The 230686-nt window shown below is 39.9% G+C and carries 245 protein-coding genes, 1 other RNA gene, 2 pseudogenes and 5 riboswitches (2 of these 253 running past the window's edge); of the genes and pseudogenes, 157 read left to right on the top strand and 91 right to left on the bottom strand.

Annotated features, from left to right (window positions below; all coding sequences use genetic code 11):
- Nucleotides 1–167: the 3' end of a CoA pyrophosphatase gene (locus tag Q1B03_RS01865; RefSeq protein WP_299737572.1), read on the top strand. 451 nt of this gene lie to the left of the window's left edge; the window shows 167 of its 618 coding nt (coding positions 452–618); its start codon lies beyond the left edge, outside the window; its stop codon occupies nucleotides 165–167.
- Between the two features lie 968 nt (nucleotides 168–1135).
- Nucleotides 1136–1585 carry a hypothetical protein gene (locus Q1B03_RS01860; protein ID WP_299737570.1) on the top strand — a complete coding sequence of 150 codons (450 nt, stop codon included), beginning with the start codon at nucleotides 1136–1138 and terminating at the stop codon, nucleotides 1583–1585.
- Between the two features lie 33 nt (nucleotides 1586–1618).
- On the opposite strand, the gene Q1B03_RS01855 is transcribed toward Q1B03_RS01860, so the two are convergent.
- Nucleotides 1619–1867, bottom strand: coding sequence for a DUF2164 domain-containing protein (locus tag Q1B03_RS01855; RefSeq protein WP_299737568.1), 249 nt, complete (start codon nucleotides 1865–1867; stop codon nucleotides 1619–1621).
- 232 nt (nucleotides 1868–2099) lie between these two features.
- Between Q1B03_RS01855 and mscL the strand changes: the two genes are divergently transcribed.
- The 4 genes from mscL (at nucleotide 2100) to Q1B03_RS01835 (ending at nucleotide 3893) form a co-directional block, all read left to right on the top strand.
- Complete coding sequence (gene mscL, locus Q1B03_RS01850; RefSeq protein ID WP_299737566.1) at nucleotides 2100–2483, top strand: large conductance mechanosensitive channel protein MscL; 384 nt, start codon at nucleotides 2100–2102, stop codon at nucleotides 2481–2483.
- Between the two features lie 82 nt (nucleotides 2484–2565).
- Complete coding sequence (locus Q1B03_RS01845) at nucleotides 2566–3120, top strand: DinB family protein (RefSeq protein ID WP_299737564.1); 555 nt, start codon at nucleotides 2566–2568, stop codon at nucleotides 3118–3120.
- A 186-nt stretch (nucleotides 3121–3306) separates the two neighbouring features.
- The gene (gene cspD / locus Q1B03_RS01840) at nucleotides 3307–3504 is read left to right on the top strand and encodes a cold-shock protein CspD (RefSeq protein ID WP_032088076.1); all 198 of its coding nucleotides are present in this window, start codon (nucleotides 3307–3309) and stop codon (nucleotides 3502–3504) included.
- Nucleotides 3505–3677: 173 nt separating this feature from the next.
- Nucleotides 3678–3893, top strand: coding sequence for a hypothetical protein (locus Q1B03_RS01835; protein ID WP_299737551.1), 216 nt, complete (start codon nucleotides 3678–3680; stop codon nucleotides 3891–3893).
- Between the two features lie 248 nt (nucleotides 3894–4141).
- Here the strand turns inward: Q1B03_RS01835 and Q1B03_RS01830 are convergent, their stop codons facing one another.
- Entirely contained in the window at nucleotides 4142–4270 is a 129-nt protein-coding gene (locus Q1B03_RS01830; protein ID WP_299737548.1) for a hypothetical protein, read from the bottom strand.
- Between the two features lie 256 nt (nucleotides 4271–4526).
- On the opposite strand from Q1B03_RS01830, the gene Q1B03_RS01825 reads away from it, so the two are divergent.
- The 3 genes from Q1B03_RS01825 (at nucleotide 4527) to Q1B03_RS01815 (ending at nucleotide 7370) form a co-directional block, all read left to right on the top strand.
- Nucleotides 4527–6032 (top strand): BCCT family transporter, encoded by a 1506-nt coding sequence (locus tag Q1B03_RS01825; protein ID WP_299737546.1) that lies wholly within the window; start codon nucleotides 4527–4529, stop codon nucleotides 6030–6032.
- Between the two features lie 165 nt (nucleotides 6033–6197).
- Nucleotides 6198–6899, top strand: coding sequence for a peptidase E (locus Q1B03_RS01820; protein WP_299737544.1), 702 nt, complete (start codon nucleotides 6198–6200; stop codon nucleotides 6897–6899).
- A gap of 30 nt (nucleotides 6900–6929) precedes the next feature.
- Complete coding sequence (locus Q1B03_RS01815) at nucleotides 6930–7370, top strand: GNAT family N-acetyltransferase (protein ID WP_299737542.1); 441 nt, start codon at nucleotides 6930–6932, stop codon at nucleotides 7368–7370.
- A 122-nt stretch (nucleotides 7371–7492) separates the two neighbouring features.
- Here Q1B03_RS01815 and Q1B03_RS01810 read toward each other — a convergent pair whose 3' ends face one another.
- On the bottom strand, nucleotides 7493–8584 hold the full coding sequence (locus tag Q1B03_RS01810; protein ID WP_299737541.1) for an AI-2E family transporter: 1092 nt from the start codon (nucleotides 8582–8584) through the stop codon (nucleotides 7493–7495).
- Nucleotides 8585–8681: 97 nt separating this feature from the next.
- Here Q1B03_RS01810 and Q1B03_RS01805 point away from each other — a divergent pair, with 97 nt between their 5' ends.
- The 4 genes from Q1B03_RS01805 to Q1B03_RS01790 all read left to right on the top strand — a co-directional run bounded on the left by Q1B03_RS01805 (nucleotide 8682) and on the right by Q1B03_RS01790 (nucleotide 13262).
- Nucleotides 8682–9464, top strand: coding sequence for a DNA polymerase beta superfamily protein (locus Q1B03_RS01805; RefSeq protein WP_299737539.1), 783 nt, complete (start codon nucleotides 8682–8684; stop codon nucleotides 9462–9464).
- A 75-nt stretch (nucleotides 9465–9539) separates the two neighbouring features.
- Nucleotides 9540–11063: a spore germination protein gene (locus Q1B03_RS01800; protein WP_299737536.1), complete on the top strand. Its 1524-nt coding sequence runs from the start codon at nucleotides 9540–9542 to the stop codon at nucleotides 11061–11063.
- Nucleotides 11047–12159, top strand: coding sequence for a GerAB/ArcD/ProY family transporter (locus Q1B03_RS01795; RefSeq protein WP_299737533.1), 1113 nt, complete (start codon nucleotides 11047–11049; stop codon nucleotides 12157–12159). The genes Q1B03_RS01800 and Q1B03_RS01795 overlap by 17 nt, the downstream gene beginning before the upstream one ends.
- Nucleotides 12156–13262, top strand: coding sequence for a Ger(x)C family spore germination protein (locus Q1B03_RS01790; RefSeq protein ID WP_299737531.1), 1107 nt, complete (start codon nucleotides 12156–12158; stop codon nucleotides 13260–13262). The genes Q1B03_RS01795 and Q1B03_RS01790 overlap by 4 nt, the downstream gene beginning before the upstream one ends.
- A gap of 77 nt (nucleotides 13263–13339) precedes the next feature.
- Here the strand turns inward: Q1B03_RS01790 and Q1B03_RS01785 are convergent, their stop codons facing one another.
- Genes Q1B03_RS01785 through Q1B03_RS01775 form a run of 3 tightly spaced genes read right to left on the bottom strand, consistent with a single transcriptional unit; the run spans nucleotide 13340 to nucleotide 14605 of the window.
- Nucleotides 13340–13654, bottom strand: coding sequence for a multidrug efflux SMR transporter (locus Q1B03_RS01785; protein ID WP_299737529.1), 315 nt, complete (start codon nucleotides 13652–13654; stop codon nucleotides 13340–13342).
- Nucleotides 13654–13998, bottom strand: coding sequence for a multidrug efflux SMR transporter (locus tag Q1B03_RS01780; RefSeq protein WP_299737528.1), 345 nt, complete (start codon nucleotides 13996–13998; stop codon nucleotides 13654–13656). Before Q1B03_RS01780 ends, Q1B03_RS01785 begins: the two co-directional genes overlap by 1 nt.
- Nucleotides 13999–14002: 4 nt before the next feature.
- On the bottom strand, nucleotides 14003–14605 hold the full coding sequence (locus tag Q1B03_RS01775) for a TetR/AcrR family transcriptional regulator (RefSeq protein WP_299737526.1): 603 nt from the start codon (nucleotides 14603–14605) through the stop codon (nucleotides 14003–14005).
- Nucleotides 14606–14773: 168 nt separating this feature from the next.
- Between Q1B03_RS01775 and Q1B03_RS01770 the strand changes: the two genes are divergently transcribed.
- The 5 genes from Q1B03_RS01770 to Q1B03_RS01750 all read left to right on the top strand — a co-directional run bounded on the left by Q1B03_RS01770 (nucleotide 14774) and on the right by Q1B03_RS01750 (nucleotide 16976).
- Nucleotides 14774–15103: a hypothetical protein gene (locus Q1B03_RS01770; protein WP_299737524.1), complete on the top strand. Its 330-nt coding sequence runs from the start codon at nucleotides 14774–14776 to the stop codon at nucleotides 15101–15103.
- A gap of 73 nt (nucleotides 15104–15176) precedes the next feature.
- Nucleotides 15177–15542: an aminoacyl-tRNA hydrolase gene (locus Q1B03_RS01765; protein ID WP_299737522.1), complete on the top strand. Its 366-nt coding sequence runs from the start codon at nucleotides 15177–15179 to the stop codon at nucleotides 15540–15542.
- Nucleotides 15543–15564: 22 nt separating this feature from the next.
- A complete protein-coding gene (locus Q1B03_RS01760) occupies nucleotides 15565–15909 on the top strand; it encodes a VOC family protein (RefSeq protein WP_299737520.1) in 345 nt (114 codons plus the stop codon).
- Nucleotides 15910–15960: 51 nt separating this feature from the next.
- On the top strand, nucleotides 15961–16440 hold the full coding sequence (locus Q1B03_RS01755; protein WP_299737518.1) for an NUDIX hydrolase: 480 nt from the start codon (nucleotides 15961–15963) through the stop codon (nucleotides 16438–16440).
- Nucleotides 16441–16478: 38 nt separating this feature from the next.
- Complete coding sequence (locus Q1B03_RS01750) at nucleotides 16479–16976, top strand: DUF402 domain-containing protein (protein WP_299737516.1); 498 nt, start codon at nucleotides 16479–16481, stop codon at nucleotides 16974–16976.
- A 373-nt stretch (nucleotides 16977–17349) separates the two neighbouring features.
- Here Q1B03_RS01750 and Q1B03_RS01745 read toward each other — a convergent pair whose 3' ends face one another.
- Nucleotides 17350–17541, bottom strand: coding sequence for a hypothetical protein (locus Q1B03_RS01745; RefSeq protein WP_044336725.1), 192 nt, complete (start codon nucleotides 17539–17541; stop codon nucleotides 17350–17352).
- Between the two features lie 746 nt (nucleotides 17542–18287).
- Nucleotides 18288–18485 (bottom strand): hypothetical protein, encoded by a 198-nt coding sequence (locus Q1B03_RS01740; RefSeq protein WP_299737512.1) that lies wholly within the window; start codon nucleotides 18483–18485, stop codon nucleotides 18288–18290.
- A 608-nt stretch (nucleotides 18486–19093) separates the two neighbouring features.
- Between Q1B03_RS01740 and Q1B03_RS01735 the strand changes: the two genes are divergently transcribed.
- A complete protein-coding gene (locus Q1B03_RS01735) occupies nucleotides 19094–19588 on the top strand; it encodes a hypothetical protein (RefSeq protein WP_299737510.1) in 495 nt (164 codons plus the stop codon).
- Between the two features lie 49 nt (nucleotides 19589–19637).
- On the opposite strand, the gene Q1B03_RS01730 is transcribed toward Q1B03_RS01735, so the two are convergent.
- Nucleotides 19638–20492: an STAS domain-containing protein gene (locus Q1B03_RS01730; RefSeq protein WP_299737508.1), complete on the bottom strand. Its 855-nt coding sequence runs from the start codon at nucleotides 20490–20492 to the stop codon at nucleotides 19638–19640.
- Between the two features lie 125 nt (nucleotides 20493–20617).
- Here Q1B03_RS01730 and Q1B03_RS01725 point away from each other — a divergent pair, with 125 nt between their 5' ends.
- Complete coding sequence (locus Q1B03_RS01725; protein ID WP_299737506.1) at nucleotides 20618–21196, top strand: histidine phosphatase family protein; 579 nt, start codon at nucleotides 20618–20620, stop codon at nucleotides 21194–21196.
- Nucleotides 21197–21280: 84 nt separating this feature from the next.
- A complete protein-coding gene (locus tag Q1B03_RS01720; RefSeq protein WP_299737504.1) occupies nucleotides 21281–21670 on the top strand; it encodes a thiol-disulfide oxidoreductase DCC family protein in 390 nt (129 codons plus the stop codon).
- Nucleotides 21671–21796: 126 nt separating this feature from the next.
- Here Q1B03_RS01720 and Q1B03_RS01715 read toward each other — a convergent pair whose 3' ends face one another.
- The 4 genes from Q1B03_RS01715 to Q1B03_RS01700 form a co-directional block, all read right to left on the bottom strand.
- Nucleotides 21797–22204, bottom strand: a complete 408-nt coding sequence (locus Q1B03_RS01715; RefSeq protein ID WP_299737501.1) for a secondary thiamine-phosphate synthase enzyme YjbQ — start codon at nucleotides 22202–22204, stop codon at nucleotides 21797–21799.
- A gap of 55 nt (nucleotides 22205–22259) precedes the next feature.
- Nucleotides 22260–22802 carry a 2'-5' RNA ligase family protein gene (locus Q1B03_RS01710; protein WP_299737499.1) on the bottom strand — a complete coding sequence of 181 codons (543 nt, stop codon included), beginning with the start codon at nucleotides 22800–22802 and terminating at the stop codon, nucleotides 22260–22262.
- Nucleotides 22803–22821: 19 nt separating this feature from the next.
- Nucleotides 22822–23112, bottom strand: coding sequence for a hypothetical protein (locus tag Q1B03_RS01705; protein WP_299737497.1), 291 nt, complete (start codon nucleotides 23110–23112; stop codon nucleotides 22822–22824).
- Nucleotides 23113–23187: 75 nt separating this feature from the next.
- Nucleotides 23188–23913, bottom strand: coding sequence for a LamB/YcsF family protein (locus tag Q1B03_RS01700; protein WP_299737494.1), 726 nt, complete (start codon nucleotides 23911–23913; stop codon nucleotides 23188–23190).
- Nucleotides 23914–24312: 399 nt separating this feature from the next.
- On the opposite strand from Q1B03_RS01700, the gene Q1B03_RS01695 reads away from it, so the two are divergent.
- Nucleotides 24313–24777, top strand: a complete 465-nt coding sequence (locus Q1B03_RS01695; RefSeq protein ID WP_299737492.1) for an NUDIX hydrolase — start codon at nucleotides 24313–24315, stop codon at nucleotides 24775–24777.
- A 54-nt stretch (nucleotides 24778–24831) separates the two neighbouring features.
- Here Q1B03_RS01695 and Q1B03_RS01690 read toward each other — a convergent pair whose 3' ends face one another.
- A complete protein-coding gene (locus Q1B03_RS01690) occupies nucleotides 24832–25008 on the bottom strand; it encodes a hypothetical protein (RefSeq protein WP_299737490.1) in 177 nt (58 codons plus the stop codon).
- 189 nt (nucleotides 25009–25197) lie between these two features.
- On the bottom strand, nucleotides 25198–26418 hold the full coding sequence (locus tag Q1B03_RS01685; RefSeq protein WP_299737488.1) for an MFS transporter: 1221 nt from the start codon (nucleotides 26416–26418) through the stop codon (nucleotides 25198–25200).
- 357 nt (nucleotides 26419–26775) lie between these two features.
- Here Q1B03_RS01685 and Q1B03_RS01680 point away from each other — a divergent pair, with 357 nt between their 5' ends.
- Together Q1B03_RS01680 and Q1B03_RS01675 are read left to right on the top strand one after the other, a co-directional pair.
- Nucleotides 26776–27456, top strand: a complete 681-nt coding sequence (locus tag Q1B03_RS01680; RefSeq protein ID WP_299737485.1) for a response regulator transcription factor — start codon at nucleotides 26776–26778, stop codon at nucleotides 27454–27456.
- Nucleotides 27453–28862, top strand: a complete 1410-nt coding sequence (locus tag Q1B03_RS01675; protein WP_299737483.1) for a HAMP domain-containing histidine kinase — start codon at nucleotides 27453–27455, stop codon at nucleotides 28860–28862. The genes Q1B03_RS01680 and Q1B03_RS01675 overlap by 4 nt, the downstream gene beginning before the upstream one ends.
- A 24-nt stretch (nucleotides 28863–28886) precedes the next feature.
- Here the strand turns inward: Q1B03_RS01675 and Q1B03_RS01670 are convergent, their stop codons facing one another.
- Entirely contained in the window at nucleotides 28887–29399 is a 513-nt protein-coding gene (locus Q1B03_RS01670) for an Hsp20/alpha crystallin family protein (RefSeq protein ID WP_299737481.1), read from the bottom strand.
- 573 nt (nucleotides 29400–29972) lie between these two features.
- Between Q1B03_RS01670 and Q1B03_RS01665 the strand changes: the two genes are divergently transcribed.
- From Q1B03_RS01665 to Q1B03_RS01655, 3 genes are all read left to right on the top strand, one after another.
- Complete coding sequence (locus tag Q1B03_RS01665; RefSeq protein ID WP_299737479.1) at nucleotides 29973–32819, top strand: 2-oxoglutarate dehydrogenase E1 component; 2847 nt, start codon at nucleotides 29973–29975, stop codon at nucleotides 32817–32819.
- A 19-nt stretch (nucleotides 32820–32838) separates the two neighbouring features.
- Nucleotides 32839–34074, top strand: coding sequence for a 2-oxoglutarate dehydrogenase complex dihydrolipoyllysine-residue succinyltransferase (odhB, locus tag Q1B03_RS01660; protein ID WP_299737477.1), 1236 nt, complete (start codon nucleotides 32839–32841; stop codon nucleotides 34072–34074).
- 175 nt (nucleotides 34075–34249) lie between these two features.
- Complete coding sequence (locus tag Q1B03_RS01655; protein ID WP_299737475.1) at nucleotides 34250–34378, top strand: hypothetical protein; 129 nt, start codon at nucleotides 34250–34252, stop codon at nucleotides 34376–34378.
- Nucleotides 34379–34486: 108 nt separating this feature from the next.
- Here Q1B03_RS01655 and sda read toward each other — a convergent pair whose 3' ends face one another.
- Complete coding sequence (sda, locus tag Q1B03_RS01650) at nucleotides 34487–34621, bottom strand: sporulation histidine kinase inhibitor Sda (RefSeq protein WP_044336757.1); 135 nt, start codon at nucleotides 34619–34621, stop codon at nucleotides 34487–34489.
- 403 nt (nucleotides 34622–35024) lie between these two features.
- Here sda and Q1B03_RS01645 point away from each other — a divergent pair, with 403 nt between their 5' ends.
- The 4 genes from Q1B03_RS01645 (at nucleotide 35025) to Q1B03_RS01630 (ending at nucleotide 39243) form a co-directional block, all read left to right on the top strand.
- The gene (locus Q1B03_RS01645) at nucleotides 35025–36662 is read left to right on the top strand and encodes an AMP-binding protein (protein WP_299739564.1); all 1638 of its coding nucleotides are present in this window, start codon (nucleotides 35025–35027) and stop codon (nucleotides 36660–36662) included.
- 187 nt (nucleotides 36663–36849) lie between these two features.
- The gene (locus Q1B03_RS01640; protein ID WP_299737469.1) at nucleotides 36850–37728 is read left to right on the top strand and encodes a gamma-glutamylcyclotransferase; all 879 of its coding nucleotides are present in this window, start codon (nucleotides 36850–36852) and stop codon (nucleotides 37726–37728) included.
- 30 nt (nucleotides 37729–37758) lie between these two features.
- Nucleotides 37759–38589, top strand: coding sequence for a GNAT family N-acetyltransferase (locus Q1B03_RS01635; protein ID WP_299737466.1), 831 nt, complete (start codon nucleotides 37759–37761; stop codon nucleotides 38587–38589).
- A 27-nt stretch (nucleotides 38590–38616) separates the two neighbouring features.
- On the top strand, nucleotides 38617–39243 hold the full coding sequence (locus Q1B03_RS01630; protein ID WP_299737463.1) for a DedA family protein: 627 nt from the start codon (nucleotides 38617–38619) through the stop codon (nucleotides 39241–39243).
- Nucleotides 39244–39281: 38 nt separating this feature from the next.
- Here the strand turns inward: Q1B03_RS01630 and Q1B03_RS01625 are convergent, their stop codons facing one another.
- Nucleotides 39282–39617: a hypothetical protein gene (locus Q1B03_RS01625; RefSeq protein ID WP_299737460.1), complete on the bottom strand. Its 336-nt coding sequence runs from the start codon at nucleotides 39615–39617 to the stop codon at nucleotides 39282–39284.
- A gap of 162 nt (nucleotides 39618–39779) precedes the next feature.
- Between Q1B03_RS01625 and Q1B03_RS01620 the strand changes: the two genes are divergently transcribed.
- The 5 genes from Q1B03_RS01620 (at nucleotide 39780) to Q1B03_RS01600 (ending at nucleotide 46034) form a co-directional block, all read left to right on the top strand.
- Entirely contained in the window at nucleotides 39780–39983 is a 204-nt protein-coding gene (locus Q1B03_RS01620) for a DUF6501 family protein (RefSeq protein WP_148971115.1), read from the top strand.
- An 89-nt stretch (nucleotides 39984–40072) separates the two neighbouring features.
- Nucleotides 40073–40978 (top strand): GNAT family N-acetyltransferase, encoded by a 906-nt coding sequence (locus Q1B03_RS01615; protein ID WP_299737453.1) that lies wholly within the window; start codon nucleotides 40073–40075, stop codon nucleotides 40976–40978.
- Nucleotides 40979–41148: 170 nt separating this feature from the next.
- A complete protein-coding gene (locus Q1B03_RS01610) occupies nucleotides 41149–42030 on the top strand; it encodes an AAA family ATPase (protein ID WP_299737451.1) in 882 nt (293 codons plus the stop codon).
- Nucleotides 42031–42040: 10 nt separating this feature from the next.
- The gene (locus Q1B03_RS01605; protein WP_299737449.1) at nucleotides 42041–43960 is read left to right on the top strand and encodes a nitric oxide reductase activation protein NorD; all 1920 of its coding nucleotides are present in this window, start codon (nucleotides 42041–42043) and stop codon (nucleotides 43958–43960) included.
- 499 nt (nucleotides 43961–44459) lie between these two features.
- The gene (locus tag Q1B03_RS01600; RefSeq protein ID WP_299737447.1) at nucleotides 44460–46034 is read left to right on the top strand and encodes a sodium:proton antiporter; all 1575 of its coding nucleotides are present in this window, start codon (nucleotides 44460–44462) and stop codon (nucleotides 46032–46034) included.
- Between the two features lie 70 nt (nucleotides 46035–46104).
- Here the strand turns inward: Q1B03_RS01600 and Q1B03_RS01595 are convergent, their stop codons facing one another.
- Both Q1B03_RS01595 and Q1B03_RS01590 read right to left on the bottom strand, forming a co-directional pair.
- On the bottom strand, nucleotides 46105–47241 hold the full coding sequence (locus Q1B03_RS01595) for a toxic anion resistance protein (protein ID WP_299737445.1): 1137 nt from the start codon (nucleotides 47239–47241) through the stop codon (nucleotides 46105–46107).
- 14 nt (nucleotides 47242–47255) lie between these two features.
- Nucleotides 47256–47885, bottom strand: coding sequence for a 5-bromo-4-chloroindolyl phosphate hydrolysis family protein (locus Q1B03_RS01590; RefSeq protein WP_299737443.1), 630 nt, complete (start codon nucleotides 47883–47885; stop codon nucleotides 47256–47258).
- Between the two features lie 255 nt (nucleotides 47886–48140).
- Here Q1B03_RS01590 and Q1B03_RS01585 point away from each other — a divergent pair, with 255 nt between their 5' ends.
- Nucleotides 48141–49319: a D-alanyl-D-alanine carboxypeptidase family protein gene (locus tag Q1B03_RS01585; protein WP_299737441.1), complete on the top strand. Its 1179-nt coding sequence runs from the start codon at nucleotides 48141–48143 to the stop codon at nucleotides 49317–49319.
- A 52-nt stretch (nucleotides 49320–49371) separates the two neighbouring features.
- On the opposite strand, the gene yidC is transcribed toward Q1B03_RS01585, so the two are convergent.
- Nucleotides 49372–50112 (bottom strand): membrane protein insertase YidC, encoded by a 741-nt coding sequence (gene yidC, locus Q1B03_RS01580; RefSeq protein WP_299739562.1) that lies wholly within the window; start codon nucleotides 50110–50112, stop codon nucleotides 49372–49374.
- Between the two features lie 507 nt (nucleotides 50113–50619).
- Between yidC and Q1B03_RS01575 the strand changes: the two genes are divergently transcribed.
- Nucleotides 50620–50997: a CrcB family protein gene (locus tag Q1B03_RS01575; RefSeq protein WP_299737439.1), complete on the top strand. Its 378-nt coding sequence runs from the start codon at nucleotides 50620–50622 to the stop codon at nucleotides 50995–50997.
- Nucleotides 50987–51346: a CrcB family protein gene (locus Q1B03_RS01570; protein WP_299737437.1), complete on the top strand. Its 360-nt coding sequence runs from the start codon at nucleotides 50987–50989 to the stop codon at nucleotides 51344–51346. The genes Q1B03_RS01575 and Q1B03_RS01570 overlap by 11 nt, the downstream gene beginning before the upstream one ends.
- A gap of 65 nt (nucleotides 51347–51411) precedes the next feature.
- On the opposite strand, the gene Q1B03_RS01565 is transcribed toward Q1B03_RS01570, so the two are convergent.
- Nucleotides 51412–51867, bottom strand: a complete 456-nt coding sequence (locus Q1B03_RS01565; protein WP_299737435.1) for a cupredoxin domain-containing protein — start codon at nucleotides 51865–51867, stop codon at nucleotides 51412–51414.
- Between the two features lie 171 nt (nucleotides 51868–52038).
- Between Q1B03_RS01565 and Q1B03_RS01560 the strand changes: the two genes are divergently transcribed.
- Nucleotides 52039–52389, top strand: coding sequence for a DUF1033 family protein (locus Q1B03_RS01560; protein ID WP_299737433.1), 351 nt, complete (start codon nucleotides 52039–52041; stop codon nucleotides 52387–52389).
- Between the two features lie 37 nt (nucleotides 52390–52426).
- Here the strand turns inward: Q1B03_RS01560 and Q1B03_RS01555 are convergent, their stop codons facing one another.
- Genes Q1B03_RS01555 through Q1B03_RS01545 form a run of 3 tightly spaced genes read right to left on the bottom strand, consistent with a single transcriptional unit; the run spans nucleotide 52427 to nucleotide 56202 of the window.
- Nucleotides 52427–53566 (bottom strand): Ger(x)C family spore germination protein, encoded by a 1140-nt coding sequence (locus Q1B03_RS01555; RefSeq protein ID WP_299737431.1) that lies wholly within the window; start codon nucleotides 53564–53566, stop codon nucleotides 52427–52429.
- On the bottom strand, nucleotides 53563–54675 hold the full coding sequence (locus tag Q1B03_RS01550) for a GerAB/ArcD/ProY family transporter (protein WP_299737429.1): 1113 nt from the start codon (nucleotides 54673–54675) through the stop codon (nucleotides 53563–53565). The genes Q1B03_RS01555 and Q1B03_RS01550 overlap by 4 nt, the downstream gene beginning before the upstream one ends.
- A 12-nt stretch (nucleotides 54676–54687) precedes the next feature.
- Nucleotides 54688–56202, bottom strand: a complete 1515-nt coding sequence (locus Q1B03_RS01545) for a spore germination protein (RefSeq protein ID WP_299737427.1) — start codon at nucleotides 56200–56202, stop codon at nucleotides 54688–54690.
- Nucleotides 56203–56356: 154 nt separating this feature from the next.
- On the opposite strand from Q1B03_RS01545, the gene Q1B03_RS01540 reads away from it, so the two are divergent.
- The 4 genes from Q1B03_RS01540 (at nucleotide 56357) to recQ (ending at nucleotide 59499) form a co-directional block, all read left to right on the top strand.
- Nucleotides 56357–56488 carry a YuzL family protein gene (locus Q1B03_RS01540; protein WP_299737424.1) on the top strand — a complete coding sequence of 44 codons (132 nt, stop codon included), beginning with the start codon at nucleotides 56357–56359 and terminating at the stop codon, nucleotides 56486–56488.
- 237 nt (nucleotides 56489–56725) lie between these two features.
- Nucleotides 56726–56941 carry a cold-inducible protein YdjO-related protein gene (locus tag Q1B03_RS01535; RefSeq protein ID WP_034758928.1) on the top strand — a complete coding sequence of 72 codons (216 nt, stop codon included), beginning with the start codon at nucleotides 56726–56728 and terminating at the stop codon, nucleotides 56939–56941.
- 153 nt (nucleotides 56942–57094) lie between these two features.
- On the top strand, nucleotides 57095–57226 hold the full coding sequence (locus Q1B03_RS01530; protein ID WP_299737417.1) for a hypothetical protein: 132 nt from the start codon (nucleotides 57095–57097) through the stop codon (nucleotides 57224–57226).
- Nucleotides 57227–57366: 140 nt separating this feature from the next.
- Nucleotides 57367–59499 carry a DNA helicase RecQ gene (recQ, locus tag Q1B03_RS01525; RefSeq protein ID WP_299737415.1) on the top strand — a complete coding sequence of 711 codons (2133 nt, stop codon included), beginning with the start codon at nucleotides 57367–57369 and terminating at the stop codon, nucleotides 59497–59499.
- A 61-nt stretch (nucleotides 59500–59560) separates the two neighbouring features.
- Here recQ and Q1B03_RS01520 read toward each other — a convergent pair whose 3' ends face one another.
- A complete protein-coding gene (locus Q1B03_RS01520) occupies nucleotides 59561–61162 on the bottom strand; it encodes an ABC-F family ATP-binding cassette domain-containing protein (RefSeq protein ID WP_299737413.1) in 1602 nt (533 codons plus the stop codon).
- Between the two features lie 445 nt (nucleotides 61163–61607).
- On the opposite strand from Q1B03_RS01520, the gene Q1B03_RS01515 reads away from it, so the two are divergent.
- The 4 genes from Q1B03_RS01515 (at nucleotide 61608) to Q1B03_RS01500 (ending at nucleotide 65303) form a co-directional block, all read left to right on the top strand.
- Complete coding sequence (locus Q1B03_RS01515; RefSeq protein ID WP_299737411.1) at nucleotides 61608–61886, top strand: YkvA family protein; 279 nt, start codon at nucleotides 61608–61610, stop codon at nucleotides 61884–61886.
- 67 nt (nucleotides 61887–61953) lie between these two features.
- Nucleotides 61954–62397 (top strand): ferritin-like domain-containing protein, encoded by a 444-nt coding sequence (locus tag Q1B03_RS01510; RefSeq protein ID WP_299737409.1) that lies wholly within the window; start codon nucleotides 61954–61956, stop codon nucleotides 62395–62397.
- A 123-nt stretch (nucleotides 62398–62520) separates the two neighbouring features.
- Entirely contained in the window at nucleotides 62521–62943 is a 423-nt protein-coding gene (locus Q1B03_RS01505) for a DUF4395 domain-containing protein (protein WP_299737407.1), read from the top strand.
- A gap of 425 nt (nucleotides 62944–63368) precedes the next feature.
- Nucleotides 63369–65303 (top strand): endonuclease MutS2, encoded by a 1935-nt coding sequence (locus Q1B03_RS01500; protein ID WP_299737405.1) that lies wholly within the window; start codon nucleotides 63369–63371, stop codon nucleotides 65301–65303.
- Nucleotides 65304–65374: 71 nt separating this feature from the next.
- On the opposite strand, the gene Q1B03_RS01495 is transcribed toward Q1B03_RS01500, so the two are convergent.
- Complete coding sequence (locus Q1B03_RS01495) at nucleotides 65375–66130, bottom strand: ZIP family metal transporter (RefSeq protein WP_299737403.1); 756 nt, start codon at nucleotides 66128–66130, stop codon at nucleotides 65375–65377.
- A gap of 108 nt (nucleotides 66131–66238) precedes the next feature.
- Here Q1B03_RS01495 and Q1B03_RS01490 point away from each other — a divergent pair, with 108 nt between their 5' ends.
- Both Q1B03_RS01490 and Q1B03_RS01485 read left to right on the top strand, forming a co-directional pair.
- Nucleotides 66239–66772, top strand: a complete 534-nt coding sequence (locus Q1B03_RS01490) for a YhcN/YlaJ family sporulation lipoprotein (protein ID WP_299737402.1) — start codon at nucleotides 66239–66241, stop codon at nucleotides 66770–66772.
- Nucleotides 66773–66912: 140 nt separating this feature from the next.
- Complete coding sequence (locus Q1B03_RS01485; RefSeq protein ID WP_299739560.1) at nucleotides 66913–68109, top strand: MFS transporter; 1197 nt, start codon at nucleotides 66913–66915, stop codon at nucleotides 68107–68109.
- Between the two features lie 55 nt (nucleotides 68110–68164).
- Here Q1B03_RS01485 and Q1B03_RS01480 read toward each other — a convergent pair whose 3' ends face one another.
- Nucleotides 68165–69457, bottom strand: coding sequence for an NCS2 family permease (locus tag Q1B03_RS01480; RefSeq protein WP_299737400.1), 1293 nt, complete (start codon nucleotides 69455–69457; stop codon nucleotides 68165–68167).
- 85 nt (nucleotides 69458–69542) lie between these two features.
- A riboswitch (purine riboswitch) is annotated at nucleotides 69543–69643 on the bottom strand.
- A gap of 214 nt (nucleotides 69644–69857) precedes the next feature.
- Between Q1B03_RS01480 and Q1B03_RS01475 the strand changes: the two genes are divergently transcribed.
- Nucleotides 69858–70718, top strand: coding sequence for a S1 RNA-binding domain-containing protein (locus tag Q1B03_RS01475; protein ID WP_299737398.1), 861 nt, complete (start codon nucleotides 69858–69860; stop codon nucleotides 70716–70718).
- Nucleotides 70719–70763: 45 nt separating this feature from the next.
- Here the strand turns inward: Q1B03_RS01475 and Q1B03_RS01470 are convergent, their stop codons facing one another.
- The 3 genes and pseudogenes from Q1B03_RS01470 to Q1B03_RS01460 all read right to left on the bottom strand — a co-directional run bounded on the left by Q1B03_RS01470 (nucleotide 70764) and on the right by Q1B03_RS01460 (nucleotide 73948).
- The gene (locus Q1B03_RS01470) at nucleotides 70764–71984 is read right to left on the bottom strand and encodes an MFS transporter (RefSeq protein ID WP_299737396.1); all 1221 of its coding nucleotides are present in this window, start codon (nucleotides 71982–71984) and stop codon (nucleotides 70764–70766) included.
- A 330-nt stretch (nucleotides 71985–72314) separates the two neighbouring features.
- Nucleotides 72315–72779, bottom strand: a pseudogene (locus Q1B03_RS01465) (hypothetical protein).
- 53 nt (nucleotides 72780–72832) lie between these two features.
- The gene (locus Q1B03_RS01460) at nucleotides 72833–73948 is read right to left on the bottom strand and encodes a glycosyltransferase family 2 protein (protein WP_299737394.1); all 1116 of its coding nucleotides are present in this window, start codon (nucleotides 73946–73948) and stop codon (nucleotides 72833–72835) included.
- Between the two features lie 211 nt (nucleotides 73949–74159).
- On the opposite strand from Q1B03_RS01460, the gene crtI reads away from it, so the two are divergent.
- Nucleotides 74160–75665 carry an NAD(P)/FAD-dependent oxidoreductase gene (gene crtI, locus Q1B03_RS01455; protein WP_299737391.1) on the top strand — a complete coding sequence of 502 codons (1506 nt, stop codon included), beginning with the start codon at nucleotides 74160–74162 and terminating at the stop codon, nucleotides 75663–75665.
- Nucleotides 75666–75721: 56 nt separating this feature from the next.
- On the opposite strand, the gene Q1B03_RS01450 is transcribed toward crtI, so the two are convergent.
- The gene (locus Q1B03_RS01450) at nucleotides 75722–75874 is read right to left on the bottom strand and encodes a hypothetical protein (protein ID WP_299737389.1); all 153 of its coding nucleotides are present in this window, start codon (nucleotides 75872–75874) and stop codon (nucleotides 75722–75724) included.
- Nucleotides 75875–75954: 80 nt separating this feature from the next.
- On the bottom strand, nucleotides 75955–76494 hold the full coding sequence (msrA, locus tag Q1B03_RS01445) for a peptide-methionine (S)-S-oxide reductase MsrA (RefSeq protein WP_299737387.1): 540 nt from the start codon (nucleotides 76492–76494) through the stop codon (nucleotides 75955–75957).
- A 300-nt stretch (nucleotides 76495–76794) separates the two neighbouring features.
- A riboswitch (cobalamin riboswitch) is annotated at nucleotides 76795–76997 on the top strand.
- A 135-nt stretch (nucleotides 76998–77132) separates the two neighbouring features.
- On the opposite strand from msrA, the gene Q1B03_RS01440 reads away from it, so the two are divergent.
- The 14 genes from Q1B03_RS01440 to Q1B03_RS01375 all read left to right on the top strand — a co-directional run bounded on the left by Q1B03_RS01440 (nucleotide 77133) and on the right by Q1B03_RS01375 (nucleotide 89724).
- Nucleotides 77133–78095, top strand: coding sequence for an ABC transporter substrate-binding protein (locus Q1B03_RS01440; protein WP_299737385.1), 963 nt, complete (start codon nucleotides 77133–77135; stop codon nucleotides 78093–78095).
- Nucleotides 78058–79116 (top strand): iron ABC transporter permease, encoded by a 1059-nt coding sequence (locus tag Q1B03_RS01435; RefSeq protein WP_299737383.1) that lies wholly within the window; start codon nucleotides 78058–78060, stop codon nucleotides 79114–79116. The genes Q1B03_RS01440 and Q1B03_RS01435 overlap by 38 nt, the downstream gene beginning before the upstream one ends.
- Nucleotides 79113–80570, top strand: coding sequence for an adenosylcobinamide amidohydrolase (locus Q1B03_RS01430; RefSeq protein WP_299737381.1), 1458 nt, complete (start codon nucleotides 79113–79115; stop codon nucleotides 80568–80570). Before Q1B03_RS01435 ends, Q1B03_RS01430 begins: the two co-directional genes overlap by 4 nt.
- 46 nt (nucleotides 80571–80616) lie before the next feature.
- Nucleotides 80617–81198 (top strand): bifunctional adenosylcobinamide kinase/adenosylcobinamide-phosphate guanylyltransferase, encoded by a 582-nt coding sequence (locus Q1B03_RS01425; protein WP_299737379.1) that lies wholly within the window; start codon nucleotides 80617–80619, stop codon nucleotides 81196–81198.
- Nucleotides 81185–81976: an adenosylcobinamide-GDP ribazoletransferase gene (locus Q1B03_RS01420; RefSeq protein ID WP_299737377.1), complete on the top strand. Its 792-nt coding sequence runs from the start codon at nucleotides 81185–81187 to the stop codon at nucleotides 81974–81976. Before Q1B03_RS01425 ends, Q1B03_RS01420 begins: the two co-directional genes overlap by 14 nt.
- Complete coding sequence (locus Q1B03_RS01415; RefSeq protein WP_299737376.1) at nucleotides 81934–82563, top strand: histidine phosphatase family protein; 630 nt, start codon at nucleotides 81934–81936, stop codon at nucleotides 82561–82563. Before Q1B03_RS01420 ends, Q1B03_RS01415 begins: the two co-directional genes overlap by 43 nt.
- Nucleotides 82515–82952 carry a bifunctional adenosylcobinamide kinase/adenosylcobinamide-phosphate guanylyltransferase gene (locus tag Q1B03_RS01410; protein WP_299737374.1) on the top strand — a complete coding sequence of 146 codons (438 nt, stop codon included), beginning with the start codon at nucleotides 82515–82517 and terminating at the stop codon, nucleotides 82950–82952. Before Q1B03_RS01415 ends, Q1B03_RS01410 begins: the two co-directional genes overlap by 49 nt.
- A 14-nt stretch (nucleotides 82953–82966) precedes the next feature.
- A complete protein-coding gene (locus tag Q1B03_RS01405; RefSeq protein WP_299737372.1) occupies nucleotides 82967–83554 on the top strand; it encodes a cob(I)yrinic acid a,c-diamide adenosyltransferase in 588 nt (195 codons plus the stop codon).
- Nucleotides 83547–84032 (top strand): ECF transporter S component, encoded by a 486-nt coding sequence (locus Q1B03_RS01400; RefSeq protein WP_366141268.1) that lies wholly within the window; start codon nucleotides 83547–83549, stop codon nucleotides 84030–84032. The genes Q1B03_RS01405 and Q1B03_RS01400 overlap by 8 nt, the downstream gene beginning before the upstream one ends.
- Nucleotides 84029–84748, top strand: coding sequence for an ATP-binding protein (locus Q1B03_RS01395; protein ID WP_299737368.1), 720 nt, complete (start codon nucleotides 84029–84031; stop codon nucleotides 84746–84748). Before Q1B03_RS01400 ends, Q1B03_RS01395 begins: the two co-directional genes overlap by 4 nt.
- Nucleotides 84749–84915: 167 nt before the next feature.
- Entirely contained in the window at nucleotides 84916–85869 is a 954-nt protein-coding gene (locus Q1B03_RS01390; RefSeq protein WP_299737366.1) for an LCP family protein, read from the top strand.
- A gap of 438 nt (nucleotides 85870–86307) precedes the next feature.
- Nucleotides 86308–87153, top strand: coding sequence for a pyrroline-5-carboxylate reductase (gene proC, locus Q1B03_RS01385; RefSeq protein WP_299737363.1), 846 nt, complete (start codon nucleotides 86308–86310; stop codon nucleotides 87151–87153).
- A gap of 119 nt (nucleotides 87154–87272) precedes the next feature.
- A complete protein-coding gene (proB, locus tag Q1B03_RS01380; protein WP_299737361.1) occupies nucleotides 87273–88388 on the top strand; it encodes a glutamate 5-kinase in 1116 nt (371 codons plus the stop codon).
- Between the two features lie 73 nt (nucleotides 88389–88461).
- Nucleotides 88462–89724 (top strand): glutamate-5-semialdehyde dehydrogenase, encoded by a 1263-nt coding sequence (locus Q1B03_RS01375; RefSeq protein WP_299737360.1) that lies wholly within the window; start codon nucleotides 88462–88464, stop codon nucleotides 89722–89724.
- A gap of 69 nt (nucleotides 89725–89793) precedes the next feature.
- Here the strand turns inward: Q1B03_RS01375 and Q1B03_RS01370 are convergent, their stop codons facing one another.
- The 8 genes from Q1B03_RS01370 to Q1B03_RS01335 all read right to left on the bottom strand — a co-directional run bounded on the left by Q1B03_RS01370 (nucleotide 89794) and on the right by Q1B03_RS01335 (nucleotide 99363).
- The gene (locus tag Q1B03_RS01370) at nucleotides 89794–90549 is read right to left on the bottom strand and encodes a PolC-type DNA polymerase III (protein WP_299737359.1); all 756 of its coding nucleotides are present in this window, start codon (nucleotides 90547–90549) and stop codon (nucleotides 89794–89796) included.
- Nucleotides 90549–92465 carry a DUF294 nucleotidyltransferase-like domain-containing protein gene (locus tag Q1B03_RS01365; RefSeq protein WP_299737358.1) on the bottom strand — a complete coding sequence of 639 codons (1917 nt, stop codon included), beginning with the start codon at nucleotides 92463–92465 and terminating at the stop codon, nucleotides 90549–90551. Before Q1B03_RS01365 ends, Q1B03_RS01370 begins: the two co-directional genes overlap by 1 nt.
- A gap of 194 nt (nucleotides 92466–92659) precedes the next feature.
- Nucleotides 92660–93190, bottom strand: a complete 531-nt coding sequence (locus Q1B03_RS01360) for an HAD family hydrolase (protein ID WP_299737356.1) — start codon at nucleotides 93188–93190, stop codon at nucleotides 92660–92662.
- A gap of 238 nt (nucleotides 93191–93428) precedes the next feature.
- Nucleotides 93429–94622 (bottom strand): class I SAM-dependent rRNA methyltransferase, encoded by a 1194-nt coding sequence (locus tag Q1B03_RS01355; protein WP_299737355.1) that lies wholly within the window; start codon nucleotides 94620–94622, stop codon nucleotides 93429–93431.
- A gap of 130 nt (nucleotides 94623–94752) precedes the next feature.
- Complete coding sequence (locus tag Q1B03_RS01350; RefSeq protein WP_299737353.1) at nucleotides 94753–95586, bottom strand: alpha/beta hydrolase; 834 nt, start codon at nucleotides 95584–95586, stop codon at nucleotides 94753–94755.
- A 237-nt stretch (nucleotides 95587–95823) separates the two neighbouring features.
- Nucleotides 95824–97056 (bottom strand): aminopeptidase, encoded by a 1233-nt coding sequence (locus Q1B03_RS01345; RefSeq protein WP_299737351.1) that lies wholly within the window; start codon nucleotides 97054–97056, stop codon nucleotides 95824–95826.
- Nucleotides 97057–97512: 456 nt separating this feature from the next.
- The gene (locus tag Q1B03_RS01340) at nucleotides 97513–98769 is read right to left on the bottom strand and encodes a helix-turn-helix transcriptional regulator (protein WP_299737349.1); all 1257 of its coding nucleotides are present in this window, start codon (nucleotides 98767–98769) and stop codon (nucleotides 97513–97515) included.
- A gap of 264 nt (nucleotides 98770–99033) precedes the next feature.
- On the bottom strand, nucleotides 99034–99363 hold the full coding sequence (locus Q1B03_RS01335; protein ID WP_299737347.1) for a YckD family protein: 330 nt from the start codon (nucleotides 99361–99363) through the stop codon (nucleotides 99034–99036).
- A gap of 129 nt (nucleotides 99364–99492) precedes the next feature.
- On the opposite strand from Q1B03_RS01335, the gene Q1B03_RS01330 reads away from it, so the two are divergent.
- From Q1B03_RS01330 to Q1B03_RS01275, 12 genes are all read left to right on the top strand, one after another.
- On the top strand, nucleotides 99493–99897 hold the full coding sequence (locus Q1B03_RS01330; RefSeq protein WP_299737344.1) for a sporulation protein: 405 nt from the start codon (nucleotides 99493–99495) through the stop codon (nucleotides 99895–99897).
- Nucleotides 99898–100071: 174 nt separating this feature from the next.
- Complete coding sequence (locus Q1B03_RS01325) at nucleotides 100072–101811, top strand: carbon starvation protein A (protein ID WP_299737342.1); 1740 nt, start codon at nucleotides 100072–100074, stop codon at nucleotides 101809–101811.
- 465 nt (nucleotides 101812–102276) lie between these two features.
- Nucleotides 102277–102534, top strand: a complete 258-nt coding sequence (locus tag Q1B03_RS01320; protein WP_299739558.1) for a cory-CC-star protein — start codon at nucleotides 102277–102279, stop codon at nucleotides 102532–102534.
- Between the two features lie 23 nt (nucleotides 102535–102557).
- Nucleotides 102558–103517, top strand: coding sequence for an ArsA family ATPase (locus tag Q1B03_RS01315; protein WP_299737340.1), 960 nt, complete (start codon nucleotides 102558–102560; stop codon nucleotides 103515–103517).
- Nucleotides 103518–103649: 132 nt separating this feature from the next.
- Nucleotides 103650–104906, top strand: coding sequence for a M24 family metallopeptidase (locus tag Q1B03_RS01310; RefSeq protein ID WP_299737338.1), 1257 nt, complete (start codon nucleotides 103650–103652; stop codon nucleotides 104904–104906).
- Nucleotides 104907–105138: 232 nt separating this feature from the next.
- On the top strand, nucleotides 105139–105399 hold the full coding sequence (locus Q1B03_RS01305) for a metal-sensitive transcriptional regulator (RefSeq protein WP_299737336.1): 261 nt from the start codon (nucleotides 105139–105141) through the stop codon (nucleotides 105397–105399).
- 83 nt (nucleotides 105400–105482) lie between these two features.
- Nucleotides 105483–105710, top strand: coding sequence for a sulfurtransferase TusA family protein (locus Q1B03_RS01300; RefSeq protein ID WP_299737334.1), 228 nt, complete (start codon nucleotides 105483–105485; stop codon nucleotides 105708–105710).
- A gap of 49 nt (nucleotides 105711–105759) precedes the next feature.
- Nucleotides 105760–106239: a DsrE/DsrF/DrsH-like family protein gene (locus tag Q1B03_RS01295; protein WP_299737332.1), complete on the top strand. Its 480-nt coding sequence runs from the start codon at nucleotides 105760–105762 to the stop codon at nucleotides 106237–106239.
- Nucleotides 106240–106288: 49 nt separating this feature from the next.
- Nucleotides 106289–106861 carry a sulfurtransferase TusA family protein gene (locus tag Q1B03_RS01290; protein ID WP_299737330.1) on the top strand — a complete coding sequence of 191 codons (573 nt, stop codon included), beginning with the start codon at nucleotides 106289–106291 and terminating at the stop codon, nucleotides 106859–106861.
- A gap of 32 nt (nucleotides 106862–106893) precedes the next feature.
- Nucleotides 106894–108021, top strand: coding sequence for an MBL fold metallo-hydrolase (locus Q1B03_RS01285; RefSeq protein ID WP_299737328.1), 1128 nt, complete (start codon nucleotides 106894–106896; stop codon nucleotides 108019–108021).
- 84 nt (nucleotides 108022–108105) lie between these two features.
- Nucleotides 108106–108882 (top strand): sulfite exporter TauE/SafE family protein, encoded by a 777-nt coding sequence (locus tag Q1B03_RS01280; RefSeq protein ID WP_299737326.1) that lies wholly within the window; start codon nucleotides 108106–108108, stop codon nucleotides 108880–108882.
- A 267-nt stretch (nucleotides 108883–109149) separates the two neighbouring features.
- Nucleotides 109150–110070 (top strand): DUF1002 domain-containing protein, encoded by a 921-nt coding sequence (locus Q1B03_RS01275; protein WP_299737324.1) that lies wholly within the window; start codon nucleotides 109150–109152, stop codon nucleotides 110068–110070.
- A 61-nt stretch (nucleotides 110071–110131) separates the two neighbouring features.
- On the opposite strand, the gene Q1B03_RS01270 is transcribed toward Q1B03_RS01275, so the two are convergent.
- Nucleotides 110132–111535: a cell wall metabolism sensor histidine kinase WalK gene (locus tag Q1B03_RS01270; protein ID WP_299737322.1), complete on the bottom strand. Its 1404-nt coding sequence runs from the start codon at nucleotides 111533–111535 to the stop codon at nucleotides 110132–110134.
- Nucleotides 111532–112218 carry a response regulator transcription factor gene (locus Q1B03_RS01265; RefSeq protein WP_299737319.1) on the bottom strand — a complete coding sequence of 229 codons (687 nt, stop codon included), beginning with the start codon at nucleotides 112216–112218 and terminating at the stop codon, nucleotides 111532–111534. Before Q1B03_RS01265 ends, Q1B03_RS01270 begins: the two co-directional genes overlap by 4 nt.
- 244 nt (nucleotides 112219–112462) lie before the next feature.
- Between Q1B03_RS01265 and Q1B03_RS01260 the strand changes: the two genes are divergently transcribed.
- The 5 genes from Q1B03_RS01260 to Q1B03_RS01240 all read left to right on the top strand — a co-directional run bounded on the left by Q1B03_RS01260 (nucleotide 112463) and on the right by Q1B03_RS01240 (nucleotide 115582).
- Nucleotides 112463–112846 (top strand): hypothetical protein, encoded by a 384-nt coding sequence (locus tag Q1B03_RS01260; protein WP_299737317.1) that lies wholly within the window; start codon nucleotides 112463–112465, stop codon nucleotides 112844–112846.
- A gap of 195 nt (nucleotides 112847–113041) precedes the next feature.
- Complete coding sequence (locus Q1B03_RS01255; RefSeq protein ID WP_366141267.1) at nucleotides 113042–113380, top strand: rhodanese-like domain-containing protein; 339 nt, start codon at nucleotides 113042–113044, stop codon at nucleotides 113378–113380.
- Between the two features lie 135 nt (nucleotides 113381–113515).
- The gene (locus Q1B03_RS01250) at nucleotides 113516–113812 is read left to right on the top strand and encodes a rhodanese-like domain-containing protein (protein ID WP_299737312.1); all 297 of its coding nucleotides are present in this window, start codon (nucleotides 113516–113518) and stop codon (nucleotides 113810–113812) included.
- A gap of 139 nt (nucleotides 113813–113951) precedes the next feature.
- The gene (locus tag Q1B03_RS01245; protein WP_299737310.1) at nucleotides 113952–115079 is read left to right on the top strand and encodes an MBL fold metallo-hydrolase; all 1128 of its coding nucleotides are present in this window, start codon (nucleotides 113952–113954) and stop codon (nucleotides 115077–115079) included.
- 107 nt (nucleotides 115080–115186) lie between these two features.
- Nucleotides 115187–115582, top strand: coding sequence for a YidH family protein (locus Q1B03_RS01240; protein WP_299737308.1), 396 nt, complete (start codon nucleotides 115187–115189; stop codon nucleotides 115580–115582).
- 48 nt (nucleotides 115583–115630) lie between these two features.
- On the opposite strand, the gene Q1B03_RS01235 is transcribed toward Q1B03_RS01240, so the two are convergent.
- Complete coding sequence (locus Q1B03_RS01235) at nucleotides 115631–115891, bottom strand: hypothetical protein (protein ID WP_299737306.1); 261 nt, start codon at nucleotides 115889–115891, stop codon at nucleotides 115631–115633.
- Nucleotides 115892–116057: 166 nt separating this feature from the next.
- Between Q1B03_RS01235 and Q1B03_RS01230 the strand changes: the two genes are divergently transcribed.
- Complete coding sequence (locus Q1B03_RS01230; protein ID WP_299737303.1) at nucleotides 116058–116939, top strand: NAD(P)-dependent oxidoreductase; 882 nt, start codon at nucleotides 116058–116060, stop codon at nucleotides 116937–116939.
- Nucleotides 116940–116973: 34 nt separating this feature from the next.
- On the opposite strand, the gene Q1B03_RS01225 is transcribed toward Q1B03_RS01230, so the two are convergent.
- Nucleotides 116974–117603 (bottom strand): peroxiredoxin, encoded by a 630-nt coding sequence (locus Q1B03_RS01225; protein ID WP_299737301.1) that lies wholly within the window; start codon nucleotides 117601–117603, stop codon nucleotides 116974–116976.
- 361 nt (nucleotides 117604–117964) lie between these two features.
- Here Q1B03_RS01225 and Q1B03_RS01220 point away from each other — a divergent pair, with 361 nt between their 5' ends.
- Nucleotides 117965–118486, top strand: a complete 522-nt coding sequence (locus tag Q1B03_RS01220) for a type 1 glutamine amidotransferase domain-containing protein (RefSeq protein WP_299737299.1) — start codon at nucleotides 117965–117967, stop codon at nucleotides 118484–118486.
- 76 nt (nucleotides 118487–118562) lie between these two features.
- Here the strand turns inward: Q1B03_RS01220 and Q1B03_RS01215 are convergent, their stop codons facing one another.
- Nucleotides 118563–118859, bottom strand: a complete 297-nt coding sequence (locus Q1B03_RS01215) for a phage holin family protein (RefSeq protein WP_299737297.1) — start codon at nucleotides 118857–118859, stop codon at nucleotides 118563–118565.
- A 242-nt stretch (nucleotides 118860–119101) separates the two neighbouring features.
- Between Q1B03_RS01215 and Q1B03_RS01210 the strand changes: the two genes are divergently transcribed.
- Nucleotides 119102–119539 carry a peptidylprolyl isomerase gene (locus tag Q1B03_RS01210; RefSeq protein WP_113967927.1) on the top strand — a complete coding sequence of 146 codons (438 nt, stop codon included), beginning with the start codon at nucleotides 119102–119104 and terminating at the stop codon, nucleotides 119537–119539.
- A 105-nt stretch (nucleotides 119540–119644) separates the two neighbouring features.
- Nucleotides 119645–119833, top strand: a non-coding RNA gene (gene ssrS / locus Q1B03_RS01205) — 6S RNA.
- 241 nt (nucleotides 119834–120074) lie between these two features.
- Here ssrS and Q1B03_RS01200 read toward each other — a convergent pair.
- Together Q1B03_RS01200 and Q1B03_RS01195 are read right to left on the bottom strand one after the other, a co-directional pair.
- Complete coding sequence (locus Q1B03_RS01200) at nucleotides 120075–120722, bottom strand: MtnX-like HAD-IB family phosphatase (RefSeq protein WP_299737293.1); 648 nt, start codon at nucleotides 120720–120722, stop codon at nucleotides 120075–120077.
- 152 nt (nucleotides 120723–120874) lie between these two features.
- The gene (locus Q1B03_RS01195) at nucleotides 120875–121171 is read right to left on the bottom strand and encodes a DUF948 domain-containing protein (protein WP_299737291.1); all 297 of its coding nucleotides are present in this window, start codon (nucleotides 121169–121171) and stop codon (nucleotides 120875–120877) included.
- A 156-nt stretch (nucleotides 121172–121327) separates the two neighbouring features.
- Between Q1B03_RS01195 and Q1B03_RS01190 the strand changes: the two genes are divergently transcribed.
- The 4 genes from Q1B03_RS01190 (at nucleotide 121328) to Q1B03_RS01175 (ending at nucleotide 126237) form a co-directional block, all read left to right on the top strand.
- Complete coding sequence (locus Q1B03_RS01190; RefSeq protein WP_299737289.1) at nucleotides 121328–122116, top strand: HAD family hydrolase; 789 nt, start codon at nucleotides 121328–121330, stop codon at nucleotides 122114–122116.
- A 110-nt stretch (nucleotides 122117–122226) separates the two neighbouring features.
- The gene (locus tag Q1B03_RS01185; RefSeq protein ID WP_299737287.1) at nucleotides 122227–122673 is read left to right on the top strand and encodes an SRPBCC family protein; all 447 of its coding nucleotides are present in this window, start codon (nucleotides 122227–122229) and stop codon (nucleotides 122671–122673) included.
- A 180-nt stretch (nucleotides 122674–122853) separates the two neighbouring features.
- Complete coding sequence (locus Q1B03_RS01180; RefSeq protein WP_299737285.1) at nucleotides 122854–125442, top strand: helicase-related protein; 2589 nt, start codon at nucleotides 122854–122856, stop codon at nucleotides 125440–125442.
- 75 nt (nucleotides 125443–125517) lie between these two features.
- On the top strand, nucleotides 125518–126237 hold the full coding sequence (locus Q1B03_RS01175) for a DsbA family oxidoreductase (protein ID WP_299737283.1): 720 nt from the start codon (nucleotides 125518–125520) through the stop codon (nucleotides 126235–126237).
- A gap of 79 nt (nucleotides 126238–126316) precedes the next feature.
- On the opposite strand, the gene Q1B03_RS01170 is transcribed toward Q1B03_RS01175, so the two are convergent.
- Complete coding sequence (locus tag Q1B03_RS01170; RefSeq protein WP_299737280.1) at nucleotides 126317–127447, bottom strand: CAP domain-containing protein; 1131 nt, start codon at nucleotides 127445–127447, stop codon at nucleotides 126317–126319.
- 193 nt (nucleotides 127448–127640) lie between these two features.
- Between Q1B03_RS01170 and speD the strand changes: the two genes are divergently transcribed.
- The 6 genes from speD to Q1B03_RS01140 all read left to right on the top strand — a co-directional run bounded on the left by speD (nucleotide 127641) and on the right by Q1B03_RS01140 (nucleotide 133792).
- Nucleotides 127641–128453, top strand: coding sequence for an adenosylmethionine decarboxylase (speD, locus tag Q1B03_RS01165; RefSeq protein ID WP_299737277.1), 813 nt, complete (start codon nucleotides 127641–127643; stop codon nucleotides 128451–128453).
- Nucleotides 128454–128606: 153 nt separating this feature from the next.
- Nucleotides 128607–129407 (top strand): TIGR00266 family protein, encoded by an 801-nt coding sequence (locus Q1B03_RS01160; RefSeq protein WP_299737274.1) that lies wholly within the window; start codon nucleotides 128607–128609, stop codon nucleotides 129405–129407.
- A gap of 187 nt (nucleotides 129408–129594) precedes the next feature.
- Nucleotides 129595–130689 (top strand): PRK06851 family protein, encoded by a 1095-nt coding sequence (locus Q1B03_RS01155; protein WP_299737271.1) that lies wholly within the window; start codon nucleotides 129595–129597, stop codon nucleotides 130687–130689.
- Nucleotides 130690–130859: 170 nt separating this feature from the next.
- Complete coding sequence (locus Q1B03_RS01150; RefSeq protein WP_299737269.1) at nucleotides 130860–132239, top strand: DEAD/DEAH box helicase; 1380 nt, start codon at nucleotides 130860–130862, stop codon at nucleotides 132237–132239.
- 175 nt (nucleotides 132240–132414) lie between these two features.
- Nucleotides 132415–133167 (top strand): exodeoxyribonuclease III, encoded by a 753-nt coding sequence (locus tag Q1B03_RS01145; RefSeq protein WP_299737266.1) that lies wholly within the window; start codon nucleotides 132415–132417, stop codon nucleotides 133165–133167.
- A 43-nt stretch (nucleotides 133168–133210) separates the two neighbouring features.
- On the top strand, nucleotides 133211–133792 hold the full coding sequence (locus Q1B03_RS01140; protein WP_299737264.1) for a branched-chain amino acid aminotransferase: 582 nt from the start codon (nucleotides 133211–133213) through the stop codon (nucleotides 133790–133792).
- A gap of 58 nt (nucleotides 133793–133850) precedes the next feature.
- Here the strand turns inward: Q1B03_RS01140 and Q1B03_RS01135 are convergent, their stop codons facing one another.
- Nucleotides 133851–134159, bottom strand: coding sequence for a hypothetical protein (locus Q1B03_RS01135; protein ID WP_299737261.1), 309 nt, complete (start codon nucleotides 134157–134159; stop codon nucleotides 133851–133853).
- 172 nt (nucleotides 134160–134331) lie between these two features.
- Between Q1B03_RS01135 and Q1B03_RS01130 the strand changes: the two genes are divergently transcribed.
- The 49 genes from Q1B03_RS01130 to Q1B03_RS00890 all read left to right on the top strand — a co-directional run bounded on the left by Q1B03_RS01130 (nucleotide 134332) and on the right by Q1B03_RS00890 (nucleotide 180355).
- Nucleotides 134332–134613, top strand: coding sequence for a DUF6509 family protein (locus tag Q1B03_RS01130; RefSeq protein WP_299737259.1), 282 nt, complete (start codon nucleotides 134332–134334; stop codon nucleotides 134611–134613).
- 699 nt (nucleotides 134614–135312) lie between these two features.
- Nucleotides 135313–137844, top strand: a complete 2532-nt coding sequence (locus tag Q1B03_RS01125) for a cyanophycinase (RefSeq protein WP_299737257.1) — start codon at nucleotides 135313–135315, stop codon at nucleotides 137842–137844.
- Between the two features lie 162 nt (nucleotides 137845–138006).
- Nucleotides 138007–138204, top strand: coding sequence for a hypothetical protein (locus Q1B03_RS01120; RefSeq protein WP_299737255.1), 198 nt, complete (start codon nucleotides 138007–138009; stop codon nucleotides 138202–138204).
- A gap of 118 nt (nucleotides 138205–138322) precedes the next feature.
- A complete protein-coding gene (locus Q1B03_RS01115; protein ID WP_299737253.1) occupies nucleotides 138323–139489 on the top strand; it encodes a sensor histidine kinase in 1167 nt (388 codons plus the stop codon).
- Nucleotides 139486–140085, top strand: a complete 600-nt coding sequence (locus Q1B03_RS01110) for a response regulator transcription factor (protein ID WP_148968912.1) — start codon at nucleotides 139486–139488, stop codon at nucleotides 140083–140085. Before Q1B03_RS01115 ends, Q1B03_RS01110 begins: the two co-directional genes overlap by 4 nt.
- A 288-nt stretch (nucleotides 140086–140373) precedes the next feature.
- Nucleotides 140374–140481, top strand: a riboswitch (TPP riboswitch).
- 117 nt (nucleotides 140482–140598) lie between these two features.
- Nucleotides 140599–141297 carry a thiaminase II gene (gene tenA / locus Q1B03_RS01105; protein WP_299737247.1) on the top strand — a complete coding sequence of 233 codons (699 nt, stop codon included), beginning with the start codon at nucleotides 140599–140601 and terminating at the stop codon, nucleotides 141295–141297.
- Nucleotides 141290–141868: an ECF transporter S component gene (locus Q1B03_RS01100; protein ID WP_299737245.1), complete on the top strand. Its 579-nt coding sequence runs from the start codon at nucleotides 141290–141292 to the stop codon at nucleotides 141866–141868. The genes tenA and Q1B03_RS01100 overlap by 8 nt, the downstream gene beginning before the upstream one ends.
- A 14-nt stretch (nucleotides 141869–141882) precedes the next feature.
- Nucleotides 141883–143310, top strand: coding sequence for an ABC transporter ATP-binding protein (locus Q1B03_RS01095; protein ID WP_299737243.1), 1428 nt, complete (start codon nucleotides 141883–141885; stop codon nucleotides 143308–143310).
- Nucleotides 143307–144110: an energy-coupling factor transporter transmembrane protein EcfT gene (locus tag Q1B03_RS01090; protein ID WP_299737241.1), complete on the top strand. Its 804-nt coding sequence runs from the start codon at nucleotides 143307–143309 to the stop codon at nucleotides 144108–144110. The genes Q1B03_RS01095 and Q1B03_RS01090 overlap by 4 nt, the downstream gene beginning before the upstream one ends.
- Complete coding sequence (locus Q1B03_RS01085) at nucleotides 144100–144723, top strand: thiamine phosphate synthase (protein WP_299737238.1); 624 nt, start codon at nucleotides 144100–144102, stop codon at nucleotides 144721–144723. The genes Q1B03_RS01090 and Q1B03_RS01085 overlap by 11 nt, the downstream gene beginning before the upstream one ends.
- Before the next feature lies 1 nt (nucleotide 144724).
- Complete coding sequence (gene thiO, locus Q1B03_RS01080; protein WP_299737236.1) at nucleotides 144725–145822, top strand: glycine oxidase ThiO; 1098 nt, start codon at nucleotides 144725–144727, stop codon at nucleotides 145820–145822.
- A gap of 4 nt (nucleotides 145823–145826) precedes the next feature.
- Nucleotides 145827–146030, top strand: a complete 204-nt coding sequence (gene thiS, locus Q1B03_RS01075) for a sulfur carrier protein ThiS (RefSeq protein WP_299737233.1) — start codon at nucleotides 145827–145829, stop codon at nucleotides 146028–146030.
- 1 nt (nucleotide 146031) lies between these two features.
- A complete protein-coding gene (locus Q1B03_RS01070; RefSeq protein WP_299737231.1) occupies nucleotides 146032–146796 on the top strand; it encodes a thiazole synthase in 765 nt (254 codons plus the stop codon).
- Nucleotides 146796–147815 carry a thiazole biosynthesis adenylyltransferase ThiF gene (locus Q1B03_RS01065; RefSeq protein ID WP_299739556.1) on the top strand — a complete coding sequence of 340 codons (1020 nt, stop codon included), beginning with the start codon at nucleotides 146796–146798 and terminating at the stop codon, nucleotides 147813–147815. The genes Q1B03_RS01070 and Q1B03_RS01065 overlap by 1 nt, the downstream gene beginning before the upstream one ends.
- Nucleotides 147816–147830: 15 nt before the next feature.
- Nucleotides 147831–148640: a bifunctional hydroxymethylpyrimidine kinase/phosphomethylpyrimidine kinase gene (gene thiD / locus Q1B03_RS01060; protein ID WP_299737229.1), complete on the top strand. Its 810-nt coding sequence runs from the start codon at nucleotides 147831–147833 to the stop codon at nucleotides 148638–148640.
- Nucleotides 148637–149278 carry a thiamine phosphate synthase gene (gene thiE, locus Q1B03_RS01055; protein ID WP_299737227.1) on the top strand — a complete coding sequence of 214 codons (642 nt, stop codon included), beginning with the start codon at nucleotides 148637–148639 and terminating at the stop codon, nucleotides 149276–149278. The genes thiD and thiE overlap by 4 nt, the downstream gene beginning before the upstream one ends.
- 119 nt (nucleotides 149279–149397) lie before the next feature.
- A complete protein-coding gene (locus tag Q1B03_RS01050) occupies nucleotides 149398–150783 on the top strand; it encodes an L-cystine transporter (RefSeq protein ID WP_299737225.1) in 1386 nt (461 codons plus the stop codon).
- A 183-nt stretch (nucleotides 150784–150966) separates the two neighbouring features.
- Nucleotides 150967–151740 carry an SDR family oxidoreductase gene (locus Q1B03_RS01045; RefSeq protein WP_299737223.1) on the top strand — a complete coding sequence of 258 codons (774 nt, stop codon included), beginning with the start codon at nucleotides 150967–150969 and terminating at the stop codon, nucleotides 151738–151740.
- A gap of 46 nt (nucleotides 151741–151786) precedes the next feature.
- Complete coding sequence (locus Q1B03_RS01040) at nucleotides 151787–153016, top strand: acyl-CoA dehydrogenase family protein (protein WP_299739554.1); 1230 nt, start codon at nucleotides 151787–151789, stop codon at nucleotides 153014–153016.
- An 18-nt stretch (nucleotides 153017–153034) separates the two neighbouring features.
- Nucleotides 153035–153784 (top strand): SDR family NAD(P)-dependent oxidoreductase, encoded by a 750-nt coding sequence (locus Q1B03_RS01035; RefSeq protein ID WP_299739552.1) that lies wholly within the window; start codon nucleotides 153035–153037, stop codon nucleotides 153782–153784.
- A 51-nt stretch (nucleotides 153785–153835) separates the two neighbouring features.
- Nucleotides 153836–155434 carry a long-chain fatty acid--CoA ligase gene (locus tag Q1B03_RS01030; RefSeq protein ID WP_299737221.1) on the top strand — a complete coding sequence of 533 codons (1599 nt, stop codon included), beginning with the start codon at nucleotides 153836–153838 and terminating at the stop codon, nucleotides 155432–155434.
- A gap of 44 nt (nucleotides 155435–155478) precedes the next feature.
- Nucleotides 155479–156042 carry a TetR/AcrR family transcriptional regulator gene (locus Q1B03_RS01025; protein WP_299737218.1) on the top strand — a complete coding sequence of 188 codons (564 nt, stop codon included), beginning with the start codon at nucleotides 155479–155481 and terminating at the stop codon, nucleotides 156040–156042.
- 81 nt (nucleotides 156043–156123) lie between these two features.
- Nucleotides 156124–156540: a thioesterase family protein gene (locus tag Q1B03_RS01020; RefSeq protein WP_299737216.1), complete on the top strand. Its 417-nt coding sequence runs from the start codon at nucleotides 156124–156126 to the stop codon at nucleotides 156538–156540.
- A 15-nt stretch (nucleotides 156541–156555) separates the two neighbouring features.
- Complete coding sequence (locus Q1B03_RS01015) at nucleotides 156556–157632, top strand: phosphotransferase family protein (RefSeq protein ID WP_299737214.1); 1077 nt, start codon at nucleotides 156556–156558, stop codon at nucleotides 157630–157632.
- Between the two features lie 22 nt (nucleotides 157633–157654).
- A complete protein-coding gene (locus Q1B03_RS01010; protein ID WP_299737212.1) occupies nucleotides 157655–158431 on the top strand; it encodes an enoyl-CoA hydratase/isomerase family protein in 777 nt (258 codons plus the stop codon).
- Between the two features lie 11 nt (nucleotides 158432–158442).
- Nucleotides 158443–159423 carry an NADPH:quinone oxidoreductase family protein gene (locus Q1B03_RS01005; protein ID WP_299737210.1) on the top strand — a complete coding sequence of 327 codons (981 nt, stop codon included), beginning with the start codon at nucleotides 158443–158445 and terminating at the stop codon, nucleotides 159421–159423.
- 22 nt (nucleotides 159424–159445) lie between these two features.
- A complete protein-coding gene (locus tag Q1B03_RS01000) occupies nucleotides 159446–160621 on the top strand; it encodes an acyl-CoA dehydrogenase family protein (RefSeq protein WP_299737208.1) in 1176 nt (391 codons plus the stop codon).
- A 21-nt stretch (nucleotides 160622–160642) separates the two neighbouring features.
- On the top strand, nucleotides 160643–161401 hold the full coding sequence (gene fabG, locus Q1B03_RS00995) for a 3-oxoacyl-ACP reductase FabG (RefSeq protein ID WP_299737206.1): 759 nt from the start codon (nucleotides 160643–160645) through the stop codon (nucleotides 161399–161401).
- Between the two features lie 21 nt (nucleotides 161402–161422).
- Nucleotides 161423–161872 carry a MaoC family dehydratase N-terminal domain-containing protein gene (locus Q1B03_RS00990; protein ID WP_299737204.1) on the top strand — a complete coding sequence of 150 codons (450 nt, stop codon included), beginning with the start codon at nucleotides 161423–161425 and terminating at the stop codon, nucleotides 161870–161872.
- Nucleotides 161869–162270, top strand: a complete 402-nt coding sequence (locus tag Q1B03_RS00985; RefSeq protein WP_299737201.1) for a MaoC/PaaZ C-terminal domain-containing protein — start codon at nucleotides 161869–161871, stop codon at nucleotides 162268–162270. Before Q1B03_RS00990 ends, Q1B03_RS00985 begins: the two co-directional genes overlap by 4 nt.
- A 164-nt stretch (nucleotides 162271–162434) precedes the next feature.
- Nucleotides 162435–162540: riboswitch (SAM riboswitch) on the top strand.
- An 86-nt stretch (nucleotides 162541–162626) separates the two neighbouring features.
- Nucleotides 162627–162782 carry a YezD family protein gene (locus tag Q1B03_RS00980; protein ID WP_299737199.1) on the top strand — a complete coding sequence of 52 codons (156 nt, stop codon included), beginning with the start codon at nucleotides 162627–162629 and terminating at the stop codon, nucleotides 162780–162782.
- 99 nt (nucleotides 162783–162881) lie between these two features.
- Entirely contained in the window at nucleotides 162882–163580 is a 699-nt protein-coding gene (locus Q1B03_RS00975) for a phosphoadenylyl-sulfate reductase (protein ID WP_299737197.1), read from the top strand.
- A gap of 58 nt (nucleotides 163581–163638) precedes the next feature.
- Nucleotides 163639–164661 carry an inorganic phosphate transporter gene (locus tag Q1B03_RS00970; RefSeq protein WP_299739550.1) on the top strand — a complete coding sequence of 341 codons (1023 nt, stop codon included), beginning with the start codon at nucleotides 163639–163641 and terminating at the stop codon, nucleotides 164659–164661.
- A gap of 41 nt (nucleotides 164662–164702) precedes the next feature.
- Nucleotides 164703–165848, top strand: a complete 1146-nt coding sequence (gene sat / locus Q1B03_RS00965; protein ID WP_299739548.1) for a sulfate adenylyltransferase — start codon at nucleotides 164703–164705, stop codon at nucleotides 165846–165848.
- A gap of 13 nt (nucleotides 165849–165861) precedes the next feature.
- Entirely contained in the window at nucleotides 165862–166464 is a 603-nt protein-coding gene (gene cysC, locus Q1B03_RS00960; RefSeq protein ID WP_299737195.1) for an adenylyl-sulfate kinase, read from the top strand.
- Nucleotides 166465–166476: 12 nt separating this feature from the next.
- Complete coding sequence (locus Q1B03_RS00955; RefSeq protein WP_299737193.1) at nucleotides 166477–168087, top strand: nitrite/sulfite reductase; 1611 nt, start codon at nucleotides 166477–166479, stop codon at nucleotides 168085–168087.
- A 13-nt stretch (nucleotides 168088–168100) separates the two neighbouring features.
- Nucleotides 168101–168325 (top strand): DUF3906 family protein, encoded by a 225-nt coding sequence (locus Q1B03_RS00950; RefSeq protein ID WP_299737191.1) that lies wholly within the window; start codon nucleotides 168101–168103, stop codon nucleotides 168323–168325.
- Between the two features lie 13 nt (nucleotides 168326–168338).
- Nucleotides 168339–169115, top strand: a complete 777-nt coding sequence (gene cobA, locus Q1B03_RS00945; RefSeq protein ID WP_299737188.1) for a uroporphyrinogen-III C-methyltransferase — start codon at nucleotides 168339–168341, stop codon at nucleotides 169113–169115.
- The gene (locus Q1B03_RS00940; RefSeq protein ID WP_299737187.1) at nucleotides 169116–169871 is read left to right on the top strand and encodes a sirohydrochlorin chelatase; all 756 of its coding nucleotides are present in this window, start codon (nucleotides 169116–169118) and stop codon (nucleotides 169869–169871) included.
- Nucleotides 169852–170403 carry a bifunctional precorrin-2 dehydrogenase/sirohydrochlorin ferrochelatase gene (locus Q1B03_RS00935; protein WP_299737185.1) on the top strand — a complete coding sequence of 184 codons (552 nt, stop codon included), beginning with the start codon at nucleotides 169852–169854 and terminating at the stop codon, nucleotides 170401–170403. The genes Q1B03_RS00940 and Q1B03_RS00935 overlap by 20 nt, the downstream gene beginning before the upstream one ends.
- Nucleotides 170404–170521: 118 nt before the next feature.
- A riboswitch (purine riboswitch) is annotated at nucleotides 170522–170623 on the top strand.
- 122 nt (nucleotides 170624–170745) lie between these two features.
- Nucleotides 170746–171333, top strand: a complete 588-nt coding sequence (locus Q1B03_RS00930) for a xanthine phosphoribosyltransferase (protein ID WP_299737182.1) — start codon at nucleotides 170746–170748, stop codon at nucleotides 171331–171333.
- Nucleotides 171333–172637, top strand: coding sequence for a nucleobase:cation symporter-2 family protein (locus Q1B03_RS00925; protein ID WP_299737180.1), 1305 nt, complete (start codon nucleotides 171333–171335; stop codon nucleotides 172635–172637). The genes Q1B03_RS00930 and Q1B03_RS00925 overlap by 1 nt, the downstream gene beginning before the upstream one ends.
- A gap of 175 nt (nucleotides 172638–172812) precedes the next feature.
- Nucleotides 172813–174375 (top strand): fatty acid--CoA ligase, encoded by a 1563-nt coding sequence (locus Q1B03_RS00920; protein WP_299737178.1) that lies wholly within the window; start codon nucleotides 172813–172815, stop codon nucleotides 174373–174375.
- A gap of 172 nt (nucleotides 174376–174547) precedes the next feature.
- On the top strand, nucleotides 174548–175405 hold the full coding sequence (locus Q1B03_RS00915) for a MurR/RpiR family transcriptional regulator (protein ID WP_299737176.1): 858 nt from the start codon (nucleotides 174548–174550) through the stop codon (nucleotides 175403–175405).
- 20 nt (nucleotides 175406–175425) lie between these two features.
- Nucleotides 175426–176808: a YjiH family protein gene (locus Q1B03_RS00910; RefSeq protein ID WP_299737174.1), complete on the top strand. Its 1383-nt coding sequence runs from the start codon at nucleotides 175426–175428 to the stop codon at nucleotides 176806–176808.
- A gap of 14 nt (nucleotides 176809–176822) precedes the next feature.
- Complete coding sequence (locus tag Q1B03_RS00905; RefSeq protein WP_299737172.1) at nucleotides 176823–177944, top strand: amidohydrolase; 1122 nt, start codon at nucleotides 176823–176825, stop codon at nucleotides 177942–177944.
- A 13-nt stretch (nucleotides 177945–177957) separates the two neighbouring features.
- Nucleotides 177958–178800, top strand: a complete 843-nt coding sequence (locus tag Q1B03_RS00900) for a GNAT family N-acetyltransferase (RefSeq protein WP_299737170.1) — start codon at nucleotides 177958–177960, stop codon at nucleotides 178798–178800.
- Nucleotides 178775–179884: an o-succinylbenzoate synthase gene (menC, locus tag Q1B03_RS00895; protein ID WP_299737168.1), complete on the top strand. Its 1110-nt coding sequence runs from the start codon at nucleotides 178775–178777 to the stop codon at nucleotides 179882–179884. Before Q1B03_RS00900 ends, menC begins: the two co-directional genes overlap by 26 nt.
- Before the next feature lie 276 nt (nucleotides 179885–180160).
- Nucleotides 180161–180355 carry a hypothetical protein gene (locus Q1B03_RS00890; RefSeq protein WP_299737166.1) on the top strand — a complete coding sequence of 65 codons (195 nt, stop codon included), beginning with the start codon at nucleotides 180161–180163 and terminating at the stop codon, nucleotides 180353–180355.
- A gap of 365 nt (nucleotides 180356–180720) precedes the next feature.
- On the opposite strand, the gene Q1B03_RS00885 is transcribed toward Q1B03_RS00890, so the two are convergent.
- Nucleotides 180721–181257 (bottom strand): ribonuclease H-like YkuK family protein, encoded by a 537-nt coding sequence (locus Q1B03_RS00885; protein WP_299737165.1) that lies wholly within the window; start codon nucleotides 181255–181257, stop codon nucleotides 180721–180723.
- Nucleotides 181258–181466: 209 nt separating this feature from the next.
- Between Q1B03_RS00885 and Q1B03_RS00880 the strand changes: the two genes are divergently transcribed.
- Nucleotides 181467–181595 (top strand): hypothetical protein, encoded by a 129-nt coding sequence (locus tag Q1B03_RS00880; RefSeq protein ID WP_299737162.1) that lies wholly within the window; start codon nucleotides 181467–181469, stop codon nucleotides 181593–181595.
- A 579-nt stretch (nucleotides 181596–182174) separates the two neighbouring features.
- Here Q1B03_RS00880 and Q1B03_RS00875 read toward each other — a convergent pair.
- The 10 genes from Q1B03_RS00875 to Q1B03_RS00830 form a co-directional block, all read right to left on the bottom strand.
- Nucleotides 182175–182633 carry a staygreen family protein gene (locus Q1B03_RS00875; RefSeq protein WP_299737161.1) on the bottom strand — a complete coding sequence of 153 codons (459 nt, stop codon included), beginning with the start codon at nucleotides 182631–182633 and terminating at the stop codon, nucleotides 182175–182177.
- Between the two features lie 65 nt (nucleotides 182634–182698).
- Nucleotides 182699–183466, bottom strand: coding sequence for a hypothetical protein (locus Q1B03_RS00870; protein WP_299737159.1), 768 nt, complete (start codon nucleotides 183464–183466; stop codon nucleotides 182699–182701).
- A gap of 148 nt (nucleotides 183467–183614) precedes the next feature.
- Nucleotides 183615–185042, bottom strand: a complete 1428-nt coding sequence (locus Q1B03_RS00865; RefSeq protein ID WP_299737157.1) for a sodium:alanine symporter family protein — start codon at nucleotides 185040–185042, stop codon at nucleotides 183615–183617.
- 263 nt (nucleotides 185043–185305) lie between these two features.
- Nucleotides 185306–187744, bottom strand: coding sequence for a DNA topoisomerase IV subunit A (gene parC / locus Q1B03_RS00860; RefSeq protein ID WP_299737145.1), 2439 nt, complete (start codon nucleotides 187742–187744; stop codon nucleotides 185306–185308).
- 3 nt (nucleotides 187745–187747) lie between these two features.
- Nucleotides 187748–189718 (bottom strand): DNA topoisomerase IV subunit B, encoded by a 1971-nt coding sequence (gene parE / locus Q1B03_RS00855; RefSeq protein WP_299737143.1) that lies wholly within the window; start codon nucleotides 189716–189718, stop codon nucleotides 187748–187750.
- Nucleotides 189719–190016: 298 nt separating this feature from the next.
- Nucleotides 190017–190424 (bottom strand): CoA-binding protein, encoded by a 408-nt coding sequence (locus Q1B03_RS00850; RefSeq protein ID WP_299737141.1) that lies wholly within the window; start codon nucleotides 190422–190424, stop codon nucleotides 190017–190019.
- A 185-nt stretch (nucleotides 190425–190609) separates the two neighbouring features.
- On the bottom strand, nucleotides 190610–191509 hold the full coding sequence (locus tag Q1B03_RS00845) for a glycine betaine ABC transporter substrate-binding protein (protein ID WP_299737138.1): 900 nt from the start codon (nucleotides 191507–191509) through the stop codon (nucleotides 190610–190612).
- A gap of 24 nt (nucleotides 191510–191533) precedes the next feature.
- Complete coding sequence (locus tag Q1B03_RS00840) at nucleotides 191534–192190, bottom strand: ABC transporter permease (RefSeq protein WP_044336988.1); 657 nt, start codon at nucleotides 192188–192190, stop codon at nucleotides 191534–191536.
- Nucleotides 192187–193164: an ABC transporter ATP-binding protein gene (locus Q1B03_RS00835; protein ID WP_299737133.1), complete on the bottom strand. Its 978-nt coding sequence runs from the start codon at nucleotides 193162–193164 to the stop codon at nucleotides 192187–192189. Before Q1B03_RS00835 ends, Q1B03_RS00840 begins: the two co-directional genes overlap by 4 nt.
- A gap of 207 nt (nucleotides 193165–193371) precedes the next feature.
- A complete protein-coding gene (locus tag Q1B03_RS00830; protein ID WP_299737131.1) occupies nucleotides 193372–194670 on the bottom strand; it encodes a purine/pyrimidine permease in 1299 nt (432 codons plus the stop codon).
- Between the two features lie 199 nt (nucleotides 194671–194869).
- Here Q1B03_RS00830 and plsY point away from each other — a divergent pair, with 199 nt between their 5' ends.
- Nucleotides 194870–195451: a glycerol-3-phosphate 1-O-acyltransferase PlsY gene (gene plsY, locus Q1B03_RS00825; protein WP_299739546.1), complete on the top strand. Its 582-nt coding sequence runs from the start codon at nucleotides 194870–194872 to the stop codon at nucleotides 195449–195451.
- A gap of 277 nt (nucleotides 195452–195728) precedes the next feature.
- Complete coding sequence (locus Q1B03_RS00820) at nucleotides 195729–196895, top strand: CapA family protein (protein ID WP_299737129.1); 1167 nt, start codon at nucleotides 195729–195731, stop codon at nucleotides 196893–196895.
- Between the two features lie 135 nt (nucleotides 196896–197030).
- On the opposite strand, the gene Q1B03_RS00815 is transcribed toward Q1B03_RS00820, so the two are convergent.
- Entirely contained in the window at nucleotides 197031–197291 is a 261-nt protein-coding gene (locus Q1B03_RS00815) for a hypothetical protein (RefSeq protein ID WP_299737126.1), read from the bottom strand.
- A gap of 129 nt (nucleotides 197292–197420) precedes the next feature.
- Between Q1B03_RS00815 and Q1B03_RS00810 the strand changes: the two genes are divergently transcribed.
- Nucleotides 197421–197711, top strand: coding sequence for a HesB/YadR/YfhF family protein (locus Q1B03_RS00810; protein WP_299737125.1), 291 nt, complete (start codon nucleotides 197421–197423; stop codon nucleotides 197709–197711).
- Between the two features lie 33 nt (nucleotides 197712–197744).
- Here Q1B03_RS00810 and Q1B03_RS00805 read toward each other — a convergent pair whose 3' ends face one another.
- The 7 genes from Q1B03_RS00805 to acnA form a co-directional block, all read right to left on the bottom strand.
- Nucleotides 197745–198053, bottom strand: coding sequence for a hypothetical protein (locus Q1B03_RS00805; protein WP_299737123.1), 309 nt, complete (start codon nucleotides 198051–198053; stop codon nucleotides 197745–197747).
- A 68-nt stretch (nucleotides 198054–198121) separates the two neighbouring features.
- Nucleotides 198122–198538: a thioesterase family protein gene (locus Q1B03_RS00800; protein ID WP_299737121.1), complete on the bottom strand. Its 417-nt coding sequence runs from the start codon at nucleotides 198536–198538 to the stop codon at nucleotides 198122–198124.
- 167 nt (nucleotides 198539–198705) lie between these two features.
- The gene (tlp, locus tag Q1B03_RS00795; RefSeq protein WP_044336997.1) at nucleotides 198706–198933 is read right to left on the bottom strand and encodes a small acid-soluble spore protein Tlp; all 228 of its coding nucleotides are present in this window, start codon (nucleotides 198931–198933) and stop codon (nucleotides 198706–198708) included.
- Nucleotides 198934–199008: 75 nt separating this feature from the next.
- Nucleotides 199009–199152, bottom strand: a complete 144-nt coding sequence (locus tag Q1B03_RS00790) for an acid-soluble spore protein N (RefSeq protein ID WP_044336998.1) — start codon at nucleotides 199150–199152, stop codon at nucleotides 199009–199011.
- Between the two features lie 106 nt (nucleotides 199153–199258).
- Entirely contained in the window at nucleotides 199259–199405 is a 147-nt protein-coding gene (locus Q1B03_RS00785; RefSeq protein ID WP_082051111.1) for an FbpB family small basic protein, read from the bottom strand.
- 136 nt (nucleotides 199406–199541) lie between these two features.
- Nucleotides 199542–200129, bottom strand: a complete 588-nt coding sequence (locus Q1B03_RS00780; RefSeq protein ID WP_299737105.1) for a peroxiredoxin — start codon at nucleotides 200127–200129, stop codon at nucleotides 199542–199544.
- Nucleotides 200130–200281: 152 nt separating this feature from the next.
- The gene (acnA, locus tag Q1B03_RS00775; RefSeq protein ID WP_299737103.1) at nucleotides 200282–202993 is read right to left on the bottom strand and encodes an aconitate hydratase AcnA; all 2712 of its coding nucleotides are present in this window, start codon (nucleotides 202991–202993) and stop codon (nucleotides 200282–200284) included.
- Between the two features lie 324 nt (nucleotides 202994–203317).
- Here acnA and sspO point away from each other — a divergent pair, with 324 nt between their 5' ends.
- Complete coding sequence (gene sspO / locus Q1B03_RS00770; protein ID WP_044337000.1) at nucleotides 203318–203467, top strand: small acid-soluble spore protein O; 150 nt, start codon at nucleotides 203318–203320, stop codon at nucleotides 203465–203467.
- Nucleotides 203468–203633: 166 nt separating this feature from the next.
- Here sspO and Q1B03_RS00765 read toward each other — a convergent pair whose 3' ends face one another.
- On the bottom strand, nucleotides 203634–203894 hold the full coding sequence (locus tag Q1B03_RS00765; RefSeq protein WP_299737100.1) for a hypothetical protein: 261 nt from the start codon (nucleotides 203892–203894) through the stop codon (nucleotides 203634–203636).
- Nucleotides 203895–204011: 117 nt separating this feature from the next.
- Here Q1B03_RS00765 and Q1B03_RS00760 point away from each other — a divergent pair, with 117 nt between their 5' ends.
- Complete coding sequence (locus tag Q1B03_RS00760) at nucleotides 204012–204149, top strand: small acid-soluble spore protein P (protein ID WP_044337002.1); 138 nt, start codon at nucleotides 204012–204014, stop codon at nucleotides 204147–204149.
- 57 nt (nucleotides 204150–204206) lie between these two features.
- On the opposite strand, the gene selA is transcribed toward Q1B03_RS00760, so the two are convergent.
- Nucleotides 204207–205604, bottom strand: coding sequence for an L-seryl-tRNA(Sec) selenium transferase (selA, locus tag Q1B03_RS00755; RefSeq protein WP_299737096.1), 1398 nt, complete (start codon nucleotides 205602–205604; stop codon nucleotides 204207–204209).
- 100 nt (nucleotides 205605–205704) lie between these two features.
- Here selA and Q1B03_RS00750 point away from each other — a divergent pair, with 100 nt between their 5' ends.
- Nucleotides 205705–206097: an Hsp20/alpha crystallin family protein gene (locus Q1B03_RS00750; RefSeq protein WP_299737095.1), complete on the top strand. Its 393-nt coding sequence runs from the start codon at nucleotides 205705–205707 to the stop codon at nucleotides 206095–206097.
- Between the two features lie 58 nt (nucleotides 206098–206155).
- Here the strand turns inward: Q1B03_RS00750 and Q1B03_RS00745 are convergent, their stop codons facing one another.
- Nucleotides 206156–206395, bottom strand: coding sequence for an Rdx family protein (locus tag Q1B03_RS00745; RefSeq protein WP_341357994.1), 240 nt, complete (start codon nucleotides 206393–206395; stop codon nucleotides 206156–206158).
- A 179-nt stretch (nucleotides 206396–206574) separates the two neighbouring features.
- On the opposite strand from Q1B03_RS00745, the gene selD reads away from it, so the two are divergent.
- On the top strand, nucleotides 206575–207627 hold the full coding sequence (selD, locus tag Q1B03_RS00740) for a selenide, water dikinase SelD (RefSeq protein WP_299737093.1): 1053 nt from the start codon (nucleotides 206575–206577) through the stop codon (nucleotides 207625–207627).
- Between the two features lie 63 nt (nucleotides 207628–207690).
- Here the strand turns inward: selD and Q1B03_RS00735 are convergent, their stop codons facing one another.
- From Q1B03_RS00735 to Q1B03_RS00720, 4 genes and pseudogenes are all read right to left on the bottom strand, one after another.
- Nucleotides 207691–209916 carry an AAA domain-containing protein gene (locus Q1B03_RS00735; protein WP_299737091.1) on the bottom strand — a complete coding sequence of 742 codons (2226 nt, stop codon included), beginning with the start codon at nucleotides 209914–209916 and terminating at the stop codon, nucleotides 207691–207693.
- A gap of 214 nt (nucleotides 209917–210130) precedes the next feature.
- Nucleotides 210131–210772: a lytic transglycosylase domain-containing protein gene (locus tag Q1B03_RS00730; RefSeq protein ID WP_299737089.1), complete on the bottom strand. Its 642-nt coding sequence runs from the start codon at nucleotides 210770–210772 to the stop codon at nucleotides 210131–210133.
- A gap of 178 nt (nucleotides 210773–210950) precedes the next feature.
- Nucleotides 210951–211031: pseudogene (locus Q1B03_RS00725) on the bottom strand (YjcZ family sporulation protein); the annotation flags it as partial.
- 273 nt (nucleotides 211032–211304) lie between these two features.
- Complete coding sequence (locus Q1B03_RS00720) at nucleotides 211305–212834, bottom strand: BCCT family transporter (protein WP_299737087.1); 1530 nt, start codon at nucleotides 212832–212834, stop codon at nucleotides 211305–211307.
- Nucleotides 212835–213409: 575 nt separating this feature from the next.
- Between Q1B03_RS00720 and Q1B03_RS00715 the strand changes: the two genes are divergently transcribed.
- Nucleotides 213410–213541, top strand: coding sequence for a hypothetical protein (locus Q1B03_RS00715; protein ID WP_299737084.1), 132 nt, complete (start codon nucleotides 213410–213412; stop codon nucleotides 213539–213541).
- A 46-nt stretch (nucleotides 213542–213587) separates the two neighbouring features.
- On the opposite strand, the gene Q1B03_RS00710 is transcribed toward Q1B03_RS00715, so the two are convergent.
- Nucleotides 213588–214166: a 3D domain-containing protein gene (locus Q1B03_RS00710; protein WP_299737081.1), complete on the bottom strand. Its 579-nt coding sequence runs from the start codon at nucleotides 214164–214166 to the stop codon at nucleotides 213588–213590.
- 319 nt (nucleotides 214167–214485) lie between these two features.
- Entirely contained in the window at nucleotides 214486–215316 is an 831-nt protein-coding gene (locus Q1B03_RS00705; protein ID WP_299737078.1) for a LysM peptidoglycan-binding and 3D domain-containing protein, read from the bottom strand.
- An 894-nt stretch (nucleotides 215317–216210) separates the two neighbouring features.
- On the opposite strand from Q1B03_RS00705, the gene Q1B03_RS00700 reads away from it, so the two are divergent.
- Complete coding sequence (locus tag Q1B03_RS00700) at nucleotides 216211–216369, top strand: hypothetical protein (RefSeq protein WP_299737076.1); 159 nt, start codon at nucleotides 216211–216213, stop codon at nucleotides 216367–216369.
- 228 nt (nucleotides 216370–216597) lie between these two features.
- Here the strand turns inward: Q1B03_RS00700 and map are convergent, their stop codons facing one another.
- The 8 genes from map to Q1B03_RS00660 form a co-directional block, all read right to left on the bottom strand.
- A complete protein-coding gene (map, locus tag Q1B03_RS00695) occupies nucleotides 216598–217341 on the bottom strand; it encodes a type I methionyl aminopeptidase (RefSeq protein ID WP_299737075.1) in 744 nt (247 codons plus the stop codon).
- A gap of 211 nt (nucleotides 217342–217552) precedes the next feature.
- Nucleotides 217553–218239 carry an LrgB family protein gene (locus Q1B03_RS00690; RefSeq protein WP_299737073.1) on the bottom strand — a complete coding sequence of 229 codons (687 nt, stop codon included), beginning with the start codon at nucleotides 218237–218239 and terminating at the stop codon, nucleotides 217553–217555.
- Nucleotides 218223–218603, bottom strand: a complete 381-nt coding sequence (locus Q1B03_RS00685) for a CidA/LrgA family protein (RefSeq protein WP_299737072.1) — start codon at nucleotides 218601–218603, stop codon at nucleotides 218223–218225. Before Q1B03_RS00685 ends, Q1B03_RS00690 begins: the two co-directional genes overlap by 17 nt.
- A 178-nt stretch (nucleotides 218604–218781) precedes the next feature.
- Nucleotides 218782–219435 carry a type 1 glutamine amidotransferase domain-containing protein gene (locus tag Q1B03_RS00680; RefSeq protein WP_341356407.1) on the bottom strand — a complete coding sequence of 218 codons (654 nt, stop codon included), beginning with the start codon at nucleotides 219433–219435 and terminating at the stop codon, nucleotides 218782–218784.
- A gap of 181 nt (nucleotides 219436–219616) precedes the next feature.
- Nucleotides 219617–221047, bottom strand: coding sequence for a PAS domain S-box protein (locus tag Q1B03_RS00675; RefSeq protein WP_299737070.1), 1431 nt, complete (start codon nucleotides 221045–221047; stop codon nucleotides 219617–219619).
- 26 nt (nucleotides 221048–221073) lie between these two features.
- Nucleotides 221074–223233 (bottom strand): DNA topoisomerase III, encoded by a 2160-nt coding sequence (locus Q1B03_RS00670; protein WP_299737068.1) that lies wholly within the window; start codon nucleotides 223231–223233, stop codon nucleotides 221074–221076.
- Nucleotides 223234–223478: 245 nt separating this feature from the next.
- Nucleotides 223479–223916, bottom strand: coding sequence for a DUF6376 family protein (locus Q1B03_RS00665; RefSeq protein WP_299737066.1), 438 nt, complete (start codon nucleotides 223914–223916; stop codon nucleotides 223479–223481).
- 112 nt (nucleotides 223917–224028) lie between these two features.
- Complete coding sequence (locus tag Q1B03_RS00660; protein WP_299737065.1) at nucleotides 224029–225126, bottom strand: Xaa-Pro peptidase family protein; 1098 nt, start codon at nucleotides 225124–225126, stop codon at nucleotides 224029–224031.
- A 259-nt stretch (nucleotides 225127–225385) separates the two neighbouring features.
- Here Q1B03_RS00660 and Q1B03_RS00655 point away from each other — a divergent pair, with 259 nt between their 5' ends.
- A complete protein-coding gene (locus tag Q1B03_RS00655; RefSeq protein ID WP_253275457.1) occupies nucleotides 225386–225481 on the top strand; it encodes a putative holin-like toxin in 96 nt (31 codons plus the stop codon).
- A gap of 317 nt (nucleotides 225482–225798) precedes the next feature.
- Here Q1B03_RS00655 and Q1B03_RS00650 read toward each other — a convergent pair whose 3' ends face one another.
- From Q1B03_RS00650 to glpK, 5 genes are all read right to left on the bottom strand, one after another.
- Nucleotides 225799–226242: a DUF4064 domain-containing protein gene (locus tag Q1B03_RS00650; RefSeq protein WP_299737061.1), complete on the bottom strand. Its 444-nt coding sequence runs from the start codon at nucleotides 226240–226242 to the stop codon at nucleotides 225799–225801.
- A gap of 54 nt (nucleotides 226243–226296) precedes the next feature.
- Nucleotides 226297–226722 (bottom strand): NUDIX hydrolase, encoded by a 426-nt coding sequence (locus Q1B03_RS00645; RefSeq protein WP_299737059.1) that lies wholly within the window; start codon nucleotides 226720–226722, stop codon nucleotides 226297–226299.
- A gap of 136 nt (nucleotides 226723–226858) precedes the next feature.
- Complete coding sequence (locus tag Q1B03_RS00640) at nucleotides 226859–227743, bottom strand: SDR family oxidoreductase (RefSeq protein ID WP_299737057.1); 885 nt, start codon at nucleotides 227741–227743, stop codon at nucleotides 226859–226861.
- Nucleotides 227744–228110: 367 nt separating this feature from the next.
- Nucleotides 228111–229775: a glycerol-3-phosphate dehydrogenase/oxidase gene (locus tag Q1B03_RS00635; RefSeq protein WP_299737055.1), complete on the bottom strand. Its 1665-nt coding sequence runs from the start codon at nucleotides 229773–229775 to the stop codon at nucleotides 228111–228113.
- Nucleotides 229776–229949: 174 nt separating this feature from the next.
- A protein-coding gene (gene glpK / locus Q1B03_RS00630; RefSeq protein ID WP_299737053.1) for a glycerol kinase GlpK crosses the window boundary here: on the bottom strand, nucleotides 229950–230686 show its 3' end. It continues 754 nt past the right edge of the window; only the last 737 of its 1491 coding nucleotides appear in the window; the start codon falls outside the window, past its right edge; the stop codon is at nucleotides 229950–229952.

The following is a 230686-nucleotide window of genomic DNA, read 5'->3' as shown; positions in this document are numbered from 1 at the left end:
TCAAGATGGAGCCGGAAGAGAGCTTTCCTTTCAAACGAATCCCGGGTGGAGAAAATTACAACTGGCAAGCAAGAAATATGAAAGAACATTTTTACTACTATGAAGACAAGGTCATATGGGGGCTGACAGCCAGAGTTCTTCATCATTTTGTGAAACTTCTTTCGTGAATAGTCTGATCAATAAGCTGTAATCTAAAACTATCTAAAAGTAGAAGTAGAAAAAAAATCAACCACTACTCGCTTTTTCAAAAGCAACAAAGTTTACGAGAACAGCATTTTTCTAAAAAGAAATTCTACAATTACCCATACGGATTGACATTCGTTTTCAATTAATACTTTTTTCGATAGGGCAACATGTCGGAGAAAGTATTTTTGTTTGTAAATATGTAGCAAATTGAAGTGTTTGTAATGGTTTAAATGGAGGTAAAGACAAGTAAGCAAAAGATGATGAAAAGAAGGAGAGGGGAAATAACTATGATTATTCGTGCTAAGTGCTGGAGAATGTTAAGTGTACAGGAAAAATTGTTTATCCTTAAAGCTGTCTGTAATAAGCATCTCAAAAAGTAATGAATAGGAATTCTTTTTATGCTATTTATTGAAAATTCAAATTCCCTTATGCTCGTGAAGTCATCAAGCCGATGTATATAACTGAATTCTATCCCGTTCATCTAAGATTCCTTTGCTCCTCTATTAGTAATGATTGATCTATCAATATCTTAACAATTGTCCGGTTGTATTATTGGAGGTATTCGATTGGTGGTAAGATCAAACAGAAATAATGAAGATACAACAAAGCTATATCAATAATCAGTACACTCTGTGTAGTATAAATAAGAGTGGACTTGGCGACTTTGATCCAGCCACCAAGTGATTTTTCGTTTTATTATTAAAAAATGGATAGCTATGTCCTTTCACTACCGGCCTTCAAGTTTCTTGGAGAATATATATCTAACCTCAATACGTCCCCTGAGACTTCTATTTCAATTATACATTTTACATAAAGTCCCCTATTATTATATTCCATTTCTCTTTCATGAAAAATTAGGACGAAAAGTGCCGGAAACAATTGTTTCTGGCACTTTTCATTTAACATTTGGTAAAATAATTGTGTACATACATATAAGGAGGACACTTTAGTGAAAGGATCAAAAGTAGTAATCATAGCCGGAATACTTATGGCCGTTCTATTGAGTGCATGTAACCGGAATGCTGCTGAAATGGTCGTGAATGGTGGAGTGACAATAGATGAAAAGGCCAATACGATTACATTAACAGGAGTACTAACAGACAAAGCACTTGAACCGAATACTCCATTTCAAACCCGTTTCTTCCTACAGGGAACCACGATAAAAAACGCCCTGGGAACCGATCTGATTTATACAGATGAGGAGTTAAAGAGCCGTAAACAGGGAGAATCACCAAAAGAGTTTGAGGTTAAGAAAACAGTAGACATAAAAAAACCGGAAGAGATCGATAAGCTGATAAGTGAAATAAAGGATAAAGACAGAGAAGCCGTAACGATTGAGGTAGTTAATGATAACGGTCGAATTGATGAACGCGTTCTTCATAAGGTAAAAAAGGAGTAGGATTGTAATGTCCTGCTCCTTTTTATATATTGATTATCTAGTATTGATCGGTCTTTTTAAAGCATACAAATCATCTTCGAAAAGAAGCATCTTATCCATCAATACATCTTTAGAATCCATTACTCCTTGATTATAGAGGTAGGGTCCAATCTCTTTCATAAAGAAATCAAACCAATTTTCAGCACCTAAATCCCCGATTTCATCCCCGGTCTGCTCATAATAAAACGTCTGAATCCGTTCAATCATTGCGTCTTTCTGTTCTTTTGGTATCTTCGTAAACATGATAAGTTTTCCTCCTATTGTTTCTTTCCATCGTAACATAAGCGGAAAGATGACAGGTATGAATCCGCGACATCGTGGGATCTCTTCATTACATGGTAGGAGGGCCAATAGTGAAAGACTAGTTTAGCAGAAAGAAATCTATTACATCATATAAATTTGTATAATTGTGGCAAACTAACTCCTGACAGGAAAAGTTCCTGTACATTTATATATAAACAAAAGGAGAATGCGAATGTGGCAGGAGTTTAAAAAGTTTGCCGTAAAAGGAAATGTTATAGATCTTGCAGTGGCGGTCATTATAGGTGCTGCTTTTGGTAAAATAGTCAAATCCCTGGTGGATGACATCATCATGCCCCTTCTTGGTATATTACTTGGCGGCATCAGCTTTACGAACTTAAAAGTTACAGTAGGAGATGCAGTCATTACATATGGCGTGTTCCTGCAAAACGTAGTGGATTTCTTCCTCATAGCCCTCGTCATATTCTTTATTATACGGCTATATAAGAAAATGGAACGCAAAGAAGAGGTCAAAGCGGAAGTGAAGGTCGATCAGAAGGAAGAGCTGCTTAAAGAGATACGTGATTTATTGAAGGATCCCCAGCGCTGTCCTAAATAAATGAATAATCGACAAAATAAACAAGGAGATTCCCATTATTTATCCAATATATAGTAATAGAAGAATAAGAGGGGGAGAAACAATGGAAATCAACTCAATGTATTTAATTAAAGAAAAAAATGGAATGAAGAAAGACTTTTCTTTACTCCTTTCAATGATGGATTATGCACGTTTCACTTCTATAAGAGAAGTGGAGGACTTACCGGTGGAAATGCTTGACTACCGATGTCACGATGAAGCAAATTCAATCGGGATGCTTCTTGCCCATTTTGATGCAGTTGAAAAAATATATCAGGTGCTTACTTTCGAAAATTTAAGTGATGATGAAATCGAGGAATACGCAATGACATTGGAACCTGCCTTAAGCTTAGGCAGTAATTCAGCCGAATTGATTAATGGAAATAGAGTCGACTTTTACCTTGAGAACTTGCAGATGACCAGGAACAAAACGGTGGATCAGTTCAAACAACTGGATGAGGATTGGCTATATGAAGAAACGGACTGGTGGTATGGTGAAAAAGGAAATAACTTCTTTAAATGGTTTCATGTATTTGAAGATGAAATCAATCATAGGGGACAAATACGTATGATCAAAAAACTCTATGCAAAAGAACACAATATTTCAAAGGTGGACTAAATCCTTGTTCGCATTTTACAAAAAGACCCATTCAAATTCTTGAGTTTTGCATGAGATTCTGTTATAGTAAAGATAGTTATTTTTGTTCGGTTAATATGCATGATTGAAGAACATTCGTCTTGAATCTTAATCAGAGCAGGAATATAAATATTTTTATGTGCAACTGCACTAGGAGGTACTTGTTTTATGTTACAAGGTAAAGTTAAATGGTTTAACGCTGAAAAAGGTTTCGGTTTCATCGAAGTTGAAGGTCAAGACGATGTTTTCGTTCACTTCTCTGCTATCCAAGGTGAAGGATACAAATCATTAGAAGAAGGTCAAGACGTTACATTTGAAATCGTTGAAGGTGCTCGTGGACCACAAGCAGCTAACGTTCAAAAGTAATTCAATTGAAAAAACTCCAAACAGAGTACGTCAGCTGACGTACTCTGTTTTTTTGCGCCTGCATACATTCAGTGGATACTCGACTCTTATCAGTAGTCCCCTATGCTGGTCTTTCCCAAATAACTCTGGTAATGTACAGTTAAACGATATTTAATATACTGGAGTGCTGAATTGTGTGGAAAAACGCTAAGAAATTTTTTGTTTTTATTGGAGTTTTTATAGGAAGTAACATCATTTTAAGTCTTCTTGCTGGTCTGATACTAACAAATTTGTATCATGGCAATGGATATATTGGGTCTCCCGTTATTGGAACCTTACTAAATGTTGCAGCCGCAATACTTGCGGTTTTTGTTGCGTACAAACCGTTTAAAAAGAAAAATCAGGCTTAACCTGGCAGAAGGCATCCTGTCAATCCCTCCCTTCATATAACGAATATTTTACACCTTACTTCTGTATATGTGCACACTTAATGCCAGCAAGAATAAGCTAATCACACTAACCTTTCCGGAACAATCCGGGGAGGTTTTTCTATGCTCAAGATGAAGTGATTCATAGAATTAAGGCGCGGACCTAATAGAAAGAGACTAGTCAGTCTTGACTAGTCTCTTGGTAAGTATTTAATTGTGTCACTATGATATTATTTATTTTGTTGGTTTTGGTTTTGTTGTTTAGCAGCTTTTCTAGCTCTTTCAGCAGCGTTTTGCTCTTGAGCAAATTCTGCTTCATTTTTTTGTTGTTGTGGTTTTTTATTGTTGTTGTTAGTCATGTTTATCACCTCCGTCTACTATAATGTGCCCCGAAATGAAATAAAGATACATGAAAAATCAATATAAAAGTGGGAATTTTACATATGCAGATTTAGAGTGAGGGACGGACCTTGAAAAGGTCCGTCCCTCACTTTCCAGTTACTTACTAGTTTAGCTCTTGGAAATGGGGGGTAATAATAAGTTTGTGCATTTATTTTCTTTACATACCTATTTCTACATGCTAGAGCTACATCTACGAATTAAGGGGGAAGTCATTTGAAAAATTTCACACCAATGTTTTGGATTGCGATTACAATCGGCATCATTTTTGTGGCTTGGGGGGTTATTTTTCCTCAGGCATTGATTGATATCATGACCAATACTCAAGGAGTTCTTCTAGACAAATTTGGCTGGTTTTATCAATTTTCAGCTTCATTCTTTTTCCTCATCGCGATCTTCTTTGCATTTAGTAAATATGGAAAGATTCGATTAGGGAGGGACACTGACAGGCCAGAATATTCCACATTGACATGGTTTGCTATGCTCTTTAGTGCAGGAATGGGAATCGGATTGCTTTTTTATGGGGTCTCGGAACCAGTTTCTCATTATTCCACGCCACCATATGGGGAAGGTGGGACCATTGAATCCGCTAAAATCGGATTACGCTATACATATCTTCATTGGGGATTCCATGCCTGGGCCATTTATGCGGTCGTAGCATTGGCCCTTGCCTATTATAAATTCAGGAAGGACATGCCAGGACTTATGAGTGCCACGTTATATCCTGTCATTGGAGATAGAGTGAAAGGTCCCATAGGGTATTTTGTTGATATTGTCGCTGTGTTTGCCACGATTTTCGGTGTGGCGATTTCACTTGGGATTGGTGCACAACAAATTAACAGTGGACTCAATTACCTAATGGGAACCCCGATTGACTTTAAAGTCCAGTTGATCATCATGGGAGTAGCAACGGTGCTATTTATTACTTCTGCTGCTTCTGGTTTATCAAAAGGAATTAAATATTTGAGCAATGCCAATATGGTATTGGCGGTCTTGTTATTCATTGTCTTTCTCATCGCAGGTCCTACGCAATTTGTCCTGGAATTGTTTTTGACCACTTTTGGGAGCTACGTTCAAAATCTGCCTAGTATGGGGTTACGCTTTTCACCCTTTAATGTGGAGAATAATCAATGGGTGAAGGATTGGACGATTTTTTATTGGGCATGGTGGATCTCATGGACACCGTTCGTGGGAACTTTCATTGCGAGGGTGTCAAAAGGAAGGACTGTGCGGGAGTTCATAATCGCCGTCATCATTGTGCCTACAATCGTATGTTCTCTATGGTTTGGTGTATTCGGTGGAACAGGTTTATATTACGACTTTGTTCAAGGTGTAGATGTAGCGGGTCAAAGTTTGGAGACGGCACTATTCTATGTGTATGATCAAATGCCTCTAAGTGGTGTGCTATCGATTATTTCCCTAATCTTGATCATTACTTTCTTTGTGACGTCCGCCGACTCCGCAACATTTGTACTGGGGATGCAAACGTCTAATGGAAGTTTGAACCCTCCATTTTTTGTGAAGTTCAGCTGGGGGATCGTACTAGCTGCCATTGCGGCAATCTTGATGGGGACTGGCGGCATCAGCGGATTGCAAGCCGCCACCATCATCACAGCCTTACCATTAGGCATTATCTTATTTGTCATGACATATGGATTAATTCTTTCATTCCAAAAAGAAATGAAAATGAAAAAGAAAAAAACGTCAGGTGTTGGTAAGTGATTTTATTAACAGGATAAGAAGTAAGCGAAGACCCTCTATTTCGTATAGAGGGTCTTTCGATAGGATTTTTTTCTTGATTTAAAAAAATGTACGCTAAGTTCAATGATTTTGATAGGATTAAGTTACTTATCGAAAAATTTTGAATAGAGGGAGAGTGTGAATTCAATGAAACAGATTATCGCAATGGGTGGAGGAGGATTTTCGATGGAGCCTGAGAACCTGCTTTTAGATCAATATATTTTAAATCAGGCTGGGGAATCAAATCCAAAGGTTTGTTTTTTGCCTACGGCCAGTGGAGATGCTGAAGGGTATATAGAGCGATTTTACAATGCTTTTCACTCGCTTCCGTGTGAGCCTTCCCATTTATCACTATTCAAATTGCCAACCAAAGATTTAGAGAGATTCTTTCTTGATAAGGACATTATCTATGTGGGTGGAGGCAATACAAAGAGTATGCTTGCTCTATGGAGAGAGTGGAAGATTGATTCGATCCTCAAGAAAGCTTGGGAATCAGGGACGGTTCTTGCAGGTTTGAGCGCAGGCTCGATTTGTTGGTTTGAAGAAGGAATTACTGATTCCTATGGAGAAGACTTAGAAACGATTAAAGGATTGGGTTTCGTAAAGGGAAGTCATTCCCCGCATTATGATGGTGAAGAAAAACGGCGTCCCCTTTATCATTCGTTTATTGATAAGGGGAAACTACAAGCCGGCTATGGAGTGGATGATGGTGCCGCTTTGCATTTTAAGGATGAAAGTCTTTACAAAGTAGTGAGTTCAAGAGTCCAAGCTTCCGCCTATTGGGTTGAAAAGAGAGAGGGTGATATGTATGAAACGGTTTTATCGACAGAATATCTGAAAAGATTATAAAAAAAACCGGGTTTAAAATGGAGGGGAAAAATGATGATTCACATTCGTTTTATTTCAGCTACTGATACATATAGGATCAGACAACAGATCTTAAGGCCAACTCAATCGATAGAGGAGTGTCAGTATGAAGGGGATTTAGCCCAAAGTTCCTTTCACATAGGTGCTTTCGATGAAGACGTACTGATCAGTATTGCTTCCTATTATCAGGAAGCACTAAAGGATTTGAACGGAAATCTGCCTTACCGTTTAAGAGGAATGGCCACCCTTCCAGATTATAGAGGGAAAGGCGTTGGAAAGGAGCTCATTGCATACAGTGAAGATGTTCTAAAAGGAAAAGGGTGTGAAATGTGGTGGTGCAATGCCAGAATTTCAGCTGGTCCATATTATGAGAAATTGGGCTTAACTCAATTGGGGGAAGTATTTGAAATAGAACCAATCGGGCCTCATGTGATTATGTATAAACAGATGTGATCGTTGGAGTAGGGAAACATGGAAAATGACATAACTGCACTTTCAGATTCTTCCGATTCAACAACCACGTTTAAATCACTTCAAAAATAAACAACCGGGCAAGCCCGGTTGTCTCTTTATTTTCATTCTTGAATCGCAGATCTTCTCAGTTTAATGAACTTCACTAAATTTAATACTATGGTTTTTGTTACAGCGTAAAAAGGAACGGCTAAGATCATTCCAAGAATACCCGCTAAGTTTCCTGCCACCAGCAATAGAATGATAATCGTCGCTGGATGAGTATCCAGACGCTTTCCTAAAATAAGGGGTGAAAGGAGGTTCCCTTCTATTTGCTGAGCGATTGTTACAACCACCACGACCAATATGGCCTTAGTCGGGGAATCGAACAAGGCTACTATAATAGCCGGCGCAGCACCGATAAACGGTCCGATAAAAGGAATGATATTGGTGACTGCACCTATTAATGCCATAACCAAAGCATATGGCAGACCAATGATCAAATACCCGATAAAAGTAAGGGTCCCTACAAATGAAGCAACCGTTAATTGTCCTTGTATGTAGGCAGCAAGTGTATCACTCGTATCCTTTAACGTGTTGATTCCTTCTTCCCGGTAGGCAGGAGGAAGGAATTTTGAAATGGCCTTAGGAAATTTATGGCCGTCTTTAAACATAAAGAATAGTAGAAAAGGTACGGTTACAATCAGTATCGTAATACTGGTCAGAACACTGACTAATCCTTTAAGTGCAGTGGTGATATTATCCGGTAATGTATTGGCGAAATCCACTAACTGATTTTCCACATCTTTAAGTGATACGTAATCTTGACTCATCATCCATTTGAATTGTTGAGTTTCAGATAAGTATTCGATAAAATTCCTCGTTTGTCTTGCATACTCAGGAAGTTCATTGAACAGCCCTGTTATTTGCTTTGAGAGAATAGGAGCGATATTTCCTATAATTAACACCATCACACCAACGATAGCAGCGTAAAGCACGATAATGGCGATGGTTCTCGGCAGTCTTGCTTTCTCCAGGAGATTGACTAATGGATTTAATAAAAAATACAGAAATCCTGAAATGATAATGGGGAAAAATAATGTTGAAGCAAATACGACAATCGGTTCAAATAAAAATGAAATCTTAGTTGAAACATAAATAATGGTAAGAATAATAAGAATTTGTAAGCTCCACGAATACATCTTTTTCTTGGTCAAGCTATTCACCTCTACCTATCGACTTGTTTGTGTGAATAAGTATATCAAAAACAGAAAGGAAAACCCTACTAATATATAAAGGGAAGGAGAATTATTTTTGAGAAGGATCATATTAGACGATCTTAGGTGTATAGAAAGAGAAGAGGAGATTAAGATATTGTATGCTGTCGAAGCTGGAAGTCGAGCATGGGGGTATCATATAGATGACAGCGATTATGATGTCCGGTTTATATATATACGAGAGACAACCGCGTATCTAAATCTTCAACAGACAAAGGACGTAATTGTAAAATCTACACACCATGCCATTGAATTCGGGGGATGGGACCTGAGTAAAGCTCTCAAACTTCTTCGTAAATCAAACCCATCTCTATTGGAGTGGTTAACAGATGAAAATGTGTATATTGAGCACCCGACCATAGAAAAAATCAGGAAGCTGCGAGATCAGACTTTTTCTCCAGACCGCTGTTTAATTCATTACTATCACATGACAAAACGCAATATGGAGAAATGTTTGAAGGATGATCCAAACGGTACGAAGAAATGGATGACCATCATCAGGCCGTGGCTTGCTTGTAAGTGGATTATGAAGTATCAAACGTTTCCACCAAATGGGATCAACCAAATGATTGACCACCTTAATATGTATGAAGATATAAAGAATACGATTATTTCCATGGTGACCTCAAGAGTTAAAGGGAAAGAGGCCCATCACCTAAAGCATATGGAAGAGTATCTAAAAGAAGATTTACTAAAAATGGACCGAGCTCTGGAGAATTTACATAGCGATCACTCCTATCAATGGGGAGGTATAAATGAAACATTCATATCCATATTAGAAGAGGTATGGGGTATGCAAATAGACGGGAAGAAACGTTAATACGAGCCATGGGCATGCATAATGGCACCTTCTTTGGGAAGCATAGAAAAAAAGATTCTTACTGAAGGTGCTAATATGAGTTCGTTTAATAAAAGGAAAAGAAGAATACCAAAACAGCTGCTTTCAGAAAAAGAAGAAGTAGTGCCTGAATTTCTCACTTTAGAAGAGAAAATCACTTATTTTCGAAACGGTCTATTTAATACAGATGATCTGAAAATAAGAGAATTAACCTTCAATAGTAAAATATTGACCATTATGTTTATTGATTCTGTCATTGATAATAGGAGCTTACAGACGTATATTATCAAGCCTATATTAGAAAAAGGTTCCGGCGATATATGTGATGTCGTAAGTACTAATAGTATTAAAGAAACATTGTATTTAGATGAGGCACTCAGTGCAATGGTGGATGGACACTGTCTTTTACTTGCGGAAGACAGTGAAATCCTGACCTTTATCAGTATGCCTAAGATTCTTAATAATCGATATGAACCAGTAAATGAAAAGGTGATTAGGGGATCACATCAAGGATTCAGTGAAAATATCACAGAAAATGTGCATCTCATAAGAGAGAGAGTTTCAAATCCGAAATTGACTGTGAAATACTCAAGCATAGGAAAAACAACGAGAACAAAGTACGCTTTAGTTTTTTTATCTCATTTAACAAATCCTGAATTGTTGAAAACGATTGAGAACCGGATCAATTTTGTTCAAACAGATTCGATTCAGTCCCCCGGATACTTTGAGGAATTTTTAGAAGATCATTCATATTCTCCATTTCCTCAGTTTTTAAATACGGAAAGACCGGATCGTGTAGTCGGAAATCTAATGGAAGGCAGAATTGCACTGGTAATGGAAGGAAGCCCTACCGTTTTACTCTTGCCTGTGAATTTTTTTTCCTTCTTTCAAACATCGGAGGACTATAATAATCGGGCATTTATCGGTTCATTTATACGATTCATTCGATTAATCAGTTTTATTGCAACCCTTTGTTTACCCGCATTTTATATTGCCGTCATTTCGTATAATTATGAAATCATTCCAGTCGAAATTATTTTTTCGATTAAAAGCTCCCTTGAATATGTTCCATTTCCTCCATTGATTGAAGCAGCCATTATGCAATTGACCTTGGAATTACTTCGTGAAGCTGCGATACGATTACCGAATCCCATCGCTCAAACCATTGGGGTAGTAGGGGGACTTGTAATTGGGACGGCAGTTGTTGAAGCAAATTTGGTTTCAAATACGATGGTTATCGTAGTTGCGATTACAGCTATATCTTCCTTTGTTATTCCATCTAATGAAATGAGTACTTCCGTTAGAATATTAGGATTTCCGCTAATGATTTTTGCTGCATTATTCGGAGTTCTCGGAATCGTAATCGGGTTGATGTTGCTGTTAATACATATGTCGACGCTCAAATCATTAGGTCAATATTATTTATATCCTGTTGCACCTTTGGATTTCAAGTCACTTAAAGACACCTTTATCCGTGTACCCATTTGGCTGATGAAAGAAAGACCAAAGGATTTGAAGCCGCAGTATAAGTGGAAGACGACGGATCCCCGAGGATGGGAAAAAAATGAAGAATCAGACTAATCTCTCGTCCATACAATTGATGTTATTCATTATTCAAACTCAAATTGGTGTAGGGGTTCTTGGCCTTCCATTCAGCGTATTCTCCATTTCTAAAGGTGATGCTTGGATTTCAGTATTACTGGCCGGTATTGTTGTTCAATTGCTAATAACGACTTTGTGGGTCTTGGGCAGAAGATTCCCCGCTAAGTCACTTTTCCAATACTCAATACAGCTGGTAGGAAAAGCAGGAGGGACATTCATTAATGTTTCCTATGTGTTTTATGGATTGCTTGTAACCAGCCTTATTTTAATGTATTCAACTGCCATCATTAAAACGTGGGTACTTACCCTGACACCCAAATGGATTATAATGTTTCTATTAATGGGAACAGCCATCTATTTAGGGAAGGAATTACTACCTGACATTTGCAATGTGTATGTTGTTGTTTCAGTGCTGATTTTCTTTCTGATCTTGATATCCATCGTTGTATTGATCATTTACCCTGTTGATTGGAGGTATTTGCTTCCAATCGGACAATCAGGTAGGATCAATATTCTCAAAGGGATAAAAGAAGCCTATTTTTCAATGCTTGGTTTTGAATTGCTTTTGTTTCTTTTTCCTTATTTTCAGCATAATGGGGAACGGTCCGTCTTATTCTCAGCATCAATGGCCAATCTCTCTGTGACATTGATCTATACCTTTCTTACCATTGTCAGCCTAATAACGTTCAGTCCAGAGGAATTAGTCATTGTTCCTCAGCCGGTTCTATACTATGTGAAATCCCTGTATTTGCAAGTTGTCGAAAGAATTGATTTGGTGTTTGTTTCACTTTGGGTAGTAAGTGTTATTACTTCTTTAACCAGTTATCTTTTCTTATCGACGGAGGGAATAACCCATTCTTTCATGCGAATCAAGCGCATCAAACGTTCTGTCATAACCATTTTCTTTGGCAGTTTATCTTTTATCATTGCCTTAATTCCCAATAAAGAAGCAGAAATGGAGTTGTACAACAAATGGGTGATTAATACCTCCTATCTCTTCATACTTGTCATTCCATTTCTTTTATTAGGAATTTCTTTTGTTTTCAAGAAAAAGGAAAGAGGAGAGAACGCATGAGGAAAAAGTGCATTTTAGTATCCGTCCTACTTATCATTAACCTTTGTTTGACAGGGTGTTGGGATCAACGATTACTGAAAAACGGAAGGCTCGTTTTCTCCTCTTCTTTTGATATGGTTGATGAGGATACCATAAGAGCGACTGCCATCATTCGTGACTTTAAGGATCGAACCCCTACTAATGTGGTGGTACAAGGTGAGGGGAAAACGATTCGTGAAACAAGAATGAGTATGGATAGGAAAATTTCCGGAGTGTTTGAACCTTCAAAAAACCGGGTGTTTTTATTGGGGGAAGAATTAGCTAAAAAAGATATCTATAAATTTTTAGATATATTCTATCGTGATCCCAATAGCTCCATTTCTGCTAAATTGGCCGTGGTGGAAGGAAATGGGGGAGAGATCCTCACTAAGTTGAGTGAGAAAAATGTGTTGATATCTGAATTTATTATTGAATTACTAACAAGCGCAGAAGTCACTACAGGAGTTCCTAAACAGAATTTACAAACCGTCTGTACCATTATGTTTGATGAAGGAAAAGATTTCGCACTTCCTCTCATTAAAATGAAAAATGGAGAAGTTGTTTTAGATGGAATAGGTATTTTTCATAAGAATTCACTTACGGGTACTCTATCATTTAAAGAATCATCTCTATATCTGCTTATGAATAATCAAAAAGCAAAATCAACTCGGTTTGTTTCAAAAATAGATAATGATAAAAAAATGAGCATTGACAATTATATTACGTACAATGTTTCTAAATCTAAATCAAAGCTTAAAATTGTATCTGACACACCTGAAAATATTCAGGTGGAAATCGACATGAAAATGGATATTTCAATCGCAGAGTACCCTCAGGACAAATTAACTGATAAGAGTGAACTCAAAAGACTGAATAAAGAAATATCAAAGCATTTAACAAAAGATGCTCAAAAAATGATTGAAAAAATTCAAATTGCCAACTCAGATTTATTTGGAATCGGAAGAGAGTTGATTGCTTTTCATCCAAAGACATGGGAAAAAATTAATTGGGAAGAAACATACCCCTCCATTACCATTGTCCCGACTATAAAAGTGGATATTGTAGGACACGGGATTATTAATTAACCAGTACCTTTCATTAATTAAAAAGTGTCCAGCCTTTGAGAGCTCTTTTCCTCAAAGGCTGGACACTTTTAGTTCGGTCATGAAACAATCTTTAATCCAATAATACTTCCAATAATGCATGTTATAAAAAACAACCTCTTCAAATCCTTTGTTTCCTTGAAAAAGATCATCCCGATGATAACCGCTCCTGCAGAACCAATCCCGGTCCAAATTCCATATCCCGTACTCACAGGAATGTCAAGTAGAGAAAGAGACAATAAATAAAAGCTCAGAGCTCCTGCAGCAAAACTTATGATGGAAGGGGCCAGTTTCTTGTAACCTTCAGAGAGCTTCATAAACGTTACCATGACAACCTCCGAAAATCCTGCAAATATGAGAAATATCCATGCCATCAGTATGACCTCCCTGTATGTTGCTCCTCTTTATCACTCATTTTTAGACCGATCACTCCGAAAATGAGTAGTGTGATAAAAGCAACTTTCATGATGCTAATCCCATCATTTAGAAACACCATTCCAACTACAGCAGTACCTGCTGCCCCAATACCGGTGAAGACCGCATATGCAGTTCCAATCGGCAATAATTTCATGGAATTAGAGAAAAAATAAAAACTGATTAAGATTAGAACAGCAGTGACAATACTTGGGACAGGTTTTGTAAATCCCTCTGAAAGGGATAACCCAGTAGCCCAGCCAATCTCCAGTATTCCACCAATAATAACGTATATCCAACCCATGATGCTACACTCCTTTACGACTTGAAATACCTAATTCATAAACCTTCCAAGCCGATTCAATTCGTTGTCTGAAAATTTCTTCAGTATAATAATGATGCTCTAAAAAAACACCATCTACTAAACATAAAAAGGAGGCAATGAATTCATCTTCCTTGATTTCACTGAACAGTTTTTGTTTTTGGCCTTCCTGGTAAATTGATACCAAAATTGCTGTTGTCACCTGTTCAAAATAAATGAATTGTTTTTGAATAAGATCTTTAAAAACTTCTGGGGGAAAGAATGTGACTCTTTTCCATAATAGTGCTTCTTTAGTTGTCACTAATCGTTGACAAAATAAGTCAAAGAGTGTTCTTATATTCGTTAGCGGTTCTTGAGGATCCATTTTTTCTTCTGCGCTCTTATAGGCCGTTACTTCCGACACACTTAAATCCTCAATTACTTCCATAAATAAATCCTCTTTGCTTCGGAAATGGTTGTAGATAGATGGTTTTTTAATGCCCACCGCAGTTGCAATTTCCGTTAACGAGGTATCCTCATACCCTTTTTGACCAAATAAATCCAATGCCACATCTTTGATGAGTTGTTTATTGTCATTCTTCAAATTCATTCACCTTCTTTTTTAACTAACTAACGGTCGTTAGTTTTATTCTATAACCATTTTTAAATAAATGCAAGAAGGGAAAAATAATCCACTTTTCTTCAAAACGATCGAATGTATGTCAGATTCCTTACATATAATCATCTGTTGATTTTATATGGAAGGAAAGGGATACTCATGATGGGCTTAAGGGCTAAATTTGTAATACTCATTATGTTACTTGTTCTTCTGTTGGGGCTCTTTACTCTGAAGCTGGTGGTTATCAGTCTCGAAGATTGGGTAATGATTGAGGAAAAGTATTTTCCGGTGAATAATAGAAAAGGAGCGGAAGGAATTAAATCAGGTGAGATTATAGATGTAAACAGCAGCGATCCGTCATGCTCGATGAAATTTGATAACGGGCACACCTATAAGCTGGATTGTGATCAATATTTAGATTTTAAAATAGGAGAGAAGGTTAAAATAGTTTCTGTTGAAAATGATTATGTGAAACTAAGAAGGAAGTAAATATTACTGAGGTACATTCCTTCGCATGGTAAAATAACAGGTAAATAAATGATAAAAAGGGATGATTAGACAAATGAATAAGCGTGATCTCGTTCAATATTTCATTGTTAATAAGGAACTGAATATGTCTAAAGGAAAAACGGCAGCGCAAGTGGCCCATGCTGCTACTCTTAGTACACTTACGATGATGTCATCTGTTTCACCTTTTCAAAATCGACAAGCAGACTTTGTAGAATGGGTGCAAACAGGTATGAAAAAAATTGTTCTAAAGGGAAAAGCCGGAGAGCTGGAGAAATTAGAGGGTGATGGATATTTCAGTATTCACGATAGCGGGTTAACTGAAATTAAAGAGGGATCTTTAACAGTAGTGGCACTTCCGCCAATGGAAAAGTTTGAAGCAAAAGAGATTGTCGGGCACTTAACACTATTAAAAAACTAGAGTTGAAGAAGGAGGTATTTCATTGTTTTCTAAAGTGGATACAGTCCATATATGTATAAAAGATTTAAAAAAGTCTACCCAATGGTATGTAGAGGTGTTGGGGTTTGAGCAAGTTTTTGATTCGGGAAAGTATGTTGTGTTCCAAATAGGTCAAGGAGGCTCTACTCTAACGGTTCAAGAGGGAGAGGTACGTCCCTCATCCGTCAAGCCGATTCTCTTTTCTGATGCGTTGGAAGAGACTAGGTTAAAGCTTGTGGAAAGGGACGTCAAGGTTGGAGAGATAAAAGAAGATGGAGAGGTTACGTTTTTTGAGTTCTGGGATTTAGATGGAAATGGTTTTGAGGCTTGTCAGTATATAACGGACTAATTCGGTCTGTGTTTCACGTTAGCAGATTCATTTCAGTGAGGAGATTGATCAATGGGTTACATAGAAGCATTAAGGGCAATGGTTGGTACGCGCCCTCTTATTTTAGTCGGATCGGTGGTCATTATTTTGAATGACAGAAAGGAAGTGCTTCTGCAGCAAAGGAGATTTCCGAATGGCTCATGGGGACTGCCTGGTGGATTGATGGAATTGGCAGAATCAACGGAAGAGACGGCGAGAAGAGAAGTGAAGGAAGAGACGAATCTGACATTAGGTAAGTTGAATTTGTTAAACGTATATTCAGGTGCGGATCAATACATTAAAGCTGAAAATGGAGATGAGTTTTATGTAGTCACCACAGCCTACTTTTCAAATGATTACGATGGAGAAATGAAAGCAGAACACTCTGAATCCATTCAACTAAAGTTTTATAATCTAGAAGAATTACCTTCAACGATGGTGAGAAGTCATCTGCGTATGCTTAATGACTTCAAACAACATGAATGCATAGCCAAGGGTGAGAAGTGTTGTTAAAAAGGAAATATGGCACACGAGAGGGATGGTCTCGTATAGTGGAAAGAGAGGTTTCTGTTAAGTACACATCTACTGGTGAACTGGAAGGATATCTCTCCCTTATAAAATTCGACAGGGTAGCTCACCCTCTATATGTACAATATGAGGGTGACTCCATATGTATTGTAGATGATGGCTATTCATGGCTTCAATTCTTTCCTGATCACCGGCATTTTTCTATTACTACTATGTTAAAAGAAGATCAATCAGTTATTCAGTGGTATATCGATATAACGAAAGAAAATGGATATGATTCAACTAGGGGACCCTGGATGGATGATTTGTTTTTGGATCTTATTATTCTTCCAGGAGGGAAACTGATAGAAAAAGATCAACAAGAATTAGAAGAGGCGTATCTTAATAAAATAATCTGTGAAAAGGATTATAGGTTGGCAAAGTCTGAGTTTCATCAATTGATCCATCGAATTAAAAACAATGAATTAAACATAGAGAAATTGACCGAAGAACATTTAACATGTTTCAATAAAATTAAATAAAGGTGTAGGGTGTTTTCTGATGGATTATTATTTTAGGACAATTATAATTTCAGCTCTGATAACTCCTCTTCATAATGATTGGAAGGGGATTTGCAAGACTCCTGCGGAAAAACGGGTGAGAAAATAGCCCGCAGAGAAGCGAGGAGGCTTGGTCGTTCATCCGCGGAAAGGGAGCGGATTCCCTTCCAATCAAGCAGTATTCTAATTGAACAGTGGGACAGCACTCGCTTTAAATCAATAGTAACAATGACTTAGATAACAGTTAATTTAAAAAAGGCTTGGTGGATATTAGAACATTTCAAGATGGAAAAAAAGCTGGTCAGACACTATCTGATCAGCTTTTTTAAATGATTTATTCTATAGAGATAAGCGTTTATTTTAAAGTATCTAGATACGCATAGTATGCGGCTAGTTTTTCATTGTTGTTGGCAGCTTTACCGTTACCCTTTAAAGATTTACCTATTGCGAAAAATTCTTTATGAACAGGTAGAACGTGAACGGTAACAGCTGGACGCCCTCTATGCCTGAAATCCTTAGGTACGTGAAGCATAGAAAATCGTTTCATTGGAATGCCTCCTTTAAGGAGAAAGCTATTCTACCTATCTATTATTATTTAAGTAGAATCAATAGTTTTTTAACCATAACATAGTGCATCATTTTATTCAACTTTCTGATTATTATATACAATTTAATAAAGTTTATGTTGATATAAAAATATTTAAGAGAACCCCCAAAAATTAAATCATTCATTCGTATTCTATGGTAAGAATGGTAATGAGAATTATTGACATTCTGATCTAAAACACAACTTGGGGGGTATTTAAAAGTATGAATATTGATGATGTACTAGAAGATACCGTAGAACTTGGACAAGAGGATATAAATCGCCCAATCTATCGCGTTGACATTGATAAAATTCTAGATTTGACGAGTGATATGTAAGAAACACTTTACTATAAAATGAAAAGGCAAGCCCTTGGGCTTGCCTTTTCATTATGCTCGCATTAATAATAGAATGCTTATGCTTGTCGCCTCTGGTCAAGCCGCCTCCGCTTTTTTTTCATCCAGCTCCGGCGGCTAGAGGCTCGAGGTCATAAGCCAGGACTACCAAAAAGGCAAAGAACGCCTTTCCGGTAGTCCCGTCTTATGCTTGTCGCCTCTGGTCAAGCCGCCTCCGCTTTTGGTTTCATCCAGCTCCGGCGGCTAGAGGCTCGAGGTCATAAGCCAGGACTACCAAAAAGGCAAAGAACGCCTTTCCGGTAGTCCCGTCTTATGCTTGTCGCCTCTGGTCAAGCCGCCTCCGCTTTTGGTTTAGTCATGTCTCTTGTGTTTGTTTAGTAATTCTTTTAGCAGATTAATGATGGTAGCACGTTCGCTTTTGTTAAATGTTTGAGTCCAGCCTGAAATTAGCATATCTTCTTCAGGCGATAAGTCTCGCTGTAAACCGTCAACAAATACTTCTTTTATTTCGTCTTGACCATATTGTGGATTGATAGGTTCATGTCTCATCGAAATACCTCCTTCATACTTCTTTTACATTTTCCCCGTGCAAATTAATCCAAACATCTAAACTCTCTGATCGGGAAAAAATGGTTATGTAATGACGCGGTTAAGGAAAGGATATAGAGAAAAGATAAAGGAGAAATCAATGTCGCTTCCTCTCTTTATTTCCATATTAATCATCCTGATTTATATTGTGATCTTCATGCAAAAAAAGCTTTCATTCACCGCAAATTCCATACAGTTCATGTTGTTATCGATTGTTTCAACGAATTATATTACGATTATGACTAACAAGCTGGAATGGATTAGGGCTTCAGAGGATGTCACTCAATTCATTAGCTTACTGATAAACCGGGAATGTATTTTCCCATTGATTGGAATTATCATGATAAATGGCTACTTGAATTACAGATCAAGAACTCATAAAATCATATTCTTCTTAAGCCTTTTATTTTTTATCACTATTTTGGATGTCCTTCATATTCACTTTAAAACGCTTGATTATCCTCAATGGAGCCTATTAAATACAACCATCATTAACATAATATATTTATTCATTTGTATTGGGATAGGAAAGGGGCTTTATCATATGCAGAAGAAGGAGGGGAAAAATAGTGGACAGAATATATGAAAGATCATTTGATTTAAACGAGTGGTTTATCATCATTAGTCTACTTGCTCTCCTTATAGTAATATGGATTACTCCAAAAATATTCCCATTCCTGGAAGGGCTAAGTTACTTTATTTATGGCATAGCAATAGGGATGTTTTATGACCATACGATCAGTATTCCACCTTGGGATTTTTACGATGTGAATGATAGTTCAGCTTACCAGGCGATCGATTTTATTAGTTATATCATGTATGGTCCTTACAGTTATTTTTTTATATACATCTATAAAAAATTAAAGATAAGAGGGGTCATGAATCTTGCTTATTTATTGGTTTGGACATCTTTTTCTCTTTTGATGGAATGGTTCACGTTAAAGATTGGCTTTTTTCATTTCGATAAAGGATATGAAATGTATTGGTCCATTCCAATATACATGGCGGTTCAAAGTATTCAACTATTATTTCACCATAGAATAAAGAGGGTAACGAATGGATAGAAGTAACAAAAAACCAGAAACCATGCTGCAAATGGCTTCTGGTCTTATATTAAAGAGGAAGAACCACTTCATATTGAGTGAATCCGATGTCTTCAAGGGCTTGTTTTAAGCTTGAGCTTGTTTTTAAGTCGTCGAAGGTAATGCCGAGGTTCCCTAAAGTATGGGCAAATTCAGGTCGGATACCTGTCAATACCGATTGTACTCCCATCATCTTTAAAGCGTTGATGATTTGGTAAATATTATGAGAAACCATGGTGTCCATGATTGCCACACCGGATATGTCAATAAATAAATAGTCCAATTCTAGTTCAGAGCTTTTCTTTAGAGCCGTTTCCATAATAGACGTGGCTCTATGAGTGTCAATTTCCCCAATGAGAGGAAGAATCGCAATTTTATCTGCAATCGGCACAATCGGTGCCGAAAGTTCATCCATAGCAGTATGAATAAGAGCTAGCTGATCTTTTTGCTGCTTTACAAATAACTCATTTAAAAGATAAGCAATTTCATCCAGTAATGGGTTAATCTTTTTGTTTACTTGCAGCATAAGAGAGGCTGTTATTTGATTATCGCTGATCTGTTTAGTGAAAATATCCCAAATAGTAGTCCGGAATGCTGATAGTGTTTTTAGCGATTCATTTAGTGGAATGCCTTTTTCAAGTGCTATTTTTCCTACCTTCTGTGTCCACTCGCTTATCTTAATGAGAGAATCTTTTTGCTCTTCTTGTAAAGATTCTCCCAGCATTTGAATTAATTCAATTCTCCATTCCGTGACTTGCTCCATTTTCACTCCAGAAAACTTAAGTTGTTCAGAATACCGTTTTTCCTGATATTCAATTACGCCCTGAGCAATATCGGATTTATGTGAAACAATTTCTTGTCCTAGATACACTAATTCATCTCTCATTCTCCTCAGCCAACTCCTTATACTGCTTATTTATTTAAAACTTTCGAAATAGTCTCTATTAATGGTAATATAGTATATCATAAATTCTATTAGAATTATAGCTTTCAATAGAAGGAGTAAATGAAATGACTCATATATGTTTAGTACGCCATGGTCAAACTGATTGGAATCTTAATGGGAAATTACAAGGTCAGACGGATATTCCATTAAATGAAACAGGAAAGCTTCAAGCAGAAGAATGCAGAGAATTTCTAGAGAAATCACATTGGGATGTTCTGATTACTACTTCTTTGGTGAGAGCCAGGAAAACGGCAGACATTATTAATGAAGCCTTGGAATTGCCGATTGTTGAGATGGACCATTTCAAAGAACGTTATTTTGGAGATGGGGAGGGGATGTCCCGTGAAGAAAGAGAAAAGCAATATCCTGATTTTATCTTTCCGAATATGGAATCGTACGAAGTGTTGATCGATAGGATCCAGGAGGGACTGAGAGAGATTCATGATCAGTTTCCTGACCAGAATGTATTGCTGGTTGCTCACGGTGCGGTCATCAGTGCAATATTGCGAGAGTTTCATAAAGAGGAGGTAGGTGTGAACCACGTGAAACTATTTAACGGCTGCCTGACCAATCTCCATTTCACAAATAAACGATGGAATGTCCATTCTTATAATGAAGTAGGTCATTTATCGGAGCATGAATAAAGATGTGAGTGAGAACGGGAGCGTTTACCTCCTCAGAGTGATGTAAAGAATTCTACTATAATTAGATGTGAATGGTGTGATCTAATGGCGATTATTTTGTTTGATGGTATATGTAATTTCTGTAATAGTAGCGTACAGTTTATTATAAATCGTGATCCAAAGGGACTCTTTCAATTTGCTTCCTTACAAAGTGAAATTGGTCAAGAATTATTAAAGAAGCATAAGATTCCTCAAACGACAGATAGCTTCGTTTTAATCGACGATCATAAATCGTATGTTGAATCAACTGCCGCTTTAAAGGTGTGCTCTCATTTAACATGGCCATGGAAGCTTTTCGGCGTGTTTAAGATCATTCCCAAGCCCCTAAGGGACAGGGTATACAGGTGGATTGCCGCAAATAGATACAAATGGTTCGGAAAACAAGAATCCTGTATGCTGCCTTCGCAAAACATGAAAGACCGTTTTATAGAATAGAAAGACTCGAGGAAACGTCCTCGAGTCTTTTCGTTCTATAGGATTTATCATTAATGTCGTCATCATGCTTGGAGGTTAGAGTCCTATGCTTATCGCTATTTTTCAAGCCGATTCGCTTTAGTATGATTATTGACTTTGAATCGTTTTAACCGAAACTTTTCTTCTTGAACGCGGTCCATCAAATTCACAAAGGTAAATACCTTGCCAGGTTCCCAGAAGAAGTTCACCATTAGTGACGATGATTGTTTGAGAGTGGCCGACCGTACTCGTCTTTAAATGGGCGGCTGTGTTTCCTTCTCCATGAAGATCCAGAGTATGTTCCCATGGATATACCTCATCTAATCGACGTAGAAAATCTGTTTTTACATCAGGATCGGCATTTTCATTCACCGTGATTCCGGCTGTTGTGTGCAAGGATTGAACCACCACAAGACCTTCCTTCATTTCTGCGTTGGTGATGATGTCTTGGACATATGTGGTAATATCAATCATTTCATCGCGCTTTTTTGTATCGATTGTAAGAGTTTTTATCATAACAATGACCCTTTCTATGTAAGTCTTATTCTCTACATTCCACCAAATGGCTTGTTCAAAACCAGCCGTTCTCTTTATCAATATGGTGCTGGCTATAAAGTGGTATTACACTGATTACATTGGAAACATCCTGTTCATTTATTTCCTCGATAACGATTTCTTTTACTTCTGTATGGAAACTTTCACTCCAATTTCTATATTCTTTTAAGGCGCGATGGAATTCTTCTTTTAAATCAATCCTCCCCAATGTGATATGAGGAATGTACGTAAAAGAGGGGTTACGAAAAGGTGTTAGTACTCCTTTATACAGTTCATCATGTGAATGAATGATGGAATCATTCCCTCTTTTTACATTAAGACATAAATATTCACCAGAGGACCCTGTTATTTCTTTTAATAGCAGGCTGAATGGTTGCAATCGATTAGCAATGCTTTGTACATGTGATATGATTTCACTGTTAGATAAATTTGAAGTGAAAGGGAAAACGAGTGTAATGTGGGGAGGGATTTTATCCCATAATGGGTCGTGTGTTGTTCTGATCCTTTGGATTTCTTCTACTGATTCAAGTTGTGGGAAAATATGAATGGCTCGTTTCATCACATAATCCTCCATTTTGTTAACAGGATTCTTCTTGATCTCTTATGAATATGTGCTTTTTACGCTCGAAAGAAGCTCTGTAGCACTTTCCGTCTTTTGTCTTGTATAGAGCTTTATACACTTTTTCTTTATTATCTGTTGTATGAGTTTGAATGATGCCAATGATGGTAGAATCGGGAGCTACAGTTTGTAGAGATGTTTCAATGCTTGAATGCAAAAGGAACCGCTGATAGCCATATAGAATAATAACGCAAGCAACAAGTAAGATGAACATCCAGCGGAATCCTTCCAGTAGTAACGTCTTATTCATCAGAAAATACTCCTATCTTCTAAAGCATATATTCGACTTAAGGAATGAAAAAGGGCAGTACAGCCCTTTTAGAATTCAACTTAACTTTTTATATAACCTTTTAGCAAGGTTTAACGCAGCTGTGTTGTCACCATGAAGACAAATGGTATCTGCTTTAATTGACAATACCTCACCATCTGTGGAAACTACCTCTTGTTTCTCCACCATTCGTAATACTTGCTTCTCCACTTCGTTTTCATCATGCAGTACGGCATTGGGAAGTGATCGTGGAGTAAGTGAACCGTCAGATTGATAGGTTCGATCGGCAAATACTTCATGAGCGACACGCAACCCTATTTCTTCTCCTGCTTTTGTCAGCTCACTTTGGGAAAGGCCGAATAAAGTTAATCCGGGGTCAAGGTCGTATACGGCTTTAGCAATCGAGGTTGCCAGATCGGAATCCTTCGCTGCCATATTATAAAGTGCACCATGAGGCTTTACGTGAGATAACATGCCTCCCTGTGCCTTGACGAAAGCGAGGAGGGCGCCAATCTGATATTGTACAAGGGCATATGCTTCTTCAGGGGTTACATGCATCATTCTTCTTCCAAACCCTTGAAGGTCAGGTAATCCAGGGTGAGCACCAATCTTTAGGTTGTGATTTAATGCATTTGTAACGGTTTGTTTCATTACGAGGGGATCCCCTGCATGGAATCCGCATGCGACATTGACGGAGGAAACGAATTTCATCATTTCTTCATCTTGTCCTATTGTATATGTACCAAAACTTTCTCCTAAATCACAGTTTAAATCGATTTTCATTTTTCCATCCTTTCATCCTTTAGAATGAATTGTAACATTCTGAATTCTTATCTATCATACCATAAATTTAATCTGGATGCTTTTCTGATAGAGTAGAGGAGGATTAAGGGAGAAAATGATTTTCTCATCAAATTTTAATCTTGTTCTAATAGATTTCACTTTTTCACCCGATACAATGAATCTTGCTTATGAATAAGGATTTATCACTCCCTAAACAAAAAGAAAGTGGGGTAGCTTTCTTTTTGTTTAAATCTTTATTATGTAAGACCCATTCTAATTTCTTTCCTTTGGAGACAAAAGTTTTGCTGAAGCTTTTGTCTTCTTTTTGTGTATTTTTAGACAATGGTTATAATGAAGGGGAATAGACAATGGTTATAATGAAGGGGAAGGAGGGGTCAAATGGATCTTGTATTTAAACAAAACCAAAACGTTTTTAATTACAGGGTAGTGGCCATCTGGGTAGAACAGGACCATATTTTATTACATAAGCAAGTGGAAGACAATTACTGGTCGTTGCCCGGTGGAAGAGTCGTCATGGGAGAAGCATCACAGGAAAGTTTAAAGAGGGAAATGCAAGAGGAACTAGGAGTTGAAATTATTATAGAACAATTGATCATGGTGAACGAAAATTTCTTTCCATATAAAGAATGGGATTTCCATGAAATTGGATTTTACTATAAAGTGAAAGCTAAAGACAGGGCAATTTTTCAAAAGGATCCCTTTCATGGGCTGGAAGGGGAGCGTTTATTATACAAGTGGATTCCAATTGAAGAACTTTCTGAAGTACAATTATATCCTCAAGAGGTTAAAGATATGTTATTACATCAACCAAATGAAACAATCCATATTGTGTCAAAGAAGTGAATTAAGTGGAAGGCAGAGAAGAACTTCTCCACCCTTTAGACTATGTAGTACTACTTACTGTGAATGAGTCAGTTTTAACTTTACTCTATGAAACAACGATTTCATCTTTCCTTCGCTTCTTTTCGCATTGGGGTGATGATCAATTACTTTTGTACGTAGAAAATAATTAATGCCTTCTTCAGCCAGAATGAGAAGTACAAAAAGAGAAACAATCACGATTATCCAAGTCATATATATTCCTCCCTTACTATCCCTTTCATGTTTATGGATATATCTACCACATTATGAATCGTAATAAACATGTTGTGTCGTAAAGAACGAGCTTTCTTTATTCTACTCAGCAGATGTAGGAATGCAATTGAAAAAAACGGAGCCTGCATTCAGCTCCGTTTTTTCTTTCATCCATCAAGGAATGAACCCTTAAGCCTTTTTAGTTGAGACAGCTTGCGGGGGAGTTTCCGGAACCTTAATGAAAAGCATTCCAACCAGGCTGGAAAATAGACTTAGAACTATGAAAATGATAAAGGTACTCAAAGGTTCAATCAATGCTACTATAGGAGGCCCTAAAGCGACACCTGTAAACCTCATTGAACTGTAAATAGAGGTGATGGTTCCACGATGCTCTTTTTCAATTCCTTCTGTAATAAGTGCATCCAAACAAGGAAGGGCTGCGCCCATTCCAATTCCCGCAATCGAAAAAATACTCAATATAACCCATTTTCCTTCAGTGAAGATTAATGGAAGGAATGCAACCGAAGTCATAAGGGAACCAAAGACGATGACCCACTTCATCTTCTCTTTACTCTTACCAATCACTTTCCCAGTTATGTAGGAGGTAAGACATAAGAAAAGGAGTGGAACCGCTAAATATAGTCCCTTCATCACTCCGTTTATTCCATAAGCTTGCTCTAATCTGGTTGATAAATAATATAAAAAGCCAAATAAGGTAAACATGGAAATGATTCCAATGATGAAGATGCCGAAAATCCATTTCTTTTCCTTCCCAAGGACGATTACCACCGCATGAACAAATTCCTTAATCGATTGTTCCGCTTCTTCTCCTTTTTTTGGTGGAACTTTCACAAATACGACAATCAGAAGAATCGAAAGAATTGAAAATACAGGTATGGAAAAGAATGGGATAAACCAGATCCATGCAGCAAATAACGCTCCGAGTATCGGGCTTAGCACCTTGCCGAAAGTATTGGATGTTTCGATTAAACCCAATCCCTTGGTGATTTGATCATCATCCTCATACAGGTCTCCTACTGTAGGAATGACGACTGGGAAGGCTCCGGCTGCTCCAATTCCTTGAACAATCCTTCCTACAATAACAAAAATATAGGCGTTCGAACCGTAAATTGAAGCAAATCCACAAATGAGGCCACCGATTCCTGCAATGATCAAGCTGGGTATCAGAATATTTTTCCTTCCGAAACGATCGGATAAGTAACCGGCAATTGGAATACAAAGAATGGCAATAATAGAGTAAACGGTAATGATTAAGCTTGATTGAAACCCCGTAATGTTTAGCTCCTTTTCTAATTGAGGAAGGACAGGGATCAACATGGAATTCCCGAGTGTCATAACTAAAGGAATAGAGGATAACGCCAGTAGATCTAATTTTTTCTTGCTTTCCATTTCGTGCACCTCATTCTTATTTATACACGTTTATTTTCTTCAACAAGAGCATTTTCATACTACCTATTTATTTCATTATAATAATATTATGTAAACTGATTGCGTCTTTTTTTCTCTAACTAAAAACTTACCTTTTTCTCACTCAATTTTAATGAAAGAGGAGGAAAATGGCAGTATTGATAAAAGGGAGGTAAGAACCATGTGGATTCGAATAATTCCTATTTTATTTTTCAGTTTTACTGCCATTACTTTAATGACGTATCAAGGTATTGAAATCTTTCAAGCGCTTAATGATTATATTTTTAGCAAAAGTAAAATAAAATAAGTGATATTAAGCATTTAGAGCAGGTGATTTATGTGAAAAGAATTTTAGTCATAGAAGATGAAAAAAATCTCTCTCGGTTCATTGAACTGGAACTTAAATATGAAGGATATGAAGTGGGGCTTGCCTATGATGGAAGAGGGGGGTTAGAGAAAGGTATAAACGAGGATTGGGACATCATTTTATTAGATCTAATGCTGCCGAATTTAAACGGACTTGAGGTTTGCAGAAGAATACGGCAAGTGAAAGCTATTCCGATCCTCATGATCACGGCAAGGGATAGTGTAATGGATCGTGTATCAGGATTGGACAGTGGTGCCGATGATTATATCGTAAAGCCTTTTGCTATTGAAGAACTGTTAGCGAGATTGAGGGCCGTATTTAGACGAGCAGGAAATGAAGAAGCAGCTTCAGCTCAAACAACGTATCATTACCGTGATATCACCGTTCAAAAGGAGTCACGGCAAGTATTTAAGCTTGAACATGAAATCGAGGTTACGAAAAGGGAGTATGACCTTTTACTCGCCTTTTTGGAAAATAAAAATATTGTTTTGACCCGTGAAGTCCTTCTCAATAAAGTGTGGGGGTATGATACCGAGGTTGAAACGAACGTAGTGGATGTTTATGTAAGATACCTACGAAATAAAATTGATTCGCCTGACGAAGATAGCTATATCCAAACTGTACGTGGTACCGGGTATGTGATGAGGACATGAATACATTCATGAATCGATTTAAGCCCTCTTCTCTTAAAGTGAAGTGGGCATTAGCCGCTGGTTCAGCCATATTCCTTGCCTTTTTCTTATTTAGTTTTTTTCAATATCATGCAATCAATAAATGGATGGTGGATGAAGAAGAAAATAACTTTAGTCGTGTGCTGGATGAAATTACGGTGTTTTTTAAACAAAAAGGGCCAAATATACAGCTGCAGGACATTTATGATAGCAGGGATTTGATGAAGCAAATAGCTGAAAAAGACCAGACTATTCGTATTTTAGATCGTCAGGGGAATCAAGTATCGGAAATTCAAGGTGAAAATGAATGGGCTTTTTACGTTCCTTTTCAACCCGTCAGAGAAAAGACAGTTACACTTATTGAATCTGAGGGAAAACAAATGCTTATTGGGAGATCTCCGATAAGATCTAGTCAATTCAACGGATATATTGAAATCATCCAGCCTTTAAACCGGTATGAAAAGATCATGAAGAACCTGTTCTGGATGATGACCATCACCGGGGTATTAGCGCTCTTGATCAGTGCAATTATCGGCTATTTCATGGCTAGAAGCTTTGTACGTCCACTAAATAAGCTTTCTGAAACAATGAGATCGATTGAAAGGAAAGGATTTCATGAAAGAGTGGAGATTGTAAAGGCCCATGATGAAATCAGTGACCTATCGCAAATTTTCAATAAGATGATGAGCCAAATTGAGAAATCGTTTCAGCAGCAACAGCAATTTGTTGAAGATGCATCGCATGAATTAAGAACGCCCATTCAGGTATTAGAAGGACACCTGGCTCTTTTGAACAGGTGGGGAAAAAAAGATCCAACGATACTGGAAGAATCTTTACAGGTGTCATTGGAAGAACTTGAAAGAGTGAAAAGGCTTATAGGTGAACTATTAGAACTTTCCAGGGCGGATCGGGAGAAATTCGATCTGCAAAACGCTCGGGCCAATGCACAAAAAGTAGTTGAAAAGACAATTAGAGATTTTAAATTTTTACATCAAGAACACACTTTTTCCTGCTTGTATGAGTTGGATAACGACGCTGCGGTATCTATTATGCCAAGGCATCTTGAACAAATCATGATCATCCTGTTAGATAATGCCGTGAAATACTCTGAGATGGATTCAAACATTGAGATAAAATTAATGGATCGTGAAGAAGAAGTGATGATCGAGGTGAAAGACGAAGGGATCGGTATTCCAGAAGAAGATCTTCCAAAAATCTTTGACCGGTTCTACCGTGTGGATAAGGCTAGAAGTCGTGAAAAAGGCGGGTATGGCTTGGGGTTAGCGATTGCATCAAAGCTTATTCAAAATTACGACGGTGAAATTAAAGCCTTAAGGAACGAACCTGCAGGTACCATTGTGCGACTGTCTCTTAAGTACGCTAATTAAATGTATTCTACATGTCAAGACGTCTCAATATTTATCTGAGACGTCTATTTCTGTATATTGCATGTCGATGCTTTTAGGTATTTTCAGTTCTAATATGCCGTCCTTGAATTGAGCCACTGCGCCTTTTTTCTTCACTAGACAAGGGAGTGTGATGACCTGTCTTTCCCCATTCTCCGGGATGTTCTCGATAATGGCCTGATTCGACGTATGGTATATTTTCAATTGCTTCATCCACTCTTCATTTGGAACGTGAAAGCGGATGTAAATATCCTCAAAGGATTCAAAAACATTTGCAGGTATTGAAGTAGAAGAAGGAGAAGCCTGCCCCCCCTGAGATTTCTGCCCTTGATTACCAATCGGATTCATAAAGGATTGCGCCCCGTTCATCAAATCATTCGGATTCATCATACTCTCCCATCCGCCCGGGAACATCTTTTTCATCATACCTTGTATATAGGAATCCATTTCTTTCGGATTCATCTGGTTCATTTGATCTTTCATTTCTTTATTGAAAGGGAATAAACTCCACGGGAACATGTGAACCACCTCGCTTTAATCTATATAGGCCAACCGCCATGATTGTTATATTCTATGCAATGCATAGGCGAAAAGTTCCTCTGCTTGAAGGAGAAGAATGGAAAAAGTAATAAAGCCCTGGGATGAATTTTCAACTCATAAGATCTATCTATCATTCTGAAAAACTTATAATATATAAAAATTAATGAAAAATAACAAAAAATATTTGGTTTTTTTTAGTAACAGTAGTAAGATGGTTTATGAAAAAAGTACCCTCATAACAGGGATACAAGAAGGTGAAAGAGAAAGCGCTTAATAAAATATTATTTCAGAATAGTCGATTATCAAAAAGGTTTTCGTGCAATTTATTATGGGAATATAAGTAATAACCTTAAAAATGAAGGGGAAAACAAAATTTTGAGAAATTTGTCATTAAGACTTTATCTTACTACTGCACAGTGATAAAATGTCCTTGTAAGCGTTTTAATGTGTTAAAAATTACTATTCTTGCATAATGAAACACAGCTTAAAAATTGTAAGAATACATGATACCCAAATTATACTAACTGGCAAAATAGTTGGAGGTTTTTCACAATGAAAAAACAATCGGCAAAAGGGGAACCGTGGCAATCGTTTTACGGACCGAACCTGGGCTATGTAATGGAGGTTTATGAACAATTCTTGGAGGATCCATCTGACGTGGATCCTGAATTGAAAGAATTATTCGAACAATGGGGCCCTCCTACAGCTGAAGACGTACAAGTAATCGCAAGCGCTCAGCATGGGGATACATCATTCACTTTACCAGCACAACCTACTGCGTTAAGCAAAATGGTAGCTGCAGTTAAATTGGCAGATAATATTCGTACATATGGTCATTTAGCTGCGGATATTAATCCCCTTAATGACCGAAACAAAGACACAAGAAGAATTGAACTGGCTGAATTTAATTTATCTGAAGAGGATTTAAAGCAGATACCTGTTGATTTCTTATGCCCGAATGCACCTTCTCACATAAAGGATGGTTTGCAGGCAATCAATCACTTAAGACAGGTCTATACTAAAAAATTGGCATTTGAATATGCTCATGTTCATGAGCTTGAAGAAAAGAATTGGTTAAGAGAAAAGATTGAATCAGAATCCTATTTCACTCCACTTTCAAAGGATAAGAAACTTGCGTTATTAAAACGACTTGCCGAAGTGGATGGATTTGAAAAATATGTTCACCGTACGTTTGTTGGTCAGAAGCGTTTCTCCATTGAAGGACTGGATTCTATGGTACCTTTACTGGATGAAATGGTTCGTTATTCAGTTGAATCAGGTGCTAAAACAGTCAATATCGGTATGGCACACCGAGGTCGCTTAAACGTGCTGGCCCATGTCATCGGTAAACCGTATGAAATGATTTTTGCGGAATTCCAACATGCTCCAAGTAAGGATCTGATTCCTTCAGAAGGCTCGATTGGAATTACATTCGGATGGACAGGTGATGTTAAGTATCATTTAGGTGCTGATCGTGAAATCTCACCTCTACAGTCGTCAACAGCGAGAGCACGTGTCACTCTGGCGAATAACCCAAGTCACTTAGAGGTTGTGAGCCCCATTGTTGCTGGTTACACACGTGCTGCACAAGAAGTTCGTGAAGATAGAGGTTATCCAGAACAATCACCGGAATCTTCCTATGCTATCATGATTCACGGAGATGCTGCCTTCCCTGGACAAGGTGTTGTAGCTGAAACATTAAATATGAGCCAATTACGAGGATATAATACGGGTGGATCCATTCACCTCATTGCGAACAATATGATCGGTTTCACGACTGAAAGCCGTGATTCACGTTCTACTAAATATGCATCTGATACTGCCAAAGGCTTTGAAGTGCCGATTGTCCATGTCAATGCAGATGATCCTGAAGCTTGTCTTGCGGCAGCGGTGCTCGCCTATGAATATCGTAAAACCTTTGGAAAAGACTTTGTCATTGATTTGATCGGCTACCGTCGTTTTGGTCATAACGAAATGGATGAACCGATGGTGACGAATCCATTAATGTACTCTGTCATTCAAAACCATCCTAACGTCAAGAAGCTTTATGCTGAAAAATTAATCTCAGAAGGAATCCTTACAGAAGCAGATGTAGAGAAAATGGATAACGACATCGAAGAAGCATTAAAAGCGGCTTACGATAAAGTGCCGGCTAAAGACGATGATCCTGATACCGTCCTTGCCCCACCTGAATATGTAGCAAATGGCTTACCGGATATTAATACGAGTGTCGATTTTAATAAGCTTGAAGGTTTAAACAGTGAACTGCTTCAATGGCCAGAAGGATTTAATGTGTTCAAGAAATTAGAGCGCATCCTAAAGAGACGAAGTCAGGTGTTTGAAGGGAAAGGGAAAATTGACTGGGCCCATGCTGAGACGTTGGCGTTTGCCTCTATCTTGAAGGATGGTACGCCGATTCGATTAACGGGACAGGATTCAGAGCGTGGTACATTTGCTCAACGCCACCTTGTTCTTCATGATGAAAAATCCGGTGAAGAATACATTCCTTTACACAATCTGAATGACAGTCATGCTTCGTTTGTTGTTCTTAATAGTCCTCTTACTGAAACGGCTGTTGTTGGATATGAGTATGGGTACAATGTGTTTGCACCTGAGACGTTGGTTCTTTGGGAGGCACAATTTGGAGACTTCTCCAATATGGCACAGGTGATGTTCGATCAATTCATTTCAGCCGGTCGTGCAAAATGGGGTCAAAAAACCGGCCTGGTCATGCTCCTGCCTCATGGATATGAAGGTCAAGGTCCAGAACACTCAAGTGCTCGCCTAGAACGATTCCTGCAACTGGGTGGAGAATATAACTGGACGGTTGCCAACTGTTCTACAGCTGGTCAATACTTCCATATTCTTAGACGTCAGGCTGCCATTTTACAAAAAGACGAAGTAAGGCCACTAGTAATCATGACGCCGAAAAGTTTGCTCCGAAATCAATTCGCAGCTGTCACAGCCGAGGAATTAGCCCATGGAGAATTCCATTCAGTCCTGGAACAAAAGGGTCTTGGAGAGAACCAGGATACTGTTGAACGGGTTGTACTGTGCAGCGGGAAAATTGCGATTGATTTAGAAGAGAAGCTTCAAGATATCGATGATAAAGATTGGTTACACATTCTTAGAGTAGAAGAAATTTATCCTTTCCCTAAAGGTGATATATCAGCCATTCTGGAAAGATATTCAAACCTTAAAGAAATTGTATGGATTCAAGAAGAACCTAAGAATATGGGAGCATGGACATTTGCAGAATCACGGCTCCGTGACATTGCACCTGAGGGTGTTGAGGTGCATTATGTCGGCCGTCGCAGACGTTCAAGTCCATCAGAAGGTGAACCAACAGTACACAAAAAAGAGCAATCACGAATTATAAATGAAGCGTTAACTCGATAAGAAAGAGGAGGACATCACAGTGGCAGAAATTAAAGTTCCAGAATTAGCAGAATCAATTACAGAAGGTACAATTGCTCAATGGTTGAAACAACCAGGGGATTATGTGGAAAAGGGTGAGTACATCGTTGAGCTGGAAACAGATAAAGTAAATGTTGAAGTCATTTCAGAAGAAGCAGGTACGATACAAGAACTGAAAGCTGATGAAGGCGATACGGTTGAAGTCGGTCAAGTTATTGCCATTGTTGGTGCAGGAGGGGAAGCTCCAGCAACTCCTGAAACTCAGGAAAATGCATCTGCTCCTAAGCAAGAAGAGAAAGAAGAGAAGAAAACTGAAGTTGCGCCAGCCAAAGAGGACAAGAAGAATCGTCCAATCGCTTCTCCTGCGGCTCGCAAATTGGCACGTGAAAAAGGCATCGACCTTTCCGATGTGCCAACAGATCCATTAGGACGTGTTCGTAAGCAGGACATTGAAGCCTATAGCAACAAACCTGCTGCTGCTCCTTCTAAACCTGCTGCGGAAGAGAAGAAGGCACCTTCTAAGAAAGATGATGGAAAGCCAGTGGTTCGTGAGAAGATGTCCCGCCGTCGTCAAACAATTGCGAAACGCTTGGTAGAGGTTCAGCAAACAGCTGCAATGCTTACAACGTTTAATGAAATTGATATGAGTAAAGTAATGGAATTACGTAAACGTAAAAAGGATAAATTCTTTGATGACCATGATGTAAGGCTCGGTTTCATGAGTTTCTTTACAAAAGCAGTCGTAGCAGCCCTTAAGAAATTCCCATACGTGAACGCTGAAATTGATGGGGATGAAATCGTTCTTAAGAAATTCTATGATGTCGGCGTAGCCGTGTCTACGGATGATGGATTGGTTGTCCCGGTCGTACGCGATTGTGAGCGAAAGAACTTTGCAGAAATCGAAGGGGAAATTATGGAACTGGCTACTAAGGCCAGAAACAACAAATTATCTCTTGGGGATCTGCAAGGTGGTTCATTCACGATTACAAATGGTGGGGTATTCGGTTCATTACTATCTACTCCAATTTTAAATGGACCGCAAGTTGGTATTTTAGGGATGCATAAGATTCAACTTCGCCCAGTGGCCATTGATAAAGATACAATGGAAAATCGTCCGATGATGTACATTGCTTTATCATATGATCATAGAATCATTGATGGAAAAGAAGCGGTTGGATTCCTTGCAATGGTGAAAGATTTACTTGAGAATCCAGAAGACTTACTGCTTGAAGGTTAAGTAGTCCTGATTGAATAAGAATAGATGAATGTTTTGCTGATTCATATATCCATTAATGGGTTGTGGATCAGCTTTTTTTTTCACCTTTTTTTACTAAGAGAATAAAATATGGATAACTAAAATAAAGTTTCCTAAAGGAAACTCTGGGACATGAATAAGGAGGGAAGGTGTAACGATGAAGAACTTCAATTCAAAAAAAGTGATTCAGTATTCGTATCTTTTTCATAAATTGGGATTGTTGGATAATGAACAATTCAAACAAATTGAGGAATACCATGGATCCAAGTATAAGAAGCACAGTTAATGTCTGTTTCAAAAATGAAAAAAGACAGACTCAAGTGAAGATGAGTCTGTCGTAATAATCGCATCTCAGGGGGTGAGATAAGCTAGTATTCTTTTTTTATTCTCATTGTCAAGATTTCCTAAAAGGTTTCAATCCTCGGTTACGAATTTCTTTCTTAAGAAGTAAAATCCAGTCTTGATCATTCCCTTGCTTCTCAGCATCACGATAAGCTGCAACCAACTGTTCATTACTTAAGATTTTCATGACCAACCTCCCAGGAATGTGTAAAATATAGAATTTTCTATATTTTCTATTTATTCTACATAGAAAATACTCATTTGAAAAGGGTTTTTTCATAATTTACGTCTAAAGTAGTATTTTTAGTTATTATGTAGAAAAAGGTTTAGAGAAGATGTTTTTTGTCTATATAAAGTGGTTGGACATTTCAGTTCTTGTTGAAACTTGTCATCTAACTATCTCCATTGGCTATTTACCTTTAAGTATTAAAAGTCAGAAGAAAATCACGATTAATTAGTTTGAAAATTTTAATTTTTGTGATAATATTACACGCATAAGGAACTGAAATTTTAACCTCTTTGACTACATATACTGAAATGTTCCAGGCTTAACATGAATACAGATAAAGGGGGATATTCATTTGTCGGAGATTTTACATGCAACTGTAGGTGAATTACTCGAAGAAAAAGCTCGTTTACAGCCTGAGGTTGAAGCGGTTGTCTACGCAGACAGAGGATTAAGATGGTCCTATCATGAATTTAACCAACAGTGCAGGCAAGCTGCAAAAGGGTTTATGAATCTTGGTATCAATAAAGGAGATCATATCGCGATATGGGCTTCTAACACTCCTGAGTGGTTAGTAAGTCAGTTTTCGACGGGGAAAATGGGAGCTGTACTAGTAACCGTAAATACTAATTATCGTACTGCTGAATTAGAATATTTATTAAAGCAATCTGACAGTAAAACGATTATTTTGATGGAAGAGTTCAGAGGTGCTTCCTATATAGATATGTTGTATGAGATTTGTCCTGAGTTGAAAACGTCTAAGCCCGGAGAATTAGAGAGCTCAAAACTTCCTTATTTGAAAAATGTTATTGTCTTAGGGGAGAATGCATATCCAGGTACATATAGCTGGCAGGATATTATGGATAGAGGGAATGATGTTGAGGAAGGTGAGTTGGATGAAAGACTTTCAAGCCTTTCCCCCGATGATGCCATCAATATGCAATACACGTCAGGAACGACAGGATTTCCTAAAGGAGTCATGCTTACCCATTCTAATATCGTAAACAATGGTTATAATATTGCCGGGTGCATGAGATTGACGAACAAAGACCGTTTATGTATTCCTGTTCCATTTTTCCATTGCTTCGGATGTGTATTGGGTACACTTGCATGTGTATCTGTTGGGGCTACTATGGTTCCACTTCAGGAATTCGATCCGAAGCAGGTTCTCCAAACGGTGCAGGATGAAAAATGTACAGGCCTTCATGGGGTGCCAACCATGTTTATTTCCGAGTTAAACCTCCCAGACTTTGGTCAATACGATCTTTCCCATTTGCGTACTGGAATTATGGCCGGTAGTAACTGTCCGATTGAAGTAATGAAGGGCGTCATGGACAAAATGGGGGCAGATGAGATAACCATCGCCTATGGTCAGACCGAATCTTCCCCTGTCATTACGCAGACGCGCACCCATGACCCGATTGAATTAAAGGTGGAAACGGTTGGAAAAGCCTTGCCAAATGTAGAGGTGAAGATTGTTGAGCCTGGATCGAGCCGGGAAGTTCCCCATGGTGTTCAGGGGGAGTTATGTACGCGTGGGTATCATGTCATGAAAGGGTACTATAAGAATGAAGAGGCTACAAGGCTTGCAATAGATCATGAAGGTTGGCTGCATACTGGTGACTTAGCGGTCATGGATGAACACGGCTATTGTAGGATTACAGGAAGATTAAAAGACATGATCATTCGAGGCGGTGAGAATATTTATCCGAGAGAAATTGAAGAATTTCTTTATTCCCATCCAAAGGTATTGGATGTTCAAGTCATTGGAATTCCTGATGAAGTCTATGGTGAAGAAGTTATGGCCTGGATTATTTTGAAGGAAGGACAAACCGCAACACCAGAAGAGATCAGAGAATATTGTAGAGGGAAGATATCCCGTCATAAAATTCCAAGGTACATCGAGTTCACTGATTCCTACCCAATGACAGCTTCAGGGAAAATTCAAAAGTTTCGCTTAAGAGAGCAGGCGAAAGAAGCAGCCCTGCCTAAAAGTAATTAACAAATTGAAAACGCTTCCTCGAAAAGGACATTCCCAATTCTTCGGGAATGTCCTTTTCATGCGGAAATAAAAAGTATAATAGAGTATCAGATAACTGAAATTTCAGAGACTCTTTGCTAAAATAAAAGAAGAGACTCATAAATATATTAACAATAATATGATTATGTAAACAATTGGAGGGTCATCTGTGTACGTTTTTGTTTATGGGACGTTAAGAAAACACGAAATCAATCATTTTCTATTAAAGGAAGCCATATTGATTAGGGAACAAGCTTGGGTGGAAGGTGTTCTTTACGATACTAAAAGAGGATATCCCGCACTGAAAGAAGGCAACGGGAACACTTATGGCGAATTATATAAAATCGACTCCAGTATATTATCACCGGTGGATGAATTGGAGGATTTCATCGAAGAACGAGAAGACAACCTTTATATACGTAAGCTTAAACTTGTACAATCGGATAATGGACCGCAGGAAGCTTTTGTTTATTATTCTGAAAATGAAGAATTGTTCCAAGAAGAAATTCCTTCAGGAGATTGGAAAGTACATCAGTTTCTAAATGAAAAGCCTGATAGGATCCTTTATTTTGCCTATGGTTCGTGCATGGATGATGAGCGGTTTAAATTAGCGCAGGTAGATCACCATTTTAAAGACTGTCTGGGTGCAGGGGTTCTAGAAGGATATTCTATGAAGTATCTCTTTAGAGTACATGATGGTGGCCGGGGAGACATCATTGAGGATGGAGGGACGATGGAAGGGGTAGTATATGAGCTCCCTCAACAAGCAGTGGAATACTTGTTCACTAGAGAAGGGGTAGCACCTGGATGGTATAGAGCAGCTTTCATCGACATACAAATTGGTGGGAGGCTTTACAAGGATGTATTAACCTTTATTGTCAAAGATAAGTGTCAGGAAGCCTGTCCCCCAGATCATTATGCAAAAGAGATTCTACGTGGCAGCAGGCCACATGTAAGCAAGTCTTATCATGAAAAGTTACAGCAGCAATTAGTTGGAATAGGGATGACAGAAGAGCAGGTGCAGAATCTTCTTAACGAAGAAGAATAGATGCACGAAAGAGTTTCGGGAGGTGAAGTCATGAAGATAAGTGATGATCTATTATTTACAGCAATAGAATCCCATCACTGGGACTATCCAGATCGATTGATACCGAGTGAAGTGGATAGTTTACACAGTGATGGAATCGTTGCAATTAAAAATAAACAGTTGAAAAATGTATTTGCTAATAAGGTACCTAAATTCATTGTGAATAATATGAATGAACTTCAGGTGAAATGGAAGGTGATTGAAGAGTTTTATGGTAAGGAATCCTTTAGTATGTGGATCAGGGAACCACTTATCGATCAGGAAGAGGAATTCCTCCTATCACACGATGGTCTTCTGGAAGAGCGTTATGAGGGGTTGATATTTAATCTAAAACAGGGTCATTTCATCCCTTCACCTGCTCATAAAGTCATTACTGTTGAAAGTGACCTTCACATTCATGATCTTGTCGAAATCAGTTCCTCCATATGGGGTTATCGGGAAGAAGACAAGCCGGTCATCTTTAAACAAAGAAAAGAGTTTATGAGCAAATGGGGACCGGATGGTGGGTTCACATTAGCTTACAATAAGAAGGGGCATCCTGTTGGATACGGAAATTATCGGTTCAGCCGTGATCATGAAGTCCTTTACCTCAATGGAGGAGGGGTGCTCCAAGAAGCAAGGCATGGAGGCGTTTATTCTTCATTAGTCGCCCATCGATTGGAAATGGCAAAACGAGCGCAATGTCGGTTTGTAACCTGTCAGGCGAGAGTCGGTCACTCTGCCCCCATTCTCAAGAGGTTGGGCTTTCAAGCGTTTTCAACCTATCAATATTGGGTAGTGAATAGAAAAGCGCAGGCAGATTTGATAAGTGAGAAAAAATAGTCGCTTTGTGTGAAATGGGGTGGTACGATGGATGTTTTACTTCAATTGGTCGATCAATTTGGATATATCGCCATGTTTCTTTTTAGCTGGATTGTTTTTTTAGGATTACCGGTACCCAACGAACTCGCTGCTGCACTATCGGGATATTTATCTGAATGGAGAAATTTCAACCCTTATACCTCCTTTTTCTTTATGTATAGTGGATTGATCTCTTATGGAATCTTCGCCTTTTTAAACGGCCGATATTTCGGAACAAAATTAATTTCTCGATTTATGAAGGGAGATAAATCAAGGAAACTCATTGACAATGGTGAAAAATGGATAAATAAGTATGGTCCCTTTGCCATTTCGTTTAGCTATTTCATACCAGGCATCCGATTATTCATGCCTTATATTGCCGGAACGTCCAAAGGGATTTCTTTCATGAAGTTTCTCTTATATGCTCTTCCGTCTGCATTCGTTTGGGGATTTGTGTATTTTCAGATTGGGAGGTATTTTCCAAAAAGTTTTCAGGGATTACTGGAAGAAGTGAGCGTGAAGGCAGGAATCGTTTTTTCCATGTTATTCATCGGGGTGATCGTGTACAGTATTGTCTTTACCTTGAAAAAAACCCCTGATACCTCGAAATGGAAAAAGGTACGTTATCGAAAATAAGAAAAGACTGATCAAAGATGACATCTCCTTTAATCAGTCTATTTATCTTGTTCATCCTTAATAATAGTAAAATACTTCCCAAATACACCCAATGCCTTAATTGTGGTTCTTGAGCCATTTTCATCCTCGTATATTTTCCCGATTGTGTTAAATAGCAAGTAACCGTTTTTAATATTTGAGCCTGTTTCTATCAAAGTTGAATAAGTATTCCCCTCAAGTTTCTTTGTACAAGTTATAGATTCATGACATTCAATATTGTATTCATCTAGAAGCCATAAATAAAATTGTTCTTCATTAGGCCGGTTGGTGCTCATGTAAAAAACCATCAAAACAAAAGCAAAAATACCCATTCTTTTTAATCCGCTTTTCACCATCTTAATCGAACCTCTCCTGCAAATTCCTCCTATAATATACCATATTTTCTTGTTGAAAGTAATAGTCTCACATAAAAACTGATAAATGAGATAGTAGTTGAACTTATAGCTCTGTAAGAATATACTATTAGCATAGTACATTTCAAAAAGGAGGTTATTGTATTGATTCACAAAACCTGGACGGAAAATAATACCGGAAAAAAGGTAAAATGTGTACATACGGATGCGAAGAAATATACAGTTGAAAATGTTTTAACCATTGGTAAAGAATACGATGTGAAAAACGAATCTGAAGAGTATTATTTCGTCATCGATGAAAGTGGGAAAATGGGAGGCTTCTACAAAGAGTACTTTGAAGAGGTGTAAGCCACTTCTTTCTGGCTGGTTTCTTTTTAATGTGGAGAAACCGGCTTTTTTGATGGCTATTAAAATATGGTGCAAATGGGGATAAGAGAATGAAACACTCATTTAGTAAGCGAATCATTTCTATGGAGGACCAACCATCTCTCATTAACCTATTCAAGAGTTATGAAAGGGAAGTATATGGAGAGGTTCAAACGAGTGAAGCTGATATTCAAGAAATGATAGAATCCATTCCTGAAGCTGACCGAAGAGGGCTTTGGGATGGAGGAGATTTAGTAGCTATCTCTATTCTTACTGAAAAAGATCACCGTTTACCTTCGTTAATCCTTGCCCTTCCTAACGATCATATGGAGCTTTATATAGGTGAGTTGGCAGAAGAGCTTTTTACATCAGCCAGGAGAAAGAAAGAAACGAATTCAGACTCAAAAACCATTATCCTATCTGCGAATCTTGAAAAAGAGAAAAAGGCCTTTGAGAAATCTGGCTTTACACCAACTCGTTACTGGTTTCAGATGAAAAAAGACCTAGAAGATCTATCTGCTGCAACAGTTTCTCCACCTTATTGTATTTCTGGTTTCAATCCCGATACCGAAGCTGAGAGTCTTTATAAAATGTTTGAAGAGGTCTTCTCAGACCATTTTGATTATCACCCCTCCAGCCTGGATGAATTTAAGAAGCGTTTTCTTCGTCCTTCATTTGATCCCACTCTCTGGTTTGTACTAAGAGAAGAAAACAACCTTGTAGGTTTTGCCTTTTGCACGGTTAACGCTGAAACAAAATTAGGTGAAATCACCCATTTAGGGATTCGCAAAAAGTGGCGTCGCAAAGGGCTCGCCCACTATTTGCTCTATTATGTTTTTTCAAAATTGAAAGAGAAGGGAATGACAACTGTAGCTCTTTCAGTCGACAGTGATAGCTATACAGATGCAACCATCGTTTATCAAAAAGCTGGAATGTACGTATATCGGGGGTTTACTCGATATGATCTAGAAGTTTAGAAGCTGAAAAACACCCGGTTAAGGGTGTTTTTTTTATTTTGGAATATTAATTGGTTACTTAACCAGAACTAAGATAAAAGCTTTGAAAACAAAATTAGGCAGAGCCTTTGCAGTGTAAGCGTTATTACATGTAGAATGTCTAGTATGTGAAATGGAAAGGAAGTCATAAAATGAATGTTGAACGTTTATTACCAGAATCGGTTACACATATAATAAATGAGAGGAAACAATTATTCTCTTCTACTGAGCATTCTCCTTTGATCGGAGAAGGTGGATATACAGCTAGTGAAGACTATATTATTGAAGATAGTATCATCTCTCTGTCATTAGGGAAAAATCTTCTCCTTAAGGGACCCACTGGTTCAGGGAAAACGAAGCTATCTGATACCTTGTCTTCCATCTTCTCTCAACCGATGCACAGTATAAACTGCTCGGTTGATTTAGATGCAGAAGCGTTATTAGGTTATAAAACAATCAGCGAACAAGATGGGAGAAGCGCCATTGAATTCATCGAGGGACCTGTTATTCAAGCGATGAAAAATGGTCATCTCCTCTATATTGATGAAATTAATATGGCCAAGCCTGAAACGCTGCCGATCTTAAATGGTGTGTTGGATTACCGCAGAAGTATAACAAATCCATTTACAGGAGAGGTCGTTAAAGCCGCCCCTTCATTCGGTGTAATAGCAGCCATTAATGAAGGATATGTAGGTACAGTCCCGTTGAATGAAGCGTTAAAAAATCGCTTTGTCGTAGTCGATGTGCCATATATAGAAGGGGAAACATTAAAGACTGTGATTGAAAGTCAAAGCAAGCTGTCCGATTCTAAGCTTATTACTCAATTTGTAGACTTGTCTTCGGATTTATTGGTTCAAGTGAAAAACGGCCAAATTTCAGAGGAAGCGGCTTCCATACGTGCCCTATTGGATGCCTGTGATTTAGCCGTGTACTTGCCTGCAAAAAGGGCTATACAACGCGGAATCGTTGATAAACTGGAAGATGAACGAGAAAAAGCGGCTATTGAAAATATAGCTGAAACCTTATTTGAATGAGGGACTTGTAATGCATCGATTTATTCAATTTAATGATGAAACCATAGACTCTTTTTTAGTAATGGAAATGGCTGATTTGACGAAAACACTTTCCAAAAATGCCGATATGAACTTGAAATACGGACCGTTTTCTTATCTGGATTATAAAGAAGGAACGGTTTATGTCAGTCATTTTTGGGATCACCGAAAAAAAGAAGAAGAAGTACATGGATTGAAAAGTGATATTTATTTAAGGACGATCGGTAATCTTCATGAAACCACAAACGATGATGTTATCGATTATATTGAGAAGGTGAAAGCAACTTCTGTTCCCCGGTTTGCCAAGCAGTTATTTGTCATTGGTGAAGAAGCTCGCTTAGAGGAAATCTGTAAATCAAAGCGTCCAGGAACTAAGAAGTCTTTTGAGACGAGAAGAAAATTATATCGCCAGCACTTCGAAGCACAGCTTAAAGTAAACATTATGAAAAGTGTTTTTACAGATGCATTATTTAATTCAATATTCCTTCTTCTCCATGCACAATCTCCATTAGAGGAACCTGTTAGGATAAATGAGGATATTGATTTAGCAATGCCCTTTTTGCACCGGCAAATCACCCGCTTCTTTGAAACCCGTAACACCAAAGATGTGGTAAGAATTTGCTTGGAAATGGTAGAAGTAATAGATGAGATTGTTAAAAAAGATATGTTAAATGAATACTTCCATTTGCCTGAAGATGTGTATAACTCGGAGGAATTGATTACTGAAACATTTGACGATTTAAAAAGAAAAGATCCCCTTGCTAATCAGGATGTGTTGGAAGAAGAGAGCACAGGGGAGGAAGAAGTGATAGATGAAGAATTCCGAACTTGGCACCGGGAAACGAGTGACAAAGGGGAGTCATTCCTTCAGTTTGACTTAGATCAAGGGTCTCAATCCGATCTTATGGGCGAAGGTGTCCGTGAAGGAGATGATGGAGACCAGGCAATGGCTATGGTACAGGGCTCAGCTAAAGAAACGGAGCAGGAGCAGTACCAAAATGTGAAAGCGCAGGAGCAAGAAAGAGATGAACTTGGAGGTGGAAAAGCTGAGTATGGAAAGGACAATCGCTTTGCTGTACCTCACTTTATTTCACCAACCATTCCTACTCCTGAAGACAAGCACTTGTATAACCTTAACAAAGGGATAATTGCTCCTTATCAAAAGAAGCTTCAGAAAATGATCGAGAAAACATTGGAGCATAAGCGGATCCAGCCTAGAAGTGATTTGCACTTCGGCAGGCTGAACAAAAAGTTATTGCGCTTTATCACAGACGATAACCCAAGACTTTTCTATAAAAAGCAAAACCCTTCATCTGAAATAGATGCTGTTTTCTCATTATTGGTAGATTGTTCAGGTTCGATGTATGACAAAATGGATCAAACGAAGCAGGGGATTACGTTATTTCATGAATCATTAAAATCGGTTCGTGTACCACATGAGGTAGTCGGCTTCTGGGAAGATACGAACAGGGCGACAAAGACCAGTCAACCAAATTATATGAATCCTGTACTGGATTTCTATTCATCCTTAAAACCTAACAGTGGTTCAGAGATCATGCAGCTACAGCCTGAAGAAGATAATAGGGATGGCTTTGCCATCCGTTTAATGACAGAACGGATTCTGAAACGGAACGAAAAACAGAAATTCCTTCTTGTCTTTTCAGATGGTGAGCCGGCAGCGATGGATTATGAGCAGAACGGGATCGTTGATACTCATGAAGCTGTTTTAGATGCAAGAAAGCAAGGGATTGAAGTCATCAACGTCTTTTTAGCGAACGGTGAGATAGATGAGGGGCAAAGAAAAACCATTCAGAACATATATGGGAATTACAGCATTCTTGTTTCAGATGTAGAAGAACTCCCTGAAGTGTTATTTCCTTTATTGCGAAAGCTTCTGTACAAAAGTATTTAGATGAAAAGAAGACGATTGTATGGTAAAACATGTAGTCGTCTTTTTTTGGTGCGGAGGAATTCAAATCAGTCCTGAGGCTGAAACAAAATCAATCATCCATCTCATTCGAATTCCCTTTACCTGCAATATACTGAAAGTAATAAAATTAAAGGGGTGGATAAGATGAACAATATTTCTGATATGAATGCCGCGATCCATGATTACCACAGGATAAATCACATTTTGAATCTAAAAGGATGGAAGCAAGGAAAAAACACCACGAAACAATATACCCCTCCATGGTTTAGAAAGAATCTGTAAATGAAAAAATGCGTTAAGTTCAAAAAAAAGAGGAAAAAAATGTATAATAGAAGAATGACCATGCTTACTTTAGCGTAGATGGTCATTCTTTTTTATTGGGTAAAAAAGCATACAATTGTGAGTCATATTCATGCCGAAGGGAAGATTACAAATAAAGAGATGAGGAAAAAATGATAAAGAAAGGGAGGTCACGGTGATTATGCATGAGTTAGATATGCACCATATTTTTGAACTGGGACTTATTTTAGTGATGATCGCAGCAGGCATCACGGCGATTGCCAAGAAATTCAAACAGCCATATCCAATTGCCCTTGTCATTGTAGGTGCCCTTATCGGGTTATTCAATATACCGGTACTGGAGCCCCTCAAGGATTTTATCACTGAAGGAGAAGTATTTAATTTTGTCATTATCACATTATTTCTACCAGCGCTCTTGGGTGAAGCAGCTTTGAAGCTGCCTTTCACCCATCTGCGTGCGAACAAGGAGCCGATTATTGCCTTGGCTTTTGGAGGAACATTCATTTCGTTCTTAATTATCGGCTTTTCAGCGTATTACTTCTTTGACTTTCCCATTCCGGCAGCATTTGTTTTTGGGGCATTGATGAGTGCGACAGACCCTGTCAGTGTACTATCCATATTCAAGAGTGTAGGAGTTAAGAAGAGGTTGGCGGTTGTCATTGAAGGCGAAAGTTTATTTAATGACGGTTTAGCCGTTGTATTGTTCAATATATCGGCTTATTATTTACTATCCTATATTGATGCTGGCTGGGCCGGACTTGGGAGTGGTGTCTGGGAGTTCATCCGGGTAGTATCCCTGGGTGTCATTATTGGAAGTTCCCTCGGTTATGCATTTTCCGTTTTAACGAAGTACTTCGATGACTATCCGTTGGAAATTATATTTAGTGTGATTTTGTTTTATGGTTCATTTCTCCTTGCAGAGAGCGTCCATGCTTCAGGTGTTATCGCTGTCGTAATTGCAGCTCTTATTTTCGGTAATTATGGCGGGAAAATCGGTATGAGCCCTACAACCAAATTGAACATTAATAGTTTTTGGGATGTAGCCGCGTTATTGGCCAATTCCCTCGTGTTCTTAATGGTCGGCCTTGAAATAACAAGGATTGACCTAGTTGAGAAATGGCCGTATATTTTTGCAGCCATTGTATTAGTACTCGTGGCACGAAGTATTGCAGTCTATACAAGTTTATCTCTCATCGGGAACTTCCCTCACAAATGGAAGCATATTTTGAATTGGGGTGGCTTGAAAGGATCGTTATCAATCGCCTTGGTCCTCAGCCTTCCGAGAGATTTTCCAGGAAGAGAAGACGTCTTAATTCTTGGATTTAGTGTGGTATTATTCAGCCTTGTCATCCAAGGATTAACAATCAAACCATTGATCAATGTATTAGGGATTAAACCGAAAGAAGAGGGACATGTGGAATTTGAAAAATTGCTCAGCCAGCTCCACAGATATGAAACAGCCATTGGAGAAATCCATCGCGTTAAACAAAAGCTTTATATTACAGACCCTGTATCAAATGAGCTTATCGATATGTATACCAAAAGAATTGACATGTTAAAAGCTCAATTGGATGATTTATTCAAAAGAAATCCAGTAATAAAAGCAGATCAGCTAACGACACTGAGAAAACACGCGCTATACGCCGAATATGAGGCGGTTGCGAAACTGGAAAAAGAAGAAATCATCACAAGCTCCATCGCGGAAAAGGAGTATGATGCAATAACGGATAGCATTGTTCACAATGAGGAGAAATAGCAGAAGGTGTTGGTTTGGGCTCATAATATATAAATAAAAAAGTAAAAGAGGGGCCAAATCGGCTCCTCTTTCACTTTCTGATTTCAATAAGTTTTTGTTTTAAGTCGTGTTCCATCGAGACCATTTCCTGCTCTGCCTGCTGACGTTTCTGGCGTCCTTCTGCTTGTATGGCCAAGGTTTCTTCAATGGTGGAAATAAGGTTTTCTTGTGTTTTCTTTAACGTTTCAATATCAATGATTCCTCGTTCATTTTCTTTTGCTGTTTCAATGCTATTCGTTTTAAGCATCTCTGAGTTTTTTAGAAGGAGTTCATTGGTCGTACGTGAAACCTGTTTCTGAGCGGCTACAGCCTTTTGCTGATTCAAAAGAGTCAGGGCTATGGCAATTTGATTCTTCCAAAGAGGAATGGCTGTGAGTACTGATGCCTGTATTTTTTCTGCCAGTGCCTGGTTCGTATTTTGAATTAAGCGTATTTGAGGGGCAGACTGAATGGTCATTTGTCTACTCAGCTTTAAATCATGAATACGCTTATCCAATCGATCTAGAAACTGCATCGTATCATTGACTTCCTGATAAATCAACTCGTCATCCGTTTCTTCCGCTTTCTTGCGTAATGAAGGAAGCAGTGTATGTTGAATCTCTTCACGTTTAATTTCAGCTGCTGCAATGTACATATTCAGTGCTTGGAAATAGTCTTTATTTTTTTCATACAAAGTTTCCAACAACCGGTTATCATCGAGTAAGGTTTTTTTGGAGTGCTCAAGTCTGACTGAAATCCGATCAATTTGGGATCCAATCTTTTGATACTTAGAAAGAACCTCCTGCAGAGAAGAAGAAACCTTTCGAAATAGTTTCTTAAACACACCTTTTTGTTTAGTATTCAGCTCATCAGGATTCATTTGCTCGAGCTTCTTCATTAAATCACTTAAGACATCCCCGATCGGCCCAATATCCCGTTTCTGGACATGATCAAGCATTGAGTGAGAAAAATTCGATAATTGTGATTGAGCGGCTGTTCCGTATTTTAGAATGGCTTCATAGTCTTTATAGTCGATCTGAGCGGCCAGTTGCTTTGCTTTTTCCTGTTGTTCTTTAGGTAATCGGTCAAGTAGCAAAGGAGATTGCTCTTTGACGGCCTGAACTTCCTCCCCAAACGGGTTGGAAAGCAGCAAATCCAGTTCAGATTGTTCATTTCGATGCTCCATCATAAAACCTCCGAAATTTATTTTAATTCTTTTTTATTAGATAGATGTTGATTGGCAAAGTTTAGTTCAAACTTTAATGTATCCATATCATTAGCCAATACATTTTGCAGGTCTTTTTCCAATGACCCTGTCAAAACATCCAGAGTCGTACGTGTTTGTTGTAGTGATAAGAATGTTTCTTTGTTTTTGCCGGGTTGAGCAGCAAGAAACGTATATTTTTCGGTGATTTCAACAACGGAATCCAGGTGATAGAAGAAAAATGATTCAGCTGAAAAGAATCTTTTTGGCTCTTTCTTTACGAGTTGATAAATTCTTCTGCTCAATCGGTTCAGTTCCAGAATTTGTTTGAAGGCTCCCAGAGATCTGACCTTCAATTGTTGTTTTTGAAGGCGGTTAACTTTTTCTTTCGCCTCTTTTAAATTCTTGTTAATATATCGAAATTCCTGTGAGGAAAGGCCATTTTTATTTAGCCACCATCTCTTTTGCAGCCCCTTTACAACAAAGAAAAAGAGAATCCCTGTACCGAGGCTTGATAAGAATGTTAGAGGGAATCCTAAGTCAAATAGGAGTAAGTAGGCGATAAAACTACTGGTCCCTATACTGAATGAGATGACGGTTCGTACTAAAAATTGAAGAAATGTATTCATTTCATCTACCCCTTAATAAAGATGCTTAGTTTAAATACGATTAAATGTGCAAAAAGGTTTCATATCATACTCTTATTTTATTGTAATTGAAGGTGAAATGGAAATTTTGTCCCCTTTTTATCTATACAGGCCGAAATGGATGACAGGAATTTACATCATTCTTTCAATTTCTTAACATTTCTCACATTCATGATTAAAAGAAATATATTTTTGGTAGAATGGGTTAGTACATTGACAAGACAGGTGTGTGGATATATGAAAAAATGGTTCATTGTGCTGATCTTCTTCTGCTTTTCTACATCTATCGTATCAGCTCAAGAAAATAATGTAAAAAAACCTAAAGATTTATTTAGCGATTCGGCTATTATTATAGATTCTAAAACAAAGAGTGTTTTGTATTCTGAAAACTCCAATAAACGAATGAATCCTGCAAGTATCACCAAAATAGCAACAGCTATTTATGCCATTGAGCATGCGAATCTCAATGATCAAGTCGAAATCAGTGAGAAGGCAAGTAATACGGAAGGATCCACAGTGTATTTGGAAGCCGGAGAGAAAGTGTCCTTGAAGCAGCTGCTTCAAGGACTGATGGTTAACTCCGGAAATGATGCAGCGGTGGCCATCGCTGAGCATACGGAAGGGTCCGTACAGCAGTTTGCGAATAAATTAAACGTCTATTTAAAGGAGGAGGCAGGTGTAGAGAATACACACTTTGAGAATCCTCATGGACTGTACGGGGAGAATCACTATACCACGGCATATGACATGGCCTTGATTACAAGCTACGCCTTAAAGAACAAACAATTTCAAGAGTTATTTAGTTTAAAGTCCATCGATTGGTCGACTGAGGGGTGGAATACAACTCTTTATAATCATCACAAAATGGTGAAAGGAGAGCTTCTCTATCCTGAAGTGACCGGAGGGAAGAACGGGTTTATCAATGAATCCCAGCATACCCTTGTTACTTCAGCTGAAAATGAAGACCTTTCTATAGTAGTTGTTACGATGAAGGCTCAGTCAAAAAGAGCCATTTATTCAGATACCACAAAGCTACTTGATTATGGACTAAGTAACTTCATTCGAAGCTATATTCCAAAGGAAACAGCCTTTCAATATGAGGATACATCCTTTCTGCTTAAAGAGAATTTCCAATATACTCAGCCTGCGAATGGAAAATTTACTGAGGCCCTGGATCGTAATGGCGTTTTAACCCTTTATAACGAAGATAAAGAAAAAATAGTTTCAACCAAGCTGAATCCTGTGATGAACTCTTCTGTAAAACACAAAAACGCAGTTGCTTCAACAGAAAGTACAGGAGTGTTTTACGGAGATGAATTACGTCAACAAACTCTGTTTTATCCGTTATTTATTTACATGATCCTGCTGTTCATTGTGGGAATATCCATTTTCAGAAAAGGATCTGTCAATAAATAATCCTATCCATCATTTATAATTGTAAAAAAGGGAGCTTGAGGGCTCCCTTTTTTCATTGACTTTCTTGTTTTTCTAAAGATGGTTGATGATGATAAAGAATCTTACCAATCAGCGTTTGTAATATGAGGAATGCCCCTCCTATAGTCCAATACAGTGGTAAGGCAGCTGGCGCATTAACTGAAAAAATAAAGATCATAATGGGTGAAAGGTAACTCATTATTTTCATTTGGGCAAGCTGTTCTGCAGGAACATTCATCAAGGATACCCGAGCTTGGGCTAAATACACAACACCAGCGATGATGGCCATTATATAGTCCGGCTGTCCCAAATTAAACCATAGAAAGGAGTGGCTTGCAATTTCAGATGATGACCGAATCGCATAGTATAACCCAATCAATATGGGGGTTTGAATGAATAAGGGTAAACATCCCATATTAAGAGGATTCACTCCATGTTTTTGGTAAAGCAACATCATTTCTTGCTGAAGCTTCTTCTGTTCATCTTTATTTTTCGCTTCTTTTATGTTCTTTTGGATTTGCGTCATCTCCGGTTTGATTAATGCCATTTTTCCTTTCATATCCTGTTGATTCTTATACGTTTTAAGCATAAAAGGAAGAAGAACGAGACGAATAAGAAGGGTAATGACAATGATCGCAAGACCAAAGTTTCCACCCAGGAAGGTACCTATTTCATGGATGAGAAACGAAAATGGGTTAACAAGATAGTCGTGAAAGAACGCTCCTTCAGTTGTTGCACTTTGACACCCTGTTAGAGTGAATAGTGACAAGAGCATGATGAATGAAATTTTTCTCAATGATAATTCCTCCTCTGTATAAATGCTTGCTGGTTATAAGCAAACAGAAGAGGATTCTTCGTCATTATCGGTATGGTAGAATTGAAATTTCATGCATGTAATGAACCGGATCCCGATAGGAATAATTTCATTAGCTGCAACGCACTTTGCGATAAAATTTTGTCCTTCAACTTTCTTATCATAGGGTCGTACGTAAAGATGAAATGTGCCAGGTAAGTGCTCCCAAATCAAAGCGAAGATAAATAGTAATACTATACTAAAATGTAATGGACTTAAGTAAAAATCTAATAAGTCTTGTATAATGATAAATGTCAATGGAGAAGACTCCTTTAATTTACTGATCAATATAATTGTTAAAGCATTAACTCTGTTCCAGTTAAAGTATACTCCCAAATGGAAAAAGAAACTATGGTAATTGTATATACGAAATTGTGAACAATAGGTTTCACCAAAAAATAATCATAAAAAATAGGGATGTTATACAGAATGAAATATTTACTAGTGGGGATCGGTGGAGCGTTGGGAAGTTTTTGCAGGTGGGGAATCAGTTATCTCTGGACCATTCAAAATGGGCTACCGTTCGCGACACTAACGGCGAATCTCCTGGGAAGCTTTCTATTAGCCTTTTTCTATTGTCGATGGTCTTCTAAATATGAAAAATCGTATTTACTTATTGCAACAGGGTTCCTGGGCTCTTTTACAACTTTTTCGACACTTAGTATCGAGTTGGTCACCTTTTTCTTGCAAGAGCAATGGGGCATGATTTTCTTATATATGACCATTACTTCTTTTGGAGGGATGCTTTTTGCATGTTTGGGCTTTGTCTCTGGAAGGAAAGGGAGGGTGATCGGTCATGGGAGTTAGCATTTTGTTGATCGCATTAGGGGGGAGTGTTGGGGCAATCGGACGGTTTATAGTTGCGAACGTCGTTAAGCGATGCAGTAGTTCGCGATTTCCGAAAGCGACTCTGTTGGTTAATGGAGTTGGCTCTTTACTTTTGGGACTTCTGGTTGGAAGAGGTGCTGAAGAGAATGTTATGTTTTTTTTCGGGATCGGAGTGTGTGGAGCATTTACTACCTTTTCAACCTTAAACTGGGAGATATTGAGACTTCTCCAGGAAAATACAAAAATGGGTCTGTTTTATTTCTTCGCAAGTTATCTCATTGGGGTCGTATTGGGAGCGGCAGGGTATGCAATGGGCATGGCATTGTAATAGGATGCCATGCCCAAGATCCCCAAGTGGCTAACTTCCATGTTAGAGTACCCACAATTCATACATTAATCAACTACTATATACGCGATCATTGGACCGTTACGATCAATGGTCTCATGTGTTTCACAAATCAGTCTATACGTCCCCTCTTTTGAAAACGACACATTTACAACGGTTTCTTCCCCTTTTTTCACTGTACCTTTAATATCGGTTCCCTCGATATAGAACGGGTGTTCCATACCGTTAACACCATAAATGCGCAATTCCACAGGATGATCTTTTTCAACTACAATCGTACCCGGATCCCATCGATAAGCTTCTATTTCTTTTCCCCCAGGTGTTTCTGATTTGAATTCCCCTGTGACAAGCTGAATGACTTGTTTCTCACCCGTATTATCTGATAATGAAACGGTAGGATAGGAGTTTTTAGAGGATAATGTCCATATCGTTCCGACTGTAATGATCATAATTGTAACCAACACGGCGATGATGGAGCCTTTCTTCAAAACAATAAAATTCAAATGTTTTTCCTCCCTTTTATAACTTGCTTTGATCAACATAGGTCTTTTCTAATAATCGTATGCTTGTACATGGGGGGACTTGTCAATAATTTAGAGTAGCATGATTTAAATATTTTTCTTTCGTTCATATTTTATGTACAATTTGGTCATGGAAAAAAGGAGGGTGAAGCATTGAATAATATATGGAGAGTCATGACAACAAAAAGTGATGCAGAGCCTTGGTGGTTTTTTGAAGGCTGGGAAAAAGATATTGTTCAAGAGTGGACGTTTAATAACAGGGATGAAGCAATCGAAAGGTTTCTTGAGGAAATGAGGAGCCTTAGTAAAAGCCATCGTAAGTCAAAAAGTAAGAGGATGCACTCAATTGCGTTTTGGGACCCAGGTGAAATGTTTTTTTGTGAAGCGTGTGACGATGATCTGCAGGTCTATTACGGATTGATTATTTTCGAAAATGGCCAACCGATGGAAATCAAGAGTGAGTCCGTCATCAACGAAATTACAGATCGAGTTACAGAGGAATAAAATAATAGGTCCATCTTTATTGGATGGACCCTAAGGTTTAATCAATCACTCCTGTTCGTATGATTTTATTTTCTACTTTCACATGAAAAGAAGCATCCTTGTACAGCTTATCCCACTTTTCCCTCGATAAATCTTCGTTCCCCCTTATACTTTTATACTCCATACCAAATCCAATCGGATCAGTGCCTTCCTCTTGAAGCATCAAGATAATTTCTTTAATGTTCTTTTCGATATAATCCCCAATCTCATCTTCAAGTAAGCTTAACGCTTTTGGGTCTGACAACTTCATTTCTTCAGACATTTCAAGTAAACGTGATTCGATATTCAATTTCACTTCAAAGGTTGGTGTTGCTTTTTTCTTTGTTTTTATCTTATGGGATGATTCGATACTATCAATCATAATATAAACCTTATCATTTTCTTGTCCAAGATGAGGACTTGTCAAGTAAGGTTTGAACTTTTCTAATGGCAGTTCCACTTCGACGCTACCGGCATCGTAATCTTCCATAAGAGATCGAATAAAAAAAATCTTGTCTTTTTTTATCTCTTTAATGAATTTATCCCGTGTAAATAATGCGAAGCCATCTATTCCAACCTTCCCGTCTGATGCCTTTAGCAATGGCAGCATGGGGTCTTTGCCAACACTGCCGTAATCAGTGACGAATTCTTGAAGTGTCGGTGAAACAAGTGTCTCCGATTCAACATTTTGCCTGACCAAGTTATATAAGTACGTCCCCATATTCGAAGGTCTTTCCGTCATTTGATAATTCAGGATTTGTTCGGCAGTCGTATCAGCAATTGTTAAGTACACCATATTCCCAATGGAAGAATCCCTTTCCAACGTATCAACTAAGTGGGAAATCCCTTTTTCCGCAAGCTCCCTTCCGTAAACAGTAATCCTTAACTGACCGGAAACAAGCTTATGATCGGTTTCTAAATTCTGCGACAGACGGATTCCTTTACTGGTCTTAGATTTACTAATCAGTACCTTTTCAACGTCCTGCATTGCCGGGTTAAACTGATACAGGACCATTGTGCCGGTTATTTTCTCGTCTTCAGCCTGATCATATCCAACGGCTGTAATCAATCCCAGCTTTTCTAAATATTTTGACTCCACACAGCTGCTTAAGAAACAAGTACAAAGACAAAGCAGAAGAAGCATGATGGTTTTAATCATACATCTACACCCTTTTCTTTCTTACTAATGTATTTCAATTTAACCAGTATGAATAAGAGGCAGGGATAGACAAGGGAAAGAATAAAACTGGAGGTCCCAACTTTGTCTGTAATGACATTCATCGTGAGACGATCCTGCACGCATAGGGATAATAGCCATAGCAGGATGGCGAAAAGGTAAATGGATTTTTTTTGAGAAACATTAAATACTCTTTTCATTCCTCTTGAAGCTGTCCAAAAATAGAGACAAATGTTTGGAAGGATGACCAGCATCCAGAAAGAGACGGCAATGAATTCAAATCGCTCCAAGTTTGGGATCCTCAATATCTTGAACATGGACAGGACTGGCCAGATGGTCTTTAAAAGGGCATCTTCTGAGAAAAACCCGATACTGACAACGGTCACAATCGTAAAGAGAAAAGTGGAATATCCTGCACCAATCAGGCCATATTTTAGTACTTTTTTCTTTTCCTTGATGTAAGGGTACACAAATAACACCAATTCAAAGCCAATAAGGGTAAAGCTTGATTTATATATACCCATCATTATTTCTTTGGGGGAAGATGTTAAAACAGGTAGAAGATGATTGAAGTCCAGATATTTAATAGGGGTGTAGATCATAAAGATTAACCAGAAGGCAAAGATGAGCCCTAAAAAGGCAATACCGACCACAACCCGGATCCCCCCCAACACACTATAAACCATTAAAAAAATCAATAACCCCATCAAGAGCCATGTAGGCATTTTAGGGAATATCCATGCCTGGACCATCTCGATATAGTTCATTAAAATCACGTATGTGACACTGAGATAATATCCAATATAAAGAACGTTAATTCCTTTGCTGATCCATTTACCATAAATGTCCATATGGATACCGTACAAATCGGTACTGTCGTATGTTTCAAGCGTTTTTACCATGAGAAATAGAACGAACGAAACGAGAATTCCAGCTAATAGAACAGAAATCCATGCGTCCCTGTTTGCCTCCATGTAAATGACCCTGGGTAGTCCTGCAATTCCGACTCCGGTTTGGGCTGTGTGTACGATAAACATTATCAAGAAGGCATTAAACATTAACCGTTCCTTTGGATTCACATTAATATTCATACATTTCATCCTTTACTCATCAACGTCTTTCTTCTCTTTTGCTTTCTTCTCAGGGATTCTTCCCTGATCTATGGGGTGGTTGGAAATCGGACGTTGGACTAAATACTGATAAGGTAAGCGGAATAGACTGTATTTGAAGTCTGCAAACCTAAATGGGTAAATGGGTGATAGATAAGGTCTGCCCAATGTTGTCACTTTCAATAAGTGAATGAGAATAAAACAGAAGCAAAACATGATTCCCACACCCCCGTATAACCCCGCCATGATGATGATCGGGAAACGGATGATTCTCACGGCTGTACCGATTGCATAACTCGGAGCAGTGAACGAACCCAAAGCGGATATCGCGATGATAATAATCAAAATGTTACTCGTGAATCCTGCTTGCACTGACGCTTGACCGATGACGATACCACCTACGATCCCCATGGTTTGCCCAACCTTTGTTGGTAATCTAGCTCCCGCCTCTCTCAGGAGCTCAATGATGAATTCCAATAAAATTGCCTCGAACACGGGAGGAAATGGAACGTTAGATCTTGACTGTCCCAGAGAAACAAGGAGAGCAGAGGGAATGACCTCGTAATGAAACGTCAAGACCGCCACATATGCCGGTGTTAAAAGAATCGAGAAAAAAATGGCGACAAAGCGAATCAATCTTAAAAACGTACCCATATTCCATCTCATATAAATGTCTTCCGTGGATTCAAAGAAATTCATAAACGTGGATGGTCCGATGATCGCTGTAGGACTGCGATCGACAAGTAAACAGATCTTTCCATGAAGAAGTGAGATGCTACAGCGGTCCGGCAGCTCAGTCGTTATAAATTGCGGGAAGAATGTAAATGAATTATCTTCTATCATTTGAGCGAGCACTGTGGAATCCACTATACTATCGACTTCAATTTCCGTAATACGCTGTCTAAACGTATTTACGTTCTCTTCTTCCGCAATGTCCTTTATGTATACCATTTGAACTTTTTTCTTCGCTCTTGATCCAATCATGAAGGTTTCCACGCATAGTTTAGGATCGTTAATATTAGAACGAATTAAATTCAAATTCTTCGTAATGGATTCTGTAAAAGAAATTTTAGGACCAAACACAAGGGATTCTGTTTCAGCTTTTTCCAAGGCCCTTGTTCCTTTATCAGCTACATCCGCTAAAATTCCGTGAGTATCGCCTTGTTTAAAAATATAGGCCGTTCCATTTACTAAGTTGTCTATAACGTCGTTAATTTGATTCGTCTGTGTAAGTTTCGCAATATTAATCGTATCTTGGATGACATGATAATTAAGCTCTCCTGAAGTTTCCTCAAGTGGTCTGATAATACTATCCTGCATCGATGTTGTATTGATCAGGTCATCAAAGTAAACCACGGCGAGTTTCTGTTCGCCGATCGTAATGATTCTAAAAACTAAATCCTCACTATTGCTAACCAAGGTGAGTACTTCTTTGTGAAACGTTTCTATATCAAAGCTATGGGGGGACCCGTTATCAATATCCTTTTTTACTTCTCTCCGTCTAAACACAGAATTCAACACCCTAAACCTTAATTTATTGATTAGACTTCCCATGAATCCTTTTCTTAATCACATGATGGCGTAAAATCCATGTAATGAAATGAGGAAAATCCATACATAAATCGTGAATGATTTGGGCAAGGTAGGAGTGGAGGTGAAGCAGATGAGCAACAAGAAAAAAGATCCATCAAAAGCTGTCCTGGGTTCTTCTCAAGTGGAGGGACAAGGTACGACCAACCAGGAATTACCGGGTGGAGTAAAGGCTCCTTCTTCTAGAAGCAGAAAGAAAAAATGACGAAGGATCTTTATCCTTCCTTCATTACATATGAGGCGATTGTTCCGTTTACTAAGGAGTTCATATATTAAATTGGAGTCAAGTATGGTATAATGGAAACAATCGTAGAAATTGTTCCGATTAAACTGGCTACACCTAACTGACCACATACTATCTGCAGCATAAATTACCACAATCATTATTTTCCTGTTAGAAGCATAGCAAGGAAATCCTACTTACCTTAAAGGAGGACGTTCAATGGCTTTTGGTCGTAGAAATCAAGTTGAAGAAGAAATTAAAACAGAGGAAACAAAGATTTGGGCTTGTTCCGCTGAAGATTGTAAAGGCTGGATGAGAGATAACTTCAAAAGTGAAGATACACCTAAGTGTCCGCTTTGTAAAGAAGATATGGTGACATCTACCAAGGTATTACAAGTTGTAGACAATCCACATCCTACAATGAAATCATCCTAATGGATCGTAAGGAACCAATCATTTGATTGGTTCTTTTTTCTTGACCGGGCTTTACTGACCTCATCCCATGAAGTGTTTTTAAAAAAATTATTAAACTCTTTTTTTACATTTGAATAGTATGTAATGTATTTATGTATTAAAGGAGGGAGCACCATGTCTAACAAGAAAGAGAAGGAAGTCAAGAGTACTTCTACTGAGAGTAAAGAAAATGTATGGGAAAGCTTTTGGAAGCTGTCAAAGCCTGTTGAAGTAAATAAAGAAGAAAAAACAGTTAAGTGGTTTTAAGTTAATGGCAAGGTTGTGCATTACGTGTATGTATACGAATGTACAGCCTTTTGTTTGAAAAATCGGAGCTTTCTATTGGCACGTTCCTCGTTCTGGAATACAATAAAGGAATACGAATAATTTTCTTGGAGGGGAAAAATGTGATCGTAGAAGCACAACAAGTATTAAAACAATACTTTGGTTATGATGAATTTAGAGATGGACAAGCAAGTATTATCGAATACATACTTGATGGAAAAAACACTGTAGGAATTATGCCAACAGGAGGGGGGAAATCGCTCTGTTACCAAATTCCCGCTTTAATGCTTGGTGGAGTAACATTGGTTATCTCTCCACTCATATCTTTAATGAAAGACCAGGTGGATTCGTTAATTCATCAGGGGATTCCAGCAACCTATATTAATAGTACATTATCGAATAATGAAGTAGAGACAAGAATGGAAGAGATTTCTTTAGGTGAATACAAGCTCGTTTATATTGCTCCTGAAAGATTAGAATCATTTGGGTTTATCCGTTTCCTCAATTCATTACCCATACCCCTTGTAGCTGTTGACGAGGCGCATTGTTTATCCCAATGGGGTCATGATTTCAGACCAAGCTATTTGGGGATTTATAACGCTGTTAATCAACTACAATCAAATCCCACCATTCTTGCATTGACCGCTACTGCAACTCCACAAGTACAAGCTGATATCCTTCATCATTTACACATTCCGGATCAATATAAAGTATTAACTGGTTTTCAACGGACGAATTTGTTCTTCCAAGTTGTAAAAGGTGAAGATCGAAAGCGTTGGGTAGAAAGGTATGTACAAAAGAATCATCAGCATTCCGGCATCATTTATTGTGCCACCCGGAAGGAAGTTGAAAACCTTTATATGTATCTTGAGAAAAAGGGATTTTCCGTCGGGAAATATCATGGCGGATTGTCTGATACAGTTAGGCAGGAACAGCAGGAAGCCTTTCTGAATGATTCCATTACCATCATGATTGCAACCAATGCATTTGGTATGGGGATCAATAAATCAAATGTACGCTTTGTGATTCATTATCAAATTCCCAAGAATATGGAGGGATATTATCAAGAGGCTGGCAGGGCAGGCCGTGATGGAGTGGACAGCGAATGTGTCTTATTATTTTCACCTCAGGATATCCAGACTCAGCGGTATATCATTGACCAGAATATCGTAAATGAGGAATTACATGATAATGAGATGCAGAAATTACGTGAAATGGTTGACTTTGTCCATACAGAAGCATGCCTGCAGAACTACATTTTAGCGTATTTTGGTGAACTTGTAGTGGAAGCATGCGGTCATTGCAGCAATTGCTTGGATGATAGGGAGTCTGAGGATGTAACGAGAGAGGCACAAATGGTATTATCCTGTATGATACGAATGAATGAACGATTTGGAACCTCACTCATCAGCGGTGTACTAACGGGGTCAAAGAACAAAAAGATCCTGGAATGGGGATTCGACCGGCTTTCCACATATGGATTAATGAAGGAGCAATCTCAGAAGGATGTCGGTCTGTTCATCGATTATTTGATTTCAGAGGGCGTCATACAAGTCGAGGGTGGAAGCTTTCCTATCCTGAAAGTTTCATCTAAAGGCAAAGAGGTGTTAATGGGGGAAAGATGCGTAACTAGAAAGGTACAGCCTACTGTTTCGGCCATCAACCTTAAAGAAGATGGATTGTTCCAGACCTTGCGAACACTCCGGAAATCGATTGCGGATTCAGAAGGAGTACCACCTTTCGTTATTTTCTCCGATAAGTCGCTTCAAGACATGTGTGTGAAGTTGCCGAAAACATCAGAAGAATTTCTGCAGGTTAGCGGAGTAGGTGAAAACAAGCTGAATCGGTATGGAGAAATTTTCATAAACGAAATTTCCGTTTTTTTACGTGAGAATCCCGAACATCAAGTTGAGGTCGTCAAGCCTTCGCGATCACGGAAGACAAGTCAGTCTGACAAAGCGTCCCATTTAATCAGTTATGAATTGTTCAAAGATAACATGGATATAAAGAAAATTGCGAAAGAGCGGGGAATGAGTACGGCAACGATCGAAAATCATATCATCCGTTCCTATCAGGAAGGCATCAGGCAAGACTGGTCTATCCTTTTTACAGAAGAAGAAGAAGAACTTATTGAGGATGCAGTCTCGAAAGTAGGGGCAGGCCTCTTAAAGCCCATTAAAGAAGAATTACCGAAAAAAATAAGCTATTTTCAGATTAAAGGATACTTGGTAAAACATGGACAATATCAGTTATGAGAATAAGGACTAAATAGAAAAAGCAGGTGCCATCCGGCTACCTGCTTTTTTCTGGTATACATTAAGCTTTCATAGAAGCTTTCATTTCAAGAAATTCATCGTACGTAGTTTCTTTATCAATTACACCATCTTCGGTGATCTCGATAATACGATTAGCGATGGTCTGGATGAACTGGTGGTCATGAGATGCAAAAATCATGGCGCCCTTGAAGTTAATCAATCCATTATTTAATGCCGTGATGGATTCTAGATCCAAGTGGTTTGTTGGTTCATCCAATAGAAGAACATTAGATCCACTCAGCATCATTTTTGATAACATACAGCGAACTTTTTCTCCTCCGGAAAGGACACTTGGCTTCTTCAATACTTCTTCACCTGAGAACAGCATACGACCCAAGAAACCGCGGAGGAATGTTTCGCTCTCATCTTCCGGTGAGTATTGACGTAACCAATCCACAAGGGAAGGTTCATTTCCTTCAAAGTACTTGGAGTTTTCATTCGGGAAGTAAGCTTGAGATGTCGTCACTCCCCACTTGAATGTGCCGCTATCCGGCTCCATTTCACCTGCTAGTATTTTGAAAAGAGTCGTTTTGGCAATTTCGTTTGCTCCGACAAGTGCGATTTTGTCTTCTTTATTCAAGATAAAGGAAACATTGTTTAAGACCTTTACTCCGTCAACCGTTTTTGTAAGACCTTCAACACGTAGAACATCGTTCCCGATTTCACGCTCTGGCTTGAATTGTACATATGGATAACGACGTGAGCTTGGCTTGATGTCATCCAATGAAATTTTCTCTAACGATTTTTTCCGGGAAGTGGCTTGTTTTGATTTAGATGCGTTCGCACTGAATCTGGCAACGAAAGCCTGAAGCTCTTTGATTTTTTCTTCCTTCTTCTTATTCTGATCCTGAGCCATTTTAAGTGCTAATTGACTGGACTCATACCAGAAATCATAGTTCCCGACATAAACTTGGATCTTTCCAAAGTCAAGGTCAGCAATATGTGTACATACTTTGTTTAGGAAGTGACGGTCATGCGATACAACGATGACTGTGTTCTCAAAGTTAATTAAAAAGTCTTCTAACCACTGAATCGCTTGAATGTCCAAGTGGTTGGTAGGCTCATCCAGTAAAAGAACATCCGGCTTGCCGAATAGTGCTTGTGCTAATAATACTTTTACTTTTTCTCCACCTGTTAGTTCGGACATTTGTTTCGTGTGGAGATCTTCGTTGATTCCTAAGCCTTTTAGTAGGATAGCAGCTTCTGATTCAGCTTCCCAACCGTTAAGCTCAGCAAATTCACCTTCTAATTCTGCAGCTCTCATACCGTCTTCATCAGAGAAATCTTCTTTCATGTAGATGGCATCTTTTTCCTGCATCACTTCATATAAACGGGAATGCCCCATAATGACAACTTTTAGCACTTCATATTCTTCATATTCGAAGTGATCCTGCTTTAATACAGCAAGTCGCTCGCCTGAACCCATCGACACGTGGCCGGTCTGCGCTTCGATTTCTCCTGAAAGAATCTTTAAAAATGTTGATTTACCAGCACCGTTTGCCCCGATAAGTCCGTAGCAATTCCCTGGATTAAACTTTATATTCACGTCTTCGAATAGCTTTCTATCACCAAAACGTAAGCTTACATCTGATACTTGAATCATGTGTGATATACCTCCTAATACTCAATCTAAAAGATTATAACACGCTAGTATGCTAAAAAGATAGAGTATTGGGCTGAACAGTTATAAATTAACCTGCTATTTACATAAGCAGATGAAGGATTTGGAATGGAGGGAAGGGAGCTGAGGTTGGGGTGGGTGGTAGCACTATTTATTAGGAGAAGCAGTTGGTTATTCTGTTTGAGATGATTTTTGGCTCATTCGAGGGAAACGTATGTTTCCCTCGCCTTTCAGCAAAGCTGAAAGGTCGCCAAGTGATAAAGATGCCCTGGCAAAAATGCATTTTTGCCAGGGCATCTTTATCACTTGGCGGAAATGAGCCAAAAATCAATGCTATATATTAGCAGATGCTCTTGAAATGCTCAATCCCTTCCATTGTTTGTTGTGCTATGATAACAAAATAAAAAAAGATAGGTGATGAGAGCGAATGATGAAATTTGTGAAGCGGGTGAGATTTCTTTTTAATGTTCGCAGGTCGGTGCCGTTTTTGGTTGATTTTTTTCGGTCTAATGAGGTTTCGTTATTTAAGAAGGTATTCTCGATTGGGCTGGTGGCGGGATATTTCTGGCTTCCGTTTGATTTGATTCCCGATGTTTTTATTTTGTTTGGTATTGTTGATGATTTGGCAGTGTTTGCGTTTGTTCTTCAGCTTATCGTGAAGATGGCTCCTGAAGAGTTACAGCATCGATACGAGTTAAAGAAATGACGCAGAGCATCACTATGGATGGGCTTCTATCATAGTCTGTAAAAGGCAATGCTTTAGGAGGAGATGTATGATGTACAATCAATATCCATATTACTTTGAAAATCATGACGAGCGTCAAATCGATCGACAGTTGAGAAGGGATATACAAAAAGCCATTAATGATGAGTTCAAAGCTATTTCTTACTATACACAGCTGGCTGAACTTGCCCCGAATGATACAGCCAAACAAGCGATCCTGGGAATAAGACAAGATGAGATCCGTCATTTTAATGGATTTACACAATCGTATTTACAACTGACCGGTCGCTACCCTTCCATTAATTTAGTCAATCCAAGAGACCTTCCTTCGAATTACCGGCAAGGAATAAGAGAAAGCATTAAAGATGAAAGTGAAACGGTATCCTTTTATTTATCCATTTCAAACCGGCTTACCGAGCCAAGAGCCAAACGTAGATTCATGAGGGCTGCATATGATGAACAGCGTCATGCAGAAATACTAAGGAACCTATAAATGATAAGAACCGAAAGTAGCCAAAAAATGGGCAGCTGCTTTCGGTTTTTTCTTTTGATTTTTACTGCTGTATCCATTACACTATAATTACAATAATTCCAATAAGGAAGGTATGGATTAAAAGTGGATACATTCAATTCAATACCAAAACCGCTCGTTCAATTAAATCAATGGTTTATCGTTACATCTGTTGCCTTTTCATGGGTATTTCAAATAGATTTCTTCTTAGTACTTCCATTCCTGGTGGGATTGACGTCTGTACTATTCAAGTTCAATCCTGTCATAAAAACAGGGAGGCATTTCTTAAAGAAAGAATTGTCATCCTATCCAGCTGAAGACGCTGATCAACAGCAATTTAATAATATCATTGCCGTGAGCTGCCTGGGAGCAGCTATCATTAGTACTCTAGCTGGATGGAGTACAGGCTTTTATATTTTCTCAGGAATGGTATTCTTGGCAGCATCAATTGCTCTTGCAGGATTCTGTATCGGTTGCTTTATTCGTTTTCAATGGAAAAGGTTCCAATATAAACGGTCTATGCAATAGCCTATTGACAATGGATCCCATACATCGTAAACTAATCATGAATTTAATTACTGTATATTAAGGGAGTATGTTATATGTTAGGTGTCGTTCTTAACTAACCGTGAAATGAATACGGACATTTTGTAGGCAGTGGCCTTAAAATTAGGCTATTGATTAATGCTTATTTAGTTATGCCTTCAAAGTGTAGTTAAGAACAATGGTCATAGCATACTCAAACCTTTATTAGGAGAGCTGTGTCTTTGTGCACAGCTCTTTTTGTGCACAATGCGGGAAATCAATGTAGTCGTTTCTAACTTCGAGTTTTGAACGATACACGTTTTGCCTAAGCACAAGCTGCTATTACGGGGTAATTAGTATACGAGTGAAGGAAGACCACAATGGACATTGTTCGTTGTGGTCTATTTTTGTATATGGAGGAGAAAACATTGAACGAAAAAACGTTTCAAACATTAGAATTTAACTCAGTGAAAGAGGAGCTAACCCGATTTGCTCTGACAGAAGAAGGAAAAACAGTACTGATGAATATGATTCCCACAACAAACATCCGCCAGATTGATATGCGTTTAGATGAAGTAACAGAAGCCGTTAGAATCCTGGAGAAGAGTGCCAGTATCCCGATTCATGCACTGGACGGAGTAGAAAACATTATAGCTAATCTAAATAAAGGAGTACCTTTAAGGCCGGATCAGCTTACAAACCTGTATTATTTTCTGGATGCATGTAAAAAGCTGAAAAAATATATGCAGGATAAACAGTGGGTGGCACCGAGGGTATCTTCTTATGTCTATTCCATTGAAGATATCCCTGAAATTGGGGAAGAAATCAATCGATGCATCCGAAATGGTAGAGTAGATGATTACGCAAGTAAAGAGTTACTGCGGATTAGAAAGCAAGTTGGGATTCAAGAGGACCGCTTAAAGGATAAAATCCAATCGATTGTAAAGTCGGCCAAGTATAAATCGTTCCTTCAAGAATCGATTGTGAGCCAGAGGAACGGCAGATACGTCCTCCCGATCAAGAAAGAATACAGGGGGAAAATGAAAGGTGCGGTACTCGATACTTCTGCTTCCGGGTCAACCTTATACATTGAACCAGAGGAATTATGCAATCAGCAGGACCAACTATTGTTTTATAAACTGGAGGAAGACCGTGAAGTCGAGAATATCCTTTGGACATTAACAGGATTGGTTCAATTATATGAACCACAATTAAAACTGGCGATTGAAACAATGGTACATTATGATGTATTATTCGCAAAAGCGAAATATAGCCGTTCAATTGATGGTGTGAGCCCCATGGTAAATGAAGATCATCAAATACATTTGATAAATGCAGTTCATCCCCTGCTTGGAAAACAGGCAGTACCATTATCCATTCAGATGGGTGAGGGCTTTCATGCATTAGTCATAACCGGTCCCAATACTGGAGGTAAGACGGTCGCCATCAAAACGGTGGGCCTTCTTACACTCATGACCCAATGCGGCCTTCATATTCCGGCAGAAAAGGGCAGTGCAATCAGTATTTATCAAGATATTCTTTTAGATATAGGGGATGGTCAAAGCCTTCAGCAAAATTTAAGTACATTCAGCTCCCATATTAAAAATATTATCGATATTTTAAAGGGTACAAATGATCGAACTCTGGTTCTGTTAGATGAGCTCGGTTCAGGTACTGATCCCTTGGAAGGAATGGGTCTGGCCACAGCCATCCTGAAACAATTATATGAGAAGGGCGCAACGATCCTCGCCACTACTCATTATAGTGAAATAAAACATTTTGCAGAAGAACACGAGGGATTTATGAATGGAAGTATGGAATTTAATATCGACACATTGCAACCAACGTATCGATTGATTGTAGGGGAAGGAGGCGAAAGTCAAGCATTTTCCATTGCGTTGAAACTGGGAATGCACCCTGAGATCATTGAAAAAGCACATGAAATTACGTATAGAGAAAAGAAAAGCTATAGCCTTGGAGAAATTGATTATCATGCGAAGAAGGAAATGGAGAAGCAGGTTATTGTAAACAAATACAAAAAAAGGCTTCATAGAAAACCCAATTCATTAAAGAGAAACAGTTCAGTTCGATTATTTCACAAAGGAGATAATGTGAAAATTTCGCCGATTGGAGAATTCGGGATAGTGTATGAAGGACCTGATGAAATGGGGGATTACATGGTTCAAATAAAAGGAGAAAAAAGAAGTTTTAATCATAAACGATTGGAGTTATATGTGTCAGCCCAGGAATTATATCCCGATGACTATGACTTTGATATTATTTTTAACAGCAAAGAAAATCGTAAGAAAGATAAACAGATGAGTAAAGGCTTTGTTGAAGGATTAACCATAGATCATGAATGATCATAAAGACGTACTGAAGCACTGGCTCCAGTACGTCTTTTCAGTTTGGCTTAAAAGGCTGGCCAAAGTATCTACGATATATGGGTTAATATATAGGAAAGGATTATACCAAATGAAGATAGGAATCCGACAATAGGTCCTCCTTCTTCAAACGCCTCAGGCAGCATCGTAGAAGAAACCATGGCCAATAATCCGCCTGCACCAAAAGCGCCTATTATGTAAGAGATGCTTTCTGAGGCATCTTGTAAAAATACATACCCGAGCAAGGAGCTAAGGGAGGAGAGAACGACTACACTCCCCCAGAGGGTGAGAATTTTACGAGTACTATAATGATCAAGCCTGAACCCGATGCTGCTTGATAGTGATTCAGGAAAATTACTGATGAAAATGGCGATGATAAATACCCATTGTATTGATTGGTCTCCTATAAAGCTGACTCCAATAATGATGGATTCGGGTATTGCATCCATGATGGTTCCCACATAAATGGCTAATCCAGAATGACCATGGGGATTCTTCTTTGACCTCTTCCTTTCACTTCCACCTTTTTTGGAAATAAAGATTTCGAAAAGAGTGAATATGAGTGCCCCCAGCAAGAACATGGATGTGAGATGGTAAAGGTTCGCTTTGCCTTCTGCCTCACTTAGTAGATCAAAGGTGGCAGAACCTATGATCAACCCCGTTCCTAATGCCATAATATAGGCGACGATTCGTTTTGATATGTGCAAATAAATCCCCATAATAGCCCCGATTAGTAGGGATAAACTTGCAATCCCTCCCCATAAAGCAGCCTGGAACATTTCTCCACCTCCATAAACCTTCTTCATATCAAGTTTTCCCTTATTGTGTGATGAATTAAACACTGGACCATCACTGAATAGTTTTAATGAGCTGTGGGGATAGTAAGGTTGAATAATATTTAGGAGGTAGTCAAAATGAAAAAATATCTATTGATTTCCCTTTTGGGAATAATGTTCATTGGTACCGCAGCTGGTTGTGGTATGGGGGATAACATGAACGAAGAAGGCCAAGAAATGAATAATCGGAATTTGGAAAAAGTGAACTACAAAAATGATCAGGCAAATCGTGATTATGTAAATAATCGTGAGTATGTAAATGACGGAACAATGAGAGAGAATTATTCAATGGCCGATAAAGAGGCGAATAAGGTGGCTAGTCTTAATGAGGTCAAAAGCGCTTATGTTATGACAACCGATCAAAACGCGTATGTAGCAGTGGCACTTGAAGATAATATGAATGGAAAAGTTTCAAAGGACTTGGAGAAAAAGATCTCAGATCAAGTGAAAAGTCAAAACGGAAATATAAATAATGTTTACATTTCAACAAATCCTGATTTCACTGATCGTATGCGAGATTATGCAAACAAAGCAGAGAATGGGAAACCCATTGAGGGACTAGGTGAAGAGATTGCAGAAATGCTGAGACGAGTATTTCCGAACAGAGGCTAATCCTAATGGTTAAAAGTCGAACATTGCTTCGGCTTTTTTTATTTGCCTGTAGGAAATGGAAAAGGAATTCAGTATAATATTTAGAGTAACGAAATAATAAGAAGGAGTGACAATATTTGACTCAACCTGCTGTAAAGCCCATGCAGAATCCTACCATTTACGGTATTCTATTAGCCATCAGTTCCGGTCATTTTATCAATGATACGTTACAGGCAGTTGTTCCAGCCATGTTTCCGATCATTGAGAAATCCTTACAGCTGAGTTATACCCAAATTGGCTGGATCGCATTTTCACTCAATATGACTTCTTCATTGTTGCAGCCGGTATTCGGTTATTATGCGGATATGCGTTCAAAACCTTATTTACTTCCATTAGGAATGCTGTCAAGCTTAATAGGTTTAGTGGGCTTTGCATTATCCGGTCATTTTATCTGGATTATTCTATCTGTGTTATTTATCGGGTTCGGCTCGGCCATCTTTCATCCTGAAGGTTCCAGGGTAGCGTATATGGCAGCCGGAAATCGCAGGGGCCTGGCTCAATCGATTTATCAAGTTGGTGGGAATACAGGGCAGTCACTTGCTCCATTGATTACGGCATTTATATTTGTTCCATTTGGCCAAAAAGGGGCCCTGTGGTTTTCCGTTGTAGCAATCTTAGGGGTCATCGTTTTATTTCATGTATCCAATTGGTACTCTGAACAATTACGTTCTAATGAAAAGATGAAACGTCATAACAAGAAAAGCGCGAAGAAGATCCCGATTCATCCTAGAATTAAATGGGCAATGGTATTAGTTGTGTTTTTAGTGTTTGCCCGTTCGTGGTATGGAGCTGGATTATCAAATTACTACCAGTTTTATTTAATTGAAGATTACGGTCTTTCAATTAAAGAAGCTCAAGCATACATTTTTGTATTTATGTTTGCTGGAGTACTGGGAACCTTTTTGGGAGGGCCGCTTGCAGACCGTTTTGGAAAAAGGAATATCATTTTCTTTTCAATGTTAGGTGCTGCGCCGTTAACCCTTGCATTACCTTACTTATCTTTAAGTATTGTCTATCCATTTATCTTTTGCATCGGATTTATCTTGTCTTCAAGCTTTAGTGTAATCGTTGTCTATGCACAAGAACTTTTGCCACAAAAGATTGGAATGGTGTCAGGACTAACCGTTGGACTTGCCTTTGGAATGGGAGCTGTAGGTGCAGTCATTTTCGGGGGATTGGCAGATCTATACACCATTCGTTTCGTCATGATACTTTGCAGCTTTCTCCCACTACTGGGGATGATGACGTTCCTGCTTCCTTCCGACGAAACGGTACGGAGTTTTCATAAATATCTATAGAAAGAAAATAGAGAGTGATTGCAAAGTTGATAGTCCAGCAATCACTCTCTTAATTTTAAGAAAAAGCAAAGTAAACAATGAATAATGCACAAAGTATGTACATGATCGGATGAACGTCTTTCCATTTTTTTAACGAGATCATCGCTAGTGGATAAAGGACAAATCCTAAGGCAATCCCGGTTGCAACACTGAAGGTTAAGGGCATCATAATGATTGTTACAAATGTAGGAATAACGATTTCCAATCGGCTCCAGTTAATATGCCTTACCTCGGTAGCCATTAAAGCACCGACAATAATCAATGCTGGAGCTGTCACCTCAGGAGTAATAACAGATAATATAGGAGAAAAGAAGAGAGCAATAGAGAAACAGAATGCAATCACTATAGAAGTGAATCCCGTTCTGCCTCCAACGGCTACTCCTGCAGAGGATTCTACAAAGGAGGCTGTCGTTGAAGTCCCAAAGATCGCTCCCGCCACTCCTGAAGTGGAATCAGCTAAAAGAGCTCTACCTGCATTCGGAATCTTATTATCTTTCATTATACCTGCTTGGCTGGCAACAGCAATCAATGCCCCTGCAGTGTCAAAAAATGCTACAAATAGGAATGTGAAGATCACCGCCATGATTTCAAGGGTGAAAATGTCACCTAAATGAGTAAAAACAACTCCAAATGTAGGCTCTAAGCTAGGAACCTTCCCAATAATGGAGTGAGGCACCTCAATCTTCCCAGTAATCATACCCAGGACGGTGGTTGCCACCATTCCGTAAAATATTCCTCCTCGAATGCCTCTGACTAACATCATCAATGTAATAACGAATCCAAAGACTGCAAGAAGTGTAGTAGGAGAAGAAAGGTTTCCGATAGAGACAAAGGTTTCTGGGTTGGCAACCACAAGTCCGGCATTTTTAAATCCTATAAACGCTACGAAGAAACCAATTCCACCTGCAATCGCATATTTTAAATCCTGTGGAATGACATTGATGATTTTCTCGCGTATTTTCATGACACTTAGGATCATAAATATGATGCCTGCAACAAATACTCCTGTCAGTGCAATTTCCCATGGAACACCCATTCCTATGCATACTGAAAAGGTGAAGAAAGAGTTAAGTCCCATGCTGGGGGCAATACCTATCGGGAAGTTTGCAAGTAATCCAATTAGAAGGGACCCTACAATCGCCGACAGGGCAGTAGCCGTAAATAAAGCGCCTTTATCCATTCCCGCCTGGCTAAGAATGATTGGATTGACGACAAGAATATAGGCCATTGAAAGGAAGGTCGTTACCCCTGCTAATGTTTCTTTTCTATAAGTTGTTTCTCTTTCAGCAAATTGAAAGAATGTTTTCATGTGTTATAACCCTCCAAGAAGATAAAATAAAAAAACTCTGGTTCAAAATCAACCAGAGTTATATCCACAGGATAAAATAATTGTTAAAGAATTACTTTATTCTTGTAGACAAGCCATTTAAGGTAGCTGGTAGAAACGTTCAAGCCGTATTCTTGAACTTATACAAGGTGTATGAGATTTTGTTATAATTGAATTAGAAGCATCATATCAAGTCACTTTCATCAGGTCAATGGAAGTAAAAAATGTTCGTGAATTCATTATTTTCTAAATTGATGGTTTATTATAAAGATCGCCGCATGTACTATACATAATCATCTAAAAAAGCTATATTTAGTGAATACAAACGTTGAATAGAGAGAACTTAAGTAAATACTTAATTGAAATAGGAGGAAATAGAATAATGTCTTCTTTAAAACCAGGTACGGTAGTGGATTTATTCGTTGATCATGAAGTACCGTATGGTTTCTTTCTAACGAATGAAATAGATCGTGTGTTACTGCACCATTCTGAAATTACAGAAGAAATTCAAGAAGGAGATACTGTGAAGGTATTTCTTTATCATGATAAGGATGTTCGTCTGACAGCGACAATGCGTATCCCTAAAGTACAAGTAGGTGCTTACGGATGGGCTGAGGTAGTGGATAAACGGGAGGATTTAGGCGTTTTCGTTAACATTGGCTTGCCTAAAGATATTTTAGTGTCAGCAGATGATCTTCCTAAATTCCTTGAACTTTGGCCAAACCCGGGCGATCAGTTGTTTTTAACATTGAATCGTGATAAGCAGGATCGTTTATACGGACGATTAGCCACTGAAAATATCATTGAACAGGTATCTAGAAGAGCATCTGCAGAAATGATGAACGCAAAAGTGCAAGGAAGAGTATATCGACTGCTGAGAGTCGGAACGTTCTTCTTATCCGAACAAGGATATCGATGCTTCGTTCACGAGAATGAACGCAAAGCGGAGCCAAGACTGGGAGAGCTGGTTGAAGGAAGAGTCATCGACGTTAAGGATGACGGGAACTTAAATGTATCGTTCTTACCGTTAAAGCAGGACAAGATGTTGGATGATGCAGAAGTCATTCTTGAGTATCTGGAAGAAAGAAATGGAGCCATTCCTTTTTGGGATAAGAGCCAGCCGGATGACATCAAAGACCGCTTTAATATGAGCAAAGCTTCTTTCAAACGAGCCCTTGGGAAACTCATGAAGGAAGGCCGGGTTTATCAAGAAGAAGGCTGGACGTACTTGAAAAAGCAATAAAAATAGCGAGGAGGCTCCGGCTGAGAGTGTGGCCCCTCTTTTGTATTATGATTCTATTTGATTCACATTTTGCTGGCCTTTCTGTACACTTACGGATTTAATAGGCAGGAGCGTACCGATTAATGCGATAAAGGCACATCCAATCAATACAGAGGAATATCCTGTCACTGCAATTGTGGATAACACTCCAAACACTGCAAGGTCCAAGCCGGAATCTACAATGGATAGCAATGAGATCGTTGTCGCCCTGATCCCGGATGGAATCAAATCATTGCTTAATTGAGAGTATATCGGATAACGGATGGCTCGAACGAGTCTTAATACGAAAAAAGATCCAAGAACAATCCATAAAGAAGAACCGAATATGGCGGATAATAGTAACCCAACTACCGCTAACAAACCAGATACACTCATAAGCTTCACCCTCGAAACTTTTGCAGTCATCCATCCAATGGAATTAGAAGCAAGAAAACCCATGACTGCCGAAATGGCATAAAAAACTCCAATTAGATAAACAGGCAACCCTGCCTCCTTCATCAAGGGCTGATCAAAGTATTGATATACAGCACCTGCAGGAATGAAGACCAATGTTACGTTTAGAAACATCAGCAAAAGCTCCGGTGCTTGACGAATCACGAGCAGACCGCTTTTAATTTGAGAAAAAGGATTCTCTTTTTTGAAGGAGTCCATAGTGGGCTGCTTAATTCTGAAGACGAAGAAAACCTCTATTAAATGGAACGCCAAGCCTAAGGTAATGAGTAGATTAAATTGGCTGTCAGCTAAATCTTTAGCTAAATAAGAGCCGAACATAACCGCAATCAACATACTGATAAATGTGGCAGATTGAATTTTGCCCATTGCATGATCCATGCGATTTTCTTCATTGGATTCTTTGAGTGAGTCATAGATAAGTGCCTCATCAGCCCCGGAAAAAAAGGTCACGCTAAACCCATTTATAAAGCTGTACAGGAAAAACACCCATGGCTCATAGGCGAATAAAAGCAGCGCAATACTAAGGATTTTAAGAATAGATCCAAATAAAAAGGAATACTTTGCCCCAAACCGATCAGCAAACATTCCAGTTGGCACTTCTCCAATTAATACAGCTCCACTCCAAAACATGAGTAAAATCAAAATTTGGGAAGAAGATAATCCTCTTTCAAAATAGAATAAAGTTAAGACTGGTTGAAGAAAACTGATCGTACCAAAAAAAGAAATCCAAAATAGCATCCGGATATTATGGGATGCAATCGTTTGTTTGTTCATTCATGTCTCCTACTTCCTTTTGTTGTACTATATGTCCCGGAAGAAGGAGCGTCGTTTCATGTATAAGGATCCTAAACGTTCACTCCTTCTTGAAATGAAAGTGTTTTGAACGTTTTTTGCATGTTATTTCCCCCTCGTCATTGATGCAATTAGTTTAGCATAATGATGAGAAAAAGAAGAGACTATTTGTTCGACAAATTTCTGCATAATGGTTTTATTGAAGAAGGAGGGAATTAGAGAAGGGAACCGAGCAAATCGGGCGATTTATGGCTTATTGTAGTGGAGGACTTCCTCGGTTCTTATTCTTAAAATGTACAAATTTTTATAAATTTATGCACTATTTGAAAAATGGTTAAAAGTCGGGGTATTAGTCTCCCCTGGTGGCCCCGATTCCTCAGGTGGAGCATATTGGACCATTATCTGGACAATTCTCATTCGATTGTAGCGCTGCACCAAGATAAGTGGGAGATTAAATAGAATTCCATATAAAAACATCACCCAGGACACAACGCCATTATTTAGAATATAAAAGAATGGTGCCGGTATCATTTGCAGCCAGTGAGATCATTCGGCACGTTTCAATTCGTTAAGGAAGGCCACTCTACCCTGATGAGAAGATAGCCCGATTTCATTCTTATTCACTCCTCCCCGAAACCATCCTCCTGCATCGGGTATATGCTTCTTCCATTTTTTGATCCTTATAAACCTATACATTCCGCCACCCGCTTCCATTTCCAATGGTTGGAAGAGGGTGGACAATTTCTGGAGTTGGTGTGGGGTCAATCTGGAAGCCATATAGGAAACAAAGAAATGAATACTTACCCATGCGACAACATTCAGAAGGATGATCATTTCATTTTTTCATCCTTCCCTTTTTCTATATAAACATATCGATCCTTCCACTTCGTGTTTTTCGTGAAAAATGTAGTCAAAACGGAGTGGGAAAAAGTCACAATAAAAAATAGAATATGGATTGGAAATAAGAGCGTATCAAAAACGGTGAAATTCCCTATCCTACTAATTATGAAATACAAGTAAACACTTAAAAAAATGTACTGAATCATATAAATATATGGGTTTGTCCATACCATTACCGGCGAATGAATGATTAAAGAAGTGAAAGCGGCAATCCACAAAGAAGAAAGTCCCAATAATATGATATTTGTCGATTTTGCCCCGGAAGCGAAACTCTTCGACCATCCTTGCATTAACTCACGTAAACCGTTCCCATACATTCTCATGGAAATCGCATTACTTCCGCTGACTGCTTCTACTGATTCTCCACATTTTTTAGCGTGTCGACTTAAGGCAAAATGCTCCACCATTTCTCCTTTGATTGCTTCGTGGCCACCGATTCGACGATATACATCTCTTGAACACAGGAAGCACTGACCAAAGCCACCGGAAGGGTTGAACAACCCGGAAAGGAGATGGGTGACACCGGTTGAGGCGAAAACCATTAAATGAAAAATCATGGATAATGCCTCATATCCACTATTCATCCGATGATAAGGGTGAATGCTCAGAACTCCCTGACATTGCTGTTGTTGATAAGTCTCGCATATTCTAAGCAGTCCTGCTTGCTCAAACCATGTGTCAGAATCAACAAACAATAAGAATTCACCCTTTGATGCTTTCATCCCATTCCAACAAGCCCAGGATTTCCCGTTCCATCCACTTGGCAGAGGGAGTGGATCGATGACTGTTGCTCCGTATCCTTCAGCTATTTCCTTCGTTCGATCCTTTGATCCATCATTCACAACGATCACTTCTACGGGCTGAATAAATTGCTTCTGAATACTGGATAATAGATTTCCAATCGTCTGCTCTTCATTTCTTGCAGGAATGATGATGGAGCATTTTTTCACGAGAAAACTATTCCTTACATGAATGGACTTTTTGACGGTAGGAATTCTAGTGAAAAGGAAAACGGTAAGAATAACAGTCCCTAACCAAATATACATTTTTTCACCCTCTAATCTATTGATTTGTATCGACATTTTAACCATTTTCGTTAAAGGTGATACGTTTATTCATCAGGATTGGATGTTTTGTGCTGAATTCTCTTGCATCAATTCATGTTAAATTTGGTTTGAAATCCTACAAAATGGGCACAATGGAAAGCTGAATAGACGATTCAGTCGAAAACGATCTTTCTCGTTAGGAGGAAATGAAATGAAGAAGAAAGTAATAGTAGTAGGAGGCGGCTTGGGAGGTATGTCAACAGCCATCCGTCTTGCCTCAGAAGGATATGACGTTACGATTGTTGAAAAAGGGGAAAGACTTGGCGGAAAATTAAATAAAAGAAAAGGAAAAGGCTTTTCTTTCGATACAGGACCTTCCATCCTTACGATGCCATGGGTACTGGAGAAAGTATTTGCTCATGCGGACCGTGATCTTAATGATTATGTAGATATCATCAGAGTGGATCCGGGCTGGAGGACATTTTTTGAAGATGGAAGGGTCCTTGATGTTTCTTCGGATCTCCCGACCATGTTAGAAGAAATGAAGAAGACATCCACAGAGGATGCGAATAACTTCTTTAACTATTTAAGCTACTGTGGAAAAATGTATGAACTTACAATGAAAAGTTTCTATAAAAAGAGCATCAATGGCTTGCAAGACTTGCGCACGATGCATCCGGTCAAAGAATTACTGCAAATGGATCCAATGAAATCCATGGATGCTGCAAATCGTAAATTCATTAAAGACAAGCATCTACAGCAGCTATTTAACTTCCTTATCATGTACGTAGGGTCTTCGCCTTACCATGCACCAGCCATCATGTCACAGCTTACCCATGTTCAGTTAGGTCTTGGAGTCCATTACGTAAAAGGCGGAATGTACAAAATTGCTGAGGCAATGGCCAAGGTGTTGGAGGAACTCAATGTAGAGGTCCGCTTAAATTGTGAAGTTGAAGATATACTTACATCAGGCAGCCGTGCTGAAGGAGTCCGAACAAAAATTGGAGAAGAGCTGATGGCGGACATCGTTGTATCCAACTTAGAGGCCATTCCTTGCTACAAATCCCTCTTAGCTGATTATCATGAATCTTCTAAGGAAGTCGATGAATTAAGCAAATTTGCTCCAACGGTTTCAGGACTGGTGCTGCTACTCGGGGTAGATCGTAAATATGATCACCTCGCTCACCATAATTTCTTTTTCAGTAAGGATCCAAAAAAAGAATTCAGACAGATCTTCGATGAGCAAAAGCTTTCTGACGATCCGACGATTTACATCGGCATCTCGTCGAAATCGGATTCCACACAGGCTCCTGAAGGGAAAGAAAACATGTTTGTGTTAACACATGTGCCTCCATTAAAAGAGGGGGAAGATTGGGCACAATACAAAGAATCTTATCGCCTCAAAGTCCTGGATAAGCTTGAGAAAATGGGCGTAACCAATTTAAGGGATCATATAGAATACGAATATACCTTCACTCCAAACGACATTCAAACCCTTTATGGGGCGAATGGTGGATCGATCTATGGTACTGTCACAGACCGGAAGCTTAACGGCGGTTTCAAGATTCCGAACAAGAGCAGAGTGCTCTCTAATATGTATTTTGTTGGAGGTTCAACCCATCCGGGTGGAGGTGTGCCAATGGTCACGCTTTCTGGACAACTTACGGCGGAATTGATCTTAGATGAACAAGTGAAGGTAAACCGTTTTATAGGATAAAAAAAATATAAGGTGATGGTTTGATGCATGATTACCATCACCTTATATTTTCATTTTCATTCAGAACTATGATTATCCACCGTATCAGAATTATTCACTTTCGCCTCGTCTTCAGCTGGATAGGGATCAAAGAAGTTCACCAGTTTCCCTGGCCCTTCATATCCAACGACTTGCTCTTTATCTTCTTTAACGTGATCATTTTTCTTCATATAAAAACTCCTTTCTGCCAATTAGTTTGGCGAAAGGAGTTTTTTTCATTCTCGGGGAATGATACATTTTTTTAAAGCCCTTAAGCTTTTGGGTTATCCCAATGACTCTCAATAAATTCGTCACGACCGGATTTCGCCCGGTCTTGTTTATATTCATCGGGATTCTTTTTGTAGAACTTTTGATGATATTCTTCTGCCTGGTAGAAGGTTGAGGCAGGTAGGATCTTTGTGACGATTGGATTTTTGAATCGTCCACTTTCTTCTATTTCTTTCTTCGAGTTTTCTGCTAATTGTTTTTGATGATCATTGTGATAGAAAATAGCTGTGCGATACTGGTCACCGCGATCATGGAATTGTCCTCCGTCATCAGTCGGATCAATTTGCGGCCAGTATAGTTCTAATAATCTTTCATAGGGAAAGAGAGCAGGGTCGAAGGTAATTTGAACAGCTTCATAATGTCCGCTGTTACCGGCTTTGATATCCTGATAGGTAGGGTTTTCAAGATGGCCCCCTGAATAACCTGATACGACGTCAATAATACCCGGTAGTTCATCAAATGGTTTTACCATACACCAAAAACAACCCCCGGCAAAAGTAGCGAACTCTTTCTTTTCATTCATTGCGAAAACCTCCTATACATATGCCACTCTAAAGTAGTAAAGCAATAGCTTGAAAAAGATTCTATCATGAAAGGGAGGAAGCGACAATCAATTAGCATCAAAGCTTCTTTGCCTATATGGTTTACTATAAGTGGGCAATTGATAAATCACATAAGCCAAAGCTCTTTTCCTATTCTATAGCCCAGGCATCAACATGCATTATAGAGGTAGATTCAATCATTCTGCAAATTTCCACAAATTCATAAAAATCAATTCACTAACGATGATAACTTGTGTATAATTCATGTGAACGGAACAATTACATATGATACGAGATTAGGTGAAGCCGAAGTTTCGGTAGCAAACTTTTAGCTTCATAATAGGGAAGTTGGTGTAATTCCAACGCGGTCCCGCCACTGTAAATGGAAGTGCGCTGTATGAATGCCACTGTACTAATAGGTATGGGAAGGTGCAGCAAACATTGACCATGAGCCAGGAGACCTGCCTAATGTCTTTCGCACCAAATCTACGCGGATAGAAAGGTGTAATGTGCATGTTTGACGGTATGGAAGCCATTTTTGCATCTTACACAACATCTCTAGTCCCACTAGAGGTGTTTTTTTGTCTGACAATAAGTTCAATTCACAGGGGGAAAAAACATGAAACACTTCAAAATCATTTTCGCACTATTATTATCTTTAGGGATCCTCTCAGCATGCGGTGCTGATGGTGAAAATGTAGAAAAGGGAAAAGGTAATGGAGAAGTCACTAAGGGACAATCTGATTTCCCTTTGTCGGTAAGCGACGCTCTTAGTAATAAAGTTACGCTGGAAGAGCAACCTAAGCATATTGTTTCATTGATTCCAAGCAACACAGAAATCTTATTCGAGTTAGGGTTGAATAAGGAAATTGTGGGGGTTTCAGATTTTGATAATTATCCAAAAGAAGCGGCGGAGAAAGAAAAAATAGGTGGAATGGAATTTAACGTTGAGAAGATTATCAGTCTGAATCCGGATTTGGTTCTCGCTCATGAGTCCACTGCTGTTTCGGCAGAAGAGGGGTTAGAACAGCTTCGAGGTGCAGGGGTAAAGGTATATATCGTACGTGATGCCAATAACTTTGAGGAAGTATACACCACGATGGAAAACATCGGCACATTGGTTGGCAAGAAAGATGAAGCTGAATCCATCATTTCGGAGATGAAAGCTGATCTAGAATCCATTAAGGAAAAAGTCAGTGGTGTCTCCGAAAAGAAAAAAGTGTATATAGAGGTGTCACCTTCGCCTGACATATATTCTACAGGTAAAAATACATTCATCGATCAAATGCTATCACTTGTAAATGCCGAAAATGTGATGAGTGATCAAGAGGGATGGATCCAAGTAAACCAGGAAGCAGTCATCGCATCAAATCCAGACATCATCATTACAACATATGGTTACTACAGCGAAAATCCTAAAGAACAAGTGATGGGCCGGGAAGGATGGAAAGACGTGAGTGCTGTGAAAAATGAGGAAGTTCATGACGTACATTCTGACCTGGTCACACGTACTGGCCCAAGACTGGTTGAAGGAGTAGAGGAAATTGCAAAGTCGATCTATCCGGAGTTATTTACAGAATAAAATATGGATAACATACGGATTGGCAGTATCGTTTTTACTATTCGCTCTTCTTGCCGGTATATCGATTGGAACCATTCCGGTGCCGCCGAAGGACATTTTGTACATCGTCGGAGCTAAATGGTTAGGATACCATTTACCAGAAGAGATTGATCCGATGTTTACAAACATTGTCTTTTCAATTAGATTACCCAGAGTATTATTGGCACTTTTGGTTGGAAGCTCCTTAGCAATCGCAGGAGCTTCTTTTCAAGGACTTTTGCGCAACCCGCTGGCGGATCCGTATACATTGGGTGTGTCTTCAGGAGCATCAGTCGGAGCTGTTATTACATTGTTTTTTAATTGGAGCATTCCGTTCATTGGTAAGTTTACGCTTCCTTTTCTCAGTATTCTTTGTTCGATTATTACCGTGTTCCTCGTATTATGGTTTGCGCAAAAAGTTGAAAGAACAATGAAGGTAGAAACAATCATATTAACAGGAATTATTTTCAGCTCTTTTTTAGGGTCCTTTATTTCCTTAATGATCGCCCTAACTGGAGAAGAATTAAGGCAAATCATTGGTTGGCTTCTTGGAAGTGTATCCATGAGAGGGTGGGATTACATTGCGATTATATTCCCGTTTTTCCTTGTTGGAGTGATTTTGTTGTTTTTTAATAGCAAGGAACTGAATGGCATGAGTTTTGGTGAAGAACAAGCCCATCATATCGGGATATCCGTACAAAAGAGAAAACTTCTCATCTTAATTGCAGGAAGTATCCTGACAGGAGCGGCTGTCGCCGTTTCAGGTACGATCGGATTTGTTGGTCTTGTGGTCCCTCATTTTCTACGGAGGATGGTAGGGCATGATCATAAGCATTTACTTCCTTTGTCTATCATAGTAGGCGGAGGCTTTCTCGTTCTGGCGGATCTTATCTCGAGAACCATCATTGCACCGACAGAACTTCCAATCGGAGTGATAACATCCCTAATCGGTGCCCCCATGTTTGCTTATATTCTCCTAAAGAAAAGAGGTCTTTCATCATGATTGATATAAACGGGGTGACTGTTGGATACAACGATAAAAAAATCGTGGAAGACATGAATTTTCATATAGATAAAGGAGAATTCTTTGGGATTCTTGGACCTAACGGCAGTGGAAAGACGACGCTGTTAAAAGCCATGACGGGTCTGCTTCCATTAATGGATGGAACCATCACGTTAAAAGGAAAAAAACTGCATCATTTTTCTTCAAGGGATTTAGCAACACAGTTAGCGGTACTTCCTCAGATATCGACAGAATCCTTCTCCTATGAAGTGAGGGAAACGGTTATGCTTGGGAGATATGCTCACCAGAAAGGTTTTTTTAAAGGAACGACTGAACGTGATGTTGAAATCGTAGAGAGGGTAATGAACCAAACGGGCATTACGTCCTTTCAGCACCGCTACCTTCATGAATTGTCAGGGGGAGAGCGGCAGCGGGTGTTCCTAGCACAGGCTCTGGCTCAGGAACCACAGGTCCTGTTGCTTGATGAACCTACTAATCATCTTGATCTATCGTATCAGAAATCACTATTGGATTTAATCAAGAATCAAACGGTACACGAAAAATTAACGGTAATCGCGATCTTTCATGATTTAAATTTAGCAAGTTTATACTGTGATCGCTTACTTCTCTTAGACAAAGGAAGAACCAAACTTCTCCACCACCCGGAAGAGGTTCTGAAAGAGAAACATATAGAAGAGGTGTATCATACAAAGGTTCAAAAACAGGCTCATCCTTTAGTGGCAAAACCTCAAATGGTAATCGTTCCTGAGGAGAGTGCGACAGAGAACTTTGTGTTAGATGAAAGTTACCTAAACGTGAAGGGAGAATACATACATTTCTCTGCCCCTTATCCATTAAAATGCATGTCCTCAGGGATTATTGGTGCAGGAATAGGCTGGTACAAGCACTTTATCAATCGTAAAGTCCCTGCAGATTATGACTGCCCGGATTATCAAGAGGATATGAAAGAATTTCTTGTTCAAAGGAACCTGGATCCCTCATTGTCTGTAGGCATGATGACGGCTCTTCCTTTAAATAATATGGTATGTGATCATTTCGAAGTTCAGGGGCATTCCATATTCGTTGTGGTGACAGCAGGTATCGGGAATGCGATTGATATCTCTACAAGTTATCAATTTGATATAGATACAAGGCCAGGCACGATTAATATGTGGGTGTTCCTAAATGGGAATCTATCAGATGAAGCATATATTGAAGCCCTTGTAACTTCAACAGAAGCGAAAGTGAGAGCCCTTCACGACATGAATGTGAGGGACAGACGAACAGGTCAGCTTGCAACCGGGACACCGACCGACAGTATTTTGATTGCCTCCAGTCAAAAAGGTGAGCTGGAACCCTTTGCCGGGCCGATTACGCCGATAGGGAAGTTGATTGGGCGCGGTGTGTATGAGGTAACGAAAAAAGCCATTCAACGCTATTTGGATCAAACATAGTAGAATTATTTCAACGACAGGGTGATTGTGGAGAGGGGGAGTCGACTTGGGAACCCTATATTTTATTACCGGAGGGGTTAGAAGTGGCAAAAGCTCTTTTGCTGAAAAATGGGCAATAGAGATGAAAAAGTCAAACGTTCCATTGGTCTATCTTGCTTGTGGTGTGAACACTGACAGGGAGATGGAGCAAAGAATCTTGAAACACCAGCAGGACCGGCAAGCGTCTGCTGGTGAATGGAGGACGATTGAATGTCCCGATTCGATTGAATGGATAGTCAACCACATACCTCAACACTCCGTTGTTCTGTTAGACTGCCTCACGACTCTTTTAACAAATGAGATGTATGGTAATGGAGATGGGAAAAGTCAGAATATAGAAGAGAAAATCTATCAGTCTATCATACAGTTACTAAATAGAGTAAATGTACTGATCCTGGTTAGTAATGAATTGGTTTCTGACCTTCCAATTGATTCAAACGATCTTCTTACTTTCCAGAAACGACTTGGTGCATTACATATAAGAATGGTGAAGAAAGCATGTGTGGCGATTGAAATGACGGCGGGAATCCCTATTGTGAAAAAGAGGGGTCACAATGAGGAAGGACGGTTGCCTCATGATCCTATTTAAAAGCTTTCTCCTGAACCTGCAGTTTTTTACAATTCTGCCGATTCGAAAAGAATTCTCAATAGGGAATAGGGAAATGAAATGGATGGTCCGTACATTTCCACTGCTGGGTTTATTTGTAGGTGCGATTCTTCTAGGAGGATATGTTTTTTTGAATGCTTTTACCCACATAAGCTCTTTAGGAATATCATTCTATATTTGGGTAATGCCAATCGTATTAACGGGTGGTATCCATTTAGATGGTTATATGGATGCAAGTGATGCCTTTTTTTCCTATAGAGATAGGGAGAAGCGATTAGACATCATGAAAGACCCGAGGGTAGGTGCCTTTGGCGTTTTGTCACTGGCGGTATTGCTTTCATCACGGTTTTTATTTATTTATGAAACCATCCTTCAAACCCATTCCACTATTTTGATTGGTATGGTCCTTGTGTCGATTCCCTTTTTAAGTCGAATGATGATGGGGGCGGGTCTAATTCTTATCCCTCCAGCCCAGGCGTCAGGAATGGGATACGGTTTCAGTAAGAATGTGACGGGTTATGATCTTATTTGGATTGTTTCTGGTTTATTACTGGGTGGAGTCGGCAGCTACTTTTTAAATTGCTTTTATTTTTATGCTTTATTTACCCTGGTGACGTTTGCTTTATTCTGCTTTGTTTATTCTAGATCCATCAAATGGTTTGGCGGTATGACCGGCGATACAATCGGGGGCAGTGTAGAGGGGGTGGAGTTGTTTTTATGGATGACTATATGGTTATTGCATGTATTCGCCATGGTTTAACAGAGGAAAATGAGAAAGGGAAATACCTCGGCTGGACCAATTCCAGTTTATCTCGAAAAGGAATCGAATTACTTAAAAGTCGAAATACTTTTTTTCAAGAGTATGAACGATGCTTTTCGAGTGATCTAAACCGCTGTTTAGAAACCGCTCATTTTCTGTTTCCTCATGCTCCATTGATCTCTTCATCCCTTTTAAGAGAGATACACTTTGGAGGCTGGGAAGGTTTAACCTATGAGAGCTTAAAGGATGACGATGTTTATCAAGAATGGTTAATGGACCCATCCATTTCTCCACCAAATGGAGAAGGGATAGAACAATTTGGAAAACGAGTCGATTTAGCCTGGGCACAGATCGTAGCTCAGATAGAAGAGCACAATGGAAAGAGGTACGCCGTTATTACTCATGGCGGAGTCATTCGACACCTATTAACTTCTTTATCTCCCAGACATGTTCACAGAACGTTTTGGGAGTGGAAGGTCAACCATGGAGAAGGGTATGAAATGGTATGGAAGACAGAAAGTGATTGGAGGAATCAAACATGTACTTCGTTACGGGAGGTTCCTTTAATGGGAAAAGCATATGGGTGAAAAACCATTTTAATCTTAAAGAAACTGATACAACCTGGATTCCATTATTTAGTGGAGAAAGGTTTCATTTGGATGATATCAACTTTTCAAACTCTGTCATCGTAATAGAGGGACTTGAGTATGGGATTCGATCAACTATTTTAAATAATGAGCCTGAAGTCAGAAAGTCTTATGCAATTCTGATGCAAACCTTACAACAGTGGGAAGAAGAAGACCCTGATCGCAGAGTGATCTGGATAGGTTCAGAGGTCGGGAAAGGAATTGTCCCGATGGAAAAGCTGTCCAGGGAATGGCGGGATATGACAGGATGGGTTTATCAAGATCTGGCGAAAATTTCTCGAGAAGTATGGCTGGTTTGGTACGGGCTTGCTACATCATTAAAAGGATAAAGGAGAGGGTAGGTATGCAGCTTTACACAAGAACTGGTGATAAAGGTCAGACGAGTTTAATCGGTGGAAGAGTAGATAAAGATGATATTCGTGTCGAAGCATATGGTACATTAGATGAAGTCAATTCATTCGTTGGACAAGCCATTTCTGAACTTCATGATGAGCGTTTTACAGATTTGTTAGAGGATCTTGAGACGATTCAGCATGAGCTCTTTGATTGCGGAGGTGATCTATCCAACGTTTCTAAAAATAAAACGATCAAGCTTCAGTCCCAATCCGTCCAGGCGTTGGAAGAGAAGATTGATCGCTTCACTAAGGAAGCGCCCCCTCTGGAAAAATTCATTTTACCAGGTGGTGTGAAAGCCTCTTCAAGTATTCATATTGCGAGAACGGTTACAAGAAGAGCAGAGAGAATCATGGTTTCGCTTTCAAAAACGGACGAGGACTTTCCCATTGTGACATTGCAGTATATCAATCGATTATCCGACTACTTTTTTGCCTTAGCACGTGTGATCAATTTTCGTTGTAATGTAAAAGATGTTGAATATATTCGCAGCGCAAACGTATTTTCAACAGGTAAAGTTCAGAAAAAAAATGAATAGTAATCTAAGGACTCTTTTAATACTTTCCTTGTTTATGGCTTTTTCTGCGATCGGTGGAATGGTAAAGATACCTGCTGTAATTGGGACCATTGCTTTAGATAGTATGCCTGCACTATTAATTGCATCCCTTTACAATCGGAGATGGGGTGCAATCGTTGCAGGGGGAGGACACTTGCTATCAAGCTTATACGTTGGATTCCCGCTGGGACCGCTTCATGTCCTCATTGCTATTGAAATGGCCTTCTTCGTATGGATATTTGGATATGTGTTTTTGAAGGGTAAACGTGTACTTGCAGCCATCCTGTTTCTTATAGGAAACGGGGTACTGGCAGGGATTCCATTTATATTTATCCTGAGTCCTTCTTTTTATTACACCATTGTTCCATCCTTATTATTGGCCAGTTTCATTAATTTGACGATTGCCCACTTCCTGTACCCTCCTCTTGTTTCAAGAATTAGAAGGGGAGAAATCGCATGATTCAACATCGGGATGTTATATCCATATCGATCTCAGATGAAGAAGAGCTGATCCTGGCATCAGATTGCAGCGGAGGGATTGGAAGCAAAAAAGGGGATGCGGTCATTGCTGAACCGGAGACTGTGGGGTATTACTGCTTTCGTGTAGCAGCGATGGAATGCTTATCCGTGGGAGCAACCCTAAAAGCTGTTCAAGTATTGAACTTTACGAGTAATTCTGCATGGGAGAGTTATTATAGTGGTGTCAAGAAAGGTTTGAGTGAATTAAACATAGAGGATATTCCCATAACGGGAAGCTCTGAATCGAATATCGTTCTACATCAATCTGCTCTTGGAGTTACTTGTATTGGGATGAGAAAAAAAGAGAGACCTTTTACCTCTTGTCATAACCTTGCTCATGCCCTTATCGGAACGCCATTAGTAGGAAATGAAGTAATCACAAATGTTGCGTCTGTTGCCCCTCTATCCCTGTTCATGGACTGTATACACCACCCTTCCATCATCGATATTCTGCCAGTGGGCTCCAAAGGCGTTTTTCATGAACTTTCTCTCTTATTGGGGAAGCCTTTAAAAAGAGAGGGTGTTACCTCTATTCAAGACTTGTATAAATCTAGCGGACCTTCTACTTCATTTATCATTTCTTACAAGAAAGAGGATGAACATGATGTACGAGAACTTACCGGGAGGCATTTTCATTCACTACATTTATCATGCTAGGAACAAATAAATACTTTTTAGGATATTTATGATAAAATATACTTTCAAATGGTATGGAGAAATATGTTAGTTTATCCAGCATTCTGCGATTGTCAATTGTATTTGGATAGAGTACTATTTCATACTATCATCAGTAATTCATGAATGTCATAAAAGTAGGTGAAGAAATGGATTCACGATTAGATCGCAAGAGTAGAAAGAAAAAACGAGGAAGAAAAGTGATATTGGTATTATTATTACTTATCTTTAGCGTGCTCGGTTATGCTGCTTATCAATTTTATAGTGGATATAAAATGGCTGGAAACGACCAGCTTCAAGGAGATTATAAATTTAACGGAGTCAAAGATGAAAACGGTAAGGTTAATGTTTTGTTATTAGGAGTCGATAGCAGGGGCGAGGAAAAATCAAGAACCGACACGATGATGCTCGCACAGATTGATCCAAAAACAAATGAAACCAAACTTGTTTCCTTTATGAGAGATATCTATGTTGAAATACCCGGATATAAAAACTACAAGCTGAATACAGCTTTTTATTTAGGTGGACCCGAATTACTCAGGAAAACCATCAAACACAATTTTGACATTGATATACAATATTTTATGGTGGTCGACTTTAAGGGGTTTGAACAATCCGTTGATATACTTGCTCCTGAAGGTATTGAAATGGATGTTGAAAAGGCGATGTCAGAAAACATCGGTGTTTCCCTCCAGCCGGGTGTCCAAAATTTAAATGGGAAAGAATTATTAGGATATGCCAGGTTCCGTGCTGATGCAGAGGGGGACTTTGGAAGGGTTGAAAGACAGCAAAAAGTCATTAACGCTCTTAAAGATGAGGTACTCTCAATAGGCGGCGTCACAAAACTTCCGAAAATGGCAGGATCCATTCAACCCTATATTAAGACGAATATGAGTAAGCTAGATCAGATTTCCATCGCAAAGGATATCTTGTTGAGTAACACGAGTGATATGGATAAGCTCACCATTCCAGTTGAAGGTAGTTATGGTTTTGGAAGCTATAGCGGTGTAGGATCAGTACTTGAAATCGATTTTGAAGAAAACACCAAAGCACTAAAAGACTTCCTAAATGGAAAAAGCTCGGATGAAGCTGCAACTGAATGAATTCGTAAAGCCCGTTAAGCTGGTAAATGGCTTAACGGGTTTTTTTGTACAAATGGAAGAAAGAATACGTTCCTAACAGTCTTCATCATAAAAAATATTGATGCCAATTCAAGTGGAGGCAGAATTTGAAATTCTGATTATACGCTCTCTGAGCCAATATATGGCCTTTAGAAGGAATCTGACTAACATAAATGGTGATGATAACGCTTCCACTAGCTATTTCGGCCAATTCCTTACTACTTCCTATATTGCCCTTGATATCATTTACCAGCATGTTACGATAATAAACGTTGTGAACAAAACACACGCCAACAAAGGTTTTTAGAGACATGAACCAGGAAATTTAACAACAAACAATCCTTTATATTAATACTAAATTTAAAAATGAATGCACGATTAAAAACCAAACAGAAAATATACGAACAGGAGTGGATATGATTGTTAAAACATAAAACGATTGCTTTTTTAGGTGCAGGAAATATGGCTGAAGCTATGATTTCAGGAACTGTACAAAGTGGAAAAATCCCATCCGGACAAATTATTGTTTCAAATCGAAGCAATCAAGGAAGACTTCAGGAAATGAAAGCCAAATACGATATAACAGCTTTAACAAAAGATGATCTACCCTTTAATGAAATAGATATTCTTATTCTGGCGATGAAACCGAAGGATATTGATAAAGCATTAGATTCCATTAATCACTTAGTAAGGAACGATACGGTGATTATGTCAGTGCTTGCAGGAATCACCACTTCTCATATGGAAGAGCAACTACCAGCAGGGCAGCCTGTTATCCGGGTCATGCCAAATACGTCAAGTATGTTGAAAGAATCTGCTACAGCCATAAGTGCAGGGCGTTTTACTTCTAGAGAAGACATGGAGAATGCAGAAGAATTATTATCAAGCATCGGAGAAGTTTTCGTTATCGAAGAAAGCCAAATGGACATTTTCACTGGAATTGCCGGTAGTGGTCCAGCATACTTCTATTATTTAATGGAACACATTGAAAAGACGGGTGCTGAAGCAGGATTAGACCCTAAATTAGCTCGTAAAATCGGAGCTCAAACCATTTTCGGCGCAGCTAAAATGATGCTTGAGCGAGAAGAATCACCAACTCAACTTAGAGAAAATGTAACATCCCCAAATGGTACTACAGCTGCAGGACTTGATGCATTAGCAGAGTTCGGCGGAGGTAAGGCTATCTCAGAAGCTGTCAAGGGAGCAGAAAAACGTTCGAAAGAAATCAGCTCATCCTTACAGTCCAAACAATTAGTAACTAGCTAAAACAAACATCGACTATTAAACACCCCATATAAACATTACCAACCAAACAAGAAATACAAGTCCGTCCCTACACACATAAAGAGGGGCGAGGGACGGACCTTTTTACTAGGAGTGATTGAATGTCCCAAAATAATCAGAAGAAACGTATCGTAATTAAGATTGGAAGTAGTTCATTAACAAGCTTGCATGGAGAAATGAGTCGCAGGAAGCTGGAGCGACTTGTTGATGAAGTTGTTCGATTAAAGGATGACGGTCATGAAGTATTGCTTGTTTCATCAGGAGCCGTCGCTGCGGGCTATCGTAAATTAGGATGCTTAACACGCCCAAGCTCTCTTCCCGAGAAGCAGGCAGCAGCAGCTATTGGCCAAGGACTATTGATTGAAGCGTATTCTGATCTGTTAATCTCCAACGGATACGTGGCTTCTCAAATTCTGATCACTCGTAGTGATTTTTCTGATGAAGACCGATACAACAATGCAAGAAACACAATCAATGTTCTTCTTGAACGAGGGATTATTCCGATTGTAAATGAAAATGATACCGTAACGATCGACCGATTGAAATTTGGAGATAATGATACACTATCTGCTAAAGTTGCGGCATTAGTGGATGCTGATCAACTCATCATTCTATCTGACATTGATGGATTATATGATTCTGATCCACGCAAAAATCCAGATGCTGAACTGTTAGAAAGCGTAACGGAAATTACTGAAGATATCGAAGACATGGCAGGAGAGCCTGGAAGTTCTGTAGGAACAGGTGGAATGAGATCCAAAATCGATGCATTTAAGATCACAATGGCTTCTGGAATTCCTGCGTTTCTAGGTAAATCAGGCAACTCAAATGTTATTTACGATGCTGTCCAACATACTGCTAAAGGAACGTACTTTGAATCTGCAGAAGATTCCGTAAACCTTGATTCCAAAAAGCAGTGGATTGCGTTCAACTCAGGTCCCGAAGGTGAAATCACCATCGACTCAGATGCGAAAGAACGTATTCTGGAACAAAAAGAAAGTTTAACAATTGATGATATTTATACTGTAAAAGGCCGATTTAATAAAGGTGCAGTCGTGCGAATCCTTGATAATCGAAATGAAGAAATTGGTTTGGGAATGGTAAATTTCCGTTCAGGACAACTGAAAAATCCTACAGACATCAAAGCGGATCAAATCGCAGTCGAAATTGACCAACTAGTATGTCATGTCGATTTACCCATTCCAGTAGGAGTATAAAAGAAGGAGTTTGTCTCCTTCTTCCCCTGCACAATCCGGTCGAATTCTTTTTCAAAAAAACAGGAGGTATTTGATGACTTTAACTATAGAAAAAACGGATGTAAAAAAACAAGCGATACTAGCAAAGAAAGCTTCTAAAACATTAAGTATGCTGACTACCGACCAAAAAAATAAAGCCCTTCATATCCTTGCCGATCATTTAGAGGAGAATTACGAATCTATACTAAAACAAAATGAAAAAGACCTTGAAAGAGGGAAAGAAAAGGGCTTCGAAGCTGCATTTATGGATCGTTTATCACTTTCTAAAGAACGTGTTGAAGATTTCGCAAGTGGTCTCCGTCAAGTAGCTGACTTGGAAGATCCCACTGGAAAAGTGGTATCCGATTGGACTCTTGAAAATCAACTGCAAGTTCAAAAAGTAACGGTTCCACTTGGTGTCATTGGAATGATTTATGAAGCACGTCCTAATGTAACGGTTGATGCAACCGGATTAGCACTAAAATCCGGCAATGCCATTGTCCTGAAAGGTGGGTCAAATGCCATTACCTCGAACAAAGCAATTGTGGACGTCATGCATGAAGCACTTGAGAAAACGGATATTCCTAAAGATGCAGTACAATTCATTAATACAACCGATCGAGATGCAACAAGTGAGTTATTCACGATGAAAGAGCATATTGATGTGCTGATTCCCCGCGGTGGAGGTGCATTAATCAATGCTGTCGTTAATAATGCAACTGTACCTGTCCTTGAGACTGGCGTAGGAAACTGTCATATCTATATTGACAAAGAAGCTCAAGTGGATAAAGCATTAAACATCATCATCAATGCAAAAACAGACCGTCCAGCGGTATGTAATGCAGCTGAAACCGTCATCCTGCATGAAGACTGGTTTAAAGAAAATAAGGGTGCATTTGTAGAAAAGCTTAAAGAACACAATGTATCTATTCACGGAGATGAAAAAGTAGTCGAAGCGATTGAAGATGCGAAGCTTGCTGGAGAAGAAGATTGGGCAAATGAATATCTAAGTCTGGATATTGCCGTGAAGATTGTACCTTCTTTGGATGAAGCAGTCGATCACATCGAACAATATGGTACAAAGCATTCAGAAGCCATTGTCACGGAAAACACAGAAACAGCGAAGAAATTCATGATGCTCGTGGATGCAGCCGCTCTCTATCATAATGCTTCCACTCGTTTCACTGATGGAGGAGCGTTAGGATTTGGTGCTGAAATTGGAATCTCTACACAGAAACTTCATGCTAGAGGACCAATGGGGCTACCAGCTTTAACAACCGTTAAGTATATGATGCATGGAACCGGACAAATTCGATAATAAACATGCAAAACGCTTGAGGAAATGTTCTCAAGCGTTTTTTCTCTTTTATCAGGGGAAGAAATCTTATCAGAACCCGGAGCTTGTCTCCTCCAATATAAACTCATTCAATCCCCGTATCGTGTGGACTTCTTGCTGATAACAGATTTTTAATAGTTCTTCAAAGATTTCGGCGGTCATGATCGCATCATTTAGAGCATGATGACGGGTCCGTGAGTCGATGTCAAATTTCTTTACAAGGGCGTCCAGGTAACAATCGTCCCGTTCCAGTAATCCATTTGCAAGTGAAAAGGAGTCAACATATTCCGGATTAAATGATGGTAGCTGCCACTTGTAAATGCGTTTCTGAAGAAAATTTATGTCAAAACTAGCAGGATGGGCAACAAGGATGGTACCTTTGCTGAACTCTAAAAATCGCTGCAACCCAATCGGCAGTGTAACTCCGTTTAAAAAATCTTTTCTTCTTAGACCAGTAAATCGTTTCGTATCCCTTGACACCGTTTGAAGGGGATTTATGACCTGATAGAACGTGTCATTTCGCTGGACTTTACCTTCCTTGACCTTTACGGCTCCGATTGAGATGATTTCATCTCCCACCTCCGGAAAAAAGCCCGTTGTCTCAAGGTCGAAAATGGTAAAGTCACAATCGAATAAATGCTTTTGTTGAAGCGTGGGTTTTTCCTCTTCAAACTCTTTTAGGGCACGAGATAATTTATGGTAGGAAAGCTTTTCTTTTTCCCGTTTCACTTGAAAGCGAAAGAAAAATTGCTGCCATAAATAATATTTCAGAATGCGGTAACCCACATTAATTCCAATATCATTCATTAAACCACCCGGTTCCTATTAAAACTAATTTCCATCACTTGTTGAAGTCGATTAGCAATTTGGATGGATTCTTTTAATTTCTGACGATCATCTTTTGAAAGAGTACGTACATCAATATCGTTACTTAATGTCTTTCCTTCTTTAAGTTCAAGAAGGTTTTGCTTAGTACGCAGAGTGAGAAGGATATGCATAGCTGTTTTAACATTTTCTGCATCCCTGGGATGAAACGCCTGCATATTTTTCAATGCGTGAACACGTTTAATTGTATTGACTTCCTTGATTCCGTACTTTACAGAATGAATACGTATCATATTGACGATCTGCAAAAGACCTGACTTCTTAATATTAAATAAATGATTTCTGGGTTTCAGGTTCACGCGTCCCAAAGGACCGACAGGAAGCTTGAAGCGAAGGGCATCTTTTCTTAATAGTTGCTGCATATTAAGAGATCGTTTCGATTTTTCCGCTAAATAATTTCGGATTTCTTCAGCGATGGAGTAATCACCGTAAATCGGACGAAAATCATAAAACATTGTAATGTTTTGGACTTCCTGTGCATCTATTTCGTAAAGCCATTCATCAATCGCTTTTTTCCAATCGGTATAGGAACGTTTCCATTTTTGTTCCTTCGCCATGATCCCGCCAGTACATTCAGGAAAACCGCATGCTGCCAGCTTTAAATTGAGTTTTTCAGTAAATGCCTGGAAATACAAATCAACCTTCTTGAGATCGGATAAGTGATTATAATCATCGAGTATGATTCCATTATCCTGATCCGTATGAAAGCCTTGCTCACTCCTGCCTTGACTGCCCATGACGATAAAACAATAATTGATAGGCGCAGATCCGAATCCTTCCTTACGCATTTCTTTTTCAGTTAATTGAATGATTTTTCGGTGCAGGCGATCATTATAGTTTGAGATCACTTCGCAAATATCGTAGCCAAAACTATCCTGAAGGAGTAGATCTTGAATGAACTGTTGAAAAGTCTTACTTTTCACAGTTGCCAGTTCTACCAGTTCGTCGTTCGTAATGGCTTTTTGGATTTTATACGAAAGATCCAAATAATTTGAATCCTGAATATTGAGAAATGAAGTACTGGTCAGAACTCCCACAACTTCATCGTTGCGGATAATTGGGACAAAGTCGACTTCTTCATGCTTGAAATAAGAAAGGGCTTCATAGGCAAAGGATTCATCACGAATCCAAAACGGTTTTTTCTTCATCCAATCTTTTACTGATTCACTGATACTTGGGTTTGTAATATAAGACAGGATTTCTCGTTGGGTGAGAATGCCTTGCATTTTCTTCTCTTGGTCTACTACCACTAAACCATATGTATCTTCTTCTTTCATCTTTCTTGCTGCGTCCAAAACAGTGGCATTGCCGTCAATGAAAGTGGGGCGATCCATTAGCGTATGGACTTTGGTACGAAACAGGCTGATATTTTCGTCGTCGGTATCAGTGGCAGACTTCGCTTTTATTTCATCGTACAAAGTTTTCATGCGATTTCCGATACTTTCAAAGATGATTTTTGAAAAGTCATTGTTCTTGGTCATAACCTCCAAGAGCCGGGCCTTCTGAATACGGAAGACGGTGCAATTCTCAATTGCCTGTACGGAAAAGGTCATTTCACCGCTCGTGAGCATAATCATGATCCCGATCAAGTCCCCAGGATAATAGAATCGGAGGGAATACTGCTTGCCACTTGATCGATGCAGAACGTTTTTCGCAAGTCCCGAGACAAGGAAATATATATCCAGTTCTTCTACTGTTTCATCTTCATGAAAAAGGAATTCACCTTTTTTGAAGGTAGTGTATTTAGAACCGGAAATAATGTAATCTAACTGTTCTGTGGTTAGAACATCAAAGGGATAGTGATCTCGTATAATGTGTAATAGTTCCTGCTGGTTCATCGAATACCTCCCATTCTCATTAGTTCCATAGTACTTTACCATAGAATTCCCTATTTTGAAAACGATAAAACAGGCTCGATACTTACATAAAACACCCAGATGCTATAGCTTTATATGTTTATAGTTCTTGGTTATTCTTGCTGAACGAATGGGAAAAGAAAATGGTGTCCCGTCCTTACAGGAACAAAGGGGACTTACTTATTAGTGACAATTAATTCAGCAGCTTCCATTAAGTTAGTAAACATGTAATCGGCGTTATATAGAGGGGAGGGCCCGTCTGCAAGTAAGATAGTAGTGCATCCCGCTTTGCGGCCAGCTTCAATATCTACATCGCGATCACCTACCATATATGATCGGGCAGTATCTAAATCGTACTTTTTGGCTAAGTCCAAAATCATCCCAGCTTCAGGCTTTCTGCATTCACAACCCTCGTGTGGCTTGTGAGTACAACAAGAAACTTCTTGAATGAATCCACCAGCCTTTTCAATTTCCTTCACCATATAATCGTGTATGGAATCAAGTTGTTCATGAGAGAGATATCCTAACCCAACTCCACCCTGGTTGGTGACGACGAAAATCAGAAAGTTGGAGTCAGTCAATAATTTAATCGCTTCAAGAACTCCCTGCAGGAAATAAAATTGATCTGATGTATTAACAAATGTCACTCTCTCGGTTTTTACCTCATTGATTACTCCATCACGATCGAGAAAAACAGCTTTTTTCATCAGCAAACCTCCTCATTCGATCTTTTTCTCTAAAATATCCTTATTGTGTGTCGCTTTTTGCGGTTTCCGAGGAAATAATGACAGAGTATTCTGTCATTTATGGAAAGCAATGAACGTATACTTATCAATGAAATCTTACCACAGATTCTTTACAAAAATAAATAAGGGGAGTAGGACTTATCCTACAGATAAACAAACAGGAATAGGGACGGACCTTTGAAAGGTCCGTCCCTATCTATTATAGTTTTTGAATAAAAGCGACTTTAAGGTAATCACTCTGTTTGTATTGACTGAGGGTTTTAAAGTCTTCTGGCAGAGTGTACTCTTCAAGTATTTTGTATTTACCATTGGTTTCTTTAAAGGCTGCTTCAATAAAGCTTTTGAATTTTTTCATATTAAATGTACTGCAATTAGTGGATGCCACAATGGTACCGTTTTTTTCAGTAATGGCAATCGCTTCCTTTAACAAATCTTTATAATCCTTTGCAGCACTGAATGTATGTTTCTTTGAGCGGGCAAAGCTTGGTGGATCAAGAATCACAAGATCAAAGGAGAGTTCTTTTTTTACGGCATATTTAAAGTACTTAAAGACATCTTCCACAATGATGTTTTGTGCTTCATAATCAATCCCGTTTATACTGAATTGTTCAATCGTTTTGCTTAGACTGCGATTAGCAAGGTCTACACTGGTGGTCAGAGATGCACCACCGAGTGCAGCGAAAACAGAAAATGCTCCTGTGTAAGAGAACGTATTTAATACCCGTTTTCCTTCAGAATAAGAGTCGCGAATTCGTTTGCGCACTTCACGTTGATCAAGGAAAACCCCTACCATGGCCCCGTCATTTAAATAGATGGCAAATTGAACGCCATTTTCTTTGACGAGAAGGGGGAATGAAGGACGGTTTCCTTCAACGAAATCATCTTCATCCACATATTTCCCTTCCTGTGCAAACCGCTTTTTTTGATAAATCCCTTTGAAATCCGTTAATTCTCTTAACGATTGCATAACCTCTTCGTGGAATGAATAGGCTCCTTTTGAATACCATTGAACGAGATAGTATCCATCAAAGTAGTCAATGGTGATGCCCCCGAAACCATCTCCTTCACCATTAAATACCCGAAATGCTGTAGTATCTTCACTATAGAAGAAGTGAAGTCGTTGATTGATTGCAGCTTGAAGTTTTTTAAAGATAAAGTCTTTATCAATTTCTTCTTGTTCTTTCCAGCTCAGAAGCCAGCCGATCCCTTTGTTCTGAATTCCGAAGTAGCCTTTTGCAATAAAGGTATTCTTATTGTCAACAAGCTTAAAAATTTCTCCGTCTTCTACATGCTCAATTGATGATGTCACATTTTCTTTATTTATGAGGGGAAAACCTTTCTGGAATTGTTGTATGTATTTAGGGTTTGCTTTAATGATTCTTTCTTTTGTCATTCTACTCATCCTAACCTTGAGGTTTAGTCTTGTGTAGTATAGAACGTAAAAGAATTTTACGCAACTGCACAGAAAAAAACTTCCGTATCAGAATAGAAACTCTATTTGAGTACGGAAGTGAAAATTTCCCTTATTTACTCCATAGGTAATCTCCAACAAGACGGTCTACTTTAATCGTTTCATGTAAGCCGCTATGAGAAATAGATGGATCATAAACGATCTTGGATTGAAAATGACTTTCTTCAAATAGTGATTGACTGCCCATAGCACTTTGAACATTTACCACATCATCACCTGATCCTGCGATGGATAATACATGTATATAGGAAGGGATTAAATGGCGATTCATAAATAAATCTTTCAATGCCCGTGATTCTGGTTTTAAGTCAATAACAGCTGCGCCTGTATTAATCTGGTCATAAGATTCCTTGGTAACGCCAAGGAAAGGTGTAGCAATCGTAATAAATTTATGGGTCTTCGGAACAAATGAGTTATCCCTTGTATTTAGAATATATTTAGTTGAAGCAAGCCCACCCATGGAGTGTCCTACGATATTTACGTTTGAAACGTCAAATTGGTGGTACAAGAGCTTCATTGCATTCTCTAACCAAATTGCTTGCTTCTCTAATGATGCACGGTTATCTTCAAAGATGACTTGAACGAGAGGAGGTGAAGTGGGATTTGTGGAAAGAGATCCTTTATACACTACACTGCCATTCTCAGATACATAAATCTCCAACGTTTTTTGACCCCAGCCATGCTGGTTTTCAAATCGTTCTAACATCGTTCTGAAAGAATTGTATGTACCTTTGTACCCGTGTACAAAGACGGTAGGATATTTTTCTTCAGCTGTTAAAGGCTTTTCACTGGATTGTACATTTGTAGTGCGAAATATGATATATAAAGTGAAGAAAGTGAAGATTATGCCACTCCACAAAAACGAATGTTTATGATTGATTGACAAGGAAACCGCTCCTTTAAAAAGGTATACTTCTATTGTAAAGTATTCGTGAAGTATTGAATATGTTAATAAAGAAATTTATTTGTCATATTATATGTAACTTTTACCAATAATGCGGCAGTATTTAAATGTGTACGTCCTAATGTCGTATGTGGAAGTCGAAATTGTATGATGACATTAAAAAAAGGCTTAAATGAAGCATTTAAGCCTTAACCTTATTCTCCCTTGGAAATCAAAATTTTAAACCCAATCACCAGCTTTGAAAATAGGTTCGATCGTCCCGTCTTCCTTTTGGCCGTCGATATCTAACTGATCCGATCCTATCATGAAATCTACATGTATCATGCTTTCGTTAAAACCTACTTCCCGTAACTGTTCAGCCGTCATACTATTACCATCTTCTACACAGACGGATAAGGCTCTCCCCAGCGCTATATGACAAGAAGCATTTTCATCAAAAAGTGTGTTATTGAAGACAATGTTTGTATTAGAAATAGGGGAGTTGTGGGGAACTAATGCCACTTCTCCTAAATAGGAAGACCCTTCATCTGTTTGTAGTAGATTTTTTAAGGTTTCATACCCTTCCTCGGCTGTGAAATCTACGACTTTTCCCTCTTTAAACGTTAGTGAAAAGTTCTTAATTAACGTACCGCTATAGTTAAGTGGCTTCGTGCTTGAAACTACCCCGTTCACACCATGTTTAACCGGAATTGTAAACACTTCTTCCGTTGGTAGATTAGGAACAAAGGGAATTCCCTGATCATTTGTGAACTGGGCACTGATCCATTTCGTTTGAGGATGGAATTCAATTGTAAGATCTGTTCCAGGTCCTTTATAATGAAGCTTTTTATAATTGTTTTGGTTTAAACGGTCGGCGTTCTTATTGAGGTTACTAATATGTGTTTCCCATAAGGCAACTGTATTCTCTTTATCTGTTCTTGTTGTATAAAAAATGTTTTCCCATAGTTTATCAATTGCTTCTTCTTGAGAAAGTTCCGGGAAAACGGTATGAGCCCATTCGACTGTAGGGAACGCAGCTATTAACCAGCTTATTTTCCCCCCGCCTATATATGCAGAAAAATCTTTCATGGCTTCCGCTGATGTTCTATTTAATATAGCAACCCTTTTAGCATTTGTATCTCTTAATAGGGAAGGATTTGGTGCTGCCAAATTCAGGAGAGCCACATTATTTTCTGCCATCTCGATATATCCTTTTGCTTTCCAATCAGGAAACACTCTCAATCCTTCCTCAGAAGAATTCTCTAAGCGGATTTTCTTTAACTCTTCATCGTAGAAGTCCGTTAATACATTTAAAACCCCGGCTTCATATGCCTTCTCAGTAACAAGGCGAACAAACTTGTACGCTGTAACAGGTGCGGAGATCAATAGTTCCTGATCCTTTTGCAGGTTTAGTCCTACCTGTACGATTAAATCTGCATATCTCTCTAATTTTTTTTCAAATGCATGATTCATCTGAAATCCCCCTTAATATGTATTCAATACTAACTATATCTCTTTATTCAGAAAATTTCATTGATAATGTTTATGAAGTACTTAATGAAGAGATGGAATTGAGTTGACTAGGTCCTGAGGAAGTACGGGCGTGCCGAGACCATTGAAGCGAAACTGAGTAGGCTCGGCCGAACGCTAGCTGCCAGCGGGGCAGTTCCCCCCACCATCCAGCACACGCTAATTGACAGGGCCTTGCAGAGCGTATGTTAAAAAGCAACAATCTTTTGCAAAAAAAGCGAAATAAAAATAGAAAAAGGACTGGCCCGGATTAGGCTAGTCCTGTATTATTTTATAGTTTACTAGAGAATGGCGGGAACTCTTCTTCATTGCCATTGATTACGACAATACCGGAGAGTGCCATAGCAGTCAGGCTGGTGATTAGTAATAACTTTTTCAACTTTTTCATCATTTCACCTCCTATAAAGTTAACATTTCTTCATAAATGACATTCGCTTCATTTAGATGAAATGCTGCATGTTTATATTTTCTAATCCCCTGGTAATACTGACCAAGGAATTTAGAATACTCAGCATATAATAGATGGGAGCCGCTCTTTTTAAAAAAGGGCAGTGTATACTCCTTCATAAACGTTTCAAAACCTTGTGGGAAATCATTTAAAGCAAACTGATAATAAGATAATTGATAGAATTTATCCGGGTACTTTTGTTTAGAGCAAAGATGTAATCCTTTAGGTAACCAGAAACGCACCTCTGAAAATTGGTTTTTTTTATAATATTCTTTGACCAGAGAGAGAATGGAGTATAACTTTCCTTCTTCGTCTGAATCTTTCAATTCAATGCTTCGCAAATAATGCTGAATGGCTTCTTCACTCTTATTCATAAATGATTTCAAATACCCTAGGTTCTGCTCCACCTTGGAATTTAATGACGTATAGTTTATGGAATGTGAAATGAAATTGGCCCACTCATAATGCTTCATTGCTTCTTCACTATAACGTATACGCCGATAGCAAATCCCTAAAATCAAATGTACCTCAGCGCATCTTTTCTGGTAGTAGACGCCCTGGAAAATGGAAAGTGCCTTCTCTCCATAAAAGATTGCTAAACGGTACGTGCCTAAGCGGGTCAAGACTAAGCTGAATAAATAATATAAATCTGCCCGTTCCTCTTCATTAATCACATTACCAAGTACATAGTAGGTTTCAGCTTCTTTCAGTTCTCCTTGGGCTTTATCGTACTCTTCAATCAAATAATAGTAATTCCCTTTGTATTTGTGATAATAGAATTTAAGCGTATCTGAGAGTTCTTTATAATTGGCTTGGATCTGTATCATATGCTCAAAAGCTTTCTGAAGGCTCCCTTTAATTAAATGGACACGGAAGCAAAGGATCTTATGGAATAAATGAGGAGTGAGGTCATCCGATTGTTCAAGTTCCTTCTTAATGACCTTATTGATGGACTCAGCTTCCTCTGTTTTATTCCACAGCAATGCATGGTTCCAGTTTTCTAGAAGCTTGTTCAAATGGTTTGGGTTATCAAGCAGATTATTTACACCTAATCGCTCACAGAGCAGATTAATTATGTCATTTGACGGAGAAACTTGATTGTTTTCCAGTTTGGAAAGATATGATACGGAAATAATCCCTTTTGATAAATCTTCTTGTGTTAAATTCCGTTTAAGTCTGTGAAAGCGGATTTTAGAACCGATTGTCATATGATCCTTCTCCTCTGACTGGGCTTTAATAACTCATTACTTTCATGTAAATGAGCTATTAAAATAGTAACATATTAAAAGGATGAATGTTTTGAATATTCCTATAATTATATTTTTTATGGGTATTTTGTATGGTGTTTCATTCCTGATTCTGATATTGAGGGAACATGCAGAATGAAATGTGAGAAACTTTTCCTCTTTCCAGTGGGGTGAGGCAGATATTGGGGTGGAGTGGAAGGGGAGGAGACCCTTCCACCATTTTTCCTATTCTTTGTGATTCAGTTGTTTACCGTGATGTGGATGTGGATGCCATCTCATCATGTAGTCATTTTCTTTCAATTTTTGATACTTAGCTTCCATCATTTTAAGTACGTTGTCTCCCTGTTCTTTTGAGAAGACGCCATATTCTACATATTTGTTCACAAGTTCTTTTTTGGTTGAATACATTTGTTCATGCAACTTGGCAAGCTCCGTTTTTTGTTCTTCAGTAAGGTTTACCTTAGGCGTTTGTGGCTCACCTTCTGCTGCTGCAAATGTACCGACAGTAAGACTAATCATGAAGACAGCTAAAATAGATGTGACCATTTTTTTCATATTATTCACTCCTTTCCAATGTTTCTCTCATATTCTTTGCCGAATACTCGCAGAATATGTAGGAATAGACGAATATGAAGGGTACATGATAGGGTAAAGATAATTAGGTATAGGAAAGGTGGCTGAAAAATGATTAAACAATTTTTGTCCAGTATAGGGATAGGACATGTAAAAGTGGATACAATTGTGCACAAAACTGAAATTTCTCCTGGGGATTCGATTGAAGGGGAAGTCGTTTTAGTCGGGGGAATGGCCGATCAGCCTATTAATGAAATTCAGTTATTGCTTTTAGAGAAATATGAGGAGGATAAAAAAGATAGTGATTTTTCCTATCATGAAAAAGATTTGGACACGATTATCCTAGATAAGATCGGTACAATCCGTGCGGGTGAAGAAAAGAGAATCTCTTTTATATTTCCTACATCTTCCGATCATCCCAAAACATCGGATTCCAACAAAACCATATTAAGAACCACAGTAGACATACCCCAAGCGGTAGATCCCACAGATGAAGATAGCATATACGTCGTATAACCTTAAGGCAGATTCTATTATTGAATCTGTCTTTTTATTTAGTTCTAAGACCGAATAAGAGTAAATGTTCTCATTGAAATCCATAAAAACCCAATGTAAAATGTAGTAAGCGTATACATTCTAAAAATTCAGATATTTCAATGTATACAACTTATAATAAAAAGGAGGAATTTGATGGGTGGAATATGGTTGGCGGTAATAGGAGGGCTTGTTTTTTTAGTTGGGTATAAATATTATTCCAAGCTTATTGCTGAGCGGGTGTACCGTCTGGATCCCAATTATGTGACGCCGGCACACCAATATAAAGATGGTGTCGATTTCGTCCCAACGAATAAGTTTGTTCTGTGGGGTCACCATTTTACTTCTGTAGCGGGGGCGGCTCCGATTGTAGGACCTGCAATCGCCGTTTACTGGGGATGGCTTCCAGCATTTCTTTGGGTCATATTAGGAACAGTATTTGCAGCCGGGGTGCATGATTTTGGAACGTTGGTTCTTTCAGTTCGAAATAAAGGACAATCCGTCGGTTCATTAGCCAATAAGTTAATAGGGAAAAGAGCAAAAGTACTTTTTCTATTTATTATTTTAATTCTTGTGTTGATGGTGAACGCAGTTTTTGCCTGGGTAATTGCAAATCTGTTCATTACTTTCCCTGCTAGTGTCATTTCGGTGTTCATTCAGATTCCATTAGCAGTTTGGATTGGGTATTCGGTTTATAAGCGAAATGGCAGCATGTTGCTACCTTCAATCGTAGCACTGGCAGTCATGTATGCATCAGCTGTCATTGCCAGCCGGGTTGGATTTTTGCAAATAGATTTAGTTCGTTATTTCGGTGGTCAAGAGGCCACATCATTGTTTGGCTTGAGTTCAACAAGCATGGCTTTCCTGGTGTGGATCGTCATTCTGATGATTTATGTCTACATAGCTTCAACTCTACCTGTTTGGAAGCTATTGCAGCCACGTGATTATATCAACTCCCATCAATTAATTGTTGGTTTAGGATTGTTATATCTTGGCCTCCTGTTTACAAATCCTGAAATTACAGCACCAATGACGAACGGAGCTGCAGATGTTTCCTGGTTCCCGTTACTATTTATCACAATTGCCTGCGGTGCGATTTCCGGGTTTCACGGCCTGGTTTCTTCTGGTACATCGTCAAAACAGTTGGACAAAGAAACGGATGCACGCTTTGTAGGATATTTAGGTGCTGTTGGGGAGGGGGCACTGGCATTGATTGCGATCATTGCATGTATAACATTTTTCCCGAACGTGGAAGAATTCCAAGCCACTTACAGCGGTTTTGCTGCAGCAAGTGGTGCCGGTTTGGGTGTCTTCATTCAAGGAGCCGGACAACTTGCTACAGGTGTTGGAATTCCGGCGGATATCGCAGCTACGATTGTTTCAGTGATCATTGTGAGCTTCGCAGCAACAACATTGGACTCCTCTGTTCGACTGATGCGTTATATCATTGCCGAGTTGGGAGAAGAGTACAACGTAAATCCTTTAACAAATGCTCATGTTGCAACGACGATTGCCGTCGTTTCAAGTGCAGCCTTAACTTTATTACCTCAAGGCCCTAAAGGATTCGGGTCAGGTGGATACCTGCTATGGCCGCTTTTTGGTACTTCGAATCAATTGCTTGCAGGAATCAGTTTACTTCTCATTACCATCTGGCTAAAGCGTCAAGGAAGGAATTATATAGCTACCTTAATTCCAATGGTATTCCTTATGTTCATGACCTTATGGGCGATGATTAACCAAGTCGTGTTTGAATGGTCAGGTGTCGGTGAATCAGAAGGGAATATGCTGCTCTTTATCTTTGGAAGTATCATTCTGATTTTCACCTTGTGGATCCTTATTACTGCTGCATCTTCACTGTCTAAAAAGGGAGATGACCCTTCACAGTTCTCTGCTTAGTTATAAGATAAGGGTGACTCGTGCTCGAGTCCCCTTTTTCTACATCCTTTTGAAGGAGGGATTATGTATGGTAGAAGTCCTAATGATTCGCTCAGAGCTTGAAGTAGGCATGGGGTGATGTGGTGGAGTAAGTGGTGACAGGTTCATCACAATGAAACATGATTTCTCTCATCATCATCACGAAAGAAGTTCCCTTGGAAAACTTTATTGTGAAACAAGTGAAAAATATCGGGAGGCCGTGTCCATTCTATACTGCGACCCTAGAAATCTCTTGGCCATCATCTATTATTTGGTGAGGCAGGTGAGAAGAAAGCATATACCTCTATATAAAGCTTTTTTTTACCTTCTCTTCTCAATTAAAAGACAAGCTATTTTCATTAATGGTCATTATCTACAAGATAATCTAAATTATCATGCCACATTACAGAGACATCTTTAAGGAGGGGAGCACGAATGGATTCGTCTATGAAAGAAAAGTTCAAAAGAATCATACAGCTTTACGATGACATGATTCGCCTTCCTCATAAAACGGAAATTGCAAGGGAATTAAGAGATGAGGATGATTTATTCTTATTATTGCTCTATTCAGATATGCTAGGCCTGCCGAATCCCGTTTTTTATTACACATTGGAACTTTATCCGTATATAATAGAGAAATTTCATGATTGGCATTTAAGAATGGGAATGGAGCACTCACCCTTGGATGGCATCAGATGTTGTTGAAGTAAAGTGAGGGGGATATGTACATGAATGAATTACAACACCAGAAAATTCTTTTTGTAGGAGGAAAAGGAGGAGTAGGAAAATCAACATCTGCCTCTGCTTTAGCCGTAATGTTTGCGAATATGGGGAAGAAGACGTTAATCATTTCAACGGATCCTGCTCATAATTTAGGTGATATCTTCCATCAAGAGATCATGGAATATAAAACGCCATTACTTGAAAATCTATGGGGAATAGAAATAAACCCACACATCGAAACACAGCGATATATCAACGGAGTGAAACGGAATTTAAAGGGAATGGTTAAATCAAAAATGGTGAATGAGGTACACCGTCAAATTGATATGGCTGCCTCGGCACCCGGGGCAGAAGAAGCTGCATTATTTGATCGGATGGTTTCCATCATTCTCGAAGAAGGAAATGAGTTCGATAAAATCATCTTTGACACAGCCCCTACAGGCCACACAATCCGACTATTATCCCTTCCCGAATTGATGGGAGTATGGATGGACGGGATGCTTGAAAGGCGAAAGAAAACAAATAAGAATTATTCACAACTATTAAATGATGGGGAGCCGGTCGAAGATCCCATTTATGATGTGCTGCAAAGGCGTCGTGAAAAGTTCTCAAAAGTACGGGGGATTCTTCTGGATCAAAAAAGAACAGGATTCATTTTCGTACTCATTCCCGAAAGGCTCCCGATACTTGAAACTGAGAAGGCCATTGAAATGATGTCCAATTACGGATTGAATATAGGGGGACTGATCATAAATAAGATCCTGCCCATTCAGGCGGATGGAGAGTTCTTGGAAAAAAGGAAAGAGCAGGAAAAGCTATATTTAAAGATGATGATGGAGAAGTTTACAAACCAAACGTTATATCGGATTCCACTACTAGAAGAAGATATCTGTTCAATCCGGCATCTTGAAAATTTTGTAGACCATCTACAAAAAGAAGTTTTTTTAGGTGAACGAAGCATTTAGCATACATATGAACTCTTCAACCAATGACCGTTAGGCTATTTCCTCTAACGGTCATTTTTATTTTTCAGAAGGGATAAATCATTTTTTGTCGAAAGAGTGTAATGAAAACATTGGAATAAGGGAGTGATACCCATGAGGAATAGTGACATGAAGCATTTACCGGGAATTCTCCCGTTGAAGAAAAGAGAAGAAACACAGAATCGTTGGCTATTTCACCGACTTAATACCCTTTTACCTTCGTTAATGAAAAAACATAATCTAGATATGTGGATTATTGCGGGCAGGGAGTATAATGAAGATCCTGTCCTGAAGACGCTTTATCCATCATCAATAGACAGTTCAAGAAGATTGACGATCCTGGTGTTCTTCCTCGACGGAAATCAACAGGTAAAAAGATGGGTACTGCACCCCAATCCGAACTTTGAGCCGTTTTATGAACGGGTATGGAATCCCGAAGATTGTGATCAATGGGAGTGCCTCAAACGACTAGTAGAAGATCATGACCCTGATACAATTGCGTTAAACTATTCCACTACCTTTGCCGCAGGGGATGGTTTAAGTCATTCGTTTTACCAACATTTGGGGATGTTACTAGATGAGTACACTCATAAATTTGTATCTGCCCAACACATCATAGTTGATTGGCTATCAATGAGGACATCGAAAGAACTCATCGCCTATCCTTCAATAGCGGAGCTGGCGCGGCAAATAGCAGCAGAAGCTTTATCGGGAGCGGTGATTCATCCAGGTATCACAACGACTGAAGATGTAGTCGATTGGATAAGGCAACGCGTCTTGGATTTAGGAATGGAAACGTCATTTTACCCTACGGTCGATTTACAAAGAAAAGGTGCTGATATGGATCGATTAGAGGGGGAAATCATACGATGTGGAGACATTGTCCATTTGGATTTTGGTATTCGTTATCTTGGTTTAGCGACAGACACTCAGCAGCTTGCTTACGTTCTCTATCCAGGCGAAGAAAACGCTCCTGAAGGAATTCAATCAGCGTTACAGTCAGCCTTAAGGTTTGAGGATATTGTATCAGAAGAAATGAGAGTGGGTAGAACAGGAAACGAAGTGTTTCAGCGGGTAATGAAAAAGGCAAGCGATGAGGGGATTGAGGCGATGCTTTATTCTCACCCCTTAGGAAACCACTGTCATGAAGCAGGGGCCATAATGGGATTATATGATCAACAAAGAGATATCCCGATAAAAGGCGACCTGCCACTAACAGCAAATACCTGCTATGCTATGGAGTTCAACATCAAGCAATACATTCCTGAATGGAATCAGATTGTGCCGATCTATCTGGAGGAACCTGTCGCTATTATTCAAAATCGAGTCGAATACATGGCAAAAAGGCAAGTGTCCTTTTATCTTATATAATGAAGGGAATGGATGATAGGTTATTGACTAAGGAGCTTGAGTACAGTGAGAATCGTACTCAAGTTCTTTTTTCATTGTGGCTGCATGGCCTGTCATTCCGAAACGATCATAATAATTTCTACAATCATCCATTCCCTTTAATAAAATTGTTGATTATTCCTTGACTTTATACCTAACGGGGTATATTATTGTAATTGTAGCAAGAAACAACAAGCCAACAGGAGGTGTCTTTATGGAATACAATTCACAAGTTCAGAATCGAATTAAACGTGTTGAAGGGCAGCTCCGTGGAATCGTAAGAATGATGGAGCAAGGGGAAGATTGTAAAGACGTTATTACACAACTTTCCGCAGCAAAAACAGCTCTTGACCGTTCCGTAGGCTTAATTGTCAGTATGAATCTTGTTGAATGCGTAAGGGATTCACAAGAGACTGGTGAAAATACGGAAGACCTTGTAAAAGAAGCTGTGAATTTATTAGTTAAGAGTCGATAAAGAAAAGAGTTGACATCTTTTTTTATATCATATAATATACCCTTATGGGTATTAAAAACAATCATTCTTAGGAGGAATTATTAATGAACGCAGATAAAGTACTAGATGCTAAAGGATTAGCTTGTCCAATGCCGATTGTGAAAACAAGAAAGGCAATAAAAGAAATTGAAGCTGGTCAAATTTTAGAGGTTCAAACAACGGATAAAGGAGCTAAAAGTGACCTGACAGCCTGGGCTAAATCTACAGGACATGAATTGCTCGATTCAAATGAAGAAAATGATGTATTTACATTCTGGATTAAAAAAGTTTAAATTTTTTTAAGGGGATCAATACCCCTTACAGTAAATAGGAGGAGATACAATGACTGAAAGAAAAACAACCAATATTATTCTCTTTAGTGGAGATTACGATAAAGCGATGGCTGCATATATCATTGCGAACGGGGCTGCAGCTTATGATCATGACGTAACCATTTTCCATACATTCTGGGGACTGAATGCTTTAAGAAAAGAAGAGATGGTGCCTGTGAAAAAAGGATTTATGGAGAAAATATTTGGGGGGATGATGCCTCGTGGTGCAGATAAACTAGGATTATCAAACATGAATTTCATGGGCATGGGCCCTAAAATGATCAAAGGTGTTATGAAGAAGCATAATGCTATGCCTTTACCTGATTTAATTGATATGGCAAGGGAACAAGAAATCAAATTGGTTGCGTGTACCATGACAATGGATTTATTAGGATTACACAAAGACGAATTATTAGAGGAAATCGAGTATGCTGGAGTAGCTGCGTATTTAGCGGATGCTGAAAATGGTAACGTGAACCTATTCATCTAATTTTTTTTGCAATGAAATATACCCTATAAGGTAATTGGAGGTTTTATATATGAACACGATTGAATCAAATTTCGTATTGGATGCAAAGGGATTAGCTTGTCCAATGCCGATTGTAAAAACAAAAAAGGCCATGAATAACCTGGAAGCAGGCCAAGTGATTGAAGTTCAGGCAACAGACAAAGGATCAATGGCCGATCTTCAAGCGTGGGCAAAAAGTTCCGGGCACGATTATCTCGGAACCATTGAAGAAGGAGATGTTCTGAAACATTTTGTCCGCAAATCAAGCGGGGAAGAGACTGTAGAGCGTAAACATGAGTCAGTAACAGATAATGAAACATTGTCTACTAAACTAGGCGATGAAAATATCGTCGTACTGGATGTCCGTGAAAAGGCCGAATATGCATTCAAACATATTCCAGGCTCGATTTCAATGCCACTTGGAGAACTGGAAACCCGAGTGGATGAACTTAATAAAGACAAGGATATTTATGTAGTATGCCGTACAGGAAACAGAAGCGACATGGCGGCGCAACTATTAGCTGAAAAAGGGTTTCTTAATGTAATCAATGTAGTTCCAGGTATGATCGATTGGACTGGAGACGTTGAATCGAACGTGAAGTAAGAAGATACCACAAATACAGGGAGGTTAAATGAATGGCAGTTAAACCAATGAATTCAAAAGAAGTAGCACAAAAAGTAATGAAAAAAGAAGATTTATTCATTTTAGATGTACGTAATGAAGATGCCTTTGAAGATTGGAAAATTGAAGGTGAAAAATTTGAATATCTGAACATCCCATACTTCGATCTTTTAGATGGTGTAGAAGAAATAATGAATCAACTTCCAACGGATAAAGACGTTCTTGTCGTGTGTGCGAAAGAAGGTTCTTCTATGATGGTAGCGGAAATGCTTTCAGATGAAGGGAAAGATGTTTCTTACCTTGAAGGCGGCATGAAAGCTTGGAGCGAACATTTGGAGCCTGTCAGAGTGGGTGAATTAACAAATGGCGGGGAGCTTTATCAATTTGTTCGTTTAGGTAAAGGTTGTCTATCCTATATGGTCGTGTCAAATGGTGAAGCAGCGATCGTCGATGCTACTCGTATGACTGATATCTTTATCGATTTCGCAAAAGAAAAAGGCGCAACGATTACAAATGTATTCGATACTCACTTGCATGCCGATCATATTTCTGGAGGACGTAACATTGCAGAAGCAACAAATGCTACCTATTGGTTACCTCCTAAAGATGCTGAAGAAGTTACCTTTGAGTATGCAGCACTTGAAGACGGGAATAAAGTCGTGATTGGAAATACAACGATAGATATCACAGCTCTCTACTCACCGGGGCATACAATCGGTTCAACGTCATTTGTCACTGATGGAAAGTATTTATTATCAGGTGACATTCTATTTGTGGACAGTATCGGACGTCCGGATCTTGCCGGGAAAGCAGAAGATTGGGTAGCAGATCTTAGAGAAAGTCTATACAAACGATATAAAGACCTTTCTATGGAGCTTACCGTTTTACCGGCTCATTTTATGATTATTGAGGAATTGAATGAAGATGGATCTGTAGGTGAAAAGCTGGGAACATTATTTGCAAAAAACCATGGTTTAAATATCGAGAGCGAAGAAGAATTCAGAAAGCTGGTATCTGAAAACCTTCCACCTCAGCCAAACGCGTATCAAGAAATTCGTGAAACAAACATGGGTAAAGTAACTCCGGATGAAGAGAAACAGCGTGAGATGGAAATTGGACCAAACCGTTGTGCTGTTCGTTAATCTATCGTACAAATCTAAACAAATAATCAAAATGGGAACCTGCTAAAGAGGTTCCTGTTTTACTAGAAGAGGAGGAACTATACGATGGAATTGGCCTTTATTATTACGATCTTTCTAATCGGATTTGTCGGCTCTTATATATCAGGAATGGTAGGTATCGGGGGGAGCATTATTAAATATCCCATGCTCCTTTATATTCCACCAATGCTTGGAGTAGCAACATTCACTGCACACGAAGTTTCAGGTATTAGCGCAGTTCAAGTATTCTTTGCCACACTTGGTGGGGTTTGGGCTTACCGTAAAGGAGGCTATCTTAATAAAACTCTTATCACATACATGGGAGTGAGTATTTTAATCGGTAGCTTCATTGGCGGGTACGGATCTAAATTCATGAGTGAAGCTGGAATAAATATTGTGTATGGAATACTTGCATTAATTGCAGCTATCATGATGTTCATCCCAAAAAAAGGAATAGATGATGTAAAACTCGAGGACGTTACATTTAACAAATGGTTATCTGCAACACTAGCTTTGATCGTTGGTATTGGAGCAGGCATCGTTGGTGCTGCCGGAGCTTTCCTGTTGGTTCCGATCATGCTTGTTGTTCTTAAAATTCCGACAAGAATGACAATTGCCTCATCCCTGGCAATTACGTTGATATCTTCAATTGGATCAACGATTGGTAAGATATCGACGGGTCAAGTGGACTATTTACCCGCTATGATCATGGTGGTAGCTAGTTTGATTGCATCTCCACTGGGCGCTATGGCAGGAAAGAAAATGAATACAAAGATTCTTCAAATGATTTTAGCCGTTTTAATCCTGGCTACAGCGATTAAAATCTGGCTCGATATACTATAAAACTATTTAAGCTTAGTTCTTATTTACATTGCATCTTCGCTTTAAAAGAAGATTTGTTGTGAACAGAACTAAGCTCTTTTTTGTGTTGTAGATCCGTGGTTGTTATAATATTTAACAAAAAGTCATTGTAACTTTCATCTGGTATTGTGCGTCTAATCAATTGCTAGAAATAAGACTCTGGATGGATGAACATATTCAATGACACTAGTACAATGGATGAATGGAACAGCTCTATTATCCATCCAACATGAAAAGGGAGAATGATTTATGAAAAAATTGATTGGTATTGCCTTACTGTTTTCACTAATGGTGGGCCTCATTCAGCCGGCATCGGCGGCAGATAATGATAAAGAAAGCATTAATGAAAAATTCGGATTACCTATCGTCGTTTATGGAGAAACACTTACTAATGAACAAAAGAAAGAGGTTCAGGCTCAATTAGGAATTGAAGAGGGGACAGAAGTAGAAGAGTTTATGGCAACAGGCGAAGACTTGGTGAAGTATATTGACGGTGAAAACCGAAATGCCCGTATGTTCTCCTCTGCCATGATTACACGAAAAGATAAAGGTGAAGGTTTAAAGGTTAATATTGTGACGCCCGGGAATATCACGGAAGTGACGAATTCTATGTATTCTAATGCTCTTTTAACTGCGGGGGTTGAGAACGCAGTAGTAGATGTAGCTTCTCCTGTAAAGGTAAGCGGACACTCTGCATTGGTGGGAATCTATAAAGCGTATGATGTCAGTGGGGAGAAGCTTGATACAGTCCGCATGGAGGTAGCCAACGAGGAGTTAACCGTAGCGACAGAACTTGCTAAAGAAGCCGGGATTGATAAGGAAGAGGTTAGCGAACTGTTAACTGAAATCAAGAAGGAAATAGCCGAACAAGATCCAGCTACGAAAGAAGAAGTTGAAAAAATCGTCGAAGAAAAGCTCCAAACCCTGAACATCGAGCTCAGCCCGGAGGATCGCCAGCTATTAATCGACCTGTTTGAAAAAATGAGGTCACTTGATATAAATTTTGATAATGTTCAACAACAATTGGACGACTTAACGAAAGATATCCAAACTACCATTAAAGACATTGTGAATGATGAAGGTTTTGGTCAAAAAGTGTCGGACTTCTTTACCGGCTTGTTAGAGGCCATCGCTAATTTCTTTAAGTCAATAAAAAATCTATTTGGGTGATGGACTATTTGTATGCAGCATAACGAGAAGACTGAGTCAGCACGTGACTCAGTCTTTTTCGTTATATTTCAAGCAAAGGGAACCTTAGATACACTGTTGTTCCTTTGCCTTCTTCACTATCTATTGACAAAGAACCTTGATGTTTATGCATGATTTCTTTCGCTATTGATAAACCGAGACCGTATCCTCCCGTATTCCTGGTTCTCGACAAATCCGATCGGAAAAATCTTTCCCCGATTTGAGACAAAGATTCTGCTGGAATCCCAATTCCGGCATCTTCGATTTTCACCACAGCCATTCCATCTTCCTCATAGGATTGAATGATTATCCGACTCTGTTCAGGAGAATATTTCAATGCATTATCAAAAATATTATAAAACACCTGCATAACCCGGTTGGGATCCCCATTAATGATCGATTCTTCATTTAACTGATGTTGCACATCAATTTTTTTGTTTTCGGCATGAGGCTGAATGAGTGTTAAAGAATCCATTATGAACTGAGAGAGAACAATCGGTTCAATATCTAAAGAAAAAGAGGCATCCTCCAATTTATTTAATTCCAGTAGCTCTGTAATTAATTTCTGCATCCGTATCGTTTCTTTTTGAATCAGGTGCAGGCTTTCTTCCATTTCTTCAGGATTCGTTTGTACCCTGTCAGTCAATGCCTTTGCATATCCTCCAATATAAGTAAGGGGGGTCCTTAATTCATGCGCAACATTCGAAAGAAACTGACGTTTTCGTTCTTCTTGATGTTGAAGTGAGTCGACCATACTATTGAATGTTAGTGCAAGCTCCGCCATTTCATCTTTAGAGGTGACATTGAGCCTGTCCGAAAAATCCCCTTTGGCTACTTTATTCGAAAACAGCTGCATTTCCCGGACAGGTTTAAATAATGACCCTAAAGAAGATTGAATGATTAGGAACAGTACAAAATAAAACATTACCCCAGTGAGGACCAATATAGGAATCCCCTTGCTAAAGACCTCCGTCATTTCAGCCAGGGGGATATAAATAAGTAAATACCCCATTAATCTTTCTTCATTCATTAGAGGAAAGATCGCTCCAATCACATTCCGATCAAACTCTTCTACATATCCTTCTTTCATTACCCGATGACCTTTGATCAATTCACTTTTGTCATCGTTATTGATGAGAGGCTTTTGGTCAATAAGATAGGGGAAACTTTTTGTTAAGTCGTCAAGGTTCTCGACAACAGACACTTCATAAGGGGAAATTACGTTATACCAAAGAATTTTATCCCTTACACTTCCGCTTACGTCACCGTAGTGATAGTGAGCAGCTGTTCTTTGTCCTTGATAAAGCAGTGACTCCTTAACCGTGCCAATATATAAATCTTTGTAGAGAAAATGAATAAAAAGAAAGGAAAAGACAATGGTTAAAAATAAGCTGCTTAATAATAGAAGAGAAACTTTTTTATTGAGAGTCAGGTTTGCGTTTTTCAAGCTGATCCCTCGAACTTATAGCCAAGGCCCCACACGGTTTCAATCAAATGGCCGTAGCTCTTTAATTTAAGTCGTAATGTTTTAATATGGGTGTCGACTGTACGATCACTGCCTTCATAGTCACTTCCCCAGATTTGATCGAGAAGCTGGTCCCTCTTATACACCCTGCCTTGATTACGGGCAAGGAACAAAAAAAGTTCATATTCCTTTAAGGTCAATCGAGGTGAAAGTTCACCAACGGATACAGTTCTGGATGCTAAATTAAATGACACTGGCCCATACCGCTCAATCATCGACTGTTGACTGGATTGAGTTCCGTAAGATCTTCTCAGAATCGTTTCGATTCGTGCAACAAGTTCTTCGGCGTTAAACGGTTTAACCATATAATCGTCACTTCCCAGCTTAAGTCCCTTCACCTTGTCTAAATCATCGCCCTTTGCAGAAAGGAAGATAAAGGGGATTTGACTGGTTTCCCTAACCTCTTTTAGCAACTGATAACCATCCATGAAGGGCATCATAATATCCACAACCATGATATCCACATGTGTTTTCTTCAGTTGATCAAGAGCAGCGAGACCATTCTCTGCTTCTAAACAGAAATAATGATCCCTTTTTAAATATAGTTTGATTAGCTGTCTCATTTCAGGTTCATCATCTACAATTAAGACATTCCATTTTTTCAACGTAAATCACTCCCGTCCATTAACATAGGCAATTGCTGAGTTTTATTATAGTCGCAATTAGTGAATTTTTTATGATATAAGGTTTATTTCCACATATCTTCAGTTTTCACCATTTTAGCATGAAATACAGGAAGGGATTAAGAAATGGATTCCTTCATTTGTCCACTACTTTTCCCCTGGGCAGGGACATCTGCCCTTCCCCTTTTCCCATTTATTAATAGGCTAATAAAGAGGAGTGACGAAGATGTATGAGAGGGGAACCACAGACAGAAAAAATTTATTGAACATGTTTAATTCCGGCTCAGGATTTCCGAATAATGGGACTGGATTTAATTACGGCAGTGGAAATGGCTATCAGGGATATGGACCTTGGGCAGATTACCAAGATCAAGTGGCGGGTTTCGGAGGATATGCGCCATATAGTGGGTATGGACCACAAGGGTATCCGCCACCAGGGTTTCCACAGCAAAGTTTCGGTCCATCACCTTACGTGCCAGGAAGCGGCTATGGATATGGTATAAATCCAATCGGTGCAGGATTAATTGGTCTAGGATTAGGGTTTCTTGGAGGGCAAATCGTGAACAGCCCATTTAAAGGCCCACATAAACGTTACTATTATTATCTATAAATAAGTAAACCGACTCTAAGGTCAGAGTCGGTTTTTCTATGAAGATGTTCTATAAGGGGATAGGGGTCTAATAAGTTGCACTTGACTTAATACCTATCGGGGTATATTATATAGATATAAAGTGAATGCTTTGGCAATCACGAGCTAAATAAAAAAGGTGAGGTGCTTATTTTGGAGTTTATAGGATTAACCTTATTGGCTGTACTTATTTTTCTTTATTTGAGAATGAAAAAACCAGGTGAAAATATCAACCAAATTTCAACGAATGAATTAAAACCATTGCTGGGGGATACCTCCAAGCAGTTTATTGATGTACGAACACCAGGAGAATTCAAACATAATCACATTGCCCAATTTAAAAATATGCCATTACAATCTTTACAACAAAACGCTCACACACTATCAAAAGACAAAGAAACCATCGTGATCTGTCAAAGCGGAATGAGAAGTGCCAATGCATGCAAGGTGCTTAATCAGCAAGGGTTCACATCTGTTACAAATGGTAAGGGTGGAATGAATTCCTGGTCCAATTAATGAGGTTCTATTTTTAGACTTTGTTTTTACAGAATAAGAAGGGTTTTTTATTACAAGGTGAACGATAATCTTAATTCTAAATGAAAAGCAAGTGCGTTATAAGAAAACAATTTTAAATAAAGAGAGGGAATGTAAATGAAAACAATCTCACCAAATGAAGTGATTGAACGATTGTCAGCTGGAGAACCCTTAAATATCATTGATGTTCGAGAGGTTGCAGAGGTGCAAACCGGGAAAATTCCAACTAGTATTCACCTTCCGTTAGGACTACTGGAATTTCGCATGAATGAATTAGATAAGAAGAAAGAGTACATTGTGGTTTGTCAATCCGGTGGTAGAAGTAGTCAAGCTGTAAGGTTTCTCGACTATCAAGGATTCAACGTAATCAATATGAATGGTGGAATGCTCGCATGGGAAGGGAAAGTTGAATAATTCTTTCCTTTTATTCTCTGATTTTCATCAAAGTATGGTGAATATTCAATTCTGTAATACCCCAATAGGTTTAAAATGTGGGAAATAGGATAATTTATTTTCGATGGGATGAAAATAGGATAAGGGAGGAATTCATAATATGACAACTACAGTAAATCAATTGACTGCAAAGGAACTTACTAAAAAGATACTTAATGGAGACAGGATGTTTATTCTGGACGTCCGCCCGAAAGATGCCTTTGATGATTGGAAGGTTGAGGGCAAGAATGTAAAAATTATTAACAAGCCTTTTTCCGAATTGAAAGACAACCTTCAATCTATTCAATCTACACTACCGAATGATGAAGCCATTTATGTTATTTGTGCCAAGGGAAATTCCTCGACGAAAACGGCAGAAATGCTTGTTGATGCCGGGATGGACAACATTTATTCCGTTGAAGGAGGCATGCAGGCTTGGAGTGAATATTTAGAGCCTGTTAAAATAGGTGATATTTCAGGCGGTGCACTTTATCAATTTGTCCGGATCGGGAAAGGATGTTTATCCTATGCCATCATCTCAAATGGAGAAGCGGCTTTCGTTGACCCCAGCCGACTGCTAGAACCTTATAAGGAATTTATTCAAGATCATAAAGTTTCCGTTCAAGCTGTACTTGATACACATCTGCATGCTGATCACATTTCGGGCGGTAAAACTTTGAGCAATGAATACAATACTCCTTATTATTTACCACCTAAAGATGCAGAGGAAGTTCAGTACGAATATGAAGAATTAAACGATGATACTGTCATTAAAGTGGGCGACACAACCATTAAAGCTGTATACTCACCTGGACATACGATAGGAAGCACTTCCTTTATTGTAGATCACCACTATTTGCTAACAGGAGATATTCTATTTATTGATTCAATAGGTAGACCTGATTTAGCCGGGAAAGCAGAAGATTGGGTAGGGGACTTGAGAAAAACATTGTATTCCAGATACAAAAACCTTGAGGATCAGTTAACTGTATTACCTGCACACTTTATGACGATAGACGAGATGAATGAAGATGGATCAGTCTCACATCTTCTAAGTGATCTATATAAGGAAAATCACGGTTTGAATATTGAAGATGAAAAAGAGTTTAGAAAAACGGTCACAGAAAATCTTCCACCTCAACCGAATAGCTATGAAAAAATTCGTGAAACCAACATGGGTAAAATGGATCCTGAAGAAGATGAAAAACGGGAAATGGAAACAGGACCAAACCGGTGTGCTGTCAGATAACAAGAAAGCTATCCTTAACTTCTAGCTGGCCAGCTGGATAAAAACCATAATGTTTAAAATAAAGGATAAGCAACTAATATACAAATCATCCCCCGAATTAGAGGGGGATGATTGCATGGAATGGAAGAACCAGGGAAGTGGAAATCATGAATGAAACCAATGAATCAAAATATATTCAGCAGCACTTAGCAAACGAACGAACGTTTCTGGCATGGATTCGAACAGCCATTGCCATCATAGGGATCGGTTTCTTAACAACAAGCTTGCATTATAACTCGCTTCAAGGGGATGCGGTCCAAGATCGAATCGCCGTTGCCATCAGTGCTATCGCTCTCATCATTGGATTAGTTATCATTATTGGATCAACTGTTAACTATTATAGGACGAGAAAGCATATAAACACACAAACATTTGTGTCCGCAGATGCCATTATTAAGATGATGGCCATTGTTGCAACTGTTGTTCTTCTATTTGTAACGGTTTATTTTTTTACACTGAATTAAAAAGAGCTGAACGAGGGAGGAGATTCAATCCCCGCGTTCAGCTTTTATTTAATCTTGTTTCTTCTCATTATAATATTGAACCGATGTCATGGCTCCTTCACTCACCATGGAATTGTCTTCGATATTGGCGGGATCCGGATTACCGCCTTTTTCTACAGGTAAATCTTCTTTTCTTCTCTTTTTGAATTTCGTAACCAATCCTTCTTTTACATTATGCAGCTGATTACGCTTCTCTTTTGATGACAGAATCCATCCTAATGAACCAGCCGTAACTGTCGCACCCACAAGTAAGCTTTTATTTACTTTCATTTTTTCTCCTCCTACCAATAATAGAGTTTGTTTAGTATGCTCTTTATTTTCCCGGCGTACATGAATTTAAACATCGGGGGTTGAATCAAATAAATCCAGGAGTGGACATTTTTAGAGTTCTAGTTAAAAATATACATAGAAGAAATGCAAAGGGAGGATGAAGTAAATGAAGGAATTAACGAAGGAAAGCGTCATTGGATTTATTGGAACAGGTGTGATGGGACAAAGCATGGCTGGGCATCTACTCGATTCTGGTTTTCCGATGGTCGTTTACAATCGCACGAAAGAGAAAGCATTAAAGCTTATACAAAACGGTGCAAAATGGGCTGACACTCCAAAGGAAGTTGCTGAAGTTTCGGATATAGTCATTACGATCGTGGGCTATCCATCTGATGTAGATGAAATTTACCTTGGTGAAAGTGGAATTCTTCATCACTTGAAACAGGGTTCGATTGCCATCGATATGACCACATCATCTCCAAGATTAGCAGAGGAAATCTACACATATGGGGTTGATAAAGGGGTTTTCACATTAGATGCCCCTGTTTCCGGGGGAGACATAGGAGCAAAAGAAGCAAGGCTTTCTATCATGGTAGGAGGAGACAAAGAACCATTCGAAACTGTAAAGCCTCTATTAGACCTTCTAGGTACAAATGTTGTATATCAAGGAAAAGCAGGGGCGGGGCAGCATACGAAGATGTGTAACCAAATCACGATTGCTTCTAACATGATGGGAGTCAGTGAAGCCCTTCTTTATGCCAAGAAATCAGGCTTGGATCCTAATAATGTTCTTAAGAGTATCACGTCCGGGGCAGCAGGAAGTTGGTCCTTAATTAATCTGGTACCACGAATGATCAAGGAAGACTATGCTCCTGGTTTTTATGTAAAGCATTTTATCAAAGATCTTAAGATTGCCCTGGATTCAGCCAAGGAAATGGACATTAAGACACCTGGGTTAGAGTTAGCCCTTTCACTATATGAAGATTTGGCTCTTAAAGGTGAGGAGAACAGCGGTACTCAAGCTCTTATTAAATTATTGGAAGCATAAAAAATAAAGCCGTCTCATCGACAGGGACGGCTTTTTATATTTTTCCAATGAAGTCAGGATCTTTCTGAATTCCGGATTGGTTCGGCAGCCAATTGGCAGGAACGCCCGCTCCTGTTTTTCTTCCAAATTGTATACCTTCCAGTACTCTCAATATTTCATACGTATTACGCCCAACCTCAGGCGGATAGATCATTTTAGATGTAATGATGCCTTCAGGGTCGATGATAATGGTGGCTCTAAACGTAGCACCAGCACGCTCATTTAATACCCGATAAGCTTTACTTATTTGATGATTTCGATCACTCACTAACGGAAATTGCACTTTAGATGCGGACGGGGATACTTCAGTGAAAACTTTGTGGGCGTAAACACTGTCTGTACTTATCCCGAGAACTTCAGCTTGCAGTGCTTGAAATTTAGGGTGAATAGCAGCGACCGCTGCCAGCTCAGTTGGTCAAACGAAGGTGAAATCGCTGGAATAAAAAAACAGAATAACCCATTTGCCCCGATACGATTCTAAGTTAACGGTGTTTATTTTCTTTTGTGCGTTATCATACGCCTCAGCAATAAAGAGAGGGGCAGGATCATTGGTTTGTGCACAAAACGGTAAGGTACAATCTTCACTTCTCACCGCACGATTAAATGAATAGTGGGGGTTATACATTGGATCACCCCTTTCACAAAAAGTACTATCAACATATGCCAGGTCATGACTTTATATGATTGGATAAGCGGTTCTTTTCCATTTCATACTTCTTTTTAAAATGGGGATAATAGGAGAGTGTTGTTACAATTTTGAAGGTTAGGTGATTCCTTTGAGAAAAAATTCAAGTAAGCAATTTTCGAAACTTATATACACAATTGGTTCTATCATGACCATGGTTGCCTTCCTTGTATCATATTTCCAAACGAAAACAATCATTCAAGCAATTAAGAAGTATAGTCCGTATAATTAAGGTTGATTGGTTGCAATATTTAGATATAACTTAGACAATGATAGTGAAGAAAAGTGAGGAGGGGTCCTGTTGAGGTTAACGGGGAAAAAAGTCATTCAATTAGTAAGTGCAGATTTCGAAGATCTTGAACTGTGGTATCCAGTATTGCGTTTGCGGGAAGAAGGAGCAACTGTACATATTGTCGGAGAAAATGCCGATCAAGAATTTATCGGAAAGTACGGAGTTCCGATTGTTTCAGAATATGCGTTTAAAGACATCAATCCTGAAGACTATGATGCCATGCTGGTACCGGGTGGGTGGTCTCCCGATAAGCTGCGCCGCTATGAAGATGTCATCTCGATGGTGCAAATCATGGATAGGAGTAAGAAACCGATCGGTCAAATCTGTCATGCGGGATGGGTATTGATTTCAGCCAAAATTCTTCAAGGTGTAAAAGTCACAAGTACACCGGGAATAAAAGATGACATGGAAAACGCTGGGGCAACCTGGGTGAACGAACCGGTCGTCACTGATGGTCATATCGTTTCAAGCCGCAGACCGCCCGATTTACCAGACTATATGAGAAAATTCATTGAAGTGATGTCAAAATAAATACAATATAAAAAGGATTGGCCAAGAAAAACTGTGTTTGTGTTTCAGTTTCACATGGACCAGTCCTTTTTCTTCCCTATTTCTTTTTTTCTCTTTTATTACGATCGTTCACCCTTGAGAAAAACGTCTGTTTAACAGATTGATGGGTCGTAATCGCTGCACCCGTTGCGATGAACCCATTGGCAATTCCATTAAAATCAAATCCCAAAGTCCAACTACTGGCAGCAACCCCCACCAGCAACAAAATCCAGATAATCAACCAATCCGGAATGTGAGGAGTCCTCTTCAATGCGTACCCTAAAACCCATAACATTGGAACAAGTACGGTGACTTGGGGGTCAATGGAAATCCCGCTTAATAAATTTTCAATCATAAGTTTCACTCCCTAAAATGAAAAATGACTTCTTTAAAGCTTATTCGAACAAAGTAGTATTTCATGACAACCTGTGCTCGAAGTTTTTAGGGAAAGTGAATACAGCAAGCATTAACATAAAAATAACAAAAATGGTAAGTTCAATAAAGTGCATCCTGATTAAAACAAACCTTTAAAGTGACATTAGAATTGTTCAATGATATTATATTGATTGACCTATTATAAAAAAGGAGCTGTTAATAATGGCGAAAAAAGGATACATACAATTTCAGACAGGTGAAAAAATCGAATTTGATCTATTTCCAAATGAAGCACCTGGAACAGTGGCAAATTTCGAAAAATTAGCAAACGAAGGTTTCTACAACGGTTTAAGCTTCCACCGTGTCATCCCTGGTTTCGTAAGCCAAGGCGGATGCCCTAATGGAAATGGTATGGGTGGTCCTGGTTACACAATCAAATGTGAAACAGAAGGAAATCCACATAAACATGAAGAAGGTTCATTATCCATGGCCCACGCGGGTAAAGATACTGGAGGAAGTCAGTTCTTCATCGTTCATGAGCCACAGCCTCATCTAAACGGCGTTCATACCGTCTTCGGAAAAGTGACTTCAGGAATCGACATCGCTAAATCAATGAAAAACGGCGACGTTATGGAGAAAATGGAAGTATACGACGCGTAATGAAAGAGGGACGGACCTTGGTCCGATGCTTTAATTAACGAGTACCTGTTGCTGGTAAAGAAAAACAATAGTTGAAATGTTATTCATGATGATGTATTATACTAATACAGGCTGCGTTGTACGTAATCATAACGAAGTTTTAACCTTTAAACTGTAATAGGGAGTTTTACATCGAAGTTGGAATGTCAAGCCTCCACGATTTGAGGACGACAGGAAACCTTCTGCAAACACCCACTTTGAGGAGTGGTGGTTTAAAACTTTCTTATATCAAATTACGGCAAATGTGGCTCCTTACATTAGTATCTCAAGCCAGTTCCCAATCGGGGGCTGGCTTTTTCATATCTATAAAAAGTTTTGTTGTGATTAATTAAAATGCCAAATAAAAAAGACCGAACCCCTAATAGGAATTCAGTCTGTAAGTTTTGTATCGAGGCCCCTCCCGTCCGTACATGGTTAAGTGTCCCGCAACAAGCGAATGTTCGGGAGAGGCAAGAATATTATAACACGCTATTAGTCTAAATAGCAAAACGGTCTATCACAGCACACCAATACGTGTTAGATAACGGTCAATGTCATTAAAATCATTCACTTCAATAAAGGAAGTATTGTTTTCCTTTAAAATAGCCTGGAGTGCTTTCATCGCAAAGGTTACATCGGCTACTTTTGCTGGATGGCTATCAGGTTCACTATCACCTGCAAAATAGATGGTTTCATACTCTTTTTTAAGGTCAGTAAGTACCTTTGATTTGTCAATTCCATATCTTTCAGAGTGATGGGGATGCCCGGGATCAATATTCATATGTACATTCTTCTCTTTGTAGTACCCTTCATTTGAATACACTTTAACATTCGTAATTTCATGCTGTTGTAGAATATGATGAATATAGTAATCAGTGCCTGCACTTAATATATAGAAGTCTCCACCTTGAGCCTGCACTTTACGGATGAAGGAAGGGACGTATTCATCTATTTCGAGAGAATGGATGTCATCAATAATCTGATTTTCTTCTTGATTGATGGATGTGAAAACCTGACTCAAGAATTCGATATCCTTTATTTCGCCTGACTTCCATTGTTTGTATAAATCTTGTCCCTCTACAAAGTATTTCTCCAGTATAAGATGATAAAAATCCTTCTTAGAGATCGTTCCGTCAAAGTCAGAAACAAATGCCCAATTTTTCATACCGAATCCTCCTCGTAACTAATCTAGTCGATTGTAGCATGTTTAAAGAGGCAGATGGAAGTAAAGGGAAAGGGGTTAACGGTAATTTGATTATGTAAATTGTAATGAGCTACATATAGAATCACCTCACAATAGAGTGAGGTGACGAGTATTTATTTCTTCAGGCTGCTTAAAAATCCCTTCAGTACTTCTGGTGTTCGTTTGACTTCTTGAATCGTGCTGGTGATAGTCGTTTTTTTGTATTCTATATCTCCCTGAATCTCCCCTTGAGTTTCTTGAAGCTGGTTCGCTTCAGTAGAAATTTTGTCCATTCTGGTTTGAATGCTTGCCACCGTTTGATTCATATCATTTATTACGGGTCGGGTCGTATTTACTGTTTTCATTAGTGCGACTCCCAACATCACTAAAGAAATCACCATCAACCCAATACTTGCATAGACAATCCACATGTTAAATTCACCTCAATAAATGTTGTTTCTAGTTATATTCCCTAAAAGCCTTGAAAAAAACGCGTGAAAATTATTTTCTATTGCTGGTTTACTAATTGCCGCATAGCTAGTAATCTAACATATAAGTCAACATAAACGAAAGAGGGGGAGAAGAAGATGATCAAAGCCATCATGTTTGATTTGGATGACACATTATTATGGGACTCCAAAAGTATTGAAGAAGCGTTTAAAGCAACTTGCCGTTATGCAGAGACGAAAGTGGGGGTAGATTCGAAAAGCCTAGAGCTTAGTGTTAGAGATGCTGCGAGAAAGTTGTATGAAACCTATGATACATATGAGTTTACACAAAATATCGGTATTAATCCCTTTGAAGGACTTTGGGGAGACTTTCTGGATGAGCATGATGAAGGCTTCCTTAAGATGAAAGAAATCGTTCCTACATACCGCAAAAAGGCTTGGACGTCTGGGTTGCAATCTTTAGGCATTACGGATGTAGAGCTTGGTGCGGAATTATCCGAGCGATTTCGTAAAGAAAGAAAGGATAGACCTTACGTGTATGAAGATACCTTTCGTGTATTAAATGAAGTGAAGGGGAATTTTCAACTATTGTTATTAACGAATGGCTCTCCCCATTTACAGAATACAAAACTTGATAAGACTCCTGAACTTGTGCCTTACTTTGAAGAAATTATCATCTCAGGAAATATCGGTAAAGGAAAACCAGATTCCGCGATGTTCCTTCATGCATTAGAGAGGCTTAAGCTTCAAAAGGACGAAGTGATCATGGTAGGAGATAATTTAAATACAGACATACTTGGGGCCTCTAGACTAGGAATAAAAACGGTTTGGATTAATCGCGGTCAGAAAACAGTTCAAGATCTTGTACCTGATTATGAAATTAAAGAGCTCTATGAAGTACTCGAAATCGTAAATAATATGGAATAAGAGGCTTCGTAGCGAAGCTTCTTTTTTTGTCTACTCCAATCAGTCATAATACCATCAACCCCTTCATACTATTCACGGATATCTCATTTAATAAGGAGGGGGTCACTCTGATGGTACGGGGAATTCATCATGTTAACGTACATGCTTCACAATCACATGTATGGGAATTCATTCGTGATATGAATGCATGGGCTCCTCTTGTTCATGGATACAAGGAGCATTCCATTGTTTCTGACGTTCAATCGACGTGGAAATTCACCATTCATTATGGGGTGGTGAGCAAAAAGGTTCATGTGAAAGTACTTATTACAGATTGGAAGGAACCATCTCATGTGAAGTTTATATTAAGGGGGATCAATCAAAAGTTTACTGGTGTAGGCTTTTTTAAAGCTGAAAAAGTAAACTCTTCCAATACGGCTATGACTGGATGTTTAAAGATTGAATCCTCAAGTTCACTGGCTAAAATCCTTGAATCTACATTTGATAAAATGGTCCAAGAGCTCACAAGGGAGCTAACTGAAGCGGTTGGAGAAGCAATCGAGAGAGAAGTGACCTAAAATGCAGGCCCTTATCAATGGGGCCATGTATACTTCTGGTTCAATTTATCCGCATTCAGGGGCAGCTTCTATGCTATAATGAACTATTTGTAAGCATGAGAATTGTTAGATCGAGAAGAAATACATACACTATAAAGTACATATTAAGATAATTTGTAAAACGTATAAAGGGGTCTTACCGTGCAAAACCTTCACATACTTAGAGAAGAAGCCATAGAGGAAACAAAACGAAAAATAGAAGATGATATCACACTTTACTTAGAGAAACATGAAAATTGTCCTTCATTCAGGGAGTATGTTAGTGAAAGAAGTGCCTTCTTTCACCAAATCTGGACGAATATCTGGCTTAACAAAGTAACCAACGATGTTCTTAGGAGCCATAAAAAAGCCTTTTTAAGAAAGAAAGGCTATGATATCGAGGGGACAGATAAGAAACTGATAAACAAATTATTTCGCAATGAAATTAGAGATTTTGAGCCATTTCATATTTTGAACTGGTTAAACGAAAATCCACCTTCAGCAGACGCGTGGAAAGGGCGCCATCAACATGTAAGAGAAAATTATCTGAAAAAAATTGAAGAAAAAAAACAGGCAGCACTCCAAAAAGATATCCAAAAAGAAATCATCTCCTTCATAAACACTCAAATGGAAGAGTTTGAGCTACATTGGTATGTGGAGTTACGGTATTTATTTGCAAAGAAATTTATACATGATTTAGGAACAAAAACAAAATTCCGACATACGGAACCATATATGCTGGAAGAAAAACTGGAAGATGAAGGGAAATTCACCAGTGATTCCTTTACAACGGTATCTGACTTTCTTAAGGAATTTACCGGCTCCATTCACAAGAAGAGCGAGAACTGGGATGGGCATGTGTGGGAATATGAAACCTATTTCTATCCATACGAACGATTCGTATTCTATTATTCAGAGCAAGTTGTATATCGCTCTCTTCTTGATCAAATGCCGGAAAAATTATTGACGGATTACGTTAAAATATTCGGTCAACATTTATCAGAAGAACGCTTGAGCAGACTTAGTCACCATTTTCTCCTGACGTTGAAATCAACCTTTTTCACCATGATTCAAGAGGAGTATGTCGTGGATTTATTCAAACTTATAGAATATCCATTTGATGAGAAAATGCACCTTTCCATTTACGAAAGAGACATAAAAGAGCGGGAGAAGAGAAAGGCTGCTGAGTTAGCGGAGTTAAAACGGAAGCTAGAAGAAGAGCAGCGAATGCTGGAAGATATATTCGGAAGGGAGTACAGTCCTTCATTTCGGGGTGATATCAAGTATATTCTCCACATTGGGGAAACCAATACAGGGAAAACCCATCATGCCATCAGCCGGATGAAAGAAGCTGATAGCGGCATGTATTTGGCCCCACTCAGACTTCTGGCACTGGAGGTATTTGATACATTAAATGCTGATGGAGTACCTTGTAATCTGAAAACAGGAGAAGAGGAAAAAGAGGTTTTTAATGCAAAACATACTTCCTCCACAGTTGAAATGTTTCGTGAAAAAGACGAATATGAAGTGATTGTTATTGACGAAGCTCAAATGCTGGCCGATCAGGATAGAGGTTTCTCTTGGTACCGTGCCATTACGAAAGCGAGGGCTAAAGAGGTCCATATCATCGGGAGTGAAAACGTTCGAGAGCTGCTTTTGGAATTAGTCGGAGAAGGGAACATCGAGGTTCATAATTATAAAAGAGAAATTCCACTGCAAGTCGAATCAAAAGAATTTCAACTGCGGCATGCGAAAAAAGGGGATGCTCTCGTTTGCTTTTCCCGGAAGAAAGTATTAGATACAGCTTCAAGGTTGCAAAATAATGGTCATAAAGTGAGCATGATCTACGGTAGCATGCCTCCTGAAACAAGAAAGAGACAAATGATGCAATTCATTAAAGGGAAAACGAACATGATTGTAGCAACAGATGCAATTGGAATGGGTTTAAATTTACCGATACGAAGAATCGTATTCCTGGAAACCGATAAATTTGACGGAACGAGAAGGAGAAGGCTGACATCCCAGGAAGTAAAGCAGATTGCAGGCCGTGCTGGTAGAAAAGGTCTTTATAATGAAGGGAAAGTCGCTTTCACAAAGGATATTAAAGTGATGAAAGAACTTTTGGATCAGCCCGATCGCTCTCTCGAAACATTCGCCATCGCACCGACAAGTGGTGTGTTTGAACGTTTTCAACGCTATTACCATGACCTTGACACGTTTTTCTATTTATGGGAGAAATTCAAAAGTCCTTACGGAACAGAGAAAGCTACTCTATACGAAGAAAAAGAGCTATATGAATTAATCCGTGGGACCGATATTGAGGCGAAGCTAACATTAAATGATCTGTACGGTTTTTTACATCTTCCCTTTTCGAAAAAAGAGGCTCAGTTAACTGAGCAGTGGTTAGAGTGTATGTACGCCATTGTACACGGAGAAGAATTACCGGAACCAGCTATTAAGAATAAAAACCTGGAACAAAAAGAGGTTTCCTATAAGGCTGTTGGTCTGCATCTCTTGTTCTTATATCGTTTAGGTAGACAAACAGAGGCATATTACTGGGAGCGAATTCGAAGTGAAATCGCTGATGGAGTACACGAAAGTCTCAGAACAGAGGTCACCAGTATGACTCAAACGTGTAAACAATGTGGAAAGAAACTCCCTCCAAACTTTGGGTTTCCTATATGTGATCGGTGCCATGCAGCCAGAGTAAAAAGAAGAACGAGAAGAAGGCCTCCTTATTCGAATTCATGAGCAAATCATAAGGAGGAATGCATGATTTATGATACGATCAGATATGAATTGAAAATGTAAATAGAGGTGTATAGGATGAAAATTGAAATTTGGTCAGATTATGTATGTCCATTTTGTTATATAGGAAAACGCCATTTAGAAGAAGCGCTTCAACAATTCCCTCAAAGAGATCAAGTTGACATTGTGTTTAAAAGCTTTGAGCTAGATCCCAATGCGCCAGTCCATACAGAAATGAGTATTCAAGAAATTCTTTCAAAAAAGTATGGTACGTCTCTTGAACAAGCAAAAAACATGACAGACAGCATGTCGCAGCAAGCGGCAACCGTTGGTCTGGATTTTCGTTTTGATACCAGTATTCCGACGAATACTTTCGACGCCCATCGCCTGACAAAATATGCGGAAACGAAGGGGAAGGAAGCAGAGCTTACTGAAATACTGTTACACGCTCACTTTACTCTTTCAAAGCATATTGGTGACAAGGAAACTCTGTTAGGATTAGCGAAACAAGCCGGATTAGAGGAAATAGAATCAAAAGCTGTTTTAGAAGGCAGTGACTTCTCTCAAGATGTCCGAACTGATGAAGAACAAGCAAGACAAATTGGAGTACAAGGTGTACCATTCTTTGTGATTAACCGTAAATACGCTATTTCAGGTGCTCAGCCAAGTGACGTTTTCTTGAATTCCATCCAAAAAGTTTGGGAGGAGGAAAATGAAGCTTCACCACTACAACCTCTTGGAGCTGAGGGGATGGCTTGTGATGAAAATGGATGCGATGTTCCACCATCTAAATCGTAATCCAAAGAGACATTAAATAGTAAGTAAAAAGCAAGTGAGGGATGCTCACTTGCTTTTTTACTGGGTATGAATTTTTTTGCTATTTACTATAAAAGTTCTCTGTGAAATATGGCTGTTCTTTTTCGTTAAATGCGACTCCTACGCCTAGATGTTCATAATGAGGTTGCAGGATGTTTTCCCTGTGACCTTTTGAGTTCATTAATCCTTCATGTGCGTGGATTGAACTTAATTGACCGTAGGCCAAATTTTCGCCTGCGGTACGGAAGGATACCTGATCTTCTTCCATACGGTCAAATGGGGATTCACCTTCCAAATTCGTATGACTGAAGTAGTCCTGCTCTGCCATATCCAGACTATGTTTTCTAGCAGTGTCTCTAACTTGATCATCCCATGAGAGAACATTAAACCCTTTTTCGACACGTGTAGCATTTGTTAAATCGAAAAGCTGGAATTCAAATCCTTCTTTCAACTCGTTACTTGCTTCTGAATAGAAATTCTTCTTACTTGCTTCCAGGCTTTCATCGATTATTTGTATGGCCGTGACGGTGTCATTTTCATGCTTGTCATAGAACACGGTTACGTAGCTTCCATCCACTTGATAGACTTCCTGTTCACCATTGTTTTGGAGCTGATATAGAGTCAATCCTTTTCGGATATTTGAGAGTGGTTCACCGAGTTCATTCTGAACCACCTCTTTGGATACCCCCATTTCGATACCTGATGAGGAGGAAAGGAGGTCTTGATTGGTGTAAAGGCCGTTAACCCGGTTATTTTCATCATAAGAAACCATTAAGAAATTACGGTAGTTTTCGTGATATGCATTCCAGGAAACACCGTATTCATTAGTGGATTTTCTCTTGGCCACTCCCAGCTCCTGTTCAAGTTTATCTTTTGAATCTCCCATTACAATATTATAGATAGAAAAGGTTTGATCACTTGGTACTGTTAAAGCAGGTTTTTCTACAGGGTTCTCATCCTTTGTATCAGAGGGATCTTCGAGATCTCTAAATGACTCGTCCAACTTTATGAGCAGAAGGTTTACTTCGTTGTAAAGTTGATCGAAGGTGTCTTTCACTTTAGGACTGTTCTTTATTTCTTCAATTTTTGTGAGCACAGAATTGAATTCTGTTGCTTCCACTTTGTCTTCCCATGCGGGTTTTGATATATAGGCAAAAGCAACTATCATAATAATAAAAAACAATCGTCTCAATTGCTAACACTCCATTCTATCTTCCATTGTATCCAAATTTAGAAATAAGTAAAAAGGGAAATGCTTATTCACTATGTTTAGTACCCATTTTCAACCATCTTCAATCAAAAGAACCTGTTTTAGTATGGTTGGCTCTGGGTAAGATAAAAGCATAGGCAGGCACGACAAACTTACATATAAGGGGAAATTCACAATGAAATTATCTCATGAAGAACGGATTCAACTACATGAATTTAATAACTTAACGAAGTCATTGAGTTTTAATATGTACGATATTTGCTATACTAAGACCCGTGAAGAACGTGAAGCGTATATTGAATATATCGATGAACAATACAATGCTGATCGGTTAACAAAAATCCTGACACATGTATCGGATATTATTGGCGCACACGTCTTGAACGTTTCTAAGCAGGATTATGTCCCGCAGGGAGCTAGTGTGACAATCCTGGTTTCTGAAGGGCCGATAGTTGAAGTGCCTACGGAACATTTTGATGAATCTCCGGGACCACTACCATCCACAGTTACGATGCACCTTGATAAGAGCCATATCACGGTTCATACGTATCCAGAGTATCATCCTCACGAAGGGATTTCTACTTTCCGGGCAGATATAGATGTCTCTACTTGCGGGGAAATTTCTCCACTTAAGGCGTTGAATTATCTTATTCACTCCTTCGACACAGACATCATGACGATGGATTATCGGGTGAGAGGATTTACACGTGATATCAACGGACGAAAATTATTTATCGATCATGATATTAATTCAATTCAGAATTACATACCAGAGGAAATCAAAGATGAATATCACATGATCGATGTAAATGTGTATCCTCAGAATATTTTTCATACAAAATGTAAGTTGAAAGAATTTGATTTAAATAACTATTTATTCGGCTATACAAAAGATAAACTGGATGAAAGCGAAATGGATGAAATTACAGATAAAGTGAAAATGGAAATGGATGAAATTTTTTACGGTAAGAACATTCCTAAGCCATGAAAATGGGGAGACACACTTCGTCACGAGCAGATTCGTGACGGAATGTGTTTTTTTAATGAAATCTCATTATTGCGAAAATAGAATTAGAGAAGGGAAATGCATCTGTCTTGAAGAATAGGTAAATATGCTTGAAATTAGAAGGGGGAACAAGGAATGAATTCACATGAAATTGAGTATAAATTGCATGGGGACGATATGCAGTTTGTTGAAATAGAATTGGATCCAGGAGAAAGTGCCGTAGCCGAAGCTGGTGGAATGATGATGATGGAAGACGGCATAGAGATGGAAACGATCTTTGGAGATGGTTCCAAGGGTAGCGGGACCGGGGGGTTTTTAGGAAAGCTTGTTGGTGCAGGGAAGCGTGTATTAACGGGTGAAAGCTTGTTCATGACCGTATTCACCAATGAGGGGAGGGGTAAAAAGCATGTATCATTCGCTGCCCCTTATCCAGGAAAAATCATCCCGGTTGATCTAAGTGAATTAGGCGGTAAAGTTGTTTGTCAAAAGGATGCCTTTCTATGTGCAGCAAAAGGAGTTTCTGTTGGGATCGATTTTCAAAAGAAATTAGGAACAGGCTTCTTCGGCGGTGAAGGATTTATTATGCAGAAGCTTGAGGGCGACGGATTAGCCTTTCTTCATGCAGGAGGTACGATCTATAGAAAAGAACTTCAACCTGGCGAAATGTTACGGGTAGATACGGGTTGCTTAGTGGCCATGACGAAAGATGTGGACTACAATATCGAGTACGTCGGAAAGATTAAATCTGCCTTCCTTGGAGGAGAAGGATTGTTTTTTGCTACAGTCCGTGGACCTGGAACTGTCTGGATTCAGTCACTTCCATTCAGTCGTTTAGCTGAAAGAATTTATGCAAGTGCTCCCCAGGGCGGAGGTCGTTCGACTGGTGAGGGAAGTTTACTTGGTGGAATCGGTGATTTTCTAAACGGAGACGATTGATTTAGTGCTATACATAAAAAGCATTTCCATTCGTGGAAGTGTTTTTTTATTTTCAAACGTTTCCGCTTTTCGCTTCGTCCAGCTCCAGCGGCGGGAGGCGACAAGCCGCTCCCGCTTTTGCAGTGGGTATTCACCTATTTAGACCCCACATCATATGTTTAAATATATGATGCGAAAGGGTGATTTCATGAAAGGAAAGGTTCGTCATTATTATGCTGGGGGAAATACGGCTAAAGGCTTTTACAGTCTATATGATTCGGTGTTAAATGGATTAGAGCGGATTTATATCCTTAAGGGTGGTCCCGGGACCGGTAAATCCTCATTGATGAAGTCGGTTGGAGAACGATTTGAAGGTAAAGGGTTAGAGGTTGATTATTTACATTGCGCTTCCGATAATCACTCAATCGATGGCGTTCTACTCCCGGAATTTGGGGTTGGCATTGTGGATGGGACGGCTCCTCATATTATAGAACCGAAAGCACCCGGCGTTATTGAAGAATATGTGAATTTAGGAGCGGCATGGGACTCAAATAAACTTTTGCCGCACAAAGAGGAAATCCTTGGCTTAAACGATAAAATCGGCTCATTCTTTCAGAAAGCATACGATACCTTTGCCGCATCCCTGAGTGCCCATGATGACATAGAAGAAATCTACATTTCCAACATGAACTTCCCAAAAGCGAATGAATTAGCAGATGAGTTAATTTCACTCTTCTTTGATAATAAGAGTCTTTCTAAACCCTCTACTGTCAAACATCGGTTCTTAGGTGCCGCTACTCCTGATGGGGCAGTTGACTACATTCAGAATTTAACAGAGGATGTCGGTAAGCGCTACTTCATCAAAGGGCGTGCAGGATCCGGAAAGTCAACGATGTTAAAGAAAATTGCTTCTGCTGGAGAAGAGAAGGGTTATGACGTAGAGGTTTATCATTGTGGATTTGACCCTAATAGTCTTGATATGTTGATCATTAGAGAAAAAGGAATCGCTATTTTCGATAGTACAGCACCACATGAATATTTTCCTGACCGGGAATCTGATGAAATCATCGATATGTATGAACGATGCATCACCCAAGGGACAGATGAAAAATATGCTGCCGATATAGAACGAACGACAAAAGCTTATAAGGATAAAATGAAAGAAGCAATCTCATATCTTAAAGAAGCTAAGTGTCTTCGTGAACAACTTGAATCCATCTATATAAGAGCAATGGACTTTTCAAAGGTGAATACGATTAGAGAAGAAATCTTTCAGGAAATAAATGAGTTAATAAAGAAGTAGTATATGAGTGAACACGCGAACGCGATGATCTTTAGGTGATCGCGTTTTTATTTAGGTGATTAGCTTGAAGGATTCGAAATGGGGATCCTTTTTGTTCTTGCTTTTTTACCACGAAACCTTCACTATTAATAGACAAGTCAAATCTCGCTTTAAGAAAGTAGGAATGATCATTGAATTCGTTTGCAAGTCTGGGACTATCAAAAGGTCTTCAGAAAACCTTAGCTACTACCGGTATAAATAAACCGACACTCATACAAGAAAAAGTAATCCCGGCCCTCATGGAGGGAAAAGATGTCATGGCCAAGGCTCAAACCGGGACTGGTAAAACCTTTGCTTACGTTTTACCTATTTTAGAGAAAAGTAAATCAAACACCCATCACGTTCAGAGTTTAATTATTACACCTACACGTGAACTGGCTATTCAAGTAACAGGCGAAATAAGAAAGCTCACCAGAAAAAACAAAGGATTTAGCGTTCTCTCCGTTTATGGTGGTAAAAGTCATGAAGAGGAAATTGAGGAACTGGAAAAGAATGTAACTATTGTGGTTGGAACTCCAGGGCGGCTATTGGATCATCAGAAAAGAGGGAATCTCGATCTATCACATCTTATGTTTTTGGTCATTGACGAAGCTGATCAACTTCTGCAAATAGGTTTTCTAAATAAAGTTGAAGAAATTTTAAGGAAAACTCCGGCTCAACGTCAAACGATGTTATTTTCTGCGACGATCCCTGCTGACATCAAAAAATTGGGTCGCAAATATATGAAAACTCCACAATTTATCGAGGTGGCGGAGGCTGAAAAATCTACTTCCATTAATCAATTTGCCATTTTTACAGTGGATCGGGCCAAGCAAGACACAGTCATTCAATTAATAGAGTCATTTCAACCAAGTAAATCCATCGTTTTTTGCAGAACGAAACGACGGGTGACGAAATTATATCAAGTGCTGAAATCAAAAGGATATAAAGTGGCTGAACTTCATGGGGATATCCCACAAGAAAAGCGTGAAGTTGTAATGGAACAATTTAGGAACGGTGACGTACCAATGTTAGTTGCGACTGACGTTGCTTCCAGGGGATTGGATATTGAGGGAGTCACTCACGTATTTAATTATGACATGCCTGAGAAAGCCGAGACCTACATTCACCGAATTGGAAGAACCGGGAGAGCGGGTGAAACAGGCTTAGCTTATACACTTTATTCTTCTGAAGAAAGAAGCCTTCTGGACGGAATTGAAACAGAGCTGAATTGTCGCATTCAAAAGCAAAATCTAGGGAATACCATTTCTCTAAAAACAAAAACAGCCTCTAAGAAAAAAGGAGAAAAAAGACAAGGTAAAAGGAAAAGCAAGGAACTGGAATCCCGGACAAGAGGGAAGGACAAGTTCAAAGATAAACAAATGACGAGCAGGAAGTCCTCTAACTCACCAGAACAAAAACCTTCAAAACATTCAGAGGGGACAGCAAGAGTAACGAAGCCGGACTTAACAGGGAGAAGAACAGGAAAAAAATCTTCTTCTAAAACATATAATCAAAAAAATAAACGATAAAACCATGCACACGCATGGTTTTTATTGTGTCAAAATTCTAAGGGGGAGCTGAAGTTATACCAGAATAATATCGCATAATCAAATATGTTATATCAGTATAATGAATGTCTTTCGTCGGTTTTATGGTAGGATAATAAAGGGTATTGCTATGAGTAAAGGAGTTAAATAGATTAATATGAAATTAGTATCATGGAATGTAAATGGAATTAGAGCGTGTGTGAAAAAAGGATTTTTAGATTATTTTCAACATATGGACGCAGATATTTTTTGCCTTCAAGAAACAAAGCTTCAAGAAGGGCAAATCTCATTAGAGTTAGAGGGCTACCATCAATATTGGAACTATGCGATGCGAAAGGGATATTCAGGAACGTCCATATTCACTAAAAAGGAACCACTCGCTGTCTCATATGGTTTCAATGATGACCAGATAGAGCCAGAGGGAAGGATCATTACATGTGAGTTTGATTCTTTTTATTTGGTGAATGTTTATACCCCTAATTCAAAGAGGGATCTGTCAAGATTGGGTGAACGTCTGGAGTGGGAGGATACTTTAAGGATGTATCTTCTTGATTTGGATCAACATAAACCTGTTGTTCTATGTGGGGACCTGAATGTCGCACATACCGAAATAGATTTGAAAAATGACAAATCAAATCGAGGGAATTCAGGCTTTACAGATGAAGAGCGCGGGAAAATGACGATGCTGCTCCAGAAAGGTTTTGTGGATAGCTTTCGATATTTACATCCAGAAAAGGATGATGCCTTTAGTTGGTGGTCTTATATGAGTAAAGTGCGTGAACGGAATATTGGGTGGAGAATTGATTACTTTATTGTGTCCAATCGTTTATCCCCTGCAATAAAGAGTGCGGAAATCCATTCTGAAATCCTGGGAAGTGATCACTGTCCTGTATACTTAGAGTTAGAGTAGTACATACAAGAAGTAGGCAAATTACATTTACGGAGGGTAAAGGATGTTACGAAAAAGATTGCTGCAGTATATTGAAGAATCAAAAGGCACCGTTTCTTTATTTCAACAGGAAAAAGAATATGCAGTAAAGCATGGATTGTTGCTGGATGCTCGCGATATCTCTACTCCAGAGTCGGGTTCACGTTATCAAGATGCTTATATCGAGCGCTGTAATAAGGAAACAGAAGATCTAATCAAAAATGAACCTGTCACATTTCTTGATCAGCCTATCAGCTACTTAAAAGAACATAAGAACGAGTTCATCTTCCTCGAATCAAATTGGTTTGATGTGATTGGAGTGGATGCTGTTTCATTGGAAGTGGATGATGTGTTCGGAACGTATGATGCGATGCTGGGATTGAAGCTCCAAAAAAAATATCGTACACACATTGTCCAGTATTTAGAAGGAAGGCTTCAAGGAGAAACGTCGTATGACTTATTGTTTAATGGGGAAGATGGATTATGGGATCTAAACATCACATTAAACGATCACCCGGATTTTCATGAAGGTTTATCGATGCTTGCTGTATATGAGCTCATATATGATTTCCTTTTTCTTCTCCTTCAAACGGTGGATGAGGCTTAAAGTAATATGTGAATAAAAATAGAGGGACGGACCTTGTTAAGGTCCGTCCCTTTAATGGTTATCCTTTATTTCCAGGACGCTTGCTGATTTCTTCTGTTACGACATGGGCAAGGTCATCATTGCCGAATAGGGAGAGGACACCCAGTAAAGTCGTGTCGGGAATTTCTTCCGATTCTTCTTTAGGGACCGTTAAGTCAATTCCTTGCAATAAGGCGGGATTTTCCCCTTGATTAGGGTAGGCTTTCTGATAAAGGATTGCAGGGTCAAGGTCGTGATTCACACACCATTGCGCAAACACAAGGATCATCATATGCTCGTCCTTTTGATAATTTTCAATGATTTTTTCTTGCATCTCTTTAGAATTCATTGCATTCTCTCCTTAAACTTCGTATCTACTTCTATTATAACGAAGTTTGGGGAGCAAACCCATTCATTTACTTATGAGGCTGAATAGAGGAATACGTTTTTAAAATCCACCGGTTTAGGTGTATAATAGAATGATGAAAGAAACTTGTTTCACATTGAAAGGAAGTTAAAAAATGAACATTACAAGTCATAGTGCCGAGGAACTGAAAGATCCTACCGGTATTCTAAATGGAGATCGATATGAAGTTATTCTTGATATTGAAGTACCCGAGGATGATGAGCTTTACAGAGAACAGGGTATTTACATAAAAGTCATTTTTGTTCGAGACGAGAACGGTTCCAGGATTGTGCAGTCGACCATTGTAGAAAGAAACACTGAAACGTATCTTGATTTTGAATTAGAAGAAGATGAAGAAAGTCTCATTCTTTCATATTGCGAGGAAAATATCGGCTAATCGATATAAGCTGCACCCTCTACATTCGTAAACAAACGAATGTAGAGGTTTTTTTATTGGTTCATTTATTACCTCACCATAAACATCCAATTTTAACCCTTTCTTTCTAATATGATTGATAATTCAGAGATTTCAGAGTTGGCATGGAAATTGCATAATAATTAATTGAAAGGCTCTATTCGTAAAGTTTGTTGCTATTGTAGAGAAGAAAGTAATAGTTGATTTCCGCTACAGGATGCTCGCTTTCCGCGGGGCTGGCGGTGAGCCTCCTCGGCAAGCCTCCGGGGTCTCACCTGTCCAGCTATTCCCGCAGGAGTCGAGCATCCTTCCGCTCCAATCAACTTTCTAAGCATGTATCCTTCATAGAAATCTATAATAACAAGAATTTTAGCAAGCAATCTCATTTAAGGTAAAAGAGATTGAATTTCATTTTAAGGAAGAAGGATTATTTTTTTCTAGTTACATTGTTTTCTTACACACCTTGAAGCTCTGTCATGAAAATACTGTTTAAGATGGTGAGGGGAACTGCGCAGACTCCTGCGGAAGTACGGACGTGTCGAGACCCCGGAAGCGAAGCAGTTCCCCTCACCATCCGGCATAAACCTGGTTGACAGAGCCCTGGTAGATTCTATGCTCGAAAACAACAATCTTTGCGAAAAGAGCCAATTGAAAATAGATTAATAGAAGGGAGAAATGTTGATGAATGGTTATTGGGGTAAAGCGAAGAAACTATTCATTATTATGACTGTATTTACAGTTATAATCAGCTTGGCAACTTCCAGTGTATTTGCCAAGGAAAACGAGAGCAGCATCAAGGGGAATCTAGTGATTGTCGGAGGAGCTTTAGGTAGCAGCAACTCGGCTGTTTACGAAGAGTTCATTAAACTATCAGGGGGGGAAAAGAAAGCGAAAATAGGAATCATTCCTTCTGCTTCAGGCTCTCTGAAGTCATCAAATCAATTTAAGAAAGATTTGATGTCGTATGGAGTAGATGAAAAATCAATTGAAATCCTTCCTCTATCTGCTCACGATTTCTCAGGCACAGAGGAAGACGAAAGTAAATGGAAAAATAATGCTCAAAAGAAAGAAATAACAGAAAAAATCAAGAAGATGACAGGAATTTGGTTTGTCGGAGGAGATCAACTTAAGATCACAGACACATTGGTTAAGGAAAATGGGAAAAACACGAAAGCTTTAGATGAAATTTGGAATGTTTACCGGGAAGGAGCCGTTCTTGGTGGGACAAGCGCCGGAGCAGCCATCATGAGTGATGTGATGATTACGGGTGGTGACAGTTTAGGAGGTCTTCGTCAAGAGTTCATAACGGAAGACGTATCCAATCGAGATGAAGAATATGCACCTGTGTATATCGAAAAAGGGCTTGGATTCTTCCAATGGGGGATTGTGGATCAACATTTTAATGAAAGATCTCGTCTTGGCCGACTAGTAGCTACAGCCATCCATTACGAAACAAACAAACATCACTTCGCCTATGGAATTGATGAAGATACGGCGATGGTGGTTAACAACGAAAAACAAACGATTTCAGTATTAGGAAGAAGTAACATCACGGTAATAGATGTAGCACAATCAACTTCCACTGGAAAAGAAATAAAGAACGTTGATCTTAGTTATCTATCTCCTGGTGATGAACTTAATGTCAAAACGAAGGAATTTACGATGAGCGGGGATAAGGTTGAAACAAAAGGCTATGAATATTATAACTTTAAGCCTCTTGCAGCTACGGGTGTTCTATCATCCTATGGGACACTCCCGCAATACCTGTCGTATTCCCTAGTGGACAATGAAGCAGTAAGTGAGGTACATAGTTACCTTTATGATAGTAAAGGAAATGGTTTTGAGCTCGGATTCAAACAGACAGATGAAACAAACGGATATTGGGGTTATCAGGATGGTCAAAAGGATTCTTACTCTTTATTGCATGTGAAGATGGATATCTCTCCAGTATCGGTCCGCTTTAATGAGAAAGACCGTCTGACACAAGAATATAGGGAGTCAACATTAGAAGTACCTGAGAATTCTTTTGATCCTGAAACAAAGGGAAGTTTGGTGATCGTCGGGGGAGCTTTAGGGAGCAGCAATGAAGAAGTGTACCATGAATTTATTAATCGTACTGGGGAAAATGGGAAAATAGGGATTATCCCTGCAGCAAGTTCCAGTTTGAAATCATCAAAAGCATTTAAAGAGGATCTTTCCTCATATGGTGTTCCGACAGAAAGAATCGACATTCTTCCTATATCTAATCATGACTTTAAAGGGACGGGAGAAGACGAGTCCCAGTGGGCAGATAATAAGAATAACCCGGATTTGGCAGAAAGGATTCTAGAGTATGATGCCATTTGGTTTGTAGGTGGTGATCAAACGGATATCACTCGATCCCTATTAAACGAAGATGGATCGAAGTCAATGGCTCTTGAAAGCATTTGGGAAATCTATCGTAATGGAGCCGTTCTTGGCGGTACAAGTGCAGGAGCTGCAATCATGAGCGATGTGATGATCGCAGGTGGAGGAAGCTACGAGACTCTATCAAAAGGATTTACAGATATGTATGACGGGATGTCTCAACAAGAAGGTGGACCTGGATATCTTGAGAAGGGATTAGGGTTCTTCCCGTATGGTATTGTGGATCAGCACTTTGATAAAAAAGCACGATTGGGGCGTTTAATTGCAACCAATGCTGAACATGGAGAAGAAAATGAATTCGCCTATGGCATCGATGAAGATACGGCGATGATAGTGGATAACGAAGCGAAAACCATTGAAGTAAAAGGTAGAGGCGGCGTTTCCGTAGTAGATTTGAGTCAGTCAAATCTATCACAATCATCGCATACGTATAAAAATATTCAATTATCATGGATTACCTCTGGAGATCAATTAAATTTAAATACAAATGCATATACGATCAGTGATCATAAGGTTTCAACAAAAGACTATGAATATTACGAATATAAAGCTGCTCCCCATACAGGAGTATTAACGCCGCACCCTTCTCTTGCAAACTATTTAAGCTATAGCCTTCTTGATAACTTTGGCCAGGATGAAGTGAAGAGCTATAGTTTTTCTGAAGATGAAGGCTTCGAACTGACTTTCAAAAAGGGAGATCAAACGGAAGGCTTTTGGGGTTATAAAGATGGAAACAAAGATGATTACTCATATCTCAATGTGAAAATGGATATCGTACCAGTAAAAATCTCGATTGAAAACAAATAGAATTGAACGGAAAGCCTGGGCGGATTGACGCTCAGGCTTTTTCAAAGTGAATCAACTTTTCTTAGGTCATTTGCCAGTATATTTGATTGGTAGCATCTGATATACTAGTGATAACAAAGTGCTAGCAGTTGCTAACAGATAGATAGAAAAGGAGGGCGAACCTTGTCAGATCAAGGAAGAATGCAGCTTAATGTAAGGGTTGATACGGAAACATCAAAGAAATTGGATGAAATCGTTGAATACTATCAGCAAAACACGAAGATTGGAAGAGTTTACAAAGGCGATGTGTTAACTGATATCATCCATAAATCCTACGAGGTCATGCAGAAGCAAAAAGCGATTCAAAATCGGAAATATTAATATTTTTCTGTCTTGGGATTCATATGATCAACTCCTCTAATAGATAATGAAAATTCAGCCACTCGGTATGAAAATATGGGATAATTCATGTAATAATATAGGAGACATGTTTAAAATAATGAAAGTAAAAGAGGTCCTCATCGTGCAAATGCCGAAAAAGTTAATCAATATTCAAAAAGGGTCCGGAATTTCCCCGTACATATGGAGCATCATCAGCATCCTGCCATTTTATTTTATCTTTCAGTCCTCCTCTACGATCGAAATTGTTGTAGGGATTTCCTTGACCATCATGTTCTTTATTTCTTTACGATTTGCTTTTATTTCAAAGGACTGGCCGGTTTATTTATGGACATCAATTTTAATTGCGATATCCATTACCATGACTATTCAATTTAATTTTATCTACTTTGCTTTTTATATTGCCTATTATAATGGGAATATAAAAAACCGGGTGGCGTTTTTAACCCTTTATATTATCCACCTTGTGTTAACGACGGCATCGATCAATTATAATTTTGTTATACAGGATGAATTATTTTTATCTCAATTTCCTTTTATTCTGATCATTTGGATAAGCGTCATTCTGTTACCGTTTAATATTTATAATCGAAATAAACAGGTGCAGCTCGAAGATCAGTTGGAAGATGCTAATAAACGTATTTCAGACTTGGTCAAGCAGGAAGAACGCCAGAGGATTGCCCGTGATCTACACGATACTTTGGGTCAAAAGCTTTCTCTCATCGGTTTGAAAAGCGATCTGGCCAGAAAATTGGTGTACAAGGATCCAGAGCAGGCCCGGAGTGAATTAAAGGATGTTCAGCAGACGGCACGAACCGCTTTGAGTGAAGTAAGGACAATGGTTTCACAAATGAGGGGTATTCGATTAAAGGACGAAATCGTCCGGATCAAACAGCTATTAAAGGCAGCGGAAATTGATTTCGTGATGGATGATGAAGTCATGCTGCCCCAAGCATCACTCTTTCTGGAAAATATCTTGAGCATGTGCCTAAAAGAAGCCGTGACGAATGTTGTCAAACATAGTAAGGCTTCATACTGTGAGCTCATCATTGAAGAGTCGGATAAAGAGATGACCATTGTGGTGAAGGATGATGGTGTAGGAATCGGAGGAGATTACACACAGTCTAAAGGCAGCGGTTTAATCGGGATGAGAGAACGCTTGGAATTTGTAAATGGAAGTTTAGACATCCTTACAGAGAATGGGACCATCTTGATTATGAGAGTGCCGAAAGTGATTAAGCAGACAGACAGGGAGGGAATGGAATGATTCGAATTGTTATCGCGGAAGATCAGCGAATGTTATTAGGTGCCTTAGGCTCGTTACTTAGCTTAGAGGATGATATGGAAGTGGTGGGAAAGGCGGGCAATGGAGAAGAAGCCATTGCCCTCGTCCACGAGCTGCAGCCGGATATTTGTATCATGGATATTGAAATGCCTAAAAAGACCGGTCTTGAAGCAGCAGAGGAGTTAAAAGGCGAAAATTGCAAAGTGATTATCCTGACAACCTTTGCCAGGTCCGGTTATTTCCAGCGTGCATTAAAAGGGGGAGTGAAGGGTTATTTGTTAAAGGACAGCCCAAGTGAAGAACTGGCGAACTCGATTCGCCTTGTGATGGAGGGTAAACGTATTTATGCACCAGAGCTCATGGACGATGTGTATAGTGAAGAGAATCCTTTGACAGACCGTGAAAAGGAAGTGTTGGAGCTGGTTGCTGACGGGAAAAACACGAAGGAGATAGCCGATGAGCTTAGCCTGAAAACGGGTACCGTCCGAAACTATATCTCTACCATACTCGACAAGCTTGAAGTTAAAAATCGAATCGAAGCCATCACTCAATCAAAAGAAAAAGGATGGTTTAAATGATGGGCAGGGAGGGACTTCCAACATGGAAGCCCCTCCCTACTTTAATTGTAATGATTGTCATCCCATAATCCATTTTTGTATATTTATACATTTGTAGTATGCAGTTAATATTGCTGTAAAGAGCTTTATTCTTAAAGGAATTTCATTAAAATTTTTAAAGTGGGTATCCTTTGCTGTGATTGGTTTTGTAGGGGAAGGGCGAATGGAAAATTGATGAAAGGTTTTCTTTTTGGTGTTGACAAGCAAAAGAATCATGGTACGATAGCATCGAATACAAAATTTCATAGGACGATCCACTAGGGGTGCCTTATTAAAGGCTGAGATTAAAGTATGACTTTAAGACCCTTTGAACCTGATCTGGTTGAGACCAGCGTAGGGAAGTGGTGTTTGACGGTCGCGTAGAATCGTAATCTTACATTCTGATCTCAAGCCACTTTCTGTATGCTGCATGCATAATGGGAAGTGGCTTTTTTGTTGCCCAGTTCGGGTCGTCTGGAAAAGGAGAAAGATATTATGTCATTTTCAACGTACTTAAGAAACGAAGTAAACGAAATTTGGGAAGCGAGCTTTCAACATCCTTTCGTTAAAGGGATTGGTGAGGGAACCCTCCCCCTTGAAAACTTCAGGTATTACATCCTGCAAGATGCCTATTACCTATCCCACTTTTCAAAGGTGCAGGCACTTGGGGCAGCCAAAGCAACAGACTTACATACTACCTCTAGAATGGCAACACACGCTGTTGGGACAAATGAAGCAGAGCTTTCACTTCATGAAAATTTCTCAAATCGATTAGGGATCACGGAAGAAGAAAAACAGCAGTTCGAACCTGCTCCTACGGCTTATGCGTACACGTCACATATGTATCGGTCCGCTCAGTATGGGGGGCTCGCAGATATTCTGGCGGCAATACTCCCCTGCTACTGGTTGTATTATGAGATCGGTGAACGCTTGAAATCATGTACACCTGAGGAGGCCATTTATCAGGAGTGGATCGCAGCTTATGGGGGAGAATGGTTTCGGGAGTTAGTGGAAGAACAGATTCAGCGACTGGATGGATTGGCAGCAACGATGACAGAAACAGACAAGGAAAGAATGAAAGAGAATTTCATTTTGAGCAGCATTTATGAATTCCAATTTTGGGAAATGGCATACACACTCGAGAAATGGCCGTTTCAGTCTTCTTTAGTCAAAGAAGGTAAAGTACATGTCTAAATTAAAGCTGACGGACATTTTAGTAACGGTCGTGATCTCCATAGGTTTTGGAATTATATATAAGCTTTGGGGACCGGTTTATAACCTGTTAAAGCCATTTGGATTGCATGCGGATCAACTGATCTATGGCATGTGGTTCATGGCGGCAACCGTGGCTTTTTTAATCATTAGGAAACCTGGTGTCGCACTTCTGGCAGAAATTGCAGCATCTTCAGGGGAATTTCTCATGGGAAGTGAATGGGGCCTCGAGGTACTCCTATTCGGTCTTATTCAAGGATTGTTTGCAGAGTTGATTTTCCTTATCACCCGCTATAAGCGTTATGATGTCATCATCATTTGTGCAGCAGCTGTGGGCTCAGCAATTGGCTCAATCCTGATGGACTACTTTAAGGGATACATGGGAGACCTGGTTCTGTGGAATTTATCACTTTTTATTGGTGCCAGATTAATAGGATCCATCGTGATAGCAGGCATAGGAGCCTTTTATCTCGTTAAGGCTCTGGAGAAAACGGGGGTAACCAGTTTAGTCAGAAATGCAGAGCAAAAAGATTATGACGCGTTGAATCAGTAAAGGAGGGAAGGACGATGCATGTTGAAAATCTGCGCCTTACATTCTCCGGTTCAGAGGAACTGATGTTTAAAGACGTAAGCCTTTCAATAGAAGATGGGGAAAAGGTATTGCTATTAGGACCGTCGGGATGTGGCAAATCCACACTCCTCCAGGTTTTTTCCGGTGTGATACCCCATTCGATAGATGTGCCGATGAAAGCTGACTCGATTGAACGTCCTGAATCCTTCGGGTATGTCTTTCAAGATCCGGACGCTCAATTTTGTATGCCCTATGTAGATGAGGAAATTGCCTTTGTTTTGGAGAACAACCAGATTCCAAGAGACGAAATGCCAGAGATTATTAAAGAACTGTTAGAGAAGGTGAATTTAAGTCTGATGGATTCCCATACGAAAATCTCCTCTCTATCTGGGGGGATGAAGCAAAAATTAGCCATTGCCTCTGCCCTTGCGCTCCATCCCCATACGCTATTTCTGGATGAGCCTACAGCCATGTTAGATGAAGAGAGTACAAAATCTGTATGGGAAACAGTGAAAACGACATGCAAAGATAAAACGTTACTTATCGTTGAGCATAAGCTTGGGCACGTACTGGATATCATAGATCGTATTATTCTTTTCGATGCTAGTGGAAGAATAGTGGCTGATGGTCCAAAGACTCACATTTTATCAAATTTTAAGGAAACAATGAAAACAGTTGGGGTATGGTATCCGGAAGCGTGGAAAGATTATCTTTCTTCCCACCTCCCGGAGAAGGCTGCCCCGTTTGGAAAAACGAATTTAAAGCTAGAGAACTTCAAAGGGTATGTACAAAAAGAATTGAAAATCCACCTTGAAAATGCCGTCAGCCTTGAAGGTGAATGGATTGCAATCACCGGAAAGAACGGAGCAGGTAAATCAACATTACTCCACAGTCTCATGAAATTCATCCAAACGACCGGGACGTATGAATTATATGGGAGACAGGTAAAAGGAAAGAATGCTCCCGAGGAATGTACGTTTGTTTTTCAAAATCCCGAGTTTCAGTTTGTAACACACAGTGTGTTTGATGAAGTTGCGTATTCCTTTCGGCGGGGGAAAGTGGATGAAGGGATAGTGGAGGAAAAAGTGCATGCAATTTTAAAGCGATTTAAGCTTGATCCATACAAACAACATCATCCCTATCATTTATCAATGGGGCAAAAGCGCAGATTAAGCGTCGCAGCGTCCCTTGTCAGGAATAAAGATCTTCTATTATTGGACGAACCGACCTTTGGCCAGGATTCCCAAAATACGTTTGCGTTACTTGAGATGCTTCAAGGCTACCAAAAGGAAGGAACTACCATTTTGATGGTGACACATGATGAAAATATTATTACTCACTTTGCATCCAGAGTATGGGTAATTGAAAAGGGGCGTCTCACCCAGGATTTCCATAATGAGATCGCAGGTAGTAAAGCAATATGAATATAGAACTCGAGCATAGAGAAACCTGGCTTCATCAAATAAATCCCAGCTTCAAGCTAATGACCTTGATCGGGCTTTTTGTATTCCTGCTTTTTATTCATTATCTTAACTGGTTGTTATATTTGAGCTTACTCTTTTTTCTCCTGTTATGGGTGTTCTCGGGATATTCATATAGAACGGTCAGTTTAATGATTTTACCCTTTTTCCTTGTTTTCATCTCTACTGCTTCATCAATGGTTTTATTTGGGAAAGGTGAAACAACATGGATGAAATTTGGATGGATCCACATTACCGAAGAGAGTTTTTATCGGGGGATCCATGTTGGATTGCGTACCATCGTATTCGCTATATTGGGATTATTATTTGCTCTTACAACGAGACCGGTGAAGCTTTTCTACTCCCTTATGCAGCAGCTGAGATTAAAACCTAAGTATGCGTATAGTTTTATGGCAGGATTCAGATTAATACCCATTATGATTGAAGAATTCTTCACGATACGAAACGCCATGAAAGTCAGGGGAGTTGAGGAAATGAAAGGAATAAAGCACGTATTCCATAAAATGAAATCGTATTCCATTCCCCTGCTTGCCCAAAGCATCAGAAGAGCTCACAGAATTGCCGTGGCTATGGAGACAAAAGGTTTTAAAGAAAGTGGGAAACGAACCTATTACTACAGAGTAACCTTCTCGAGATATGATGGATATTTCTTGGGGAGCATTCTCTTCATGATTGTGCTCAGTTATTATTTTTCTACCCATCTACCTATTTTTCCGGCGGGAGATGTTCGCTATGGGAATTGAAACGAGAAAACAATTACATGTGATTTCAACAGGAAAACAATCAGTGGAAGAATTGGTGGAAATCTCGAAGTCCATATATCCATACTTCGACGTGCTCCACCTTCGCGAAAAGCAGTGGACGGGGAAAGAATGGACTGTGGCCATTGACCGTTTAGTAAAAGCAGGAGTCCCATTAACGAAATTATGTGTCAATGACCGGGCAGACATTGCCATTATGAAGCATGCAAGAGGGGTGCAGCTTGGCCATCAAAGTGCGGATATCAGCTTAGTGAAAAGTGCTTTTCCTTCCTTACAAATAGGTGCTTCTGTACATTCCCTGGAAGAAGCGCAACAGGCGATGGATAGCGGAGCGGATTATCTACTCTATGGAAATATCTATGCTACCTCTTCGAAGCCAGGAAAGACTGGTGTGGGGGTAGCAAGCTTAGAAAAAATGGTTCAATCAATCCCTCTTCCTATTATCGGTATCGGTGGTATCACACCTAAACGCGTAGGAGAAATCATGCAAACTGGAGCAAAAGGGGTAGCGGTTTTATCAGGCATTTTCCTTTCAAAGGATCCGATTGATTCAGCACGATCCTATTATAAAGAATTACATATGGAGGTGTGGTAGCTTGGTAAAGCAGTATGACGTCATGATTGTGGGTGGAGGAGTAATTGGCTGCTCCATTGCGTATCAGTTATCCAAAAGAGGAAAGAAAGTTCTCCTGATTGAGAGGAATCAATTGGCGGGAAAAGCGTCGAAAGCCGCTGCAGGCATGCTTGGTGTTCAAACGGAATTACATGGGGGGAGTCCTCTGTATCATTTAGCGATGGCCAGTCGAAATATGTATTCTACTCTAGCTGAGGAACTCAAAGAAATTAGCGGAATGGACATTGAGTATGTAGAAAATGGAATGATTAAACTAGCGAAAACAGAGGAAGAAGCCCAGGACTTACTGGAAGTTGCATCTATAGCAGCAAAGGAGGAACAGGTTGAATGGTTATCTCCTAGTAGCCTATCTATCTACGAACCTCATCTATCAAAGGATGTGGCTGGTGGTTTGTATATTCCAAAAGATGGGAATGTCTCAGCCCTAAAGCTTTCACAAGCGTTAGGTTTAGCAGCATCGAGATTAGGTGCAGAAATGAAAGAATTTACGGACGTTTATGATTTTATAATAGAAGGAAGCAGGGTTACGGGGATTCAAACATCTATTGGTCCCTTTTACGCAGACGAAACGATCGTAGCGGGAGGTGCTTGGAGTCAATCTCTACTGAAACAGCTGAATATGACTTTCAATACGTATCCAGTCAAAGGAGAATGCTTTTCAGTTAAAGTATCCCGCAAAGTAGTAGAGCGTACAATTTTCACGGATGACTGCTACATTGTTCCGAAGATTGGTGGAAGGCTTTTGATAGGAGCAACAGAGAAGCCGCATACGTTTGATGAAACCATTTCCGTAAATGGTTTGTTGAACCTCATGCAGCTGGCGACAAGCATTCTGCCTGATCTAGCTTACGCAGAGTGGGAAAAGGCTTGGGCGGGTATACGACCACACACTCATCATGGATTACCATTTATGGGGAGAAGTGAGGAATGGGAAGGCCTTTCCATTGCAACGGGGCATTATCGTAATGGTATTCTCCTCGCACCAATATCAGGAGTGATGATGGCAGACATTATTGAAGGTAGGGATACTCATTCAAAAGATGAATACCAGAGGAGTTGAGAAAGTGGAATTACGGATAAATGGACAGGTGGTCACGGTACCAGACACAATTTCGACTATAGCAGATTTAATTCACTATTTTAAATTTGAAAATCGAGTGATTATAGTTGAGCAGAATCAAAACATTCTTGAAAAAGATGAGCATGAAAAGGCTGAACTGAATAAGGGCGATACAATTGAGCTAATCCAATTTGTAGGAGGCGGTTGAAATGTTAAAAATCGGAAAGTACACATTCCATTCAAGACTATTACTGGGGACGGGAAAATATCCTGATTTTGATATTCAGAAAAGAGCTGTCGAGATTTCCGGTGCAGAAATTCTTACATTCACGGTAAGGCGTATGAATATTTTTGAGCCTAGTCAACCTAATTTCTTAGAAAAGCTGAATCTTGAAAACTATTCATTGTTACCGAATACAGCAGGGGCAAAATGTGCTAAGGAAGCGGTTCGACATGCGAAATTAGCGAGAGCTTCAGGGCTTTGTGACATGATTAAAGTGGAAGTGATCGGATGTGATAAAACGCTGCTTCCCGACCCCGTTGAGACACTGAAAGCAACGGAGGAATTAATAAAAGAAGGCTTTACAGTGCTTCCATATACGTCGGATGATGTGGTTCTTGCCAGAAGATTAGAAGAATTAGGTGCTCACGCCATTATGCCTGGTGCGTCGCCCATCGGATCAGGGCAAGGAATCATCAATCCAGTCAATCTTCGCTTCATTATTGAACAAGCCAAGGTACCTGTCATTGTGGATGCCGGAATTGGTTCTCCTGCAGATGCGGCTTTTGCAATGGAAATAGGGGCAGATGCGGTATTACTTAATACAGCCGTTTCTTCGGCTACCGACCCTGTCAAAATGGCTAATGCCATGAGGCTAGCCATTGAAGCCGGCCGATTCGGATATGAAGCTGGTAGAATTCCGAAGAAACGTTATGCATCAGCAAGCAGCCCGTTGGAGGGGATGAGTGTTTGATGGAAGATAGATATTCAAGACAAACATTGTTTACTCCCATTGGAACAGCGGGGCAGAATCGAATAAGGGATAAACATGTGTTAGTCATCGGGGCTGGAGCACTGGGAACTGGAATCGCGGAAGCACTTGTCCGCGCTGGCATCGGGAAACTTACAATCGTAGATCGTGATTATGTGGAGTGGAGCAACCTTCAACGTCAGCAGCTGTACAACGAGCGGGATGCAAGGAATCGTCTCCCGAAAGCGATAGCAGCCAAAAAAAGACTTCAAGCGATTAATTCAACAGTTGAAATCGAAGGACATATCCTGGACGCCATGCCTGAGGAGATGTCATGGCTTGCCCGTGGGGTGGATCTTATCCTCGATGCCACGGATAACTTTGATACGAGAATGATCATTAATGACGTATCACAAAAATATTCCATTCCCTGGATCTATGGAGCTTGTGTAGGAAGTTATGGTATCTCATTAACCATTCTTCCTGGAATCACTCCATGCCTTCAATGTTTAATCGAGCGTGTTCCGATAGGAGGTTTAACCTGCGATACAGCGGGAATCATCAGTCCTGCTGTATCCATGGTTGTTGCATACCAATCAACCGAGGCATTAAAACTTTTAGTGGGAGACATTGAAGCCCTGAGTCATAAGGTGGTTTCCTTTGATTTATGGAAAAATGAGCATACTTCAATGGATGTGAGGAAGTTGAAAAGAGGAAGTTGCCCTTCATGTGGAGACCAACGAACATATCCAGGTCTCCAGTATGAAAATCAAACAAAAACAGCTGTCCTCTGTGGGAGAGACTCTGTTCAAATACGTCCTTCTTCAACCAAAGAGGTTGATCTCGTTAAAATAGCTAAATCTTTTCACAATAAAGGGAAGCAAGTGGACACAAATCCGTATTTGGTTTCTTTCAGTGTTGAAGCCTATAGAATCGTACTTTTCAAAGATGGGCGGGCTATCATTCACGGAACAAAAGATATTAGTGAAGCAAAATCAGTTTATCACCGTTACTTAGGTTGAAAGGAGGAAAACAGCATGATTCAAAAAGCATTGACGATTGCTGGATCTGATAGCGGGGGCGGAGCAGGAATTCAAGCAGATCTTAAAACGTTTCAGGAACTGAAAGTGTATGGAATGTCTGCGATCACTGCGGTTACTGCACAAAATACAAGAGGAGTACAAGGAGTGTATCCATTATCGCCAGAGGCTGTCATTGAACAACTGACATCCATTGCTGAAGATTTATCACCTCAAGCGATTAAAACAGGCATGTTAGTGAATGCAGATATCATTTCTAGTGTTGCCGACTTTGTCCTTTCACGCTCCTGGGATATGCTTGTTGTGGATCCAGTGATGATTGCAAAAGGTGGCGCATCTTTATTGGAAGAAGAATCCATATATGCCCTCACCCAATTATTGTTCCCGCTTGCTTATGTGATCACCCCGAATATTCCAGAAGCGGAGGCGTTGACAGGTATAGACATTCTGAATGATGTTGAACGTAAGAAAGCGGCGGAGGTATTGTTCCAAATGGGACCAAAACATGTGGTGATTAAAGGTGGGCATCAATCTCATGCTCAATCTGTACAAGCGACTGACATACTCTTTGATGGAAAGAGATTTTATGAGTTTAGCAGTCCGAGAGTCTTCACACCACATACACATGGAACAGGGTGTACATTCTCTGCTGTGATTACAGCACAATTGGCAAAAGGACATACGGTCTATGATTCTGTCCAAACTGCCAAACAATTTATAACTGCCGCGATCAGTGACTCCCTGGGAATTGGGAGTGAACACGGCCCGACGAATCATTGGGCGTACCATGCAGGTATGAATGTATGAATCTCAGAGAAAGTCTGCAATTATACTTTGTGATGGGAAGCCATAATTGTGAGAAGCATCCGGCACTTGTATTAGAAGAAGCCCTTTTAGGCGGAGTTACCATGTTTCAGTTTCGTGAAAAAGGTATGGAAGGTTTAGAAGGTGATGCGAAAGTTGAGCTGGCACATGAGCTACAGCGTTTATGTCGTCAACACGGTGTTCCTTTTATCGTGAATGATGATGTGGAGCTGGCGTTATTAATGAACGCAGATGGAGTACATATAGGTCAGGAGGATGAACCTATCGAAAAAGTCCGTCGGAAAATAGGGAATAGAATACTTGGTGTCTCCTCACATGACGTGATTGAAGCCAGGTTAGCTGTGGAGTCCGGGGCAGACTATCTTGGAGTCGGTCCAATGTTTCCTACCAATACAAAGAATGATTGCAGAGAGGTCCGTGGCCCAAAAATCATCCAGTCAATAAGAACATATGGGATCGATATCCCCCTTGTCGGGATTGGAGGCATTCATGACAGTAATGCTTCTCAAGTATTGGAAGCAGGTGCGGACGGTGTCGCAGTCATTTCTGCGATTTCAAAACATCCCTTTCGCACGGAAAACTTATCCCAAGTTGTCCAACAAAAGCTTTTACGATCGTAAGCGATCCACAATAAAAAATTAAACCACTATAGCAACATATCTCCCACTCCCTCATCATACTATACAGTAGACCTCGGTCTAACTTGTATTATCATCAACGATAAGAGGGAGGGGTAAGAATGAATGTCTGGTTTGTTTTGTTAAACATTTTGGTGTTTCTTGTTCTCATTGGTGTATTACTTTATATGCAAAGGAAAAATGTTTCATTTTCAAAACGGGTGTTTACCGCTCTGGGGCTGGGAATTTTATTTGGTCTTGGATTACAGTGGGTATATGAAGCAGGGGATGAAAATGTCACACAATCGATCGAATGGTTTAACATCGTCGGAACCGGCTATATTAAACTTCTGCAAATGATTGTCATGCCATTAGTGTTCGTGTCCATAATATCAGCCTTCACTAAATTAAAACGGTCGCATAATTTAGGGAAGATCTCCGTGCTGATCATTGGATTGCTGGTAGGCACAACAGCCGTTGCTGCTGCTGTCGGAATTGCTACGACCGTGGCTTTTGACTTGGAAGCGATCCAGATTGATCAAGGAGATGCAGAAACGGCAAGGGGTGTTCAATTAGAGGAGAGAGCAACAGCTTTAGAAGGCCAGAGTTATCCTCAAAAAATTCTCGAGCTTTTACCTGCGAATCCGTTCCTGGACTTGACGGGACAAAGAGCAACCTCAACGATCGCTGTCGTAATTTTCGCAGCTTTCATCGGTATCGCTTACTTGGGGGCTCAGCGCAAAGAGCCTGAGGCTGCTGAATTTTTCAAGAAGATCGTTGATTCCGTCTATGCTGTAGTGATGAGAATCGTGACTTTGGTGTTACGACTCACTCCATTCGGTGTGTTGGCCATCATGGCTAAAACAGTGGCATTGAGTAATTTTGATAGTATCATGAAGCTTGGAGAATTTGTTGGAGCGTCTTATGTGGCCTTGATTATCATGTTTGCCATTCACTTAATCATGCTTACTCTTCTTGGCTTAAATCCGGTCACTTACATGAAAAAAGTTTTTCCTGTATTGGCATTTGCTTTTACGTCGAGATCCAGTGCCGGAACACTTCCACTTAACATTCAGACACAAAAGAATAAATTGGGTGTTTCAGAAGGGATTGCCAACTTCTCAGGATCATTCGGGTTATCCATCGGTCAGAACGGTTGTGCAGGTGTGTATCCTGCCATGCTTGCAGTGATGATTGCACCGACTGTCGGGATTAATCCATTAACCCCTTCCTTTATTCTTACGCTCATCGTAGTGGTGGCCATCAGCTCCTTCGGTGTTGCTGGCGTTGGAGGCGGAGCTACGTTTGCTGCTATCCTTGTTCTATCCGCCTTGGATCTTCCAGTAGCGTTAGCGGGGCTATTAATTTCTGTTGAACCTTTGATTGATATGGGGCGAACAGCAGTTAATGTGAGTGGTGCAATGACATCTGGAATCATAACAAGTAAAGTGACAGGGGATTTGGATAACGAAACGTACAACAAAGAAATCATTGAAGCAGAAGCTTAAAAAAGAGGGCTGGCTCATTCAAATATGAGTCAGTTTTTCTTTTGTATGAAAATTAATTTATCTATTTCCAGTCATTATGATTGAAAATTCAGACTATATTCATTACTATAGAATTAAACATACCGACCGGTTAGTATCTAAGGTGTGTGAATGAAATGCTGTAAAAGATGAGGAGGCACGACCATGCATGTGAATGAATTATTTGATTTATCAGGTAAAGTTGCCCTTGTGACTGGAGGAGGCAGGGGGCTCGGAAAACAAATCGCGACAGGGTTTGCTGAGGCGGGGGCAAACGTTGTAGTATGCTCGAGAAACGTTGAAGCATGTGAAGACGTGAAGAAGGAATTAGAAGAAATTGGTGTCCAATCACTGGCATTGAAATGTGATGTCACTAATCCTGAAGATGTACAGCACGTTGTAGATGAAACGAAGAAGGTTTTCGGCCGCATTGATATTTTAGTGAATAACAGTGGTGCATCCTGGGGGGCACCTGCAGAAGAAATGCCTCTTGACGCTTGGCATAAAGTGATCAATGTGAATGTAAACGGTACTTTTATTATGTCACAGGCCGTGGGGAAATTAATGCTCGAGCAACAGGGAGGAAAAATCATTAATATTGCTTCCGTAGCAGGTCTTCAAGGTACAGACCCACGTTATATGGATGCCATTGGCTATAGCACCAGTAAAGCAGCGGTCATCAATTTCACGAAGGATCTAGCCGTGAAATGGGGATCCCGCGGAATTCATGTGAATGCAATTGCACCGGGATTCTTTCCAACAAAAATGTCAAAAGGAATTCTATCTCATGCAGGGGAAGCCATTTTAAACGGAACACCATTAAATCGATTCGGTACCGAAGATGATTTAAAAGGAGCGGCACTTTTCCTGGCGGCTCGTGCATCTGACTTTGTCACTGGTTCAGTTCTCGTCGTGGATGGTGGATCCTCAGCGATGTAACCAAGTGGGAAGTATTACATGTGGTGGTTAAGAAAGGATGGATGTAATGGATTTCTCCTATTCTCCAAAAGTACAAGAATATCAAAATAAAATATCCCGTTTTATGGAAGAATACGTGTACCCGAACGAATCCCTCTATGAAAATCAGCTCAATCAGCATGAAACCCGCTGGAGTGGGGTTCCTACAATCATGGAAGAATTAAAAGCTGAAGCGAAGAAACAAGGATTATGGAACCTATTTCTTCCTCAAAGCGAATATGGGGCAGGGCTCAATAATGTAGAATACGCCCCTCTTTGTGAAATCATGGGGAGATCTCTGATCGGCCCTGAAGTGTTTAATTGCAATGCTCCTGATACAGGAAATATGGAAGTGTTGGAACGTTATGGGACGCCCACTCAAAAACAACAATATCTTATCCCACTTCTAAATGGTGATATCCGTTCGTGTTTCTCTATGACTGAGCCTGATGTCGCGTCTTCCGATGCAACGAATATAAAGGCGAGTATCATCCGGGATGGAGACGAATACATCATTAACGCGAAGAAATGGTGGTCATCTGGCGCCGGTGACCCTCGGTGCAGCTTTTCAATTTTGATGGGAAAAACGGATCCAGAAGCGAGTCGTCATGAACAGCAATCAATGATTATCATCCCACTTAATACACCGGGTGTGAAAATTGAGCGTATGCTTCCTGTGTTCGGTTACGATCATGCCCCTCATGGTCATGGAGAAATCACCTTTACCGAAGTGAGAGTCCCTCTAGAAAATATGATCTGGGGTGAAGGAAAAGGTTTCGCTATTGCACAAGGAAGATTAGGACCGGGGCGAATCCATCATTGTATGAGATTAATCGGGGCAGCAGAGCGGGCACTTGAAGAATTATGTAAGCGTGTTCAGGATCGTGATGCATTTGGAATGGCGTTGGCAAATCAGGGGGTCGTAAGAGAATGGATTGCGAATTCAAGAATTGAAATCGAACAAGCCCGACTTCTCACAATGAAAGCAGCCTACATGATGGATACAGTCGGCAATAAAGCAGCGAAACAGGAAATCGCCATGATTAAAGTGGTGGCTCCTTCCATGGCTTTACGTGTGATTGACCGGGCCATTCAAGCGTTCGGGGCAGCAGGAGTATCGGATGACTACACGTTGGCAGCTCAATGGGCAAATGCCCGTACACTGCGCCTTGCTGATGGACCTGATGAAGTACACCGCGCCCAATTGGCAAAATTGGAATTGAGAAAACACGAAAAAGCTTCTCCTGTAGAGAGCTAGGAAGAGAGTTGGATGATGATGAGATTACAAGGGAAAGTTTCCGTTATTACAGGTGGGGGCGGAGGAATTGGGCGCGCTACAGCACTAAGGTTCTCAAAAGAAGGTGCTGCTGTGGTAGTAGCAGATCTGGATGATGCAAGTGGTGAAGAAACGGTCAGACTCATTCACGAAAAAAAAGGAAGTGCACTCTTTGTCAAGACGAATGTGCGGGAAAGTGAAAGCATTCAATCCCTCGTACAAACAACGGTAGAACATTTCGGAGGTTTCGATATCCTTATCAATAATGCAGGAATCGGACAGTCGGAAGTCAGGAGTATTGATCTGGACGAAAACGAATGGGATGCCGTATTGGATACAAACCTAAAGAGCATTTTTCTGGGAATGAAGTATGCCATACCTGAATTGATGAAAAAAGATGGTGTAATTGTGAATGTATCGAGCCTTCTCGGTTTAAAGGGCCGCAAATACGTGTCAGCCTACAATTCGGCAAAAGGTGGTGTCATCCTACTGACACAAAATGCTGCCCTGGAATATGGAAAGGATAATATTCGAGTGAATGCAGTAGCGCCTGGGGTTATTGATACGAACATCATCAATGGTTGGAAGAAAGATGAGAAGAAATGGTCGGCGATCTCTCAATCAAATGCTCTAAGACGGATTGGAAATCCAGAAGAAGTCGCATCAGCGATTCTGTTTTTAGCTTCTGATGAGGCTTCCTTTATAACCGGTGCCACACTATCTGTTGATGGTGGAGGATTAATCTTTTAAGGTACATTCAGAATTAGTATATGAGTAATCTGAAATGGAAGGAATGATTTTATGACAACTAAATCTTGGCTCAGTCATTACCCTTTAGCGTATGAGACTGAAATTCCTGCGGTGGATTTTTCAATACCAGAAATGCTTCGACATACCGTTTCTTCATTCCCGGATCATCCATGTATCAGCTTTTATCAAAAACGGATCACGTATGGTGAACTTCAAGGTGCCGTCTCCATGCTTGCTTCATCCTTTCAACATATTGGATTGAAGAAAGGAGACAGGGTGGCGATCATGCTCCCGAACTGTCCGCAATATGTGATCTCTTATTATGGAATCCTTACATTCGGGGGAATTGTCACACAGGTGAATCCGATGTCAGTTGAAAGGGAATTAATCCATCTGCTAAATGACTCGGGAGCTGAGACAATCGTCGTATTGGACCGTTTTTATCCTATGGTTAAATCTATACAACAGGAAACAGAGATCAAGACGATTATCGTAGTCAGCCTCCAGAAGGAATACAGTGCTTCAGACTACTCCTTTGATGAATTTTTAAGGGTGGGGGATGGTAAAGTATCGCCCGTGTCGATAAATCCTGAAGAAGACGTGGCAGTCCTTCAATATACAGGTGGGACAACCGGTGCATCCAAGGGAGTTATGCTCACTCATAAAAACATTCTTTCAAATGTCATTCAGAGTCAACTTTTCTTTAAAGAGAGCATCGAAAGAGGAAAAGAGAGAAGCCTGAGTGTGATTCCGTTTTTTCATGTGTTTGGGATGAATTCCTGTATGAACTTTGCGGTCTATTCGGCCAATGAAATGATCTTGCTCCCCAGGTTTGAATTGACCGAAGTATTAACAACGATTAAAAACGAACAGCCTACACTGTTCCCAGGTGTGCCGACGATGTACGTGGCAATCACCAATCATCCACAGGCAGAAGAGTACGGAATTGATTCTATAAAGATTTGTAATAGCGGAAGTGCCCCGATGCCAGTAGAGTTATTGAATCAATTCGAGAAGAAAACAGGAGCGAAAATATTAGAGGGATACGGTTTATCAGAGGCTTCACCAACGACTCATTGCAACCCAGCTTTTGCAGAAAGAAAGCCGGGAACCGTCGGAATCGGCTTTCCATCCACAGACTATAAGGTAGTCGATTTAGCGACTGGTACTAAGGAGGTTCCTTTAGGGGATGTGGGCGAACTCATAATTAAAGGCCCTCAAGTCATGAAAGGCTACTGGAATTTACCTGAAGAGACTGCCCACGCCCTTCGAGATGGCTGGCTTTACACAGGGGACATCGCCCGGATGGATGATGAAGGGTATGTATCAATAGTAGACCGAAAGAAGGATATGATCATTGCATCAGGATACAATGTGTATCCGAGGGAAGTCGAGGAAGTCATTTACGAGCACCCAAGCGTACAGGAAGCTGTTGTAATCGGAGTCCCGGACTCTTATAGAGGAGAAACCGTTAAGGCAGTGGTCGTCTTAAAGTCAGGGGAAAAGGCATCTGAAGGAGAATTGGTTCGATTCTGTCAGGAGAATATGTCTTCATTCAAGGTACCAAGAATCATCGAGTTCCGTGATGAGCTTCCTAAGACGAGTGTTGGGAAAATATTAAGAAGAGCTCTGCGTGAAAGCGTGAGGTAATATGATATAATTCAGGTGATATTTGCAGATTGAGAGGATTTCAGATGAAAGAAAAACTTACAGAACATGCTGTACGCTTATTTGATGAGAAGGGGTTTACTGTTACTTCCATCCAGGACATCGTAGAATCCATTGGTGTAACGAAAGGAACATTCTATTACTACTTTTCCAGTAAGGAAGAGCTGTTAAGGGAAATTCACATGAGCTATATTGATGGCTTATTATCTAAACAGGAAAGAGTTCTTGGGGATGACCGGAAGAGCTACATGGAAAAACTATATGATATTGTCCATCTTTCCATTCTGGACATTAAAGAGCAAGGGGGCAGTGCCAAAGTATTTTTTAGAGAAATGAGGCACTTGAGCAAGGAAAGTCTGGAGGCAATTGAGCCTAAGCGGGATATGTATCGATATAATATTGAAACTCTCCTGAAAGAAGGTAGGAAGAACGGGGACTTTCATGAGGTCTTTGACGTATCGATTGTAGCTTTTGGAATTCTCGGAATGATGAATTGGAGCTACCAATGGTATAAACCTGATGGTGCGAAATCCGATCATGAAATTGCCCGGACTTTTGTCGATATGGTATTAAAAGGGATTGAGTCATAGTAAATGGGAAATCATCTACAGGATTTCCTTTCGAATTAACATACCGACTGGTTAGTATTTATGGAAGGAGAGGGCGTGCAAATGGAAACCATCATGGTAACGAGTAGATTTTGCGAAACGGATGCATTAGGTCATATCAACAATACAACTTATTTTGTTTATTTAGAAGAAGCAAGAATTAGATTCTTTCAAGCTCTCGGATTTGATATGGATGTGAAAGACTGGCGATTTATTCTGGCTTCAACCAAATGTGACTTTATATCCCAAGGATATTTTAATCAAGAGCTGAAGATCACCACCTATCTATCAAAAATTGGATCAAAGAGCTTTCAATTAGAGCATGATATCTTATGTGCGAACACCCATCAATTGATAGCAAAGGGAAATGCGGTGATCGTTTATTTTGATTTTCTTGAGCAGCAAAGCAAAATGATCCCTGAGTTGTTAAAAGAGCAGTTAAGCATTCATCTTCAATCAGAAAAGACTGAATATTCTTAATTAGGGAGGGGTAACATGACTGAAAAAACAGGATATGAAACGGTAGCGGTGCGACAAGGAGAAGAACTGAATGTAACCAATTTAAAATACTTCTTGAATGAGCATTTCCCTAACTTCATTCAAGAAGACCTATCCATAAGGCAATTTTCTGCGGGACACTCAAATCTGACGTATTTATTAAAAATGGGTGAATGGGAAGGTGTTCTGAGACGGCCTCCCTTGGGACCCGTGGCTCCAAAAGCTCATGATATGAAAAGAGAATTTAGGATTCTTTCAGAAATTCAACCACTATTCGGGGTTACACCGGAGCCGTATGTATTCTCTGATGATGAAAGGATCGTAGGCAGCCCATTTTTTATCATGGAGCGAAAAAGGGGTGAAGTATTTGATACTTCCTTTCCCTCGCATCTCCATGTAACCCCAGATGTCTGCAGGAGAATATCGGAGGAAATGGTTTCTAAACTGGTGGAACTTCATTCCATTGATCACAGTAAAACAACTCTTAATGAAATCAGTAAGCCCGAACATTTTATGGAAAGACAAGTACACGGGTGGATCAATCGTTACGAGCGTGCCAAAACAAGTGAAATTGGTGAAGTAGATCAGCTGACACACTGGTTGATAAAGAATGTACCAGGAAATGCTGAATCGACAATCATTCATTATGATTATAAATTAAACAATGCCATGTTTTCTTCTGACATGAAATCCATGGTGGGGTTATTTGACTGGGAGATGGCGACCGTTGGCGATCCCCTTGCAGATTTAGGTGTCGCTATGGGGTATTGGATACAGAATGATGATCCCGAGTTATTAAAGTTCGGTCTTGGAAAGCCTCCGGTAACGATCATGGACGGTTTTTACAGCAGAAGGCAATTTATCGAAGAGTATGCCAGGAAAAGCGGCAGGGACGTGAACCATATCCATTTTTATTTATCTTTTGCTTACTTTAAGCTCGCAGTCATTGTGCAACAAATCTATTACCGCTTTAAGATGGGGCAAACCAGGGATCCACGATTTTCTCAATTTGATCGGTTTGCGGAATCTTTAATCACCCTTGGAAATCAAGCTGCATTCGAGCGCCAGGAATAAAGACAAGGAGATGATCGAAACGATGAAAACCTCTTTACTAATTGAAACCACTGACCGGGTGCTTACATTGACATTAAACAGACCGGATAGCTTGAATTCCTTTGATGAGAGCATGCTTACGGGAATCGTCGAAGCACTCCAGCAAGCAGAACATAATGAGGAAATTAGAGCCATTGTGATTCGCGGTGCCGGGAGGGCCTTTTCTGCAGGCGGCGACGTGAAAACAATGGGGAGCGCCACATCAACAGAAGTCTATGAACATATCGGGATATTAAATACATGCATTAAAGCGATTAAGGAAATAGATAAACCGGTCATCGCCTCGGTACACGGCTTTGCAGCAGGTGCCGGATTTAATCTGGCCCTCTCCTGCGATTTGATTATCGCTTCAGAAGATAGTCAATTTGCTTTAAGCTTCTCTAAAGTAGGTCTTATATCCGATGGCGGAGGTTCGTATTTTCTTCCACGCATCATCGGTCCTCATTTAGCGAAAGAATTCTTCTTTTCAGCAGAACCTGTGGCTGTAAGAAGAATGTATGACTTAGGTGTGGTAAACCGTATTGTCCCTTCTGAAAGACTTGAAGAGGAAACAACTGATTGGGCTCAGGAATTAGCCTTGGGTCCAAGTAAAGCATATGGAATGATGAAGAAAATGATTGATCGTTCATTCACCACATCATTGAATGAAATACTTGAACAAGAACGAATCACACAAACAATGATGATTTCAACTGAAGATCATGCTGAGGGAGTTTCAGCATTTAAAGAAAAAAGAAGACCATCTTTTTCAGGGAAATAGGAGGGATTAGGATGAAAGCCATTCAGTTTAAAGAGTTTGGAAGCCCTAATGTATTAGAGAATGTGGATATAAATGTTCCGGTGCCTCAAGGTAGAGAAGTCCTTATCGAAGTTCATGCATCTGCAGTCAATTATGCTGATACAGCAAGACGGGAAGGGCAATATGTGGTAAAAACCCCACTCCCATATATTCCGGGTTCTGAAGTGGCGGGAATCGTCACTGAAGTGGGAGAAGATGTGACGAGAGTAAGAAAGGGAGACCGGGTTGTAGCCATGATGGATTCCGGAGGTTATGCAGAATTTGCCCTGACAGATGAGCGTTCGGTGATCCCCCTCCCATATGGATTGGATTTCAAAGAAGCTGCCGCCATCCCTGTTCAGGGTTTAAGTGCCTATCATATTTTGAAAACATTGGGAAGAGTGCAACAGGGAGAAGCCGTCCTCATTCATGCAGCTGCTGGTGGCGTTGGCCTGCTTGCCGTCCAACTGGCAAAACGTTTTGGAGCAGGTAAGGTGATTGCCACGGCCAGTACAGAGGAAAAGTTACGTCTTGCTGGGGAAATGGGGGCAGACGTATTAGTCAACTACACTCAGGATGGCTGGGAAGCAGACGTCTTAGAAGCAACAAATGGAAAGGGCGTAAATCTGGCATTGGAGATGGCTGGCGGTGACATTTTCTATAAAACGTTAAAATGTCTCGACTATTTCGGAAGAATGGTCATTTACGGAGTAGCAAGCGGGGAGCAGAGCAGATTTTATCCTTCTTCATTGATGGCAAAGAATCAATCTGTTATCGGGTTCTTCCTCCCTCCTCTCATGAGAGATTCCGAACTTACCCAGAAAACCCTTCATGAAATCTTTCATTACGTCGCGTCCGGGGAATTGAAAGTAACGGTTGGTCATGTGTTTCCTTTAGAAGAAGCAGCAAAGGTTCATTCACTCATGCAGGCAAGAAAAACGGTAGGAAAGGTAATCCTGCAACCAAAATTCTAGGACTTTATAGGGGGGAACCGGTATGAACTTACGGTTATCAGATGAACAAAGGATGATTCAAAAAACCATCCGTAAATTTGTTGAGAAAGAACTTATACCTTTAGAAAATGAAGTGCTAAGAAATGAACGGGAAGGAAAACCAAGTCTTTCCCCGGAAAAAAGAAATGAGCTACAGTTAAAAGCAAAGGAAGCAGGGTTCTGGGGGATCAATACACCAGAAGAGTACGGCGGAGCGGATCTCGGGCAAATGATGATGGCCATTGTATATATGGAAATCTCCAAAACCTTTGTGCCTTTCAGTTTCGGTGGTTATGCAGACAACATCCTATACTATGCCAACGAAGAACAGAAAAAGAACTATTTGATCCCCACTATAAACGGAGAGAAAAAGTCCTGCTTCGCCATGACGGAACCGGGAGCTGGATCCGATACTCAAAACATTCGGATGACCGCAGTGAAGGATGGAAATGAGTGGGTGTTAAATGGTGAAAAAACCTTTATTACGGGCGGAAATGAAGCAGACTTTGTCATGGTCATGGCGGTGACCGATAAGGAAAAGCATCGGCGAACGGGTCGGGACGGAGTAACCTGTTTTATTGCCGATCGTAGGATGGGATGGACATCTGAATACATTCATACCATGGGGGAATGGGGACCGGCCAGTCTGTTTTTTGATGACGTGCGGGTGCCTGAAGAAAATATTCTGGGTGAAATTGATGGTGGCTACAATCTTGGCCTGGAATGGATCGGGTTCGCACGGTGGATTGTAGGGGCACAAGCGGTAGGAGCAGCGGAACGCTTACTTCAAATGGCGATTGACTATTCAAAGGAAAGGGAGACATTTGGAAAGCCAATCGCGGATAGACAAGCGATTCAATGGAAGATCGCTGACTCTGCCGTGGAAATTGAAGCTGCCAGATGGCTTGTGCTAAATGCAGCATTCACGCTGGATCAAGGAGAAGATAATCGCCATGTTGCATCGATTGCCAAGCTGTACGGATCGAATATGGGCAATCGGGTAGTGGATCGGGTCCTTCAAATTCACGGAGGGATGGGCTACACAAGAGAGCTTCCCATCGAACGCTGGTATCGTGAAGCAAGATTGTGGCGGATTTATGATGGTACTGATGAAATTCAAAAACTGATCATTTCACGGAATCTATTAAAAGGGCATGTAAAAGTGGGCCAATTTGTTTAAAGGAATAGGGAGGTAATGTGAATGGGTGATAGATTTAGAGGAAAAGTAGCTTTAGTAACAGGCGGGAGCCGGGGGATCGGTAAAGCGATTGCAAAGCTCTTTGCAGAAGAAGGGGCAATGGTTGCCATCATTGACGTGAATGAAGAGGCACTTTTGGAAATCAGCGAGGAATTGAAAAAGTATGAAATATATACAAAAGTTGCGAATGTAATAGAATCCCGGGAAGTAGAAGAGGCCATAAACGAAGTCTATGAAACTTTCGGCTCCGTTGATATTGTCATCAACAATGCAGGAGTCATCAGAGACAATTTGCTATTTAAAATGACCGATAACGATTGGCAAACGGTCATGGATGTGCATTTGAAAGGATCATTTAACGTAGCAAAGGCAGCGCAAGGTCATATGGTGAAGAACAGGTATGGCCGTATTATTAATATCTCGTCTACCTCTGCACTCGGTAACCGCGGACAGGCAAATTACGCTACCGCTAAAGCAGGTCTTCAAGGTTTAACGAAAACTCTGGCAATAGAGCTTGGACCTCTGGGCATTACGACCAATGCAGTCGCCCCCGGATTCATCGAAACGGAAATGACTAGAGAAACGGCGAAGCGGATCGGAATACCCTTTGAACAACTGGTGGAAGCGAGTCTTCAAGGAATTCCTGTAGGAAGGAGCGGGCAGCCGGAAGATATAGCGAATGCAGTGGCGTTTTTTGCGGATGAAAGCTCGTCATTCGTTAACGGTCAAGTCCTATACGTAGCTGGCGGGCCGAAAGCCTAAAGGGAGAAAGAGGTGAAGGATATGTTTGAATCTTATATTGGTAAACGCTCAACTTCCGTAGAAAATTGTGTGGAAAAAGGAGCGGTCCGTAAGTTTGCCGAAGCCATTGGAGATCTCAATCCCATTTATGTTGATAAAGAAGCAGGAAAGAGATCCAGGTTCAGGGGGAATATCCCTCCCCCCACTTTTCCCAGAGTGTTCGACTATGGAACGATTGAAGGTTTTCATTTACCGAACGTCGGGTTAATTCATGGTGAACAATCTTTTCACTATGAAAGACCACTGAAGGTCGGGGAATGTATTCAGTGTTACACGAAAATAAAAGATTACTATGAACGGAAAGGATCGGGTGGAACACTTGGTTTTCTTGTAATAGAAGACATCGGTGAAGATTCAGGAGGGAAAAGGGTTTTCACTTCCGAAGCGATTGTCATTATCACTGAAGCGGTTAAAGAGAGGTTGGGAATATGACTAAACTATCATCCTTTAATATAGGTGAAATCCTTCCCCTTGTTGAGTTAGGTCCAGTCTCGAGAATCGACTTAATCAAATATGCAGGAGCCTCGGGGGATTATAACCCCATTCATACGATCGATGAGGAGGCGCATAAACTGGGTCTTCCAGGAGTCATTGCTCATGGCATGTGGACGATGGGCAATGTCTCCAAGCTTTTTAGTGATCTTTATGAAGAAGGATATATCAAAGAGTACACCGTCCGGTTTAAAGGGATGGTTTTATTGAACGATGTCATTACATTGATTGCAGAAGTATCAGAAAAACAGGATGATCTCATACATTTTAAAGTTTTTGCGGTCAACCAGGACCAGAAAAAAGTGATCGAGGGTAAATTAATCTTTCAATTATTTTGATCACTCAGGTGAAAATAGTGTCCTATAGCGTTAATAAAGCGAATAGAAATAAAGAGAATGAAGGCTTTGCAAGAAAAATAAGCCAAAAGACATAAATCCGATAGAGAAACTCGGGTTGACTTCCTTGTAGAATATGATATTATTTAGAATATTAAAATTAATAACTCTTATCCAGAGTGGTGGAGGGATCTGGCCCTGCGAAGCCCAGCAACCTACGTTATGTAAGGTGCTAATTCCAGCAAAATGTGAAGTCATTTTGGAAGATAAGGTATCCTTACCTGAACAACTTTCCAAAATGGAGGGTTGTTTTTTTTCATTCATGTTTTTCTGGATAAGATAAAAATTGGGGGAATCATGTGACTAAAGAAAAAAATCAAGAAGCAGATTATGATGTGGTAGTCGAAAAGATCACTTCGATGTTGAAGACGATGAGTTTTGGATCGATTACAATTGTGGTTCAGGACGGTAAAGTCATTCAATTGGAGAAAAACGAGAAAGTGCGAATTAAATAAGCTGACTAGACAAACTAGAGGCGCATAACACAGATAAAGGAAATTCCTATATCTTGTTATCGCCTCTTTTTGTTTGGATGAGCGGGAAAGGGGTGTATCATGTTAACCTATCAAACTTGGAAAAAACCATCCATCAATTTTGAAATTGATCCGGTCTATAAAGGAGCGCTTAACGTCCTTGAGTGGACGTATGATCATTATGGTGAAAGTGTCGTATATGCATGCAGTTTTGGCATTGAAGGGATTGTATTAATCGATCTCCTAACCAAAGTGCAACCGAAAGCAGCCATAGTATTTCTTGATACAGGTGTTCATTTCAAGGAAACCTATGAAACGATTGAAAAGGTGAAGGAGAAGTATCCTGGTATCACCATTCATATGAAAAAGCCTGAATTAACGCTCCAAGAGCAAGCAGGAACATATGGAGATAAGTTGTGGGAGAGAAACCCCAATCAATGCTGTCAAATTCGAAAGCTTGACCCTTTAAAAGATTCCTTATCCAAAGGGAATGCTTGGATCTCAGGATTAAGAAGAGAACAATCACCTACAAGAAGTCAGGTTGAATTCATCAATAAGGATGACAAGTTTCAATCAGTTAAGATTTGTCCATTGATTCACTGGACGTGGAAGGAGATTTGGAGGTATGTCCATAAGCATAACCTATCCTATAATCCACTTCATGATCAGGGGTATCCAAGTATCGGATGCTTCCATTGTACAACACCATCCATAGACATCAATGATCTTCGCTCCGGTAGATGGAAAGGAAAAGGGAAAACCGAATGCGGTCTTCATTAAAAAGAGGTGACATTCTTTGCTTGAAACATTCGCCCTGATCATAAGCTTGTTCTTCGCTATGAACATTGGTGCCAGCGGAGCGGCAGCATCGATGGGGGTTGCGTATGGTGCAGGAGCAATAAAAAACATCAGGAATTCATTATGGATCTGCGCTGCAGGTGTCCTGAGTGGTGCTGTTCTTGGTGGTGGAGAAGTAGTTAAAACCATTAGTTCAGGGATTATCCCGCAGCATGTACTCTCCATCAAAATCGTGGTCATCATTTTGTTATCCGCCACCATATCCTTGTTCCTTGCAAATGTGATAGGGATCCCGCTGTCTACAAGTGAAGTAACGGTAGGAGCGGTTGTAGGAGTTGGAGTCGCATATCAAGTTCTATATGTGAAATCACTTTTAACAATCATGTCATTCTGGGTGATTGTCCCGGTCATTGCCTTCGGGATTACATGGGTATTCGGTATATGTTTAGTAAAACTTGAAAAGCGTGGTTTCCATTTTGAAAAAAGGTGGCTTGCGTACCTTTTGATTATCGCCGGATTCTTTGAAGCGTTTTCGGCAGGGATGAATAATGTAGCCAACGCCGTCGGTCCATTAGTGGGTGCGGGTTTAATGTCTCCTTCTCGGGGGATTTGGCTGGGTGGCTTATTCGTTGCCCTCGGAGCTATCATACTGGGGAAAAAAGTAGTGGAAACAAACGGGAAAAAAATTACACACTATTCAAAAGCCGAAGGAATCCTCATTTCTTCTACAGGAGCGATCCTTGTGATGGTGAGCTCACTGTATGGATTACCGATTCCGCTTACTCAGGTTACTTCGTCCTCGATCATAGGCCTCGGGATGGCGAAGAACGGCAAACATATGCTGCAAAAGAAAATTGTCAAAAAAATCGTCAAAATATGGGTGGTCTCTCCCCTGATTTCACTTAGTATTTCATATTTTTTAGTAAAGCTCGTGATCGATAGCGATCTATATTCGATTGTGGTTCCAATAAGCGTCATTATCGCAACTGTGGGAGCACTATCCCTCATGCGAGTGATCAATGAAGAAAGGCGATCCGTTCACGAAGACGGAGGCGGAATTTAATCTTAATTCCGATTAAAACAATATGTTAAGGAGGATAAATGATGAGTTTACAGCCCCACGGAGGAACGCTTGTTCAATCATATTTACCAGAAGAGCCCTATGAGGATATTCTCCATGAGATCCCGTTAGACGAAACCGCGTTAAGTGATTTGGAACTTATTGGAATAGGTGCATACAGCCCTATAAATGGATTCTTGACTGAAGTTGATTATCAACATGTAGTAGAAAGTTTACGTTTGCGAAACGGCAGCGTGTGGAGCATCCCGATTACCTTGCCCATTGCAAAAGAAAAAGCAGGAGACGTAAAGAAAGGCTTAAAGAGCCGCCTTGTTTATAAGGGGGAAACATATGGCCTCATTGAAGTCGAGGATATTTATGAACCAGACAAACAGAAAGAAGCCTTTCTCGTATACGGAACGACCGACAAGGATCATCCAGGTGTCAAGAAATTATTCCAACGTGGAGATGTGTATGTAGGTGGGAAAATCAGCCTTATTAAACGTCTTTCCAAACCGTTCAACGAGTATACATTTGACCCAAGTGAAACGAGAAAGTTGTTTAAGGAAAAGGGATGGAAAACGATTGTCGGTTTCCAAACGAGAAATCCTGTTCACAGGGCCCATGAGTATATTCAGAAAACGGCATTGGAAACCGTGGATGCACTCTTCTTAAATCCGTTGGTTGGCGAAACAAAGGCGGATGATATCTCAGCGGGCATCAGAATGGAGAGCTATGAAGTTCTATTACAGAACTATTACCCTAAAGATCGTGTGTTTTTAGGAGTCTTCCCTGCTGCCATGAGGTACGCCGGTCCAAGGGAAGCCATCTTCCATGCACTGGTACGAAAAAATTATGGATGCACGCATTTTATCGTCGGGAGAGATCATGCCGGTGTTGGTGATTATTATGGTACCTATGATGCACAGAAAATATTTGATCAGTTCAATGAAGAAGAGATAGGGATTACCCCTCTCCGCTTCGAACATAGTTTTTACTGTGAGAGATGCGAAGGGATGGCGACTACGAAGACTTGTCCTCATGATAAGAGCGATCACGTTATTTTATCCGGGACAAAAGTGAGAGGAATGCTCCGTAATGGGGAAGTTCCCCCTTCAACGTTCAGTCGCCCTGAAGTGATCGAAGTGTTAATTAAAGGCCTAAAGCAAGAAGCTAGACAAACGTCTTAAGGAGGATACCGGGTTGAATGAAAAATCAGAAAACGTCGTATGGCATGAAACCGCAGTAACGAAACAAGAGAGACGAAAAAAAAATGGACATCAAAGCTTTATTTTATGGTTCACGGGTTTATCCGCCTCAGGGAAATCGACTGTCGCCAATGCATTGGCTCACTCTCTTTTCGAACAAGGACATCAGGTCTATGTTCTGGACGGTGATAATGTCCGTCATGGATTAAACCATGATTTGGGATTTAAGGAAGAAGATCGCAAGGAGAATATTAGGAGAATTGGCGAAGTGTCCAAACTTTTCATCGACAGCGGTCAAATTGTGCTGACAGCCTTTATTTCACCATACAGGGAAGATCGTGCTCTCGTACGAAAGTTAGTGGAGATTGATGAATTTATCGAAGTTTATGTGCATTGTTCTTTAGAAGAATGTGAAAAGCGCGATCCGAAAGGCTTGTACAAAAAAGCACGTAACGAGGAAATCACTCATTTTACGGGAATCAGTGCTCCTTATGAAGCACCTGAAAAACCGGAAGTGGTACTGGATACAGAGAAACATTCAATTGAAGAATGCGTGGAGTACTTACTAACTGTATTGAATCAAAAACAACTTATATAAGGGGAGAAAATCATGGCATATTCAAAATCATGGGAGTCAAATGAAAAATTGAACAAAACAGAACAATGGAAACTGGAGAAAGACGGGTTGTCTATCTTTGAAGATATTCCTTACTATGCGGAAAACGGCTTTTCTTCGATTCCGAAAGAAGAGTGGGATAAATTTAAATGGGCAGGTTTGTATTTACAAAGACCAAAGGAAGACGGCTATTTCATGATGAGAGTGAACGTTCCCTCGGGAATCCTGACACATGAACAGGCTCTGGAGCTCGCTGCCATTTGTAAAGAGTATGGAAGAGACGTCTATGACATCACCACCCGACAGGCGATTCAATTTCACTGGTTGAAGATTGAACAGATTCCGGACATCTTCAAACGTTTGGAAAAGGTCGGATTGTCTTCTGCCGGTGCATGTGGTGATATCACACGTAATATCGTCGGGAACCCCCTTGCAGGGATCGATCCTGATGAACTTTTTGATACAAGGAGTATTGTGAAAGAAGTGTATGATTTCTTCCAGCATAACGAAGACTTTTCTAATTTACCGCGAAAATATAAAGTAGCCATTTCCGCAAATATCAATAATGCGTCGAATGCTGAAATCAATTGTGTTTCCTTTGTTCCTGCGAAAAAGCTGATTGACGGTAAAGAAGAAGTCGGCTTCCATCTGAAGATTGGTGGAGGATTGTCCGCAAGACCATTCCTAGCCCAAGAGTTGGATGTATTCATCCTTCCTCACCAAGTGAAGGAAGTCGCAATAGCCGTCACCACGATTTTTCGCGACTTCGGTTATCGGGAGAAAAGACATTTGGCCCGGTTAAAATTCCTAATGGCAGATTGGGGACCGGAGAAATTCAAAGAAACCTTGTTACAGTATGTTGAACTTTTACCTGCGGGAGAAGATGCCGTGGAAGGATGGAATGCAGGATATTTCTACGGAGTACATCCACAGAAACAGGAAGGACTCAATTATGTGGGGCTGAATGTTCCGGTTGGACGCTTAAATTCTGATGAAGTATATGAGCTTGCGAGGATTTCCAAGAAATACGGGAATGGAGAACTGAGAAACTGTAATTCTCAAAATCTCATCATCCCCAACATTCCAGATGAACAAGTTAATGCTTTGCTTTCTGAGAAAATCTTTGATCGCATTTCAACAAGTCCACTATCCTTCATCGGGTATTCCGTATCATGCACAGGCATCGAATATTGTAATCTCGCTTTAGTGGAAACGAAGGAAAGGATGAGGCAAATCGCCAACCAATTGGATCGGGAACTTTCATTGGATGTCCCTGTCAGAATCCACATGGTGGGATGCCCGAATTCATGCGGCCAACGACAAATCGCCGATATCGGGCTACAAGGAATTAAAATGAGAACAAAAGATAAGAAGATGATCGAAGCATTTGAAATATACGTAGGAGGAACTCTTCAAGACGGTGGAAAACTGAATGAAAAGTTAAAAGGGAAAGTGGAAGCAGGCAACCTGACAGGAGTGGTAAAGCAATTGCTCCTTCATTTTAAACAAACAAAAGAACCGGGAGAAGCCTTTTTTGACTATATCAACCGGGTCGGTACCGCTCCCCTTCAAGAATCGTTAGATCAATTACTTCAGGAAGCGTAAGGAGGCATGCTGGATGAACTTGTATCGATTTGAAGTGACTACTCACGACTTCGTCACGATTGTCGTAGTAGCGGCTGAATCAGATGAGAAAGCCTTTGATCTAGTAGAAATTGAATTAGAGAAGTATTTTTTGAAAAAGCCTGATGTGGTAGACATCTCTCTTTACGAGAAACGTAGAATCCGTGGGAATGGTGCAGGGTTTGTTCTGCATGAACAGGAAACAATCTTAAAATCTTAAGGAGGAAAAATGGATGGGGAAGGTTTACTTGGTGGGAGCGGGTCCTGGAGATCCTGAATTAATCACATTAAAAGCATTGAAGTCAATACAAAAAGCAGATGTCATTTTATATGACCGTCTGGTGAATAAAGAGCTTCTCTCCTATGCAAAGAAAGGAGCCGACTTAATTTACTGCGGGAAACTGCCAAACTATCATACGATGAAACAAGATACGATCAATCATTTTCTCGTGCGTTACGCCACCAGTGGCAAGGTAGTGGTGAGATTAAAAGGGGGTGATCCCTTCGTTTTCGGCAGAGGTGGAGAAGAAGCAGAAGCCCTTGCAAAAAAAGGAATTTCCTTTGAAATCATCCCCGGGATCACTTCCGGCATAGCAGCGGCTGCCTACGCAGGAATTCCCGTTACACACCGGGATGCCAGTTCAAGCGTCGCCTTCGTTACGGGACATAAACAAAATAATCTACAAGAAGATGAAAAGTGGGAAAGTCTGGCCAAAGGAATCGATACACTCGCTATTTACATGGGGGTCGGCAATCTCCCATATATTAAAGAAAAGCTCATTCAAAACGGTAAGTGCAAGGAAACGCCTGTGGCACTGGTCCATTGGGGAACAACGGAAGTGCAAAGAACCGTAACAGGCACGCTGGATACGATTATCGATATTGTAAAAGAAGAGAAAATTGAAAACCCGAGCATGATCATAGTCGGAGAAGTGGTCCGTTTCCGGGAGAAGATTCAATGGTTTGAAGAAGCCTTTGATAAGAAATCGATCATGAGTGAGGCACTGTAATTGACAGGCGCGGTCTTATACATTTGTCATGGAAGTCGTATTGGGAAAGCCCGTGAAGAAGCCATTGATTTCATTGAAAGATGCCAGAAACATGTTAAAGCGGATATTCAGGAAATAAGCTTTCTGGAGCTTGCATCACCTTCTATTGAAGAAGGGTTTGAAACATGCGTGAAAAAAGGAGCTTCACACGTTTCCGTCGTTCCGCTTCTCCTTTTGACAGCGGTTCATGCGAAAAAAGATATTCCAGAAGAAATTCAAAAGTGTCAAGAAGCCTATCCTTGGATTACGGTAACGTATGGTAATCCTATTGGGGTTCACGATAAGATGGCTGAAAGTGTGATAAAGAAAATACACGATGCTGCTTCAATTGACTCTTCCACCGTTGCCGTATTGATAGGAAGAGGAAGTTCAGACCCCGATGTTACAAAGGATTTAGGAGCCCTGGCTGAACTTGTACAACGAAAGACAAAGTTAGCAGGTGTAAAGACCTGTTACTTAACAGCGGCCTCACCAAGCTTTTCAGAGACCTTGGAATCTGTCAGGAATACAGAGAAAAACGTCATTTTTATTCCCTACTTGCTGTTTACCGGGTTACTTATGAAAGGAATTGAAAGGGAGATCAGCCGAACCGAAAATGAGCATATCATTCTGGGGAATTATTTAGGGTATGACCCTCTTGTGGAAGAAGCATTCCTGGACCGGGTGAATGAAACCCACTTAGTTAAAGGAGAATCACATGCTGCCAATCATGATTGATGTGAATGGAAAACAAGTAACGATTGTAGGCGGAGGGAAAGTGGCGTATCGTAAACTCTCTGTATTTTTAGAACAGGGAGCAAGGATAACAGTCATCAGTCCTGATGCTGTAGATGGAATTCAAGCATTACATGAAGACAATAGAATTTTATGGGTTAAAAGAGAAGTGGAACCAGATGATTTACGAGATGCTTTTATCGTCATCGCAGCCACGAATGAACGATGGGTGAATGAACAGGTTAAAATCCATTCTGAGGAAAACCAACTTTTATGCGTGGTGGATGACGGTGATGGCGGAAATATGCAGATGGTCTCCTTTAGGCAGAAAGGTAATTTGACGATTGCCGCCTCAACAGGCGGAGCAAGTCCATTCTTAGCTAAAAAGCTTACCAATCAATTCTTCCAATCATTTGATGATTCCTATATAGAAAGGCTTGCTTTCATTGCCTCTAAGAGAAAAGAAATCAAGGCATCAGACTTGACTGATGGTGAGAAAAGGAAGCTGTTACAGGAACTTTCTGAACGGGTGTAAAGTGGATGAAACTTTATGCCCGTTCACTCGTTTTACGAACATTTTTATAAATTACGTGCATATTGTTAAGAAATGAATCTTTACAAACTGTCAAGTTCCCGTTATACTATCCAATATCAAATCAATATTCGTTTTCACTCATATAATAGCGAGGATATGGCTCGCGAGTTTCTACCGGATTACCGTAAATGATTCGACTATGAGTGAGCAATGGATTGTCCGACAACACGGACGCTCTTTGCCTAACCCAAAGGTCATTGTCTCACTCTAGCCAGAGCACAATAGCCTTTGGGTTTTTTTGTAGACTTCCAGGTTCTATTACATTAAAGGAGCGTTTTGATTATGAATTTATTAAAAAACAAGATTGAAGATGAAGGTGTCGTCCTTTCAGATACTGTATTAAAGGTAGATTCATTCCTGAATCATCAAGTGGACCCTGAATTGATGATGGAGATCGGGAAAGAATTTGCACGCCGTTTTAAAGATCTGGGAATTACGAAGGTGTTAACCATTGAGTCGTCCGGAATTGCTCCTGGCGTGATGGCTGCTCTTCAATTGAATGTTCCACTTGTATTTGCACGAAAGCGTAAATCATTAACCCTTTCAGAAGGGGTTCTTACATCAACGGTTTACTCCTACACGAAGCAGGAAGAGAACACAATCTCGATTTCCAGTAAATACATAGGAGAAAATGACCGTGTCCTATTGGTTGACGATTTCTTAGCAAATGGACAGGCGGCCTTGGGATTAATCGATTTAGTTAAGCAAGCAGGCGCCCATGTTGCCGGCATCGGGATTGTCATAGAAAAGTCCTTCCAAGACGGAGGAAAGCTCGTTCGTGAAACAGGATACAGAGTTGAATCATTAGCGGAAATCCATTCCCTTGAAAATGGCAAAGTGACATTTAAGCAAGAGGAGGTGCGGGTATAATGAAAAATCAGCCTATTAAACTGGCGTCACTCGGGATTCAACATGTTCTCGCTATGTATGCCGGAGCGGTCATCGTTCCACTGATCGTAGGAGGAGCATTAGGATTAACGGGAGAACAGCTGACTTATCTGGTATCCATTGATATCTTCATGTGTGGGATCGCCACCTTATTGCAAGTATGGAAAAATCGTTTCTTTGGGATAGGACTTCCAGTCGTACTCGGATGTACGTTTACGGCTGTAGGGCCTATGATCGCGATTGGTGGACAGTATGGTATTTCAGCGATCTACGGTTCGATTCTGGTTTCAGGTTTATTCGTTATTGTAATCAGTAAGTACTTTGGGAAACTGGTTCGTTTCTTTCCTCCTGTAGTGACTGGCTCTGTAGTAACGATCATAGGGATTACCTTGATTCCAGTAGCCATGAACAATATGGCAGGTGGACAAGGGAGTGCTGATTTCGGTTCATTGGAAAATTTGTCTCTTGCTTTTGGAACGTTGTTCTTTATATTAATCCTTTATAAATTCTTTACCGGTTTTGTCCGCTCTGTTTCCATTCTACTGGGATTGATGGCAGGAACAGCCGTTGCATTTGTACTAGGCAAAGTAGATTTTAGTGCAGTTGGGGATGCCTCCTGGTTTCATATGGCAAAACCTTTCTACTTTGGAATGCCGACGTTTGAAATAACGGCAATCCTAACCATGATACTAGTAGCAATGGTGAGTTTAGTAGAATCTACAGGAGTTTATTTTGCTCTGGCTGATATTAGCGATAAGAAGGTTTCAGAAGAAGATTTATCGAAAGGATATCGTGCTGAAGGATTAGCCATAGTTCTTGGTGGGTTGTTCAACGCATTCCCCTATACCGCATATTCCCAAAACGTAGGCTTGGTCCAGCTTTCAGGAGTGAAGCGAAACAGTGTGATTTATGCAACAGGAGCATTTCTCGTGATTCTTGGGTTGGTACCCAAGATTGGTGCTTTGACGACAGTGATTCCTGCTTCAGTATTGGGCGGTGCGATGGTGGCCATGTTTGGAATGGTCGTAGCTTATGGGATTAAGATGCTTAGCCATGTGAATTTTGCATCTCAGGAAAATCTATTGATTATCGCCTGTTCAGTCGGAATGGGATTAGGAGTAACCGCTGTTCCGGAATTATTTGCCCAAATGCCATCCAGCATCCGAATCTTGACGGACAACGGGATTGTTGCTGGAAGTATAACAGCCATTGGACTGAATATGTTTTTTAACGTGTTTTCTAAACGCAAGCTAAATGTTGTGTTGAATGAGCAGAAAGCTTCGTAATCATTGTTGTAGAAAGAACGTCACCTTTGCACGATTGGAAGGTGACGTTTTTATTTGTGAATATATTTCTGAATTATCAGATATCAAAGAAGGGTATACATACAACTGTCTCGAACATAAATGAATAGGGAATGTTGCAATAAGGGGAAATACCTTAAGTTAAAGGGGGAGAAATATGTACGCAACGACAGGATCCATTTTTGATCAAACGGTAGAGAAATTTCGGAACAAGGAGGCGATTGTAGAAGAAAAAACAGGTACCCGGTTAACCTTTGCACAGTGGCAGGATGAAGTTCACCGTGCAGCCAATGCGTTACTAAAGGCAGGTGTGAAAAAGGGAGATCGGGTTTCGACATATCTATTTAATACGCTGGAGTTAGCAACTGTGTACTTTGCGTGTGGGAAGATTGGTGCGGTGATTAACCCAATTAATTTTCGCTTGAAGGCTCAAGAAATACACTACATTTTGAAAGATGCCGTACCAAAGGTCGTGATATTTGAAGAAGCCCTCACCCAACCGATTGAGCGGATTTCTCAAGACTTCCCACAGACCCTTTTTTGGTATGTTGGAGAAGATGCCCCTACCTTTGCTCAAAGCTATAAAGAAGTTGTGAATGCATGTTCGAATGACTTAATAGACATCCCTGTTGAAGAAACGGACGCATATGCGATTATGTATACGAGCGGTACTACCGGGAGACCAAAGGGTGTGCTGCACAGGCATAGGGATATGGCAGAGCAAAGCTTGATTTGTACGTCTGTTATGGGGCTGACACCAAATGACATAGGACTTGTTACAGCCCCTATGTTTCATTGTGCCGAACTTCATTGCTGTTTCCTTCCACGTGTTCAAGCAGGAGCGAAGAATATTATCGTTCATCAGTTTCAACCGCAAACCGTATTAGAAGTGATTGAACGGGAAAAGGTCAGTTCCTTTTTTGCTGCGCCAACGATGTGGAACATGCTTCTGCAACACGGGGTAGATGATTATGATACTACTTCTTTACGTATCGGTCTCTATGGGGCAGCACCAATGGCACCAGTCCTTGTGAGGGCCCTCCATGAGAAAATGAAGATTGACTTGATACAAGCCTATGGTCAGACCGAGATGGGTCCAGCGGTTACCTTCCTTCTTCAGGATGAGCAGTTAACCAAGACAGGCTCCGCAGGAAGGGCTGCCTATAACCATGAAATACGGGTAGTCAAACCGAGTGAAAACGGCCCTTCTGAACCGGATGATCTTTGCAAGCCTGGTGAAGTCGGGGAAATCATTGTTCGCGGTTCCTGTACAATGCTTGAATATTTCAATCGCAAGGAAGCGACGGAAAGAGCATTGTATAAAGGCTGGTATCATTCCAGTGATTTAGGTTATATGGATGAGGACGGGTATCTATACGTCGCTGATCGGGTGGATGATATGGTCATATCGGGAGGAGAAAATGTGTATCCCCGTGAGGTAGAGGACGCTCTGCACGCTCATGAAGATATTGTAGATGTCGCCGTGCTAGGTCAGCCTCATGAAAAGTGGGGAGAACAGGTGATTGCCGTTGTTGTATCCAAAAATCCTTCATTGTCTCCTCAAGATCTGGATTTCTTTTTGAAAACGGGGGATCTGTTGGCCGATTATAAGCGGCCACGTGAATATATATTTGTAGAAGAACTTCCTCGGAATGCAAGTGGTAAGATTCAAAAGTTCCTGTTAAGGGAAAGTTTTCCTTCGAAAGAAAAACTAGTTTAAATTAATGTAAGAAAGGTAGATTTGGATTGTAAATATCCATTCTACCTTTCTTTTTTTAATGAAGTGACCGGTAAAAATCTGAATAATAAAATTTTTCATTGAATATGAAGTATATAATGCAATATACTATAAAAAATGAAGGATTTCCTTCAGTGAACAGAAAGGAGTAATCATGGATCAAAAATCAATTGCACGAATCATTAAAGATAATTATTCCTCCTTATCTGCCGGGCAAAAAAAAGTGGCTGAGTTGATTCTTAAGCATCAAGGTGAAGCAGCGATACTCACGGCTTTTCAGATGGGGAGGAAAGTTGGTGTAAGTGAAACTACTGTGATTCGTTTAGGATATGCTTTAGGCTTTAAAGGATATTCCGAAATGCAGGAAGTGGTGAGAAGGGATTGGTTAGAGAAGGAGCAGGTAAATGAAAATGAATCATTTCCTTCATTCTCAAACGAAGGTGATGAGGAGAGTGTATTCAGTAAGGTCATTGAAAAAGAAAAATCCGTGCTGGAGCAGCTAATGAATCAATTAGACGTGAAAGAAATATGGAAAACGATTGATCGCTTAATTCAATCAGAGCGAGTTTATATCGGTGGGTTTGGAAGTTCTTATGGAGCAGCTTATTGGATGTATTATACGTTAAAACAATACAGGGCAAATGTATTCATTTCTAGTCCAACAGGGTTTGTTCCTGAAGATATATGTGATTTGAACCAAGATTCTACTGTCGTTATGTTTTCGTTTCCCCGGTTCCGAACAGAATCTTTTGAGCTTGTGGAGAAGGCAAAATTACAAGGTTCTTATGTCATTGCGATCACCAATAGACAATTATCACCTCTCGGACAGATTTCTGATCTGACACTGACGACCGAAGAAGGGATGAATTCAGGACATCATTCGATTGGATCTGTCGTAAGTTTAGTTGAAATCATTTTAACCGGTCTTCAACATCGAGATCAGGACAACATAAGTAGTCGGCAAAGGAAGCTGGAGCAATTATATACAAATCAGGGGTTATTTATTGAATAGAACAGAGGGGTGGAGAGTTTATGAACGGGGTATCACAAAGGAATGAAAAGATAGAACCGAAAGCATTTACTACCAGTGACATGTGGAAATTTCTGATTCCATCATTGATTGGAATCCTATTATTTATTGTACCTATTACAACGGAGGATGGCATCACGATTCCTGTCGCTTATTTAGCTGGACAAATCAATGTATATCTAGGTGAAGTTATCCCTGCAATGACTGTATTGATTATGGCGCTATCTGTCATAGGGTCACTCCTAGCGATAACGATCAAACCAGCTTTTATTACAAAGAGTCGTTATTTGAGCACTCTTTTAATCATTAGTCCCTTTTGGCTCGCTGCACGTATCCTTGGAACAGTGTTTGCTGTGATGACGATTTATCAATTAGGACCCGGGATGGTTTTCTCAGAAAATACGGGTGGGCTCTTGATCTATGATCTGATTCCTATTCTATTTTCCACTTTTCTTCTGGCTGGTTTACTGCTTCCGCTCCTTCTTAATTTTGGATTATTAGAGTTCTTTGGTGCCTTATTGCTGAAAGTGATGAGACCTGTTTTTACATTACCAGGACGCTCTTCACTCGACTGCCTGGCATCATGGGTGGGAGACGGCACAATAGGCGTTCTTCTGACGACCAAGCAATATGAGGAAGGGTATTATACAAAGCGTGAAGCGGCTGTCATTGCCACTACATTTTCGGTTGTTTCCATTACGTTTACGATTGTGGTCATTTCTTACTTGAACTTAGAGCAATATTTCCTTCACTATTACGCAACGATTATCTTTGCCGGGCTTGTAGCGGCACTGATCATGCCACGTATACCACCATTATCAAGAAAACCGAATACGGGATATGAAAGAACCGAGTTAAAGAACGAAACAGGGATTCCATCCGATTTCTCCGTTGTTAAATGGGGCTTTCATCAAGCAGTCACGAAGGCTAAAAAGAATAATGGACCTGTTTCTGTCGTGAAAGAAGGGGTTCAGAACGTATTGGATATGTGGCTTGGGGTCTTACCAATCGTTATGGCGATAGGGACAGTCGCATTAGTGATAGCAGAGTATACACCTTTCTTCACCTATCTGGGAAAACCTTTCGAACCAATCCTTACCATCATGCAGGTTCCTGAAGCAAGTGAAGCGGCCCAGACCATGGTAGTCGGGTTTGCCGATATGTTCCTTCCTGCTGTCATCGGTAGTGGAATTGAAAGTGAACTTACCCGGTTTGTCATTGCATGTGTATCTGTTACACAATTAATCTATATGTCTGAAATGGGTGGATTGCTTCTTGGTTCGAAGCTGCCTGTCAGTATCATAGATTTGATCTTGATCTTTTTAATCCGGACATGCATCACTCTACCTATTGTCGTAGTGATTGCCCATATAATTTTTTTATAGGAGGAAGAAACACAATGAACTTTGTAGATGAACATCATGATGAGATACTAAAAACCTATCAGGAGCTTCATCAATTGGCAGAACCGAGCTGGATGGAAGAAAAGACATCCAGCTATTTAAAAACAAAACTTTCAGAGGCGGGCTTTTCTGTTAAAACGTACGAAGGGCATTACGGATTTATTGCAGAATTAAAGGGTGAGCAGTTAGAGGTCATTGCTCTTCGTGCCGATATGGATGCATTGCTTCAAGAAGTGGATGGAGTGGTTAAACCGAATCATTCTTGTGGTCATGATGCCCATAGTACGATGGTTTTGTATACAGCTCTTGCTCTAGCGAAGAAACCCCTGAAGCATACGGTTCGCTTCATCTTTCAACCCGCTGAAGAAAAGGCAGCGGGGGCACTGAGAATGATAGAAGAGAATGTTCTGGAGAATGTTAAGTTTCTTGGGGGTATCCATCTTCGACCTGAAATAGAGGTCCCTTATGAAAAGGCCGCTCCCGTCATCGTTCACAGCTCTACTGCAACGCTAAAGGGAACCATTAAGGGAATACCTGCACATGCAGCAAGACCTGAACAAGGGAATAATCCCCTGGAGGCAGCGTCTTTATTGATTCAAGCGATCAAGCAGATCAGGTTGAATGTCAACAATCATTATTCCATTAAGATCACGGAGCTTCACGGAGGCGAGTCATCAAACTCGATTCCGGAAAATGCACATTTCACCTTCGATTTAAGAGCTGAATCGAATGACACCATGACAGCATTATTGGAAAAGGCAGAACAGGTGATTTCATGTATACAACAGGAGGCGGATACCGCCATCACCTATCAAGTGGAAGAATATCTACCAGCTGCTGTGAAGGATCCACGGGCAATGGAGCTTGCCCGTGACGCCATTCGTTCGGTTCTTGGAGAGGAGAATGTGGTATCAGAATGTATCTCTCCCGGAGCGGAAGACTTTCATTTTTATTCCATCATTCATCCTGAGTTATGTTCTACTATGATTGGGCTGGGATGTGGTCTTTCACCAGGATTGCATCATCCTTCCATGCGATTTAATCAAGAATCTCTGGTTTATGGAACAAAGATATTGATACAGATGTTAGTAGTAGCTGATCGGCAAGACTGGGAATGAGGAGGTAGAGATCGTGAAACATGAAGTGCAAGCATCATTGAAGATCCGGACACTGCACTCTGTAGAGGATCTAGAAGATGTCAGAAGATTAGAGTCACTTGTGTGGAGTTTTGAAGATTCTGTACCGGTTAATCAGAGTGTAGCCGTGGTGAAGAACGGCGGGTTCATTCTTGGAGCCTATTATCAGGAGAAGCTTATCGGCTTTCAATATAGTTTTCCAGGTTTTGATGGAAAAAAGGTGTATCTTGTATCCCATAGTTTAGGGATCCATTCCGACTTCAGGAAATTCGGGATTGGAGAAATGCTGAAAAGAGCACAAAAAAATACGGCTGCTGAGATGGGGTATGATGTCATTACCTGGACGTATGATCCGTTGGAAACTGTGAACGGTAACCTGAACTTACATAAACTTGGAGCTGTTGTGCGTACGTATATCCCCAATATATATGGAGAAATGTCCGATCAATTGAATGCAGGAATAGCGACGGACCGGTTTCTTGTAGAGTGGCGGGTACGTCAATCGAAGAGTAATAGCGTGGCAGGAAATGATCTACATTTTGCTTCTGCTATTGACTTAAAAGAATGTGAGCTTGGTTGGCTTGTAGATAAGGTGAATTTATCCCTCAGCCCTAATCACATTTCCGTTTCGGTTCCGGGCCATTTCCAGGAGATTAAAAGGGCTGACCTTTCACTTGCTATGGATTGGCGAAAAAAAACAAGAGACGTCTTTTCTCACTACTTAAATCATGGCTGGATCGTAACAGACCTCGTTAAAGATAAAGAACACCACGGGCAATACCTATACCTCATGGAGAAAGGTGATCATCATAATGGAAATCAAACGAATCATTCTTAGACAGATCAAGATGGATTTACTGAATCCTTTTACGACGAGTGTAGGGACAGAAACGGATAAAACGATTATTCTCGTTGAAGTGAAATCAGCATCAGGGATATCAGGATGGGGGGAGTCGGTCGCGATCACCCAGCCGATCTATAACGAAGAAACGGTGGAAACCAACTGGCATATGATGAGCGAACACTTGATTCCTCTTCTTCAGGGGGAAGCGGTCCAACATCCTGATGAGGTGTCCTGCAGATTTAAAAAAATCAGAGGCAATTATAATGCGAAAGCGGCCATCGAAGGTGCTGTTTGGGACCTATATGCAAAGGAAAACAACCTCCCGTTAGCAAAAGCACTAGGGGGAACAAAAGACAGAATCGAAGTAGGAGTAAGTGTAGGTATTCAGCAAACCGAGACCCTTATGTTAAAACAAATTGAAGATTATTTGAAAGAAGGTTATAAGCGGATCAAGGTGAAAATTCAACCTGGATGGGATATCGGGATCATCCGGTCGATTCGACAGGAATTTCCGAAGATTCCACTCATGGCAGATGCAAACTGTGCTTATTCCCTAAATGACATTGAAATCCTCAAAGCTCTGGATGATTTCGATTTAATGATGATTGAACAGCCGTTGGATCATGATGATATCATTGATCACGCTAAGCTGCAGTCTCAACTTAAAACGCCTATCTGTTTAGATGAGAGTATTCACAGCTTTGAGGATGCAAGAAAAGCCATTGAACTCGGAAGCTGTAAAATCATTAATTTGAAAATTGGACGTGTAGGAGGACTTACTGAATCAAGGAAAATCCATGATCTATGCGTAGAGCACGATATACCTATGTGGTGCGGGGGGATGCTTGAAGCAGGAATAGGAAGGGCTCACAACATTGCCATCACGTCACTGGGGAATTTCACCCTGCCTGGCGATACGGCACCATCTTCTCATTATTGGAAGCGGGATATCATTCAACCTGAGGTGGATATGGAGGATGGATATATAGTTGTACCTGAAGCGCCCGGTATTGGATACGAACCGGACTTGGACCAGATCGAAGCGTTGACTATGTATAGTAAAGTTTTTCATTTTTAATGAGATCAGTCGAATTTCAAAACAGATACCAAGATGCGAACACTTGTTCTTTTATGTATTATTAGGCAAGTTGGTGCGGAAATGGCCGTAAAATCGAGAAAAACAAAGATATTAAAAAGAGTTAACTTGAAAATATATAATAAACTACACGAAAAAAATTGAGCATGGGGAGCCCCATGCTCATAGAGAGTAATTAACCCCTTTATAAGTTAAAACGATCAGTGGAATAGGGGCTTTCACTTAGAAATTACGGTTGCATTTAGGACAATTACATTTATGGTGATGGTGATGATCCTTCTTATGGCATCCACAATGGTGTTCATGCATTTTACATCCGCAATCACGATGATGGTGATCTTTTTTATGACATGTACAGTCATGTTTGTCCATTATTTTAAAACATTTCACTTCTTGTTCTTCGAATTCTTTTCTTCTTGGCTTGTCGCAAACATCATAGTCATCATCGCATGAACAGTGGATGAACATCAAGTTGTCCCAAAAACGGCAACGATGAAAATCATCTCTTCTGCTTCTTTCACACTGATTAAAAAATGGGAACCACATACTAAATCCCCCTAACTTCTATAAGATTGTCAAGGTAGACCTCGACTTACTCTATACTATGCAACTTTGTCCACTGTGCTTGGGCAGGAGTCATAATTTCTATGTGTTTTAATCAGATAAGGAGAGAGCAGATGTTCAGTGGTTTAATGAAGAGAAGAAGAATAAGAAGGAAGAAGAACTTTAGAATTTGCTGTAAGAATAATGGATCGTCGGTGTAAGAATGGTGTATTTTGATAATACACAACATCAACGAAGAGGATAAAGTATGTCTTTTATTTTGTGTAACGGTTGGCATAACTGGAAGCGACGAAGGCATCGGGTTTAATTTTCGGTTCCACACCCATTGCTTCCATCCTTGCGACCATTTCCTTAACAAACTTGCTTGTTTTATTCTGTTTTCCAGCCCCGATATCAATATGTCCTTCCATTGAAAATGTAGCTCCTTCATAAAGATATGGAAGGATTATATCAATTAACTGATTTTTTCTTTCCTCAGTAAATAACGAAACAATTTCCTCGGATAAAGACAATTCGTAGGAAATCCGCTCATGCAATTGCAGCATTCTCCTAGGGATTAACACTTTTCTAATGCATGCCCACACACCATTTCCTTCATTTAATATCACAATTCCTGTTATGAAGGTGGTATGTGATTGATGAACTTGAGAATCAGTCCCCACCATTAATCGATAGTTACCATTTGGCTCTAATCGCATGAACTTCAAAATATGTTCAAAGACCTTGTCAAATGACATCCCAATTTCCTGTAGATTTTGAAATGAGAAGTAATCATCATTACAGTTTTTCATCTTGTCAAATCACAACTTTCTTAACCAATTTGTGAATGAAGAGATTAGATCTTATCCATATCCTATGATAAGAATTTATTAGCGTGTGAGGAAAAAGATGCAGGTAAATTTGTTTCTTAATGAGGCGTTTTAGCGTTTCAACAATATCGAGGAAATTAAGTTAAAACGATAAACGCCTTTATGAACTACAAGACAAATGAGATATGGGGATGATTTTATGGAATGATAAAGAATTTAACGAAATCGAGGTGAAGAATCTGTGTCGCACGGCATCAGCAGTGGAGGGGGAGAAAGTTATCGATTACTCAACGTTCGTTTCTAATTTTAAGTTAACATAATATCTATTATCGGTACCTAAATGAAATAACCGATTTCTGTCTCGTATCACAAGTATACTGTTAATAATGAGACAGAATTGAAAAATGAGATCGATTTGATCTACAGTTTAATTTGTCCTTTAATAACCCTTTGTTTAATGCTAATTATTTTTATCCTAAACTTCGTTTTATTTCATGATAAGTTTAGTTTGATCAACGGTTTCATTTTTTATATTAAAATCTACTTGATTTCTGAATCACTATTTTTATTTTTCTCTTGCTATTATCTGAAAATTCATTGTTGATTTTAAGATTGTTTACTATTTCAATTTGCTAAACAGTCACTTTCCAAACCACCTGTTTGTTAATCCATTCAATTTTAATTAGTTTACATAATATGACGATTGTCTATTTTATTGCGATCAACCCTATTTTATTATAAGCATGCAACTTCATGGTTGTTCCTGCATGATTTCATAAATATCATTACCTAAGAATTCTCAATGCCTACCTCCTCTAAAAAAATGTAACTTCATGGCAGTACAGTTCAAAGAAAAAAGCATAAAGAGTCTAACTCGTGAACCTCTTTATGCTTGAGTACTATTTCAATAAATATTGTCTTGGTGTCCCGAAATAAAGTGTTTGATGATATTCCGGGAATACGGATTCAAAGCAGATGATGATGGGTGCATCAAGAAGCCATGGATAGTACGTATAAAACCCTTTATCCCCGTTCACCATTGCTGCTAAGGCCAATGGCAGCTCCTTTTTGAAAATCATAAACCGTACATTGGAAAGTTGTTGATCAAATTCCCCCCCACTCACATACACGGTTCCTGAAAGAGTGTATTGACCAAGGTCTCTTCTCCATTCTCCTAACACTTCGTCCCTCATGGATGGATTGATCTTCTCCAAATCATAGTGACAACCAACGCTCAAAAATAGTTCACCCGTCGTATCAGAATGAGTCAATGTGTATTTTCGGTTATCAATGGGGTTGAAGATTGAAGCTGGTGGCAAATATGTCACAGCTAGCTTTTCAGGCTTGAATTCACTCATGCGTAAGCCTCCTTTACAAAAATGGGCTTACAACAGAGTATGATAAGAGCCTAGAAATGGTTCAGTTATTTATTTGCTTTCCACTTTATCTTAATCAGGTTCCATTGTTCATTTTCATAATACCAATAAGACGTAGCCGTTCCGATGCCATCCGCCTTATAGGCACCACTAATTTGCTGATATCCTTTTAATCCCTTACCAGGTTTGCCAATGATTTTCGTCGGCTCAAAAAATGCATACGGTAAAACCATTAATTCCATAGGTTCATTTAAGATTCCATCCGTGTAAATCCCCAATCGATCGTAGTCTTCTTTTCGATCACCTAAATCGACTGTGTAGGATTGATTCGTATCTACAAAGGTAATAGATGCTTGGTAATCATCTTCAAACTGAGCTTGAATCGTTAAAGGCTCAGGTAATCCGATGTCGACAAGTTTATTATCTGCTAACGTATGGAGGGCTTCATTATAGAGTCCGCCGCTTCCCCCTGTTGCTGATGAGTACAGAATATCCTTTATTCCATCATGATTTAAATCAACGAATTGGATTTTCGGCTCATAACCACCTTCATAATCAATTCGAATCTTACTTCCTTCAGACGTTTGAATATCCGCCCAAATTTGTTTCAGAAACAGGACATCAGGAGAAAACGGAATCGCCTTGAGCGTAATCGTATCCTTTTTACCATCGCCGGTTACATCTTTTTTATAAACATTGACAGTCAGTTCATTCACAGGCTGTTTTTCCATTGGCTCACTGGAAAAGTTTCCTGCAATGGCATGGAGGGACATAACAAAGAAAGCACCGAATGCAAATAGTAATTCTTTTCTCATGATTCTCTCTCCTCTTTAGAAAATTATTCACTTTTATTTTCACCAAAGAAGGAAAATCTATGTAATCATTATCGTTTCTATTCTCATCTTTCTTTGCATAAAACAAGTTAAAAAGGACCAACCCATGATAGAGGTTGGTCCTTTCTTGCTATTTTTGTTCTGTTGTCGTTTCAGGTTTTGCTTCCCAGCTCTCAATTCCTTTTAACCCTTTGATAGAGTTGGAGTAGAAAACAGGATCTTTCCCTAGTTTCTTCTGTTCACGGTAATCCTTTAGTGCAGATATGGCGATCTTAGCTAATAGCGTGATGGCGATTAAGTTGATGATCGCCATTAGACCCATAAATAAATCTGCCAGGCTCCACACAATATCCAGTTTGACCACCGCTCCGAAAATCACCATGCCAAGGACGGCCATTCGGTAGATAAATAGAGTGACAGGGCTGTATTTGATAAACTCGATATTTGTTTCTCCGTAGTAATAGTTTCCGATAATCGAACTGAAGGCAAATAGGAAGATAGCGACAGCGACAAATGTATCTGCCCATTCCCCAACATGGAAACTTAAGGCTGCTTGTGTCAGCTGAATGCCATCGATTCCTGTTGTGTATTGATCAGACAGGATGATCATGAAGGCTGTTGCTGTACAAATAAGCAATGTATCAGTGAAAACACCAAGAGTTTGAATAAGTCCTTGTTTAACGGGGTGAGTGACACCAGCAGATGCTGCTGCGTTCGGTGCACTACCCATTCCGGCTTCATTTGAGAATAAACCACGTTTGATTCCCATCATGATGGCTGCACCGACCCCACCACTTGCAACTTCCCGGATACCAAATGCATTTTCAAAAATGATCACAAACATATTTGGCAGCATGGTGATATTGGTGATCAGAATATAGAAAGCTAGAATCAGATAAAGAACTGCCATGATCGGAACCACAATTTGAGTTACACTGGCGATTCGTTTTACTCCACCGAAAATTACAAGGGCTGTTAATACGGCCAGGATGATACCAACAGTCATACGATCAAATGCATACGCTTCTTCCATAGCAAGTGAAATCGTATTGGATTGTACTGAGTTAAATACAAGTCCAAAACAGAATGTGATGATAACGGCAAATAGGATCCCCATCCAACGGGCATTCAATCCCTTTTCCATATAGTATGCCGGACCACCTCGGTAGCCGTCTTTTCCGTCTTTCACTTTGTAAATTTGAGCAAGTGTACTTTCCACGAAGCTGGTCGCTCCTCCTAGAAGGGCGATCAGCCACATCCAAAATACAGCTCCTGGACCACCGCCTGCAATCGCTGTTGCAACCCCAGCCAGGTTACCTGTGCCGACACGGGATGCGGTACTGATCGTGAAAGCCTGGAAGGAAGAGATGCCTCGTTTTCCTTCTGCTGAAATCGTGGTCTTATCTGTTAATAACCTTCCCATTTCTCCTAAGTAACGGAATTGTGCGAATTTTGTTCGTAGTGAGAAGTATAAACCGAGACCGATCAGCGCTACAATCAGTATGTATGACCACATGTAATCATTCAAGGTACCTACTAAACTTGTGAATAACTCCATAATTGTTCCCCCTAGATGTTGTATTTATGACAAAAAATGTATGAATCTATGTAAGTTTACCCATTCAGACACTTTCTTAATCTATCAAAAAATAAATGCCTATTCAACTGATAAATTCATCTTTTCGAAATAATATTAATTGTTGTACAATTTTTTGCTGGTATTGTACAACAATCACGAATGATTATACATTGATTATTCACGATTGTTTCCATGCGGATATAAAAAACGACCAGAAGCAGTTCTGGTCGTTTCAATACATGCTATTCTTTTGTTTCGGGTAGTAGTGATTCTGCCCACGTTTCACAAACAGAACCGCTATCCCCTTCATCAATCACAAATGATCCATTTGAATATCGGTCATTCGGTCTAAGGTCTGAAAGGAGCACCTCTTCTGCTTTTCCTTTTTTCGTGATCAGGCCTACTTTATCTGTGTCTTTAACTACTTCTATACTTACCACGCGATGTGGATTTGATTTCAATTCCCGCAGCATGATGACTCCACGCTTGGCACGGGATGTTTTTTCGAATTCTGCTAATTTCATTTTCTTCACTGCCCCACGCTGGGTAGCTAAGAAAATGTAATCCTTCATTGGATCTTTTATGATTTTACCTGATACGACATAATCGTCATCCTTAAGGTTGATCCCTTTCACACCAGCCGCACGCGGTCCGACGATGTTCACATCTTCTTCCGAGAACCAAAGTCCATAACTTAAGTGTGTTGCAATGAATATATCGTGTGATCCATCGGTTAAGTGCACATCGATCAGCTCATCGTCCCCTTTTAAATTGATTCCTACAAGAGGACGTGAGTAACGCTGTGCTTTGTACTGAGGAAGCTCGGATCTCTTGATCATTCCGTTCTTCGTTACAAACAATAAATAATGGGATGGATCAAATTCTTTAATCGGTATTGCTTTTAGAACCTGTTCATCGCGATCAATCGGTACGATGTTCCCCACATGCTGACCAAGGTCTTTCCAACGAATATCCGGGAGCTCATGTACAGGGCAATAGATGTAATTTCCTTTGTTCGTGAATACTAAAAGTACATCCGTCGTATTCATCTCATATTGACCAAGCAACCTGTCTGTTTCTTTCATGGCCAGATCCTGCCCGTTTGAAGCAGAATAGGAACGGAGACTTGTTCGCTTCATGTAACCATCACGGGTAACGGTAACCATGACATCCTCACTCGCGATCAGTACTTCAAGGTTGATTTTAATTTCCTCTATCTCATCCTCAATTTTAGTGCGGCGAGCATCAGAGAACTGCTTTTTGATGCCTTTTAATTCTTTTTTGATTACACTGTAAAGCTTGCCTTCACTTTCCAGGATAGCCGTTAACTCAGCAATCGTTTTCGCTAATTCTTCCGCTTCTGCCTGCAGTGCTGTTATGTCTGTATTCGTTAAGCGGTATAGCTGTAAGCTGACGATTGCTTCTGACTGTGCTTCCGTAAATTGAAATTGCTGGATTAAATTATCCTTCGCATCTCGTTTATCTTTCGAAGCACGAATCGTTGCAATTACTTGATCTAAGATTGAGAGAGCTTTCATTAAGCCTTCGACAATATGCTGGCGATCCTTCGCTTTGTTTAGATCATGCTTGGTACGATTTGTCACAACTTCTTTTTGATGTTGAATATAAGCATCCAATAGTTCACGAAGTCCCATCAGCTTAGGACGTCTGTTATGTATCGCAACCATATTAAAGTTATAGGCGATTTGAAGATCACTGTTCTTATAAAGGTAGTTTAAGACGCCTGTGGCATCTGCATCTTTCTTTAACTCAATGACAATGCGCATCCCATCGCGGTCTGTTTCATCACGAACTTCTGCAATTCCTTCCACTTTGCGATCCACACGGAATTCATCCATTTTCTTAACGAGGTTCGCTTTGTTTACTTCATAAGGAATTTCCGTTATGACGATCTGTTGTTTGCTTCCACGGATGTTTTCAATATCAGCTTTTCCACGAACAACCACTTTTCCTTTTCCGGTTTCGTAGGCTTTTTTGATACCGTCTACCCCTTGAATGATACCACCTGTTGGAAAATCAGGTCCTTTTAAGACCGTCATTAAATCATCCACCGTGCTTTGTGGCTTTTCCATTCGCATGATTGTCGCATCAATGACTTCATCAAGGTGATGAGGTGGAATGTCAGTTGCATATCCTGCTGAAATACCGGTAGATCCGTTTACTAAAAGGTTCGGAAAACGTGACGGCAAAACAGTCGGTTCACTGGATGTATCATCAAAGTTTGGTACAAAGTCCACGGTTTTCTTATCTATATCACGCAAGAGCTCCATGGAGATTGCAGAAAGCCGTGCCTCTGTATAACGCATGGCAGCAGGCGGATCTCCGTCAATGCTTCCGTTATTTCCGTGCATCTCGACTAAATATTTTCGCACTTTCCACGTTTGACTCATACGCACCATGGCATCATACACAGATGTGTCACCATGTGGATGATAGTTACCGATAACGTTACCGACGGTTTTTGCTGATTTACGGAATCCTTTTTCCTGGGTGTTCCCATCTACATACATAGCGTAAAGAATACGTCTCTGTACAGGTTTCAATCCGTCGCGTGCATCTGGTAATGCACGTTCCTGGATAATATATTTGCTATAACGTCCAAATCGGTCGCCAAGTACCTCTTCCAGAGGTAAGTCTTGATATCTTTCTACAGTTGTCATGTATTACCCCTCCTCTGCGACCGTAATGTTTTCATTTTCTAGAATACTTCCATCTTCTTCCAATCCAAAAGCTACATTACTTTCAATCCATTTACGGCGCGGCTCTACTTTATCTCCCATAAGAGTGGTCACGCGACGCTCAGCTCTGGCAGCATCATCAATACGCACCCGGATCAGTGCACGTGTATCAGGATCCATCGTCGTTTCCCACAGCTGATCGGCGTTCATTTCTCCAAGACCTTTGTAGCGCTGGATCATATAGCCTTTACCAACTTTAGAAATGGCTCCTTGGAGCTCTTCATCCGTCCATGCGTATTCAAGCTTTTGTTTCTTTCCTGCCCCCTTACTTACTTTGTAGAGAGGAGGAAGTGCAATATACACTTTCCCTGCTTCTAATAATGGTTTCATGTAGCGATAGAAGAAGGTTAACAGCAGAACCTGGATGTGGGCTCCATCCGTATCGGCGTCGGTCATGATGACAATTTTGTCATAATTGATATCGTCGACGTTGAATTCAGGACCGACCCCGCCACCAATTGCATGGATGATTGTATTGATTTCTTCGTTTTTGAAGATATCCTGCAGCTTTGCTTTTTCCGTATTGATGACTTTCCCCCGAAGTGGTAGAATCGCTTGGAATTTACGATCACGACCTTGTTTCGCAGAACCTCCTGCCGAATCACCCTCCACCAGGTAAAGCTCGTTACGCTGAGGGTTTCTCGATTGAGCCGGTGTTAATTTACCAGATAGAACGGTTTCAGAACGCTTACGTTTCTTTCCGTTGCGTGCATCTTCCCTTGCTTTACGTGCCGCTTCGCGGGCTTGAGCCGCTTTAATGGATTTTTTAATAAGAAGGGAACTTGTATCAGGATTTTCTTCTAAGAAATAGAGAAGATGCTCGGAAACAACTGCATCCACAGCTGAACGTGCTTCACTTGTGCCAAGCTTTCCTTTCGTCTGCCCCTCAAACTGAAGGAGATGCTCCGGTATACGTACAGAAACAATGCTCGCCAGCCCTTCACGAATGTCGGTCCCTTCAAGATTTTTGTCCCGATCTTTTAGAATCCCAACTTTACGAGCGTACTCATTAAAGACACGGGTCATCGCTGTCTTTGCTCCGGCTTCGTGGGTACCTCCGTCTTTTGTACGAACATTGTTTACGAAAGACAGAATGTTTTCCGAGAAACCGTCGTTAAACTGAAAAGAGAATTCCACTTCAATGGTATGGTGTTCCCCTTCAAAGAAAGCAACGTTATGAAGCACATCTTTTTCTTCGTTAAGGTATTGAACAAAGGCCTGTATGCCACTTTCGAAGTGAAAGACTTCCTTCTGATCATGACGCTCGTCAATGATTTCAATTTTTAATCCTTTTAGCAGGAAGGCAGATTCCCTTAGACGCTCACATAGCGTTTCGTAATTATACGTGGTATTACTGAAAATCTCCGGATCAGGTTTGAAATGGATACATGTTCCTGATTTTTTCGTTTTTCCAATCTTCTCAAGAGTGGTTTCCGGTTTTCCACCTTTTGTAAAACGTTGCTCATACTTCGTTCCATCTCTTTCAATCGTCACAATAAGCCATTCGGATAGGGCATTTACGACTGAGGCACCTACACCATGCAATCCACCACTGGTCTTGTAACCACCTTGTCCGAATTTCCCACCGGCATGTAGCACAGTCAAAATAACTTCGGGAGTCGGCTTTCCTAGTTTATGCATACCAGTTGGCATCCCCCGGCCTTTATCTTGCACTGAGATGCTATTATCCTTATGTATCGTAACAATAATCTCACTTCCGAAGCCAGCTAATGCTTCATCCACCGAGTTATCGACAATTTCGTATACTAAATGATGCAAACCTCTTGAATCTGTAGAGCCTATATACATTCCAGGTCTCTTCCGGACGGCTTCTAAACCTTCTAATACTTGAATGGCATCATCATTGTAATCCATGGTCTTATTCTGGTTGGCCACGAACATTCCCCTTTCAAAACTTCTCTAACCGAAAACAATTACTTGTACGGTATTATTGGTTATGTATATATTAACTATAACACAAGAACGTTTGTTCGTTTACCTGTTTTAATCATTTCTGAGGTAAACCACTATGCTATATTGTAGCGTTTTATTTGATTTTCGCAAATGTAATTACTGTGACAGGTCTAAATTGCGCCTGTATTTCTTTTGTGTTGCCCTGTTTTTTTCAGTGGTAATTGAGAACCATCCATCCGAAAAAAAACAAGCGGTAAGAGCCGCTTGTTACGAGTGAGAATTATTTGGTTAAAGCATGTTCAACCTTAATACAGCGATCCATAATGACTGTATACCCACGTTCTTTCAAAAAGCGATAAGCCTCTTCGTTCATTACACCAAGTTGCGCCCAAAAAACGTTAGAATCGATTTCATCAAACTCTTTCGCGATCTCAGGCAAAAATTCTGAGCGGCGAAATACATTGACAATATCAATCGGCCCTTCCACCTCTTTCAGGGTGGGTACTGCTTTAACGCCTAATGCCGACTCAATGGTTGGGTTTACAGGAATAATCTCATAGCCTTGATCCTGCATGGCTTTGGATACCATATAAGATGTTCGTGCTGGATTATCACTTAATCCAATCACCGCAATGCGTTTTGATTGTTTAAGAATGTTTCCGATTTCTTCTCGGGATGGGTTTTCCATGGGTGATCACAACTCCTTCATCGATCCTTATCCATTCATTCTTTGACTGTTCCTTAAGTCCTATTCTTCTTTTATACCATATTTCCCTTTAACTTTTCAAAATTTTATAAAATTATTCTAAAGAGAACAAAGTGTCAGATGGACAAAAGGAAGCTCCTTAATCCTACCTGACACGCTTAAACATCTTACTCTTCAATTAATCCTTTGGAAATAAGAAATTCCCGTGCGACTTCTTTTGGATCTTTTTTATCCATATCCACTTTGGCATTCATCTCACTCATCTCTTCTTCAGAGATTTGTCCTGCTAATTCATTCAGGACTTCCTCGACTTCAGGGTGCTCTTCCAGAACTTCCTGACGGATGATTGGTGCGGCATCATATGGTGGGAAGAACCCTTTGTCATCAGTAGTCGTTTTCAGGTTGTAACGTTGTATTCTTCCATCGGTAGTAAAGGCCGGAATAATATCGACGTCTCCGTTCTTCACTGCTTCATACATAATGTTAGGATCGAAGCTTTCTTTCGCTTTGAATTCGTATCCGTAAGCTTCAGCAAATGCATCGTACCCATCACCTTCACGCTCATAGAATTGATGAGGCGCACCAAAACTTAAATCTTTCGATAGGGGTACAAGGTCAGAGAATGTTTTGGCATCGAATTCCTGGTCTTGAGTATAAGCAAGAGTATACGTGTTTTCGAATCCTAGTGGTTTTAACCATGTCACATTAAACTTTTCCTCGTATCCTTTACGTACTTGAGACAGAATTTCCTCAGCTGAAGCCCCTTCTGCCGCTTGCTCTTTTAGAACCGCTTCCAGTCCAGTTCCTGTGTACTCGATATATACGTCGATATCGCCTTTTTCAAGAGCGGGTGTCAGAATCGATACTTCCCCCAATCCTTCTTCCACCTTAACATCGAGATCTGTTTTCTCTTTGAGAAGCTCTGCCATCATTTGAGTTAAGATAAACTGCTCGGTCCACATCTTGCCTGAAACCGTAATCGTGTCTTTCCCCCCACCATTTCCGCAACCAGCGATCACAATGGATAGGGCTATTAATAGAATAAATGGTTTTAGTTTATTTTTCATTCTTACTCTCCTTTGAATTATGGTTTATTTCCGTGCTTTTAGTCCTTTAGGTGTTGTCATTCTTTCGAGAAGCTTTAATAAAAAGTCGAAAGATAATGCAAGTAATGCAGCTGGAATGGCTCCCGCAAGAACTAAAGAATTATTCCAAGTAGAAAGTCCCCTGTAGATGAGGTCGCCCAGTCCACCTGCTCCAACAAAGGTTGCAAGGGTCGCAACTCCAACCGTCAAGACAGTCGCTGTTCGGATACCGGCCATTATGAAAGGCAGAGCGAGTGGAAGCTCCACTTTAAACAGAAGCTGTGAGCTTGTCATCCCCATCCCTCTGCCTGCTTCTATGACTCCCTCATCGACCCCGATGATCCCGGTGTACGTGTTCCTCAGTATCGGTAAGAGTGCATACACAGTCAGGGCAATAATCGCTGTAATACTGCCTGTACCTAATAGGGGAATGAGAAAACCAAATAGGGCCAGGCTAGGGATCGTTTGGAAAATGGCAGTTATTCCGATAAAAAATTCAGCCGTTTGTTTTTTTCGTGATATGTATATACCCAGTGGCAAAGATATGGCAATCGCAATGAAGATAGATACGAATGATAAATATAGATGCTCAAATAATCCATTTAAGATTGCATCAGAACGGTTTGATATCGTGTTGATAAACAAGAACGAGAATGAATTCATACAGAACGTGCCTCCTTTTTCCCTTCTGAGGCTACTGCACGAAGAATCCCGCTGGCCGTTACGCTGCCGACATTCCTGCCGTCTTTTGTAACCATAAGATAATGTTTTTCTGACATTAGAAGTATTCTTGCAGCTTCTTGGATGGACGCGTCATATGGAATCAATGCGTATTCTGATTCTTCCAAGAGCAAATAGGTTGTGTTTTCCTCCATGATGTCAAAAACACGCTTTTGGGGCTGTTGAACATTAAGTCTGTCCTCTCCGATAAATGCACGAACGAATTCGTTCGCAGGATCTTTTATGAGCTCGGATGGGGTAGCGATCTGTTCAATTTTCCCATCGCGCATAACCGCAATTTCATCAGCGATCTTCAACGCTTCGTCAATATCATGTGTGACAAACACAATCGTTTTATGTATCGCATTTTGGATGCTTTTCAATTCATCCTGAAGCTGCTCCCGGCTGATCGGATCAAGGGCACTGAATGGTTCATCCATTAGAATGATGGGCGGTTCCGCTGCCAGGGCACGAATAACGCCAACCCGTTGCTGCTGTCCCCCGCTTAATTCAAGTGGATATCGTTTACGGTATACTTGAGGATCTAGTCCGACAAGGTTTAGAAGCTCGTCCACTCGACCTTCGTATTGTTCCTTCTTCCATCCTTTTAATCGTGGAATCAGACTGATGTTTTCTTCTATTGTCATATGGGGAAGCAATCCAATTCGCTGAATCACATAGCCAATATTACGCCTGAGCTCCACTTCATCGGTTTCAGAAGTATCCTTTCCATTAATCAGGATCGTTCCACTGGAAGGTGAAATAAGCTTATTGATCATTTTCATCGTGGTCGTTTTCCCGCATCCGCTTGGACCAATCAAGGCGACAAGCTTTCCTTTTGGTATCGTCAGGTTGATTCCCTTTATGGCTTCTGTACCATCTTCATAGACTTTTGTGACGTCCTTAAATTCAATCATTTTTCCACCTGCTTTATGAACTGAGAAATTTTTCTATACATAGAAGGGATACCCTCATTATACAAAAGGTAACCATGTTGTCCAAGAAATTGCGTTAGTACTTTTAGTTTATGAATAAGGTGGAATCTACATACAAGATACTTTTTAAAAGAAAGGCGGAAAAGTCCGGCCTTCAGAGCATGGGACAAGACAATAAAAACCAGCAAACTATTGTTTACTGGTTTCAGGATGTTGTTTGTGCTTTAACAGGATATATTGTTCTACGATGATTGCTGTGATGGTTCCGAGTATCAATCCATTGTTTAATATTGAGGCCACCACTACAGGCATGTCTTTAAAAGCGGATGGGGGAACAAACATGGCCCCTACACCCACAATGAGAGAGATACCTGCGACAAAATGGATTTTATCGAGGTCCTTTTCTTTCCGATATTCACCAAGAGCAAGGCCGACCATTTTGATGAAAATGACCGTGGTCACAGCATAGCCAACTGGAGCGGGCAGGCTTGCGAAGAGATTCATAACTTTTGGGATCAGACTGATGATAATGATCATAGCACTTCCAAGAATAAAGGGGATAATGGAGTACATTCCCGTAGCGGCAACAAATCCGGCAGACCCGGAAATGGGAACAGATCCAATTGCTGAAAATATTCCACCGAACAGCTGATTCATTCCGGAAGCAAAGCCGCTCTTTGTATATCTTTCATACGTCGGATGTCCCTTTGCCTTCATTACCTCTTCCATTACTCGAATGGAAGCAATCATATTGGTTGTTAACAAGAATGTGATAAAGATCGATGTCACAATGACACCCGTATCGAACACAGGCGCACCAAATACGAACACATCAGGTAAAGAAAACCAGCTCTCAGAAACAGTAGTGCTTTCACCTAGGCCCATAAGAATAAAGATTATCCAGCCCGAGATGAGGGCAAGAATAATGGAGTATTGTTGAATCCACTTTCGTTTATGGCCTGAGAAGTATAATGCCACTATTATGGTCAGGACGCTCCCGAGTAAGACATGGGGTTGTAGAGATTGTCCTTCATGCTGTATACCGAACATTCCCTTGATAAAAGATCCGCTCAATTGGAGAATCAATAGCATTAAATAAATAAACGTGATCGTTGGTGTAAATAAAGATGACAACTTTTTTAATAGTCCTGTTGCAGAAAGAATAAAGAAAATCACACCACTGACAATCATCCCGCCCTGTAATACGGCGAGCACCTCTTCATGACTGTGGTAAAGGGTTCCTGAAAACCCTGCATAGATGGCGAAAACTCCCCACCATAGTCCAGCGGGTCCTTCGTTAATGGGAAGTTTATGACCAATTAATGCTTGAATAAGACTCGCGGCTCCTAACACAAAGATGGTCCGCTGAATAAATCCTGCCGTGTCTGCGGGTGACAATTGAAACAGGTCAGCTATGGCAATGGGAGCGGCAATTGAGCCTGCAACCATAAAGGCCACCCATTGAAACGCCGATAAAAGTAATTGCATACGTGTACACCTTCATTTCAACTATGTAAAGTGTGTCTATTTTAACATACTTCACTCCTTCTTAATCAGATTTATGAGGAATAAAAGATATTATCTACTTTTATGAACAGGTACTAATTTTTTTGCTTATTTTCTCCCCAACCTTTGGAAAACATGTTAAAATAAGAACGGACTAGTTATTTTAAAAGGAGCAGTGATGATGATTTTTGCCCTTATACTCGTATTAGCATATTTGTTAGGCTCCATTCCCTCCGGTTTACTGATCGGGAAGACGTTCTACGGAAAAGACATTCGTGAGCACGGAAGTGGAAACCTGGGCGGAACCAATACATTCAGAACCCTGGGTGTGAAAGCCGGTATGATTGTAACAATCATGGATATTTTAAAAGGAACGGTTGCGACTCTCCTGCCATTGCTATTTGAAAGTGATGTACATATGTTATTAGCAGGGGTCTTTGCTGTTATCGGCCATATGTATCCTGTGTTTGCAAACTTCAGAGGAGGAAAAGCAGTAGCAACCTCTGCTGGTGTTCTTCTAGGCTATAATTTCATCTTATTTTTCATCTTACTGGCTGTATTTTTTATTTGCTTATATGCTACTAAGTATGTGTCACTTTCTTCAATGCTGGCAGCAGTACTTGCCTTTGCGTATTCGATCTTCACTGGAGATATCCCACTTATAATCGTCGTAGGAATTCTGACCATTTTCGTTGTTTACAGACATCGGGCGAATATAGTACGAATAAGAAATAAAACCGAACCAAAAATTAAATGGCTGTAGTAAAAAAGCGACCAAAGCACCAGGATCTCTTTATTTTATATGGAGTTCCTTGCTGCAGTGGAGGCTTTTTTTCATGCTTTGATAAAGTAAATAGGTATACCCTTTGATTCGTATGAGAAAGATGATGGATATAAAAAGGCAAGTAATATCAAGGATTAACGAAATAGTCTAAAAATCACAAAAATATGATAATATTCTTCAATATTTTCTTAAATATGCCCCGCTTTCCCCTATTATTTTGTAAAATAGAGGTAGAATTAAATAAAGGATGATGAATATGAATAAAAAGCGATTAATGGCAGGGTTATTCCTTTGTATTCCTTTACTCTTAGTGATTGGGTATCTTGTAAATAAGCAATACTCAGACTGGAGAACATCTGCAGAAGGATTGCAGGAGGAGAACCTTTACTCTTTGCTGCATACGACGAGAGAAGTTCAAGCCTCAGGGAAATCGATGAAGTCCAGTGCTTCAATTGCCGCCATCGGAGATATCCTTCTCCATGATACAGTGTATAATGATGCCAAAGATGAAAACGGGTATAATTTCACCCCTATGTTCTCACCGATCAAGGACATGCTGGCGGCCCCTGATTTTCTGATTGCCAATCAGGAATCAACTCCGGCTGGTGTGGAGCTTGGAGTCTCCAGTTATCCCCTTTTCAATAGTCCTAAAGAGATTGTGAAATCTTTACAGGACGTGGGGGTCGACGCCGTCACGACTGCCAATAACCATTCATTGGATCAAGGGGAAAAAGGGCTTCTAAGTGCAATCGACTATTATGAGAAGATATCCATGCCGTATGTGGGTGCGTTTAAAAGTCAGGAAGATAAGGAACGGATTCGTACCTTCAAGGTAAATGGAATCAAGTTTGCCCTGCTTTCCTATACATATGGAACAAATGGAATACCGGTTCCAAAGGGGAAAGATTATTTAGTCAACCTGATCGACGAACAAAACATGATACAAGAAATTAAGAAAGCCAAAACCATGAACATTGATTTAGTCGTATTGAGTTTACATTGGGGAAATGAATATCAACGCTTCCCTACTGAGGAACAGGAAAGACTGGCAAATGTCTTAACCGAAAGTGGGGTTGATATCATTTTTGGTCATCATCCACACGTCCTGCAGCCAATCCAAACGTATAAAACGAGTGATGGTCGTGATGCCGTTGTCATTTACTCATTAGGGAATTTTCTTTCGGGACAGAAAGATGATTTCAAAGACATTGGAGGAATGGTTACGGTGCAAGTAGAAAAAACGATGAACCCGGGCGGTTCTAAGATCACGTACCCTACCATTGAATTTCAGCCAACCTTTGTGTCAGAGAATCATTACAATAATTACAGGATTTATCCTCTTGATTTTGCTAATAACAACGGTATGATCAGGTATTCAGAAGAAGAAATGGTTTCACATATGGTGAATGGCTTACCTGAATAAGAAAAGGCAAGGTGAACTTGTGGCTTCAAGCCATGCTGCTTTGAAGATACGTCCATAATAACCTATTCCAATGTATTAACCTGAATTTACTCAGCTGCAAAAAAACGAGCTTCCACAATGGGAAAGCTCGTTTTTTTAATGTCCACCGAATAGCAATGAATTAAAGAAAATGCCACCAAGGGCTAAAACAGCCAATAAGGCATTGGCCATCAAAAAAGTTTTGCGGCTCGCCTTAAAGTATAGGGTGACCATACCATAGTAAATGAGTGCAGCAATGATAATAAATGTACCGGCTTCTATCTGATATTTGGCTTCGTGCAATTGCAGAAATGTTAATACACTTAATCCGGCAAAGATAAATGCACCTATGTAATACAATAATGAATGTGTATTCATTTGTCTCATCCTTTATGCGTAATAGTAGATGTTCCGTCTTCTATATGTATATAATATGAAATGAAACCTTCTTTGTAAAGTTACAAGAAATACTCTGGGAGAATACCTGTAGAGAAAGGAGACTCATCGATGAAGATACATATTTCAAAAGAAGCTCTTACGTGGTTTAAAGACGAAATGCTTGTAGAGGAAGGCGATCAAGTTCGTTTTTATGTGCGCTATGGAGGTTCCAGTCCTCTGCATGATAGTTTTTCATTAGGAGTGAATAAAGACGAACCGGTGGATATTGGCGAACGAGTCGAAGTCGAGAACCGGGAATTTTTTATTGAAGAAAGAGATTTATGGTTTTTTGATGGTCATGATTTGTACGTTAAGTTTGACGATAAACTTAAAGAACCTTCATATGAGTACAAAAAATAAGAAAGCATGGAAGGCTGGCATATGCCAGCCTTTTTATGTCCGGTTCAGAAAACGTGCAATATGGTCGTGCAACCCCTCTGTAAGGAGAATATGATATTGAATGTCTCCCAAAAGATCAAAATGAGGAAATCCGTCTTCCCTCTGATGAATCCATTCTTTTTTTAAACCATACTTCTTACCCCATCCAGTTAATGTATCGATGTCACAGCAGCCGACTTTCGTTACAGATCGTGCATGGGGAAATCGATCATCAAGCCAGTAATGAGTGAGAAATGCAATCTCTCCACGCTTTACACGCTCTTTCCATGCATGTAATTCATGTTTTGTTAACCCGAATGCCATGGAGGTTCTTCCTTTCTGTCATGCTTCAGTATGGGAGTTTTAAAAGGGGCAACTCCTCTATGTAGAAATTACTTCTTAGCCTTTTCATATGCTTCGTGCCAATGTGGGAACATTTTACGAATCGAAATCGGACGGAAGTTTTCCTGCTTGACGCAAACATGTTTCGATTGTCCCGTGATGGCCAGCTGGTTCTGACCATTATAAATTTCATAAGCATAGGTAATGCGAAGCCCGTCATATTCCTCAACCCACGTTTTAATAAACGCTTTTTCCCCGTAACGAACCGGTGATTTATAGCTGACATTCAGATCGATAACAGGAGAAAGAATCCCTTCTTTTTCGATATCAGCATACTTAAAGCCGAGATCTTCAATTAGTTGCGTTCTTCCTAATTCCATCCATACAAGATAATTGGCGTGATACACAACACCCATTTGATCCGTTTCTGCGTATCTTACCTCGATGGTTTTTTCAGCAATTTGCATCTTTACACCCTCTTCATCTAATCAGTATCCTTCCTCATTTTAACATAGATGGAGAAAGCATTGAACAAATTGGTTCCGGAGTGAATTGCTTCTGGTGCCTTTATTATGGATGAAAGAACCCGAACGGAAAGGTCTCATTTGAGCCCTTTCCGTTCGGGTTGCAAGTGTTATTGCTCAGTTTGATGAGCTTCGTCTTTAATTTCGTTTCGGAAAGCTTGCAGGCTTTCCCGGCGACGTTCATTCTTATCTTTAATAGACTGAAGCTGCTCTTCACTATCTGTGAAAGCCATCGACTCCTCAGCCTTCTCCATATTCTCAATCGTATGCTGAACCATACCTTGAAGCTTTTCTACATTATCACTACGATCATCTGGATTCGGTTTATCCCATGCCATCCTGCATTCCTCCTGCTATTCGTGTTGAGGGACGGACCTTAAGGCCTATCCCTTTTCATTTTTCGTCTGAAGCGTTTATTCACCCTTTGTCTGGATGACTTGTGCATGCTTACCAGATTTATCTTGCATTTGTTTCCCTTTGTTGCCGCCTGCAGCTCTTGATTGAGTTCCTATATGGTTTGGTGCAAAATGATTCGGACTTCCCTTTGAATTACTCATAACTTCCCCTCCTTACTAGTATGATTACCAAAATGGGAAGGAAGAAAAGACGTAATAATTGGCAGTATTATTTTCTGTGGGCAAAAAAAATAAGCCTCGTAATTCCTTACTCGGCTTTGCCTATAGGGCGCTTAATTTCCAGTCTTGCATCGATTCGTTCTTCAATGGCATCCATGGCATCTTGATCTAGAAGGAGCTGCTTTTTGTTTTCTTTCACAAGATCTGCAAATGATTTCTTCCTTGGTCTGCGCAATCCAATCGCCTCACTCTCCAGTGTGATTTGTTATAAGTAGTATATCCAAATGTCAGATATTTTAAACAAAGGTCACAATAGATGATTGAGTTTGGTTCAAGAATTCACTATATAGAGTCTGCTGGAGGTCCGTCCTTCACTTGATTAGCGCGGTGAAGTCTGCAAGGGTGGTAATGGCTCCAATTTGTTTGTGGGTGATGGTTCCTTGTTCGTTGATGACGAATGTGGTTGGGACGGTTAGGATGTCGTAGGCGTTGTTGATTTTGTCGTCTTTGTCTAATAGGATCGGGAAAGTGAGTCCCATTGCTTTTTGGTATTCTTTTACGTTGTATTGGGGATCGATATTGATTGCCAGTACTTCAACGTTCTGCCCGTATTTCGTATAGAACTCCTGCATGATCGGCATTTCTTCTTTACAGGGTGGGCACCATGTAGCCCAGAAGTTAAGAATCACTTTCTTTCCCTTTAATTCAGACAATGTGATCGTTTCCCCGGATAAGGTATCCAATTTAAAGTCGATGGCTTTGTCTCCCACATTTGGTCCAGGATAGTTCTCTACTGGAGTAGTTTCTGACACCTCCCCCTCTTCTATATCAATTAACTGATCATATGCCTCAGCTTGCGGGAACGTATTTTCTGAAAAGTAAGTGGGCTCTGACTTATTCTCAATATAAAACGTGAAGACTAATAATGCTACAAGCAAAATGCCGAAAATGGATTTCAAAGGAGTGTGCTCCTCTCATAGGAATGATATTACTATCATCTTATGTTAGCTTGTCTCTAATTAGTCATGGAATTTAGAATGAGCTTCTAAGCTAGTCAGTTGCTGAGGGTAATTAAAAAAGCCCCGGGAAGACCCGAGGCTTAAAGGTTACATTATGACTGTAATTTATTACGTAGAACCATTTGTAGAATTCCACCATGGCGGTAGTAGTCAACTTCTACATCGGAATCAAAACGAGCTAATACTTCAAACTCTGTTTTAGTACCATCTTCAGCTACAGCTGTAACTGTTAAGATATCACGAGGTTTAACATCGTTTGTAACATTGACAGAAATCGTTTCTCTACCCGTTAATCCTAGAGATTCAGCGCTGTCACCCTTCTTGAATTGAAGTGGAAGCACACCCATCATCACAAGGTTTGAACGGTGAATACGCTCATAGCTTTCTGCGATAACCGTTTTAATCCCAAGAAGATTTGTACCTTTCGCTGCCCAGTCACGAGAAGATCCCATTCCGTAATCTTTTCCTGCCAGTACAACCAATCCAGTACCGTCTTGTTGATACTTCATGCATGCATCATACATAGGCATCACTTCATTTTCAGGCCAGTATGTTGTGAATCCACCTTCTGTACCAGGAGCAATTTGGTTACGGATACGAATGTTTGCAAACGTACCGCGCATCATTACTTCATGGTTACCACGACGAGAACCGTAAGAGTTGAAATCACGAGGCTCAACATTATTCGCGCGCAGGTATTTCCCTGCTGGAGTGTCTTTGCCGATAGCACCTGCAGGAGAGATATGGTCAGTTGTTACAGAGTCACCAAATTTCCCTACAACACGCAGTCCATTCAACCCTTGGATATCTTCAGGAGTTGGAGCTAAACCAGTGAAGAATGAAGGGTTTTGAATGTAAGTTGAAGTTTCATCAAAGCTGTAAAGCGGTTCATTGCTTGTTTGGATTTCGTTCCAACGCTCATTCTCAGAGAATACATGCTCATATTCTCTACGGAATAATTCAGGTGTAACTGTTTGCTTCACTACGTCTTTAACTTCATCTTGAGAAGGCCAGATGTCTCTGAAGAACACATCATTACCGTCTTTGTCTTTACCAAGAGAATCCTTTTGAAGATCGATATCCACTGTACCAGCTAACGCGTATGCCACAACCAATGGTGGTGAAGCCAGATAGTTTGCTTTCACTAATGGATGAATTCGTCCTTCAAAGTTACGGTTACCTGATAGTACTGAAGTTAACAATAGATCAGCATCTGATACTGCTTTTTCAATTTCAGGACGTAACGGACCAGAGTTACCGATACATGTTGTACAACCATATCCTACAAGGTTGAAACCGATATCTTCAAGGTATGAAAGTAATCCGGAGTCTCTAAGGTACCCTGTTACAACTTTTGATCCAGGTGCAAGTGATGTTTTCACGTAGTCTGGAACATTCATTCCAAGCTCTACTGCTTTCTTGGCGACCAGGCCTGCTCCCAGCATTACGTATGGGTTAGATGTATTTGTACAGGAAGTAATGGCTGCGATCCCGATTGCACCGGTAGGCATGGAAACATCTTGACCATCTGCCGTTGTATACTTTGCTGTTTTATTGATTTCAGACTTATCAAGTCCAAATCCTTGTACGCCTTCTTTAGCTGTAATGGATTTGTGGAACATTTCTTTCATGTCAGAAAGTGGAATTAAATCCTGTGGACGTTTTGGTCCGGAAAGATTTGCTTCTACTACTGATAGATCGATTTCCACAACATCTGTGTAAGTAGGCTCTTCTTTTTCAGGTGTAAAGAACATTTCATTTTTCTTTAAGTATTCTTCAACCATCTTGATATGCGTTTCGTCGCGACCAGTTAAACGAAGGTAATCCAATGATTCTGAGTCAACTGGGAAGAAACCGCATGTTGCGCCGTATTCAGGTGCCATGTTGGCAATCGTTGCACGATCTGCAAGTGGAAGAGTGGCTACTCCTGGTCCGAAGTACTCAACGAATTTACCTACAACACCCTTTTGACGTAGAACTTGGGTTACTTTAAGAGCTAAGTCAGTAGCTGTTGCACCGTTTGGAAGTTCGCCAGTGAATTTCACACCGATTACTTCAGGGATTGGGAAATAAGAAGGCTGACCAAGCATTCCTGCTTCTGCTTCAATTCCACCAACACCCCAACCAAGTACACCGATACCATTGATCATTGTGGTATGAGAATCAGTACCGACCAATGTATCTGGATATGTTTCGAAGTCACCTTCTGTTGTTTCAACAGCGTGGACAACATTGGCCAGGTATTCTAAGTTAACCTGGTGAACGATTCCTGTTGCTGGCGGCACGGCACGATAGTTTTCAAATGCTTTTTGAGCCCAGCTTAAGAATTGGTAACGCTCAGCATTACGTTCAAATTCAAGGTCCATATTTGTTTTTAATGAATCAGCTGTACCATATTTATCTACTTGTACGGAGTGATCTATTACAAGATCAACCGGAATTTCAGGATTGATCTTTTGTGGATCTCCACCAATATCAGCCATTGCTTTACGTAAAGACGCTAAGTCAACTACTGCTGGTACACCAGTGAAATCTTGAAGGATGACACGGGAAGGTTTGAATGGAACTTCCGCATCTTTCACTTCAGTTGAGCCCCAGTTTGCTAAATTTTCAACGTGGTCTTTGTTGATCACGCGTCCGTCAAATTGACGAAGTACAGACTCGAGCAATACCTTTACACTGTAAGGTAAGCGATTAATCTTTGTTACTCCTGCTTCTTCAAGCGCTTTTAAACGATAATAATGATAACGTTTTCCTTCTAGTTCGAAAGAAGATCGTGCATTAAATACATCGTTCTTTGCCATTTCGATTCCCCCTCTAAACTACATCACACAATAAGTCGAAAAGTTTTCGTTCTAAACTAACGAACTTTTCTCACATTTACATCTTAATACAAGCGATTACATAAGTAAATAACAATAAAGTTATTGTTTTTGATAAGTTTTTCTTATCTAAAATAATAAACTCCTTTGGGTTTCTAGAAAAATATTGGTATAACAACATTTTTCCCCATGTCAAAACGTGTCAGCTGCCAGAAAATATTATTTTGAAAAAACAAATCTGTTAGCCTTTCCCTCTAATAACGGGTGGATGATGGTGGCATTCTATCCTTATGGAGGTGTTCTACAATGGCTAAACGTAAAGCTAACCATGTAATTAACGGCATGAATGCGGCAAAAGCACAAGGAAATGGTGCCGGTTACAATGAAGAGTATTCAAATGAACCATTAACTGAAGCTCAGCGTCAGTTTAATAAAAAACGCAAAACCAATCAGTAATTCAAATGTAAGGTGATGAAACTAACAGGGCTTATATACATAAGCGAATTAGTTTTGTCACCTGCATTTATGTACATGCCTTCCTCTCTTCTCCCCTACCCTATTTGTTTAAAAATAAAACCCACTCTGCTAAATAAGCAGTGTGGGTTTTTTTCCGTATTATTTCTTACGATTGCCCATTTACTTCATTGACGATCGAAGACAAGTCCGATTTGAATTGTTGAAGTTGGGCTCTTTGTGTCTCTGATGCTACTTCAAGTGCATTCTCGATTTGTTGATACGCTTCGTTTACTTCATTCTTCAAGTGAGCCAGCTGTGACCCATAACTAGCTCCATCTAGTACTAGTTCATTAATTGTATTCTGTATTTCAGTAACGCTTTGTTCAGCAGCTTGATAGGCTTGTTGCTTGTTTTTATGGTAAGGCATGGATAATCTCTCCTTATTCTGAAATTAGCTTTTTTAGTATGGTCAAAATAGTTAAAAATCATACCCATGAATAAACTGTTTTCCAACATAGCATTCTAAGAACAGGAGGGATGCTTTATGAACAAAAATGATGGTAAAGATATGCGTAAGAACGCTCCAAAGCAGTCAGGACAGCCGGAGCCTTTAAGTGGATCACATAAAGTGAAGAATCGTAATCACACTCGACAAAAACAACATAGCCATCACGATATGTAAGCAATAATTAAGGTAGTGCGGAATTGTGATAACACAATACGCACTACCTTTTATGGTCTATTGCAGATTCTTTAATGCATGGATAATGTCCGATTGTTCAATGGAGGAGACAGTCCGCAGATCAAGGAGGACGGACCCTTCTTGAATTCTTGTTATGATGGAAGGGTTCCCCTTTCTGAGTTTGTCATGAATTTCTTGAGCAGACAGAATGTTATGAGAAACGGAAACAAGATAAGTATCTAATTCAACATCCGGCATCGTTCCCCCACCAATTTGGCTTTTTCCTTCGATTATCTCGAAACTGAAATCCACTTCCAGTGAATTTTCTATGAAATGGTGGGATTGCTGGAGGATATCTTCTTTTTTCCGGGTGATGGCTTCAATGGTCGGATTTTTATCCTGGACTTCCCCTTTTATATAATGCAAGAGAGTCACCTCCAAAGCTGCTAATGTCATTTTATCTATGCGGAGTACACGAGCGAGCTGATGCTTTTTAAGTTGATCGATCCATTGTTTTTTCCCTGCAATGATACCTGCCTGGGGCCCTCCCAATAATTTATCTCCACTAAAGGATACAAGGTCCGCCCCTTTTTCAATGACTGTTTTTACTACAGGTTCATTTCCGATTCCCAGTTGTCCGAAGTCGTAAAGAGCTCCACTCCCTAAATCTTCATAATAAAGAATGTGTGGAAGCCGATGGGATAACTGAACAAGTTCATCGGTGGAAACGGATTCTGTAAATCCTTTTATTACAAAATTGCTTTGATGAACCTTCATGATCATGGCTGTCTCTTCACTCAATGCTTCTTCATAATCTCCTAAGTGAGTTTTGTTCGTCGTTCCCACTTCAGAGAGCAGAGCCCCGCTTTCTTCCATGATGGAAGAAATCCGAAATGATCCGCCGATTTCCACGAGCTCCCCTCTGGAAACAATCACTTCTTTATGTTTGGCAAGGGCAGAGAGAATAAGGTAAACAGCCGCTGCATTGTTATTCACAACCATGGCTGCCTCTGCACCGGTTAGATCACAGATGAATCTCTCGGCATGTGTGTGCCTAGACCCTCTTCTTCCCCCTTCAATGTCATATTCCAAATTACTGTAGTGACCTGCAATCTCTTTAACATGATCAATGGAGACTTGTCCCAATCGGGCCCGACCTAAATTCGTATGGAGGATTGTTCCAGTTGCATTGATGACTTTTAGAAGAGAAAGGGAATAGGTTTCCTTCATCAAGGCATCTGCCTGTGCAAAAATCTCTTCGATAAAATCGTCTGTGAATGGATGAGGTCCTTGCCATTGTTCATTCAGCAGGGACTTACGACAGTTTGTAACCGCCTTTTTTAATAAGTCCGTCCCTCTTTCCTTGGTAAGTTGATGCTTGTTGAGGAGAGTATGGAATTGAGTGGCTTGTTGGAGTTCATGGATGGGTGGGATGTTTCTGACGAGTTGTTTCATTATTAACCCTCTTTCATTCTTTATACTGATTATAACACCCTCACCAAATAAATTAGAACGAATACAATGTGTAAAAGAAGAAGTTGGGGGTCAGGTGTAAATGAGTAAGGAAAAGGAGGGTTTCTATTTAGAGAACTGGGAGGAGAATATGAAGGATTGGTTGTTGGATCCTGCAACGGTTCAATTGGATGAACAAGAGTTTAGAGTAGAATTTCTGGATACAACGGAAGCATTCATTGTAGAAATTGAGACAGAAAATATTTGTCCAGAGGAATTGATCATTAAGAAAAATGATACTCAATTGCTTGTATCGATATTGATGAAAGACGAAATCAAGGTGAGAAATCGCACCATACGTTTTCCCTTTTGTTTAAAACAAAGGGCGATCACCTATTCAATTGAGCATCATACAATCGAAATCAATGTTCCTAAAAAAGAATGCCCCACCCCCTCATCCTTCGTTATTCGAGTCCAAGGGTTATCTCATGAGTAATCATACTCTCTAAATAGATGAGAAGGTCTGAGGTGAAAACTCAGACCTTCCTCCATGATTATAAGGAATCGATCGAAGAGATGATACGGTTGACCTCCGGGAAAACACCTGTATCCAGTTTGGAATAAATCTTTTTATCCCCTACTGAAATTTCAAAGGCGCCACCAGAGGATGGTATTAACTTTAATTCTTCAATGTCTGAGCGAAAATGGGTAAACAGTTGTTCCGCGAAACTCGCGGCTTTAGGTGCATAGTTTCATCTCATGCAAAATTCGATTGTAATCGAAACTTTTTTCATCATGAGCTTCCTCCCTTTTCTTGAGCATTTTTTGTAGGATCCCCTCTTATTATAGAGGAATTTTATGTGCAAATCATCTTATTCCCCGCCTGATTTCTAACCGCCCTTCAGTTCTCCTTTGCTCAATTGTATTTTTATCCTGTACAATTAGAATATTCATACATAAAGGGGTGAAGTGAATGAGCAGGGAAGAAATTATGCGTTTAACAGAACTTTCTTCAAAAGCTGGCTGAGGCTGTAAAATTAGTCCTAGTGACTTGACGCAAGTTTTGCGTCAGCTACCCCCTCAACCATTTACCGAAGCATTATTAGTAGGAACCGAATCATCAGACGATGGTGGTATCTATCAACTGACAGATGAACTTGCAATGGTACAAACCGTAGACTATTTCACCCCGATTGTAGATGACCCTTACCAATTTGGTCAAATCGCAGCTGCCAACGCGCTAAGTGACGTCTATGCAATGGGTGGAACGCCGAAAACCGTTTTAAATATCGTAGGCTTTCCAATTAAAAAGCTTGGAAGTGAAGTACTTGCTGAAATCTTGTCAGGTGCACAATGTAAAGTAATCGAAGCGGGTGCTGTGACGGTCGGTGGCCATTCCATCGACGATCAAGAGCCTAAATTTGGGTTAAGCGTAACGGGAATCGTTCACCCGAAAAAGTATTGGACGAATAATGGTGCCAAAGAAGGAGACGTTATTGTTCTTACAAAACCATTAGGAGTAGGGATTTTAACGACAGGCATCAAACGGCAAGTGGTGACAGAAGATCAAAAAAAAGATGTGATCGAAGTCATGAGCACGTTAAATAAATTAGCTTCAGAAGTATTACTGGCCTACCATCCGAATGCAGTGACAGATGTAACAGGCTTTGGTTTATTGGGCCACGCCTATGAAATGGCTAAAGGCAGTAATGTGTCCATCCAGTTCTCATACTCCTCCATTCCCCTTTTAGACGGGACGAAAGAATTAGCAGCCCAAGGGGTCATTCCTGGTGGATCCAAAGCGAACCATAAGTGGCTTGAAGAAAAAGTTTTCTATGATCCGGGTCTCAAACAGGAAGATCAATGGATCGTATGTGACGCGATAACTTCAGGGGGATTATTAGTGAGTTTGCCTGAGGATGAAGGAGAAAAGTATATAGAGGAATTACGTCTTCACTCGGTATCAGCAAGCATAATTGGTAGGGTGCGAACGAAACAGGACTGGAGTATTCTGGTTGAAAAATAAGAAAGCGGTGACTCCTTTTGAGAGAAGTAGATTTCTGCTACTAGCTTTCTAAAGGAACACCGCTTATTTCTCTTCATTCATTTTGAGGAATTGTCCAATTATTTTCTTTGACAAAATTCTAACATGATAAGGGAATCGGTTATTTTCTTTTGAGTAAGAATTGAACCAGATGACCTTATCATCTAACACAATGAACGGTATGATCGTTTTGGATTTTTCAAATTTGATGCTCATTCCCGAGTGCAAAGGGCTGCCGTCTTTACATAAGAGTATGACGTTTTTCTCCCTTGATACAGTTATTAATACGCTCATTATATCTCCCGGGATATCTTTGATATGCTCCACATTCACTACGATTGTTTGTTTTGCTGCGTGAAGATCCTTCACCAGTTTACGGTGATCGTTCAAATCAATCCACTTCATTTTTTTAGTTGAAAGAGGAGTGAGTGTTGAACTTGTTTCCTTATGCCCCTTCTTTTGAAGGTGCTTGATGAATTGATGAACCGGTTTGGATGAATGAGTCTTCTCCTGGATAAATTGATCGTTTCCAATAAGAACAAACTTCCCCCTCGCCCGGGTTATCGCAACATTAAGTAGTCTATCGCTTCCGTTTCGGGTTAGTAACGCCCCAGGCTTTCCATGGGAAACCCCATCCACGAGATCAAATAAGATCATGTCATTTTCTGATCCTTGAAAACCATGAACTGTAGCGGCATATAAATCAGTTTGAGAATGTGTGCTCTTTACCAATTCATCTAGTAAAAGGTTATACCAATTCGCTTGAATACGGTAGGGAGTTACTATCCCGATAGATTGAATTCCATCCTCGATTGCTTGCAGAGTAAGTTGGATCGTTACTAAGCTTGATAGGACATTCCAACGTGAGCCTTTTTGAACCTCTGCCCATTCAGTCCCTTCTTTCAGTGAAAATAATACCGCTCCATGTGATGGGAAAGGATTTTTATTCGTAATCTCAGCTCTCTTCAATCGTACCGAATGGTGATCGCCTACCTTAGAATGGTAGATATATTGATTGGTAAATGCCGAAATACTGGGATGCATTCGCCGCTGTTCTGGAAGTAATAATAACTGAGGGTGATCCTGTCCCCTATCAACGGCATGTGCAACCTGAGCCGCATGAAAGATGTCTTCCTTCAGCCATTTGGTTACCATCGGATGGAAGGATGTAGAAATAGGTGGGAGCTGTTTGAAATCCCCGCAGATTATGATCTTCTTTCCCAGGGATGCAGCGAATGCTACCTGAGGTATATAGGCCATACTTGCTTCATCAACAATAACAAGGTCAAATTCTTCTTCATAAAGAATACCATCAATCGCAGCTTTTGAGAGAGTCGTCCCGATGACCTTTGCATCAATAACAAGCTCCCCTTCTCTTCGTTTAAACTTTTCTTTGATTTTTTGATAATGAACCTCAAGCTGTGACAACCGTTCTGAATCATAACTTGAATACGTTTTAGCCAGTTTATTTTTTAACCTTTTCCGGTAGGTTTCGACCTTTCCTTTTTCCTCTGCAAGGGTGGGGTCTAGTTGTTCTAATAATTGAAGTACGCTTAAATCTGTAATATTTTCACTATACACTTTCCGGTTGGTCCCATAACGTAAAACTTCTCCTGCTTTCCACCGATTATGGCTGCTGAGGAAGTGGTGCATTTCCTCTATTAAGACATCAACTGCTGCATTACTATGGGAAAGAAGCAGCACTTTTTTTCCTTCTGAATAATGATAAGCGGCTACTCTGGCGAGCGTATAGGTCTTTCCTGTTCCAGGCGGTCCCCATACATACGTAACAGGATTATACTTACTGCGTACGTATGCTTCATGTAAAGGGTTTTTAAAAGTAGATTTCGGATGTCTTGTGTCTTTCGGTGGATTCATCACATTCTGAATACGCAGTGTTTTTCCATGGCGCTCTTTTGCTTCGTCCAATCGTTCTATTAGCTTTTCTAATATTTCCCATGGTTCGTGCAATATTTGACCATAAGAAATAGTGTCTCCAAGGAATCGTTCGAGCTCAATAATGCACTCTCGTTCCTCTGAACTAATCACCACACCTGTGATTGTAGATTGCTTTCTCTTGTAAACTACGCTCCCTCCTTCTGGTAACGAAGCAGGATAACTAAGGGTGAACCAATAAATATAGGCATTTTCTTCTTTGCGGATACATCGGCCTTCTTCTATCAAAACGCCTGAGTTTTCCCGGTTTTTTAGTTGTAGAATTTCCATATCAAGAGCGGTTTTCCATTCTTCTATCATTTCGATTATTTTCAATTAAATCACCTTTATCATCCGTAAAAATCACGAACCTTATCATAACAATTTATTAAGTGTGTGTATACGATCAAGGACTTATTGGAAATTTTTATTGGTGGCAGAGGGACTCATAAGAGTATGTTCATCAATTGGCGTACCAATTCACAAAGGAAAAATCAAAAAAAAAAAACCGAAATAGAATCCGGTTCTTTTTTTAAAACAGATTTAGAAATCACATAGCCTTGTCTGACTCCTCTTCTTCCTTTTCTATAAATCGGTCTGCGTAGTATAGAACATCTTCAACATATTTGTCACTATGATTGTAGGCAAATACGGCTTGTTCGATTTTCCCATCTGCTGCTCCATTTCGTGCTAAATAGTTGGCAGCACTGAATACTGCATCCTCAATTTGAAAAGGATCGGCTATTCCATCTCCGTTTGCATCAACCCCATAGCCACCGTACTTTTCAATGACGTCAGGGTCTGTTTTTTGGTCTGAAGGGATGTTTCCCTTTCCCAGACCTGAGCACGTTGGATGGGACCAGCCCACAAAGGTACAAGGCATAAACTGCATGTGTCCCTCTGCACCTGCTGGGGAGACAAGAGTCTTCATGGTTGAAAATTTCGTTTCAACCCGGTGATGGGCAGCCAGTAAGTACCATGGTACCCCATATTCTTCTTGGGCAGCTTTATAGATGGGAATATATTCGGCTGGGACCTCTTCTTTACCCAATGATGACAGGTTATAAGAGACCTCTCCACTATATACAGTATAATAGATAACTAAGATGATGATGGGGATAAGGACGATCGTAAATGGTGAGGATCGTTTTTTCTTACTGGGACGCTTTTTCTTTGTGATTTTTTTGGTCATTCAGGTTCGATCCTTTACAAGAATATTGATTTCTCTTGTATTTTAATATGAGATTTAATCCATGACAATCCAATATGTATAAATAAAAAAGATGACCCCAAAAGTCAGTTCTTTCTTCACCGGATGTTGGTAGAGAAATCATCGACTATGGTCGGGGTCACCTAACCATTATTTATTGTTAACAAACAAACGCTGCTCCAACGATAATTAATAGGATGAATAATACTACGATTAACGCAAAGCCACCAGCGTAGCCACCACCGCAGCCATATCCATATCCAGGGTATCCATATCCATACATCATCAGTCACCTCCAGTTATCTTACTACGATATTAATGTATGTAGTGGACAAATTGTAGGTTAATTAAAATCTTTATTCATTTTTTGACTATGAAATGCATTTGTAGCAGATTGCCTATGAACAGTGGGTTTTGCTGTTTATGGAGGAGCGGAAAATGAGTAAAATGTCTAGATAAGAAGTCCTCGATATGCAAAAAGAGCGCCTGGGATAGCTCCAGGCGCTCAAGGATTTTACATATGCTCTTTAGGTTCTTTCGTTTTTCTTGGCTTAGGTTTGATGTATAATCCAAGCTCTTTTTTCTCTTGATTCAGTGATTTATACAGAGACAGCATCATCAGGGCCATAATGACCGAGAATGGCAGCGCTGCAACAATTAATGCATTTTGTAAAGCCTGTAATCCTCCACTATAGAGCAGGATTAATGCAACAGTAGACTGAGCAAGTCCCCAAGTTAACTTCACATAGTTTGGCGGAGTTAATGATCCATAGGTAGTTTGCATCCCCAGAACAAAGGTAGCTGAGTCAGCAGACGTAATGAAGAATGTTCCGATCAATGTGATGGCAATGACTGAAAGGATCGTTGACCATTCGAATCCATTAAATACAGCAAACAATACCTCTTCTGTATTTAGTCCTGATAAATCTGTTCCTGCTTGTTGAATTTCAATGGCAGATGTACCAAAAGTAGCGAACCAAATGAAACTGACTAAAGCGGGAAGCAATAGCACACCGATTAAGAATTCACGAATGGTTCTACCTCGTGATACACGTGCGATGAAGATTCCGACGAATGGAGACCAGGAAATCCACCATGCCCAATAGAAAATCGTCCAGCCATTGATCCAGCCGCGATGCTCTTCATTTAATGGGGCGATCCGGAAACTCATGGCAGCGATGTTTTGAATATAAGCACCAATTGTATCAGTGAACATATTCAGGATGAGCAATGTAGGCCCGATAAAGAACATTAACACGAACAGTCCAATTGCCAATACCATATTCGTATTAGATAGATATTTAATTCCCTTACTTAATCCTGACCATGCCGATATCATAAATAAGACGGTTACAACCGCAATGATAATGAATTGAACGGTGAAATTATTTGGAACTCCCAGTAAATATGAAAGTCCTCCGTTAATTTGTGCTGCACCGAACCCAAGCGTTGTGGCAACACCGACAACAGTGGCGAATACAGCCAATACATCGATGACCGTTCCCAGTGGACCGTTCACTTTATCTCCAAAGATCGGTCTCAACGTAGCTGATATTAAACCAGGTTCATCTTTACGGAATTTATAATAAGCTAGTGCTAAAGCGACAATCGCATAGATCGCCCAAGCATGTATTCCCCAGTGGAAGAACGTATAACGCATTGATTCCTTGATCGCCTGATTCGTTCCACCTTCTGCAAGTGGGGGCGTCAAATAGTGTGACAGCGGCTCTGCTGCCCCCCAGAATACTAAACCGATTCCCATCCCTGCACTAAACAACATGGCGAACCATGTTCCTTTCGTGTACTCAGGTTTCTCGTCTGGCTTTCCTAATCTAATCGTTCCAATTGGACTAAAGATCAAGAATACGCAGAAAATAACAATCACTGTTACTAAAATAAGATAATACCAACCGAATGTTGAGGTAATAAAGCTTTGCATATCAGCTGTTACATTTTCGAATGACTTTGGCGCGATGACACCATAGGCAACAGAAGCTGCAACTAATGCAACGGTAATCCAGAAAACATTTGATATCCTCTTCATAAAATTCTCCTTTCCATTTTTAATGTATTTTTGCTCTTTTCTGAATGAAGGTAACGAAAGCCGGATTAAGGGTGTTTGTCATAGTATGTACACCTGCGGCAATAATCTTCATCGTGAAAGAGTCTCAGTTAATGCAGCTGGGAATATGTGCATTCTGAGGAATGTGGAGGAATGATTACTTATTACCTATTCCCTCACGACACTCTCATAAAACCAACATTTGTTACCCTATCAGAAAAAAGTTTAACTTTGCAAGTGATAACCATTATATTTTTTTATAGTGTTTGTCATTTAAACGTTTTCATTCCTATTCTTTTTTTGAAGTTAAAGCCCATTTAGGAATTTTTCGAGCTTGAGAAACTGGAAATGAAAACGCGTTATATTCCGTTAAAATAAATCGGGTTGACAATCATGTTTTAACTGTTTTATAGGAAGAAAAAGTATTTAAGTCGATATAATTAAAGGTTTCTCTATAATACTTGAAGTAATAAATGGGAATTCTGGATGAAGTACCTGTAGTAATTTTCATGTATCGGTGAATATTAATTAAAAAATGTACGGAAGGAGGTCCAATCATGAAAAACAAGCAAAAGAATTCTCAACATGAAGCAGCAGAAAAATTAGCTCAACAACAAATGGGTGAGGAAATTGAGATGAAATCAGTAGCTCCTTCTGCTAGAAAAGGGTCTGACGTTCAAGGGAAATAGTTTTTTTATACAAAAAGGACGCCTGAATCGGCGTCCTGACTATTCGTTACTCTTCAATAATTTTCACTTTAACATCCTGTACACCATATTTAAGGGCATCTTTTTCTTTTTCCATATAGATGTCGATACGTTTTCCTTTAATGGCTCCACCTGTATCTTCTGCACGGGCATAACCGTATCCTTCTACATACACCTTAGACCCCAGTGGAATGACACTTGGATCGACGGCAATGACTCTTGCATCAGGGTTCTCGATTAAGTCAACACCCGTCTTTGTGATACCGATACAGCCTTCACAATATGCTGTGTACGCAGTGGCTGTTACATTAACCTCTTTCACCACATTATCCTGAGAATCCTCAGAAGACTTTGTATCTGCTGATTTAACCTCTTGTTGTTCTTCTGATTCGTTATTCACAGTTATACCTTCTTCTAAAAGTTGTTGGCGTGTCCCAACTTCATCTATCGAAACATGATATCGATTTGCAATCTCCCAAAGAATATCGCCTTTTTCAATATTATGATAATCATTCATTGCAGTATCGTTTGAATCTGCATAGGCAGAAGTAAGTCCGATTGTTAATAAAACTGTGAAGGAAAAAATGGAAAATAATACTTTTTTCATCTTGTGTAATTCCTCCTTTTGTGTTTTGTCTATGAAACCAACATTTGAAATAGTAACATAGACTTACCTCAGACGCATAACAAACTGGTTATAAACCGATAACAATTAGATGACAAGCGTGTAATATTTATTGTTTTCTGGCGATTCAGCTGGAAGTGTTTCTAACTCTTTCAATTGAAGGGAAATATTAGTTGGAAGAATGGAAAGATAACTAGTATCGAAGGGATTTATTTAGAAGTTTATAACATGTTCATCTTGGGTTTTTAGATTAACTCTACAAAAAAACCACTGAGAATGATCTCTCAGTGGTTTCAATCTATTATTTAGTTTCGAGGATTTTTACGTTAACTGATTTTCTGCCCCAATCAACTGCTTGATCTTTTGACGGAATGAATACGTCGATTCGATTCCCTTTAATCGCTCCGCCAGTGTCTTCTGCAGTTGCATAGCCGTATCCTTCAACATATACTTTTGATCCTAGAGGAATTACATTCGGATCAACTGCAATCACTTTTGCATCAGGATTTTCTAAAAGGTTAACGCCAGTTGCTGTCGTACCTGAGCAACCTTCACAACTTGCTGTGTAAGCAGTTGCTTCTACTGTGATTTCCTTTACAGCTTCCTCTTGAGGAGCTGGTTCTTCTGCTGCAGCTTCTTCTTTAGCAGGTTGTGCTTCAGCTGGTTCTGCTGCAGGCGCTTCAGCTTCTGGAGCTACTTCTGCTGTTTCTTCTTGAGCAGGGGCTGCTGCTTGCTCAGAAGTATTTGCAGTAGCTGAAGGTGCTTTTTTATCTTCTAAATTGATGACTAACTCTTGTCCTGGGACAATCAGGTCACTCTCAAGTGCGTTCCAGCCTATTAAACTGTCGACGGAAACACCATATTGTGAAGAAATTCCCCAGAGTGTGTCACCTTTTTTAACTGTATAGTACTCTTTTGATGATACCTTGAGTTCTTGATCAGGGTAGATTAAGTGTGAATTTAAATTGTTCCATTTCATGAGTTGATCAACGGATGTACCGTACTCCTGCGCAATTCCCCAGAGTGTGTCACCTTTTTTAACTTCGATGTCTTGTGCTGAAGCGCTAGCTCCACCAGACACTGCAAGTGTAGTAAATGCAGCCACAGAAATAATCGATTTTTTTAGTTTCATAGAAAAATTCCTCCTTATGTAGCTAGCGGTTTATTTATTTTTGCTAACAGGGAAAATACTAACATAGTAAAATCTCAAATCAATAACAGGAACTTTAATATCGTGCGTCAAGAATATTTCACGACTGTAATAGAAAGCGATTTCCTGTATAAACTATCATATAGAGGAATACTATGGGAATTATTAATGAAAATAATAGATGTAAAGGATATTTATGGATAAAATAGCGGAAAGGTTCTATTCTGTTTGAAGGGTGAAAAAATAGATCCTGTTATCTTTTTTGTACTTAATAAATTGAAGAAGAGCATTATTTTTGTTTGATGAAGAGGGTTCAGTTTTTTAGAATGAGGCTCTTTTCGTATAGTTTGCTATTGTAGAGGAGAAAGTACTAGTTGATTTCCGCTCCAGGATGCTCGCTTTCCGCGGGAGTCGAGCACCCTTCCGCTCCAATCAACTTTCTGAGCATATATCCTTAATGGAAATCAATAAAAACAAGAACTTTAGCAAACCATCTCATTTAAGGTAAGTAGAGATTAATCTTCCTTTTAAGTAAAAAAGAAATATTTTTTCTAGTTACTTTGTCATCTTCCACACTTTGAAGCTCTGTCATGAAAATCCTGTTAAAGATGGTGAAGGGAACTGCGCAGACTCCGGCGGATTTTGGGCGTGCCGAGACCCCGTTCGGCTAAGCCGAGGAAGCTCAGCCGAACGCTAGCTGCAAGCGGAGCAGTTCCCCTCACCATCCAGCATAAACTGGTTGACAGAACCCTGGCAGGTTCTATGGTAAAACAACAATCTTTTCGAAAAGAGCCTAGAATAAAGAAGATTTAATCTTAACAAGGTAGAAGATTGCCTCTATACTATAAGAAGAAATGTTTAAACTAGGGGATGACAATGATGGAAAATATGGAAGAAAATATCGTACTTTATAAAGATGAGCCGGATGAACATAGCGGTCGCTGTGAATGTGGCAACAATATTTTCAAATCCCGAGTATTAGATGGAAAGTTTTATCGAAAGTGTCAAGAATGCGGTAAAACGAAAATCGTTTGATAAAAAAAGGAAACCGACTTGTATTCGGTTTCCTTTTTTTATCAAACGATTTTATGAATGTTCGTGGAACCAAACTGAACCAATCCGTCAGTGGTATGATTTAACTGCCTAAACTAATCGTTTTCCTACATATCACCCATGTTGTTATACAAAACATATACAAAAAGAGGGACGGACCATTGATCCTAGGAGCTACTCCCAGGAATCAAAGGTCCGTCCCTCACTGCTTTACTGTGTTAAAATGATTGGCTCGTCTTTGGTGATGATGATGGTGTGTTCGATTTGGGCAACCAGGCTGTTGTCGGGGGTGATGTAGGTCCAGCCGTCGCCTTTTTCGATTACGTTTTGTGCTTTGGTTGAGATAAAGGGTTCAAATGCGATGACCATTCCTTCTTTTAGAAGGGCATTATCCCATGGGTCGAAGTAATTTAAGATGTGATCAGGTTTCTCATGTAGAGAGCGGCCAACGCCATGACCAGTCAAGTTCATAATCACAGTATAACCATTTTTTCTTGCTTCATTATTAACCGCTTTGCCGATTCCGTTTTGTTTAGAGCCGGCTCTTGCTTTTTGAAGTCCCGCATGGAATGCTTTTGATGCCGCTTCACATAAATCCGTAAGCTTAGGGTCCCCCTCTCCTACAACAAATGAAATTCCTGTATCGGCATAATACCCATTCTTAGAGCCAGATACGTCTATATTGATAAGGTCACCTTCGTTAATCACTCGATCCCCGGGAATCCCATGAGCCACTTCCTCATTTACACTAATACATGTGAAACCAGGAAAATCATATTCTCCTTTAGGACCTGAAATCGCTCCGTTTTCTTCAAACAGTCTTCCGGCAATCTCGTCAAGCTCTTTAGTCGTTACTCCAGGCTTTGTCTGAGATCGTAATTCATCACGTATCATAGCCACAATGCGGCCGATTTCTTTTAACGCTTTTAAATCTTCATCAGTTTTGACAATCATAATATCTTCCTTCTCTTTTTTGATATTTCACCTTCCCTTACTATACCGAAACACACTCTGTTTTTAAAGGGAAAGCTGTTGTAAGGATAGACTTCATGCGATTTCTTCAATCTTCTCAAGTCTCTTTTCGTGAACAGGGTTACTATAGATTCAAAGGAATTGCTCTGTTCAATTAATATGATGCGTGATTATAATGATTCACCTCACTATATTAAACAAAAAGGAAAAGAATAGGGATGACGAAGGACATGATCGTGGCGGTTAATGCCATAGCGGCACCACTTACTGCCCCTTCCCTTTCCCCCTCTTTAATGGCCTGTGCCGTTCCCACCCCATGGGAAATCACTCCGAATGGCAGTCCCTTTGCGATAGGATGCTTCACTCCCAACCATTTTAAAGTGGATGGGATGATCATAGCTCCGAACATCCCCGTCACAATGACCACCGTGGGAATGACTTCTATATTTGCCCCAATAACCTTCCCAATATCAACGGCTACGGGCGTTGTGATGGTTTTGATAAGCAATGAGCGATTCCATTCAGAAGGGATCCCCAGCCACATACTGAAATAATAAGAAACAAGGATAGACATTCCACTTCCTGTGATAATACCGAATAGTATAGGCTGTACGTGCTGTACTAATAACTTTCGGTGCTGATATAGGGGAAACGCCAGGGCAACAGTAGCAGGTCCAAGTAAATACGTTATGAAAGAAGTGAAGTCTGCATACTGTTCATACGAAATATCCACGAACAATAATGTGACCACAACAGCAATCGTACTAATAAATATAGGAATCGTTAAGGGGCTTGGCCAAAGACGGTGAATCTTTACACCGATGATAAAATAAAATACCGTTATGCATATTGCCAGTAGGGAACTAATGAGATGGATCATGTTTTCGTTTCTCCTTCCATCTTATTAAACGCTCTGCTGATAATGATGTAGCAATGAAACCAATCATTCCACTAATGACAAGAATGACAACCAGTTTCCAGCCAAATTCAATAAAATATGGCCCCAGAACCATGGCGCTAACCGACAGTGGAAGAAAAAAGAAAGAGAAGTGTCTAAGAAAGAACCCTGAACCGTCCAATAATAATCTTTCTTTCAACACGCCTGTAAATAATAATAGGAACAAAAAAAGCATCCCGATAATGCTGCCGGGAATCGGTAAGTGAAAGAAGTCTGTACACCACTTTCCAACTTCATAAAATAAACATAGAATGGTCATTTGAATGATTACCCTTATAACCTGCATGAGCTTCTCCTCTCGTCTTATGCTTCTCACGATTTTATCACAAATGGTTGGTGAAAAGAGAATATAGTAGAAGAGAAAAAAGAGCATGGGCTCTCATTCACCCATGCTCTTTAGAAAATATTATATGACTTCCTCATAAATAGAGCTCCATTTCAGTTTTCATTCAGCTGATATGATCTTATAATACTTTAACGAAGGCTTCCGCTGTTGATTGACTGGATTGTGGATTCTGACCTGTCACGAATTTACCGTCCGTCATAACATGGTCACTCCAAGCCTCTGATTTTTCAAATTGAGCTCCTTGCTCTCTTAATTTTGTTTCTAATAAGAAAGGCATCAATGAATCAAGGCCCGTTTGTTGTTCTTCTTCATTCGTGAATCCAGTTAAGCTTTTTCCATCGACCAACCATTTGCCATTTGATAATTTCGTTCCAACAAATCCTGCTGGACCGTGGCAGACGGCACCAATGGCTTTGTTGTTTTCAGCAAAATGAGCCAGTGCCTGTTGAAGCTCTGGACTCTCAGGCAGATCAAACATCGTCCCATGTCCTCCTGGTAAGAAGATGCCAGCATATTCGTTTACATTTAATTGTGAAAGAACCATCGTTTGGTCAAGTTCCTTAGTGACACCCTTCCACTTCTCCACTTGTTCATCATCCAGACTGTTAGGATCTAATGGAATGCGCCCGCCTTTTAAACTAGCCACATCTACACCGAATCCTTGATTCTTAAATTCTTCATATGGTTCTGCGAACTCAGATAACCAAAGACCTGTTTCGTGTTCATCATCAATTTTGCTTTCATTTGTTAAGACCATTAATATCTTTTTCAATGTATACCCTCCATTTTTAAATAGCTGATTCCCTACCCTTTTGTTTTATCCACTTCTCATGAAATTAAACTTCTGTCTTATAATTATTGGGTTTAAATAGAAGGCCATTTTGATATACATTGCTGTTAATCTGCTTTAAAACAATAACTTTTAGGAAACAGCCATAGAAATAACGACTCCCTTAAAGAGAGTCGTTTCTCTGATGAAGCGGCAGCTGGATCGTCACTTCCGTTCCAATTCCCTGTTCTGTGTGATAAGAAATACTTCCTCCATGATTCTCAATTATTTTGTGAGAAATAAGCAATCCAAGTCCAGTTCCTTTTTCCTTTGTTGAATAAAAGGGTTCTCCAAGATGAGGTATGATTTCACCTGGAATTCCTTCACCGTTATCCTTAACGATCAACTCAAGAATAGTAGATGTTTTAACGAGGTCAAATGATATATATCCATCTTGTTCAATCGCATCTACAGCATTTTGAAAGATATTAAAAAGTACCTGTTTCAATCCATTCTCACTTCCTCTAACATGAGTATCGTGCAGAGAAGGGGAGATTACTACTGTTCCACCTTTAGACTTCAACTCTGAATCTACTATTGTGACAACTTCATGTATGAGTTTAGGAAGATCAACCCATTCATTCATCCGCTCTTGCGGCTTCGCTAAATGAAGAAAATCAGTAATTATATCTTCTACCCGGCTAATTTCATTAATGACAATATGTAAGTAGTCTTCATTGTATTGTTTCTTATCATTGCATAATTGAAGGAATCCTTTAATAGGGGTGAGTGGATTTCGTATTTCATGGGCCACGGCAGCTGCCATTTGACCGAGTACGGCCAACTTTTCTGACTTTTTAATATGTTCTTCTGTTTGTAGACGTTCCTCGATATTTCGAGAAACCGAAACAACATTGACAATATCATTGGATTTTTCGTCCACGATTGCTTTTAATACACTTTCAAACCAACTGTACTCCCCGGATTTTTTCCTTGCTCTGTATGTCATTATGATGGGATTGTTATCTTCCACCAACTTTTGAAACAATTCATCAATGATGGGAAGATCTTCAGGATGAATAATCTCATTAGGGTGGGTACCGACCAACTCATCTGGATGGAATCCGAGTGTTGAGTGGATCGAAGGCGATAAATAAATATAGTTTCCTTCATGGTCATGCAGATTGATGATATCAGAAGAATTTTCTGCAAGGAGACGATATAGTTCGTCACTTTTCTGCTTTTTCACTTCTATTTCCTTTTTTTCCGTTATATCGATAACCTGACCTAAAACGTACGGGTTTTCTTGATCTCTTATGAGTGAAACATGTAAATCGCCAGTTTTCACTGAACCATCTTTACAAATAAATCGCTTTTCTAATTGATACTCATTTCTGTCTCCACTGATAACCTGATGAAGATAGTGCATATCTTTTGGGTAATCATGGGGGTGAGAGATTTCACGTAAAGATTTACAGGTCCACTCAGCTTCTATATAGCCAAGGAACTTTTTGAAAGCCGGATTGTACATCATGTGTTTCTCATCTAATGTCATGACTAATTGAGGAATTCTTGATTGATAAAATACTTCTTTAAATAGACTCCCTGCTAACATTCCATGTACCACCTTTTAATAAATGGTTAGATATCAAATTGGAACTGAATTTTCTTTTCGTTGGGATCCCAGCTAAGGTAAGCTGAAAATTCCTTTTCGCCTTTTTTGAAGCCGTCGATGCGATCGGATTTCCCATCGGTCAACACCTTTTTTACAATCGTTTGCGTAATTCGCTTCGAGAGTATGGTTTTAGAAATAGTGAAGCTGCACTTCGTCTTTTGATAATTAGAACAGCCATAGAACTTTCCTTTATCTATGACTTTTCCACCGCATTTTAAACATGTGCCCACGCTGGTTTTTGCTGCACTCTTCCCTTTCCTTCCTTTTGCTCGCTGGATGGAAGCTGTATCGAGGTCCTCGAAATTCCACGTATTAGAATCTTGAAGGGCATTTTGAACAAGCCGTTCGCTTAATTTCTTCACTTGTTCCATGAATTCGGGTGCAGACGCTTGCCCATTGCCTATTGCTTGTAATCTCTGCTCCCATTTGGCCGTCATTTCTGCTGAGGCTAACACATTTTCCCCAATGGCCCGAATTAAAACCTTTGCCTTGTCAGTGGGATATACGATGTTCTTTTGAATATCAATATACTGTCGATCTTTAAGCATGGTGATAATTCCTGCACGAGTGGCTTCTGTTCCGAGACCTTCTGTTTGCTTTAACACCTTTTCAAGTTCATCATTATCCATATATTTTCCCGCTGTTTTCATTAATGTAATCAGCTGTCCTTCAGTGTACCGTTTAGGAGGCTGAGTTTTTCCTTCCTTCGTTTGAACACTATTTACGACACCATTGTCTTTTTCCTTTACAGGTGGCAGGAGCGGTTCATCCTCCTTCTCGTTCTGCATCAGAACCTGTCTCCAGCCCTCTTGGAGAATCTGCTTTCCTTTAGAAACAAATTCAGCCCGTCCATTCACAACGGTGGTGATGGTTGTGTAGTTAATCACAGCTTTATCGTGATGTGCAGCGATAAAGCGTTTAACCACAACATCATAAATCTTCTTCTCATCACCTGATAGAGATTGAGGATCTGTTACCTGTTCAGTCGGGATGATCGCGTAATGATCGGAAACCTTCGCTTCATTCACAAAACGCTTATTGTTTAGTAAGCTTTCTTGAGGTGCAGGGATCCAGTTATTGTAAGGGCTGAATTCCTTAAGCTTAGACAATATTTCGGGAAAGGCTTCAGCTTCGCCTTTCGTTACATATTGTGAATCTGATCTTGGATAAGATACAAGGCCCTTCTGATAAAGCTTTTGCAGAACATCCAGTGTTTTCTTAGGTGAAAGCTTATACATTTTGTTAACCGTCGCTTGAAGTGCGGAAAGATTGAATAGTAATGGCGGCGCGAACTCTTTTCGTTCTGTTTTCATTTCATCTACGCTTGCAGGTTTATTTATACAAAAAGAAGCGATTTTCTCAGCCAGCTCCCGGGATTGAATTCGCGACTCCCCATCCTTTTGCCAGATGCCCTCGTAGGTGTGGTCACCGATTTGAAAGCTTGCCTTCACTTCCCAGAAGGGTTCGCTCTTAAATCGCTCTATCTCCTCATCTCTTCTCACAATCAGAGCGAGTGTCGGGGTTTGAACCCTTCCAGCAGAAAAAACATCAGACATGCCTTGTTGCTTTAGTAGGATGCTATACGCCCTTGATGCGTTCATTCCCACAAGCCAATCGGCACAAGCACGTGAATAGGCTTCATAATAGAGGCTGCGCATTTCCGTTTCTTCTCTTAAACTAGTAAACCCTTGAAGGATCGCTTTCTCTGTTAAGGATGAAATCCATAATCTCTTCATCGGTTTCTGCACCCTGGACATGGAAATGATATTCCGGATGATTAACTCCCCTTCACGTCCCGCGTCACCTGCATGGATGATTTCCGTCACTTCGTTTTTCTTAAGAAGCTCCTTGATGACTGAGAATTGTTTCGCTTTTGCCCGTTGAAGTTCATATTGAAATCGGAGAGGTATGATGGGAAGGTCTTCTAATGTCCACTTCTTCCATTTGCTCTCGTATTTTTCAGGGGCTTGAAGCTGAAAGAGATGTCCTACAGCCCAGGTAATATATGCACCATCAGGGAACACATCGTTTGAATGTATTTCAATGTATCCTTGACGCTTTCGATGAGGAAAAGGCTTGGCAAGGGTTGCTCCTTGGTCGGGTTTCTCGGCTATTACGACTTTCATAACATTCTCCTGTCCATGTTTATGATTCCTTTATTATAGCATGTTTTTAGAACTCTTGTTCTATAGATCCGGAGAAATCACACTTGTATTTTATCGGTCAAATTTTACATCATTTTAATACAAATGGATCGTTCGTACTTATTTTGGACCACTAAGGAATGTTACAAGAGTGAGCTGCGTCCTTTATGGTATTTTATTGTAAAAAGGTGTTACAAATAAGAAATCTCATTTGTAACACCTTCATGTTATTGTCCTAAATTTTCTAAGTTCCCTTTGATATCTTGAAGTTGATTAAATGTGTTTACGATGTCAAGGTTTTGCAATTCTGAAATCTGAACTTCTCCCTTATCTAATTCGACCAGGGCACGGTCAATTCCTTCTAACGCTTGCCCGTTATATTCTTCCACTTTTTGGTGAATGCTATCTGCCAGTTGAGGCGGAGTGAGTTCATTGATTTCCTGTATTTCTGTTTTCATGTCTTCTAATCTTGTTTCAAGTGTCGGTATGGTGGATGGGTCTGCAGCAGCATTTTCCACTAGTCCAGGGAAGTCATTGGCAAATTGTTCTGCTTCATTGAGATAATCGGTCATTTCCTCCACATAGGTTAAACTGTTATTAGCTTCTTCGAGAATCCCACAGCCTGCCAGCATTATAAAGCTGAAAATGATTAATGTTTTCTTCAATGTAATTCATCCTCCTGTAACTTACTCCCCTTATACATACGAACGAACTCCGTAAAAGTTTCATTTCATAAAAAGAAGGCTAACACTCTTTCGTCAGCCTTCTCGTTTCGACTTATTCAATAATTTGAAGCCCTTTTGGGAAGTTGGTCAAGGTTTCGTACCCGTCTTTCGTTATAAGTACATCGTCTTCAATTCTTACTCCGCCAATTTCGGGTACGTATATACCAGGCTCTATTGTATATGTCATTCCTTCTTTTAATATCCCATTATTTAAATGACTCATTGATGGGAATTCATGTACGTTGATCCCAAGGCCGTGCCCGATTCGGTGTGGGAAATAGTCTCCATACCCTGCTTCTGTAATGATATCCCGTGCGATTTGATCCAGATCCCCAATACGGTTGCCGGGCTTACTTGCATCTAGTGATGCCAGTTCTGCTTTTAAAACCGTGTTGTAGATATCTTTTTGCTTGTCTGTAACCGATTTATATGCGAATGTACGTGTAATATCTGAAGTGTAGCCTTCAAGGACAACGCCGAGATCAAACAATACGAAGTCCCCGGCTTTCAGCTTGCGATTACCCGGATTACCGTGTGGATCTCCAGCCTTTTCACCAAATAGTACCATCGTAGAAAACGACATTTCACGAATGCCTTTTTTCTTTAATTCATATTCAATCTTTGCAAGAACTTCCATTTCTGTAATGCCTTCCTGGAGGGCACTTACACCTACTTCTACCCCGAAGTCTGCCATTTTTGCCGCTCGACGCATGATTTCGATTTCTTTCTCGTCCTTCACTACGCGCATCTCGTTTAATTTGTCTTCGACATTCACTACATTGGGTGAATCAAAGATGTTTAAGAATGATTGACTGCGGCCATAGGTAACTACTTCATTCTCGAAAGCAACCTTGCTTCCATCTATGCTTCTTTTTTGAATGGCTTCCTGAATGAATTCCCATGGGTTTTCATGATCAGAGTAGCCGATCACTTCGTTGTTCCAGCCGGCGTCCTTCACTTGACGTGCTTCCATTCCAGGTACGACGACAAATGGTTCTGCATCCGGAAATACAAAAAGCCCCATTAAGCGCTCATGTGGATCTGTGTGGAAATTCGTTAAGTAAAATACATTTTCAGTTGAATTAATAAAAGCTGCTTCAATTTTCTCTTCCTTTAACCAGTTTTCTAACATTTTTATACGCTGTTTCATCGTGTATTCCTCCTCGGGTATCGTGATGTTATGTAATCGTTTAATATGAGCATATCTATGCTAACATATTTCGAGGAAAGTTTAAATAATTGTATTGTATGGGACGGTTCTCAATAGGGTTATATGTTTTTTTGATAGGGTGAAGCTTTTCCTACCTCTTGCCTATAAAGTACGGGGAGTGTTTGTGTTATAATTTGAAGCATACAGTGAATGTAGGGTGGGAGTGGCCACTTCCTTATAGAAGGAGGTGGTGCTTATAGTGACAACGTATGAGGCGTTAACGCTAATGATTACCTTTGGCTCTTTAATTGTCTCCATCATTGCCGTAGTTATTTCAAATGACAAAAAGAAATAACCCCACCCTCATGAAGCGCCTAAACTTTGAAGGGTAGAGTTATGTTCCTTTCTCTATTGGGCCACTGCTTTCCTTGCAGTTTGCTGTGTAGCAAGAGACATTGGTTGCCGCCAGTGTCTCTTGTTTTATCATTATGCTCTACTCTTAAGATAGTATAAATCCGGGAGGAAAGCAAGATGAGTACAAGCAAAATTTACGGTGAAAAGGAATTTTTCTTCTGACATAAAATACTATAGGATATCTTACTTTATTTATTCAACAGTCTAAATATGAATAAAAAATAAAGCTTTGAGAAAAAATCTCTAAGCTTTATTTTTTTAATATACAGGGTCTGTTTTCTTAGGTTTGCGAACAAACGCCATGATTCCTGCAATGAGAAACAGAAGTCCAGGAACGAAACCAAATCCAATCGTGCCTAGTCCGATGACAAGCGCAGCGATGATAAACATGATTCCAGATAATACTGGTTTTTTATTTTTAACAATGGACATTACAGCAATGATACCAAGAATGGATGCAATAATCCCCAAGATCACCAGATAAGATCCCATTGATTCAGCCGTTTCAATAATGGAAGATATATCACCTGCTGTCATATCTTCATTTTGCAAGTTTGGATCACTCGCCATTCCTTCTTCGATTTGGGACATGACCTCAGGATTGCTCATCCCTAAATTAAGTACGATTCCGATGATGGAAAATAATGCGGATAAGATAATTCCGATTACTCCCATCACTACTTCTCCTGTTCGTTTCACCATTCTACTCTCTCCTTTATAGATACATACTTTATAATATATTGTGCTTAAACAATACTATTCCCTTATATGGGTAGTGTCTAGCTTCTTATTCATGTAGGCTTCCAGGATGGAATGATCTTCTGGAAATCCCAGGGGCAGGTCCTTTAGCTCTTGAAGTGAAAACCATTCGATTTTATGTATTAATTGATCAGGGTCCTGTATGGTTGCCTCTCCTCCGAGGAGCTGGACTTCGTAGTAATGAATTCTTGTAGAAATACTCCCTTCATTCCCCCACTTTGTATACAAATGTTTTCCCACTTCAACATCATAGCCTGTTTCTTCCCAAACTTCACGTTTACAACATTCCTGAAGGGATTCGCCCGCTTCCAGTCCCCCTGAAGGAACCGACCATCTCTTCTCTTCTTCCTCTTTCCCCTGTAACACCATCAATAAACGACCTTCATGGATGCAAAGAGCAGATGAACCAATCCATTCATTCAATCAATCACCTCATTTCGTGTGGAAGGATTCAAACTCATTCAGTAATTCCATGAGTTTATGGAAAAGTCTCCTTAAGCATATTCTCTCTTTTGACAAAATTCTCCTTCATAAGAATAATATTCTTTATATTCAGACATTATTCTGCCTTGCTCATGGAGTTCCGCCCCTCTTTGCTCTTTTTCATACCAAGTTTTTTTAGGATTATGTTTTCCAGTATGCTCCATGGAAGGATGGTTTTGAGTAAGAGTGTTAAACGCACTCCTTTGCCTACGGGGATTCTAAAACCTTTTTTCTTGTTTAAGGCTATTTCACGTACTATAGAAGCAATCTCTCTTGGATCTCCAAGTGTATCTTCACTAGCTTGGATTTCTGAGTTGATGGCCTTCATGTAGGAATAATATGGAGAGCATTTTTGCATCGAGCGTGGAGTGACTTTCTTTCCCGATGTCCAAATGTTCGTTTGATAAGAACCGGGTTCGATAAGATGCACGGCTATGCCAAATGGCTTCAGCTCCAATCTCAGACTTTCGGTGTATCCCTCTAATGCATGCTTGGAAGATACATAAGGACTGAGTCCAGGAAACCCGATCCTGCCGCTAATGCTGCTCATATTGATGATTTTCCCTTCTCCTTGCTTTCTCATATAAGGGAGAACAACCTGAGTGATTCTCATTACACCAAAAACGTTTGTTTCAAATTGATCACGATACTCATCGATTGTCACTTCTTCTGCAAATCCTCCACTTGCAAACCCTGCATTATTAAGAAGAATGTCCACCCTGCTGATTTCTATTAGGCGAGATGAAAACGCTCTGATGGATACTTCAGACGTTACATCCAATGGTTGAATCTCAATGGATTTTTCCACCCCCAGTTTTTTCGCTTGAAGTAACAATTCTTCTCCTTTGTCCGGATCTCTCATTGTCGCAATCACTTTAAACCCAAGTTGTGCAAGTTCCAACGAAGATAGTAAACCAAATCCACTATTGGATCCCGTTACAACAGCTATTTTATGACTCATATAAGCTTCCTCCATTTAGTTTCTTTCTATTAGTATAGCAATAATGGGTCTTAATCAACTTTTTTTATCTGTAAAAAAACAGAAAAAGGCTGGCTTCATCCCATTGAAGCCAGCCTTTTTAACGAGGAAGTCGTGTCAATTTCTACTCTTAATTTACAGCAACCCCATATCTGATTCAACATCTCTAAAAAGGGATGAACAGGTCTCTCAGGAAATGGAGAGCAACGTTTAGACGATTTCGGCATAAATTCATATATTTATATAATTGTAAGCATAATTATTGAATTTTAAATCTCACGGTACGGTAGATGCAAGGATAAAAGCAAAAAACAAAAAAGGCAGAAAATAAATTCCGCCTTTTTCTTACTTATGACTGAAGGTCAACTGGTACTACTGCATTCTTCAGTTCATTGTCCAGGTCAAGAGAATAGTGTTTTTTCTGCTCAGCATTCCACTTAAGAAGCTTCGCCATCACCTCGATGACAGGTTCCTTCCACTTCTCCACCCATTCACGATCGAAGAATAAAGCTCCTGTTCGTCTAATGAAGAAATCAACAGGGGTAGCGGCCATCTCTTCCTGAATTGCATAGATCAGTTGTGCATACAAGTAAGGAGGGACGGACCTATCACCCATTGTTCCACTATAAGCGTGTGCAAGTTTATAGAGCTGATCCACGTTTGAACCGTACATGGCTGCTAGCTTTCTTCCATCTTCCTCTGTTAATCCAAATTGAACTGCCTCGGCTGCTTTCTGATCAATATACGCTTGGAAGTTTTTCGATCCGCCTACATGACCTCCAGAGATCGGCATATACTTTGTGGAAGAAGCGGGGAACTTCTTCTTGTTTTCTTCTTTTAATCGTTTTGATACAAGATCAACCACTGTTTCCCCCATTTTACGGTAACCAGTAAGCTTTCCGCCGGCAATGGTTATCAATCCACTTTCCGCTTCCCAAATTTCATCTTTTCGTGAAATTTCAGAAGGGTCCTTCCCTTTTTCAAAAATTAATGGACGAACACCCGCCCAGCTCGATTCCACGTCCTCTTTACTCACGGAGACATCGGGAAACATAAAATGGATCGCATCCAAGATATAATCCCTGTCCTCCGATGTCATATGAGGAGATGATTTTTCCTGATCAAAAAAAGTATCGGTTGTCCCGACATAAGCTTTGCCATCTCGAGGAATCGCAAATACCATTCTTTTATCAGGAGTATCAAAATAAACCGCCTGCTGGAGTGGGAATTTGCTTTGATCAATGACAAGATGAACGCCCTTTGTTAAGCGAAGCTGTTTATTATTCGTACTGTAATCCTTTCCGCGTACATCATCTACCCAAGGACCTGCGGCGTTGACGAATTTTGAACCGCGGATTTCTAACGAATCCCCCGTCAACAGGTCTTCAGCTTCAATTCCGACTACTTGCTTATTTTCATAGAGGAATCGTTGAGATTTCATATAGTTTATGACAGTGGCACCGTGTGCAACCGCTTCTTTCATGACTTCTATCGTTAAACGGGCATCGTCTGTCCGATATTCAACGTAGTAACCTCCCCCTTTAAGGCCTTCTTTCTTGACCAGAGGTTCTTTCGTCAATGTTTCTGATACAGAAAGCATGGAGCGTCGTTCACTTCTCTTTACTCCAGCAAGATAGTCATACACCTTTAATCCAATCGATGTGCTGAATTTACCGAATGTGCCCCCTTTATGGAGGGGTAGAAGCATCCATTCGGGAGTCGTAACATGAGGTCCATTTTCATAAACGATTTCACGTTCTTTTCCCACTTCCGCGACCATTTTCACTTCGAATTGCTTTAAGTAACGTAATCCGCCATGAACGAGCTTTGTGGAACGACTGGAAGTCCCGGCTGCGAAATCCTGCATTTCGACCAATGCCACCTTCATTCCACGTTTCGAAGCATCGAGGGCGATCCCTGCGCCAGTGATTCCCCCTCCGATCACAATCATATCAAAGTGGTTTGAGGCTAATGTTTCTTTCACTTCTCTTCTTGCAGTACTTGAAAATGTCATAAGTGGATCCTCCTCAGGTATCTATATATTGTCTGTACTCTCACTCTTATTGTTTAACCATAAAAAAAGAGACCAAAACTAACATTATGGTGAATGGTTCCATAATGCAGGTTTGGTCTCTCGTGGTCTCTAACCGAATTTATTAACTTGTAATCAGTATATCATACGTTCCTTTTATTTAAAAGCCATAGTTGCTTTAACAGCTTTTTTCCATCCGTTATATAGTTCTCCTTGTATTTCAACGGGCATTTGAGGTTCAAATTGCTTGTCTTTATTCCACTGCTTCGATATTTCATCCCGGTTATCCCAGAATCCTACGGCTAATCCCGCTAAATATGCGGCACCTAATGCAGTTGTTTCATTTACAACCGGTCGCTCAACAGGAACAGACAAGATATCACTTTGGAATTGCATTAAAAAGTCATTTTTAACAGCACCGCCATCGACTCTCAGTTTCTTGAGGGAGATTCCAGAGTCCGCTTCCATCGCTGTCAGTACATCTTTCGTTTGATAGGCAAGGGATTCCAGGGTGGCTCTTACAAAATGCTCCTTAGATGTTCCTCTTGTTAAACCGAACACGGCTCCGCGAACATCACTGTCCCAATAAGGAGTTCCTAATCCTACAAAGGCAGGAACAACGTAGACGCCGTCTGTAGAGTCTACCTTTTCTGCATACGCCTGACTGTCCTTCGCGTCCTTCAGCATACGAAGGCCATCTCGAAGCCACTGAATCGCAGAACCAGCTACGAAAATACTTCCTTCCAATGCATACTCTACTTTTCCATCAATTCCCCATGCCAAGGTTGTGAGTAAACCATTATCAGACTTTACGGCTTTTTCACCTGTGTTCATAAGCATAAAGCAGCCAGTCCCATACGTATTCTTTGCCATACCTTCCTCATAGCACGCCT

Origin of the sequence: uncultured Rossellomorea sp., assembly GCF_947488365.1 — a bacterium.
Lineage (GTDB): Bacteria > Bacillota > Bacilli > Bacillales > Bacillaceae_B > Rossellomorea.
This window is presented reverse-complemented; position numbering and strand designations above follow the sequence as displayed.

Excerpts from the sequence above, each read along its gene's own strand:
- Q1B03_RS00750 (WP_299737095.1), top strand. The coding sequence starts at position 205,705 with ATGAGTAAGGAAAAGGAGGGTTTCTATTTAGAGAACTGGGAGGAGAAT.
- Q1B03_RS01675 (WP_299737483.1), top strand. The coding sequence starts at position 27,453 with ATGAATACATTCATGAATCGATTTAAGCCCTCTTCTCTTAAAGTGAAG.
- Q1B03_RS01615 (WP_299737453.1), top strand. The coding sequence starts at position 40,073 with ATGAAACACTCATTTAGTAAGCGAATCATTTCTATGGAGGACCAACCA.
- Q1B03_RS00990 (WP_299737204.1), top strand. The coding sequence starts at position 161,423 with ATGTTTGAATCTTATATTGGTAAACGCTCAACTTCCGTAGAAAATTGT.
- Q1B03_RS00930 (WP_299737182.1), top strand. The coding sequence starts at position 170,746 with ATGAATTTATTAAAAAACAAGATTGAAGATGAAGGTGTCGTCCTTTCA.
- Q1B03_RS01100 (WP_299737245.1), top strand. The coding sequence starts at position 141,290 with ATGTCTAAATTAAAGCTGACGGACATTTTAGTAACGGTCGTGATCTCC.
- Q1B03_RS00905 (WP_299737172.1), top strand. The coding sequence starts at position 176,823 with ATGAACTTTGTAGATGAACATCATGATGAGATACTAAAAACCTATCAG.
- Q1B03_RS01765 (WP_299737522.1), top strand. The coding sequence starts at position 15,177 with ATGAATAAGCGTGATCTCGTTCAATATTTCATTGTTAATAAGGAACTG.
- Q1B03_RS01320 (WP_299739558.1), top strand. The coding sequence starts at position 102,277 with ATGAAAGAAAAGTTCAAAAGAATCATACAGCTTTACGATGACATGATT.
- Q1B03_RS00760 (WP_044337002.1), top strand. The coding sequence starts at position 204,012 with ATGAACAAAAATGATGGTAAAGATATGCGTAAGAACGCTCCAAAGCAG.
- Q1B03_RS00950 (WP_299737191.1), top strand. The coding sequence starts at position 168,101 with ATGAACTTGTATCGATTTGAAGTGACTACTCACGACTTCGTCACGATT.
- Q1B03_RS00640 (WP_299737057.1), bottom strand. The coding sequence starts at position 227,743 with ATGAGTCATAAAATAGCTGTTGTAACGGGATCCAATAGTGGATTTGGT.
- Q1B03_RS01370 (WP_299737359.1), bottom strand. The coding sequence starts at position 90,549 with ATGAATGATATTGGAATTAATGTGGGTTACCGCATTCTGAAATATTAT.
- Q1B03_RS01110 (WP_148968912.1), top strand. The coding sequence starts at position 139,486 with ATGATTCGAATTGTTATCGCGGAAGATCAGCGAATGTTATTAGGTGCC.
- Q1B03_RS01755 (WP_299737518.1), top strand. The coding sequence starts at position 15,961 with ATGGGTTACATAGAAGCATTAAGGGCAATGGTTGGTACGCGCCCTCTT.
- Q1B03_RS00955 (WP_299737193.1), top strand. The coding sequence starts at position 166,477 with ATGGCATATTCAAAATCATGGGAGTCAAATGAAAAATTGAACAAAACA.
- Q1B03_RS01690 (WP_299737490.1), bottom strand. The coding sequence starts at position 25,008 with ATGACTTGGATAATCGTGATTGTTTCTCTTTTTGTACTTCTCATTCTG.
- Q1B03_RS01095 (WP_299737243.1), top strand. The coding sequence starts at position 141,883 with ATGCATGTTGAAAATCTGCGCCTTACATTCTCCGGTTCAGAGGAACTG.
- Q1B03_RS01815 (WP_299737542.1), top strand. The coding sequence starts at position 6,930 with ATGATGATTCACATTCGTTTTATTTCAGCTACTGATACATATAGGATC.
- Q1B03_RS01520 (WP_299737413.1), bottom strand. The coding sequence starts at position 61,162 with ATGATTCAAGTATCAGATGTAAGCTTACGTTTTGGTGATAGAAAGCTA.
- Q1B03_RS01450 (WP_299737389.1), bottom strand. The coding sequence starts at position 75,874 with ATGAAGAAAAATGATCACGTTAAAGAAGATAAAGAGCAAGTCGTTGGA.
- Q1B03_RS01430 (WP_299737381.1), top strand. The coding sequence starts at position 79,113 with ATGATTGATATAAACGGGGTGACTGTTGGATACAACGATAAAAAAATC.
- Q1B03_RS01610 (WP_299737451.1), top strand. The coding sequence starts at position 41,149 with ATGAATGTTGAACGTTTATTACCAGAATCGGTTACACATATAATAAAT.
- cspD (WP_032088076.1), top strand. The coding sequence starts at position 3,307 with ATGTTACAAGGTAAAGTTAAATGGTTTAACGCTGAAAAAGGTTTCGGT.
- thiE (WP_299737227.1), top strand. The coding sequence starts at position 148,637 with ATGAATCTCAGAGAAAGTCTGCAATTATACTTTGTGATGGGAAGCCAT.
- tenA (WP_299737247.1), top strand. The coding sequence starts at position 140,599 with ATGTCATTTTCAACGTACTTAAGAAACGAAGTAAACGAAATTTGGGAA.
- Q1B03_RS01820 (WP_299737544.1), top strand. The coding sequence starts at position 6,198 with ATGAAACAGATTATCGCAATGGGTGGAGGAGGATTTTCGATGGAGCCT.
- Q1B03_RS01195 (WP_299737291.1), bottom strand. The coding sequence starts at position 121,171 with ATGTGGATTGTCTATGCAAGTATTGGGTTGATGGTGATTTCTTTAGTG.
- thiD (WP_299737229.1), top strand. The coding sequence starts at position 147,831 with ATGATTCAAAAAGCATTGACGATTGCTGGATCTGATAGCGGGGGCGGA.
- Q1B03_RS01785 (WP_299737529.1), bottom strand. The coding sequence starts at position 13,654 with ATGGCATGGATATTTCTCATATTTGCAGGATTTTCGGAGGTTGTCATG.
- Q1B03_RS01530 (WP_299737417.1), top strand. The coding sequence starts at position 57,095 with ATGTCTAACAAGAAAGAGAAGGAAGTCAAGAGTACTTCTACTGAGAGT.
- Q1B03_RS00670 (WP_299737068.1), bottom strand. The coding sequence starts at position 223,233 with ATGAAAGTCGTAATAGCCGAGAAACCCGACCAAGGAGCAACCCTTGCC.
- Q1B03_RS01090 (WP_299737241.1), top strand. The coding sequence starts at position 143,307 with ATGAATATAGAACTCGAGCATAGAGAAACCTGGCTTCATCAAATAAAT.
- Q1B03_RS01240 (WP_299737308.1), top strand. The coding sequence starts at position 115,187 with ATGATTGCATGGAATGGAAGAACCAGGGAAGTGGAAATCATGAATGAA.
- Q1B03_RS01605 (WP_299737449.1), top strand. The coding sequence starts at position 42,041 with ATGCATCGATTTATTCAATTTAATGATGAAACCATAGACTCTTTTTTA.
- Q1B03_RS00650 (WP_299737061.1), bottom strand. The coding sequence starts at position 226,242 with ATGGTGAAACGAACAGGAGAAGTAGTGATGGGAGTAATCGGAATTATC.
- Q1B03_RS01365 (WP_299737358.1), bottom strand. The coding sequence starts at position 92,465 with ATGAACCAGCAGGAACTATTACACATTATACGAGATCACTATCCCTTT.
- Q1B03_RS01025 (WP_299737218.1), top strand. The coding sequence starts at position 155,479 with ATGAAAGAAAAACTTACAGAACATGCTGTACGCTTATTTGATGAGAAG.
- Q1B03_RS01360 (WP_299737356.1), bottom strand. The coding sequence starts at position 93,190 with ATGAAAAAAGCTGTTTTTCTCGATCGTGATGGAGTAATCAATGAGGTA.
- Q1B03_RS01275 (WP_299737324.1), top strand. The coding sequence starts at position 109,150 with ATGAAAAAATTGATTGGTATTGCCTTACTGTTTTCACTAATGGTGGGC.
- Q1B03_RS01730 (WP_299737508.1), bottom strand. The coding sequence starts at position 20,492 with ATGAGAGATGAATTAGTGTATCTAGGACAAGAAATTGTTTCACATAAA.
- Q1B03_RS01130 (WP_299737259.1), top strand. The coding sequence starts at position 134,332 with ATGAACATTACAAGTCATAGTGCCGAGGAACTGAAAGATCCTACCGGT.
- Q1B03_RS01330 (WP_299737344.1), top strand. The coding sequence starts at position 99,493 with ATGATTAAACAATTTTTGTCCAGTATAGGGATAGGACATGTAAAAGTG.
- Q1B03_RS01035 (WP_299739552.1), top strand. The coding sequence starts at position 153,035 with ATGAGATTACAAGGGAAAGTTTCCGTTATTACAGGTGGGGGCGGAGGA.
- Q1B03_RS01235 (WP_299737306.1), bottom strand. The coding sequence starts at position 115,891 with ATGAAAGTAAATAAAAGCTTACTTGTGGGTGCGACAGTTACGGCTGGT.
- Q1B03_RS01040 (WP_299739554.1), top strand. The coding sequence starts at position 151,787 with ATGGATTTCTCCTATTCTCCAAAAGTACAAGAATATCAAAATAAAATA.
- Q1B03_RS00985 (WP_299737201.1), top strand. The coding sequence starts at position 161,869 with ATGACTAAACTATCATCCTTTAATATAGGTGAAATCCTTCCCCTTGTT.
- sspO (WP_044337000.1), top strand. The coding sequence starts at position 203,318 with ATGGCTAAACGTAAAGCTAACCATGTAATTAACGGCATGAATGCGGCA.
- Q1B03_RS00920 (WP_299737178.1), top strand. The coding sequence starts at position 172,813 with ATGTACGCAACGACAGGATCCATTTTTGATCAAACGGTAGAGAAATTT.
- Q1B03_RS01485 (WP_299739560.1), top strand. The coding sequence starts at position 66,913 with ATGCAGAATCCTACCATTTACGGTATTCTATTAGCCATCAGTTCCGGT.
- Q1B03_RS00660 (WP_299737065.1), bottom strand. The coding sequence starts at position 225,126 with ATGAAACAGCGTATAAAAATGTTAGAAAACTGGTTAAAGGAAGAGAAA.
- Q1B03_RS00830 (WP_299737131.1), bottom strand. The coding sequence starts at position 194,670 with ATGCAATTACTTTTATCGGCGTTTCAATGGGTGGCCTTTATGGTTGCA.
- Q1B03_RS01855 (WP_299737568.1), bottom strand. The coding sequence starts at position 1,867 with ATGTTTACGAAGATACCAAAAGAACAGAAAGACGCAATGATTGAACGG.
- Q1B03_RS01830 (WP_299737548.1), bottom strand. The coding sequence starts at position 4,270 with ATGACTAACAACAACAATAAAAAACCACAACAACAAAAAAATGAAGCA.
- Q1B03_RS01210 (WP_113967927.1), top strand. The coding sequence starts at position 119,102 with ATGGCGAAAAAAGGATACATACAATTTCAGACAGGTGAAAAAATCGAA.
- menC (WP_299737168.1), top strand. The coding sequence starts at position 178,775 with ATGGAAATCAAACGAATCATTCTTAGACAGATCAAGATGGATTTACTG.
- Q1B03_RS01740 (WP_299737512.1), bottom strand. The coding sequence starts at position 18,485 with ATGAGACATGAACCTATCAATCCACAATATGGTCAAGACGAAATAAAA.
- Q1B03_RS01310 (WP_299737338.1), top strand. The coding sequence starts at position 103,650 with ATGAGGAATAGTGACATGAAGCATTTACCGGGAATTCTCCCGTTGAAG.
- Q1B03_RS01400 (WP_366141268.1), top strand. The coding sequence starts at position 83,547 with ATGAATAGTAATCTAAGGACTCTTTTAATACTTTCCTTGTTTATGGCT.
- Q1B03_RS01145 (WP_299737266.1), top strand. The coding sequence starts at position 132,415 with ATGAAATTAGTATCATGGAATGTAAATGGAATTAGAGCGTGTGTGAAA.
- Q1B03_RS01010 (WP_299737212.1), top strand. The coding sequence starts at position 157,655 with ATGAAAACCTCTTTACTAATTGAAACCACTGACCGGGTGCTTACATTG.
- Q1B03_RS00870 (WP_299737159.1), bottom strand. The coding sequence starts at position 183,466 with ATGAGAAAAGAATTACTATTTGCATTCGGTGCTTTCTTTGTTATGTCC.
- Q1B03_RS01390 (WP_299737366.1), top strand. The coding sequence starts at position 84,916 with ATGGATTCACGATTAGATCGCAAGAGTAGAAAGAAAAAACGAGGAAGA.
- Q1B03_RS00875 (WP_299737161.1), bottom strand. The coding sequence starts at position 182,633 with ATGAGTGAATTCAAGCCTGAAAAGCTAGCTGTGACATATTTGCCACCA.
- Q1B03_RS01570 (WP_299737437.1), top strand. The coding sequence starts at position 50,987 with ATGGGAGTTAGCATTTTGTTGATCGCATTAGGGGGGAGTGTTGGGGCA.
- Q1B03_RS01335 (WP_299737347.1), bottom strand. The coding sequence starts at position 99,363 with ATGAAAAAAATGGTCACATCTATTTTAGCTGTCTTCATGATTAGTCTT.
- Q1B03_RS01045 (WP_299737223.1), top strand. The coding sequence starts at position 150,967 with ATGCATGTGAATGAATTATTTGATTTATCAGGTAAAGTTGCCCTTGTG.
- Q1B03_RS01250 (WP_299737312.1), top strand. The coding sequence starts at position 113,516 with ATGAAAACAATCTCACCAAATGAAGTGATTGAACGATTGTCAGCTGGA.
- Q1B03_RS00715 (WP_299737084.1), top strand. The coding sequence starts at position 213,410 with ATGAAAAACAAGCAAAAGAATTCTCAACATGAAGCAGCAGAAAAATTA.
- Q1B03_RS01555 (WP_299737431.1), bottom strand. The coding sequence starts at position 53,566 with ATGATTAAAACCATCATGCTTCTTCTGCTTTGTCTTTGTACTTGTTTC.
- Q1B03_RS01140 (WP_299737264.1), top strand. The coding sequence starts at position 133,211 with ATGTTACGAAAAAGATTGCTGCAGTATATTGAAGAATCAAAAGGCACC.
- Q1B03_RS00765 (WP_299737100.1), bottom strand. The coding sequence starts at position 203,894 with ATGCCTTACCATAAAAACAAGCAACAAGCCTATCAAGCTGCTGAACAA.
- Q1B03_RS00935 (WP_299737185.1), top strand. The coding sequence starts at position 169,852 with ATGCTGCCAATCATGATTGATGTGAATGGAAAACAAGTAACGATTGTA.
- speD (WP_299737277.1), top strand. The coding sequence starts at position 127,641 with ATGAAATTATCTCATGAAGAACGGATTCAACTACATGAATTTAATAAC.
- Q1B03_RS00835 (WP_299737133.1), bottom strand. The coding sequence starts at position 193,164 with ATGATTGAATTTAAGGACGTCACAAAAGTCTATGAAGATGGTACAGAA.
- Q1B03_RS01070 (WP_299737231.1), top strand. The coding sequence starts at position 146,032 with ATGTTAAAAATCGGAAAGTACACATTCCATTCAAGACTATTACTGGGG.
- sda (WP_044336757.1), bottom strand. The coding sequence starts at position 34,621 with ATGAAAATCTTAAGTAATGAACAGTTGGTTGCAGCTTATCGTGATGCT.
- Q1B03_RS00810 (WP_299737125.1), top strand. The coding sequence starts at position 197,421 with ATGAAGATACATATTTCAAAAGAAGCTCTTACGTGGTTTAAAGACGAA.
- Q1B03_RS01575 (WP_299737439.1), top strand. The coding sequence starts at position 50,620 with ATGAAATATTTACTAGTGGGGATCGGTGGAGCGTTGGGAAGTTTTTGC.
- Q1B03_RS01780 (WP_299737528.1), bottom strand. The coding sequence starts at position 13,998 with ATGGGTTGGATATACGTTATTATTGGTGGAATACTGGAGATTGGCTGG.
- Q1B03_RS00710 (WP_299737081.1), bottom strand. The coding sequence starts at position 214,166 with ATGAAAAAAGTATTATTTTCCATTTTTTCCTTCACAGTTTTATTAACA.
- Q1B03_RS01015 (WP_299737214.1), top strand. The coding sequence starts at position 156,556 with ATGACTGAAAAAACAGGATATGAAACGGTAGCGGTGCGACAAGGAGAA.
- proB (WP_299737361.1), top strand. The coding sequence starts at position 87,273 with ATGTCCCAAAATAATCAGAAGAAACGTATCGTAATTAAGATTGGAAGT.
- Q1B03_RS01300 (WP_299737334.1), top strand. The coding sequence starts at position 105,483 with ATGAACGCAGATAAAGTACTAGATGCTAAAGGATTAGCTTGTCCAATG.
- Q1B03_RS00840 (WP_044336988.1), bottom strand. The coding sequence starts at position 192,190 with ATGAATTCATTCTCGTTCTTGTTTATCAACACGATATCAAACCGTTCT.
- Q1B03_RS00975 (WP_299737197.1), top strand. The coding sequence starts at position 162,882 with ATGTTAACCTATCAAACTTGGAAAAAACCATCCATCAATTTTGAAATT.
- Q1B03_RS01285 (WP_299737328.1), top strand. The coding sequence starts at position 106,894 with ATGGCAGTTAAACCAATGAATTCAAAAGAAGTAGCACAAAAAGTAATG.
- Q1B03_RS01280 (WP_299737326.1), top strand. The coding sequence starts at position 108,106 with ATGGAATTGGCCTTTATTATTACGATCTTTCTAATCGGATTTGTCGGC.
- Q1B03_RS00800 (WP_299737121.1), bottom strand. The coding sequence starts at position 198,538 with ATGCAAATTGCTGAAAAAACCATCGAGGTAAGATACGCAGAAACGGAT.
- Q1B03_RS01655 (WP_299737475.1), top strand. The coding sequence starts at position 34,250 with ATGAAGAACTTCAATTCAAAAAAAGTGATTCAGTATTCGTATCTTTTT.
- Q1B03_RS01715 (WP_299737501.1), bottom strand. The coding sequence starts at position 22,204 with ATGATAAAAACTCTTACAATCGATACAAAAAAGCGCGATGAAATGATT.
- Q1B03_RS01470 (WP_299737396.1), bottom strand. The coding sequence starts at position 71,984 with ATGAACAAACAAACGATTGCATCCCATAATATCCGGATGCTATTTTGG.
- Q1B03_RS01000 (WP_299737208.1), top strand. The coding sequence starts at position 159,446 with ATGAACTTACGGTTATCAGATGAACAAAGGATGATTCAAAAAACCATC.
- Q1B03_RS01410 (WP_299737374.1), top strand. The coding sequence starts at position 82,515 with ATGTACTTCGTTACGGGAGGTTCCTTTAATGGGAAAAGCATATGGGTG.
- Q1B03_RS01635 (WP_299737466.1), top strand. The coding sequence starts at position 37,759 with ATGAAGATAAGTGATGATCTATTATTTACAGCAATAGAATCCCATCAC.
- Q1B03_RS01705 (WP_299737497.1), bottom strand. The coding sequence starts at position 23,112 with ATGAATAAGACGTTACTACTGGAAGGATTCCGCTGGATGTTCATCTTA.
- Q1B03_RS01475 (WP_299737398.1), top strand. The coding sequence starts at position 69,858 with ATGTCTTCTTTAAAACCAGGTACGGTAGTGGATTTATTCGTTGATCAT.
- Q1B03_RS01515 (WP_299737411.1), top strand. The coding sequence starts at position 61,608 with ATGATGAAATTTGTGAAGCGGGTGAGATTTCTTTTTAATGTTCGCAGG.
- Q1B03_RS01695 (WP_299737492.1), top strand. The coding sequence starts at position 24,313 with ATGGATCTTGTATTTAAACAAAACCAAAACGTTTTTAATTACAGGGTA.
- Q1B03_RS01050 (WP_299737225.1), top strand. The coding sequence starts at position 149,398 with ATGAATGTCTGGTTTGTTTTGTTAAACATTTTGGTGTTTCTTGTTCTC.
- Q1B03_RS01215 (WP_299737297.1), bottom strand. The coding sequence starts at position 118,859 with ATGATTGAAAATTTATTAAGCGGGATTTCCATTGACCCCCAAGTCACC.
- parC (WP_299737145.1), bottom strand. The coding sequence starts at position 187,744 with ATGACAACTGTAGAAAGATATCAAGACTTACCTCTGGAAGAGGTACTT.
- Q1B03_RS01440 (WP_299737385.1), top strand. The coding sequence starts at position 77,133 with ATGAAACACTTCAAAATCATTTTCGCACTATTATTATCTTTAGGGATC.
- Q1B03_RS01480 (WP_299737400.1), bottom strand. The coding sequence starts at position 69,457 with ATGAAAACATTCTTTCAATTTGCTGAAAGAGAAACAACTTATAGAAAA.
- Q1B03_RS01020 (WP_299737216.1), top strand. The coding sequence starts at position 156,124 with ATGGAAACCATCATGGTAACGAGTAGATTTTGCGAAACGGATGCATTA.
- Q1B03_RS00705 (WP_299737078.1), bottom strand. The coding sequence starts at position 215,316 with ATGAAACTAAAAAAATCGATTATTTCTGTGGCTGCATTTACTACACTT.
- Q1B03_RS01770 (WP_299737524.1), top strand. The coding sequence starts at position 14,774 with ATGATGGGCTTAAGGGCTAAATTTGTAATACTCATTATGTTACTTGTT.
- Q1B03_RS01175 (WP_299737283.1), top strand. The coding sequence starts at position 125,518 with ATGAAAATTGAAATTTGGTCAGATTATGTATGTCCATTTTGTTATATA.
- Q1B03_RS01710 (WP_299737499.1), bottom strand. The coding sequence starts at position 22,802 with ATGAAACGAGCCATTCATATTTTCCCACAACTTGAATCAGTAGAAGAA.
- Q1B03_RS00815 (WP_299737126.1), bottom strand. The coding sequence starts at position 197,291 with ATGAATACACATTCATTATTGTATTACATAGGTGCATTTATCTTTGCC.
- Q1B03_RS01775 (WP_299737526.1), bottom strand. The coding sequence starts at position 14,605 with ATGAATTTGAAGAATGACAATAAACAACTCATCAAAGATGTGGCATTG.
- Q1B03_RS01600 (WP_299737447.1), top strand. The coding sequence starts at position 44,460 with ATGCATGAGTTAGATATGCACCATATTTTTGAACTGGGACTTATTTTA.
- Q1B03_RS00720 (WP_299737087.1), bottom strand. The coding sequence starts at position 212,834 with ATGAAGAGGATATCAAATGTTTTCTGGATTACCGTTGCATTAGTTGCA.
- Q1B03_RS00925 (WP_299737180.1), top strand. The coding sequence starts at position 171,333 with ATGAAAAATCAGCCTATTAAACTGGCGTCACTCGGGATTCAACATGTT.
- Q1B03_RS01315 (WP_299737340.1), top strand. The coding sequence starts at position 102,558 with ATGAATGAATTACAACACCAGAAAATTCTTTTTGTAGGAGGAAAAGGA.
- Q1B03_RS01305 (WP_299737336.1), top strand. The coding sequence starts at position 105,139 with ATGGAATACAATTCACAAGTTCAGAATCGAATTAAACGTGTTGAAGGG.
- Q1B03_RS01535 (WP_034758928.1), top strand. The coding sequence starts at position 56,726 with ATGGCTTTTGGTCGTAGAAATCAAGTTGAAGAAGAAATTAAAACAGAG.
- plsY (WP_299739546.1), top strand. The coding sequence starts at position 194,870 with ATGATTTTTGCCCTTATACTCGTATTAGCATATTTGTTAGGCTCCATT.
- Q1B03_RS01625 (WP_299737460.1), bottom strand. The coding sequence starts at position 39,617 with ATGGTGAAAAGCGGATTAAAAAGAATGGGTATTTTTGCTTTTGTTTTG.
- Q1B03_RS01670 (WP_299737481.1), bottom strand. The coding sequence starts at position 29,399 with ATGTTCCCGTGGAGTTTATTCCCTTTCAATAAAGAAATGAAAGATCAA.
- Q1B03_RS00700 (WP_299737076.1), top strand. The coding sequence starts at position 216,211 with ATGATGGAAAATATGGAAGAAAATATCGTACTTTATAAAGATGAGCCG.
- Q1B03_RS00850 (WP_299737141.1), bottom strand. The coding sequence starts at position 190,424 with ATGGAAAACCCATCCCGAGAAGAAATCGGAAACATTCTTAAACAATCA.
- Q1B03_RS01325 (WP_299737342.1), top strand. The coding sequence starts at position 100,072 with ATGGGTGGAATATGGTTGGCGGTAATAGGAGGGCTTGTTTTTTTAGTT.
- Q1B03_RS01160 (WP_299737274.1), top strand. The coding sequence starts at position 128,607 with ATGAATTCACATGAAATTGAGTATAAATTGCATGGGGACGATATGCAG.
- Q1B03_RS01085 (WP_299737238.1), top strand. The coding sequence starts at position 144,100 with ATGGGAATTGAAACGAGAAAACAATTACATGTGATTTCAACAGGAAAA.
- Q1B03_RS01420 (WP_299737377.1), top strand. The coding sequence starts at position 81,185 with ATGATCCTATTTAAAAGCTTTCTCCTGAACCTGCAGTTTTTTACAATT.
- Q1B03_RS00820 (WP_299737129.1), top strand. The coding sequence starts at position 195,729 with ATGAATAAAAAGCGATTAATGGCAGGGTTATTCCTTTGTATTCCTTTA.
- Q1B03_RS00845 (WP_299737138.1), bottom strand. The coding sequence starts at position 191,509 with ATGAAAAATAAACTAAAACCATTTATTCTATTAATAGCCCTATCCATT.
- Q1B03_RS01030 (WP_299737221.1), top strand. The coding sequence starts at position 153,836 with ATGACAACTAAATCTTGGCTCAGTCATTACCCTTTAGCGTATGAGACT.
- Q1B03_RS00805 (WP_299737123.1), bottom strand. The coding sequence starts at position 198,053 with ATGGCATTCGGGTTAACAAAACATGAATTACATGCATGGAAAGAGCGT.
- Q1B03_RS01745 (WP_044336725.1), bottom strand. The coding sequence starts at position 17,541 with ATGAAACGATTTTCTATGCTTCACGTACCTAAGGATTTCAGGCATAGA.
- Q1B03_RS01230 (WP_299737303.1), top strand. The coding sequence starts at position 116,058 with ATGAAGGAATTAACGAAGGAAAGCGTCATTGGATTTATTGGAACAGGT.
- Q1B03_RS01700 (WP_299737494.1), bottom strand. The coding sequence starts at position 23,913 with ATGAAAATCGATTTAAACTGTGATTTAGGAGAAAGTTTTGGTACATAT.
- Q1B03_RS01845 (WP_299737564.1), top strand. The coding sequence starts at position 2,566 with ATGGAAATCAACTCAATGTATTTAATTAAAGAAAAAAATGGAATGAAG.
- msrA (WP_299737387.1), bottom strand. The coding sequence starts at position 76,494 with ATGAATGAAAAGAAAGAGTTCGCTACTTTTGCCGGGGGTTGTTTTTGG.
- Q1B03_RS01375 (WP_299737360.1), top strand. The coding sequence starts at position 88,462 with ATGACTTTAACTATAGAAAAAACGGATGTAAAAAAACAAGCGATACTA.
- Q1B03_RS00685 (WP_299737072.1), bottom strand. The coding sequence starts at position 218,603 with ATGCAGGTTATAAGGGTAATCATTCAAATGACCATTCTATGTTTATTT.
- crtI (WP_299737391.1), top strand. The coding sequence starts at position 74,160 with ATGAAGAAGAAAGTAATAGTAGTAGGAGGCGGCTTGGGAGGTATGTCA.
- sat (WP_299739548.1), top strand. The coding sequence starts at position 164,703 with ATGAGTTTACAGCCCCACGGAGGAACGCTTGTTCAATCATATTTACCA.
- Q1B03_RS01295 (WP_299737332.1), top strand. The coding sequence starts at position 105,760 with ATGACTGAAAGAAAAACAACCAATATTATTCTCTTTAGTGGAGATTAC.
- Q1B03_RS00885 (WP_299737165.1), bottom strand. The coding sequence starts at position 181,257 with ATGAAAAACTGTAATGATGATTACTTCTCATTTCAAAATCTACAGGAA.
- Q1B03_RS01720 (WP_299737504.1), top strand. The coding sequence starts at position 21,281 with ATGGCGATTATTTTGTTTGATGGTATATGTAATTTCTGTAATAGTAGC.
- fabG (WP_299737206.1), top strand. The coding sequence starts at position 160,643 with ATGGGTGATAGATTTAGAGGAAAAGTAGCTTTAGTAACAGGCGGGAGC.
- Q1B03_RS01685 (WP_299737488.1), bottom strand. The coding sequence starts at position 26,418 with ATGGAAAGCAAGAAAAAATTAGATCTACTGGCGTTATCCTCTATTCCT.
- tlp (WP_044336997.1), bottom strand. The coding sequence starts at position 198,933 with ATGGCATGGGATAAACCGAATCCAGATGATCGTAGTGATAATGTAGAA.
- acnA (WP_299737103.1), bottom strand. The coding sequence starts at position 202,993 with ATGGCAAAGAACGATGTATTTAATGCACGATCTTCTTTCGAACTAGAA.
- Q1B03_RS01290 (WP_299737330.1), top strand. The coding sequence starts at position 106,289 with ATGAACACGATTGAATCAAATTTCGTATTGGATGCAAAGGGATTAGCT.
- selA (WP_299737096.1), bottom strand. The coding sequence starts at position 205,604 with ATGAAACAACTCGTCAGAAACATCCCACCCATCCATGAACTCCAACAA.
- Q1B03_RS01345 (WP_299737351.1), bottom strand. The coding sequence starts at position 97,056 with ATGAATCATGCATTTGAAAAAAAATTAGAGAGATATGCAGATTTAATC.
- Q1B03_RS01595 (WP_299737445.1), bottom strand. The coding sequence starts at position 47,241 with ATGATGGAGCATCGAAATGAACAATCTGAACTGGATTTGCTGCTTTCC.
- Q1B03_RS01340 (WP_299737349.1), bottom strand. The coding sequence starts at position 98,769 with ATGACAATCGGTTCTAAAATCCGCTTTCACAGACTTAAACGGAATTTA.
- cobA (WP_299737188.1), top strand. The coding sequence starts at position 168,339 with ATGGGGAAGGTTTACTTGGTGGGAGCGGGTCCTGGAGATCCTGAATTA.
- Q1B03_RS01790 (WP_299737531.1), top strand. The coding sequence starts at position 12,156 with ATGAGGAAAAAGTGCATTTTAGTATCCGTCCTACTTATCATTAACCTT.
- Q1B03_RS00635 (WP_299737055.1), bottom strand. The coding sequence starts at position 229,775 with ATGACATTTTCAAGTACTGCAAGAAGAGAAGTGAAAGAAACATTAGCC.
- Q1B03_RS00915 (WP_299737176.1), top strand. The coding sequence starts at position 174,548 with ATGGATCAAAAATCAATTGCACGAATCATTAAAGATAATTATTCCTCC.
- Q1B03_RS01005 (WP_299737210.1), top strand. The coding sequence starts at position 158,443 with ATGAAAGCCATTCAGTTTAAAGAGTTTGGAAGCCCTAATGTATTAGAG.
- Q1B03_RS01725 (WP_299737506.1), top strand. The coding sequence starts at position 20,618 with ATGACTCATATATGTTTAGTACGCCATGGTCAAACTGATTGGAATCTT.
- Q1B03_RS01665 (WP_299737479.1), top strand. The coding sequence starts at position 29,973 with ATGAAAAAACAATCGGCAAAAGGGGAACCGTGGCAATCGTTTTACGGA.
- Q1B03_RS01395 (WP_299737368.1), top strand. The coding sequence starts at position 84,029 with ATGATTCAACATCGGGATGTTATATCCATATCGATCTCAGATGAAGAA.
- Q1B03_RS01185 (WP_299737287.1), top strand. The coding sequence starts at position 122,227 with ATGGTACGGGGAATTCATCATGTTAACGTACATGCTTCACAATCACAT.
- Q1B03_RS01260 (WP_299737317.1), top strand. The coding sequence starts at position 112,463 with ATGTATGAGAGGGGAACCACAGACAGAAAAAATTTATTGAACATGTTT.
- mscL (WP_299737566.1), top strand. The coding sequence starts at position 2,100 with ATGTGGCAGGAGTTTAAAAAGTTTGCCGTAAAAGGAAATGTTATAGAT.
- Q1B03_RS01800 (WP_299737536.1), top strand. The coding sequence starts at position 9,540 with ATGAGTTCGTTTAATAAAAGGAAAAGAAGAATACCAAAACAGCTGCTT.
- Q1B03_RS01125 (WP_299737257.1), top strand. The coding sequence starts at position 135,313 with ATGAATGGTTATTGGGGTAAAGCGAAGAAACTATTCATTATTATGACT.
- Q1B03_RS00730 (WP_299737089.1), bottom strand. The coding sequence starts at position 210,772 with ATGACCAAAAAAATCACAAAGAAAAAGCGTCCCAGTAAGAAAAAACGA.
- Q1B03_RS00675 (WP_299737070.1), bottom strand. The coding sequence starts at position 221,047 with ATGTTAGCAGGGAGTCTATTTAAAGAAGTATTTTATCAATCAAGAATT.
- Q1B03_RS01495 (WP_299737403.1), bottom strand. The coding sequence starts at position 66,130 with ATGAAGAAGGTTTATGGAGGTGGAGAAATGTTCCAGGCTGCTTTATGG.
- Q1B03_RS01795 (WP_299737533.1), top strand. The coding sequence starts at position 11,047 with ATGAAGAATCAGACTAATCTCTCGTCCATACAATTGATGTTATTCATT.
- Q1B03_RS01200 (WP_299737293.1), bottom strand. The coding sequence starts at position 120,722 with ATGAAAAATTGGGCATTTGTTTCTGACTTTGACGGAACGATCTCTAAG.
- Q1B03_RS01490 (WP_299737402.1), top strand. The coding sequence starts at position 66,239 with ATGAAAAAATATCTATTGATTTCCCTTTTGGGAATAATGTTCATTGGT.
- Q1B03_RS01415 (WP_299737376.1), top strand. The coding sequence starts at position 81,934 with ATGGATGACTATATGGTTATTGCATGTATTCGCCATGGTTTAACAGAG.
- Q1B03_RS01550 (WP_299737429.1), bottom strand. The coding sequence starts at position 54,675 with ATGAATATTAATGTGAATCCAAAGGAACGGTTAATGTTTAATGCCTTC.
- Q1B03_RS01135 (WP_299737261.1), bottom strand. The coding sequence starts at position 134,159 with ATGAATTCTAAAGAGATGCAAGAAAAAATCATTGAAAATTATCAAAAG.
- Q1B03_RS01065 (WP_299739556.1), top strand. The coding sequence starts at position 146,796 with ATGGAAGATAGATATTCAAGACAAACATTGTTTACTCCCATTGGAACA.
- Q1B03_RS00910 (WP_299737174.1), top strand. The coding sequence starts at position 175,426 with ATGAACGGGGTATCACAAAGGAATGAAAAGATAGAACCGAAAGCATTT.
- Q1B03_RS00690 (WP_299737073.1), bottom strand. The coding sequence starts at position 218,239 with ATGATCCATCTCATTAGTTCCCTACTGGCAATATGCATAACGGTATTT.
- Q1B03_RS01155 (WP_299737271.1), top strand. The coding sequence starts at position 129,595 with ATGAAAGGAAAGGTTCGTCATTATTATGCTGGGGGAAATACGGCTAAA.
- Q1B03_RS01355 (WP_299737355.1), bottom strand. The coding sequence starts at position 94,622 with ATGACAAAAGAAAGAATCATTAAAGCAAACCCTAAATACATACAACAA.
- Q1B03_RS01540 (WP_299737424.1), top strand. The coding sequence starts at position 56,357 with ATGAGCAACAAGAAAAAAGATCCATCAAAAGCTGTCCTGGGTTCTTCT.
- Q1B03_RS01115 (WP_299737253.1), top strand. The coding sequence starts at position 138,323 with ATGAAAGTAAAAGAGGTCCTCATCGTGCAAATGCCGAAAAAGTTAATC.
- Q1B03_RS01245 (WP_299737310.1), top strand. The coding sequence starts at position 113,952 with ATGACAACTACAGTAAATCAATTGACTGCAAAGGAACTTACTAAAAAG.
- Q1B03_RS00890 (WP_299737166.1), top strand. The coding sequence starts at position 180,161 with ATGGTGATGGTGATGATCCTTCTTATGGCATCCACAATGGTGTTCATG.
- Q1B03_RS00970 (WP_299739550.1), top strand. The coding sequence starts at position 163,639 with ATGAACATTGGTGCCAGCGGAGCGGCAGCATCGATGGGGGTTGCGTAT.
- Q1B03_RS00865 (WP_299737157.1), bottom strand. The coding sequence starts at position 185,042 with ATGGAGTTATTCACAAGTTTAGTAGGTACCTTGAATGATTACATGTGG.
- Q1B03_RS00880 (WP_299737162.1), top strand. The coding sequence starts at position 181,467 with ATGATTTTATGGAATGATAAAGAATTTAACGAAATCGAGGTGAAGAAT.
- map (WP_299737075.1), bottom strand. The coding sequence starts at position 217,341 with ATGATTGTCAAAACTGATGAAGATTTAAAAGCGTTAAAAGAAATCGGC.
- Q1B03_RS01190 (WP_299737289.1), top strand. The coding sequence starts at position 121,328 with ATGATCAAAGCCATCATGTTTGATTTGGATGACACATTATTATGGGAC.
- Q1B03_RS01460 (WP_299737394.1), bottom strand. The coding sequence starts at position 73,948 with ATGTATATTTGGTTAGGGACTGTTATTCTTACCGTTTTCCTTTTCACT.
- Q1B03_RS01585 (WP_299737441.1), top strand. The coding sequence starts at position 48,141 with ATGAAAAAATGGTTCATTGTGCTGATCTTCTTCTGCTTTTCTACATCT.
- Q1B03_RS01405 (WP_299737372.1), top strand. The coding sequence starts at position 82,967 with ATGCAGCTTTACACAAGAACTGGTGATAAAGGTCAGACGAGTTTAATC.
- yidC (WP_299739562.1), bottom strand. The coding sequence starts at position 50,112 with ATGCTCTTGTCACTATTCACTCTAACAGGGTGTCAAAGTGCAACAACT.
- Q1B03_RS01510 (WP_299737409.1), top strand. The coding sequence starts at position 61,954 with ATGATGTACAATCAATATCCATATTACTTTGAAAATCATGACGAGCGT.
- Q1B03_RS00790 (WP_044336998.1), bottom strand. The coding sequence starts at position 199,152 with ATGAGTAATTCAAAGGGAAGTCCGAATCATTTTGCACCAAACCATATA.
- Q1B03_RS01630 (WP_299737463.1), top strand. The coding sequence starts at position 38,617 with ATGGATGTTTTACTTCAATTGGTCGATCAATTTGGATATATCGCCATG.
- Q1B03_RS01590 (WP_299737443.1), bottom strand. The coding sequence starts at position 47,885 with ATGAATACATTTCTTCAATTTTTAGTACGAACCGTCATCTCATTCAGT.